This is a genomic window from Sporomusa sp. 246TCP1 (genome assembly GCF_057319775.1).
The window spans coordinates 3,784,215-4,014,900 of sequence record NZ_CM170492.1 but is presented as its reverse complement, the minus strand read 5'-3'; the positions used below and the strand labels follow the sequence as shown (position 1 = coordinate 4,014,900).

Here is a 230,686-nt window from a genome sequence, read left to right as displayed (position 1 = left end):
AGTTTTGAAAGGGTGCATTTTTGAAAAAGACAATATTTGTGCTGCACTTTCTCAAGTACCTGCCTGTGATAGGGCGGAGAAAAAAATACTGCAAGATATAGGTGAACTGATCGGCGAACAAGAGTTTTAAAATAACGCAATCAACTTTTAAGGGGAAAGGATAGGAATTTTATGCATTTGATCGAAAATGAGGATGAGATTTACGACAAATTACAGGCACAGTGTCTGGAGATGTTTGAAGCAGATGAAAAATTAACAGTTGTTGATATGGCAATAACGCTAATGGATAATGAGGAAGTTCCTATGCATTATCCATTTCATCATTTTATTGTGCCGGCGGTACTGCTAACTGCAACGAAGAAAGCTCAGCAAGCGGCCCGTGATGAATTATGTATTAGTTTAACAGAAGCGCTAAAACGTTCTAAATATGTTTTGGGCGGGTTTTGTGGCAGCCATGGAGCTTGCGGCGCGGCAATTGGCATGGGCATTTATATGAGTATTGCAACAGATAATACGCCAATGTCTACAAGAACGTGGTCGTGGGTAAATCAAGCGACTGGAGTATGCTTGCAGGAAATTTCTAAAATTCCGGGACCGCGATGCTGTAAAAGAACAGTATTTATTGTCCTGAAGACAGCAATAACCTTCGTCAAAGAAAAACTGAACATTGATCTTCCTATGCAGGAGCAAATCATTTGTAAATATTATGAACGCAATGCCGAATGTAAAAGGGTAGTATGTTCGTTTTATCAAGCAGAGAGTGAGGGGGAAAAGGAATGAGAGAAGCAATTCTTGTGCCGAGTTGTGCAATGCCGAAGAGAAGTTTGGAAAAAACGTGTTCTTGTCAGGACAAGCCAACGGGCTTGAGGTATAAGACGGGAAAGCTTCTGTGGCTAAAGGATATTGGTGAGTTTGTAAGCAAAGATGAAGCCGTCTGTGAGGGAGAAATTGAGAAAAAGGTATTTGATTTTTGCGCTCCTTGTGATGGTTATCTTGTAGAAAAGTGTATTGAAGATCAGGCGGAATTTTTATATGGGGATATTTTGGGTTATGTGAATAATGAGACCTGATATGTTATCCTCAATAAGGAGGAAGTGCCGCTTGATCTATGATGTAGTAGCTATTGGCGAAGAGGTTTCGCCAGTCAACAGAAATCAAATAGGGATTAGATAATAGTGAACTCGTTTCAGCATAGCTGAAACAATGGGGATTCAGGTGGAGAGCCTACTCTACCTGAACCGACGCCGCCTGTAGAGGCAGGAGTCTTGACTCGCGTACTAAAATAAAAAGCCATTGATTGCAAGCGAATTTTAACTTGCAATCAATGGCTTTTTTATATATAATGTTATACAAGATAGGATATGGAAATAACTTCGAAAAGAGGGATTTACATGGTAAATTTTAAAAGATATGTTGATAATTCTGGTAAATTAGGAAAGCATTTTAATGACGATGAGGGGTTAGTTTAATGAAGAAGTTGAAATTATTTTCGGTAATGTTTATTATATTATCGACTGTTTTGGCAGTAAGCGGTTGTACAAGTACTTCTGTAACTCAGTCCAAGAATGACACGTCTGGCTTAAAAGAGATTCGTGTCGGCGTTGTACCATTGCCTCATTACGCTCATATGTGGGTGGCGAAAAAGAAAGGATTTATTGACGAGGAACTGCAAAAAGTCGGCTTTAAGCTGAAATGGCAGCCGTTTAGTCTGGGACCAATGGTGAGTGAAGCCTTTGCGGCTGGACATTTAGACATGGGGGTTATGGGAGATTTTCCCGCTTTTATTGGCCGTTCTGGCGGTACGAACTACCGGATTGCATCAATTGCTTCTGCTGCACCGAAAGCTTTGGCGTTGGTTGCAAAAAAAGATTCGGCTATTACTAAAGTAACTGATTTAATGGGAAAAAAAGTCGCTACGACCAAAGGCGCTTATGGACAGAAGTTATTATCACTGCTTTTGGAGAAAAATGGCATGACCATGAATGACATTCAATTCATTCACATGTCAATGGATGATCTCGCCACAGCGCTGCTGCGTGGTGACGTCGCGGCAGGTGTTATATGGGACCCTTTAATAACCCGCCTGGAAGAAGCCGGTGAAATCAAGATTGTCGCTGATGGGACAGGCATTTATGAAGCCTATGCCGTGTTGATGGCAAATGGGGACACGCTTGCTAAGAATCCGGAGGCGGTGGATGCCGTATTGCGGGCATTCCAGCGGGGAGATGAGTACTTAAAGCAAAATCCGGATGAATGTATCAAATTATTGATGGAAGATATGAAAATACCGGAGTCGCAGTTGACCAGGATTATCAGTAAATTCAATTATGACGGGACAATCACTGATAAATTTGTGACAGATATGAAGGATACGGAAGAGTTTATGCGTAAGAACGGTCTGATCAAAACCCAGGTGGATGTTCAATCCTTTATTCCCAGGGAATAAGGATATATTGGTACAACCCATGGCAAAGTAGCATGTGTTGAGAATCGGTGAGGGAGATATGAGATAATGGAAATGGTGCTAAAAATAGCTAAAGTATACAAGATCGGTATGATTACCGGTTGTCAGCACTGGAAACGGGTTTTGTTACCTTGTATTTTGCTCGCCGTATGGCATGGCATTACTGCCAGCGGCATGGTAAAACCGATTTTGCTGCCATCTCCAGCTCAGGTATTTGATGCTTTGGTTGTTATGCTATCTAACGGGGAATTGGCCATTCATTTAGGAACAAGCATGATACGGGTGTTAGAAGGGTTTATCCTGGCTGCGCTTTTAGGAGTAGGGTTAGGACTGGTACTGGGTATTTTTCCACTTATGTTTGAATTGCTGGATGGCTTAATTCAATTGCTTAGACCTATCCCGCCTATAGCCTGGCTACCCTTATCGATTCTTTGGTTTGGTATTGAGGAAGGATCAAAAATATTTATCATCATCATCGGGGCATTTTTTCCCATCTTTATCAATGTTTTAGACGGTATTCGGCAAACAGACCACAAATTTGTTGAATTATCGCAAGTGCTGGAAGTACCTAGACGCAAGTTTATTGCGAAAGTCGTTATTCCTGGTGCCCTTCCCTTCATTATTTCCGGACTTCGGATTGGTCTTGGTTATGCCTGGATGTGCGTTGTAGCTGCAGAATTGTCTGCCGGGATGAAAGGCGTCGGATATATGTTGACAGATGCCCGGGCGCTAGCCCAAACGGATAGGGTTTTGGTAGGTATGCTGGCCATTGGTGTGATTGGCAAAATTATGGATAGTATGCTTCGCACTATGGAAAAGAGAATTATCCGCTGGAAGGAGTCATTTACCGGGGTATGAGAGATAACAATCATGTAGTTATAACCAATTTATCCAAGATCTATAAAAAACAAAATAGCGATGTACTAGCACTTAATGGAATAACTCTCAATGTGTCCCGCAATGAATTTCTATGTATTGTTGGTGCCAGCGGCTGTGGTAAAAGTACTTTACTTCGTATCCTTAGCGGGCTTGACAAGGAGTATAATGGGTCAGTTAGTGTTGGGGGAACAAAAATCAACGGTCCGGGTCTGGAGCGGGGAATTGTCTTTCAAGAACATAGGCTATTGCCTTGGTTGACAGTGCGGGACAATATAGAATTTGCCTTACAAACAGGAACACAGGCAGAAAAAGCCAACCTTATTGCCGGTCATCTTAAACTGGTCGGGCTTGCCGGATTTGAGAAAGCCTATCCGAATCAGTTATCGGGGGGGATGGCACAACGGGTTGCAATTGCCCGGGCCTTAGTTAACCGGCCTGACATTTTGCTTTTAGATGAGCCTTTTGGCGCACTGGATGCTCTAACCCGCCTAAAGTTGCAGCAACAAATCCTTGATATATGGGAAAAAGAAAAAACTACGATGATCATGGTCACCCACGATATTGAAGAAGCCGTATTTTTGGGAGATCGAGTTGTTGTAATGTCAGAGCGTCCTGGAACGATCCAGAAGGAGTTTTTGGTGGGACTCCCGCGACCTAGAAATCGTTCCGGTGTGGCTTTCCAGCAGGTAAGAAAAGAGATTTACCGGGAATTTTATGCAGATTTGATGTAGATATATATGAATGATCAGGGTGAGGAATAAATAAAGAGAATGGTAAAAGTTATAAACAAAAATTACGGCCAATTTAAGGGCGGGTAAAATTAAGTGTATAAGTTCGATGGAACATATACACTTAATTTATTCGCCCCATTTTCTAATTATTGGAATTTGGATGGGCGCGATTGTTTGTATTGGAGACCGATATATTTTTGATTCTTAAAATAGGACAACCGGCTATAAACTGTCCTATTTTGATTCTTGACGCTGTGTCCAATTAGTGTAATACTCAAAATAGTAAGAAGTAGAGGAGGGCTATATTATGGCATTCACATTGCAAGATGCGGCGGCCGTTTGGAATAAGCTTCATCAAAACAGTGGTTCAACATCTCCGTCGGTATTCATGGGGAACATGGCTATGGATCTGGGGGATTACCAATCCAATGAAGATTTGGAGAAAAGGCTACGGGAGCTTTTTAAGGCAGCGGAGGTAGAGTATCCGGAAAAAAGCCACGTAATGCATCTTAAAACAACACTTTTAGCTGCACTTAGCCGATTTGATACGAAATAGCTGCTGTATCGCTGCTGCTTCGATAATAAAAAACTAGTAATCACTACTGGATATTACATAGAGTGTCTGAGCGCTAGTCTCAAAATAGGACAGTGAACTCGTTTCAGCATAGCTGAACATTGGGGATTCAGGTGGAGAGTCTACTCCACCTGAATTATCGCCGCCTATAGAGGCGGGGTCTTGACTCGTATCCAAGTTGCTGCTATTCTGTGCTTCGCATTCTGTGTAGGATCTAGGATTGATAGGGGAACTAAGGAGGAAGCAATATGTGTTGGTCTTGCAATCCATATTGTGGGGGATGTAAGCCGCCAAAGGAAAAGTCAAGAGCCTGTCCTGTTTGTGGTACCTATAACTTCCCTGAACGTAAAAACTGCAAAAAGTGTGGAACAGAAATGCCACCACTTCCAAAACGTCCAACCGTTATGTGTCTATATGTTGATGACTTATGTGCGAATCCCTGTAATAAGCATAAAAAGCCTTCTCAAGATGGTATCGCGAAGACGTGTAAATATCGTACTCCACCTCCCGATACGTCAGATAACGCTGAATGATCGTACTTTTTTGATAAAAGTATTGCTTAAAAAAACTACTATAAGGAGAAATGAAATATGGAGATCGATTATCCTTCTTTTACAAATTCAGGATTTGGTACCGAATCAATTATCATTTCGCAGGGCGAATATATACTGCTTAATATGGTAGATAAAACTAGTCGTCCGCTTGGAAAAACATCGGAAGAAGCAAGAATGAAGCTTAGAGAAATCAAAATGGAACATTTAGAATATCTATTACCATAATAATACTAATAATTCCATATAGACAAAGTAGAATTTTACTAAAATTTAAAATTGAGAATTATCCGAAATTTTAAATTTTTGAAATGCTTGTTTGGCAGGATTTTATAGAAAATGCAAGAATCATTACTTATAGATGAGTTCCGTGTCATCTTTTCCCATATGAATACCCATGGGAAAGGGTTGACCGAAAGGTATGAAGAGTAGTTTTCATACCTACCCTATTGTGCGAAGGAAGTCTGTAAAGGCTGCCTCTTTTTTTTCAATATCTAAGAATAAAAAAACAGGCTCTAATTACACTTATAGTTTAGTAACTTTGTGGTTGTTACATAGCACGAGTGTTATGTAAAAAATCATCTGGTAAAAGTAAGGGGGGGACTGTAGGTGACTGTTGTAGAGTATACTCATAGTATCTCAAATGCACCAGCTAATTTTCTTACTATTAACAGCGAACTATTATCTCGTGAACGTTGGCAGGCTATACTTCAATATAAACAGGCGTTTCTACAAAATGAAGCTGAGGATCCACGCCAATATTCCTATATGGATCAGGAAGTGGCTGCTTCCTGGATTAGATCACGTAATAGAGGTGTTAATCCTTATTCGGTGGTGACAGGTTCCAATTTGAGTCCGGTTGAATTATCTGAAATTTTGGATAAAAACCGTGGACTCATAGACATTACCTATTCGTTGACAAAATCCTTGCAGGAGGTCATTCTAGCCTGTGGCTATATTTTATACTTATTTGATAAAGACGGAGTAGTATTGTTGAATAATGGAAGTTTGGAGAGCTTCGTAAGACTTCCGGAATTCGATACCCGGACAGGTTTGCTTATCAATGAAGAATCCGAGGGTACTACTGCTCATGAATTATGCCTGCGGCTTAAGCGTCCTGTTCAGTTAATTGGTCCGGAACACTATTGCATTGCTTTCCAAAATAGTATTGCTTCGGCAGCTCCAATAAAAGATGCAAATGGTAGTATCCAGGCTGTAGCGGTGCTGGTAAGTCAGCCCCTGTTAAATACACCTGAGGAAGACACCATTAAAAAGATGGGGCCACATAGTTTGTGTTTGGTAACTACTCTGGCAACTACTATAGAGAATGAATTTAACCTTAAAAATAGGTTTAATACTGTTAATAATGCATTGCACGCTACTTTGGCCTGTATCGATGAGGGCATTGTAACAATTGACCAACAAGGCCGAATTCTTCATATTAATCCGGCAGGTAGGCGTATTTTGAAGCTCAGACAGGAAGAAGCTGCTGCTAGAAATATTAATGAATTTCTAGGCGATAATTCTTGTTTAATGGATATAGCGAAAAAGGGCGAGAATGTAACTATTGAAGAACGTTTTGGTGTGGATTTTGACAAGGACTGTTTTCAGGTGAATATCCGGCCAATTCTAAACCAAAACACCCAAGAGCTAGATGTCGCTGTGTTAAAACTAAGTTCTTGTGAAAAGTTAGCTACTCAAAAAAGTGGCAAATCAGGCAATGTGGCTATTTACACGTTTGAGAATATCATAAGCCAGAACAAGGAATTTCAGAAGAGTATGGCTTTAGCGCGGCGCTTCGCCAGTTCACCGGAAAACATCCTCGTTATTGGGGAAAGCGGTACAGGGAAGGAACTTTATGCCCAGGCGATTCATAACGTGTATCGTCCTCAAGGACCGTTTATGGCAGTAAACTGTGCCGCTATGCCCAGGGAATTAATTGAAAGTGAACTATTTGGTTATGAAGGTGGCAGCTTTACTGGTGCGGAACGAAATGGCAGACCTGGAAAAATTGAATTAGCGCACGGGGGCACGCTGTTTCTAGACGAAATTGGTGACATGCCGCTGGAGCTTCAGGCTGTTTTGCTAAGAACGTTGGAAGATAAGCAAATTATGCGAGTTGGCGGTAGTCGTTATAAAAAAGTTGATTTTAGATTAATTGCGGCCACAAATAAAAATCTTAATAAAATGGTAAAAGAAAATCGATTCCGTGCAGATCTCTTTTTTCGATTATCTGTATTAACGATTAACATACCATCACTAAGGGATAGAGGGGTAGATATCAAAGTTCTTAGTGAGTTCTTTGTTGAAAAATATTGCAGAAAAAATGGCTGGGATATTCCGAAAATTAGTTTGGCAGCCCAGAAAAAACTTAATGAATATGAATGGCCGGGCAATGTACGGCAATTGCAAAACGCAATGATTTATGCCGTCAATACTGCCCTGGGCGGCATAATCAAGCCGGAAAATTTGCCGAGCTATATTATTTTGGAAACCTGCCCGATAAAAATTGAGGATATATCTAGCGGCAATGGAAACCTGGGCGAAATGCTTTGCCTGGAGAATCTTGAAAAAGCTGCTATCGAAACGGCGCTAATGCATGCTAATAACTACGTACCTGCTGCAGCCGAGATATTGGGTATAAGCCGATCTACCTTATATCGAAAATTGAAAGACTATAATATTGAATATGGCTAATGCGATAAATTACACGTTAAACCAGAAATACTCCTTGAATTCAAGGAGTATTTTCTTATTTCTGCCAGCCAGAGGCCCCGCGTAAGCAATTTTTTTTGTCCAATTAACCCCATCAGGGTTAAAAATCCTAAAATGACATTATGCTCTTAATTTTAGACTGCCTGATTTTCAGCGATTCTCCTGCACTACAGAGCAGCAGGCAATACTCTAACCATCCTAAAAAGAGATTATGTAATGGTCACTTTTGTTAAAGTAAATATGCTATAAACCCTGAAAGTACGCGGATCTGCAGGAATATAAATAAACTGGCATGATTATTGCTTAATAGTTTTGACATAAAGGAGGTGATTTTCTATGGCAGAAAATAAAGAAGAGAAGGCTCCAAAGGCAGAAGAGGCTGGCAAAGAGAAGGCCGTCGATAATTCTCAATTGCCACCATCAAAGCGCAAACCCGGACAGAACTACGGCTCAGCAAATTTCAAAAAATAAATAATTCTGTTTAATGCGCACGGGGTCACCGGAAGCGAAGTGGATAAATTGTGATCAGGTAAGCTGGAGTGTCTTTGAGAATAGCAAAGGCAGTTTTTGTATGTTTGGTTTGGATTAACCGAATAGCGGAAGATACAAATTAATACATCCTTGCTATCTTAAAGATTAAGAAAGATGGCTACTTCGCATGTGGGAGGACGTAGTCGTCTTTCTGATCGCAATTTATCCAACGGCTATACAATCCTTTTTTCAAAAAATATATGCTGTTATTTGCTGCTAACATCTAGCAATGCTTTTCGCTAAATGAGATCCTATTATGACATGCGGGTCGCAAAAAAGGATTATCTTATACTTGGTGTTTTCCGGGGTTTGTGGACGTAAAAGCTAGAGTTTATGATTCCTAAAAAAAGAATAGTTGCGTTTTTGTCAATGGGGGAAAAACGCCGAATAATTCAGGAAAAAAGCCGCTTTTTCGGTTGTAAAGAAAGTTGGCATGTTTATTGCACTAATACTTCTTCGGGCAGACAAGCAATTGAGCGGATATCCAGACTATAGGCTATACATCATTTTGCAAGAAAAATATCGAGCCTAAGAAAAAAGGTGCTCTGGTCTGTCAAACGCCTGAGGAGGTGTTTAGAAGGCAAACCAAATGCCTGGATTGTTTAAAGAAAAGAGAGTTTTTGAAAGGGTTGGTGAGATCGTGGAAAAAGAATGGAAAAAAATACACGAGGACGGTAGTTATACAGTTCGAACTTGTGGTTGGTCACCCCCGGGAGATCATCCCGTAGGTTGCGGTATGAAATTAACTGTTAAAGATGGCAAGCTGGTTAAAGTTGAAGGTGACCCTGAGCATCCTATTAGCCAAGGACGTTTATGCGTAAGATGCTTGTCCTTACCGGAGTATGTACATCATCCCGACCGCATTATTTATCCTATGAAACGTGCTCCTGAGGATCGCGGTAAAGATAAATGGGAAAAAATCACCTGGGATGAAGCCTGGGACATCATCGTAGAAAAGGTAAACGGATTTAAGAAAAATCATGGTGCTGAGTCGATCATCGTATTCGGCGGTACCGGTAGGGAAGCTTGCTTGTACTATTATCCGCTTGGTTTCTCCTCACTGCAAACTCCAAATGTTTGCTACCCACTGAGCGGTTGGTCTTGCTACGGACCTCGCTGCGCTATCACTGACTATATCTTAGGCGCAGGCTATCCGGAAATTGACTTTGCTGGTCATTATCCAGACCGTTATGACCATCCGGGATATAAGGTACCGGAATATTTAGTGCTTTGGGGCAAAATGCCGTTATGGTCAAACCCTGATGGCTTCTATGGTCACTCCATTATTGATATGATGAAACGCGGAACCAAGATCATTTCTATTGACCCACGGCTGAATTTCCTTTCTTCCCGGGCAGCATACTGGATGCAATTACGACCAGGCACAGATACCGCATTGGCTCTTGGTTTCCTGAATGTCATCATCAACGAAGATCTCTATGATCATAAGTTTGTTGAAGACTGGTGCTATGGTTTTGAAGAACTTAAAGAACGCGTTCAACAATATCCAGTGGAAAAAGTTGCAGAGATTACTGGTATCCCTGCTGAAAAAATCAGAGAATGTGCTAGAGCTATGGCTACAGCTAAACCTACTGCCATTCAATGGGGTCTGGCTGTCGACGAAAATCCGAATGGCGTTCAACTTGGTCATGCTATTCTTTCGATCTCTGCCATCACTGGCAACCTCGACGTGCCTGGTGGTATTACATTAGGGCCACCGGCTGCATTACTTGGCAAATGGCGTGTTGAAACCCGGTCTCAAATTTCAGAAGAACTTTGGGATAAACGAATTGGTGCCAAAGAATGGCCTGCATTGGCTACTGCACTGGCTACCACTCATCCGGATGAAACCCTTGATACCTTGGAATCTGGAAAACCATATAAGCTGAGGATGGGTTGGTTTAACAGCACCCAGCCAATTGCGCCGACTAATACAGCTGCTCCTCAAAGATGGTACAAAGCACTCAAAACCTTAGAGTTCAACGTTGTACAGGATTGCTTCATGACTCCGACCGCGATGGCCTTTGGTGATATCTTCCTGCCATTGCCGACATTTGCCGAGCATGATGGTGTAGTGCTGACTCACTTTGGCCGGAATGCAATTTTCGTAGGTGCAATGAACAAAGCCTTCTCTGTTGGTGAATGTAAATCCGATATTGAGGTTTGCATTGAACTGGGTAAACGTCTCAATCCTGAAAACTGGCCTTGGGAAAGCGTTGAAGACTTCTTCACCGACCAGCTCAAACCAGAACTTGGCATTGATTTTAACGGTTTGAGAGAAGCCGGTGTATACCAACCTGGTTACACCTATCGTAAACACGAAAAAGGCCTCTTGAGATATGACGGTGAACCTGGCTTTAATACCGTAACAGGCAAAGTTGAACTTTGCTCGACACTCTTTGAAGAATGGGGTGAAGATCCGCTTCCTTATTACAAAGAGCCACCATATAGCCCGGTAAGCACTCCGGAAATTGCGAAGGAATATCCGTTGGTATTGACTACCGGTGCTAGAAAAGCGACCTCCTTCCATTCAGAGCACAGACAGATCGAAACTTTACGTACTATTGATCCGGACCCGATTTTGGAAATTAATCCGGAGACTGCTGCAAAACTTGGTATCAAAGAGGGCGACTGGGTTTATATTGAAAACCAATTTGGAAAATGTAAGGAAAAAGCTCATCTAATGCCTGCCATTAAGCCAGATGTTGTTCATGCAACCCATGGCATGTGGTATCCAGAAGAAAATGGCGAAGAGCCAAACTTATATGGTGTTTGGAAATCCAACATCAATACCCTAATCCCGCATAAACATATTGGTAAACTTGGCTTCGGCGCTCCGTTCAAGAGCATACTCTGCAAAGTTTACAAGGCAGAAGACTAAGATTATAGAATAGGAATGGAGGGAAAAGGATGTCCAAGAACGGTATTTTGATCGATTATCAATATTGCACAGGTTGCCGTAGCTGTGAAGTTGCTTGCAGAAACGAGAAAAAAATCCCCAAAGACAAATGGGGGATTAAAATGACTGAAGTTGGTCCCTTTAACGTTGATGGTGATAATTGGGAATGGAACTTTGTTCCAGTTCCTACTCAACTTTGTGATTTGTGCGAAGACCGCTTAGCTAAAGGTGAAAAAGCAGCATGTGTGCTTCATTGCCTAGGTCAATGTATGGAAATAGGTCCTATTGAAGAATTGGCTAAAAAGGCAGCTGAAAAGGGTACAAGAGTAGCTGTATTTCTTCCTTAAGGGTAAGTTCTTTCAATAAAAATATTACTAGTATACGTAATGCCATGACTGGTCCCTTTGCGGGACCGTTATGGCATTACTCATATAAGAGTAATGCCATTCAGCATAGGCTAGTGCCATCAATATCATGACAATTGGGATTGGATATTTTTACTTGCAAAATTAGTAGTGATTTTAGACTATTTAGGTGCGCAGCGAGCTAACGGAAGGAGAATAAAATGGCGAGCAACTTTACCATTTCAGAAGTAATTGATTCTTTCGGGGTTAATAAATTTACTTGGTCAATCTTTTTCTTTCTCGGTATGTCGATGGTTTTCGATGGCTATGATTACATGGTTGTTTCTTACACTATGCCGCAAATATCTGCTGAATGGGCTTTAAACAAAGTACAAACCGGTAGTCTGTCTTCCTGGAGTCTCTTCGGTTTGATTATCGGGGGAGCGCTTGCCGGCATCATTTCTGATAAAATTGGTAGAAGGAAAACGTTGATCTACTCGATTGCCGCATATTCATTGTTATCCATTCCTATCTACTTTGTCCAGAGTTTTGAATGGTTTGCTTTTTTTCGCGTATTGACTGGAGTTGGGTTAGGCGCTTGCATTCCTGTTGTAACAACAATGTTTTCAGAGACTACGCCGACTAACCGGCGGGCTCTATTTATAACATTTGGTATGGCGTGGATGATTGTTGGTTGGGTGCTGGGCGGCCTGATACCCACATTCGTTGTGCCTCTATACGGGTGGAGACTTTGTTATTTAATAGGAGGAATTCCTTTTTTATATGCCATTTTCCTGCATTTCAAAATGCGCGAGTCTGCTCACTGGCTGGCTAATAAAGGACGGAAGGATGACGCTGTAAAGGTACTCCAAGATATTGAAAGAATTGCTACTGGAAAAGTAACTGATTGGGATTCTAATTCTTTGATTGTGCCGCTAAAGTCCAAGGTTGTCGGCCCTAAAGCTCTTTTTTCCAAAGACTATAGGTTAGCAACTGCCGGTATCTGGCTCACCTATTTCTGTGGTTGCTTCATTGTTTATGGAATTAATGCCTGGCTACCTTCTCTTATGTTGGAAAAGGGTTTAAAACTATCGTCTGCCTATGGACTGGCAATTGCCAATAATGCTGCCGCGGTATTTGCCAATGCTTCGACTGGCATTGTCGCTGAAATCATTGGGCGCAGAAAAAATCTCATTTGCAGTTATTTTATTGGTGGTGCTTCTATTTTTATTATGGCTTTCGTTCCCAGTAATTTTGCAGCCATTCTGGCAGCCAATATATTTATGGGTTTTGCTATTAACTATGCGATTACCGCTGTACAACCGTTGATGGCAGAGAGTTATCCAACAGAGTTTAGAAATACAGGGGTATCCTGGTGTCAGGCCTTTGGCCGGCTCGGGGGGGCCTTGGCACCTATTGTGGCTGGGTTAATTATGGCAATGAACCTAGGCCCTCAGATGTCATTTTTATTCTATATTATTCCGGCAGTTATCGGTGGATTAGCCGCCTATCTCTTTGTAAAAAAAGAGACTAAAGGAAAATCCCTTGATCAACTTGCCGAAGAAAATACCAAAGTTCGTTTAAGAAGCGTTTGTGGAGAGGCTGACTGAGTGATATGTTGATAAATTAATAGTATGTGTAAAGTGTCATGACTGGTCCCTTTAATGGGACCGTTATGACATTTATGCATTTAGCGTGCTGATGGACAATGAAGGAAGTGGATAGCGTGCCGTTTCTCTGTAAAAATGCGATGCTGCTTTTAACTGTGCTAAATCTTTTGGCTCCATTTAGTAGGATTAATTTGTCAAAACTGGAATTTGTGGTGGTTATTACTGTTTTGGTGTCCAGTATTATGCTTATGGGTAAAGTTTTTAAAAAAGTAACGCTGCTGTTTCTTTTTGGGGGGGTGACCCTTCTTCTTTATTCTGGACAGCCGTTTACTATCTGGGTTATGGCGACTAATTCGATGATGAATGTAATTTCAATACTCTTTGTTATGCAACTGTTTTCAATTCCGATTGAAATTGGTGGTTATAATTCGGCTATTCATTATTGGTTACTAAAGGTACACAAGGGAGAAGCAGGACTCTTTTTATTTGTTACCATTGTTACCCATATTATCTCAAGTTTTTTGTCATTTGGGACCATTCCGGTAATGATTTCGTTGTTGGAAAAAACGTTAAAACGTAACGTAAATAATTATGAGCGGTTTATTTCAACGGCTATTTCACGGAGTTATGCCTTAGTTGTCCTATGGGCGCCGGGCACAATTAACCTATTATTAGTGGTACAGGCAACAGGGGTTGGCTGGATTGAGTTATTTATTCCCGGTTTGATATTGAGTCTAATTGGTATAATTACTTCCTATGTTATTGAACGGAAACTGAACTTATCTGCGAAGCGAACTATAGTGGGTGATTATATAAACTGCAAGCTAAGTGATACACCCATTCGGGGAAAAGTATATCATATCATTCTAGTTGTGCTGAGTCTTATTGCTGGAACAATGATTTTTGCAAATATGAATGTGGGTTCAAGTACCAACCAGATTATGCTTACAGGATTCATTGTTGTTTTAACCTGGACTGCTTTTTTTGCAAGACGGCCAAATTGTAAGACGGCCTTAAGCGCATATTGGCGGGACAGATTGCTAAAGGCAATTGATCTGGCCCCCTTATTCGTTTCAATGGGAATATTTTCTACGGCTGTCCAACAAGCTGGATTATTTAATTTCATTCAGCCTACTTTGCAGGTTATTGCCAATGCAATGGGACTGTGGTCAATAGTTTTAGTACCGATACTAATGATTTTGTGTGCAATTGCAGGAATTCATCCCTTTGTTTCCATTGTGTTATTTGGTCAGATACTTACAACGATACAACTGCCGATAGCACCTGTATCCGTAGCTCTCTGCCTGGCATTAGGAGGAAGTATTTCCTATATTATTTCTCCTTTTGCGGGAATTGTGCTTACACTGGCCAAGTTTATTAACTGCCAAACATTTGATATTGCCTTACGGTGGAATTGGCTCTATAGCTTGCTGTTTTTTATTGAGGGGATTGTTTTCGCTTATGTTTGGGGCCACTTTAGGTAGTTGTAAAAATCCTAAAATGATACTGTGATTTTAAAAAAAGAGTAGCTTATATCACTTGATTTTTCTGATTTGCGAGCTTTTATGCAAAGGTTTATAAATCTCAAAACGAGATCCTGCAGGTACTGGTAAGCGGCAGGAAAAATAGGGATTAACCCTTGTAATACGCAGGTTTATCTATGATTGCAATAGGTTGGCATAGTTAATGCAATATACTTTTGAAGAATGATTGGCAATTCTAATTTTTATTCAGGCGATAGCTATTTTAGTATTAGCAAGCCGAAATTAGTACGTATGAGGGGTAATGAGAATTTAACCCAAAACAGCGCCTAAGGGAGGTGGGTAGAAAACAAAACGCAAAACGATGGGAGCATTACTAACAATAAAGGAGGTACAATATAATGTGTTTTAGACCAGCAGCATTATCCAAGCCGACAATATGCCCGAACTGTGGTAAGAAAATCGCAGCGATGGCAGGTATTAAGCAAAAAGTTTGTCCTTTTTGTAAGACAGAATTACCAAAAGACGAAGACAAAAAGTAAGATTTATCAGTTTTCAGCAGATGAGTTTTGACGGGAACTGTAGGTTAAATATGGGCAGGCCAGGTTTAAATGGGCCTGCCTTTATAAAACAAAAAGATACAGAATTTTTAATAAACACCTAGTCAATGCTCATTCACGGTATGTTGTTTTTGTCGGTGGGAAGTTTGGCCAAATAATCAAAGCGTAAACAATAATTATAATCAGGAAGGGGTAAAAGAATGTCAGAACAAAAGTATAATCGATGGTTAATTCTCGGTGCCGCGGTTGTAATTAACATTTGTATTGGAACTTTATACGCCTGGAGCGTATTTGCCTTACCTTTAGGAAAAACATTTGGCTGGGCTGCAACCTCCATTGCGTTGGCCTTTACAATTAACCATGCTCTCAGCCCGGTTGCTATGATTGGTGGGGGATACATTCAAGACCGTTTAGGACCAAAGGCAAATGTTATCATTGGTGGGATTATGTTTGGTGTAGGGTTATTTATAACTGGGTTTGTGTCCAGTGTAGAGATGCTCTATATTACCTATAGTGTGCTTGCCGGGATTGGTGGCGGGTGTGTTTATTCTGGAACACTCGGTAATACCGTGAAGTTCTTTCCCGATAAGCGTGGCTTAGCTGCAGGTCTGGTTGCAGCCGGCTATGGTTCGGGCGCTACAATTGTTGCTCCGGTTGCTAGTTCGATGATTGCCAGTTTTGGTGTACTAACTACCTTTAAGATTCTTGGTGCCGTATTTTTTGTCGTTATTATGTTATGTTCATTACTCATAAAGAATGCTCCGGCAGGTTTCAAGCCAGCGGGCTGGAATCCCCCGGTTGCAGTTAAAACTACTAAACCAGCAGCTCGTGATATGGCCTGGACTCAAATGCTGCGTGATAGTACTTGGTGGGTTGTTTTAGTTATGCTTACCTGTGGGGCTTTATCAGGACTTATGATTACGGCCTTTGCTTCGCCGATTGGGCAGCAAATGTTTAAATTGAGCCCTATGGATGCTGCGCTGTTCGTCAGTTTGGTTGCTGTATCTAATTCCTTGGGACGGATCATTTTTGGTGCCGTATCAGATAAAATTGGCCGCTCCAATACCATTATGATCATGTATGTCATCTCAGCCTTGGGGATGTTAAACTTAACTTTTACAAGTTCTGTAGCCGGTTTTGCTGTTTCTGCTATTGGAGTTGGGGCTGTTTTTGGCGGTTTCATGAGTACTATGCCATCCATTATCAGTGAGAGATATGGCTTAAAAAACTTTGGGGTAAACTATGGAATTACGTTTATTGGTTTTAGCTTAGCAGCAATTTTTGGACCGATGACGGCTGCTACAGTTAGACAGTCTACCGGAACTTATGAGCAGGCTTTCTGGATTGCCTTGGGTCTTAATATAGTGGGTCTGGTTTTTGCTTTCATTTTTAGAACATTAGATAACCGGAGTAAAGTGGCAAAGCAAATAACTATTTCAAGATAAGGTAATTTGATAAATTGGGGTAGAGCCAGCAATTTACAGAAATTTAATAATGCAAGGAGGGTTAATATATATCCCTTGTTAGGACACTGTTAATTGTGTATCTCGCTGGGTCTATCCATATTTTCCTCGCTGGAGTACTGTCGATTTCTAAGTTTTACTACTGCTTCTACTAGTGGTAATTTCAATCTTAACAGAAGTATAGCATTATATAAAAGGAATGATGATTCAGTTTTCGTATGACAAGGAGAAAACAATGAATAGTATAAAAGCAAAACTTGGGGTAATTGTTATTACCCTGTTTATATTTGCATTAAGCTTGTTGGCAGGGCTTAACTTTTGGCAAGCTGAAAAAATCATAATACAAGATGTAGAAACAGAACTTGCCGGTAAAGCACAAGGTAGTGCAGTCCAAATCGGAGGATGGTTGGATAGTAATAAAAGGGATATTGCAACACTTGCCCGTTCACCGATTATCACTAGCGGCACTCGCGAAACGATTGTTCCTTATTTAAACACAGAATTAAGTAATGCTAAGATTTACGAAAGCCTTATATGGGTCGATGAAAAAGGTAACTATGTTGATTACAACGGAGAAACAGGAACTTTAGCGGAGCGTGATTATTTCCAACGCTCGATTAAGGGAGAAGCGGTTGTTTCTGATCCTGTAGTTTCGAAAAAAACCAATAAATTTGTAGTTGCTATTTCAACTCCTGTTCGTGTTGAAAATCGAATCACCGGTGTACTTGTAGCGCTAATTAATATTGAGGAAATCGAAAAAATAGTTCTGGAAATAAAAGCCGGTGATACCGGGTATGCCTATGTAATCCGGGGAGATGGAATAATAATAGTGCACCCTAACAAAGAATTAGTCAACAAAGTCAGTAGCATGACTGACCCTAATGCACCTCCGGAATTAAAAACAGCTACTGAAAAAATGACTAAGGGAGAACTGGGAATTGTAAGCTACGGCTATCTTGGAACTACCAAATATCTAGCTTATGCGCCGATTCCGGGATATAACTGGTCAATTGGTGTAAATGTGCCGAGTAGAGAAGTAAAGGCAAAACTAAACGCCTTTACTTGGACATCACTAACCATAAGTTTGATTGTGTTACTTATCGCCGCCATTATTGTGCTGATAGTGGCGACTAAAATCGCTACACCATTGAAAAAACTCAAGGATGCAGCTGAAGGCATTGCTGCTGGTGATATCTCTCTGATTAGTATCAATATTTCCTCTAAGGATGAAATGGGACATTTGGCTCATGCCTTTGAAACAATGGTAGGTAATTTACGTGGTCTGGTACAACAGATCAACGGATCGTCCGAACAGGTTGCCGCATCTTCGCAAGAACTAACCGCTAATGCCGAACAGTTAGCGCAAGTAGCAGGTCAGGTAAGTACTTCAGTTACAAGTACCGCTCAGGGAGTCGGAGATCAGGTAACTGTTGTAGATAAGGCACTATTGCTTGTAGAAAAAATTGCGTCTGGAGCTCATGAAGAGGCCATTAAAACAGGTAATGTAATCGATATTACTGCTAAGGCTGTGAGTGCGGCAACGGAGGGAAATCATGCTGTTGTAAGTGCTATTAGTCAAATGAATAATATTCGGCAGACCGTAGAACATTCTGCCCAGGTCGTTGCCGAATTAGGAGAACAGTCCAAAGAAATTGGACAAATTGTTGATACAATTTCCGGTATTGCTGGTCAAACTAATTTACTTGCATTAAATGCTGCGATTGAAGCGGCACGAGCAGGTGAACAGGGCCGGGGATTTGCCGTCGTAGCTGAAGAGGTTAGAAAATTGGCTGAGCAATCCCAAGCAGCAGCTAAACAAATTGCAACACTCATTGGTGATATTCAGAGTAAAACAGATAAGGCTGTAATCACAATGGCTAACGGCACCCAGGAAGTAAAAACAGGATCAGACGTGGTTGATCAGGCTGGTAAAGCCTTTACTGACATTGACCTGCATATAAAGAAGGTTGCTTCTATTGCACAAGCGGCAGCAGACGGCATGCAACAGCTTGCTGTTTCCAGTGAACAAGTATTTGAATCAATGAAAGAAGTTGAAACCTTTAGCCGCGAGATTTCTAGTCAGACACAAAGTATTTCTGCTGCCACAGAGGAGCAATTGGCGTCTATGGAAGAAATATCATCTTCCAGCCGCCATTTAGCTCAATTGGCAGAACAGTTACAAGGAGCAGTTAATAAGTTTAGGATGTAAGGCGGCAGTAGTTACTTTTAGCGTAAATCAAATTAGGTTGCAAACAGAAGCATAGATAAATGGGTTGTGGGATATTTAGTTCTAAGTATTCTACAGCCCATTTTTACATTGTCCAAACCACATTCTTGCTTACTGTACTTTGGAATGAGACAGACCTTTAATATTGTCGGTGCCTTTAGACGATTTTAAAATGAGACAATAAAAATGAGGAATTTCTCAAAATGAAAAAAAGAAAAACGAATTACAAAAATAAAAATGAGCGCAAATGCTTTATTTATAAGAGGTTTGGGGGTTTGTTTATAAAGAAAACTAATTGGCATGAATTTTGCATTATAAAGTATTTAGATAATCATATGAATGCGATATAACAGAGAAATACTGAGCTCAGCGGATGCAAGGATACCGAAATTTACACGTGCTTGGTATATAGCTTAGTTTAATTTATAGGGGGAATAGTAATGCGCAATGCAATAGTTGTATTTACCAAAGTTCCTAAGGCCGGAGAAACTAAAACCCGGCTTACTACAGAACGGGGTGGCTTATTAACGCCGGAAGAGGCTATGGCTTTTTATGAAGGCTGCCTACTAGACGTAATTAACGTTTGTATCGAGGCCAAAAGTGGCGACATCCGGATTTGTTACAATCATGATGGAGATCGCGAATACCTGGAAAAACTGTTGTCTAGGATTTCCGACCATTCACAAATTAAAGAAGTTTATCCTGACCAAGGCGGCAACTTTGACCAATGTATGCAATATGCTGCTGATTATATTCTGAAAAACGGGGCTTCGGAACGGTTAGCTGATAGTGTGGTCATTGTCGGTGGAGACCTGCCTAGTTTGCAGCCTTCCATCCTAAAGGATGCTGTTTGCAAACTGGAACAGCTGGCGACAAGTGAATATGGCCTAAAAGTGGCCCGTAAAATTGATAATGTATCCCAGAAACTGGGAGCAGGGTTAGTGGAAGGAGCTTGTCAGGAAGGCGGCTTTTCTGTTGTCGGTTTTACCTGTACGACGCCCTTTGATTTCAACCGGGTATTTTACAATTCTGAAGGGATAACGGCGTTGGATATGCTGGTAACTAAAGCGGTACAGCAAGATATTCCGTTTGGCATAGTGGAAGCTGCTTCTGATGTTGACATTCCGGTGGATTTAGCAAGTATGATTCCAGTTGTCAGGGCATTAGAATTAGCGGCGCGTTATGATAAAAGTATTAAGGTACCAGTAAATACCATTGCAGTTTTAAATGAAATGGGCCTGGAAACGACAGCAGTTACACACCGTTGATCAAAAACTATTTGACAAATCAGGGCGGTTTTAAGGGGAGATTTTGCATGGATACGCTAGCGGAAAACTGCATTGAATGTGGAAAATGTACGGATATCTGTACGTTTCTGGGAAGTACTGGTAAAACACCGGCCACTATCGCAAAACAGGGAGTTGAGGTTGACGAGGCCTTTAGCTGTTCATTGTGCGGCGCATGTGAGGCTGTTTGTCCACTAGGACTAAGCCCCAAAGAAATGTTTGCCAGCCGAAGGAATGAAGCAGTAGCTAATGGCGAATTGGATATTGAGGAATACCGGTATCTATTTCCTGACAGAAAAAATAATGTTATGAATGTTTTCCGTAGCTATTATGGTATTGACTATCATGATATAGAAAATGTCGGCAGTGGTGGAACTTGGTTTTTTCCTGGCTGTACTTTGTTGACTTATTCGCCGGAACTAACACGTGAGGTTTATCGCAGGTTACAGACTGACTGCAACTGTCAGGGCATATGGACAGAGTGTTGCAGCAAATCTTTGCTTCAAATGGGTTTGCAGCAAAGAGCTGAATCCATGCAGGCGGGGTTAAGGGATTTTGTGCAAAAACATAACATTACCAGGCTTATTACCGCCTGTCCAGGTTGTTATTATCAATTGAAAGACGTCTTTGAGTTTTGTGATGTTGCTATTCAGACAGTGTATGAAGTGTTAAAAATTGAGCCGCTTAAGCGGACTGACAAAATCAAGTGCACCATCCATGATGCCTGTCCGGACCGGTTTGAACTTAAGTTTGCCAGTCAAGTGCGCCAAGCGTTGGAGCAAAGTGGCTTTTCTATAATAGAAATGAAACACAGTAAAGAGCAAGCCATTTGTTGTGGAAGCGGCGGGATGATTTCTCATTTTAATCCCGAATTAACGGAAGAACTTGTACAGCAAAGGCTGAATGAAGCCAAGCTGTCTGATGCCGATATTCTGGTAGGGTACTGTTTAAGTTGTGTGTTGAAATTTGATGTTTTTGGTTCGCCTATTCCTGTAACTCACGTGTTACACCTGTTACTGGAGCAAAATAAAGACTTTACTGGGGCAAAAGCGCGGGTAGCTAAAATGCTTACCGGTGCTGATGGGGAAAAAATTTGGGAACAAATTATGGCAGAGGACAGGGAAGAAAAGGAGACCAAGCAGCGTGAATAATAATGAACTTGCCACAGCACTTACAAAAATGTTGACACTTAGGTGGTCGCCAGTTGCTGTAAAACTAGTAAAGCCCGGTGAAGAAATTCCGGAAAAAGTAACTCAGCCTTCGGTTCCGCTAAGACACTGCCAGGCTATCACCCTTGCCCGGCGAGGTAATAGTTTATATATGCCACCCAGTCGGCACGCCTGCCCGGACGGAGCTGCAATTATGGGGTTGGTTCCTATGTCCCCTAAATTGCGTTCTGGTGAATTATATCTGTTGTTTAAAAAATTGCCGACAATTGAATGTGCACAGAAGATGATAGCCACACGGCAGGAGTTTGAGGCCGGTACTTATGCGGCGACTGTGCTTGCTCCGCTTGAGGATGCCACTTTTGAACCAGATGTAGTTATTTTTACTATGTATCCTGAACAAATGATGTGGTTAATGTGTGCAGCCAGCTATAGCACGGGGGAACGGCATAATTTTCATACTTCAGGTTACAACTCAACTTGTGCTGATTTGACGGTGCAGGTTATGAAAACGCAACAAATGAATATTTCTTTCGGTTGTTATGGTGCCAGAGCCATTAGTGATATTAGTGATTTTGAAGCCTATGTTTCTGTACCGTTTCAACAATTGCCCACACTGGTAGGGGCGCTGGAAAAATTATCGGTAAAAAGTATTCCGGAGGCTCGGCGGCGGATTTATATGCCGCCAGTTATAGATAAAGTAGCTTATGCTGAACCGGTAGGAGGTAATTCAGTTGATGTTCGTATTGACAGCAACCTGTGTACCGGCTGTGGCTTATGTGAAGCGTTTTGTCCGGAAGCCGTAATTAAGATGGTGACTGTCGATGGGAAGCAAACGGCAAGTACATCAGCTGCCGGAAAATGCTGTGCCTGCTATACCTGTGTCGGGCAGTGCCCGCAAAAGGCCATACAGCTAACAGTCAGGTAAACAAACTAAAATTGCGTAAAATTGGGGGATAAAGGATGAGCGAAGTAAAAAAGGCAGCTTGCCATTTTTGCCATATGAACTGTGGCATGTTGGCAACAGTTGAAAATGGAGTGGTAACAAAGGTGGTGGGAGATCCGGAGCATCCCTTTAATTTGGGGGCGCAATGTCCTCGGGGAGTAGCGGCTCTAGATCATCTCAACCACCCCAACCGGATCAACTATCCTCTTAAAAGGGTAGGCAAACGCGGGTCGGGTGAATTCAAACGTGTATCCTGGGAAGAGGCATTAGATGACATTGCGGCCCGTTTGACGGCGTTAAAAGAAAAGTATGGTGCTGAGACAATTGCTACTACCGGAGGAACTAATCGTACTGACGACTTTGCCCGGAGGCGTTTCTTCAATCTTTTGGGTAGTCCTAATGTTGTTCATACAGCTCCTGTGTGTTGGATACCAAACTTTTTAACTGAAGCCGCTTCCTATGGTTGGGCTGCTTTCGATCCTGAAGTTGCAGGGTCCAAATGTGCTGTTATTTGGGGTCATAATGGCGGGGCTTCCTATTTACCGGAGATGCGTGGTACGTTGCAAGCGAAAGAGAATGGAACCAAAATCATCGTTATTGATCCGAATTTTAGTGAAACAGCCGCAAAAGCTGACATCTGGATGCCGTTAAAACCAGGTTCGGACAATGCTCTGGCGCTTGCCTGGTTAAATGTTATTATTAATGAAGGTTTATGTGATTATGAGTTTATTGAAAATTGGACAGTAGGCTTTGAAGAACTAAGCGATAGGGTACAGGAATACACGCCTGAATGGGCAGCCGAAAAAACCGGTATTTCTCCGGAATTGATTGCTGAAACGGCCAGAATATATGCCATGAGCAAGCCGGCTTGTATTGTTTGGGGGGTTGCAACTGATCAATTAGGTAAAGGCAGTGCAGCTTCAGCGCAAGCTCGTGTGGCGCTGCGGGTTATTTGCGGCAATCTGGATGTTCCGGGCGGCGATGTTATGCCTGGTCCTCATCCGACGTTTATTACCGACTGGGAAATGGAATTAAATGATATGCTGCCAGAGGAGCAACGGGCCAAACAACTCGGATCAGACCGGTTTAAGCTGAATACCTGGCCGGGTTATAAACTGCTAACAGAAAATATGCTGCGGGTGTGGGGCAAAAGTATTCCGGCTGAATGGTTTTGTGAAGCCAATCCCTCGACAGTATTTAGAACCATGGCAACAGAAAAACCCTACCCGGTAAAAGCCTGTATCACATTGGCCAATAATCCGTTAGTATCGTACGCAAACTCCAAACTAGTTTATGAAGGGTTAAAAAATCTTGATTTGTATGTAGTGATGGAGTATTGGATGACGCCGTCAGCCATGCTGGCTGACTATGTTTTGCCTGCTGCCTCTTGGTTGGAAAGACCGGTTATGACTACCACCTATGGCGTTTCCGATTGGTTGATTGCTTCCGAAAAGGCCATTGCACCTATGTTTGAACGTAAGACAGATATTGAGCTATGGTCAGAACTTGGTCATCGTATGGGGCAGGCTGAGTATTGGCCTTGGAAAACTGATGAAGAAATATTCAAAGAACGACTTGATCCGATAGGTTTAGAACTTGAAAGTTACGAAGAATTTGTTGAGCTGTACCGGATGCATTTTGCTGATCGTGAATACAGAAAATACGAGACACGGGGAGTGGCAACACCATCAGGTAAAATCGAATTAAAAATATCAATTTTTGAACAGCTTGGCTATGACCCGTTGCCGCACTATGTTGCACCGCCGTTTAGTGCAGAAGCAAAACCAGAATTGGCTGCGCAATATCCAATATCACTTGTAGCCGGCGGCGGTTTTATGCCATTCTTCCATTCCGAACATAAGGAAATAACAAGACTCAGACTGTTAAGGCCCTATCCACGGGTTGCTATTAATCCGGTTCTTGCCCAAAAATTTAACATCAAAGAAGGCGAGTGGGTTTGGATTGAGACGCCAACCGGCAAGGTTAAGCAGACCGCGTTTATCACCACGGCCGTAGCACCTGATGTTATTCAGGCAGAACGGGGCTGGTGGTTCCCTGAAAAGGAAGTAAAAGATCCTAGCTTAATGGGCGTATTTGAATCCAATATTAATGTATGCGTAGATGATGATCTGGATACTTTAGATGAGCTTTGCGGCAGTTTTTGCGCTAGAGGCATTATGTGTCGGATTTCGAAAGTGGAGGGGAACAACTAATGCGCTGGGGAATGCTAATTGACTTAAGAAAGTGTGTGGGCTGTTACGCATGTACGGTTGCCTGCCAAAATGAAAATGAATTACCGTTCGATATGCAATATTGCAAGGTGTCCAAAGTTGGCCCATTCGGTGAGTATCCGAATTTAACTGCCTATAATATACCGATAGGGTGTATGCATTGTCAAGATGCCCCCTGTGTTGATGGTTGTCCTACTGGTGCCAGTTACCACCGGGAAGATGGTATCGTGGCAATCGATCCGGACAAATGCGTAGGCTGTCAATTCTGTATGGTAGTTTGTCCCTATGGTGTGCGCCAAATGAATAAAGAAACTGGAGTCGTAGAAAAGTGTAAAATGTGTTTTACCCGGTTAGAAGAAGGCATGGTTACACGGTGCGTAGAAACTTGCCAATTACAGGCTAGACATGTCGGTGATCTTGATGACCCTGACAGTGAGATTGTAAAATTGATCCGGAAAAATAATGCACAGCCGTTGTACCCACATTTAGGAACTAAACCATCGATTTACTATATTATGCCATAGGAGGAGGGGCTAGCATGGAAAAACAGCAGGAATATTGGGGAAGTCAACCGGCGTGGTACTTTTTTCTGGCCGCAATGGGAGCGATGATGTTTGTTATTGCTGCAGTAACAGACTTGGTAGGAAATCCAATAGCCGGACAAATTAACGGCTGGGTAAGTATCGTGGCCTTGGCAGCAGCCGGAATAGGTGCATTATTACTCTTAGAAGAGTTAACCCATAAGAGCAAGGGGCATTTGGTTAATGCACGTCCGTTTGCTTCTGTTATGAGCTTTGGCTCACTCATACAAAGTTTATATATGCCATTGGTAGTTGCATATGGAACATTTTTCTTTAGTTTTATTCCTTGGGCAGGATTTGGCTGGCTTAAGACAATTGTCGCGGTGCTGGCTATTATAGCGGCTCTGCTCTATGTAACCTACCCGGGAATAGAGTTGGGTGAAGCAAAAGGTAGAGGTTTTTGGAATGGTGGCGGCCTGATTGGTGTTTTCTTAATTAATGGGACTGCAACTGGGGCTGCCGCATTAACTCTGATATTGTGTATATTTGGTTATGGTGAGAATGCTTATACTGCTACAATTAAAAATATTTTGGCCGCAGTGTTAGTTGCTCAATTGTTTGCGATACCTGGCTATGTATTAGGAATGAAGTTGTCATCAGCCGAGGAAGCGCGGCGGGGAGCTAGCAAATTATGGAGTGGCGAGTTTAGCTCAGCTTTTTGGGCTGGAGTCGTTATCTTCGGAACTTTAGTACCAATGGTCATTAGCTTGCTATTTACTTCTATATACTGGTTAGTTATGGCAGCAGTACTGGTTCTTGTTGGCGGGGCTTGTTTCAGAATCGACTTCTTAAGAGCTGCAGTAAGAGTCGTTTTGCCTGGTGAGGAAAAGGATGAAATGAGCAGAAGAGAAATTGCCAAGCTGGCTATAGCGCTGGAAAATCGTTGGCAGGAAAAGGCTTGTTGGTTAAATTCACAAAAATAAGTAGGGATGTCACTTATGTGCAACGAGATAGTTTTTGCCACTAGCGAAGACGAGGCTAAATTACAGGAGCTATTCACAGGCTACGGCATGGGTCTTGCCGGCGATATTGAGGAACACGTACTGGTAAAAACAGATAATAAAGTGTTAGCTGGGGCGATGTTAGCTCAACTTGATACCAACTTCTTTCATTTATTAGTATTTGCTGTCAACGAAGCTGAACGTAACACTGGAATTGGCAGTCGGTTGTTACAAGAAATGATAAAAAACCCTGAAAAGTACTGCCAAACTCCATTTGATAGTAATGACAGCTTATACAAGGTTACGACAGTTGCCAAAGGTGATGCTGTACGTTTTTATGAAAAAAACGGGTTTGCCGCTTGTGATTTTTCCGAACTAGCTGAGCCTTATGATGAGCAATGTTTAGAATGTCCGGATAAAGAGGATTGTAAGCCTATTGCGATGATCATTGAATGCCATAAATATATCGTATAAGACTAGGTACAACAAGGAGCGAACTGACGTGGAAGCAACTTTTATATTACTGGGGACCGGGGCAGGGCCAGGTTTACCTTCCTTCTTCTGTGATTGTGTGGGATGCCGGGAAGCCAGAAGCAATCCTGAGTTAGCCAGAACACGCAGTGGCGCATTCATCGACACAGGCAGCAGCAAGATACTTATTGATGCTTCTCCTGATTTACGGCGTCAACTTATCAAAGAAAACATTACCCAGGTTGACTGTATATTTATGACGCATTGGCACTATGATCATTTTGGCGGACTCGGAGAACTTGAATATTATGTTAAATTAGCGAGAAACGAAGCGATTCCTTTATTCTTGCCACCCAGCGCAGTAAAGCAGTTTACGGATGCGTTTCCTAATTTGACAGATATTTTTGAGGTTAAGTCATGGGAGTTTAATAAGCAATACTGTTTGGATGCATTACACTTGACTCCTTTGCCTGCAAATCACGGGATAGAAACGGCGGGTTTTTTGCTGGAATCACCGGGTAAAAGGCTTGCCTATTACCCGGATACTGCCGGGCTTCCGAAAGCTAGCGCTGTAAAGGTGCGTGGGGTTGACTGGTTGATATGTGATGCAACGTTTCATGGCGAGAATTGGTTTCCCCATGCTCATATGTCAATTGAGCAGGCAGTTGATCTTGGCCACCAAATTAGAGCTAAAAAAACGGTGCTTACTCATTTGGCTATCCATTACAGCCAACCAGTTAACACAAAGCAGCTCGCTGAGGAAGTTGCAAACTATGAGAATGTATATGTCGCTTATGATGGAATGCGTATTGAATTTTAGAATGGTTTATTAATTAAGAGGTGGGAGTATGAAAAAGTCTCTGGGAACTAAATTATTTGCTATGCCCTCGCCGGTATGGGTTGTAGGCAGCTATGATGCTAATGATCAGCCTAATATTATGACTGTTGCGTGGGGTGGGATATGTTGCTCGGCTCCTCCATGTATAGCAATTTCGTTGCGAAAATCACGCTTGACATATGCTAACATTCTGCAGCAGAAAGCATTTACAATTAATATACCATCAGTACAACATATCGCTGAAACAGATTATATTGGTCTTGTTTCAGGTAAAAATACAGATAAATTTGAAGTGACCGGCCTTACGCCGATAAGAAGTGATAATGTTAACGCACCCTATGTTAATGAGTTTCCCTTAGCTTTTGAATGCAAACTTCTTCATGCTATTGAAATGGGGGCTCATACGCAATTTATTGGTCAAATCCTTGGCGTCAAAGCAGATGAAGAAATTCTTGATTCAAATGGCACTCCGATGGCTAGTATGATTAATCCGTTAATTAGTAGTGCTTCAGACCGCTCCTATTATGCCTTTGGAGAATATTTAGGTCAAGCCTATTCTCCTGGTCTGGCATTTTTGGATAACCACGAGGGTGAATTGAATTAATATCGCTTCGGCGGTCTAAAGAACCTGGCAACAAGCAAAGTAAAAAAGTAGTTGATTTCAAAATGACACAAAATGATACGATGTTTCTCAAAATAAAAAATAGATAAAATATTACAAAAGCTAAGACAGCGATAAAGGCTTACTACGCAAGAGTTTTCGGGATTGAATAATGGAAAAATGATTGGCACGATTTTTGCAATATAAAGTAATTAGAAATAAATAAAACGGGCACTCCGAGCTGCATGACCTAAAGTTATCCATGGTCTGGCAGTCTGAACAATTAGTTCACGGGGTAGCGAAAGAAATTTCACTACCTCCCAATCTGGGAAAGGAGGCGCTTCATGAGTTTTGAGATCAAAACTTCTGTGCGCTTCTCACAGAAGTTTTATTTATATTCTGATAAAAATTCTGTTCTATTAAATCTAGGAAGGGAGTGAATGAACTGTGTTTGACAGTTATGCTCGAAATATTGATTATTTGCGTGTTTCTGTTACAAATAGGTGTAATTTACGGTGTAAATATTGTATGCCTGAAGAGGGAATAGAAGATCTTGGCCATGACAATATACTAAGCCTGGAAGAAATTGCTCATCTCGTTAGAGTTGCTGCCCGGATCGGAATTCAAAAGGTTAGGTTGACAGGTGGAGAACCACTTGTTCGTAGAAATATTACGAAACTTATTGCCGATATCGCCCAGATTCCGAAGATTAATGATATAGCAATTACGACAAACGGAATGCTATTTGCTGACATGGCAGAAGAACTGAAGGCAGCTGGTTTAACCAGGGTTAATTTCAGTTTAGATAGTCTTGATGAAAATAAGTTCAAATATATAACTAGCCGTGGAAGTTTGAGTGAAGTAGTGCGTTCCATTTCCAAAGCGTTAGAATTAAGAATGGTCCCGATAAAAATTAATACTGTAGTGATGAAAGGCATCAATGATGATGAGATATTGGACTTTGTTGAATTAGCCAAAAAAAAGCCGCTACATGTTCGCTTTATTGAGTTTATGCCTGTGGGGGATATACCATTTTATAAAACCGACCGGGTTGTGACAGTAAGTGAAATTAGAGAGCGCATTGAGCAAAAATATGAATTATATAAAGGTGCTAATGTACAAGGTAATGGCCCGGCTAAGTCCTATCAAATACGCGGCGGAATGGGGTCGGTTGGCTTTATCAGTGCAATGAGCGATCATTTTTGCGGAGCGTGCAACCGGATTCGGATGACGGCTGATGGTAAACTTCGCAGTTGCTTGTTTGGTAAGCAAGAAATTAATGTGAAATTGGCACTGCAAAATCACGCCAGTGATGAAATAATTGCAGAACTCTTTAGCAAAGCAATCAGAGAAAAGCCTAACCGGCATCATATGAATGAAGGTTGGGGTGCAGACAATAAACGAAAGATGTACCAAATAGGGGGATAAGCATGGATTTTACTCATTTCAATAATGATGGATATGCCCGGATGGTAGATGTTAGTGAAAAAAATGATACTGTACGTTCAGCTACGGCACAGGCAATTGTTCATATGCAGCCGGCTACTTTGCAAGTCATCATAAGTGGCGGGATCAAAAAAGGGGACGTCCTGGGAGTTGCTCAGGTAGCTGGCATAATGGGTGCAAAACAAACGTCTAGTCTTATTCCCATGTGCCATCCCCTAATGTTGACTTCGGTAGATATTGAGTTTGAAATGGACGAATTAAATTCTAGTATAATCATACGCTGTCAGGTTAAAACGACAGGAAAAACCGGTGTGGAAATGGAAGCTATCAGTGGTGTCAGTGTTGCCGCGATGACGATCTATGATATGAGCAAGGCCGTTGACCGCTGGATGGAAATTACAGATATAAAACTTATGGAAAAAATGGGCGGCAAAAGCGGTCATGTTAAGCGAGAACAATAGTGAAGGTTATTGTATAAAGGTGATAGGACCATAGTACTTACCCCAGGCTGGATAAAAGCCGGCGACAAAATAGAAATGAGCGGTTGAAATTTTGGGAGTATAAACAGTGAGGAGAAAGAAACCATGCAGATAGTCAGAGTGGAAGAAGCAATAGGCAATGTGCTATGTCATGACATTACTAAAATAATACCTGGCGAATTCAAAGGCGAAGCCTTCAAAAAAGGACATATCATTACAGAAGAAGATATACCGAAACTCTTGAAGCTGGGAAAGGAACATCTTTATGTTTGGCAAATGAAAAAAGGATTTTTGCATGAAAATGACGCGGGACTACGTCTTGCCCAGGCAGTAAAGGGGCAGGGACTTAGCATGAATGAACCCAGTGAAGGCAAGGTTAATCTTATCGCCGAGCATGATGGAATGATTGCTATAAATGAAGAGCTCCTAACACGTATTAATATGATTGAAGAGATCGTTGTTGCGACCCGTAATAACAACAGACCTGTGAAAAAAGGAGATAAGATTGCCAGTGTCCGGGTTGTCCCTTTACTGATTGATGAAACAAAAATAGAAATGGTGGAGAAAATTGCTCGGCAAACCGGGGTTGCTGCCGTTAAACCATTTCGTTCTTATAAAGTGGGTGTTATTACGACAGGCAGTGAGGTTTATCATGGACGTATTCAGGATAAGTTCGGGCCGGTTGTAAAAGCAAAAGTTGAGGGATTTGGCTGCCAGGTAGTGCAGCACATTCTTGTTCCTGATGATGCGGAGGAAATAGCACAGGCAGTGAACTCATTAATAGCTAATGGTGCTGAACTGATATTGACAACTGGAGGTATGTCGGTTGACCCTGATGATGTTACTCCCAGTGGAATTAGAAAGGCAGGTGCGGAAATTGTAACCTATGGTGCGCCTGTATTGCCAGGATCAATGCTAATGGTGGCGTATTTGGGAAAAGTACCGGTTTTAGGACTGCCAGGCTGTGTAATGTACCATAAAACAACTGTGTTTGATCTTGTCCTGCCATTGGTTTTGACAGGTCAGCTTATTACCAGACCAATGGTCGTGAAATTGGGAATGGGCGGCTTATGTCTGGAGTGTGAGGTTTGCCAGTACCCCGCTTGCTCATTTGGTACTGGTGCGTGAAAAAAACAGGAGGTGGAAAAATGAAGACAGGTATTCCCTTGGAAGAAGCGCAGGCATTGTTATTAAATTTAACCCATCCGGTTACAGAATGTCAGGTGCCGTTGACTAGCGCTGCCGGCAGAATTTTAAGTCAAGATGTCCGAACAGGTATTAACCTGCCGCCATTTGACAAATCGCCTTTAGATGGCTATGCGTTACAGGCGAAAGATACTGAACTAGCTAACTCATCGAATCCGGTGATACTGGAAGTTATCGAAGAGGTACAAGCTGGCTATATGCCTAAAAAACAGGTAACTCAGGGAACGGTTATCAAAGTTATGACCGGGGCTCCGATACCAAATGGTGCAGATGTAATTGTCAAATTTGAGGACGTAAAAAGAACGGGAAATAAGGTCGAACTATATTATCCCCTAAAAGCAGGAAACGATATCATTCGAGCCGGTGAGGACGTACGGCAGGGAGAAGTTATTGCGAAGAGAGGTACGGTGTTGACGCCGCCGCTTGTGGGGCTGTTAGCTGCCATTGGAGTAGATGAAATACCGGTGTTTAGTAAAACCAGAATAGCTATTCTTAGTACCGGCGACGAAGTGATTGATCCGGCAGAAGAACTGAGGCCAGGTAAGATATATAATTCCAATCAACATTTTCTAAGTGCCTATTGTTCGCAACTGGGGGCAGCGCCTATTGCAATGGGAATTGTTCCTGATGAAAAAGAGGCTATCGTTGAGCGCCTTATCCAGGCATTAGACTTAGCAGATTTAGTCATTACTACCGGGGGCGTTTCAGTAGGTGATTACGATATTGTACCAGCCGCTTTTAAGCAAATTGGGGCAGATATCATTTTTCGAAAAATCGATATGAAGCCAGGTTCGCCGATGATAGCTGCAAGCTACAATAATAAATTAATTATTGGCCTTTCGGGAAACCCTGCTGCCGCCTGTATAACCTTTGATTTGATTGTTGTGCCTTTAATTAAAATAATGCTCGGGCTTGATCAAAAAATGCCGCCCAAAATTTCGGCAATTCTGAAAGACAGTTTTAGTAAATCGAGTACACAGCGCAGATTTTTACGGGCAAAACTACAGACAATTAACAATACTAATTATATAGAACTTACAGGCGGTCAAAGTAACGGCGTTCTGAAATCTATGGTTGCCTGCAATGCGCTAATTGACGTGCCTGCGGGAAGTGGCCCGTTAGTCGCCGGACAAGAAGTTTCAGCAGTTATGGTAGGCGGCCGTGAACTCTTTATATGAGGTGGCAGACACCTAAGGATAGTACTCTATATTATTGACTAAAATAGTTTCTTTAGTAAATCAGAAAGTTCTTACTTTCTGATTTACTAAGTTAACTCAGCTCTCGTCAATCGCCAAAGGTTTGGTGTGAGCCAAGTTAGCTTAAATTTTATAGGGGAGGTCTAAATTTGAAGGGTTTTCAAGGACAAGAGTTAACAAGGGTTATTGAAATCGACCGAAAGGCTTGTAAGGGCTGCGATTCCTGCAAGTCGTTTTGCCCGACAGGAGCTATCGACGGCAAATATGGAACCGTTCATGCGATCAACAGTGAAAGGTGTATCTCTTGTGGGCAATGTTTGATAAATTGCCCTTTTGGAGCACCTCAGGATAAGGTTGACGTTGTTGACAAAGTGCTTGCACAGCTAAAAAACAAACAGCTCACAGTTGTCGCAACAATTGCCCCGGCGGTTCGTGTTGCTATTGGTGAGGAGTTCGGAATGGAACCCGGCAGCCTGATAACAGAAAAAATGTATGGAGCAATGAAACAGGCTGGGTTTAAAGTTCTTGACACTGTCTTTACTGCCGATCAGACCATTATGGAAGAAGGCATGGAGCTTATTGCCAAGATTCGTCACTACGCGTTAGGGGAGCCGGCAGAACATCATTTAGGGCCTTTGCCACAGTTTACATCGTGTTGTCCGGCCTGGGTTCGGTATGCCGAGCTGTACTATCCTGAAGTTTTACCCAACATGTCTTCGGCCAAATCACCGATGATGATGGCTGGCGCACTGGGGAAAACCTATGGTGCCAAAGAAGTCTGGAAGGTTAACCCGGAAGATATATTCATGGTAGGCGTTATGCCTTGTACTGCCAAAAAATTTGAGGCTTCCCGTCCTGAATTCAAAAGTGCTTCTGAGTACTGGAAAACACAAGGCAGATCAGGAAGTTATCCTGATATTGATGTAGTGCTAACTACAAGGGATTTAGCCCGTCTGTTTAAGAAATTGAATATTGACATTAGGACTGTCGCTGAGTTTACTGATAAGGATAATCCTTTAGCCCAATATAGTGGCGCAGGTACTATATTTGCCAATACCGGCGGTGTAATGGAAGCCGCTTTACGGACAGCCTATTTTGTAATCACCGGCAAGGAACTGGATGTGCTTGAATTCAAACCTGTTCGCGGTCTAAAAGGCGTGAAGGAAGCCAGTGTTACGATGGTAGATGCTAAAACAGGTAAAGAAGTTACGTTGAAGGTAGCTGTAGCCCACGGTATCAAGGAAAACGTAAAACCGCTTCTGGAAGAAGTTAAAGCCGGTAAATCACCCTATCACTTCATCGAAATTATGAATTGTCCGGCCGGCTGTGTCAACGGTGGCGGTCAGCCAATCAACCCAATGGGTACTTCCTGGCTGGATAAAGCCAAGGCCGTACTACCTTGGTCATAAGGAGGGAACACAATGGCACAGTATGATTATATAGAAAAGGCCGTAAAGGTCTCGCGACGTGAATTCATAGGAATCGTAGGTGTAGCCGGAGCAATCTTGTGGACCGGGGCCTATGTTGCTACAGATTTGGTACAAGACCGCACAAAATACATCAAGCTGCGGGCACAAGGCATTTATAATGATGATGTAAAAGCGAAAGTCCGTCAAAGCCATAACAATCAGGCAGTTACTGATGTGTACAAAAAATTTGCTCAGAATCCGCTCAGTAATTTGGCCGAAGAACTGTTTCATACTAAGTATGTAGACAGAACGAAATTAGTGTAGGAGGGATAATTGATGAGCCAGCATGATGAACATGGACCGTGGGTACTCAAGCACCCTCTTATCTCGCGGCTATTTCACTGGGGATTAATAGTAGGTTTTTTACCAGCAGCCATTACCGGATTTTTTATTTGGCTAAAACCATTTGGTGAAGCTCTGCAAAATGTGATTATGCAAATCCATATTGTTGGTGCAGGCATTCTTACAATAGCGTGTATTTTTTACACGATCTTTGCGTTGGACAGAATTGTGGCCTTTACCCGCCGGATATTTACCTTTGATGAGCGGGATATGGCCTGGATGAAGATTTGTGGTGGCTATCCGCAGAAAATTCTATTAGGCAAAACCATTCCAGTGCCGCCAATGGGTAAAATGAACTCTGGTCAAAAACAAATGGGGATTATGATGCTGATTGGTGGTATACTGTTAATTGTTACCGGTTGGGCACTATACGCATTCCTGCCGGTAGCGCCTAAAGTAGCCATGTACTGGTTTGATATGGTGCATTTGGTGGTTGGTATTGTCCTGGGAGTGTGCGTATTCGCGCATATCTTCCTCGGAATTTACAATTGGGGCGAATTTTTGTGCATGTTTGGTGATGGAACTCAGCCGCGTCGTGAGGCTGAGCATCATAACCCGGTATGGGTTGAAAACGAAATTATGCGAGTAAAAGCCAATGAGTCTGTATCTGTTACAGGGCAGCAGCATGTGCGTTAACAATAAGGCGCAGAAATAGCTCCACTATTTTGAACAGCTATATACAAATGTTGGAAAATTGCAGGTGGGTGGTGTGCTATAAAACACCCATTTGCACCTGCAAAATTTTTAATAAAAAAGTATAATAGAAATAGAATTCAATAGGCTAGGGGGCTATTATGGCGGTGAGTGGAATAATATTGGCAGGTGGACGCAGTTCACGCATGGGGCGTGATAAAACACTGCTATTATTTAAAAATGAAACTCTTATCGAACGTACTGTGCGAAAACTGCAAAACTTTGTGGATGAAATAATTATTGCCAGTAACCATACAGCAAAATATAATTTACCGGGAATTGTGGAGGTTCCAGACAGCTACCCGGGCATGGGCCCGCTCGGAGGAATGCATGCCGGACTTATGACCGCTCAACATCAGTATTCATTTATAGTCTCCTGTGATATGCCATTTTTTACAGAAGAGTTAGCCAGGTTTTTACTGGGGCGAAGAGCGGGATGTGATGTAGTAGTTCCTGAGATAGGAAACCGGTTGGAACCACTTTGCGCTGTCTATTCACGCAATTGCATAAAACCGATAGAAAAGTGTTTGCAAGCAGGTGTTAGTCAGGTATTTAGATTTTATCCTGATGTAAGAGTATGCAAAATAGTTGAAAGCGATTTACGGCAGGTTGGTGACCCTAAAGAAATATTTTGTAATCTTAATACACCAGAAGATTTATCCTATCTTGGTGAGAGCGATAAACCAGTTAGTTAATCTATCGGTGTAATATAGCCTGGTCTGCTTGGCTTTTGTATAAGAAGCCATAGTTAGTCTATTTGGAACAGTTGAAGCGTGAAAGTATCTGGGGAGAGGTGATAATGTGAAAACATATGAAGTTAAGCATCATCTTTGCTCAACAACAGGTGAGGTTATCTTAATGATGAATACAGTAAAAACTAGTAGCGCGGAAGATGCTAAAAAAATGGTATATAGTATGCTGTATAAAAATAAACCGAGTGACGCAAAAGTGAAGTTCATGTATGTGCGCAAAGTAGCTAACAATTAATCTGTGCTCGATTGCCGGGAGAGAAAATCGCCTATGAGATATGAAGGAAATATTTACAGCCCCCATTTAGCAGGAGACGATTACATACTACAGTGTACGATTGGCTGCAGCCATAATCAATGTACATTTTGCTATATGTATAAAGATAAGCAATATCGTTTGCGTGAGCTAAATGAAATTCTAAAGGATATTGAGCTCGCAAAAGAATACTATGGTGATGTGAAAAAGGTTTTTCTTGCAGACGGTGATGCATTAAGTATGCCTGTAGAGCATTTAATCAAGATATTAGACTGCCTGTATGATACTTTTCCCAGTCTAACATATGTTGGTACTTACGCCAGCGCCGTTAGTATATTGAATAAAACGCTTGCTGAATTGATAGACCTTCAAAAACATGGATTAGTTGAGGCTCATCTGGGTGTAGAGAGCGGAGATGAAGAAGTTCTTCGTGCTATACGAAAAGGCGTTAGTCGTAGGGAAATGGTTCAAGCAGGGGGCAAGATAAGGCAAGCAGGTATAAATCTGTTTGTAACCGTGATTTTAGGGTTGGCAGGTAAAGCGCCTAAAGCCTGGGAGCATGCAAGGAATACGGCGCTGATTTGTAATGAAATTCAGCCGGATTATATAGGTATTCTAACAATTATAGTACAGCCAGGAACTGAGCTCTATGAGAAAACCCAAAGCGGGGAGTTTGAAATCCCGGAAGAAATGGAAATATTGGCAGAGCTGCGCTTAATGATTCGAGATATGGAGTTGAAACATTCCGGTATTACTTCGATTCATCCATCTAACTGTATCTATTTGGAAAATATTATGCCTGAAGGCAAAGATGAACTGCTGCGAACACTTACCGGGATTATAGACAGTAAAGACGTATCCAAGCTTCGTCCACGGGAGACAGACAGGGTATAATGAAAATTGCTGCCGTGCATTAGGATAAAATGAAGTTGTAACGAAAACAGGGCCATATGGCCCTGTTTTCGTTATTAAACAATCTACCCTTCGTATCCCTTTGCGCTCTTTGTGTCCTTTGTGGTTTAACAAACCTAACAGACGGATGGTGTATTGACTACGTTCCACCACTCAGCGTTTGCTTTTGCCAACACACGCCCCCGCCTGCAAAAATCTTTAACGTTGTATATAGTTAAAAATAAAAAAATTTTGTAACAAGGAAGAGAAAGTGGTAGTATTAAAGAAGTTTTTATTTAAGAAGGAGATGAGTATGTGAAAGTGCGCTTTGCCAAAATCGCCGTTTTGTTGACTGTTGCCGGAGTGTTTTTTGCTTATCCGGCCCCCAGTGGCTTAAGCGTAACAGCGTGGCATTTATTTGGTGTGTTTGTTGCTTTAATACTGGGTCTTATTTTGCAACCATGTTCTGAACCGACGTTATTATTAGTTATTACAACGTTGGCAGGGATATTTGTTCTGCCCATTCGTGAGATACTAGTTGGGTACACTGATACAATGATGTGGCTGACACTGGTAGCTTCGATGATTGGTGTCGGCCTGAAAAAGTCCGGACTTACCCGCAGGATTGGTCTTTGGTTAATTAGTCAGTTTGGCAAGACAACGCTGCGGATTGGTTATATTTTAAGCTTTATTGATATGATACTGGCTACTAGTACGCCGTCTTCACCAGCCCGAACAGGCGGGTTGGTGTATCCGTTGGCTGAGGGGGTTATTGAGGCTAGCAGTTCCGATAATCCGAAAGGCAAGCAGCGAACAGGTGCCTATTTTACCTTGTTGACATTTACTGCCAGTATGCTTTCCGGTGGTTTGTTCATGACTGGGATGGGGCCAAATCTGATCAATGTTAAACTGGCTCAGGATGTGCTGGGCATAAGTATTAGTTGGCCATTATGGACTGTGGCGGCGTTACCGGGATTTATCGGTTTTTTATTGACACCTTATATTGTATATAAGCTATGTCCGCCGGACACTACCTCTATGGTGGCGGTGCGGGCCGCTGCTAAGCGTGAATTGGCAGGTATGGGCCATATTAGCCGGACTGAGTTAACTGCAATTGGAATATTTTTAACAATATTGATTCTATGGTCCACAGGTACGGTAACAAAAGTAGATAGCACGCTAGTCGCCTTTATTGGTGTATCACTTATGCTGGTAACCGGAGTTCTTAACTGGAATGACTTGGCCGAAACCAAAGCAATGTGGTCGCTTCTTATTTGGTTTGGTGCGATTTTAGGTTTTTCAGTGGCACTGACCAAGCTTGAATTTTTTACTTGGTTTGCCGGGGTTATCAAACTATTGCTGCCGACCGCCGGCTTGGGTTCCTATAGTATTTTGCTGTTAGTGGCGGCGCTGGCCATTGTGCCGCACTATTTTTTCGTATCCTATACGGGCTATGTGGTAGCCTTTTCGCCACTTATTTTTTCCTTTGTCGCAGCTACTGATGTACCCAGGTATCCGGCCTTTTTTGTGTTAGCCTATTTAATGATTATTTCTTGCACATTGACGCATTATGGCAACGCGTTAGGGCCGCTTTTGATGGAAAAGGGATATAATGATAAAAAGACCTGGTGGTATGTTGGCACCGTAATTACTGTGCTGCATGTGGTGCTATACTTGACAGTAGGTGTTGTTTATTGGCGGTTGATTGGGTTATGGTATTAGCAGTATGTTATGATATGAGGAGCTGTAGCAATGTTCATAGAATTTGAAGGAATTAGACCAACTCTTGATGAAGAAACTTTTGTTGCCGATGGTGCTAAGGTTATTGGTAATGTTACTATGAAACAATTTAGTAGTCTGTGGGTCAATGTTGTTGTCAGAGGAGATGTTAATCGAATTGAAATTGGCCGCTACAGCAATGTACAAGATAACAGTGTTGTGTATGCAGACAATAACCAGCCGACAATAATTGGCGACTATGTTACAGTTGGGCATAACGCCATCCTTCATGGCTGTATTATTGAAGAGCATTGTTTAATTGGTATGGGAGCCAGTATTCTTACAGGTGCGGTGGTAGGTAAAGGCAGCATTATTGCCGCCGGGGCAGTAGTTAAGGAGAATCAGATTATTCGTCCTCATTCCCTAGTGGCTGGCGTTCCTGGCAAAGTGATGAGCTTTGTACCAGAGGAATGGGACAACATTCATGCTCAGGCAATAAAATACAAGGCACTCTGGAGGAAATGGCGTAAACTGATGCGCGGTGCTGACGGCGAAGGCTATCAGGGTGAAAAGATAATATAATGTCTAAGGGGGTTAGTTGCTATGGACTTGGAATTTATTTACAGGCGTCATAGTGTAAGGAAATTTACAGAGGAACAAGTCCCGGAGCAGACAATTAAAGAGTTAATTAAAGCGGCTACTTATGCACCTTCAGGGAAAAACCAGCAGAATTGGCATTTTGTTGTTATCACAAATAAAAAGAAAATTGCTGAGATTGCCCGGATTGTTGAGAGAAAGAACGCTGAGTTGTGCACATATTTATGTGATGAGAAAAAAATCAAGGGGTTAAAGGGAAGCCTGCCTTATCAAACAGTTTTCAAAGCTGCGCCTGTGTTGATTCTTGTGTATGCCGGTCCTTACGCTACTATTGCTGATATGCTGTTAGCTGATGGCATTATGCCGCGCGAGGAAGCCATAAAATATGCTAACCCCAATCCTGGTATTCAAAATATCGCAGCCGCTTTGGAAAATCTACTGTTAGCTGCCGCCAGCCTGGGTTATGGCACTTGCTGGATGACCGGACCGACGCATGCCGCTGAAGATATTTCTGCATATATTGGTTTTAATAAAGAAGGCTATCAGCTAGCTGCCATGACACCACTGGGTGTTCCTGCTGCTGATAAAGTATCAGTGCCGCCGCGAAAACCGGTGGAGGATGTGTTAACTTTTATTTCTTGATATGAGAAAAGACTGGTGTTGTACCTAAAAAAAATCCGGATATCCGGATTTTTTTTTATATCAGGGATACATTAGCAATGTATCTATTACGCAGTGGAGGTTGGGTAATTCGACAATGGAACAAGCAGTACTTAATCATATCGACACCTATGGTTACTTTGCTATTTTTGTAGCTATGTTGCTTACAGGTACAGGCCTGCCCCTACCAGGGGAAGTAACCTTGGGGATTACCGGTTATTTAGTATATAGCGGGCAACTAGAAATGCTTCCTGCGATAGCGGTCACCGCATTGGGAGATTTACTGGGGGCTGCTATTAGTTATGGACTGGGTTTGTTTAGTAGAACAAATATCGCTCAACATTTTTCCTTCCTCATACCAACTGAGTCGAAACTGCTGATGATTGAGAAATGGCTTAATCAATACGGCATTTTCACTATTGTCTTTGGAAGGTTGCTACCTGTAATTCGCGGCGCTATTCCAATTCCGGCAGGCTTTGTCCAGATGAATGGCAAGATCTATATTTCCGGAATTTTTGTTAGTTCAGTTATTTGGTGTGGTGCTCTTATCTATCTGGGAACTGGGCTAGGGCATAATTGGCAACAGTTAGCTGGTTTAGGTAATTCGATTGGTTTGACAGCAGCAGGTGTGTTGGCTATCACCATTCTAATTGGGTATTGGCTTTTTTGCGCAAAAAAATAACTCCAGCCGGTACCCCTCGTAACTTCCGTAACCCCCCGGCCTTTGCCGGAAAAAGCGTTCCGCAGGAGAAAAGCCGGGCGGTATTCCGTTAAAAAATCCGTACTGTTTGAGCGTAGCGAGTTTACGGATTTTAGGAATATCGTCCGGCTTTTCAGCTTTTGGAGGCTTAGGGCCTAGACTTTTTGTTACTTTTGGGGCAATGCCAAAAGTAAAACCCCGCTCCTTGTACTCCATTGACTCAACGTAAGACAAAGGATTGCGTTAGCGGTTTTCTTATTTGCTGCTAAACAGGACGGCGGGCAAGAGTACGAAGTTTCATTTCATGTTCGCCGGTGACTTCTGCCAGGGACTTTAAGTCTTCGTGGATGTTATCAACTTTTCTACTGGTTAATTGGAGCAAATGATAGATGTCTTTTTGCTGGACTTCGCCGTATTGGTCAATCTTGCTTTCTAAGCGGGTAATATTGGCTTTGGTAGCCATAGTGGATTGGATTGTGGATGACGGTATCCATATCAGATTTACCAACAGAAAAAGGCAAGAATCTACTATATACAAGTGTGAAAGGGGAGAGTAAACTACAGGTAATAAAAATTATGACTATGGTGACAGGTATTTACCCAAATTTTAAGGGAATATAATACCATAGCCATTTGAGAATGACGGTGGGCGGCAGGGGGACTAATGTGGAAACTTATGAGAAGATTCATCGATTGCATGAATTGATTGAAACCAAAACGGTAGCCGATTTGCCAGGCCCCTACAAGGTAGGTGTTGACCTGGGAACAGCCGATGTGGTGCTGGTTGTTATTGATGAGGCAGGTAATCCGGTGGCGGGTAGTATGCAGTGGGCTTCAGTTGTAAAAGACGGTTTGGTTGTTGATTTTCGGGGCGCCATGGTTATTGTTGAAGAGTTGAAGGCTGAGGTTGAAGCGCGAATGGGAGTTACCTTAGTTAAAGGAGCTACTGCTATTCCGCCTGGGACGATGGGAAGAAACGCGATGGCCTGTGGTCATATTATTGCCGGGGCTGGTTTGGAACCCGTCTGCCAGGTAGATGAACCGGTGGCGGCGGCTATGGCTTTGGGGATTTCGCATGGCATTGTGGTAGACATTGGCGGTGGTACTACTGGTATTGCTGTTTTACATAAGGGAGAGTTAGTTTTTACGGCTGATGAACCAACAGGGGGTACGCATGTGTCCCTAGTTTTGGCAGGGGCATATAAGATATCTTTTGAAGAAGCGGAGTTATTGAAACGCGACTTGACTCAGCACCGCAAAATTATGCCGGTGATTCTGCCGGTTGTGGAAAAAATGGCAACTGTGGTTAAAAATATGTTAATTGGCTATGAAGAGTTTGATGACTATCCTATCTATGTTGTGGGCGGTACGGCGTATTTGCAGGGGTTTGAAACCGAGTTTGGCAAAGCGTTTGGCCGGCAGGTCCATGTACCGCCCCATCCTTTGCTGGTGACACCACTGGGAATTGCAATGTTTGGTTAGGTTTTTATAATAGAACTTTTCTGACTAAAAGTTTCAACATCTTGCGAACCTACATAGGCTAACAGGAGAATGGTCATAACTGTAGAACGAGTATAGCAGATCAAAATTTAATAATTTGCCACCATACAGGTGCCTCTTAGTAAGCTAAGAGGAGAATAGGGAAGTTCGGAAGGATTGCAATCCTTAAACGACGCGGTCGCGCCACTGTAATCGGGGAAGAATGCTTTTATTATGCCACCGGCAAGCGGGAAGGCAAGGGTGTTCTTATGATCCGTAAGCCAGGAGACCTGCCTGTTTTGGCTGTTATTTACCTCCGCGCCAGAGGTAGTACCAGAAGGACAGGATTTTATGAAAATATAACCCTGGCCCTTTTGGGCTAGGTTTTTTTTTATTTATTGTATTGGCGCAAAACAAAAAAATAGGGGGATTCAGCATGAATTTTCAGGCAAGAGTAGATGATTTAGTTAATGGTGCAGCAAAACCAGTAAATAGCCTAGGCCTATTAGAGAAAATTTTTAAAAAAATGTTATTGGCCTGGGGTACGATGCATCCGGAAATTAAACCCTATCATTTAATATTTGCAGCCGATAATGGCGTTATTGAAGAAGGTGTGGTGAATTTTCCCGAGGAAATTACCTACCTTCAGGCGCAGAACATGGTAGACGGGCGAGCGACTATTAGTTGTTTTTGTCAGGTTAATAATGTTCCCTATTCGGTAATTGATATTGGAATCAATAACAAAAAAACAGTAGGCATCAACCGCAGAGTTGCTTCCGGCACCAAAAATTTTATGAAAGAGGAAGCCATGACACCGGCTGAATTTGAGCAGGCCTGGCATGTAGGGGAAGAGATGGTTAATTATGCCATAGATACCCAAGACGCTAATTTGGTGTCTTTTGGCGAGATGGGAATTGGTAATACTACTACTTCTTCCGCCGTGTTGCATGCCATGACCGGTATTTTACCTGAATTTGTCGTAGGGTATGGAGCCAGTACACCAACGAATGAGGTTATCAGAAGAAAGTGTGTTGTAGTGGCTAAAGGCGTTGAGCGCCATCGGGAAAGCTTTTATCGCATTGAGGATATTTTGCGCTGTGTTGGGGGCTTTGATATTGTCGCCATATGCGCGGGTATGATTGCGTGTGCAAAACGCAAAACTCCTTTTGTCATTGATGGTTTCATTACCGCTGTGGCTTTTGCCTGTGCCGCACGGATTAGCAGGGAGGTAGAGCATTGCGGGTTACCTTCCCATATGTCCAAAGAGCCGGGGATGTCTTATGCGATGCTGTTAGGTAATATATTGGCTGATGATATACCCATCAGGGCTAATATGGGATTAGGCGAGGGAACCGGAGCTATATTGATGGTTGCCATGCTTAAAACCATGACCTATACTATGTATAATATGGCGAAACTTTCTGATTTTGAGTTAAGCACACCAGAACCGCAGCGAGTGGCAGGTATGTAATAAGTAAGGCTATATCTTCCTGCTTGTTGCTGATGAAAAGATATAGGAGACACAGGTATGTATACACTGTTGATTGCCGATGACGAACAATTAGAGCGGCAGGCCTTGCGGTTTATTATTGAGCATAATTGCCCGGAGATTCACATTATTGCGGAAACCGGGGATGGCAAGAGTGCGGTAGTTATTACTGCTGCCGAAAAACCGGATATTGTGCTCATGGACATTCGTATGCCTGAGATTAATGGTCTGGAGGCGGCACGTGCCATTAAAGCAAGGGTGCCTGATACAACTATTGTCATGCTGACGGCCTTTGATGAATTCAATTATGCCAAAGAAGCGCTGTCGCTGGGCGCGGCAGAGTATCTGTTAAAGCCGCTGCGACCGAAAGATTTGCTGCAAACGCTACAGACTATTGCGGAGAAAATCACCCACCGGAAACGCAAGGCACAGGAAGAAGCCGAGCTCAAAAAAAATCTTGATCAAGCCTTGCCGTTTATCAAGAATTCATTTATCCATGACGTGATTACCGGCAAGGTTACTGATCTGGCCAACTTTCAAGATCGGGCTGGTTTCTTGGGATTTAAAGCGGATTCCGGCGTAATTTTGGTGGCTAATATTGATAATTTTAAACAGCTTACCCGTAAGACATCGGAACTGGAAAAACAGGTGGTTAAGCAGCGAGTATACACACATGTTTGCGAAATCGCCGGTAATGGAATATTGATTGTGCCTTTCGGCGGCGATGAAATCATTATTTTTGTCGGCTATGAGGGTGAAGTCGAGCAGGGACAAGTAGAGCGGCAAGTTAGGGATATGGCCAGAAAAATCAGGGACGGTATAATTCAGGTAGGCATTAGCTTAACAATTGGAATTGGTCGCTATTATACTGATCCGCTGCAGATTCATAAGTCTTATCTTGAAGCAGTAAGCGCACAGCAGCAAAAATTTTATTTGGGTGATAATCAAATAATTCACATAGACGATGTGCCTCACTTGAATGTCGCACCTTTCCACTACCCTTTTAATTATGAACGTAATCTCCTGGATAAAGTTCGCTGTGGTGAACGGCAGCAAGCTAAGGAAATTTTGGGGCATATTTTACACGAAATTTTTACAGCCAAAGCTAGTATGGAGACGGTAAAGGCGTGTGTACTCGAACTGCTCATAGTATTATCCCGAGCTGCTGTCGAGGGCGGTGCCAATCTCGAAAAATTAACGTTGCTCAATTTTAACTGTATAAATCATTTGGTAAGCTGCTCAGACCGGGAAGAGGTGCGTCACTGGATTTTGGATTCCCTGGATCAATTCCTGGATAATATGCTGGAAAACCGCAGCAGTATGAATGTAAGACTAATAAATAAGGCTTGTACTTATATAATAGAAAACTTCCATAAAAGTATCTCTTTAGATGAGGTTGCCCAAACTGTCCATTTAAGTCCTTACTACTTCAGCCGGATTTTTAAAGCCGAAAAGGGCTGCAACTTTGTTGAGTTTTTGACTAAAGTCAGAATTGACAAGGCTAAGCTTATGCTGCGTAACCCGGAACAGACAGTTGTTCGCGTGGCTGCTGAGGCCGGTTACCAGGATGCCAGTTATTTTTGCCGGGTATTTCGTCAGGAAGTGGGGGTTACACCCAATCAATACCGTACAGAGCTTAAAAATAGCAGACCAAGTTCTGAAGCAGTAAAAGGGTAGCAATAAGTTTTGGGAATATAACAAAAAAATACTATTGTGGCGGCAAATGCCACCGGGAGACTAGACGGATATAAAAAAGACTGTGAAAAACAGTCTTTTTTTTGTTGTGATTTGGGAAAACACCGATAATTCACAAAGAAGTACCATAGGGTGAAAACAGGTTTTTTTAAGGACATATTTGGGCGGCAATACTCGCAAATATGTCCTGTGGTTACGCAACTTCATCTCAAGGTAAATTTTTTTAAAAAACTAATTAGTAAGAGAAGTCAAAAAGACAACAGAATTGTGAGGTAGGGTTATGCTTCAAGAAAAACCGAGAGTGGTACAAGAATATGTGCCTGGTAAACAGGTGACGTTAGCTCATCTTATTGCCAACCCCAAAAAAGAACTGTGCGAGAAGCTGGGGATTGTCGATAAGGGAGCCATCGGCATCTTAACAATTACTCCTTGTGAAGCAGCGATTATTGCAGCCGACGCAGCAACTAAAACGGCAGCAGTACAAATTGGCTTTATGGATCGTTTTACTGGTTCTGTGGTTATAACCGGCAATGTTTCAGCTGTCGAAGCAGCCTTAAATCAAGTAATCAACCTATTATCAGAGGGTCTGGGTTTTTCAGCCCCCAAACTGACAAGGTCCTGAGCCTGTGATTATGCTGGTCGGACCTGTGGGAGCAGGAAAAACATCATTAATTAATGCCCTTAACAATGACTGTAACAAGGCTGAAAAAACATCAAGCATCTGTTTTACTAACGGAGCCATCGATACACCTGGTGAATATGCGCAAATGCCGCGTTTTTACTCGGCGTTAGCCGTGACAGCGACTGAGGCCACGTTAGTTCTCATGGTTCAGGATGCCACAGATTGTCGTATCACACTCCCCCCCGGATTTACTGCCATGTTTCCGCGACCGGTAGTAGGAGTAGTCACCAAAATAGATGCCCCCGGGGCTGACCAGGAAAAAGCCAAAAACCGTCTTTTACAGGCAGGAATCAAAGAACCTTTATTTTGTGTTTCTGCGTATACCGGAACAGGTTTGGCTGAATTAACAGAATATCTCACGCGAAAGGAGGTGTAACTATGAGCGATGCGTTAGGTATGATTGAAACAAAAGGTTTGGTAGGAGCTATTGAGGCCGCTGATGCCATGGTCAAATCAGCTAATGTTATTTTGGTAGGCTATGAAAAAATTGGTTCAGGGTTAGTCACTGTGATGGTGCGTGGTGATGTTGGAGCTGTCAAAGCTGCTGCTGATGCAGGAGCTGCTGCTGCCAGAAATGTAGGCGAGGTGGTATCTGTTCATGTAATTCCCCGTCCGCATGCAGATGTTGAGAAAATTCTTCCTACAGTTAAATAGCCATAATTTTGGAGGTGTAATTATATGCAAGACCAGTTGATCGAAAAGGTCATGGATGAAATTAAGAAACGCATCGAGACAGAAGCTCAAGCCGCTCCTGCCCAGGAAGTTGTAAAGACCGCCTGCAATCCTGGTATTACCGAATTTGTTGGTACCGCTATCGGTGATACTGTTGGGTTGGTTATTGCCAACGTCGACCCGATGCTGCATGAAAAAATGAAACTTGATCCCAAATATCGCTCTATCGGTATTCTTGGTGCCCGTACCGGGGCCGGCCCGCACATTATGGCCGCTGATGAAGCCGTAAAAGCCACTAATACCGAAATTGTAACAATTGAACTTGCCCGTGATACCAAAGGTGGTGCCGGTCATGGCTGCCTGATTATTTTCGGAGCCGAAGAAGTATCTGATGCTCGCCGGGCCATTGAAGTTGCCTTAAAAGAACTTGACCGTACTTTCGGTGATGTATATGGTAACGATGCCGGTCATCTTGAACTCCAATATACGGCCCGTGCCAGCTATGCGATTAATAAAGCCTTTGGCGCACCTATTGGCAAAGCCTTTGGTCTAATTGTCGGTGCACCTGCTGCTATTGGCGTCTTAATGGCCGATGTCGCCGTAAAAACTGCTAGCGTTGAAGTTGTCGGCTATGCCAGTCCGGCTGGCGGCACTTCTTTCTCCAACGAAGTTATTCTGCAAATCACTGGTGACTCCGGTGCCGTTCGTCAAGCAGTAATTGGTGCCAGAGAAGTGGGTAAAAAAGTATTAGAAGCTATGGCTGGTCCGGCTCCGTCCACGACAACGCCATATATCTAAAAATAACAGGGGGGAATTGTGATGAAGAGATCAAAACGTTTCGAAGTGTTGGAAGCCCGCCCTGTGAACCAGGATGGTTTCGTAGTCGAGTGGCCGGAAGTTGGCCTGATGGCTATGGGCAGCCCCAACGATCCTAAACCCAGTATTAAAATTGAAAATGGTAAAGTAACTGAGATGGATGGTATTCCCCGGGCTCAATTCGACTTTATCGATCAATTTATCGCCGATTATGCCATTGACACCGGCATTGCTAATAAAGCAATGGCTATGTCTGATGTTGAAATTGCCAAAATGCTTGTTGATGTCAACGTATCGCGTGACGAGCTTGTTAAACTGATTCGTGGTTTGACGGCAGCGAAGATTGTTGCTGTACTCAACACCATGAACGTAGTAGAAATGATGATGGCTCTGCAGAAAATGCGGGCCCGGAAGATTCCTTCCAACCAGTGCCATGTTACTAATCCACAAGATAATCCGGCACTTATTGCTGCCGATGCCGCTGAAGCAGCCTTGCGTGGTTTTGATGAAATGGAAACCACAGTAGCTGTTGTCCGGTATGCACCGTTCAATGCGTTGTCTATACTAGTAGGCTCCCAAGTAGGCCGGGGCGGCGTGCTTACCCAATGCGCTCTCGAAGAAGCAACCGAATTGCTCTTAGGCATGCGAGGCATCACTGCGTATGCCGAAACCATCTCGGTATATGGCACTGAAAATGTATTTGTGGACGGTGACGATACACCCTGGTCCAAAGCATTCCTGGCCTCGGCTTATGCTTCACGCGGTCTTAAAATGCGCTTTACCTCCGGTACTGGTTCGGAAGTTCAAATGGGCTATGCAGAAGGCAAATCCATGTTGTACCTGGAAGTTCGCTGCATTATGCTGACCCGCGGCGCTGGGGTACAAGGTCTCCAAAACGGTTCGGTAAGCTGTGTTGGTGTACCTGCCGCTGTTCCTTCCGGTATTCGCGCAATTCTTGGCGAAAACCTGACAGCAGCGATGCTTGATCTGGAAGTTGCGTCAAGTAATGACCAAACCTTTACCCATTCTGATATTCGCCGTACCGCCCGAACCCTGATGCAAATGCTGCCAGGCACTGATTTCATTTGTTCCGGTTACAGCGCAACTCCGAACTATGATAATATGTTTGCCGGTTCCAACTGGGACGTAGATGACTATGATGACTGGAATATTCTCCAACGCGACCTTATGGTTGATGGCGGCCTCAAACCGGTATCGGAAGAAGACGTTATTGCTATCCGTAACAAAGCGGCCAAAGCTATTCAGGCAGTATTCAAAGAATTTGGCTTCCCGGCTATTACTGATGAAGAAGTGGAGGCTGTTACCTATTGCCATGGTACCAAAGAAATCATTAAACGGAATGTTGTTGAAGACCTGAAGGCTACCGAAGATATGATGAAACGGGGCATTACCGGCGTGGATATCGTAAAAGCCCTTGCCAAAACTGGTTTTGTTGATGTCGCTGAAAATGTACTGGGTATTCTTAAACAACGTATTTCCGGCGATTATCTCCATACCGCAGCAATTCTCGATAAAAATCTTAACGTTATTAGCGCTGTAAATAACAAAAACGACTATGCCGGGCCGGGAACAGGCTATCGCATCAGCAAAGAACGTTGGGATGAAATTAAAGACATACGCCAGGCGATAAAACCGTCTGATTTTGACGTGTGATCTAGGGGAGAGGTGGATGGAAATGGAAATAAACGAACAATTAATTCGCGAAATAATCGGGCAGGTTCTAGCCGGTATGGCTCAGCCAGGAGCTCCTGCTAAAGCAGCCACAGCAACCGGACGGCCCATGATATTGGCGGAAAAAGGTGAAGCCCGCCCTGGTATCCGTTCGGACGAAGTTATCATTGCCTTAGCTCCGGCCTTTGGCAAATATCAGAATAAAACCATTGTAAATATACCACACAGTGATGTACTCCGCGAAATGATTGCCGGCATTGAAGAAGAAGGCGTGCACGCAAGAGTGATTCGGGTTCTGCGGACCTCTGATGTAGCGTTTGCTGCTCATGATGCTACGAAACTTAGCGGTTCAGGTATCTCCATTGGTATCCAGTCCAGAGGCACTACCGTAATTCATCAAAAAGGTTTGCCACCGCTCAGCAATCTGGAATTGTTCTCACAATCGCCGCTGCTTGACCTTGAGGCCTATCGGCAAATCGGCAAAAATGCTGCGCAATACGCCAAAGGTCAATCCCCGACCCCGGTTCCGACCAAAAACGACCAGATGGCTCGTCCAAAATACCAGGCTATTGCAGCCGTACTTCATATTAAAGAAACCGAACACGTAGTTCCCGGCGCTAAACCGGTTGAACTCGATGTACAGTTTTAACTAGGCGGAGGTGAAAACAAATGTCAGAAAATAAATTGTTAGAAGATATCGTTCGTGAAGTATTAAAATCCATGGCTGGTGCTCCCCAGGCAGTTACCTGTCAGGCTTCGGCAACTGCCGGTCTTTGCCCTGAGCGTGATTATCCGCTGGCAAGCAAGCGCCCTGAACTTTTAAAAACTCCTACAGGCAAAACACTGTCAGAGATTACGTTAGATAAGATTATGAGCGGCGAGGTAAAAGCCGATGACGTTCGTATTACCCCGGAAACGCTTAGAATGCAGGCCGAGATTGCTGATGGTGTAGGCAGATACCAGTTTGGCAACAACCTTCGCCGTGCGGCTGAACTTGTTGCTATTCCGGATGACCGTGTTCTGGAAATTTATAATGCCATGCGTCCCTATCGTTCCACTAAACTTGAATTACTGGCTATTGCTGAAGAACTGGAAGGTAAATATAACGCAAAAATTAATGCCGCTTTGGTGAGAGAGTCCGCAGATGTATATGAGCGCCGGAACCGTCTCAGAGCGGACTAAGGTGGGAAGTTTCATGCCTATTATTGCAGGCGTGGATATAGGAAACTCCACAACTGAAGTATGTTTGGCCCAAGTAGAACAAGGCGAAATCAAAAGATATTTTGCCAGCAGTATTAGTAAGACAACAGGCATCAAAGGAACACTGGCGAATGTCCCCGGCATTATTATCGCTCTTCAGGAAGCTGTAAGCACGGCCGGGCTGAGTTTGAAAGCGGTAGATCAAATACGGCTTAACGAAGCTACACCGGTTATTGGCGATTTGGCCATGGAGACCATCACGGAAACCATTATCACCGAATCCACCATGATCGGACATAACCCATCTACTCCGGGTGGTATTGGTTTAGGCGTCGGTATGACGGTTGCCTTTAGCCAGCTTCCTGGTGTTCACCCGGGAGAAAAAGTTATCTGTTTGATTCCTAAAGGCATTGATTTTGCAGATGCGGCGCAGGGCATTACTGCTGCCATGAGTAGGGGTGTTGCCGTACAAGGGGCGATAGCACGGCAGGATGATGCTGTACTTATTGTAAATCGCCTGGAACAGATAATACCTGTTGTTGATGAAGTTACATTAATTGAAAAAGTTCCGGTGGGAATGCTGGCTGCTGTTGAGGTGGCAGAGGCCGGACAGACCATAACAACCTTATCCAATCCCTATGGGATTGCTACTGTATTTGATCTGTCACCGGAAGAAACCAAAATGGTTGTACCCATTGCCAGAGCTTTGATTGGCAATCGCTCGGCAGTCGTTGTCCGCACTCCTGAGGGTGATGTAAAAGCCAGATCCATTCCGGCGGGTTTCATCACCATTGTAGGGCAAAAGGGCAAAGCCGATATTGATGTTGAGGCAGGTGCAGCCGCGATCATGGAAGCGGTGGAACGGGTGCAGCCGGTGGTGGATGTACAGGGCGAAGCGGGGACTAATGTTAACGGCATGTTGGAGCGGGTGCGGCAGGTAATGGCTGAGCTTACTAGCCAGCCGGTAACGGAGATGAAAATCCAGGATTTATTAGCTGTTGATACCTTTGTACCGCAAAAGGTACAAGGCGGCTTAGCCGGGGAATTTGCGCTGGAAGGAGCGGTAGCGCTGGCGGCTATGGTTAAAACCAGCCGTTTGCCGATGCAGCAGATCGCCAACAAACTCCAGGAAGAACTGGGTGTACGTGTTGTAATTGCCGGTGTCGAAGCCAATATGGCGATTCGCGGTGCCTTAACCACACCCGGTACTGATATACCACTGGCTATTTTGGATATGGGTGGTGGCTCAACCGATGCGGCCATCATTACCAGAGACTCTAAGACCCACTCCATTCATTTAGGTGGGGCTGGTGATATGGTAACAATGCTGATTAATTCCGAACTGGGACTCAACGATTTTGACCTGGCTGAAGATATTAAAAAGTATCCCCTGGCGAAGGTTGAAAGTCTGTATCATGTCCGGTTAGAAGACGGCACAGTAAAGTTTTATGATAAACACTTGCCGCCGCAAGTATTTGCCCGGGTGGTTATTTTGAAGAATGATGGTATGGTTCCTATACCCTTTGATCATGCACTTGATCGAATCCGGCATGTACGGCGGGAAGCCAAGAAACGTGTTTTTGTTACCAATGCACTTCGTTCCTTGAAGCGGGTTGCTCCTACCGGCAATATCCGGCATATTGAATTTGTCGTATTAGTCGGCGGTTCAGCAATGGACTTTGAAGTACCTGATATGGTAACAGACGCCTTAGCGGAGTATGGTATTGTTTGCGGTCGCGGAAATATACGCGGCAGCGAAGGCTCAAGAAATGCTGTTGCTACAGGTTTGGTACTGTCTTATCTAGATAGTGAGGCGTGAGCATTATGCAGTCAGCTACAACACTAAATAGACCCAGCATAATTATTTGTGCCTTTCCCCATGCCGGCTATGAAGCTAAATTGCGGGAACTTCAGGCTGGAATGGAAGAAGAAGGGGTGCCCTATTCATTCTTAGACGGTAGTTCGGCAGATGCCATAGCCCTTGCCTATAAGGGGGCGCAGGCTTCGTTGCTCGGAGTGGGCGTAGGTATTAGTCCGGCTGCTATGTGTATTCATTATCAAAAAATGCCTGAAGGCCAACCGCTGTTTATTCTTGAGGGGCCAGGCACTTTGCCGGAGTGGCGGTATTTTGGTTATAATGCCGCCCGGCTGGTGAAAGGATTACCTTTCAAAGGAAATCCGCTGCAAGAGGCCCCGGTTCCTGAAGATAATATGGCCCAGCTTTACGAAAGTGTTCGCAAGATTATCCTAAAAGTATTACAGGAAAGTGCTCAAGGCCATGGGGAGGTGAATACATGGTCAAAAATGCCTTAGGTCTGATTGAGGTAATAGGTCTTGCTGCTGGCGTAGAAGCAGCTGATGCAGCTGTCAAAGCGGCTAATGTAGAATTAATTGGCTATGAGCTTACCAAAGGTGGCGGCCTGGTTACTATCAAACTATGCGGCAGCGTAGGCGCTGTGAAAGCAGCTGTTGATGCAGGTGCGGCAGCGGCGGCGAAAGTAAACACAGTATATGGCAAACACGTCATACCACGCCCACACACTGAATTGGGCGGAATTCTCCTTAGCAAAGATACGGTAGGCCTAAACCCGGCTTTAAAGCCGGCAGACATTCAGCCGCCAGTTGCAGAGCCTGTCCCGGTTGAGACCGTAATTGAGCTTCAGGCTGAAGAAAGACCTGCAGCTGCGAATAAGGAAAGCATGATCATTCAAGCTGTAGAACTTGTGGAAGAACCACCGGCAGAAACAGTAAGTCAGGAACCAATCAATCAGGCAGAAGTTTGCAACTTGTGCGGCGATCCTGCATGTTCACGGAAAAAAGGCGATCCCAGAATCACCTGCATTCATTATGACAAAAACAAGGAGGATGAATAGTATGCGCGGAGAGGCATTAGGAATGGTTGAAACCAAAGGGTTGGTTGGCGCTATTGAAGCTGCTGATGCTATGGTAAAAGCGGCTAATGTGGTTTTGGTTGGCTATGAGAAAATTGGTTCAGGGTTAGTCACAGTTATGGTGCGCGGTGATGTTGGTGCTGTAAAAGCAGCTACTGACAGCGGTGCTGCTGCTGCCCAACGAGTGGGTGAACTGATATCAGTACACGTTATTCCCCGTCCTCATACAGATATTGAGAAGATTCTTCCCAAAGTTGAATAAGTAAGCACCGGGATTGCTTCGTCATACTTCAGTCGAGCATAGCGGGGCAATCTCGCTTTCCTGACAAGACCGGCAAGTGGCATTAATCGGGGTGAGATGATGGAACAAAAATTACTGGAACAGATTGTAAGCCAGGTATTGGCGGCCATGCCTGAATTAAATCAGGCGGCAAAAACAGAGCAAGGTATACCTGTTGGCGTATCTAATCGCCACATCCACCTCTCTGCTGAGCATATGGAAGCCTTGTTTGGCAGCGGATATATCCTTACCAAGGAAAAAGACCTAAAACAAGTTAATGAATTTGCTGCCAAAGAGACCGTTACATTGGTAGGTCCCAAAGGTGTTATGCGTGGTGTCAGGGTGTTAGGGCCTGTGCGCAAATCGACGCAAATTGAAATATCCCGAACTGACGGATTTACACTGGGAATTGCACCGCCGCTAAGAGATTCGGGTAATAGTAAAGGATCGCCCGGCATTGTTATTGTAGGTACAAAAGGAGCGGTTACCCTTACTGAAGGTGTCATTTGTGCTGCCCGGCATATTCACATGGAGGAATCGGACGCCCGGCGATTTAATGTCGCTGACGGTGACCGCGTCACTGTTACAATCAGTGGCCCCCGGGGCGGGACTTTTGGCGATGTGCTGGTGCGGGTAAACCCTAATTTCCGGCTGGAATTTCACATTGACACAGATGAAGCCAATGCCGTTTTTCTAAAAACCGGCGATATGATCACTCTGTGTAAATAGGGGAGAACTAGTATGGATAATGAAAAACTTGTGGAGTTAGTTACTGCTGAGGTACTGCGCCGACTCAGGCAGGCACAAAGCGAACCCCCAAAACAAATGCCTGATTGCCTGCATAAAGCGCTGGCTATTTTTACGGGTGGGAGCATTGGCCTTGAAACAAGTCTGGAAGAATTGAAAACTCTGCAGAACATGGGAACAGAACTCATTGTTGTGCTTTCACCGGCAGCAGAAACGGTTGTCGGTGAAAATTGGATAAGAGAAAAACTGGGTAAAAGCGTGCCGATTGTTACTGCAAAGTCTCCTTATCCAGGAAAATATCTGCGCAAGGCCGATATTGTGCTGGTACCGGTATTAACCCAGAATACAGCGGCAAAGTTAGCACATACCTTAGCTGATACCATGGTTTGCACCTTACTAATGCAGGCGCTGATGCTTGGTAAACCCGTAATAGCGGCAGCAAATGCCGCTGACCCGCAGGACGGGTGGCGGCTACAAAAGAATATGGGGCAAACACCGCCGGCGCTGCGCGAAGCACTGGAAAATAACCTGAAAAAAATTGCGACATATGGCATTGAGCTTACTCCGGTAACGAATTTGGCGGCTGCGGCCCAAAAGGTGCTAATCAAAGAATCACGCGTTGATTTGCCAGCTATGCCGGCAAGAACTGCTAAAAAGCAGGTACTGACTGCTGCTGCTGTTAGACATGCTGCACAGAGTGGAAACAGAGCTTTTCGTGTTGCCCAAGGTACCATTATCACTCCGCTGGCACGCGATGTTGCCAGAGAATGTAATGTGGATATCGTTTGGGACTAAGGCAGGTCAGTAGCAACATGGAAGTGATAGCAGCAACACCATTTTTTAGCAGGATGAAAGGAAGAGTGAATATGTGGGTAGGAAAAATAATTGGCACCCTTGTGGCGACGCCAAAGGATGACAGCTTAACAGGCAGCAAACTGCTCATTGTCCAGCCGACACGCTTTGGGACTACCGGCATGGCGTGTAAGCCTGTCGTAGCGGTAGACACAATTGGTGCCGGTACAGGTGAGACTGTACTTGTTGTTGATGGAAGTTCTGCCCGCCACGTAACAGGCAACCCGCATTCGGCAGTTGACGCAGCTATTGTCGGAATTGTTGACAGCATCGAGATAAATAAAAGTTTACTCGAGGAGTAATGCACCATGAAAGTGTATACCAAAACAGGTGATGAAGGGAAAACCAGCCTGCTGAGCAAAGAGCGGGTATTTAAAGACAGTGTCCGGGTACACGCTTACGGTACTATAGATGAAGCCAATGCCGCAATGGGCTTGGCAAAATCGCTGACTGACAAACAATGGGCAATCGGTATTATCCATGCTATTCAAAAGGATTTAATAGTATTAAATGCCGATTTGGCTACCGATAATGTAGCTAATAATTGCGACTATCGCATTACTGCTCAACATGTAGAAAAATTAGAAAAAATCATTGATAAGCTGGAACTGCAGCGTATTCCCCAAAAATATTTTGTTACCCCCGGAGAAACACAGACAAGTGCTGCACTTGATTTGGCGCGAACCATTGTACGGCGTGCCGAAAGGTATATTGTTAGACTGAGACGTACAGAAACTGTAAACCCATCGGTTGCCTTGTATGTAAACCGGCTGTCTGATTTGCTATTTGTTTTGGCCAGGTGCGTTGAACAGGAAGATCTGGTTACTAAGGTGACTCAAATCGTGATGCAGATTCTTCAAGGTTCAAAACAAATTGAGGGAGAGAAAAGAGCGATGTTAGAAAAAGCAAAAAAAATGATTGCGGCGGCTGAAAAGAAGGCCATTGAAATTAATGTACCGATGGTAATTGCCGTAGTGGATGTTGGTGGCAATCTTGTCGCCCAGGAACGAATGGACAATGCGCTGCTAGCCAGTGTTTCGATCGCCCTGAATAAAGCGTATACGGCTGTTGCTCTTAAGATGTCAACAGAACAAGCGGCAGCAGTATCCCAGCCCGGGCAAAGTCTATATGGAATCAACACTACTGATGGTTGCCGCATGGTCATATTCGGCGGTGGCATACCCATTTGGCAAGACGGTGTTTTGGTTGGTGGCATTGGTGTAAGCGGGGGTTCAGTTGATGAAGATATGTCTGTAGCCAAAGCCGGTCTGGCAGCCTTTTAAAGAAGGCAGTCTGGACGGAAGGAGGAAAATAAATGACTATTGATCAAAGTTTAGTTGCAAAAATTACTGCAGAAGTACTATCCAGGGTTCAGGAATATAAGCAAGGCACTGCTGATAACGGCGGTATTTATACCACTATGGATGAAGCTGTGGCGGCAGCTCGCAATGCTTATAAACAGCTGAAAAAGTTATCGATTGCGCAAAGGGAAGAACTGATCCAGGCAATGCGTCAGGTAACTCGTGAACATGCGCAGCTATGGGCCGAAATGGCGGTCAGGGAATCAGGCATGGGACGGGTTGCTGATAAAATCATCAAACATAACCTGGTTGCGGATAAGACTCCTGGTACTGCTGGTCTTCATACCGAAGCTTGGAGTGGTGATCGCGGGCTGACGTTAATTGAGATGGGGCCTTATGGCGTAATTGGTTCGATTACACCGACAACCAATCCGGCAGCAACTGTTATTTGTAATGCAATTGGCATGATTGCTGCCGGTAATACGGTTGTATTTAGTCCTCATCCTACTGCTAAAAATACATCCTTAACAGTCATCAAACAGCTAAATCAAGGAATTAGTAAAGCCGGTGGTCCGGATAATCTGCTAACAGCAGTTGCTGAACCCTCACTGGAAGCAACCACTGTCATGATGAACCATCCAGCCATCAACCTGCTTGTGGCCACTGGCGGACCTGGGGTAGTAAAATCTGTTTTGTCTTCCGGTAAAAAGGCTATTGGTGCCGGTGCCGGCAATCCACCTGCCGTTGTAGATGAAACAGCTGATATTGAAAAAGCGGCCAGAGACATTATTGCCGGCTGTTCATTTGATAATAATCTGCCGTGCATTGCCGAAAAAGAGGTTATTGTTGTTGGCTGTGTAGCTGATAAGCTGATGTCCTACATGCAACGGTATGGGGCGTATCTTATTTCAGGGCAGGATATTGACCGGTTAGCTAAGGTTATATTGACAGAAAAAGAGGAATTAGTTGCTGCCGGTTGTACGGAAAAACCCAGAAAGAGCTATGGCGTTAATAAGAAGTATGTTGGTAAAGATGCCAAGTACATTTTAAGTCAAATTGGTATTACTGTACCTGATAGCATTAAAGCTATCATTTGTGAGACTGCAGCCGACCATCCGTTTGTTATCGAAGAATTGATGATGCCGGTACTGCCGATTGTGCAGGTAAAAGATATTGACGAGGCTATTGAGCTTGCCGTCAAGGTCGAACATGGCAACAGACATACGGCCATTATGCATTCGAAAAATGTCGATAACTTAACCAGATTAGCCAAGGCGATTGAGACTACTATATTTGTGAAAAACGCGCCGTCATTTGCGGGAATCGGTGTTGGCGGTGAAGGATTTACAACCTTTACTATTGCAGGGCCGACCGGCGAGGGACTTACCTCTGCGCGCAGCTTTACCCGCCAGCGTCGCTGTGTTCTTGTTGATGCGTTTTCCATCGTCTGAGTAACATGATACGCCAAGGGAGTAGGTGAGGAGTATGCGGGAAGAAATTATCGCCGCTGTTAAAGCGGCAGGAGTAGTGGGAGCCGGTGGGGCCGGTTTCCCGACCTATGTAAAAATCAATGCCAGTGTAGATACCGTTATTGTTAATGGTGCCGAATGTGAGCCGCTGCTGCGGGCTCATCAACTTATTATGGCCAGTGAAAGCAGCAAACTTATTGCCGGTCTAAAGACCGTCATGGTGGCTACTGGTGCGCGACGGGGGGTTATTGGCCTAAAACGAAAATATGAGGCTGCTGTAACCAAACTACAATCTGAGCTTAAACAGACAAATGGTCAGGAAATTGAACTCTTTTTTCTGCCAGATATTTACCCGGCAGGGGATGAACAGGTGCTTGTGTATGAGGTAACCGGCAGAATTGTACCTGAGGGTGGCATTCCGCTGCATGTCGGCGTGGTTGTTGCTAATGTCGAAACGCTTATCAATGTAGCTGAGGCACTCGGTGGGCAGCCGGTTATTGATAAATACGTTACCGTTACCGGTGCAGTCAATAAGCCTGCTACCTTTAAAGTACCAATTGGTATGGCTATTCGCGAACTTATCCAATTGGCGGGCGGAGTTACTGCTAATAATTATGCCGTTATTGACGGCGGCCCCATGATGGGGAAGCTTACAACTGATGATCAGCCTGTTACCAAAACAACCGGTGGTATTATTGTGTTGCCTCCCGGGCATTCCTTAGTAACTCAAAAAGCCACCCCCTGGCCGGTCATTGCTAACAGGGCTAAAGCCGTTTGCTGCAATTGCCGGGCCTGTACTGAGGTATGCCCACGCAATCTCCTCGGCCATAGTCTGGAACCGCACCGGATTATGCAGGCTATCGGCAGGGGGGAGTACAATGAAGGGGATATTGTTACCAAGGCATTTCTCTGCTCAGAATGTGGTGCTTGTGAAACCTTCGGCTGCACTATGGGACTGTCACCGCGCCGGGTTAATGCTGAACTAAAGCAGCGATTTTCTCAGGCGGGAATGAAAAACTCTCACAATGTCAAGCCCCAAAAATCCCGCACCAATCGGGAATATCATCTCATTCCTACCAAACGACTGCTCTACCGTCTGGGTTTGGCTAACTATGATGTCAAAGCGCCGCTTGCGACAGCGCCGGTGATAACGAAGAATGTCAGAATATTGCTTTCACAGCATATCGGTGCGCCAGCCAAGCCTGTTGTTGCTGTAGGCACGATGGTCAACCGCGGGGACCTACTTGCTGTTATTCCTGAAGGCGTTGCTGTCGGAACCAACCTGCATGCCAGTATTTCAGGCCAAGTGGTTGCCGTGGACAGCTCAATCAGTATTCAGGCAATGTAATGAAGCAGGGGGGAATAAAATGAAACGTGCTATAGGATTGTTGGAACTAAAGAATATTACCAAAGGCATTCTGGTAGCCGATGCCATGTTAAAGGCGGCTAATGTTGAGTTAATACTAGCTCAGCCCCTGTGCCCGGGAAAATATGTTGTAATGGTCGGCGGTGATGTCGGTGCAGTGCAAAGTGCAGTTCGCAGCGGAAAAAGTGTTGGTGGGACAGAGAATGTAGTCGATGAATTTGTACTGCCTAACATTCATACCGATGTATTCCAGGCGTTATCTGGTTGTACTGAGGTTAAAGCAATCAAGTCATTAGGCATAATCGAAAGCTATTCAGTAGCTTCAGCGATTGTAGCTGCTGATACGGCAGCTAAAGCAGCTAATGTGCAATTGCTTGAAGTTCGCTTAGCGCGGGGAATGGGGGGAAAAGCCGTTGTTTCCATGACCGGCGAGGTTGGTGCAGTGACGGCTGCTGTTAAGGCTGGCAGTAATGTCATTAAAGACACTGGCTTCCTGGTGGATCAACTGGTCATTCCGGCCCCGCATCATAGTTTGCATCAGTCGTTATTTTAGAAAATTCAAAAGGAGGATTTATTTGATGACAACTCCGTATTTTGGTGAATTTCTTGGTACGGCCATTTTGATTGTCTTTGGTAATGGTGTAGTTGCGAACAGCTTGCTCAAATTTTCTAAGGCCGAAGGTGCTGGTTGGTTTAATATAATTACCGGCTGGATGGTGGGTGTTGGCATGGGCGTATATGTTGCTATTGCCTGTGGTGCACCGCAAGCAGATATCAATCCGGCAGTAACTTTTGCCAAACTACTTAATGGTGTGTATGCTACCCCTGAAGCTATTATGATTATGCTTGCGCAGATTGCCGGCGGCTTTGTTGGCGGCTGTATTACCTATTTGTTCTTCCGTGGTCACTGGGAGGTAACAGAAGATCAGGGTATTAAACTGGGCGTTTTCTGCACCGGCCCGGCCATTCGCAATTATTATCAAAATCTGTTATGCGAAATTATAGCAACATTTATGTTAGTTTTTTGTATTTTTGCGATGTTTTCCAAACCGGTTGGCGGTATGGCGCCAGGATTTGGCCCCTTCATGGTGGCAGTGTTAATCTGGGGCTTAGGTTCGAGCTTAGGTGGTACAACTGGATATGCCATGAACCCTGCCCGTGATTTGGGACCAAGACTTGCTCATGCTTTTTGCCCGATTCCCGGCAAAGGCAATTCTGACTGGGCCTATTCCTGGGTTCCCATCGTTGGACCATTTATTGGCGGTGGTTTAGCTTTTGCATTAGCCAAATCGATTGGTTTGATCTAATTGCTGTATCAAAAACTAGCCGGATCAAGAAATGAAAACCTCCTATGGCACTGAAATAGCTGCTGTAGGAGGTTTTACTGTTGCAAAGGTTGTATTTTGAAGAAAAATGATTTATTATATGATAAAGAACTAATATATTATAGTCGTAGCATAGGGCAGTCAATAGGTAGGGGGAACTTTAAGGTGATGTTTTGATATAGAAGATAAAACTAGGTTATTTTAAGGGGGAATACGCGTGGCAGAAGATATAGTAGTAAAGTTGACGGCTGATTTTTTTAAGACACTGGCTCATCCTGTACGACTTAGAATTCTTCAGAGCCTGGAACAGGGTGAACGCTGTGTGTGCGAGATTATTGAAGAACTGGACATTGAACAGTCTAATTTGTCACAGCATTTGAGCAACTTGAAGAAACAAGGGATAATCGACTCTCGCAAAGATGGTCAAAAGGTAATTTATCGAATCGTTTATCCCTCTGTACTTGAAATAGTTAGTGCAGCGGAAAAAACATTAAGTGAACAGATTGGTGCTAGTCAGAGTATATTGAAATTTTTAAAATAATCTCATGCTTTTTCTTACTTTAGCATAAAACAAACAGCACACTTTTACGTGCTGTTTGTTTTATTATGAGTAGGATGTTTCCCTGAAAAATGCTTGACGATCATGATTAAAATCGAATATAATCATATACGAAAGGATCTTTTTTATAACTCAAAAGATGGAACCCAATAGGTAGAGAGGTGGAACTAGTGGATATTGTAGAAATACTCAAGGCATTAGCTGATGAAACAAGAATTAGAATTTTGAACTTGCTATATGGGGAGACTCTATGTGTTTGTGATTTGGAAGAGATATTAAAACTTAGCCAGTCCAACGCCTCTCGCCATATAACTAAATTAAAACAAGCCAAGCTCATTGTCGGCGAAAAACAGGCCCAGTGGATATACTATCAGGTCAATGAAAAAATACTTGAACAGTACTCTTTTGTGAAGGAACTGCTGTCCAAGGAAATGGAGAACGATCCGCAACGCCAAAAGGACGTGGCAAGACTGAAAAAATACCGGGAACTAGGCGGTTGCTGTGAGCTGGCCGTAAAAATTATTGACGATTAAGACAAGTGTTGCTCGCTGCCGAATCGTTTTAGCATTCTAAATAGTTGCTCGGTTGCGTAATAAATTAACAAAGGAAGGAGAGTGGTGATTGTCTGGACTTTTGGTACTTTAAGGAATCATAAAGAAGTGAAGGGGGAGTAGTAAAATGGCACAGGCTCAAAAACGATTATCTTTCCTGGACCAGTATTTGACATTGTGGATTTTTCTGGCGATGGCTATTGGAGTTGGCGGCGGTTATCTCTTTCCAGGGATGGCTGCGTGGCTGGATTCCCTGTCAATTGGTACAACATCAATTCCGATTGCGGTTGGTCTAATTGTAATGATGTATCCGCCATTAGCGAAGGTTAAATATGAGGAAATCGGCAAGGTATTTAGTAACGGCAAGGTTGTAGTACTGTCACTGGTGCAAAACTGGATAATCGGTCCGGTGTTAATGTTTGTACTGGCTATATCCTTTTTAGCAGATAAACCAGACTACATGGTTGGCTTAATACTTATTGGCTTGGCTCGTTGTATCGCCATGGTAATTATCTGGAATTCACTGGCAGAAGGCGACAATGAATATGCGGCTGCACTGGTAGCACTTAATTCAATTTTTCAACTGGTATTATATTCGGTGTTTGCCTATTTCTTCATCACTGTACTGCCGGGCTGGATTGGCTTTACAGGTATGCAAATCCAGGTATCTATGAAGGATGTTGCGATGAGTGTGGCAATATATCTGGGTATTCCCTTTGTGGCCGGATATTTGACAAGACGTATCTTATTGCCAGCAAAGGGGCGTGAATGGTACGAACAGAGTTTTATACCTAAGATTAGTCCACTGGCATTACTAGCGTTACTCTTTACCATAGTAATTATGTTTTCTCTAAAAGGCAGCTATATTATTAAACTACCGCTGGATGTGGTGCGTATTGCCATTCCGCTCATTATCTATTTCGGCATTATGTTCTTAGTATCTTTTTTCATAAGCCATCGTGTGGGAGTCAACTATGAGCAGACAACTACATTATCGTTTACGGCAGCCAGTAATAATTTTGAACTAGCGATTGCAGTGGCTGTAGCCATTTTTGGTATAAATTCAGGTCAGGCCTTTGCCGCTGTTATTGGGCCGCTTATTGAGGTGCCGGTTATGATTGGCTTAGTTAATGTCGCGTTGCGCTTTCGAAAGTATTTTGTGGTTCCAGATAAACAATAATTTGCAGTTGGTGATGAAGTTGCGATGCTTGTGCAGCCAACTATAGGATAATAACAGTCCCTCCATGAAGTGTATCATTAATATGGCCTTTGGTAATAGCAAAAGGAGTAGTTGCAGAGTAAACGCAGCTACTCCTTTATAGTAGTGACAATTATTTTATCAGTTCATGATGGTGATCAATTGATTGTAAGTTTGCTTGATGGTACATCTTATTCTATAGTATCTTTTTTAAAAACCTGATACAGGGCAGAACTGAAAATTTGGATTCCTTCCAATGTTGTCTCACGCTTGTTTTCAGGGATAATTTCTAAAACGGCTTCAAAATAGCGGCGCGAGTTAAATTCTATCTCCTGATAAACTTTTTGCCCTTTTTTTGTGAGTTCAATATCTACGTAGCGGCGGTCATCTGGATTTGGGTTACGATCAAGGTAGCCTTTGTTTACCAAGTCGTCTACGGTTCTACTTACTGCACTTTTAGTTATATTTAGCCGAGTTGCAAGTTCATTCACAGAAATTTTGTTTTCTTGTGCTGTTTCCCAGATTACATGACACTGAGCATACGTACAATCATAGCAAAAAGTTTTTTTACCTTCCAAGACTCCTAAACTTCTCATAAAAATTTTTATAGCATTTCTCATAGTAGAAATGTTTTGGGGTTCCTTTGTCATTTTATCGACCATCTTTCTTTGTGTAATTTCAAAGCGGTTATTACGGTATACTGTTGACTGTGTGAACAGTTGATGATACAATTTGATTATACTTATATTTGGCAATCGTGTAAATATAAAATAGTAAAGATTTGTATAACAAAGGTAAAGAAGGAACTTTCCTGTCTATCTGGCACGCTATCAGGGCAGAAGGGTTAGAATAAGAGAAAGGTGGTCTTAGATATGTCAGCAAAATGTTGTTCTTGTGGAATTGCTGATCGATTAGGTGATGGAAAGTTGTGGTGTCTTAAATATAAGTTCGAAATATCAGATGTTATTGCCGAAGAAAAGTCTAATTGCTATTATTTTATTGAGCCCCAGGTTGAGGATGGAGAACCTTTGACAGCGGCTCAAACGTTAATGCTTAAAGAATGCGAACTGGCTTCCCGGCGAATGCGCGGACCGGTATAGAATTAGATAAAGGCAACTCAATTTTACCCGGTTAAGCCGGGTTTTCTGCTAGTTAAATAAGTTGGGAGAGGATGTATTTTGGATAAAAAAATACCAGTTATCATTCCGTGCTGTGGCATTGATTCTGTTTATGGCCTAATGACTCAAGAAATAGCATTGAAGGTGAAAGAAGCGATGAATAAGCAGGCGGAATTGTTTGGCTTAGCCTGTCTGGTAAATGGAGAAACAGAGGCGGTACAAACAATAGCAAATACACCGTGCATTGTCATCAATGGATGTAATAAAGAGTGTGCGACCAACATTGTCGATATAATGGGTGGCGATATTGATATTGAGTATAGTATTGATCGCCTAGTGGCCGGAGTTGATACTGCAAGTCTAGGCACCATTGTTAGACTAAGCGAAAGTGGAGAAAGGCAAGTCTGTGAAATAGCTAGTAAACTAATAGCTAACTTAAAACTTACCGAAAAGGTGGCGGAGAAATGATAGTGCACCCCAAAACAATCGGTATTATTGCTTGCTGTGGCAGCGAATGCACAGGTGGTTATATCTCCCGGGCTGTAGCCGCAAGAATCGTGAACGAATTGAGAGCAACAAAGGTAGTTACAATCAGTCTTCCACGTCTGCTTATCGGTACTGCCAATGAAAAGAGATTTTCCATAAATCATCCTACGATTACCCTTGATGGCTGTGCTAAAGCTTGTACCAGAAAGGCCGTTGAAAAGTACTGCTTTAAACCGATAGTCGGGATAAATATAGGCGATCTTATAGGCGAGCAAGAAGTTCTTGCCACTTTTAATGGAGATCATAGGTACATGTCTGAAATTGATAAAGTTTCAGGTATTGTTACGCATGTGCTGGACTCAGTGGCTGCCATGTACGAAAAAGCCAAGGCTGCTCAGAACAACAATTGTGACGGGGGAACCTGTGATTGCGGTTGCGGCGGTAGCAGTTGCGGCTGTGGGTGTGAGAGTGGTAGCAAGGATGCACCTGTCAGCGACCAAACGATTACTAGCGAACCAAATAGGGATGGTATTGTAATTTATACGAAAACAGGTTGCCCGTTCTGCGCTAAGGTACTGCAAGAATATTGGGAGAAAGGGATTGCATTTCAAGAAGTCAACACAAGTGTGTACGACTGGGCTAAGAAATTGTGTAAAGATCGATATGGTTCTGATAAAGTACCTGTCATTGTCAAAGATGGAGTCGCAATACAAATTGGCGATGTTGAGGGTAAGGGCTGACAAATGTGATAGGTTGACCGTGAGTCAACAATAACGCTTGAGGTATAGCCGTTGTTTTGGCATATTGAGGAGGGTCTGCATGTTCAAGCAAAAGAAAACTTTGGTATTGATACTTATATTAGTTATCATCGGGGCAGGAAGCTTAGTATGGAAACGGAGTCATGACCTTGCTGCTATAGCAAAACCAATGGCTAGAGCTATTCCGGTACAGGTGGCTATTGCTAAGCCAGGGACGATTGATATGCAGGCCCATTATTTGGGTAAGATAGAGTCTGCTATTTCTGTAGAACTATCATCACGCATAACGGCAAATGTCGTAGGAGTAACCAAACGTGAGGGCGATAAGGTAACAAAAGGAGAGGAACTAATCTACTTAGACGATTTGACATTGGCAAATAAAACCCGGGCGTCTGAGGCTAGCTTACGGTCCGCACAAAGTGCCCTAGTAGCCGCTGAAAGCTATTATCAAACAAAAAAGGCTAGTTTTGAACGGAGCCGGCGGCTATATTCCCAAGCTGCGATCGCTCAGGAAACCTATGAACAGTCACAGACTGAGGCTGATAATGCCTATAGCCAAATGGTTGCTGCCAGGGAAAACATTCAGGTGTATCAGGCAAACCTAGAGGCCAATGTAGCCGAGCAAGGCTATTCCAGAATCATATCGTCAATTGATGGCGTTGTCACTAAACGGCTGATAGAACCGGGTGATATGGCTGTTCCTGGTAAAGCCTTGATGTCATTGCAAGCTCTCAATCAGGGATACAAAATAACCGCCCAGGTTCCCCAGGAAGTCGTGCGTTCTTTAACATCTGGATCAAAGGCATTGCTATCGCATGATGATCAGCAAATGAGTGCCACTATTCAGAAAATATACCCATCTTTAGATCAAGCAAGTTTAGCCACAATTGAAATAAGGCAAGACGAATTACCCTTTGGGTTGCCTATGGGTGCGGTGATTGGAGTAGATATTGTATTAAATCAGGTAAACGGCATTGTTGTACCGGTGGACTCTTTAATTACTAATAGCAAAGGAACTTTTGTAGTGGTTGTAGATGCTAATGAAGCTGCCTGTCAGCTACCTGTTCAGGTCGTTGGTCGTAACGCCCAGACTGCAGCAATCAGCGGAATGCAACCCAATGATCGTGTAGTTGTTGGTCAGGAGAACCAATTAATGCAATTGACGACAGGTAAAAAAGTACTCATTATCCAGGACAGGAGTGAAAGTAATTGAGTGCTTTGACTCTAAAATACCTGGAGAAACCCTACTTAGTATTGTCATTTGTCTTATTAATGGCTATTGTGGGAATTATTGGCTATGTTAAGATGCCGCTTAATATGTATCCAGATAGTGACCATCCACAAATCACAATTATTACTGTTGAAACTGGAGCTTCGGCATCAGACGTTGAAACAAAAATCGGACGAACCATAGAAAAAGAAATGGCTACCCTAGGTGAAGTTTTGAAAGTAACCTCAGTGAGTAAGGATGAGGTATCGGTAGTAACCGTTGAGTTTGACTATACTAAAACCCTGGATTCGGCTGCCACAGACGTATCTAATGCACTCAGCAAAATTACCGGAAAATTGCCTGCCGACATTCGCCAGCCGCAAATCTTTAAAATTAGTCAGGCAACACAGCCAACGCTTATTCTGGCGCTTTCACCAAAAGAAAACTCAATCTTAGACATGAGTCAAATCCGTCAGCTTGCCGACAACGAAATCAAAGAAGAATTATTGCGTGTTCCTGGAATTGCGCAAGTTGAGGTATTTGGTGGTTTTCAACCAGAGTATAAAATTATTGTTAAACCGGATCTTCTGGCGTTCCATTCGCTGATAATTAGTGATGTAGCAACAGCACTCAGTGCAAATAACGTCAATGTACCCAACGGCCTGATCATAAAATCTTCTGGGCAATATTTGCTTAAAACACAAGGAGAATTCAAACATCCCGAAGAGGCGAATCATATTATCATTGCTCGTAAGCAGACCGGAGATGTCTATCTGCGGGACGTGGCCGAGATTACCCGCGGGATTGTTGAGCCGCAATCAGGTTATCACGGAAATGGTCAACAAGCCATCGGTTTGAGTATTTTGCGTGCTCCTTCAGGAGTTGCCATGGATAGTATCACTGCTGTAGAAAAATATCTGCCTATACTCAAAGATAAATATCCGGGGATTCAGTTTGCAATTAGTGATACCCAGGGAACCCTTATTCGCACAAGTGTCAGTAATATGGAGGAATCCTTGTTCGAGGCAATTTTGCTGACTGTAGGCGTAGTCTTTTTGTTTCTTGCCAATATGCGCATCACGTTATTAGCCGCTGTTTCAATTCCTTTTACCTATCTTATTACCTTCGGAATCATGTGGTTAATCGGTTATGAGCTAAATACGGTAACCTTTACCGGCATTATTCTCGCAGTCGGGATGCTGCTTGATGATGCGATTGTTGTGCTTGAAAATATTGCACGGCATTATGAGCGAATGCCTGATAGAATTAAAGAAGCCACCTTCGGTGGAACAGAAGAGGTTTTGCTGGCAATCTTCTCAGGAACGTATGCTACTGTAATGGTATTGTTGCCGATCATTTTCATTGGTGGCTATGTTCAGGCTACAATGCGTCCATTCATTATGTCAATGTGTATTGCTTTGGTAGTATCGTATGTGGTATCTGTTACTATAATACCCATACTGGCCCCCATGTTATTACGTCAATCCTTCCGGCCTAATCGAGCCGAGCAGATTGTGCTATGGTTTGATGAAAAAGTGGTAACCGTTATCCAAAATACATATGTTCGACTTGTTGATGTTGCCTTGCGCCATAGGTTGGCTTTTTTAGCAGGCGGTATGGCACTGTTTATGATAAGCGCCAGTCTGATGCCAATCCTGGGACGGGATCTAATGTCTTCCATGGACGCCGGTATTATTAAAATTAACTTTGAAACCGATACAGATATGTCCCTGGCGGCCACTGAGCAAGTAGCAACAAAGATAGAGCAAGTGATTGCCGAGGTGCCTGGTGTTGACTCTGTCTCGACAATCATGGGTTCTGAAGCAGGAATTGTCAGCTTTGGCAGTGGAAAGATACCTCAGCAGGGATATATAACAATTAATCTTGTTGACAGATTTAAAAGAAGTCAGACCATCTGGGAGATTGAAAACAAACTGCGTACACAGTTTGCGCAAATACCAGGGCTAAAATATGTAGATGTTTACGATTTTGGCGCAACAGCTATGGCGAGTATAAAGGCCCCGGTATCGCTGCTTATTACCGGACCAGACCGCATGGTACTAGATTCAATCGGGGAACAAGTATATGATCGAATGGTAAACGTTCCCGGCCTTACCAGTGTATCGCGTAGCTGGACCCATGATAAAGCCGAAATCAACTTCGTGTTGAATAAGGAAAAGTGCTCGCTGTATGAGATATCTCCTGCCAATGTATCAAACCAAATTGCCAATGTGGTTGGCGGGATGTCTGCCTCAACCTTCCGCATTGATCAGGAAGACGGCATAGGACTAAGAATTTCTTATCCGGCAGAACAACGTGATCATATAAGTAAGCTAAAAAATGTCATGATTGTTACCCCCAAAGGTTTGACTCCGTTAGAGTCATTAGGAACGTTTTCTCGTAAAAAAATTCCCACCCTTTATACACGGCAAGATATGCAAAACACATTAGAGGTTTATGGCTATCGCGAAAAAACGGCGATTACCTATCTGGATAAAGGTATCCAGAAGGAATTGGCCGACATTGAACTGCCAGAAGGATATGCCATCACCCAAGAAGGTGACCTGCAGCAAATGCAAGCGTCATTTGGGGCCATGAGCGGCGCGATGGGAATTGGCATGTTGCTCCTTTATTTCAGCTTGGTTCCGGCCTTTAGCTCGTTTATTCATCCGATGACCATTATGTCGGCCATTCCATTAGGCATGATTGGTTCTATCTGGGCGCTGATGCTGAGCGGCAAACATTCCTCTATGCCGGCATTTATGGGCATGATTTTGCTTGCCGGGATTGTTGTGAAAAATTCCATCCTTCTCATTGACTTCATTATCGTAGAACGTAGTCAAGGTAGTGATATGAAGCAGGCCATTATGGATAGTGTGAGGGTTAGGACTCGACCAATTTTGATGACTGCGTTTGGAACTGCGTTTGGTATGGCACCGATAGCTTTAGAATGGGCAGTGGGACTGGAGAGACTATCGCCTCTGGCTATTGTAGCTATCGGGGGATTACTTGTTTCTACCTTTTTAACTTTGGTGTTTGTGCCAATATTATATACACTTTTTGAGGATATGAAGGGCAAATTTGGTGGCTTTTTTCGCAGTAATCATGCGGGTATCGCTAAATCTGAGTCAAGTCCAAGATAAGATGTAATTTTCAGTTTTTATCATAGTGGAGAGTAAAAGAAAGTTGTTAGGGGGAAAGGCTATGGTGATAACAATTGAGGATTCTGCTAAAGAATATATTCTACGCAAGTCAGACGACCATACAATTAGTATCAGTATCGCAGAACGCCCGGGTGGAATTCATAATCACGGGGAGGTGAGAGTAGCGAACCAAATCCCGGCTGTGCAGTTAGGGAAAACGGACAAGGCCGTTCATTATTTGCAGACAGACATAGAAGGTATTACCGTTTACTATCATCCAAAGGTAGCACAAGTTTACGGAAAACTAACTGTAAGCATTGAAAAACTCTTCTTTATGAAAAAATTAATTGCCAGAGGTCAAAATTAGTGTACTGTTGCGGGCTTCCTGGCTAATAACAACTATTGCTGAATGGTGGTATTACCAAAACAGTGAACTATGCTCTTACAAAAGAATATCGTATTGGTGGGTTGACGGAATACAATATTGTTGAAGCCCATGATGGCAAAGTGCGGATTCGCCAGGATGACTCCCCCCGACAAATTGGTGTGCAGACAGGCTGGATTAGTCATGCACCGCAACAAATTGTGTGTTTACCATACCGGGTAGTTATTACCCTGGTATCATCAAAGCCAAGTGACATAGATGATATTGTTCGATGATGGATGTTCATTACATAGGGTAATAAAGGAATGAGAATGCTCTGATCTCAAGGAGTGTTCTCTTCTTTTTATGTTGTAGTTCTATTGACAGGATAAGGACTCGAAAAGTTTACATACTTTTAACGTAGCGTGCGTTGACTGTATGTGAGCTGTGACCTATGATAAAAACATATTTATATCGTTGAATATGAAGCATTTAGTTGACAGGAAATTAGATGCAACAGAATTGATAGTAATAATGGAATCTCGGGAGGACTATTCTATGAAGATCGTAATCATCGGCGGTGTAGCCGCAGGCACTTCTGCTGCCGCTAAAGCCAGACGGAATAATGAAGCTGCGCAAATAAAAATATTTGACGATGATAAGGATATATCGTATTCAGGCTGTGGTCTGCCTTACTATATTGGGCCTGAAATTGAAGGACGCAAGCAATTGGTTCCCCGGGATGCGAAGTTCTTTAAGCAGAAATATAATGTTGACGTGTATATAAGCCATCGGGTATTAGAAATTCAGCCACAAACCAAGGTTCTTACTGTCCGGAATTTAATTAGCGGTGAAGTTTTTGCCGAAACGTATGACCGGCTAGTTATTGCCACCGGCGCTCAAGCTGTAGTCCCGGCTATTGAGGGAAGCGACAAACATAACGTGTTCTACTTACGCAATGTCATTAGCGCTGATCGTATTCGCAAATTTGTGCATGAAACAAAGCCAAAGTCGGCGGTCATTGTTGGTTCAGGATTTATTGGACTGGAAATGGCGGAAAATTTAACAGCAAGGGGAATCTCTGTTACTGTTGTTGAACTGGCACAGCACGTTATGCCTGTACTGGACCAGGATATTGCCGTATACTTAGAAGAATATCTTAAAGAGAAGGGAATTACGATCATCGTAAATGACTTCGTTGTTCGTATGGAAGGAAGTTCGCAGGGCAATAAGATTGTGTTAAAAAGCAGTCGTGAATTAGTCGCCGAGCTTGTGGTAATGGCAGTGGGCGTCAGACCAAACGTAGAGTTAGCCCATGCGGCAGGTATTGAACTAGGCGTGACAGGAGCTATTAAAGTCAATACCAAGATGCAAACAAATATAGATGGCATCTATGCCTGTGGTGACTGCACTGAAAGCTATTCACTCATAACCGGCAAGCCGGTTTATCGTCCGCTCGGCTCGACTGCTAACAAGATGGGCCGCATTGTCGGCGATCAAATTACCGGCGGTGACTTACAATTCCGGGGCGGGCTGGGGACTGGCATTTTCAAAGTATTTGATACAGCAGTGGCTCAGACCGGTCTAACCGAAAAGGAAGCCAAGCGCGAGGGCTATGAGGTTGTCGTTTGTCATAACATCAAACCCGATAAACCCGAGTACTTTCATGGACAAGAGATGATCATCAAAGCTGTGGCTGACAAAAAGACCGGTAAGGTTTTGGGTGCACAAATTGTCGGCAAGACCGGAGTGGATAAACGGATTGATGTGCTGGTAACTGCCATTACGTTTGGTGCGAAAGTCGAGGACTTGTTCCATTTAGACCTGGCCTATGCACCGCCGTTTTCTACGACCAAAGACCCGATAATGTATACTGGCATGATTCTAGACAATGCACTCAGGCGTGGCCGAAAGCTGATTACTCCGGCAGAGTTACAGGAAAAAGTAGAGCATGGTGAAGAAGTCCAGATTATTGATGCTCGCATAGCGAAGCAATATCAGGAGGACCATGTGGAAGGGGCTAGAAACCTTTCTCAGGAACACATCCGGACAGAGATAGACTCTATCGACAAAGAAAAAGTAACTGTTACGTACTGTAATAAAGGCGTGACTGGGAATGCAGCTCAAAATATTTTGCTTAATCATGGCGTTAAACAGGTGTTTAACCTCTCGGGTGGATATAAGAATTACGATAAGCAAAGTAAAAAATAAATATCGATTATTTAGAGCAAGCTGGCACGCAAGAGTACGTGCCAGCTTATTTATGTTCATAGAGGAAAAATTTAGCGAATTTTTTCTCTTTTAGGGTTTTTCCTGACAGAGATGTATGGTATATCCGGATACCGACAAGGTGCTTTGAGATGAGATAATAAGACTGTACAAATATATAAGTAATCTCCGAGCTGCCGCGTGCAGCCGACAGGGTGTTTAAAAGAGGAAACCGGCAATAAACCGCAGGTTTTTTTTACGTGCGCCCAGCGTGAGTGCAATCCATACAAGAAGGGAATTATAGATTTTAGCCCTCAGACGAGTGGAAATATCCAAGCCAGACGGGGGAAGAAGAACATCTAAATCCAAAATGCATACAATATATTAGTTGACGATGGAAACCAATGTGCTATAATAATGGTTGACAATGGAAACTACATTAACGTGAATAGAGGCAAACAATGGACAAAAACATACCGGATGTGTATAACTTAATTCAAGAATTAGCTTGGTATTTTGGAAATCAGGGGTTTAACGGAGAGTGCTGTGAAGATTTATCCTTAGTTGAATTTATGGCACTTAAAAAGGTGTATGAGCATGATAACATTACAATTCAAGAAATAGGGAAGTTATTGAATTGTACCAAAAGCGGAGCAAGTAAAATTATTGATCGCATAGAAAACAAAGGTTATGTTTTGCGGGAACAGTCTTTAATAGATGGTCGGATATGCTGTGTTACAATTACTGTCCAAGGAATAGAGATTATTACAAAAATCGTGGAGAAATATACAGCTTATGTAGGTGAGATGCTAAAAGATCGGGATTCTCAAACGATCGAAAGTGTTAAAAAGGCCTTGGAGATATTGATAACTTCAGTTCGGCGACAAGGATTTATATAGACGTAATTATAAAAAATGGGGGTGGATTTTTGTGAACACTTTTATTGACACAATTCAATATTTTCTTTTTATAATGGCAGAACTTACTGTACTATTCATTGGAATCAGTACAATCATAGCATTAGTATTCATGTATATACCTCAGGATAAATTAAAAACATGGATGTCAGGAAAAGGTCTGTGGGGTAATATAATGGCGGTACTTTTTGGTGCTGTCACACCTTTTTGTGCCTGCTCTACAGTTCCAATGACTCTTGGATTACTGCAAGCCGGAGTTCCTTTTGGTACGGTCATGTCTTTCGTAATTTCATCACCGTTAATGGACCCGCTGGTGTTTACTTTACTTGGTGCATTTATGGGCTGGAAGGTTGCTGTTGGATTCCTGATTTTGACATCAGTATTTTCAGTTGTTTTTGGAGTAATCCTCGAAAAAATGGGCTGGTCTGATCAAGTAAAAAGAGTACGAATGAAAGGAGGTTGCTGCGAAGTTAGCGAGGAAGTCCCAAAAGGATTTAAACACAGACTATATATCTCTTTTTGGAAGGCTTGGGAAGATTACAAAGTGGTTTTTATCTACATGATAATTGGCGTTGGAATTGGGGCGGCTATTTACGGATATTTACCTGCTGATCTGCTTGCAAGAGTTGCCGGAACTGATAATCCATTTGCTGTTATCATTGTAGCCTTAATCGGCATACCTTTGTACATTCGTGTAGAATCGGCTATCCCAATCGGAATTGCTTTAATGGAAAAAGGCGCAAGTATTGGTGCAGTAATGGCATTGATTATCAGTGGAGCAGGTATTGCAATACCGGAGTTAACCATGTTTGCCAGCATATTTAAGAAGAAAATACTTATTGCATTTGTAGTGATTGTATTTGCAATGGCAGTACTATCTGGATTGATTTTTAATATGATTATGTGTTTAGGTTATTGGTAGATTACTATAAAAATAGAAAGGGGAATTTAGTTATGAGTAAGAAACCGAAAAAAAAGGATTTTTTAAACGCTTGTTTGGAGGTAATAAAGACAAAAAAGGCTCGTGCTGTGGTGGTTTCGAGATAGAAGAGATCCCAGATGAAAATGAGAATAATAAGGGTAAAGAAACTCCAAAAGTTAAGAAAGGCAATTGTTGTTGCAAATAATTTTTGATTGAAGGCTTGTAATGTAAAGAAACTGCAAGTACGCCACTTGGCATACTTGCAGTTTCTTAGTAAGGTTTATCCATGTATGTTATGGACTGTTCGCTTAATCCAGGCTGTTTTATTTTTCCCAGGTATCTACATACGTATAGGCAACAGGTACAACAACTAAAGTCAGTAAGGTGGAGGTTAGTAGACCACCAATAACGGCGATGGCCATAGGAGCGTTGGCTTCTGAGCTGGTGCCGATGCCGAGGGCGATAGGTATCATGCCAAGTACGGTAGCGATGGTGGTCATGAGGATTGGACGAAAACGTACCGGCTCAGCGGCAAGCAGCGCTTCGCGGCGGTTATCGACACGGGAGCGGACATCATTGGCGGCGACATTGACATCTGTTCCCCAATTGAATTCAATATCTACCATGGAGCGGCCTTGCATAGAAGAGGCGGAGATTTTGCTAACATTGTTTACGCGAGTCACCGCTTTCTCGATAGGGCGAGAAATGAGGTTCTCAATTTCTTCCGGGCCGGTATTTTCCATGGAGGTTTGCACTACAATGTGCGGCGTAACAATATTGGGCATTAGGTCTACTTTAAGTTTGGTATAAGATAAGAGACCAAGAATTACGGCGGCTAGCACAGCCATGGCAACAGTAACTGGATGCCGGGTGGAGAATTTGGCAATTATCATGATTTATCGCCACCCCGTTTACCAACAGACACTTTGTCATTGTCATTCAGGTTTTCATGTCCCCAGATACCAGACATGGCTACACTTTGGCGAGAGTTGTCAATGATCCAGATGCGAGCATCAAGGTATTAGTCCCTGGTGGCAATTGGGGATAAATAGGGAGTTACTAATTAAATTATTGGAGGAATCTCTAAAGTAAATATGATATTGACCAAATTGGAATATAGTGCTAATATAATTTTATAAAGATATTATAAAATTATAATATCATTATTTAATTATGAGGAGGCTTCTATTATGAGTGGATGTAATTGTGGTGGTGGAGTGCCAGAGGCGTCAAGAATCATGTATCCTTGTGACGGCTGTGCCGATGTTGGCGAGGTATCGGATCAGGTATGCCGTAAACTGAGGCGGGAAGGCTTTGCTCAAGCTAGTATGAGCTGTCTTAGCGGCATTGCAGCACACATGCAGCCGTTTATTGACGCAGCAAAAAAAGCCAATCAAGTAGTTGCAGTTGACGGTTGTCCGGTGGGGTGCGCCAAAAAGGTGCTCGAACATGTTGAAATATCACCAGTTTCTTATGTCCTCACGCAAATGGGTCTTGAAAAAGGCAAGACGGAAGTGACTCAGCAGGTAATTGATGAAATCAGTGAAAAGATAAAAGCAGACTTGAGTACTAAATAAATTTATTATCAATTACGGGGATAAAGGGAATATTAGCGATAATGCTTTTTGAAGCGAGGAGGTTTTTTTGTGAAGGTTGAAGTATTAGGAATGGGTTGTGCAAAATGCAATACGCTTACAGAACGAGTGATGGAGGCTTTGGCTGAACTAGGTATTACCGCAGAGCTTGTTAAAGTGGATAACATGAAAGATATCATGGCCTACGGAGTTATGACTACACCGGCACTTGTTGTGGATGGTGTTGTTAAAGTGAAAGGGAAAGTTCCAACAAAGGATGAAATAAAAGCATTTATTCAAGGCTAATCTTACTACACACTACAGACTTTATGTTGCAATTAAACAACCTGGCCAAGCCGGGTTGTTCTTGTCTTATTATAAAAATACGTAAGTGAGGTGTAATAATGTCAGAAGTTCAAAAGTTAATAGCGATCATACTGGTTTTTGGTGCAGCGTATTTCTTGCCCTCTGATAGTGTACGTTTCCAAAGTGCTGTTTTAGAATCTTTTAGTATGCTGCACGATTATGCCCGGGAACATGTGTTATTGTGCTTGGTACCGGCTTTATTTATCGCAGGTGCTGTTTCCACTTTTATAAGGCAGCAGGCCGTAATGAAATATTTGGGGCCAGACGCTAATAAAGTGCTCGCATATTGTGTAGCCTCAGTATCTGGCACTATTCTCGCAGTTTGTTCATGTACGGTTCTGCCGCTGTTTGCGGGTATTTATACTCGCGGTGCAGGCATCGGTCCGGCAACAGCTTTTTTATATTCGGGTCCAGCCATTAATGTTCTTGCTATTATACTTACGGCCCGGGTATTGGGTTTTGAGATGGGGGTTGCCAGAGCTGTTGGCGCAATATTTTTCTCGGTTATAATTGGTTTATGTATGGCTTTTATTTACCGGAAAGAGGAGGCTGACAAGCAAGCGGGATTTGCATTGGACGAAATTGAAGAACCAAACCGGATACTAGGGCAGGAAATCATTTACTTTGGCAGTATGGTAGCCTTGTTGGTATTTGCCAATTGGGGAAAACCCGTGGAGGCTGCAGGATTTTTTGCAACTATTTATTCTTACAAATGGATATTGGCTGGAATTAGTTTAGTCTCTGTTATCTATACCTCAATAGCATGGTTTGATAAGAAGGAACGCTTGGAATGGCGTGATAGCACATGGTTTTTTACAAAACAAATAATGCCACTGCTACTGATAGGGGTCATGATTGCAGGTTTCTTAATGGGGAGACCTGGATTGGACGCAGGAATCATTCCTGATAGTTTTATAAAGACACTGGTAGGAGGTAATAGCTTAGGGGCTAATTTGTTTGCCAGTATTGCCGGTGCATTTATGTATTTTGCAACACTGACTGAAGTGCCGATACTGCAGGGTTTACTAGGATCAGGAATGGGAAAAGGTCCTGCATTAGCCTTGTTATTAGCTGGACCTGCACTTAGTTTACCCAGTATGATAGTATTAAGACAAATTATGGGTACTAAAAAAACGGCAGTGTATGTAACTTTGGTTGTTATTATGGCTACGGTTACAGGAATGATTTACGGAACGTTGTTTTAATTAGGTAATTAATGGGATGCGAGGAATTTAGGCAGGTGAAAGATGTGAATATCTACATTTCCGAGGAGTTTGCGGGCCACTTGAAAAAATTTATTTCAAAACGAGTCCCTAGCCCTCAGGATACCGAAGATATTTTGCAGGAAGTCTACTATAAGATATACAGGAATATTGACAGGCTTAACGACGCCGGCAAGGTGAACGCCTGGATTTTTCAAATCGCCCGCAATGCGATTCACGACTATTATCGCGCCCGCAGGCAGGAAGAACCCTATGCTCAACCACCGGAGCCGGAAGAGGTTAGAGATGACAGCAACGGCAACAAGGACATCTCCAGTTGTCTAAGAGCCATGATTGACCACTTGCCTGACAAAGATAGGGAGGCAATAGTTCTTACAGAGTATAAGGGTCTGACACAAAAGCAATTGGCTGAATTGCTGGGCTTATCCTATTCGGGTGCCAAATCACGTGTACAGCGGGCGCAAAAAAGATTGAGAAAAATGCTCTGTGAGTGTTGCAGCCTGGAACTTGATCGCCGTGGAAACATCATCGAATATAAGCTCAAAAAAAAATCAAATCCGTTTTGCGATTTACAATAAAGGTTGCGTCCTTTTGACGATGTTTCCGTCTTAGTTAATGCGAACCCATTTTATATAATGACGGGAGGAAAGACGGTGAAACAAAATACAAAAGGCTGTGGATGTGGTACGAATTGTTGTACATCCGGGGAGTGCCAGGAAAAGCGATTAGTTATCGAGTTCCTGTATATCGACCTGGAGGTGTGTGACCGGTGTCTGGGGACTGACGCGAGTCTTGAGGATGCCATCACAGAGGTGGCGAACGTTTTGAAGGTAACAGGTTATGAAATTGAAGTTCAAAAGATACTGGTCGAGAGTGAACAACAGGCATTGGAACTAGGATTTGTTAGTTCGCCAACCATCCGCATCAATGGCCAGGATATTCAACTAGACTTCAAGGAAAGCCTTTGTGAATCCTGCGGCGATGTCTGCGGGGAAGATGTTGACTGCAGGGTGTGGACCTGGCAGGGACAAGAATACACCACTCCTCCTAAGGCGATGATTGTCGATGCAATACTAAGACATGTGTACGGGGGGCAGCAAGCGTCTCAACAAGTAAGCAAGGATGTACCTGATAATCTAAAAAAATTCTTTGCGGCAAAAGCGAAAAGATGAGTTATTTCCCAAAAAGGTTGCTGATGTTGGGCTAAAAATGCAGTAGAACTAAGTAAAAAATGAGACCGTTCTAAAAGTTGTTAAGCTTTTAGGATGGCCTCATTTTGGGTTATCTTATTTAGCATTTGCAAGGATATCTTCACTGTTTAATGCCCGAAGCTTACTGGCTGTTTTTTGACAAACAGCAGTTGGTATTCCTCGTCGAAGGATATGACCATTATTATCATTATGTATCTTAATCTAAACTACCTTGACAACTGCTGCCTGCCCCGGCAGTACAGCAATAGCAATGATCGTCAGCCAAGATTTCACTCATTAACTCTTTTGGGGTAAATTCGGCAATTGTTTTCGGTGCACCAATGCGTAGACCAAGCGCCTGATTGAAATCACAGTCGTAAACCGCTCCGTCCCAGCCTATATTGATTTGCGACACACACATGACTTTCTTGAGATTGTCCTTATTGTAATTATCAACAAGCAAATTCATATAAGCAGCAAATTCACCGTTCTTTCCCAAATCTTCTTTAAAACGCCCACATGGTGCGTTTGTGATAGTGAAAAGATGATTAAAATCAATTCCATAATTCTTTTTAAGCTGTTCTTTATAGGCTGCTTGCAATTCCGCCTGCGGTCCTGGCAAGAAGGCACCGCCTGGATTGTATACAAGGTCAAGGACAAGTTCGGTCTTTTCTTTTCCATAGCCAACACTGTTTAATAATTTTAACACACCAATATTACTGTTAAATACGCCATTGCCTCTTTGCGCATTGACATTTTCTTCGCCATAGCAAGGCAACGAGCCAACAAGTTCAAGTTTATTTGCCTTAAATAAATCAACAAAATGCCTATATTTATCTGTGCCCAAAAGCGTCATATTGGTTCTGACTAAAATGCGTTTAACCGTACTAATTTTACGCAGTTCTTCTATCAGCATCGGCAGATGAGGATTCATCTCCGGCGATCCTCCGGTAATATCAACAGTAGCTGCTTTCGCAGCGCTGATAAATTTGAGACACGCTTTCATTGTTTCGGCACTCATTTGTTCGGTGCGATTAGGCCCTGCTTGTACATGGCAATGCTTACACGCCAAATTGCAAACATATCCGACGTTCATCTGTACAATATCGATTTTGTTTCTGACCAATTTTTCCCCAGTTTCTTTGACGCTTTCACAAAATGTTTTCATGTATATCCCCCAGTTCTTTGTTTAGACATTTTCATCTTCTTCCATAAGTAATTCAGCGCACTCATCAGGATTTTGTTTTAGATACTCATTGCCGCGTTGGAATGCTTTCCGCATAGCACCTACCGCTGCGGGATTTTTTGCTAATATATTATCGCTAGCCACTACGACAGAATAAGCTGGGCAAATTTGTGAACCATCGGCAATTATCTTGATTTCACCGGCGTCCTCCAGGCGAGTTATTACCGGCTCCCACATAACAAACTGGCCAATAGCAAATGCTTCACTAACTATTGGTTCCATGTTGAACGGTTGCCATTGTAAATGAAAACCGACCTTTTGTAATTCTTCGTCAATAAAGCCTTTTTTCTTGGCTATCCACATGTGGGCATATTGTGGCAGAGGGACGATGCCCATGCGCATTTCTTTTGCATCCGGTGCTTCATTTTTTTGCTGTGTCCCTATTCTTTTTATAAATAGGATATTTTTAATAATATATCATTTTTTTATCAATTGCAAGATAATTTATAATTGCAATTGAAAGGAGTTTGGTTTTATAATGATGTTTTTTTAGATATTTCAGCATTATTTTTCCTTTCAAAAGTTTAAATATAAGTCTATACTAAAGTATATAGAGTATTTCAATAGAGATATGTTATGCCAACTATCACCAAAACCATATTCGTAAAAATTGATGATCTGACTAAAACCAAACTGGAAGCATTAATGAAAAAATTAATTGCCAGAGGTCAAATTTAGTGTACGGGTGCGGGCTTTCTGGCTAATAACAACTATTGCAGAATGGTGGTATTACCAAAATAGTGAACTATGCGCTTACAAAAGGTGATAAATTGTTACTTTCTGTACTATTAGCACTGTCCGGCATGGGCATTATCTTAAGTTTTATTATGTTTCCGGCAGATGGTGATACTAAAGCCGAAGTGCGGGTGAATGGCACGCTGGTGAAGGTGATGGTACTACGCCCTGGATATCATGAAGAATATCGTATTGGTGGGTTGACGGAATACAATATTGTTGAAGCCCATGATGGCAAAGTGCGGATTCGCCAGGATGACTCCCCCCGGCAAATTGGTGTGCAGACAGGCTGGATTAGTCATGCGCCGCAACAAATTGTGTGTTTACCATACCGGGTAGTTATTACGCTGGTATCATCAAAGCCAAGTGACATAGATGATATTGTTCGATGATGAGGAATTTAGGCAAGTGTAAGATGTGAATACGGGGGACAGCAAGCGTCTCAACAAGTAAGCAAGGATGTACCTGATAATCTGAAAAAATTCTTTGTGGCAAAAACGAAAATGAGTGATTCCCAAAGAAGGTTGCGGATGTTGGGCTAAACGATACAGTAGAACTAAGTAAAAAAAATGAGACCGTTCTAAAAGTTGTTACGCTTTTAGGAGGGTCTCATTGTCTTATATAATACATTTGCTTATTCGCTTTCTCTATATGTACAGTCGCAAAATTTGAAAAGTGCTTTATTGAACAGTCGAATATGTACTTTTTCATCAAGAATGATTCGTTTAAGAATTGCTTGTATATGATGATCATCAATTAAGTGAATATGTTTACGGTATTCTTCAATAGCTGTATATTCTGCTTCAATATCAGCTTTTAATTGTTCACATAAGTCATCGCCATAGTAAATAAATTTACCATTCCAGAATTGATTGTTTGTACTAAATGAACCGCGAATCTGAGGGTCTCCGCCTAACATTATGATTATGTCTGCCAGAATTTCCATATGTAACATTTCGTTGATAGATACATTCTCAAAAAGCTTTCCTAACTTTTCATCGATATTTTTGGAAAAGAAATAGTGGTAAAGGTATTGGCTGATGGCAGTAAATTCGCTAACAACTCCTGCGTAATCATCCATTAGTAACCGTGCATAGTGAAGGTTTGGTTCAACAACTCTGATTTCTGGATAGGGTGACGGGTCAGAATAGTAAGGTCTTTTATGCTTATCATAATTACTCTCACTCATCTACAGTCCTCCTAAGCCATTTTATTTTGATATTTTAACTATATTAATGAAAATTTCTCTTTATGATTTAGTTTTGAAATACCATTTGTTTTTTTACCTGCATGTACTTGCAATTTGTGTAAAAGAGTACTAATATTAGTAATAGGTGGAAATTAAAAAGTTAAGTCGCCGTGTCCCATAGGTGTTGGAGCACCTATGGGCACGAGCAGGTGCAGAGACACCTACACGTAACAGCGAACTGTCCACGACGACAATCTTATTATACCCGGTTGTTAGCTGAATTACAAGTTTTGACAATTGGAGTGTAATGCTTGGCGTGTTAAGGCAGGGGCTGTGCGACTGCATGCAATATTCGATGGGTTCATATCTTGATACAGGTTTGGCAGGACACGCTGACGGGTTCTGTTATTTGGGTTGCTTTCTGTATCTTGATACTGTTGCAATAATCGATTAGGATCGCATGTGTAGGGTAGAAATAATCCTGCATATGTGATCCTTTTTAATTTCCTCCTGTAAAATTCCCGTTCAGGGGTGATACAGGAGGGCATAGAAGCCTCCAAATAAAATAAGGAGGGGTGGGTTTAACTGACTTATGAATATCAGATACCGGGATTGTAAGAAACAAGAGACTGAGCTATATGATGAAATTTGGGGACTATCTGAAGAACTTGATCGGCTGAGTAAAGAGGGAAAAGATACAACTGACACTATCCAGCGCTTTGGGGAGGTATTGGAAGAATTTTTTTTATTCAGGCAGCAGGAGGGAAAGACTCGCTAGTTAAAGTCAAAGCCTAAAACAAATAAAGACGCGGGGCAACGGTGTCGTTTTAATGGAGAGAATACACCGGCCCCGTGTCATTATAAGTGAAAAATTATAAGCTGGACTCTTGACGAGAAGGAGTTCAGCTTGTAAAATTATAGTAATTATAATGAGCGATGGAGTTCGCTCGAATCCTGGTTAACCAGGTGATGACTCCTACCATAGTAACGGTAGGAGTCTTTGTTTTTTTATAAAACGATGCAGAAGGGGAATCGCGCGTATGCCTTCTTTGACTGAAGCCTGTTCCTGGCATGTTACGGCATGGGACGAGATACCAGAACCTGTTTGTTTTGTAGCGAGAACGTAAATAGTGGTAGATTTGAATATCAAAGTTGAAGGAGGAATTTTTGTGCCCAAAATTGCAAGTCAGGCCAAACGATTACGGATTTATATCGGGGAAAGTGACCATTGGAAACGGCGTTCGCTGTATCACGCTATCGTAGAAAAAGCCCAAGAGCTGGATCTGGCGGGAGCGACGGTATTTCGAGGTCTGTTGGGATATGGAGCCGATAAACGAATTCATACAGCGAGCATTGTAGATTTGTCAAGTGATTTGCCCATACTTGTTGAGATTGTTGACAGTGAGGAATATATAGCGAAATTGTTGCCTTATTTAGATGAAATGCTGGAAAAGGGGCTTGTGACAATTGATGATGTTGAAGTCATCAAATATGGCAATAAACCACTCAAGCGTTGAAAATAGTGGATAGGTAACAAGTGAGGTGAAACGATATGTTAGAAATCATTTTAGTGGCGGTAGGCGGTGGGATTGGCGCGACTATCCGGTATCTGACGTCTAACTGGGCGGCAGTGCGATTTGGTACGGACTTTCCGATGGGAACTTTGTTGGTTAATGTTGTGGGGTGTTTCATTATTGGATTGTTTATGGCCGTGACTACCGAGCGTCTGAGTGTCAGTCCCTACTGGCGGCTTTTGATTGCCGTGGGATTTTTGGGTGGTCTGACTACCTTTTCGTCGTTTAGTTATGAAACGCTGCGCCTCTTGGAGGAGGCGGACGTCCTGCAGGCTTTTTATAATGTCGGGCTTAATATCCTGGTCGGTTTTTTTGCTACCTGGCTGGGAATTGGTGTCGTCAAATTGTTCTAACAGTAATGGCAGCGGCAACGATTATCATTAAAAATCCTGAAGATGCTATTAAATTGCTCTTAAATCTGAAATGACTAATTGCAACCTTAAGACGTTAATAATGACTCAAAAATCCAATCCAATACATAGTAATCAAAATTAAATGGCAGACTTTTAAAAAATGCTAGGAAAATAATCCTAGCATTTTTTATATCTTGTGCTTATCAATGATTTATATTATAATATGATAAAATGATAATATAAATAAAACAAAGGGCTAGTAAAAAGGGAGGTTTCTTATGTTTAATCATGATTACGCTCATAATAATGCCATATGGCGCGAGGGTAATAATCAAAGGCTAACAATTGTAATCCACATTACCTTGGCATCATGATTGTCGCGGTGGGAATTGCATCTTTACGGTAGTATAGTAAACTGGTGCAAGCACATAAAAATTATTAGGGAGATGATTTTTTGATTATCTTTGAATGGTTAAATAACCAATTACTCAAAATGGAATGGCTTTATAATTTAGTTACTTTACTTGTACAAAATGTATTTGGATTAGATATACGTAGTCAAGTGGGTGGAAGTATTCACTTCTTTATTTATGATGTTATAAAAATATTCATCTTACTTACTGTTTTAATCTTTATGATTTCCTATATCCAAAGCTTCTTCCCGCCTGAGAGAACGAAAAAGATATTAGGGCAATTTAAAGGAATTTCAGCAAATATATTGGCTGCGTTACTGGGAACGGTTACGCCTTTTTGCTCTTGCTCATCAATTCCTTTATTTATTGGTTTTACAAATGCAGGACTACCAATTGGTGTTACATTTTCGTTTTTGATATCATCACCACTGGTAGATTTAGCATCTGTAATTCTGCTTGCAAGTATATTTAACTGGAAGATCGCAATAGCTTATGTGATTATGGGCCTTGTACTTGCGGTTATTGGTGGAACTATCATTAGCAAATTAAACCTGGAAGAGTATGTCGAGCCTTTTGTTCACAGCAACAAGATGCTGGAAATGGAACAAGAAGAATTAACTGCGAGCGACAGAATAGAGTTTGCAAAATATCAAGTGATGGAAATAGTAAAAAAGGTATGGCTATATATTTTGATTGGTGTGGGAATCGGTGCTGCTATTCATAATTTTATTCCAGAGGCAGTGATAAGTGCTGTATTAGGTCAAGACAAATGGTATTCTGTTTTGGTGGCAACTATGGTAGGAATTCCAATGTATGCTGATATTTTCGGAACATTACCAATTGCGGAGGCGTTAGTTTTGAAGGGAGCAGGACTTGGTACTGTTTTAGCCTTTATGATGAGTGTAACGGCACTTTCGCTCCCGTCTATGATACTGTTAAAGAAAGTTGTTAAGACTAAGCTATTGGCTATATTTGTGGGTATTGTTACCGTTGGCATTATTATTTGTGGTTTCGTATTTAATGCCTTTAGTTATCTTTTGATGTAAGCTGCAAATTTCAAAATAGTAATTGAGAAAGAGGCTAAGTATGAACGTGATATGTGCTAGCTGGCTTGAATTATACTCAATAATACTTTGTGTTAAAATGGGATTGACCTATATGTGATAAAATGTTAATATATAACTATTAACACATTATAAAATGCTAATATCATTATATAATTATAAGGGGGAATTAAAATGAAGATTGAAGTATTAGGAATGGGGTGTGCAAAGTGCCATACCCTAACCGAACGGGTGATGGAAGCAGTTGCTGAGCTAGGAATTACCGCCGAGATTGTAAAAGTGGATAATATGCAAGATATCATGGCTTACGGAGTTATGACGACACCAGCACTTGTCGTGGATGGTGTCGTTAAGGTGAAAGGGAAAGTTCCAACTAAGGATGAAATAAAATCAATTATTAGAATTTAGCGCGACTAATAAGACAGAATGAAACAATGGTTACAACAATCGAAAATTTCTGAATAATAGTGCTTGCAAAAGTGGTTTATCTATGTTATTATCTAAATAAGCACCATCCTTATAGCGTAGATTCAAACCCAGGCTGCAGTAGGTAGGAAACGTTCCGTTTTCCGTTTGTTGCAAAGTAGGTTAGTTAATCTGGCGGGGTAGTGTTTTTTGGTTTCCTCAAAAAGGTCAATTGAATCACAGCTTTCCATTGGGTGTAAGAATTAGGTTGTTCCCGTTCGCAAGCTAAGTTGTATAAGGTTAGTGTGTGTCAAGTACAGTGACTGCTATAGGGATGGGCGCTTTAGGTAAGAGGGAAGGATCAAACCTTCCCTCTATTACTGTTGTTAGAGGGAATAGAATAAGCAGATAGGGGGATGTTTGTTGAAAATACTTTTTTGGGATATTGATGGAACACTAATTAGAACAGCTAAAGCCGGCTTATATGCCTTTGAACAGGCAACAATAGAAATCTGGGGCAAAGCAGTGGAGTTTGACACCCTTACCACCGCCGGGATGACAGACAATTATATTGCAAGACAGATTATTGAGGTATCTTCCGGTCGTAAGGCAAGCCGGAGTGAGATAGACCGTTTATGCCGTCGTTATGAAGAACTTCTTCTCCGGGAACTGGCTGCCAGAAAAGGGCTGATTTTGCCTGAGGTAGCTAATATATTGGCTTGCTTGCATGAGCATGACGATTACAAGCTGCTGTTGTTAACAGGCAATAGCCAAATGGGCGCCCAAATAAAGTTAAAGTACTTTGCACTAGATCGATATTTTGATTTTGCCAGCAGTGCATTTGCAGAGCAGTTTGAGCGGAGAAGTGATATAGCCAATAGCGCGCTGGAAATAGTGCAAGCAAATTGGGGTGATCCCGGTCAGCATAAAATTTATGTAATTGGTGATACTCCTCACGATATTGAGTGTGGTAAAGGCATTGGAGCGTACACAATTGGCGTTGCTACAGGCAGTTATTCTTTAGCAGAACTACAAAGCTTGTGCCCCTGGTGGAGTATAGAAGTTTTGCCGGAAGCCGAAATTTTTGTAACTAAGCTAGCCACAATGTAATACCAGTTATAGTGAGTATGCTGAACTGCTACATATATTTTAGAGTTGCGGTAAAGGTAAGAATAAAGCGATTGTCGAACAAATAAAGTGAGCCCAGCATACTAGTCAAAGGAAATGAGGTTGTATTATGAAAAAAAACATTGTTTTAATTACAATTGCGCTCCTGCTGTTGGTCTTAGCAGGGTGCGCTAGTGAAAAAAAAGAAAATACTGCGCCAAAGCAAGGTCAGCTACAGAATATTACCATTGGTCTTATGCCTGACGTAGATTCGATTCCTTTTATTATTGCCCAGGAAAAGGGTTATTTTAAAGAAGAAGGGGTAACAGTTACGCTAAAACCGTTTAAAAGTGCCATGGAACGGGATAGTGCCCTGCAAAGCGGAAACCTGGACGGTGCCATATCGGATGTGTTAGCCGAGGCCTTTGCTAAGGCGGGTGGCTTTGATACTGTAATTACGGCCTTAACAAACGGCAGCTATAAATTAGTTGTGAATAAAAGCGAGACAGCCTCAGCTGTTCAGGATCTCAAGGGCAAAAATGTGGCTATTTCTAAAAATACCATTATTGAATATGTTACTGACCGGATAGCCACAGAAGGCGGATTAGCCACAACCGATATGAACAAAACCGTCATTCCGCAGATTCCGGCACGCTTAGAAATGCTGCAAAATGACAAGATTAGTGCTGCCACCTTGCCTGACCCGCTGGCAACAGTAGCTGTAAAAAATGGCGGCAGGGTAATAAATACGTCGGAGCAATTGGGCATTAATCCAGGAGTTATGCTATTTACTACTAAGGCCATCAATGAGAAAGAGCAAGAAATTCAGGCTATGTATCGAGCTTATAACAAGGCTGTAGAGTATTTGGCGAACGAACCGATGGACAGCTACATTGATATGGTCATCGAAAAAGCCGGTTTTCCGCAAGACGTTAAAGGAGCGCTTCTTCTGCCAAAATACAAAAAAGCGACTGCACCGCAGCAAAAGGATATTGATGATGTAATTACCTGGATGCAGTCAAGGCAGCTTATTCAGCAGAAATATCAATATACCGAGTTGGTTGATACCCGGTTTGTCAGGTAGTAGCTATGATCCAGATTAAAGCTTTGCATATTGCTTATGAATCGAGCGGAGTCCGCACTGAGGTGCTTACAGATATTAATCTGGAGCTGGCCGCCGGGGAGACTTGTGCCATCATTGGTCCTTCCGGTTGTGGAAAATCAACACTGTTAAAAATCCTGGCCGGAATTATTACCGACTTTGACGGTACTGTCCTAATTAACGGACAATCGATTATGCCAAAGCAGCAGACTATCGGGTTTATTCCGCAGAACTATGGGTTATTGCCCTGGAAAAACATAACAGATAACATTCGGCTTGGTGTGAAAATTAAGAACAAAAATACCGGTGACTGCGGTAAGAATCTTACAGAGATGGTGCAACTGCTGGGGCTGGGCGGCTTGGAAACCCGCTATCCCGGCGAACTTAGTGGTGGTCAGCAGCAGCGTGTTGCGTTAGCTCGTGCTTTTTTACTGCAGCCTGATTTGTTACTGATGGATGAGCCATTTTCCGCCCTGGACGCTATGACGCGGGAAGAAATACAGAATGTGTTTTTAGCTGTTTGGAGAAAATATTCTGTTTCCACCATCCTGGTTACCCATCATGTGGAAGAAGCTGTATATTTAGGCCGGAAAATCGTGATTTTATCGGCTGCTCCGGGGACTGTCAGCAAAGTATTTGATAATCCACTTTTTGGAGTAGAAGATATTCGCAACCGCCAGGATTTTTTTCAACTCTGCCTTGAGTTACGCAAGACAATAAAAGAGGATTGGTCAAAATGAAAGAAAAAGGCGCAGGGGTTTGGTATTTCTATGGTATGCTAATCTTCCTAATTCTGTGGCAGGCAGCTGCCGGTTGGCTGCAACTGCCCATTATTCCATCTCCGGGGATTGTACTTGTTAATTTACTCCATATTTTCCTGCCGCAAATTGCTGTTCATGGGCTTTATAGTTTGTGGCGGATTGTTGCTGGAGTTCTGGTTGCGGTCCTTATTGGTGTTCCGTTGGGTCTTTGCATGGGTTATTTCTCCAAATGGGACAGGCTGCTATCGCCCCTCGTTTATTTAACATACCCGATACCTAAAATTGCCCTTCTGCCTGTTGTAATGTTACTGTTGGGCTTAGGTGAGGTAGCAAAGATTCTAATGATCTTTTTAATTGTTGTCTTTCAGGTAATTGTTGCTGTAAGGGATGGCGTTAAAGGAATTCCCAAAGAAACCTACTACCCGTTATATTCGCTGGGGGCCGATTTCGGTGATATCTTTCGCGATATTCTCATTCCGGCTTCTATGCCAAAATTTTTGACAGCGTTACGGGTGGCTATGGCTACAGCTGTTTCGGTACTCTTTTTTACCGAAACCTTTGGAACCCAGTATGGGATGGGGTATTTCATTATGGATGCATGGCTGAGGGTCAATTACCTGGAAATGTATTCCGGTATAGTCGTATTAAGCACAATCGGACTGATTTTATTTGGAACCATTGATTACTTGGAACGAAAACTGTGTGGCTGGCAGTATAAGTAACTATGGAGGGGACGGTATGGTAAAAGTATTAGTACTGCTGGGTAGTCCCAGAGTTCATGGGACAAACAGACTGGTCGTTGGGGAAGTGCTGCGGGGAGCGGCTGCATGCAGCGAAGTTGAGGTTGAAAAAGTCTGGCTTAATCAATGCAAGCTTACCCCTTGTCAGGCTTGTGACAGTTGTTTTAAGACCGGACGCTGCCGCTTGCAAGATGACATGGAGCCTGTCTATGCGGCAATAGTTGCGGCAGACGCGGTTATTTTAGCTGCTCCGATATATTTTAGTGGTATGAGTGCCCAAACAAAGGTGATGATTGATCGTTGCCAGCCATTTTGGTCTGCTAAATATATAATGAAATCGGATGCATTTGCAGGGAAAAAACGTCCCGGCTTATTTATTGCAACAGGTGGTCAACCATCCTATGAGGGGCAGTTTACCGGCTCAGAGCATGTCGCAAGTTTATTTTTTAAAATGATTGGGGTAAAAAATATCGGTAGTCTCACGCTGCCTGATTTAGATGCCAGGCCGCTCTCAGAGCGGCCAATTGACCTGGAACGGGCGTTTGAACTTGGCAAGCTGCTAACACAGCCTATATAGAAGCAGTAAAAAGCAGGACGCTGAGCGTCCTGCTTTTCGGTTATTGTACCGTAACCCACAGGTCGGTTGCCCTGGCGGTCTCTGTACTGTTGGGAATGATTTGGAGTTTGCCTTTGCCGGCTTGCTTAGCGACAAAGACCAGCTGACCGGTGCTGCTTTGCTCGCCTTCCTGCTGCATCACGTCACCCCAAAAACTGTCATTACCTGACGTAAAACGGGTGTTCTTGGTCAGACCGGGGGCTGGCTGCAGAATAAGCTTTTGGCCTATCTTGAGTACCAGATTATTGGCTGAAAGCTGAACTGGGCCGGTATCACCATAATTATAAGTGACCTTGTATTCCTGAACGGTGGTTTGATTAGCTGGAGAAGGAGGCACAGTTGGGTTCTGCGGTTCAACAGGCGTCATGTCGGTGGCGCAGCCCCCAATTAGCAAGCTGCTTATCAGGAGTAATAAGGTGACTGCCTGGGCGATCTTAGAATAAATCATTTTTGCAAACCTCCTAGAATTAGTGTTATCGTTATTATTAGGAATTTGTTAGTTATTATCCGATGGCGGGTTACAGAAAAAAGTTGCGTTGTCTCGCCTGCTCATTGTGTACAAATGTCGGAATTCGGGCAGACTATCAGCTAAATACGGAGGTGATTGCATGTTATTAAGTTGGTTGATGATGAAACTGATGGATCCGATGGCTGATGAAGCTATGGCTAAAATGCTCACAGAAGATTATCCGGATAACCCGTTTCTCATGGTATGCGTGGCCGAGAAATTATCGCCCCGCGCCATTATGGAAGCGGCTATGCGGGCTGAACTAGGCACAGAATTGACCCGGCCATTAGGCAGTCCGGTTGTTTTGTCACCCTGGGATCAGCTATTACTTAACCCCAAACAACTATTTCAACTGCCGTATCCTGATTATACGCAGGTCGATACGACAACTGTGATTGGTCCGCTGGCAAAACGGCCCCTGCAATTAGCTATACCGATCATGATTACCGGCATGTCCTATGGCGGCTCCTTGAGTTTGCTTATGAAGATGGCATTGGCCAAAGGGGCGGCGCTGGCCGGCACCTCAACCAATACGGGTGAATCGGCTGTTACTAATGAGGAACGTGACGCGGCCAAATTTCTGATAGGACAGTATCACCGGGGTGGGCAGCTAAGCGGTCAGGAACAACTGAGCCGGTTGGATGCGATTGAGATTCAGTTAGGTCAGGGCGCCTGGGGCGGGGCCGTCGACGAGCCTATGCCTGCTGACCAAATCGGGCGACATTTGCGACAAGCCTGGCATTTGGAGGACGGGCAGGGTAACACAGTCTACGCGAGAATGCCAGGAAAACAAACATCCCAGGATTATATTACTATGGTTAACACTATGAAAGCCCAGTATGATGTACCAGTAGGCGTAAAAATTGCCGGCACTGATTACATAGAATATGAACTGGCAGTAATTGCTCAAACTCAGGCCGACTATATTGTTGTTGATGGTTCCGAAGGCGGGACGGCTGCGTCCAATCCTACGTTACAAGACAATGTTGGTTTACCTACCTTCCATACTCTTGTGCGAACGATAGACTGGTTAGAGGAAAATAATCTGCGCAGCCGTTTTAACGTAATTGCCACAGGCGGGCTGACAACCCCGGGACATTTTCTTAAGGCCTTGGCGCTTGGGGCTGACGCTGTCTATATTGGCAGCATTGCATTGATGGCAGCCATGCAGGCTCAAGTCGCAAAAACGCTGCCACAGGCAACACCTACCCAAATGGCGATGTATACAGGGAAAATGAATGACAAACTGGATGTTGACCGCGCAGCACAACATTTGGCTAACTTTTTAAACTCCTGCCGGGTTGAAATGCAGCTTGCTGCGCAAGCGGTTGGCAGGCAAGCATTACGGGATTTAGACCGCAGTGATCTTGTTTCAGTGGAAAAGGATTTGGCGGAATTTGCCGGAATTCGTTATGCGGCTAGTCGCAGGTCATATCATCAGGAGCCCTCCGGCGTTCAGAAGGTACAGTATCAGCAACGGGAACTTCAAATGCATTAATTGCAGCAGCATAGGCAGGAAAAGTTGTGCAGCATAGCGAAAAGAGCCATAATCTTCAAGGTACTCCTTGGAGATTATGACTCTTTATTTATAGAAGGTTGTGTGAAGGGAAGGGTAAGCCGATGGAAACGGTTGAAATAGTAGATTTAACCCCAGATAGATTAGAAGAAGCTTTGGTTGTCTTTAAAGTTAGTGATTGGGATGAGGATAATTTGTTTTATGTAAAAGCGGAAATGCAGGCCTTTTTAAGAGGCGATATCAATGGTTATATTCGCGCCCATTTTATTGTGGCCATTGTTGATAATCAGATAATCGGAGTAGCCGCCTGGGCGCCGTCCATGTGCTCCTTTTGGCTTTATGAGTTGTCCTGGGCCACCGTGTTACCCGATTGGAGACATCGTGGTATCAATTCGTTAATGCTCACTGAGCGGCTGCGCCAGATACGGGCTCATCATGGTTCAGAGGCATTTAGTGTAATGGTTTGCACCTGGGATAATCCCATGTATACCAAGAATGGTTTTGCACCCATGGAGCCGCGGGAGCGAAAATCTCCCGATAAAAAAGGTAAATGTCTGCTATTGGCTCAATTCGGTCCGGCTACATAAATTCCACCTGTCCATTGGTAAAGGCTTTTATTCGGGCAAGTGATTCTACACGATACCCGGCCGCTGTTAGTTTCTGTGCGCCCGGCTGGAAGGATTTTTCGATGACAATGCCGATACCGGCTAGCTTAGCGTTAGCTTGCTCGACAATATTGGCCAGACCGGCCGCTGCTTCACCATTTGCCAAAAAATCATCAATAATGAGCACATTGTCCTCAGACTGCAAAAATTGTTTGGAGATCATAATAGTGTTGCTTTCACCTTTAGTATACGAATATACTTTAGCCGTATATACCTCATCTCCAGTAACCTTGGGTTTGCGTTTACGGGCGAAAATGACCGGTACCTTAAGAATTAGTCCGGTCATAACGGAAACGGCAATGCCTGAAGATTCGATTGTCAAAATCTTAGTGATTTTTTCATCCTTAAACCGGCGGACAAACTCTTCGCCAATCTTCATCATAAGTTCAGGATCAATCTGCTGGTTCAAAAATGAGTCAACTTTAAGTAAAGAGTTATTTATGATCAGACCATCTGTCTGAATTCGTTGTTTTAATAAATCCATAACAGCCTCCCTGTGTTGTGTGGGCTATAAGCGAAAATTATATGATTCTCAAGTTGTTTAAGCCTTATTGTAACAGCACTTTCGCGGGGTTGTCAACAAATAGGAAATACCAATTCGACAGATAGTGAGATCCTTTTTATGAACTGAAGGGAGAAGCGTTTAATGATAATCATAAATGAACAAAACCCATTTCCTGCAATTGAGACTGATAGGCTGATTCTACGTCAACTGTTAACAGATGACGCTACAATATTGCTGCAATATTGGTCAGACCCGGAGGTCACCGAGTATCTAACACTTGAGCCTTTCAAAAAACTGGAAGAAGCTGTTGCTATGATTGAACTTCTAAACAGCTTACCTGAAAGCAACCAGGGTATTCGCTGGGCGATTACCAGCAGGCAGGAAGGCAAAGTTCTTGGTACTTGCGGTTTTCATAACTATAATCCAGAACACTCTCGGGCTGAAATGGGATATGAATTGGGACAAGCCTATTGGCGGCAAGGGTTTATGACAGAAGCGCTAACCGCTATCTTGCACTACGGGTTTGAAAAAATGGCGGTTAATCGAATTGAGGCTTTTGTAAATGTCGGCAATATCAAGTCCACAGGGACTTTAGAAAAAATGGGATTCAAGCTGGATGGTCTCCTGCGTGAATACGAATTTGCCCGGGGCAAATTTGTCGACCAATATTGTTATTCGCTACTAAAGTCTGACTACTAAGAGGAGCACTGTGATGAGTTATGAAGTGATTTTATTTGACTTGGATGGAACACTGACAGATCCTAAGGTCGGAATTACCAGGTCGGTGCAGTATGCACTTGCGAAATTTAACATTTATGAGTCTGAATTAGACAAGCTGGTGCCGTTTATTGGGCCGCCGCTGGTAGAGTCTTTTCAGGAATTCTATTCATTAAGTAAGGAGCAGGCTGCTGCGGGGGTTGGGTATTACCGGGAATATTTTACTAAGGCTGGAATCTTTGAAAATGCAGTGTATCCCGGAATTAAGGAGATGCTGGCACTGTTAGCGGCGGCAGGCAAGCAATTAATTATTGCTACCTCCAAGCCGACAATGTATTCTGAACAGATTATTGAATACTTTGGCCTGACACAGTTTTTTCAGTCGATTGTTGGCAGTAATCTGGACGGATCACGTATTGATAAAGCCGAAATTATTGAATATATTTTATCCGGGCTTGCTGGTGTTGACCGGAAGCATGTTGTTATGGTTGGGGATAGAAAGCACGATATTATTGGTGCGCAGAAAAATGCTATTGCTGTTATTGCTGTTAAGTATGGCTATGGAACGGCAGCAGAACTGCAAACAGCCAAGCCTACTTACAACGTATCTACGGTTAATGAGCTTGCAGAGATTTTGCGGGTGTAATGCAAATTCACAAGAGTTGCTTCCTGTCAAAAAATGTATTACATTGAAACAGCTATTTGGCAGAAACTATAATAATAGTTTGGGTAGGAGGCGAATGTAAATGACGCATAAATTGCATCGTAAACACAGTAAGTCCCTAAAGCGCAGACTTAAACGCATGGCGGCAGCAGCTGCTGTTGCTGGGGCTGCGTTTATATCGTCTGCCTTTATGCCTGGATTACCAACTACCGCCCATGCATCCGCTATGCCGGATGTTACTGCTGATGCTGCTGTGCAGCATATGGTGAAAACGCCAAAAGGCTACTACAATATGCAGTCAGAAAGCAGAATTCCGCTGAAGAAACAGGCTAGAATGCAGGCCAAGGCGGCAGCAGCAGAGCGCAGCCGACTAGCAAAGAGTTCAGTAGAGGCCAAGACTTTGGACAAGTCATCTAAGCAGGTAATGCAAGCCAAAAAGGTTCAGGCCGCGCCGGCAGCGGAAAAAACATCAGCCGGTGCACCGGAAAATTTCCAGAAGGTTATAGACGTTAAGGCTACTGCGTATGCTCCTGGTGCTCATGATAATGGACAATGGGGGGACAAAACATTTATCGGGACAACGGTTCGCCCAGGTATTGTTGCCGTAGATCCGAATGTTATTCCACTCGGTTCACGGGTATATGTCAAATATCCTGATGGAACCGGTCACTATGCAACAGCAGAAGACACGGGGGGAGCCATCAAAGGCAATCGTATTGATGTGGCTCTGGACTCGGTAGATGAAGCCTATGACTTTGGTATCAAAAATGCAAAAATATATATGTTGTAGGGTCTAAGCATAAATTTTGCAAGACTCCACCCCTGATGGCTAGGGTGGAGTTTTATATTTGCTAGTGTTTGTGTGTACGTGGTTTTTTGCGCCTTTTTCCAGGAGGTTTTCACGATAAAATTATCCGCAGATCCCATTTTCCTATTTCACTGATATTCCTTTTAATTCAAGCCAGGGGTCTTCCGCAGATATTACATACCCTTGGACATTGTCTCTTGTCGCCACAAGCTTCTCTTCATGCACAAGGTAAAAAGACGGCAAATCATCCATGGCCATCTTTTGGATATTTGCATAAATCTGCTGTTTTTTAGCCTCATTGCTTTCACTTTCACCCTGCATAACCAGTTGATCATAAGCCGTATTATTGTAATGACTGACATAATTCTTTGAGAAATGCATCTTGACGTGATGTGGATAAGGCCCCCAGACAAAGTATCCGGTCCTCATGATCATGTCAAAATCCTCTTTTTTTTCTAACGAATTCAGTGCAGCTGTTTCCAATTGTTTGATCTTAACGGTAAAACCAACTTCAGCAAGCTGGGCCTGGCAGGCCTCGGCAATTCGCCGTTCGCGTGGGCTCCAGGATTGACCAATCAGCATGCTAACTTGCAACTTGTTTCCTGATTTTTCCAAGACACCATCACCGTTTTCGTCTTTCCAGCCGGAAGCCGCCAGCAGAGATTTTGCATTTTCCTTATTCTGACTGGTTAGCTGCAAATCTTTGCAACTATACATCATAATAGGAGAATAAAGCCGACCCTGAGCCGCTACTCCGATGTTGTTCAAAATATTCCGGACGATTCCCTCCGTGTCAATTGCATTGGCTACTGCTTTTCGGACATTCAGGTCATCAAAAGGTGCTTTGGCACAATTGAATTGAAGAAAATCAGTAAACGTGCTTAGTTTTCTGTGCACAGTAATTTTCGGATCTTTTTCCAGCTTGGCAACATCGCTCTCCGGAATTTTGATACTCATATCCACATTCCCTGAACTCAGGGCCATAATCCGGGTGGAAGCATCAGGAATGATCTTAAAGACAACCTGATTAAGTTTTACTTCTTTATCCCAGTAATCGGCATTCTTAGCCAGTACGACCTCTTGCCCTTTACTGTAGCTTATATATTTAAAGGGTCCGGTTCCTATTGGCTGTTGAAATTTACCTGCGTCATTAAGACTGCTGGGAGAGACAACTGGCCAGGCAATATGCGTCAGATAAGTCGGCAGCGGCAGCGGCTTAGTACAGGTAAATTTAACTGTATAGTTATCAATTGCTTCTACCTTCTCCAATTGCAGCGTTTTGGTTGTTGTGACATAGGCCCTGTCACTGTAAGAGTAGATAACAGCATCTGCCGTAAACGGCGTGCCATCATGAAATTTTACATTTTTTCTGAGTTTGAAAGTCCAGGTTTTGCCGTTATCCTGGGACTCCCAGGACTCCGCCAAGCCAGGTACGAGATTAAGATCGGCATCAAGGCGCACCAAAGTCTCATAGATCTGCGACCAAACAAAACGGGCATCGCCATCAGGAAATTTATCAATATCCCAGGTATTAATATCTGTCCCGATAGCGACTTTCAAAACCTGCTCCTGCTTTCCATTCTGTCCCTGAGAACTACAGCCTCCAAGAACAAGAACAACACTTAACAGCAAACTCAAAAAAACAACTGATATGCTTTTTTTCACTGTTTACCCCTCTCTCAATATCTAAAGACTATGCCTGCCAACAGGCTATAAAGTGACCTTTACTTATTTCTCTTAGCTCAGGCCTTTGCCGACAAACAGGTCCTGCCAGACGGCATTTGGTAAAATAAACACAGCCATTTGCCGAAACGCTCGAATTGGGTTCTTCCAACCATTCTCTTGCCATCGAAGGCTCCATTAAAGAAGAAAAAGCCTTAACCAGCAACTGGCTGTAAGGATGCAGCGGATTTTGGCAAATTTTATCTGCTGGTGCGCTCTCTACAATCTGTCCGTTGTACATAACAGCAATTCGGTCACTCATCCAACTAACTATCTCAAGATCATGGGATATAAACAACAATCCAATATCGTTTTCAGTCTGAATGTCTTTAAGGATGCGCAATATTTGAGCCTGGACGGAAACATCAAGCATCGAAGTCGGTTCATCAGCTACCAGAAATTGAGGGCTCAAAGAAAGAATCCGCGCCAGGACAACCCGCTGAATCTGCCCGCCGCTTAACTCGTGGGGATAACGGCTTAAGTGTTCTTCACTTAGCCCTACCTTCTGTAAAAGCTCGCTGCATTTACTTATTTGTTCATGATCAAATAAGTCCTTTTTCTGAATCCGCATCGGTTCAAGCAGACTGTCCCTGATCTTCATCCGCGGGTTTAAAGCACTTTCCGGATGCTGAAAAATAATTTGCATCTTGCCGCAGAATTCCTTCTTCATCAGCCCGTCGCCTGACAAGACCTCCTGCCCCTGGAAAAAAACCTTGCCGGAAGAAGGCGGTATCAAACCCAGGATTGTCCTGGCCAAAGTCGATTTACCGGAACCGCTTTCTCCAATCAACCCAAGGGTTTCTCCAGGCCTTAGCGTAAAGCTTACCCCATCCAAAACCTTATAATGCCGCCGGCTGAAAACCCCTGTTGCATATTCTTTACTGAGTTTCTCAACTCTGAGCAATATTCAGACACCTCACATAAGTTCCATTGACTTCCCTATTGAGTACAGGTTGACGGTTGCATTTATCTTGTTTGTTCGAGCAACGTGAATAAAACTTGCAGCCAGGAGCATCCTCCAACATGCTGGGACTGCAGCCGGGAATAGGATATAAACCTTTCTCCGGCTGCGCAGCCAGTAAGCCTTGGGTATACGGGTGAAAAGGATAGTTAACCACTTGTTCGGCTGAGCCTTTTTCTACAATTTCACCTGAATACATCACAGCAATCTCGTCGCAAAGACTCGCAGCGACTTTAATATCATGTGTAATCAAAAGCAGCGCTGTATTAGTTTCCTTAGTTAATTGACGTAAAAGATCTACGACTTGAACCCTGGCCACGGCATCCAATCCTTTGGTCGGTTCATCGGCAATAAGCAGCGACGGCTGCCCAGTTATACTGAGAGCGGCTAACACCCGCTGTTTCATTCCTCCACTCAACTGATGCGGATATTCGGCATACCTTTTTGCGGGGTCTCTTAAGCCAAGGGATTTTAACATTTCCAAGGCAATATCTTTTAGTTTTTCCTTAGCCATCCTCCTATGCAGCCGAAGACCCTCCGCAAGTTGTTCCCCAATTTTCAGCACAGGATTTAACGAAGTTGACGGACTCTGCGGCAAAAGGCCAATTTCACAGCCTCTAATTTTACGCATTTCACTTGGAGATAAACTCAGCAAATCCTGATTTTTATAAATGATTTTACCGCTGCAGACTGCATTGGAAGGCAAGAGTCTTACTATGGACATTCCCAAGACAGATTTTCCGCAGCCTGTCTCGCCAATAAGCCCCAGCGTGCGGCCTTGTTCAATAGCAAGGCTAATTCCATTGCAGGCCCTAACTTGACCCTCCCGGCAATTAAACACCGTTGTCATGTGGCTAATGCTCAATAAAGCCATCCCGCTCCCTCCTATTCAATGCTTTGTTTTTTCAACCTGGGGTCAAGCATGTCCCTCAAGCTGTCGCCCAAAAAATTGAAGGCCAAAACCGTAACCATAATGGCCAATCCGGGGAAAATAGTCAGATGCGGTGCTGTTTGCAGATAGCTTTTACCATAGCTAAGCATCGAACCCCAGACAGGTGCCGGGGGCTGAGCCCCAAGGCCAAGAAAACTCAAACTAGCCGCTGCCAAAATGGCATGTCCGATTCCGACACTGGCCATAACTATAACCGGGGCCATAATATTTGGCAGCAAATGCCGAAACATTATGTAGAAGTCACTTGCTCCAAGGGATCGGGCAGTTTCTATAAATTCCTTCTTTTTTTCAGCTAGAACTGCTCCCCGAACTACCCGGGCATAGCTCATCCACCCTACCAGAGCCAGGGCAATTATTACATTAAGCGTACCCGGACCGAGCAGCCCAGCCACTACCAAAGCCAAAATCAAACCGGGAAAAGCCAGAAAAATATCCACGATCAGCATAATAACTTCATCAATCTTTCCACCATAGAAACCGGCAACCATACCAAGCGCAACTCCGGCAGCAACTGACACGGCGGTTACCACCAAGCCTATTTCCAAAGATATGCGGGCTCCAAAAATAATCCTGCTTAAAATACAGCGTCCAAATTCATCTGTTCCAAAAGGATAATCCGTGCATGGACCCATGAGCGCCTGGTTTAAGGATTGTGCATTTGGATCATGAGGAACCAGAACAGAAGCAAATATGGCCGCAAAAACCAATAAAATAATAATGACCGTTCCGGCTAGGGTTAGCTTGTTTTCAAGTATGCTCATGACTTCTAGCCTCCTTTTCCATATCGAATCCTGGGATCAAGATAAACATACAGAATATCTACTAACAGGTTAATCAAGACAAAGAAAACGGCAAACAATAGCACACAGGCTTGAATCAAGGCATAATCACGTGCGTATATGGAATCAACCAAAAGCTTCCCTAATCCGGGCCAGGCAAAAATAGATTCTACAATTACCGTACCTTCCAAAAGATGTCCCAACTGAAGTCCGATGACGGTTACTACAGGAATAAATGCATTTTTTAAAGCATGGCGAAAAATAACTCTTCTTTCGTGAATCCCTAGCGATCTGGCTGTCGTAATGTAATTCTGTTGCAAAACCTCCAGCATGCTGGAACGCGTCAATCTGGTGGTAACAGCAACCAGACCTGTACCTAATGTCACAGCTGGTAAAATAATATGGCGAAACTCTCCGTACCCAAATACCGGAAACCAGCCCAAGGTTACAGAAAACAAGAGAATCAAAAGCAAAGCAAGCCAAAAATTCGGCATGCTCGCGCCAAATATTACTCCGGTTCTAACAAGGTAGTCAACCGCCAAGTTTTGTTTGGCCGCTGAAATAATTCCAGCTGGCAAGGCAATAAGCAGGGAAACTGCTAAAGAAGCAAAAGATAGCAACAAGGTAGCCGGCACCCTCACCAGTATTTCTTGCAACACCGGATTCCCGGTAACCAAAGAACGTCCGAAATCGCCTTTCAGGGTGTAGGCCAGCCAATGCAAATATTGAATCCAGACTGGCGCATCAAGCCCTTCATTTATCCTGATATTTTCAATCTCTACTGCAGTTATGTTTTCTAAACCATAGCGGGCTATGGCAACCATCTCTGCCGGATCTCCGGGAGCAACATTCATTAAAAAAAATGTCGCCATCGTAACCCCCAGTACTACGATTACCAAGAGCACCAACCTATTTAAGATGTAAGTGAGCATAATTTTAGTCCTTTATTCACTAAGTGCAGTATCCGCCTTATTTCTTTTTCGCAATAATAAGAATCGAGTCTAGCGCGTCACCAATTTTATCTAGTTGCTGCCCTGAAAAATCAGGCGCATGAACAATATCCTGAATTACAAACTTTTTTTTCAGTAATTCCAGATAGTTCTCAAGGCTGCAATCACCGCAAAAGCTATAAATCTTGTTGTCTTTGGAGACGCCCTCAAAAGAAAGTAAGTTCCATTCGATATCTAATAAACGACTTTTTGAAACTTCGTCGCGGCGGTAAAAACAATGTTTGCTTATCAAAATTCCCGCCGGATTTAACCAGTCACAAATCTTTGGTACCATCTCAGGATTTTTACCGCCGGGACTATAACTAAAAAGGATGATATCGTAGCTTTTATGCATGGTATCTTTAAAATAATTTCCAGCTAGTGTATCTACCCTGTCTGCACAAAACCTATCAATATATTTTTTTGTATCCTCGATTACATTCGGGAAATCGTAAACATCTGCTCTGATGGCGGAATTAGCAGCAGTCAATGCAATTGAATATAAGCCATGGCCACCACCTAAATCAAGAAGACTTCGCGCCGTCGCAAATTGTGGTAGTTTTTTTATGATGCCAACCACTTTTTGCAGTTCACCACATAGTGCTTCCTCAGCCAGAGAATGTATCAGATTATTAGCAAAAAAAGTGCTCTCGTTGGCTGAAATAGGACCATTTTTTACGATTTCACTAAGTTTTTCCCATACTTTAAACCCGTTATGAATATTTTTTACAACATTATGTTGAGAAAAAGATGCCTTACTATGCAAATAGCATTGACTTAGCTCTGAATTTTGATATATCCGATTGTTTTCTTCCACCAAATTCAATTCTTTTAGATATGCTAAAATACTATAGCTAAAATCCGGATTCAATTTTAATGTTTCAGCCAGCGATTCTGGTGTTTGCGGCGTATCTAAATAATCGAAGATTTTCAGTTCAATTGCCGCATTCAGAATACAAAATGTTTTATAGCCATAGGAACAGTTGCATAATATATGGTATAAGGGATTAACACTCACTGCCGGTTGCTCTAGTAACATTGTTTTAACCGATTGATCCAATATTTCTTCCTCCTCTTGTATCTCGAAATAAATATTAAAAATCATAAAAAAGCCATGAAGATTTAGGTTCCCCCTAAATTAGGAACCTACGCCTTCATGGCTTTCAATACTAGCTTTCAAGCTAGCAATCCTTGCTTTATGTAATTTAATTATTATTTTAACAGTAACACCCAGAATTGTCAACCAGGGTTACAATTAAGTAAAAAAATAAATGTTATAGTTGCGTCGTGACTATTATGCCGATAAAATTAAAGTATGAAAAGTTTATGCTTCCTGGTGCAGGGATTTTCTGAAAATGGTCGAAAGATTTCTGTAGAGGCATAGTGAGTGCTAAAGCGCGATTTTGCTTATTTTACATACGAAGAGGGGATCTAAATGGATATTAAGTCAGCAGGCGATGTGAAAATACCGGTAATTATACCCCGTGTGGACGCACAAACTGCAAAGGAAGTGGAGGCCAAACTAAACGATTTAGTGAGTGGGGGAAATAAAAGAATTGTATGCGATTTCTCGCAAAATGATTATATTTCCAGTGCCGGTCTCCGGGTATTTTTGCAGATGCTGAAGATTATGCAAAAATCGGGCGGTAAAATTGTTCTATGCTCGTTAAAACCACAGGTTAAAGAAGTTTTTGATATGGCTGGGTTTAGCCAGTTGTTCCGTATTTTTGATACGGAAGAAGAAGCGGTAAAAGAATTGTAGAACAAAAAAATAAGACCTGCTAAGCCTTCAACCCAGGGTTTAGCAGGTCTTATTTTTATTAGATAGATGGAGCCGCAAGCGGGAGAGAAAATGTAAAGGTAGTTCCTTGGTGAAGCTGACTTTCAACCCAGATCTGGCCATTGTGAGCAGTTACAATCTCTTTGGCTATAGCCAGGCCTAATCCGGAACCGGTGTGTTTGCTGCTATCGCGATGAGGACTTTGGTAATAGCGGTTAAAAACAAATGGCAGATCTTCTTCGGCAATGCCGTTGCCGGTATCCTGGACAAAAAACAAAGCAGCAGTTTTTTCAGGGGCGTCTGGTAAGCGGCGAAAGCGAACTCCAATATAAATTGTTCCACCAGGCATGGTGTGGCGGATAGAATTGGTTAGCAGATTTGAAAATACCCGTTCAATTCTGTCAGGATCAGCATAAATGGTATCGTCTTTAGGGTATAACTGAGGTTCTGAGTCGGGTGAAATAAATTTGACTGACAGATTGGCATTTTGGGTATCTGTCTCATATTTTTCATAGATACTCTTGGCAAGACTGGTTGCTGAAATCGGCTGAATCCGGAGTGAAAGTTGACCTGACTCAAGCTGGTTGAGGTCAAAAAGTTCTTGTATTAGCCGGTTAAGTCTGAGCACGCGGGCATGTATCAGATTTAGGTATTTAAGCTGATCTTCGGGCGTAGAAGCTATTCCATCAAGCAGCATTTCCGTATAACCCTGAATGAGTGTAATAGGAGTCCGTAAATCATGGGAGATATTGGCAATTAAGTTGCGACGGGCGGCATGGCTGCGTTCCAGGGCTGCTGTGCGTTCAGTGACTAATATTTCTAATTGCGAATTAATATCCTGCAGATGCTCGTTGAGTAGATCATGTTCCTTGAGCATGGTTTCTAACGCCTGGATTTTTTTAGCATCTTGCTGGGGTGAGGAGGAATTGTGAGCAGCTGTTACCTGATGAAGCCTGGCAGATTCTTGCCGAGCATGTGATTTATAGGGAAAGGAAAACTCAAGCGTGCCTTTGCTGGATTCAATGACTCCGGTATACAGGTGTCTGGCCAGATTGTACAGTATCCGGGTAAAGAATAGTCCGGTGATAAGTATGCCGGCCATAAAGGCTGTAAGCCAATAATAGCCTGTCCAAATGCTCCAAATGCCTAGTATCACCAGCGTAGTAATAGCAATAGCAGCAAACACAAATTGTGAAGATGTGATTGTTTCGATCATGATTAATCACCACCACACTCGAATTTACCTACAGGGATGGAAAGAGAAGTTGTTGTTTACTCATCAGGGACAGTAAAACTTTCGAGAGCACCTAAAATTTCGTTTTTACGGGAACGAACGGCTTCCCGGCCGGTCGCAATGATGTCTGCCAGTCCTTCATCGGAAAAGAACTCTGCAGTGCAGCCAAAATGAACATTAATTAGAATCATTTCATGATGATGCAGAGAAATTGCTAGAGCTGTTTGATTTCGTTCACCAGTGGTCAGAATTTTGTTAATAAATTGCCAATAGTGATCAAAAAAGTGAGCTGGTTCTTGTTTGGGATGGTTGTCAAATGACATGGCAATGATAATATCCATATTTTGCCGTACTGCTTCCATAACTGGAAGCGAAGAAATATAGGAACCGTCCACAAGCAGCCGGTTATCGACTGCAAGGGGCGGTAAGAAAGGAAATTGAGCCGTTGTAGCATACACAGCATTGGCTGCCTGTCCCTGATTTAATGCGATTCCCAGTCCTGAACGAATATCTGTTGTTTGTAATATTGTACGCGGGTGAAACTCTTCCAGGCGCCGTTCTTTAAAGATCTTTTGGCAAACAGATAACAATCTGTGAGGCCGTAAAATGGCGGCTGTAGGACTAAATTGGCCGAAAGGCAACCCGAGAATATCTAAGAGTGTACGATAGTCCAGGCGGGAGAATAGCTTGGGGTTCCAAAACTCCCGTCCACAGGATTTCATCTCATCTGGAGTGAAACCGGCACCATGTAGTGCCGCCATAATTCCGCCGCCACTACATCCGACTAATAGATCAATGGGCAGGTTGGCTTCGTCCAAGAATTCAAATAAACCGATTGCGGCCAATGCACGCCAGCCGCCGCCCCCTAAAACAACGCCGATTTTAGGGCTCCGGCTTGAATGTTGGTTTGGATCTGTCATAGTCAATACCACCACCTGCATTAATACTTATTATAAGCTCTTATTGTTGTCCTGTGGTTAAAGGTTTTATAAAGAAAAAAATTTAGTTTTCTGATAAAGCATGGTTAAAGCGGTACCCGGCACCGCGTACGGTAAGAATATACTCTTTGCTATCAGGAAATATCTCTAATTTTCTACGCAGGTTGCTGATATGAACCATTACTGTCCGGACATCATCTAACCCTTGTGTGTGCCAGACCAGTTCATAAAGCTGCTCAGAGCTGAAAACCCGGTGCCGGTTTTGCACAAGCAGGCATAATAGCTTAAACTCGGTAGTGGAAAGGGGTACTTCTGTATTTCGAATCCGGACGCTATGAGCCTGCAGGTCAATCACTAGATCGGCAAAACACAGCTGCTGCTTACTTTCAGCAGCAACAGAAGGGTTGGCAGTTGCCTGTTTACGACGTAAGCGGGCTTCTACCCGCGCTGTAAGTTCACTCGGACTGAAAGGTTTGGTTACATAATCATCACCAAGGTGTAAGCCTTGTACAATGGTTTCCTCCTCGTTCCGGCAGCTAAGAAATATCACCGGGATATCACTCAAGCCAAGGTCGGCAAGTTTGGCAGTGACTTGGAACCCGCTTATATCTGGTAGAACGATATCAAGGACGATCAGATCTGGGTGTTTGTCGACTGCTAAACTAATGGCCATCTCACCAGTGGTTGCCCGGAAAACCTGATAGCCTGCTTTATTTAGGTATAATTCAATAATATCAATGATTTCTGTTTCATCATCTACGACTAGAATGTTGGCTAAGGTCAAGCCTTACACCTCCTTGATTAGTAGTGATTTCTGCGTAAAGAAAAATAATCCTCCCAATTTATTACATAAGATGAGCAATTTGGAGTAATTTTTTAAGAAATCTTAAGGTTTTGATTTTGACAGGGTGATATAATGGAAATACGTGTTAAAGTTTATGGTTGAATGGGAGAACGTTTATGTGCAAAATGAAATATGCTGGCCATTATTGTATATAAGCAGGAGACTTGTAAATATATGCTGAATATTGTAAGTTAATACAAAGAATTATATGAGGTGGTTATGTAATATGGATATCAAAACTCATAGTGATGTCAAAATGATTACATTTCGCAGTAAGGAGGTAGTGTGGTGCAGTCAGGCATAGAGAGCAGTATTCAACTACTTGAGACGACTTGTGTCATGGTGGTGCTGGCGTATCTGCTGACCAGAACCAGCCTGAGCCGGTTGTTAGTAGACAGGCGCACTATAAATGGCTCCCTGATCCTCATCGCCATATTCAGTATTTTTTCACTCTATGGGGCGTACAAGAATATTCCGATTAACGGTGGTTTTATCAGTACCCGCAGCTTAGGCTCGTTGGCGGCCGGATTGCTGGCAGGGCCCTGGGTCGGATTGGGGTCCAGCATAGTGGGTGCAGTTCACCGTTTTTCGTTGGGGGGCTTTACGGTTGTGTCGGGTACCTTGTATGCTTTGTTGGCAGGGTTAGCCGGCGGCCTGTTTTACCAGTGGAAAAAGGGCCGCCGTGTGACTGCCGCTGAAGCCGCGGCAGTCACTGCGGCGTACGAGATCTTTGCTGCCGCGATGACGCTGGCACTGGCACCGGAGTATGAAAAAGCCCTCCAATTAGTCTCACGCGGTTTTTTTGTTATGACAGCTATCAAATGCATTGGAGTATCACTGTTCATCTTTATCATTAATAATTTCCGGGATGAGCAAGCTACCCGCGAGTTGAAAGAAAAGATGGACAGTGAACTACAAGTGGCCCGCGATATTCAGATGAGCATTGTACCGAAATTATTTCCGCCCTTTCCCAACTCCAACGAGTTTGACCTGTACGCTTTTCTGGAGCCGGCAAAGGCTGTAGGCGGTGACTTTTACGACTTTTTTTTCATTGATGATGAACATTTGTGTGTGGTCGTGGGAGATGTGTCGGGGAAAGGGGTACCCGCCTCCTTGTTCATGGCTGTAGCATTGACGTTAATCCGGGCCAGAGGCGCTGAAGAAACATCTCCGTCGGCCCTGCTCAGTGGTGTAAACAATGAATTGTGCCGCGGCAATGAAGCTTCCATGTTCGCCACCGTTTTCTGCGGCATTCTTCATCTCCCCACAGGCCGCATGGTGTATGCTAACGGTGGTCACAACATCCCATATCTGTATCGGCAGGAGGAACACATGGTAGAACCATTGACTCCTGTCAAAGGTATCGCTCTGGGCGTGATGGAGGATATGGTCTATGACTGTCAAGAGACCACGCTGGCAGCCGGTGATGTTCTTATCATGTATACTGACGGCATCAATGAGGCGATGAATACCAGGTATGAACAGTTCGGCAATGACCGCCTGCAGCAGGCAATCCTGGATGCACCCGAATACTCAGTACAGGCTGTGGCGGCAACCATTCTGGACAGTGTCCGGAACCATACAGCCGGTGCCGAGCAGTCTGACGATATCACGTTGATGACTGTGTATTATAAAGGCTCACAGGTTACTGGAGGAGACAAAACAAGATGACTAAAGTCCGGCTCTGCTTAAAACTGGCAGTGGGCTGTCTGCTGCTGCTATGGCTGGCAGTGGCTGCCGGTTCAGCCGGTCAAGGGCAAAGGGACTACCACCCCAGCCCTAAAGCGCAAGGCGGTAAATACCGTATAGCTTATTGCGAGACAGAAGCCTTTGCCAACTATGCATCGACCCTGTATAACCTGGTGCAGGGGCTGGCCAAACTGGGATGGGTTACAGGAGTCGAGGATTTGCCTTATACGCCCGGTCAAAAGGATACACAGGCCATGTGGGAATGGCTGGCTACCCATGATACAGGACCGTATATTGAATTTGCGGCTAATGGCTATTATACCTATCAAGCTGACCCCGGCATCCGTATTGCGGTGCGGCAAGCAATTTTATCCCGTCTTAATCACACTTCGGATATTGATGTTATGTTAGCGATGGGAACATGGCCGGGACAGGATTTGGCTACTGATGCTCACCATGTGCCGACATTAATTTTTTCCACCAGTAATGCTGTCAGATCCGGAATTGTTGCCTCAGATATCGATTCCGGACGCGACCATATCTGGGCGCATATGGATTCCAACCGTTACCGGCGGCAGTTGGAGGTATTTCATGATATTTTTGGTTTCAAACGGCTTGGTATCGTCTATGAAGATACGGTGATGGGGCGCAGTGTGGCTGCCCTTGAGGATGTAAATGCAGTAGCGCAGGAACGGGGCTTTGAAGTTGTCTGGCGCCATGTGGATGATAAAACCCGTCAGGGTGATTCCAAGTTGTATGTCCGGCAGGCACTGGCAGCTCACCGCGAATTGGCGGATGAAGTGGATGCCATGTACTTGACACAATATTCCCATCGTTCTTCCGCTATGCTGCCTGAACTGCTCCAGCCTTTCTATGACCAAAAAATTCCTGTGTTTGCCCAACAGTGGGGAAATGAGAATGTCAACGGAGCTTTGCTGAGTGTATCGACAATGGACTTCAGCGGTATCGGACGCTTCGGGGCAGAAGTTATCATCCGTACGCTGCAGGGAGAAAAGCCTCGCAGCATACCGCAGGTTTTTGAGAGAACGCCGCTTATCGTGTTAAATCTGAAGGTGGCGGCTCAGATTGGCTGGACAGTACCGGTAGACATCATCCTGTCTGCCGATGATGTTTACCGCTAAGGTATCCGTATGGGGGATATACAGGAAAAGGAGGCTGATATGATGAGCAAAGGACGGGGCTGGCCGTTGTATCTCACGGCCGGAGTGCTGCTGCTGGTCATGGTGGCGATGAATCTGTGGCTCAATGCAGCCTCTTTTAAGAAACACTATGCTAACTCGCTGGCGGCCAGTTATGCCGCAGCCGCTGCACGCAGTCAGCTCAACATTGAATATGCAGTGAAATACGGCAAACAGTTAGCAAACTTTTATGGCATGCCGGAAGTTCTGGCCAGTGTACAGCAGGCGGCACCGGGAGTAGATAATGTTCGGATTCTATTGTCGGACGGAACGGTTGCCTGGCAGTTGAAACAGGAAGAGAATGATCTGGCAGCATCCACGCCGCCAGCCGGGAGGCAGGCCGACAGTGCCGGGTATAAGCTGATGCGGCAAGACAATGCTTATCACTGTTTCCTGCCTCTAAGAAACAAAGACGGACAGTTGATCGGATCAATGGACATTCTGTTTCCGGAAAGGATGGTCGAGGACCAAGTCACCGCCTTTCTGCAGCAAAGTTTACCTGGTGCGGCTGCGGCAACTGCCGCAGGTTTGCTGGCTTTGCTCGTATTCTTTTTGACGGTGCCGACCTATGATGCTGCCGGTCAACTGCGGCGCAAAGTTTTCCTAAGCCTTGCTTTGGCAGCACTGTCAGTTCCACAGTTGGTGCTTGGTTTTCATAACCTATCCGTTCAGCAAGACGTTTACCGTCAAACGGCCGTCAACAATACCCACATCGCTGCCCAGGCGGTCATAGCTGATCTGCATTTCATCCTGGATAAAACCGGCGGCTATTCTCAGGTCAGCGGCCTGGATGCGTGGCTGGGGAAAACGGTTCGACTTGTACCGGAACTATCCAATCTGGCCATCATTAATGATGGGAGAGTGGTGGCGACCGCCAAACAGGAAGCAATCCTGGTAAGCGGTGGATCGTCAGCTGACTGGGATTACCGTATGCCTGTGAATGCCGGTCCGGGATATAGCGAGATCGTCGTGTCTCTGGCCGCTAATTATATTGAAGACAAGGTCCTGGGCATCGCTTTCGACGGACTGACGATGACGCTGGTTTCCTGCTTTTTTGCCGTTGAAGTTTTGTTGCTGCTCTTGATGGTTCAGGCCCGGCGGGCCGACTCGGTGGGCGCTGGTCATAGTGCCACTAATATCCGGGTTATCCGTCCTTTAGCCTTCCTGTTTTATCTATCCTACTTTATTACGATCATCTTGATACCCCTGCGTATGAATCAGCTCGCCTATCCTGTAGCCGGGTTGCCACTGGAACTGATCCTGGGTCTTCCTATCTCGGCCGAATTCATTACATCGGCCCTGGCGGCTTTCGCCGGGGGATTCATCATTGATCGCAAGGGCTGGAAACGTCTGATGTACGTCGGTTTGGCCGGTTTTTCCGCCGGCTCGCTCCTTTCCTGGCTGGCAGACGGCATGTTGCTCTTCGTTGCAGCCAGGGCGGTGACAGGGGTGGGTTACGGCTGTGTGTGGCTGTCATTGCGGCGAGCCATGGCTGCCGAGGAGACACAGGAGCAGCAGGCTATGGGCTTTTCGGCTCTGAATGCGGGACTCTACGCCGCCAATCTGTGCGGCTGTGCTTTTGGCGCCATATTGGCTGACCGTTTAGGCTATGCCGCGGTATTTATGCTGGCCGGCGTATTCAGTCTGTTTGCGGCGGCTGGAGCCTGGTTGCTGCTGGACCCCGCGGCGGGGCAGAAGCTGCCTGCAGGTTCGAAAACTGCAGGCGCGGGGATGAAAGTAGCGGCATTCTTTGCGGACCGGCAGGTAGCTGTATTTTTTCTGGGCATCATCATCCCCTCATCAGCCTGTATGGTGGGTTTCCTGCAATATTTCCTGCCTCTGTATTTCAGTGCGTCGGGCCTGGCTATATCCAATGCCGGCCGGGCTTTTATGGTTTATGCCGTTTGTATCGTGTATTTCGGGCCCTACATCACCAGATACACGGGCAAGATGAAACAGCTGGGCCGTATTCTGGTGACCTCAACGTCAGTTGGCGCCCTGGGGATGTTCTTGTTCGCCGGCGGCTCGTCATTGTATGCCGCCTATGCCACGGTGCTGTTGCTGGGGTTATCGGACAGTGTGGGCCAGGCGGTGCGGAACGCATATTTTTTACAGTTGCCGGCCACCAGAAAAATGGGGCAGGGTACAGCACTTGGTTTATTCAGTATGGTGTGGAAAGTGGGCCAAATGCTGGGTCCACTGTTCTTCGGCCTGCTGCTGCCGTGGGGACCTTCGACGGCGTTGCTGGCCGCCGGATTGGTTTATAGTGCGGCTATCATCATTTTTTGGCTGCATCAGCGGCAGAATCGGGAGTCACTGGTTATAGGGAGATGAGGTTGATGAACACAAATGAGAAATTTACGGGTTATCTGTTCGGCCACGAACAGCTGCGATATGATGGCCGCCATGGCGATGTGATTGATCTTGGCCTGGGCGTAAGCCCTCTGGGACCGGCGGCGGAATTGAAGGCACGCCTGGCGAACCGTAACGATGCGCCGTGGTTGTCAGAACTGACACATTATGCACAGGATCCGGCCCATGAGGAGACGTGCCGGCTGTTGTTGGACGGAATGGATATGACAGATGTGCCGGCGGAGGCGGTGGCTTTTTCTTCTCACGGCAGTATTGGGGCCGCAGATGAGGTTGTCCGCTTTTTAGCACGCCAGGGATATCATACCCTGTTTGTTCCCGTCTACTCATTTCCGGATATCTACCGGCTGGCGATGCGGAGCGGTCTTCGCTATCGCCCTGTGAGCGGCATGAGTTTAAATCCTCTTGATGCCGCCGCTGCCATGCTAAAGCTGAACGGGAGGGAACTCAAGGGTGCCATCGTCTACCTGGATTATCCGAATAATCCCTTTGGCGCCGCTGATGCCGAACTAATGCGCCGGCTTACGGTGCATGCCGTGCGTCATGGAGCGTTACCGCTGGTTGACCTGGCTTTTGCTGAAATACTGGGCGATGAATTCCAGCAGGCGGCGAAATTTGTCGTCGATAACGGCGGGATCATACTGGGGTCGTTATCCAAGACTCAGGGATTACCCCATCTGCGACTGGGCTATGCTGTTGTCAGTCCCGCACTATTAGCTAGGGGGTTCAGCGGTGCTCAGCGGCTGCTTTTTTTGCTCAGCCCGCTGGCTAAACTGATTCTCCGGACATTATTTGAACGATCGCCAGGCCAGCAGCATCTGGCTTGTCATCACGCCCGCCGGGTGCGTGACCACAACTGCCATACCAACAGGCTGCTGTATGAGGGCCTGAGGGACCTGGGGCTGGCTGTGGGCTGTACGGATGAGCGCAGCCATCTGCAGGTGGTCATGGCCAAAGTGCCTGATCTTTGGCAACGGCTTATGCTTCATGGGGTGATCACGGAAAGTTTGCAGGATTATGATATCACTCTCAAGGGCTGCAGCGCACGCTGTGCTCCCTTTGGCCATCAGGCGGTGCGGCTGCTTACTCCGGCACCGGGACAGTTGACAGAAGTATTATTCAGGATCAAGCAGGCACAAGCTGATTTATACAAGGAGGCGTTATAATGAGCATAAAAGTGATTAATGAAATACATATTACCCAGCCCAATGGCAGCTGTCTGTGCTATACGATTCAGCGGCTGGCACCTCAGCATTTGCCGGCTGTAGTGGAGCTGCAGCAACAGGCCAGGCACTTTGCGGCAGAAAATGATGCGATTTTTATGGAAAGGCCCACAGATATTTTGGCTGCCTGTCTGGCTGACGAAGGCGTAGGCGTAGGAGCGTTTGCAGCTGACCAGCTAGTTGCTTTCCGGCTGCTGTATTATCCGGGTAAATTCAATCAGGGTGAATATGCCGGACTGCCTCCAGCGGAATGGAACAAAGTTGCCCATCTGGAAATCGGAGTTGTTCATCCCCTGCACCGTGGTCATGCTTTGCAGCGGCAGCTAACTGCCCAGGTCTTGGCCGAAGCGGGTGACCTGCGCTGTAAACGGTATTTGTGTTCTGTTGTGTCACCGCAGAATTACCCGAGTATCAAGGACAAACTGGTCGTTGGTATGCCGGTAGTACGGTTACTGGAATTGCCTGGTGGGCATTGGCGCTATATCTTCTGCCGGGACAGGCTGAAGCCGGCGCAGTTCGACGAAGCTGCGGCTATCTCCGTCAGTGTAAATGACCGGGAACAGCAGCTGCAGCTGCTGAGTCAGGGTTACCAGGGATTCCGGATTGAGAAGCTCAGCCACGACACAGTTCTGTGGTACGGGGTGCCTCATCGGCAATAAGGTACCGTGTGTGCCACCCATAACCATTTTCCATCAATGATAACTATTCGGGTGCTTGAATCTAGTAAAAGGCTGGTGGTGTGAATGGTAAAGAAGCAGATGATCTTGAAAAATAACCTAGACGAACTGGAAAAACTCAGCGCAAATCTTGAAGAATTTTTTGAGGAAAGTGATATTGCCCCCAAGATATTGTTTCAAGTAAATTTGGTGCTGGATGAGCTTGTTACCAATATTATTTCCTATGCATACCCTGACGGTTTAGTCCATGAAATGCTCATTGAAATTTGTTTTGCAGATAGCACGATTAATCTGACAGTTTCTGACGATGGAGTGGCCTTCGACCCAACGACTGTTCCCGAGCCTGACCTTAACCAGTCTGCCGAGAACCGGGAACTTGGCGGACTTGGTATCCATTTTGTGCGGCAGAATATGGATTGCATGGAGTATCAGCGGCTGGACGGACGAAATATACTTTTCTTAAAAAAAGTGGTTGGTTCATAAAATATATGAACCAACCTTTACATTTTTATACAAAAAATAAAGGAGTTTATTGGAAAATGTAGAATACAGTAAAAAACATAATTATAAAAAATATCAAAAATTGCAAAATAATGTATCAAATGATTACTAGAATAGCGAAAGCTTGGGGATATAATGAAAATATCTAATCTGACTACCAGACTAAACATTAAGGCTGTCGGCATTGTGTTAGTATTTATGCTATTTTTTTCTTTATATCATCAGTGGACGGCTTATGAAGAAAAACTAGCAACGTATGCGCATGTTATGGAAGAATATACCGCCTATCTAGCAAGAACACTGCCTATTCAGTTTTTGAGTGAGGCTGCAGAGTATCAGGGCAGTGTGGAACAATCACCGGAAGAACAGGTTTTGCTGCTTAATAGCAAACTGCAACCGGCAATGAATACTGTATTCATTCCTTCCCTGCCTGTAAAGTATGGTATATATTCCACCCGGTTGCAGCAAATTGTCGCTGTTGGCCCAAAACCTGACAAAGCATTGCTGGCCATTGATGATACCCAGAAGTTTGGCGACATGTTTCACAAAGATACAGCAACACTTGGCAGGCAGAATGATTCGGTATTATGGTATGGTGTAGAGATATTATATTTTGTAAGACCAATCCAATACCGGGATGAAATTATTGGTTACATTTTTATCTTCAGTAATTTGGACAAGGTTAAAGCCGATATGCTGGGCGCTTATAAAAAGATACTCCTGGGTGGCAGTGTGGCGTTAGTTGTGGTTATTATGCTGTTTCAGGAAATATTTATCCGCTTGAAGAGGGAGCTTACATTATTTGCTGATGCCATTGTAGAAGGGCGTGGGAAAGACTTTCAGAGTGATATAGCTGAATTGAATCCCCTTTTGCAGTATATCAGTGAGCAAACAGACCGGATGGCCCGGCTGGACAGGTTAAATATAATTGGCGAGATGGCAGCCAGTATCGGCCATGAGGTGCGCAATCCCCTGACGACAGTAAGAGGTTTCCTGCAATACATCGGTAATAAGCCAAACTTTGAAAGTTATAAATCTCATTTTCTGCTGATGATTGAGGAGCTTGACCGTGCAAACGCTATCATTACCGATTTTTTGTCATTGGCTAAAAATAGGGCTATGGATTTTAAGGAGGGCCAGTTAAATACTATTATCCGGGATGTGGCTCCCCTGCTGGAAGCAGACGCACTGCGTTATAATTGCCAACTAGAGCTGGATTTGCAGGATATTCCACTCCTTCGTCTTGATGAAAACAGCCTGCGTCAGCTTATTTTAAACATTGTCCGCAATGGGATAGAAGCTATGCCGCAGGGGGGGAAGCTAACCATCAGCACCTCTGGCTTTGCTTCTATGGTGCTTCTGACCTTTCGTGATGAGGGAGGCGGTATTCCGGCTGAAGTTATTGACAAACTGGGGACGCCGTTCTTCACTACCAAAGATAATGGTGTAGGTCTTGGTCTGGCTGTATGTTACCGGATTGTAGAGCGGCATAACGCCACTATGATGATAGAAAATATGCCCGAAGGGGGAGCCAAGTTTACTATCACTTTTAAACGGTGAGTAAGCCAGGGTGTGAGGTGAGAAAAAATGACCGAAATGCTGATTGCTATTTTCTTTTTAGTTCTGAGTGTTATCTATACCGAAGATGCCTTTTCTTTGGCTTTCGGTAGTATTATGGCGCCGAAAGCGGGATTCATGCCGAGAATAGCAGGCGGTATTGCTATTCTGTTAGCGCTTGTTCTCACTATAAGCGCGTTGTTCCGGAAAAGATGTAAGGAAGCCGGAAATGTTAAGGCTGACAGCAAGGGGAGAAAGCTGATTTTTCTAATTATCGGCATCCTTGTTTATTTAATTCTTTTACGTTTTCTTGGTTATATGGCAGCTACCTTTATTAGTCTGTTCTATTTGCTAAAAGTGACCGAAACGGCAGGCTGGGTTTATCCGTGTTTCTTTTCGGCAGGAATTGCGGGAAGCTTCTATTTTCTTTTTTCAAAGTTGTTAGGAACTAATTTGCCGTAGGCAGGAGTGGATACGATGGACGTTTTAGCTATGCTTGTAAATGGTTTTTCTGTGAGTATGTCGGCGGCAAACCTGCTGGCTTGTATAAGCGGTGTGCTTATCGGAACACTGGTGGGGGTTTTGCCTGGCATTGGGCCGGTAGGGACAATGGCCTTATTGCTCCCTTTTAGTTTTACTATGGATGTCACCACTGCGCTTATTATGTTTGCGGGGATTTACTATGGCTCTATGTATGGTTGTTCTACGACGTCGATTCTGTTGAATGTTCCTGGTGAAGCCTCTTCCGTAGTCACGTGTATTGACGGCTATGCGATGGCTAAAAAAGGACGGGCCGGAGCGGCACTGGCGATTGCGGCCATTGGTTCTTTGATTGCCGGCACAATGGGTCTTGTTGGATTAACCTTCTTTGCACCGATTTTGTCCGGGTTTGCCATAACCTTTGGACCGCCGGAGTATTTTGCCATTGCCGTGCTCGGGTTGTTAATTCTTATGAGATTAACAGGTACTTCGATGCTCAAATCCGGTTTGATGGTGACAATCGGGATTATGCTGGGGACAATAGGCTTAGACAGCCTGACTGGTATTAACCGGTTTATCTTTGGCATTGATGAATTACAGCGCGGCATGGAATTTTCCATTGTGGTGATGGGATTATTCGGAGTTGCTGAGATCCTGCATACCCTGGTTCAGTCTGAGGCTAACAATAAGATACAATCTGTCCGGTTTCGTGAGTTGTATCCCAGCAGGGAAGAATGGCGGCGTTCGCTGGGACCTATTTTTCGCGGCGGGGTGATTGGCTTTTTAGTGGGTTTAATTCCCGGGCCGGCAGCCACTGTCTCAACTTTTGCCTCCTATGCGGTAGAAAAGAGACAAAGTAACCGGCCGGAAGAATTTGGCCAGGGGGCCATTGAAGGGGTTGCAGGACCGGAATCGGCCAATAACGCAGCAGCTTCGGCAACCATGATTCCGTTATTATCCATGGGCTTGCCGTTTTCCTCCTCTGCCGCCCTTTTGCTGAGTGGTTTTATGATTCACGGGGTTATGCCAGGCCCGACCTTAATGACGCAAAATCCGGATTTGTTTTGGGGACTTGTTGCCAGTATGTATATTGGTAATGTGATATTGCTGATCGTGAATCTGCCGCTGGTGGGACTGTTTGCCTATTTTCTAAAAACCCCGTTAAGAATTCTTATGCCGATTGTTTTGATCATTACGCTGACAGGTGCTTATTCGATAAATAATAGTCTTTTCGACCTCGGTCTGTTAACTGCCTTTGGTATTCTTGGTTTTTTTATGAAACAAACAGGCTACGAACCGGCGCCACTGGTTCTGGGACTTATGTTGGGTCCTATCCTGGAAAACGGGTTAGTCCAGAGTCTGATTATTGGCGATGGCAGTATTTGGTATTTCCTTTCACGTCCGATCTCTGGTACTATTCTGTCGCTTAGTATGGCTTTGCTGTTTTTTAACGTATTTCTCTGGTTTGCAAAAAGAAGGCAGAGCAAAAAATATAAAGCTGAAATGGGGGGTATAGTGACTAAAGATAAGGGTTTTCTAGTCCTGGGGGTACTCTTTTTAAGTATGGCAATGATTCTGGGGGGATGTACTATGGGAGCAAGAGAGAGTGTGGCTGCTGAGCAATATCCTAGTAAACCAATTACAATAATTGTGCCCTCTGCCGCCGGTGGAGGTTCAGACTTGATGGCAAGGGCGCTGGAAAAGTCAGCCTATAAGCATCTGGGCCAGCCGCTGGTGGTAGTTGATATGCCTGGCGGCGGAGCCACCCTCGGCATGAATGAACTTGCCGGCGCCAAACCTGATGGCTACACAATTGGCGTTGTTGCTACAAGCGCAATATTGCAACCACTTATTGGGCAGACAAGATACCATTATCCTAGTGCCTTGGAACCGTTAGTTAATGTTGTATCTTCACCCGTGGTAGTGGCCTGTCTTACTGACAAACCATGGAAAAACTTGAGTGAATTGGTTAGCTATGCTAGACAGCATCCTGGTGAAATCAAGTTTGGACATTCAGGGTTGGGTACGTCAGTACATGTTACGGAAGAAACGTTTGCCAGAAAAGCCGGTATTACGATCAAGCAAGTTCCTTTCCGGGGTGGTGAATCAGAAGCTTTGGCGGCTCTCTTGGGTGGGCATGTGCAGCTTATTGGAGTATATAATCCAGCAGTTATAAAAGAACACGTAAAAAGTGGTACTATCAGAATACTGGGGGTTGCAGAGGAGAATAGACTAACCCTCCCTGGCTTTGAGGATGTGCCAACCTTCAAGGAACAGGGAATAGATGTAGCTTTTAACTTTTGGACGGGAATCGCTGCCCCTAAAGAAATGCCGCTAGCGGAAAAGGCCAGACTGGCAGCCGGTCTCAGGGAAATGGTCAATGACCCTGAGTTCAAAGAGAATATGGAGAAACTGGGAATGTCAGTCCATTATCTGGGGCCAGAGGATTTTGGTGACAGATGGATAGCTGATAATAAGAAATTAACAAAAATAGTAAAAGAGACCGGAATTGCAGAACTTATTGCAGCTCAGAAAAACTAATATTGCTTGCTTATCCGGTAGCTGTCCATCTCTTCTTCTTAACATCGGTAGCTGGTTTCCTAAAAAAAGGGAAAGCCCAAAATAAAAATGTAGAATGGAGGGGATCGTGATTAGAAACAAGAGGTTCTTTGTCCTGTTGGCGGTCTTCGTAAGTATGACAATTATTATGGGGGGATGTACTATGGGAGCAAAAGAGAGTACGGCTGCTGAGCAATATCCTAGTAAACCAATTACAATAATTGTGCCGTTTGCTGCCGGTGGAGGCTCAGATATACTGGCAAGGGCGCTGGAAAAGTCAGCCTATAAGCATCTGGGGCAGCCGCTGGTGGTAGTCAATATGCCTGGCGGCGGAGCCACCCTCGGCATGAATGAACTTGCCGGCGCCAAACCGGATGGCTATACAATTGGCGTTGTTGCCACAAGCGTAATATTGCAACCACTTTATGGGCAGACAAGATACCATTATCCTAGTGCCTTGGAACCGTTAGTTAATGTTGTATCTTCACCCGTGGTAGTTGCCTGTCTTGCTGACAAACCATGGAAAAACCTGAGTGAATTGGTTAGCTATGCCAAACAGCATCCTGGAGAAATCAAGGTTGGTCATTCGGGACTGGGTACATCAGTACATGTTACGGAAGAAATATTTGCCAAAGAAGCCGGGATTACGATCAAACAAGTGCCTTTCCGGGGCGAATCGGAAGTTCTTGCGGCTCTCTTGGGTGGGCATGTGCAGCTTATGGGAGCGTATAATGTAGCGCCCTTAAAAGAACACGTAAAAAGCGGTACTATCAGAATACTGGGAGTTGCAGAGGAAAATAGATTAACCCTCCCAGGCTTTGAGGATGTGCCAACCTTCAAGGAACAGGGAATCAATGTAGCTTTTAATTTTTGGAACGGAATTGCAGCCCCTAAAGAAATGCCGCTAGCTGAAAAGGCCAGATTGATATCAGGGCTAAGGGAAATGATCAATGACCCTGAGTTCAAAGAGAATATGGAGAAACTGGGAATGCCAGTCCATTATCTGGGGCCAGAGGATTTTGGTGACAGATGGATAGCTGATAATAAGAAATTAACGAAAATAGTAAAAGAGACCGGAATTGCAGAACTTATCGCAGCTCAGAAAAACTAATATTGCTTACTTATCGCCCATCCCGAAGACGAGGGATGGGCACAGTTATTTTTTGTCTGGCTGGAAAGTGCTGGAGTTGTAATGAGATAAAACATCAGCGATATAGCACGTTGAGAAGACGAATGATAATATTGTATTTATATAGTAGACAAACAGTGAAGAAATTCAAGATAATTAGTGATAGCTATCACTAATTATCTTGAAAAAGCTCGGCGGATGTAATATAATGTAGAACTATAGTAAACAAGGTTAAAAAAATACTATAAAAGTATTTAGACAGGATACTTTTTATAGTATTTGGAAGGCCAACATTTCCTGAGCCTGAAACCATTCGTTGGAGAGTGCCGTTATCAGGCTCACTTTATGCGGGGATTGGAGATGCAAGGCAAGGTATTGTGGCCAAAAAAGAGGGGAGAAATTTACAAAATGAGTAGGTCAAGTGTAAAAATGGTAGCTGTGCTAACAGCAGTACTGCTAATTACCGGTGTTTTAGCCGGCTGTGGCGGTACATCATCTAATGAAATCAAAATTGGTGTATTAAATGAAATGACTGGTGGTAATGCCACCATGGGTACCTCGTCAGCCAATGGTGCCAAAATGGCGATTAAAGAAGCCAATGCCAAAGGTGGTGTACTTGGCAAACAGATTAAAGCGATTGTTGCTGATAACAAAAGTGAGCCCTCAGAGGCTGCCAATGCGATGACTAAACTGGCAACCCAAGATAAAGTTGTTGCTATTACCGGGATGTTTGCCAGCTCAAATGCCATTGCTGCTTCCAGTGTAGCTGAAGCAACCAAAATTCCTTTTCTGGCAGTAGGTGCCACCAACCCCAAGGTAACTGTTGATGAAAAAACCAATAAAGTAAAAGACTATACCTTCCGGGTATGTTTCATTGATCCCTTCCAGGGTACTGTTGGTGCTAACTTTGTACTTAATACCTTACAACTCAAAAAAGCTGTAATCTTAGTTGATAACAGCAGTGATTATAGCAAAGGCTTAGCTGCTTTCTTCAAGGATGCCTTTACAAAAGGCGGCGGTACAGTACTTGCCGAAGAAGCCTATCTGCAAAAAGACCAGGACTTCAAAACCATTTTGACCAAGGTCAAAGCACTCAATGCTGACATTCTGTATGTACCGGGATATTATGAAGAAGTAGGTAAAATTGTTAAACAAGCCCGTGAAATGGGGATTACTGTTCCTATGGTTGGCGGCGACGGCTGGGATTCACCGAAATTAGTAGAAATCGGTACTCCGGCGGCCTTAGATAATACCTATTTCACTAATCATTACTCTGTGGATGACACCAGCGCCGAATCCAAAGCCTTTGTTGAGGCCTACAAAAAAGAGTATGGCCAGGCACCTGACGCCTTGGCAGTACTTGGTTATGATGCTGCTAATGTGTTAATTGATGCCATTAAACGTGCCAACAGCACTGAGCCGGCTAAAATTCGCGAAGCATTAGCTGCGACTAAGGATTTTATGACCGTAACTGGCTCGACCACCTTAAATGCCACCCATGATGCTGTAAAAAATGCCGTCATCATTGAGATGAAAGATGGCAAGCAAATGTTTAAAGCCACTGTAAAACCGTAAACGGTTAATCACATAATAAGCAGTCACTTAGTTAAGTGGCTGCTTATTTTTTATAAGTTTATTGACGGTAGTAAGGCCGTCTGTTATAATGACCATAAAAATACACATATTTTTCGGCTAAGGTGCCCCTTAAGGGGAGAATAGGGAAGTCTGAGTATGGGAAGACTATACATAGGCGCGGGCCCACCACTGTACCAGGGAGATCTTACACGGCCACTCGTCAAGGGGAAGGCGTAAGAGTTAATGAACTGGGAGCCAGGAGACCTGCCTTATACCGCAACCATCCTTCATGGACAAGAAGGCTTTTTTGGGCTTAACCAAAAAAGCCTTTTGTTTTTGAATCAGAGAAATAATGGAGGTTATTATGAGTTTACTGCAAGCAACAGTAGCGAAAATTATGAGGCCGGATACAGTAATTAAAGATCAGGTAAAGACTAGACTGGCAGGTGTGTTACAGTCAGCAGGCAGCCTGGGACGATTGGAAGATATGGTTGAGCAGTATGCGGGGATAACAGGCGAGCTGAATCCGGCACTGCCTAAGCCTTGTATGGTGGTAGCTTCAGCTGACCATGGGGTAGCCAGACGAGTGGTGAGTGCCTATCCGATAGAAACAACAATTCATATGACAGCCAATTATCTTATCTCCCAAGGTGCAAGTGCCAATGCCTTTGCGAACTTCTGCGGTGCTGATATGGTTGTGGTTGATATGGGCGTTGCTGGCGATCTGTCATATGTTCCGGGACTGTGGCATCGCAAGATTGCCTATGGCACACAGGATTTTACCGCAGGCCCGGCGATGACGCGTGAGCAGGCCATCCAAGCAGTGGAAACAGGCATTGATATTGTTAATGACCGGGTGAAACATGGCTATAGTTGTTTTTGCCTGGGGGAAATGGGCATTGGTAATACCACGTCCAGCGCTACCATTGTTGGAGCATTCACCGGTCTCGCTCCGGAGAAAGTTACCGGGCGGGGCACCGGGATATCAGACAGCCGCCTTAAAACCAAGATGGACATTGTCGGTCAGGCTTTAGCTGTGAATAAACCGAATCCTCAGGATGGATTAGATGTTCTAGCCAAAGTGGGTGGATTTGAACTAGGTGCATTAGCCGGCGTAATTCTTGGCTCAGCCGCCAACCGCTGCGCTGTCGTCATTGACGGGCTCAACACGACGGCGGCGGCTTTAATCGCCAATGCCATTCATCCTCTGAGCAAAGAGTATATGTTTGCGTCGCACCTGTCCGGTGAACCGGCTCATATTATTGCGTTGCGTCAGCTTCAGTTAGAAGCTTGCCTGGAGCTGGGAGTCCGGCTAGGGGAGGGTATTGGGGCTTCAATGGTTGTCGATATGCTCTATGTGGCCATTAAGCTGCTAAATAATAGGGGAGGCAAAGCCAATGCTTGAAGAACTAATTGCAGCCATAAAACCACTTGATAGTATAGCGATGGAACGGTGTCAGCGGCGGGTCGATAATCTGACCAAGCCGTTAAATAGTCTGCATTCCTTTGAACACATTGCCTGTAAGCTGGCAGGAATTAGCGGCAATCCACGGCCACGGGCGCTGGAAAAAAGCATCATTATTATGGCCGCTGATAATGGCATAGCAATTGCAACTGACCAACAGCAACTGACAACAGCAGCTCGACTGACCGGCTTTTGTCAGGGGCAGGCGCCCATCCAGGTGTTTGCCGCCCATGTTCAGGCCAGACTAATTATGGTAGATATTGGTGTTGCAGCCGACCTGCCGCACTCGCCGGTAGTATGCCGGAAAAAGCTGGCTTATGGCAGCCGCAATAGTACCGAAGGTCCGGCTATGACTCGCGAACAAGCGATACAAGCCATTGAAGTGGGAGTAAGAATAGCACAAGCAGAGATTGCGCGCGGCTGCCAGGTGATCGGCTTGGGCGAAATGGGGTTGGGCGGTTTGGCTGCCGCTATGGCAATTGTCGCCTGCTGCCAGGATCGTCCACTACCTGGCTTGACTGGACAGGAGGCAGAACTTGTCAATAGAGCCATCGCAGTCAACCGCCCAAATACTGCTGATCCCTTGGATATTTTGACTAAGGTAGGTGGTTTTGCTATCGCCGGGTTAGTAGGCGTTATTCTGGGGGCTGCGGCCGGGCGGGCGGTCGTGGTGTTAGACGGTTTAGCCACAAGTGCGGCCGCCCTGATTGCCATTAATCTGGTTCCAGATGTTAAGCCCTATTTGATAGGCTCCCACTTTGCTGCTGAGCCAGCCCATGAGACAGCCTTGGCATTGCTTGGTGTACCGGCCTATATCCAACTTAAAATGAATCTGGGAGAGGGGACAGGTGCAGCACTTGGGATGTCGGTAATTAACGCCACGCTGCATATGCTAAATGACATGAAAACCTTTGGTGAGGCCGAAGTCGCTGTGGCACAGGATGGACCAGGTGCTCTGCGGCAAAGCAAGGATGTTAGAGATTAGCAAGCTATGACCAAAGCATATGAATTCTGGCTGTTATGGTTTTGTACCTTATGGGCCTTATTGTTTAAATCAGTCTTCGTAATCGGTGTTGTAAATTGCACGGAATTTTTTAAGGCCGCTTTCGCCGATGTCTGGTCGGTTGTACCTACCTACAATGTTTATCTGGCCTTTATTATTATCCCGCTAGCTTTGGTTTTCACCCTAAAGGGACAGCACCGCCTGTGGCTGTTGCTGCTCTGCAATGCCTTGTTTTCCTTGCTCTTGCTCTTTGATCTCTGGTATTTTAGGGCTTTTGGCATGTTTCTCTCCGTGCATGTTGTCAGCCAGGCGGCGAACCTAACTAATCTCGGCAGTAGTATTTGGTCTATGAGCCAGTACGAGGATATCCTGCTGTTTTTAGATTTCCCGGTATTGCTGATTATTGCTGGCTTAGCTTACAAGCGCGGTAAGTTACCGGCAAGCAACAAGCGGCTGGCTGGGCTGTTGCTCAGTGTTGCTGTCGGCTATTTGCTTTATGCCCATTATGTGTTTGATGTATCGCCAGCACGCGGCGAGAAACAGTTCCTTTTCGCCATGTGCTGGGCTCCCAGTCAAACGGTGACCGGTTTATCACCTATAGGGTATCACCTTTTTGATGCCTATACCTATGTTGCCGATTCCCGGCCACTGGTACTTAGTGAGCCCGAAAAAACGGCAATTGCTGTTTGGTACAATGAAAAAAAGGAAGTCCGGCCTGATAATGAGTACAAAGGCCTTTTTGCTGGTAAAAACCTTATTTTTATTCAGGTAGAATCCTTAGAAAACTTTTACTTGAAAAATTCTGTTGACGGTCAGGAGATTACGCCCAACCTGAACCAACTATTAAATAACAGCCTGTATTTCTCTAATTTCTATGAGCAGGTTAGCAATGGCACTACCGCGGATGCGGAGTTCATGGCCAATACGTCTGTCTATCCGCTGCGCCGGGGCACTGAATATTTCCGCTATCCTAACAATACTTATAACTCATTGCCCAAACTTATGGATAAGCAGGGCTATATGACACTGGCGATTCACCCTGATAATAAATCCTATTGGAATTGGCAGTATAACATGGAGTCTATTGGTTACAAGTTATGTTTGGATTCTTCAAACTTTATTATGGAGGAACAAATTGGGTTAGGCTTAAGTGATGGCTCGTTTTTTCGTCAGGTGGTTCCCATCCTTCAGGAGCAGCGTAGTCCCTTTCTAGCATTTATGATTACGTTGACAAATCACAGTACCTATGAGCTGCCTGACAACTATAAGGAACTTGTGCTTGATGATAAAATTGCCGGTACCATGCTGGGAAAGAGTTTCCAAACCGTGCGTTATACCGATAGGCAAATAGGGAATCTGCTGACATTATTGGAGCAAGGAAAGCTGCTGGATGACACAGTTGTGGTAATTTATGGCGATCATACTGGCGTACACAAATTTTATTCCCAGGAAATAAGCGCTATCACACCTGCCGAAGCTTGGTGGCAGGATAATCAACACAAGGTGCCGCTAATTATCTATCAGAAAGACCTGAAAGGTCAGGAAATTAGAACAAGTGGGGGGCAGATTGATATCTTGCCAACTGTCGCCTATCTGATGGGGATTGAGGAAAATGAATATGTGAATACAGCTATGGGGAGAAACCTGCTCAATACTGGCAAAGATTTCGCTGTATTGGCTGATGGCCAGTTTGTCGGCACAGCGGCAAGCGAACAGGAGCACTCGCTTGCCGTAATAGGCTGGGAATTGGCTGATAAAATTATCTGCAGCAGCTATTTTGGTAAGCGGCAGTAGTCGCGATCCATCCCGGACATATTTTTACCAAATTCGGGCGTGTCCAGAACTAATATCTACTTTTACAAGTGGTCCGTCTCCCTGACCACTATGTCCTTGAAAGGAGTTGGTACCATGCACCTGATAACCGGCTTTCGGCAAATCAATATCTATGTTGCCTGACAATGCCATAGCTTCTACTTTAAATGGCGTAGAGACAGCCCCGACATGGATTGCTAAATATCCTGATTCACTTTGAAATACCGCATCATTAACAAGCTCATTGAGACTGACCTCAACATGTCCGGAACTGCTTTCGACATTAAGCTTACCAGTGGTATTTTTAATTTCAACATGACCAGATGAAGCTATTACGGATATTTCGTCGGCTTTACAGTTTCCCATTTTAAGCCTTCCTGAGCTCATAGTTACTTTTAATATTCCTGTCTCCAGGGAATCTATCACCAAACTGCCTGAACTTAGGTGTAAAGTTAGTGCATCATACTCTTGGGGCGGCAAAAGCAATTCAAAACTAATTTTTGGCCCTTTGCCCCAAAAGGGAAATAGCAAAGAATCGAGCCATTTCTTTTGGTTACCGATTTTAAGATACAAAATGTCTCCCCACATTTCTTCTTGCACCAGGTCTTCGGTGTGCAAATTACCAGCAGGCGACCAGCCAGAAATTCGAATAGTAGGATAAACTACATCAGAACGCAGCACGCGAACATCGCCGGAACTAATAGCTATTTCCAAGTTTTTGGCGGCTGATGATTTAACCATATACGTATCTGATATTCTGGTTTGACCGGCAGCCATATAAGTATCATTACACTGACCAAACATAAATAAGGCGGCATTGCCGCTAAGGCCAATCATCAAAACAACAGCCGCAATGATTGAAATTTTTTTTAGCACTCTGTCCATCCTTATTTCCCCCTAATAATCTGCACATTATACTGTAAGTATTTTATAAATACCTTGCCAGCCCAGCGAGTTACCAGTATCATACCTAATCCGAGCAGTGTACCAGTCCCCACTGTCATCATGGATGTAAAAAGCCACGATAAAATAGCGCCTAAACCGCTCGGAAAACCAGCCCTTAGCGGCAGCAGCACAGGAATCAAAATCAAGACAATAGCGACAACATAACAAGCAACGAGTACGCCAACAACGCCAATAAGCGGTCCTAATACAAACACCAGATTCAAAAAACCTAAACTAACCGTAGCAAGTACAGCCCGGACAATAGTAGTAATGGAGATATTCTCTACCGCTTGCGTGACATGATAATCAGCAAGGATTTCTTTAGCAATTGCCTCTGGATTTCCGAGAGCAGTGGCAATTTCAGACTCACTTTTACCGTTGGCAACGCCGCTGATAAAATGTTCCTCATAATCGTAAAGAATATCTTGCCGTTCTTGTGCCGGGATGTTTTTTAGAGCCATTTCTAACTTTCCAAAAAAATCCTGTTTGGTCATTCTCCCACTCCCTCTGCAATAATACGGTCAACCCCACTGCAAAATTCACGCCATTCTTTAATTATGTCTTGCATGTACATACGGCCTGTAGCTGTCAGTCGATAATACTTTCGCGGTGGTCCCTCTGATGATTCGATGAGATAGGTCTCAAAATATGCTTCCTGCGTCATTCTGCGCAATAGTGGATAAATGGTTCCCTCAGCAATCTGAAAATTTTCCGAGATTTTATGCGCTAACTCATAACCATAAGTATCCTGCTTGGCAGCCAACACAAGCACACACATTTCCAGCGCACCTTTCTTAAACTGAGCATTAATAAATATCACTTCCTTTTATACCCATTTACTATATGGTAACACTCACTATGTAACAATGCAAGGTACTGAGCATAAATTATTATAAAAATACAAAGCAGTATGGGTAGAGAGCAAGAAAACATAATTTTTGGCGGCTGTTCATCATTTAAATGAGCAGTCGCTTGTTTAATTGTTATTGCTAGTTAAGCTGCATTATGTCCTCTCTTTGATTTTTCCAATAGATTCTCTTTGTGGAAAAGTATACAAAATACATCGTAAAAGTGTACTAGACAGAGATTAAAAGTATGTGTATATTATACAATAGTTACAAATTTTAGTTAAGGAGAGGATGGAAGTGAGAAAGGATAACGATGTATTAGGAACGATAAACAGGGGTAATCCTGCTGAATCAGGCTTGTGCACATTATGCAGGGCAGATTGTCATGGCAAATGTGAAACTTGGCTGTCAAGTATTAGGGGCAGAAAGTTGTTATATCCTCGTGACTTTGGTGCTATAACTGCAGGCAGCGGCAATACCACTCATGTAGGCGTGTCTTACAACTCTTTACGTGTTCAAGGCTATAATTATGGTGCTCAAGGTTTGCCAAATGGCCTGTCAAACTCACAAGACGATTGTATATTTCCGAATGTTAGTACCGAGTGCGAATTTGGTAATGAAATTAAAACTAAGTCCAGAATGCCTCTGATGACCGGTGCTCTGGGTTCAACGTTTATCGCTGCAAAGTATTGGGAATCATTTGCTGTTGGCGCTGCACTTGTAGGTATTCCCATTGTTATTGGTGAGAATGTAGTTGGTGTTGATAAGGCTTCGGTTATCGGCAATGGCAAAATAACCGCAGCGCCTGAGCTTGACCGGCGGATTGACTGCTACTTACGCTACTATGACGGCTATGGCGCGATCATTGTTCAGATGAATGTTGAAGACACTAGAAATGGTGTTGCTGAATATATCATCAATAAATATGGCGATAAAGTTGTACTTGAACTCAAATGGGGTCAAGGCGCCAAAGATATCGGCGGGGAGATCCAGGTTACAGACCTTGATTATGCTATCTTCTTGAAGAACAGAGGTTATATTGTTGATCCTGATCCGACCGTACCTGAGGTTCAGGAAGCTTATAAACATGGTGCTATTAAGTCGTTTGCCCGCCATAGCAGACTTGGCTATACTAACCTGTCTTCAGCCGGCCAAGTTAGAGAAGCTTTCTTGAGCAATGTTCAATATTTGAGAAACCTCGGCTATAAGAGAATTTCGTTAAAAACAGGTTCTTATGGTATGGAAGCATTGGCGATGGCGATCAAGTTTGCGACAGATGCCAAATTGGATTTGCTGACAGTTGACGGTTCTGGTGGCGGCACAGGCATGAGCCCCTGGAACATGATGGAAGCATGGGGTGTGCCTTCCATACTATTACATAGTAAAGCTTACGAATATGCTACAGTACTTGCCAACAAGGGAAACAAGGTGGTTGACCTTGCCTTTGGCGGCGGACTTGCCAGAGAAGACCATATGTTTAAAGCACTTGCGCTTGGTGCTCCTTTCGTTAAGCTAATCTGTATGGGTAGAGCTATTATGATACCGGGTTTCTTAGGCTCTAATATTGAAGGGGCTTTACACCCTGAAAGAAAAGTTGCTGTTAGCGGCAACTGGGATTCCCTGCCGGTCAGCTTCAAAGAATACGGCTCGTCGCCGCAAGAAATCTTTGCCGGTTATCATGACGTACAGAAAAAAGTTGGTAAAGACGAAATGAAGAACATTCCTTATGGCGCAATTGCTATGTGGACTTGTGCTGATAAACTTAATGCCGGACTGCAGCAATTGATGACCGGTGCCCGTAAATTCTCCATGACTGAAATCGCCAGGACGGACATCTATGCCGGCAACCGGGAAACTGAAAGAGAAACTAAAATTCCGTTTATCACCGATGTCCAGAACGAAAATGCTTATAGCATTCTTAATTTATAATAATCATATGCAGTCACCAAGGGGTGCCTCAAAATGAATTGAGGCACCCCCATTTTGAGCACAAAGAGCGATAGCGCTTTTTTTATAATCAGGATGATCGGCAGAATTAACCACTAATTAACATCAGGTTAACACAAGCCTGTGCATACTATGACATAATAAAGACAAGTAAGTTATATATCCCTACTCCCCTAAAAAATAGATAACATATCATTTGTGCCGCTCTTTATAAGAGCGGCACAAATGATATACAGGACAGGTCTAGACATCCGGATGAGAGGGTGCAAGAATGGTTGATCGAGAAAATGGTATCCCCTATTACCGGCAGTTAATGAGTAGTATTCAACAACAGATAGAAGCCGGCTTTTATAAAGAAGGGCAGCAAATCCCCACAGAGATGGAAATGAGCAGAGCCAATCAGGTTAACCGCCATACCATCCGTCAGGCAATTGATGAACTATGCCGGATTGGGGTTTTATATAGGCTCAAAGGCAAAGGAACCTTTGTAGCTAAGGCCCCCTTAGATTCCATAGAGTATCAGTTGTCGACAAAAAATCGCTTTACCGAAAATATAGTGAAAGCTGGGAAAGTACCCAGTAATAAAATTTTCCGGGCTGTTGAGATGATTGCGCCAACGGTTGTTAAAGAAGCGCTGGCACTTGGGGCTGATGAGTCGGTTTACTGTCTCCATGTGCTGCGGTTTGTGAATGACAAACCATTTTTACTATCTCAGGTATTCCTGCCGGCAAAATATTTTCCCGGCCTGTTTGACCGCATTGCCAATTTCCAAACGTTATCCTTGCTTATTGAGCAATATGGTATCAATCCACGGCGGGTCAAATCTACGCTGCGGGCTAGCTTTCCCAGCCAGGAAGAAGCACTGGCATTAGAGATTCCGGGTAATATGCCGGTTATCAAGGTGGAGAATGTTCTAAAATCCCAGGATGATATCCTGATTGAATATAATCTTGCTTGCTATCGTGGAGACCTTGCAAAACTAAGTATAGCTTGGTGAAATTTGAGGAGGGTTATGATGAAAAAGCAACAGGTTGGATTATTTCTTGGTCTATGTCTGTTAGTTTTGACGGTGGTTATGGCAGGTTGTGGGTCGGGCGCAAAAAACACTGCTCAGCCGGTACCAGAAATGAAAGTATTGCGCGTTGGCGCAATTCCTGCCGAAGATGCTCAGAAAACACGGGAAGCCTATAAGCCGCTTACAAACTATTTAGAGAAAAAGACCGGGTTACCGGTAGAACTTTTTGTCGCCACAGACTATTCGGGAGTAATTGAAGCTATGCGGGGCGGCAAACTGGACATTGCCTATTTTGGACCGTTTTCTTATGTGTTGGCTGCAGACAAGGCCAATGCCGAAGCGTATGCTGTAGAGAAACGCAAAGGTTCAGGTACTTCTTATAAGAGCCTTGTCATTACTTCTCCTGACAGTGGTATTGAAAAATTAGCTGATATCAAGGGACGCACCTATGCTTTTGTCGACCCTGCCTCAACATCAGGTAATTTGATTCCACGCTCCGTCTACAAAAAGAATGACATTGATCCAGATAAAGATTTCAAAAGTGTAGTCTATGCAGGGGGGCATGATGCCGCGGCGTTAGCGGTAAAAAACCACAAAGTGGATGCAGCCTCAATGGACGATATTACTTACGGCAATATGAAAGAAAAAAACCTAATTAGTGACCAGGACATTAAGATAATTTACCAATCTGATCCTATTCCGGGCTCGGTTTGGGCATGGCGTAAGGATTTGCCTGAAACGCTAAAAGGAACGATTAAACAGGCTTTTCTGGAAGTCGCTAAAGAAGATCCAGCTGCTTTACGTGCTTATGGCGGTAAGGTAGAAGACTATGCTCCGGCTAAAGACGCTGATTACAATGTAATTCGTGAAACCGCCAAGATTCTCAACCTGGATTTGTCAAAGAAATAAAGTAAAACCAGGTAATTAATGAGGAGGTACGCCATGATTGAGATTAGCAATTTGTACAAAGAGTACACCGGGACTAAAGCGTTAAAAAATATTAACTTTGCAGTAAAACCAGGCGAATTTGTGGTCTTATTAGGACCTAGCGGTGCCGGTAAATCCACATTATTGCGTTGTATTAACGGTCTTGTAAAGCCAACCTCAGGCAGCGTCGTTGTCCATGGTGTTCCAGTACATGAAACCCTGCAGCTTGAAAATGTTCGCCGCAAAGTAGGCATGATTTTTCAGCAGTTTAACCTGGTTAAACGGTTAACCGTTCTGGAAAATGTACTATGCGGCCGCTTGGCCCACACCAACGTATTTACCAGCTGTCTTAAATTCTTTTCCCAACAGGACATTGATTATGCGCTGCACTGTCTGCAGCGGGTGGGATTAGAACATAAAGCGTATCAGCGTGCCGATCAATTAAGCGGTGGGCAGCAGCAGCGTGTCGGCATTGCCAGAGCGTTAGCCCAATGTCCGGCTATTGTCCTGGCCGATGAACCGGTAGCCAGCTTAGATCCCAAATCGGCAGACCGGGTTTTGGACATACTGCAGACAATTAATAAACAGGATGCGATAACGGTGGTGGTAAGTCTGCATAATATTGAACTTGCAACCAAATATGCAGAAAGAATTGTTGGCATCAGAGAGGGAGACATTGTTTTCGATCAGCAGGCAACCTTGCTCACCGAGGGCGATGTCGAGCAGATTTACGGCATGGAGGCAGGGCCTGAGAACGAGGAGATGTGCTATAAGCAGGTGAGTTATGCCCACGCCTAAGTCAAATTATTGTTTGCTTAAGCCGCCGATACCCTGGTTTAAGAGTACCGGGGCGATGCTGAAGCAACTGACTCTTATTGCCGCGTGTCTTGGAATCTATATATGGAGTGCTAATGGCACGAATCTTAGTGTGGCGGAACTGGCCAAAGGTCTGCCCAATATTATTGATATTCTCGGACGGATGTTGCCGCCCAATATAAGTATATTGCCGCGGCTGATCCAACCGACTATCGAAACTATCCAAATTTCTATTTGGGGAACAACGCTGGCTATATTTGCTACTCTTCCCTTTGGTCTGTTGGCTGCTCGCAATACCTCTCCCAATGTTTTTTTGTATAATAGCAGTCGCTTTATTCTAAATGCCACCCGTTCCATTTCGGAGATTATATTTGCGCTGATTTTTGTTGCTGCTGTAGGCTTAGGACCTTTTCCAGGGGTTTTAGCCCTGGCCTTTCATTCTGTCGGGATGCTGGGCAAGTTTTTGGCAGACTCCATTGAAAACATTGACCATGGACCGGTAGAGGCATTGCAGGCTACCGGAGCGAGTAAATGGCAGGTTATCACCTATGCCATTTTACCACAGGTATTGCCTGATTTCGTGACTTTGTGTCTGTATCGTTGGGAGCTCAACTTTCGTTCAGCCACTATTTTGGGAATTGTGGGAGCAGGCGGCATTGGTTTTGAATTAATTACAAGTATGCGTCTGTTTATGTATGAGGACATGACAACCATTCTTATCGTTGTGCTAGTCATGGTAACTTTTGTGGACTATGTCTCTTCCTACATCAGGGCTAGAATACTGTAAACGGGGTGAAATGATGGATATTGGAGAAATACTGGCCGAGGGAGAACTTACGGTGTGGCAATCGCTGGCTGAAATGATTGCTGACAGGCATGAAATCAAGGTTTTACAACAACCGGAAACCTGTATGACCATGATGCAGGTATTGGATAGTGTCGGACAGACGCCCTTTTATGTAGGGGAAGTGCTTATGACTGAGGCAACTGTAAGTATTGATGGCATAGTTGGTTTTGGTTTGGCGATGGAAGATGACTATATCCGGGCATTATGTGCGGCGATTATTGACGCGGCACTACTGGCTGATGTGGCCGAGGCAGGCGAGATTCGCAAGGTGATCGCCGAGGAAGAGCAACGGGTCCTGGCACATTATGAGCAAGAGGAGTCACTCATTGCGGCAACCCGTGTGCGATTCGCAATCATGGAGGGATAAATGGTGATTGAGCATAGCTTTGATAAAGTATTTGATACCCAGCGCATATACCGCCAGACCTTAGATGCCATGGCCCGCCCCGGTAAAATCAATGCGCTTTGTCAACTGAATAGTAAGCCGCCCCAAGGCCTGAATCAAGCAGCAGCGGCCATTGCCCTGACCATGCTTGATAGCGAAACTAATTTTCATTTGGCGTCCTATAGTCAGGATATTTCTGAATACCTTACCCTTAATACCGGCGCCAGGAATTGTCCGGTATGCGGCGCAGAATTTATCATCGCTTGTGCTGACAGGGTATTACCGGAATTGCAGGATGTGAACTGTGGAACCCTTCTGTCTCCGGAAAAAGGTGCAACTGTTCTTTTCATGGTTCACCGCCTTTGTGTCCAGGGTAAAGGTATACCGTTAACCCTGACCGGACCGGGAATAGCGGGGACATCCCAACTGGTAATAGAGGGAATGCATTACCGCAATCTGGAAATAATGGTCAGCCTGAATCAAGAATATCCGGTGGGTGTTGATATGATTTATGCTGATGATAGTGGTAACATAGCCTGTATTCCCCGGTCTAGCACAGTGCGATGGGAGGGAGAGGCCTAATGGGATATGTAGCAGTTTCCGGAGGCTCGGAAGCCATTTTAAATACGGAAAAGTTGTTAGCGTATTTTCGCTTAAAAGGTAAATCCGAGCCGTTGGGAGTAGATCAAATCCGAGATCAACTGCGGTTAGCTGTTGATAAAGTTATGGGAGAAGGCTCGCTCTATGCCCCTACTATCGCGGCGTTGGCAATCAAGCAAGCCGAGGGCGATAGTATTGAAGCTTCCTTTATCTTGCGGGCCTATCGTGCAACGCAACCGCGCCGTTATATTTCGCTGGCTGTTGATACGACAAAAATGCGAGTGATACGACGAATATCCGGTGCTTTTCAAGAAATTCCCGGAGGGCAAATTTTAGGTCCCACGCGCGATTATACGCAGCGTTTAGTTGATTTTTCCCTGCTTGCGGAAGACCGGACCCAGATGGAACAAGTATTACGCAAGGCCGGTGTGGGAACAATGCCGGAAAGGCTGCCTGACACATTTCCGAAGGTGGTGGATTTATTGCGCCAGGAGGGCGTGCTGACTTGCCTGGAATCCAGTGAAAAAGTCTATGATATTACCCGCCAGGCACTTACCTTTCCCAGTGCGCGTTCGGCCAAACTACAGTCGCTGACCAGGGGGGAAACCGGGGCAATGATGTCTTTGGCCTATAGTTGTATTAGGGGCTATGGCGATATTCATCCTTATCTCGGAGAACTGCGGGTAGGCTATGTACCGTTATATATTCAGCGTCCGGGGCGGCTGGAACCACTCTATGTTGGCCGGATACTGATTACCGAAGCTGAGATTATTGCCCAATATGGAGAAGGTGATAAGACCAAAAAACCACAGCTTACGCTTGGGTATGGTCTGTGTTTTGGGCATAACGAACTAAAGGCCCTGTCTATGGGCATTTTGGATCGTTCTACGCGCAGTACATCGCCGCATAAGGCCCCTGCCGAAGATGAGGAATTTGTTCTGTACCATATTGATGGCATTGAAGCCTCAGGTTTTGTTTATCATTGGAAGCTACCGCACTATGTAACCTTTCAATCCACGCTTGATCGCTTGCGGCGATCACAGCAATTGAAGGAGGAGGCAGACAATGCTCAACATCAGGCAAAGTAAGCGAAATACAGGCTATAATTTTGCCTTTTTAGATGAGAACACTAAGCGGGAAATACGACGTAAGACATTAAAGGCAGTAGCCATACCGGGGTACCAGGTGCCTTTTGCCTCACCTGAACTGCCGATTGCCCGGGGATGGGGGACTGGTGGTCTGCAGGTGACAATGGCGATTATTGGCCCCCAAGACATACTTAAGGTGATTGACCAAGGCTGCGACGGCGGTGTCAATGCCGTGAATATCCGTAATCTCATAACCAAAACCACCGGCGTCAAGACTACTTTCAATACCCGGGAAGCCACCATCCTGCAAACACGCCATCGTATTCCGGAAGAGCGAATGGATGAGAATCAGATTGTTGTGCTGCAGGTTCCGATACCTGAACCGCTGCGGTTTGTGGAAGCTAGTATGGCAAAGGCGCAGGAAATGCATGCAGAAATGGACTATAGCCGTATGTGGGTTTTTCTTTACGAAGATATTGTAAAATGGGGAGAAATCACGATTGGAGCCAGGTATCCGTCACTGGTTAATCACCGCTATCTGATTGATCCTTCACCCATTCCTCGCTGGGATGTGCCTAAGCTAAACATGGCTGATACCCTGTTTCTTTTTGGCGCCGGGCGGGAGAAACGTATTTATGCGGTACCCCCGCATACCCGGGTTGAGCCTATGGAATTTGAAGATCATCAGTTTCGGGTTGAGGATTTTTCGGGTCGTGCATGTATACGCTGTGGTGCTACTGATACCTATATGAATGAGATATATGATGAACGCAGCGGCAAAAAAATACACCTTTGTTCAGACAGCAGCCACTGTGACAAAGTTCGGGAACAAAAGGAGGGACGCTTGGATGTTGGCGAATAATCCGATTGTTCTCACTGTCCGCGGGTTGGCTAAGATATATGGCCCGGGATGCCCGCAATGTTTTGTCCGGACAGGGCCGGCCTATGAAAGTAATATTTGTCCGATCTGTGGTACGATTGTGGCTTGTCATGACATTTCCTTCGACCTGGCGCAGGGAGAAATCCTGGGAATTGTCGGTGAGAGCGGTTCAGGTAAGAGCACTCTGGTACGTTGTCTCTATTTTGATGAAGAAGCTTCCAATGGTGAGAGCTATTTGGCTGTTTACCAGACTGGACGGGTTAATCTGCTGCAGGAAACTTCCCAGCGTAAACGTCATGTTCGTAATCACTTAATGGGCATGGTCTACCAGAATCCACTGCTGGGAATTAAGCCCCATTTTACAGCAGGCGGTAATGTTGCGGAAAAACTGTTAACGGCAGATATCTATAATTTTCAGGCTATTCGCGAACGGGCGGCAAATTTGTTAGCACGCACTGAAGTTCCGTTAGCGCGGATGGATGATTTTCCTGCTCATTTTAGCGGTGGTATGCAGCAACGGGTGCAGATTGCCAAGGCGCTTGCCAATAATCCGCCACTGCTTTTTCTGGATGAGATAACGACAGGTCTTGATGTGTCTGTTCAAGCCAAAGTCCTGGACTTAGTAAAAGAAATTCAACGGGAACTCGGTATTGCCATGGTAGTAGTATCTCATGATCTGGGTGTAATCCGGATGCTGGCCGACCGGACTGCGGTAATGAAAAATGGCCGCATGGTGGAAATTGGGTTGACAGATCAAATTTTGGAAGATCCGCAGCATCAGTACACCCAGCTGTTAGTTCATTCGATGTTATAAGGAGGCGTTGTAATGAGTAATACAATCCTGACGGTGATGGGTCTGTCAAAAAAATTCACACTGCATATTCTGGATAAAAAAACATTGCCAGGTTGCGACAAGGTGAGTTTTACCATGAAGGCTGGAGAATTTATGGGCATTGCCGGGCCAAGCGGATCAGGTAAATCGACAATTATAAAATGTATTTATCGAACCTATTTACCTTCGGGTGGAAATGTATGGTACCGTACTAAGGACGGTAGGGAAATCGATCTTGTCACAGCCAACGAGCGAGAGATTCTTGCGCTCCGGAGCAGTGAGATTAGTTATGTAAGCCAGTTTCTCAAGGTACTTCCCAGGGTTTCAGCCACCGATATTCTCACTGAGGAACTGCGGGAGCGCGGCTGGCAGTCAGATGCGGCACGGGAGCGGGCTTATGAACTGTTGAGAATGATGAATATTGACACCAAACTATGGGATGCTTTTCCTTCAACCTTCAGCGGTGGGGAACAACAGCGGATTAATTTGGCGCGGGCGCTAATTACGGAGCCACGCCTGCTGCTCTTAGATGAACCGACAGCTTCCTTAGATAATGAGACCAAAAAGGTTGTCATTCGCTCCTTGCTGGCCCTTAAACAGCAGGGAACTACCATCATCGGTATCTTTCATGATCTGGAGAGTATGCGCAGTTTGGTGGATAAGGTATTTACCATGCAAGCAGGGCAGTGTAAGTCAATCAAACGTATGCGGGAGGTAGTATGAGTACAATACTGCTGAACAACGGCAAATTAGTTTTGCCTGACAGGGTGATTCCAAATGGCGAAGTAATAATTGAAAATGGGATGATTACCATGGCCGGACGCCAGAGTCATCACTATGGCCACTCCGCCGACATCATTATTGATGCTCAGGGTGGTTTTATATTACCGGGTTTTATTGATACCCACAGTGATGCCATTGAAAAGGAGCTGGAACCCCGTCCTGGTGCGTATTTTACTACCGAGGTAGCTTTTGGTGAGTTGGAAAAAAAGCTAGCCGGGCAGGGAATTACCACTATGTATCATTCTTTTTCTTTGGCCGGAGCACAGTATGGAGTGCGGGCAGACCAAGTTGCTGCCGATTGTATCCGGACTATTGTGGGAATGGCTCGCGACTATGCTAGTATCAGGAACAAAATTCATTTGCGGTTTGAGATCACAAATTTTGAAGCTGTGGATGTTATCCGGTATTTGATTACCGAGGGAGCTGTGGACCTGTTATCCTTCATGGATCATACACCCGGACAAGGGCAATATCCCACGGTTGAAGATTATCGGCGCTACCTGGAAAAAACGTATCACCTACCAATAGATGAGATTGGAGAGATTTTAGCTCTCAAAGAACAAGGGCGAATGAACGCCGGAGAATGTGTAGTGCGGCTGAGTCAAGAGGCCCGCGCAGCAGGTGTGCCATTAGCTTCTCATGATGACGATTCGGCCGACAGTATTAGCTATTATCAACAGCACGGAGTGACTCTGAGTGAATTTCCCATTAACCTTCCGACAGCCGCTGCCGCCCGGAGAGCCGGGGTGGATGTCAGTGTGGGGGCGCCAAATATAGTACGTGGAGGCTCGACAGGCAAAGGCATGAAAGCCATTGATGCAATTACTGCCGGCAGTGCGAATATATTATGTTCCGACTATTATCCGCCGTCGATGCTCCATGCTGTATTTCTATTGGCAGATCAGACGATAAGTATTAGCGAAGCGGTTGCTATGGCTACCACGGCACCGGCCAAAGCGCTGCACCTAAAAGATGTCGGTAGTTTAGAGGAAGGAAAATGCGGCGATGTTATTATTGTCCGCAAACGTAACAATACACCGGTGGTAACTAACACGGTGGTAGGTGGCATACCTGTTTATGGTATGAATTACCGGGTAACTTTGCCTGAAGATCGTGCAGAACAATCGGCTTGTTAGAGGAGGGGTTCGGTGTGAATATCAAGGGCATTGCGATAAATGCTGACGCATCAGTAATTGATGGCAGCCTGGCAGTCTTAAAACGAGAACTCGATTATTATCAAGAACAGGGTTTTAGTTATGTCGAACTTTCCCCCCATGGGGTAGGTGCTATTTATGGTGGCAGGCTTGACCGGACAAGAGTGATTGAGGTCAAAGAACTGCTAGATCGTTACCCATTTCGTTATACTGTGCATGGGCTTAATCCGCTGAACCTAATGGCCGCAGATCCGGTAAACCGGCTCGGATTTATTGCCAGTCTGGAGTTTACCGCAGCTGTCAATGCGGAAATCATGGTTTACCATGCAGGCCGTTATATTCCGGAGGAGGATTTTTTGCTTGCAACCAGGCAGAACCCTACTTCGCAAGAGCGAGCCATCATGTGGCAGCAGGAGTGTGCTTGGCTGCGGGAAATGGGACAACTGGCAGAGCAATTTGGAATCACCATTGCGGTGGAGAACGCCCGTCCTTACACTAATATTTCAGACTATTGCTATGCTGAGTCACTGGAAGCATTAGCAAAGATGGTGCGGGAGGTAAACCACAGTCAGATTGGAGTGACGCTAGATACCGGGCATGCTTATCTGGCTGCGTGCTATTATGGATACGACCTGCTGCCAAGTGTTACTCAGGTAGCTCCCTATGTGCGTCATATCCATTTACATGATAACTTTGGTCTGGCCTCTACATCCTGGGAGCGTAAACAGTATGAGCTGGCTGGCATGGGACGCGGCGATATGCATATGCCGATCGGCTGGGGGGACGTTCCGGCCCAGGAGATCATCAGCAGGCTGCCTGACTACCAGGGCGTGATAACGGTAGAACTACGGCCGCGATATCGCGAACAGTACCGCCGGGCGATGCTTACTACGCAAGCATTGGTCAAATCCAGCGATCGGTGTGTATCCTAAATGAGTCTGGATAGTATTACTATCAGAAAAGCCAAGCGTTGGGATTTGACCAAGGTGTTGTCGCTATATCAAGAATTTGAGTCAGCCTATCATCACAACCCGGGCAGTGAAAAAGCTGAAGACGTAATTTGGGAGAGGTTGTTGCAAGATCCGCGGCAGTATCTTCTTGTGGCCGAGGTTGCCGGCTCTGTAATTGGTACTCTTACCGTGATTGTTATTCCCAATATCGGGCATGGGGGCTGTCCTTGGGCAGCCATAGAGAACGTGGTAGTGGAGGCACCATACCGCAATGCGGGGATTGGCACGAAACTAATGGAGAGTGCAACCAAGCTGTGTCATGATAACGGCTGTTATAAAATTGTATTGTCAAGCAACCTTGCTCGTCAGCAGTCGCATGCTTTTTACCAGCGACTTGGCTGGCAGCAAACCCATATTGGTTTCTCCATTGCTTTGCCGGAATAGGATATTGAATAATTGTTGCGGTTGTTTATCATCTGGATAAGCAGCTGCTTTTTTATCCAGATGGAAAGTATAAGCGGTTAGAGAGCCGTATCCTCAAGGGCGCAATAGCGATTTTTAATGCACTCAACACAAGTGGTAGTAATTGACAAAGTAAATAACTGCCATTACAATAAATACCGACGGTAGGTTTCTAAAGGAACGGAGATGTAGCAATTGACGAAAAAGGCTCCTAAAGAACAACGTATGGAAGACATTATTGAAGCTGCAGTTAGTGAATTTTTAGCCAAAGGGTATGAAGGGGCTTCCATGCAGTCGATCGCTGAACAGGCAGGTCTGACGAAAGGTGGGTTATATTATCATTTTGGCAGTAAAGATGAGATTCTTATTGCCGCTAACGGGAGCTATTTTGAACCTATATGGGAACTGATCAAAACAACGGGAGCAATAACTTGTCCGGTGGAAGGCTTACGCTATTTTATTCATGAGTATCTGCAGTATTGGTCAACTCATTCCCGGCAGATGACATTTATCTTGTTATCATTATCTAAAATTATAGCTTGTCCGGCAATGTGGCCGCTGATTAATAGCTATAGTGAGAGAATGATTGTTTTTTATGAGCGATTATTTACCGGGGGGCTGGCAACGGGAAAGTTTCGCAAGCACCAGCCCAAAAGTCAGGCAACAGCGTTATTTGCTGCGTTGGATGGAGCTACGCCGTATTTGATTATCAGCCAGAATTTATCGCCTGAGAGTGTGGCCAGGCAATTTGAGATGACATTTGTTGACTCGCTGCTTATCCGTGGCTGAATTAGTAGGTTTAAGCATAGAAAACAGAATAAGGAGAAAATCATGCTAATAAAATGGTTATCTGGACTTGTAAGTACCGATTTGCCCCAGACTCGTCTGGCAGCAGCAGCAGTTGAGCTGGCAGCTGTACGTAAGACCTATGTTACGGCAGCCGGTGACTTTGAGGCGTTAAAAGGTATAAACCTGCAGGTGGCAGCAGGTGAGTTTGTTGCTGTCGTGGGCAAATCCGGCAGTGGCAAATCGACGCTGATTAATATGATTACAGGTATTGACAGGCCAACTGGCGGCGAGGTATGGGTGGCCGGGATGCCTGTACATACGTTGACCGAAAATCAGATTGCCATCTGGCGTGGCCGGACGGTAGGGGTTGTTTTCCAATTTTTTCAGTTGATTCCAACGCTGACGGTTTTGGAAAACGTTATGCTGCCGATGGATTTTTGTGACATGTATGATCGGGCGGCAAGACCGGAACGGGCGCGTGAGTTGCTGGATTTGGTAGGTGTTGGCGAACAGGCGCATAAGTTACCGGCGAATTTGTCCGGGGGACAGCAGCAACGGGTGGCGATTGCCCGGTCTTTGGCGAATGACCCGCCGCTCTTAGTCGCAGATGAGCCGACAGGTAATCTTGATAGTCGTACTGCCACCACCGTTATTGACCTTTTTAAACAACTGGCTGCTAGCGGGAAAACCATAGTAATGGTAACCCATGACAATGATTTAGCCTGCCGGAGTGGCAGGATTTTGACTGTATATGACGGGCAGATTATGACAAGCCAGTCGGCAGAGTGTGGCAATTATGTTTAAATATAGGCTGCTTTCACCGCGGTGGCGTAAAGTTTTAGCCGATTTATGGGGAAATAAGCTGAGGACATTGTTGGTAGTGTTGTCTATTTCGGTTGGGGTTTTTGCCGTAGGAATGGTCTATAGTTCCTATCTCATGTTTGATCGGGACCTAACTCTAAGTTGGAAGTCGGCAGCACCGGCCAGTGCTAGTTTGTATGCCGATCCATTTGATCAGGAACTGGTAGACAGCATTCGCAGTTTGCGCGGCGTTAAAGAGGCTGAAGGCCGTCGCAATGTTGATTTGCGGGTTCGTACTGCCGCCGGTGAATGGCGGCAAATGTATTTGACGGCCATTCCAGACTATAGTGAGCAAAAAGTTAACATCATAAAAAGCCAAACCGGTGCCTGGCCGCCCGGGGATGGGGATGTATTGCTGGAGCGGTCTTCGCTTGCTGAACTTGGGGTGGCACAGGGGGGCAGTATTCAGGTAGAAACCGCTGATGGACACAAACGAAATCTGAAAATTACTGGAGTAGTATATGATCCCAGTCAGCTGCCAAGTCTTTTTAGCGGTCGTTCCTATGGCTACATCAACATGGATACGCTTGAGAAGCTAGATGTGGAGCGGCAGCTTGATCAGGTAAATTTTGTTGTGGAGCCCTGGGTGCTTAGTGGCAAGGAAACTGCACCCATTGAGGCGGTGGGGCGCCGGGCCTGGAGCAAGCTGGAACAAGGCAACACAACCGTGTTTTGGCTGCAGGTGAATAAACCCGGGGAACATCCCCTGCAGAGTGTGATTAATGCCCTTATCATGCTGCTTACGGTTCTCGGTGTGCTGTCATTGTTGTTAGGTACTTTTTTGTTAGTTAATACGGTATCTGCCATCCTGACACAGCAGGTTCGTCAGATAGGAATCATGAAGGCAATTGGCGCCAGGCGTGACCAGATATTACGGATGTATTTATTTCTGGTGGGGGCATATGGTGCATTAGCTCTAATTGTTGCCGCTCCTTTGGGGGCCTTGGCGGCAAATGCTGTTACTGGTTTCATGGCCCAGGTATTTAACTTCAATTCCGGCGGCTTGGAACTGCCACCCAAGGTACTGCTATTAGAGGCGACAGCGGCGATTGTGGTGCCTGTTCTTGCTGCTATATGGCCGATCTGGCATAATACCGGGGTAACTGTCAGAGAGGCTGTCAGTGATCATGGTATTGGGAGTGTAATCGGTAAAAGTCGCCTGGACAAGTGGATAGACAAGCTGTTGGCAAGAGTAAACCTCCTATCCCGTCCTGTCCTGCTTTCCTTACGAAACACCTTTCGCAGAAAATGGCGTCTGGCTCTGACTTTGCTGACTCTGACAGTGGCGGGAACGGTATTTATGGCCGTCTTTTCCATTCGGGCATCGCTTTATTCTACATTAGATGATGCACTTGATTATTTCCGATATGATATTTCTGTTGGTTTCACACAAAACTACCGGGCCACCAGGATTGAACACGAAATTCTCCAAATTCCCGGTGTCAGGGCGGCGGAGTCATGGGGCTTTACTTCCGGGCGGATACTTAGGAATGAACGCAAGGAGTCAGAGGATGAGGCCAGCAAGAATGTATTTATTCTTGCACCACCGGTAAACACCAAGATGATTCAGCCGAAGATTATTGAAGGTCGCTGGCTGTTGGCTGAAGATGAGAGTGCACTGGTTGTAAATTCAGAGACGCTGAAGGATAGTCCACAGCTTACAGTAGGTAGTAATGCAGTCATTAAAATAGGTAACCGCAGGCTCAAGTTTACAGTAGTTGGGATTGCCAAAAGCACACTGACCGGGCCGATTGTGTATGCGCCTTATCCCTGGTTTACCGGAGCTATTCAGGAGGCGGGAGGAGCCAGATCAGTCCAGATTGTTGCTCAGTCCACTAATCCCCAGGAACAAATTGATTTGGGAAGAAAAATTGAGGAGCATTTAAAGAAAAATAATCTTCGGATTCAAAATGTCGATATTACCTGGGAGCAGAAACAGCGTATCCGGTCCCAGTTTGATATTTTGATTGTATTTTTGTTGATTATGGCGGTACTGTTGGCTTTTGTCGGTGCTTTGGGACTTATGGGTACAATGGGAATCAATGTATTAGAACGAACGCGGGAGATTGGAATTATGCGGGCCATTGGGGCTTCCAGTATGGCTATTGCGAAGGTTTTTGTTGTGGAGGCGTTATGTATTGGGGTGTTAAGCTGGCTGTTAGGAGTCATGTTGGCATTGCCGATAGCCGCACTGCTTAGTTATCAGGTAGGGATAATGTTTTTGCAAAGTCCGCTGGAATTTTCATTTAGTTTTCTGGGAGTGGGGATTTGGCTGGTACTTTCAGCCTTGCTGGCGGTAGCTGCCAGTTTGCTTCCTGCCAGGAAGGCCGCTAAGCTGAGTGTGCGTGAGGTGCTTGGCTATGAATAAAGAAGAACGGAGAGGTGCAATGAAACCGGAAATGTTAGGGAAAATGGGGGCGTGGCTAAAACGTCACTGGCTATTAACAGTGCTTATTGTTGGTATATTGTGTGCCGGTGGGTGGTGGCTTAATAATGGACGTCAGGGCGAGAAAAAAGACCTTGCACCTGTTAAAGCCGATAACCGGGTTTTGGCAGAGGGGATTGTTTTCCCAGTGCATTATGCACAGATGGTTATGCCGGTAGAAGGGACGATTGGCGAGGTGCTGGTACAGGAAGGCGATATGGTAAAGGCTGGTCAACCGATTATCCGGCTGGTACGACAAGATTATCAGGCAAGGGTTGGCAGTACCAGAGCTGACATTAGCCGCGCGGCCGCCGCTATGGAGCAGGCAAGAATTAATCTGGCTGATGCCGAACGCGAATTAGAGCGGCAAAAGCGCTTGGAAGCGGCCGGGGCTGTCTCCAGGCAACAATATGATCAGGCAAAAACAACGGCTGATAGAACCAGGGCTGCTTTGGCTCAGGCGCAGGCCGAATTAGAGACCCAGGAAGCGCGGTTAGTTGAGTCGGAAGGATTGCTTGACAAGACCGAACTCACAGCAGTAATCAATGGCACGGTTGCCTTTCTGGATGTCAAGGTAGGAGAACATGCTGCCGCCGGTACTGTTTTGGTAAGAATAGCAGATGAAAGTGCGTGGGAAATCCGTAGCGATGACTTAACAGAACTCACGATTGCTAAGGTGAAAAAGGGTGATCAGGTATCCTTAACCTTTGACGGTATACCTGACTTAGAGATAGCTGGCAAGGTAAAAGCCATCAGAGCATATGGAGAAAAGAAACGCGGTGACATTACGTATACCGTCACTGTCGCGCCTGAACGCTGGGATGACAGATTGCGCTGGAATATGACAGCACAGCTTGCGATAACGCCGTCAGAGCTATAGGGCAATAGTTGCTTAAGAAAGGTGTTCTCGGAGTAAAGAGGGTGATAAAAATTTATATTATGTTTTGGAAAAGATTAATTTGCGTGAGTAGCTAGACCTTAGGAAAGATGTTCGGGACTCAAATGACCGGGAAGACGTAATCTTTTTAAAATAAGCACAAATACCACCAATGTCTCATATTGGCAGTCTAAAGAAATGCCACCAAGAGAATATTGGTGGCGTTTCTTTAGTAACGGAAATTATTAAAGGACATTTCCGATATTTTGTCGAAAGAAAAAATAATTTAAATCAATTCGCCAAGAGGGGGAAGTATGCTTGCTGGTAAACAAGCGGGTGAATCAATTTTTTTCAAATTGGGTTTACCCTGATGCTGCAGTCTTCGCATTCTGTATTTTTTTACTGATTGGTGTTTGGGGTGGAACATACTGGCAGATTGAATTTGACCAGCGAGTCACTATGGCCCACGAAATACAAGATCGGGAACTTTTTAAGCGCACGTCAGAAGGACACTATTTTCCGGTTGGGGTTACAGGGGAGGTGTTACAGTCACTAGTTCAACGGCAATGGATGGCTATCGGTATGGCGTTTTGCGTGAGTATCTTTATTATCATCTATACAGGCAGACTGATAATTCGTGCTCACCGGCTACGGCAGAGTGAAGCTGCGCTGCAGGAAAGCTACCAAACCCTGACGGCAACCCATGAGGAATTAATCGCTACGGAAGAAGAACTCCGGATGCAATATGAGGAAGCGTTGCGGGTAAACAGGCAGGTGTTGGAGCAGAATGAATTGTTGTCTGCTTTGCAGGAAACAGTCTTCAACATGATGGCTGAATTGGACACAAACCGGTTATTGAAGATAATTACGGCCCATGCGATGGCCATTATTGATGCGGATGAAGCCTATATTGCGTTACCAACAGGAGATGGATATTTAGAGGTGTATAGCGGAGTGGGCGGTCCGCCACGAACGTCCATTACCGCGGGGTTAATGGGTAAGGTGTACGCCAGTGGTCAGGCGATAGTAGTCAATGACTACCAACAGTGGGAAGGGCGTATTCGTGAAGCTTATGCGAAAAAGCTAAACTCTTTTTTTGCCGCTCCAATCAAGGGAAACCAGAAAGTTGTTGGGGTGTTCGGTGCAGCTTTGTATCAACAAGGGAGAAAGTTTAATGACAATCAAGTGGTCTTGTTAGAACGTTTTACCGATCTGGTATCGCTGGCATTGCAAAACGCTTTACTGCATGCTTCGTTGCAGGAGGAACTTGCGGCGCGAATCATCAGTGAGACCACTCTCAACGAAATTTTCAATGGGGCTAATGATGCCATTATTGTCAATGATCCGCTTTCCGGCTCTATTTTATGGGCTAATAAGCATGCTGAAGAGATGGTTGGTTACTCGGAGGAGGAGTTGAAGCAACTTGGAGTGGCAGCTATTATCCCAGCTGATAAGCTGGAGTCAGCAATTTTGACCTTAAACAGGGTGCTAAGCGAGGGACCACAGCTCTTTGAGGAGAAAATCGTCGACAGACATGGCCGGCAGATTATTATAGAAGTCAATGCTAAGCAGGCTGTTGTTAGGGGGCAGACCTGCTGCCTTACGCTAGTGCGGGATATTACTGTGCGTAAACAATTAGAAACAGAACTGGCTCAGACGCAGGCTGAGAAACTGGCTGTACTGGATTCCATTCCAGATGCCATTTTTGTGCTTGATTATGACGGGAGTATTTTGGAGTATATAAGGTCCCCGGAATTTGAAACTTATTCTGTATTAGATCAAACTATTCGCGGACGCCATATAACCGAGTTATTGCCGCAGGATATTGCAGGCAACTACGTGTTTCATGTTCGGGAGACGCTTGCAACTGGTATAACTCAATACTACGAATATAACATACATATTAATGGTGCCACTTGTTTTCGGGAAACCCGGTTTATTAAAATTGGTTCGGCAGAGATACTGACTATGATACGCGATATTACCGAGGTGCGGCGGTCGAAAGACCAGGTGCAATACCTTAGTCTGTATGATGCATTAACTAATGTATATAATCGTGCTTATTTTGAAGCTGAAATGCGCCGGATTTCTTTGCGGAGTAGCGGTGGTATTGCCATAATGGTTTGTGATGTTGATGGACTAAAGCTAATCAATGATACTTTGGGACATTGGTCAGGGGATGAAGTTCTTCGGGTAGTTGCAGGCGTATTGTGCTCAGTTAGCGTGTGTGTCCAAGAAATGATTGCCCGTGTTGGCGGTGACGAATTTGTTATTATTGTGTATGAACCGCAAAAAGAGAAAATGGAGGATATGGCAGAAAAAATTCAGCTTCGGATTGCTGAATACAATGAGAAAAGTCCGCAGTTGCCAGTTAGTCTGTCAATTGGATGGGCCGCAAATTATCATAACAGCCACAATGTTGAAGAAATTTACAAACAAGCTGATCATGATATGTACCGGCAGAAGATACATCAGGGGCAAAGCAGCCACAGTGCTATTGTTCAAACCATGATGAAAGCGCTGGAGGTTAGAGATTATATTACTGAGGGGCATGCTGACCGGATGCAGGGTTTAGCGGAGGAGCTAGGCCGGAAACTAAACCTCTCTCGTGCCCAACTTGCTGATCTGCGATTATTTGCTAAGTTCCATGATATTGGCAAGGTAGGCATACCGGACAGTGTTCTCAATAAGCCAGGTATACTAACTGAAGAGGAATTTACTATTATGAAGCGGCATTGTGAAATCGGTTTCCGCATTGCCCAGGCTTCTCCTGAGTTGGCTCCGATCGCCGATTGGATATTGAAGCATCAGGAATGGTGGAATGGTCTGGGTTACCCGCTCGGAATAAGTGGGGAAGAGATTCCTTTGGCATGTCGTATACTGGCGCTTGCTGACACGTATGATGCGATGACGAATGACCGACCGTACCGCAAAGCCTTCTCACATTCTGATGCGCTGGCTGAGATTGAACGTTGTGCTGGAAGTCAGTTTGATCCGGTGCTTGCGCAATTATTTATTGAGCTGTTGCGTGAGCAGTGAGTTTGATGGTGGCAGTTAGTAAGATAACACGAAAGAAACTTAGAAAGCAGATGCTTAACCTGTCTTTTAAGTTTCTTTTCTTATTGAGTTGCTGTATTTTTATTGTATCTATGATAAAATTAGCAGAGAAAAAATAGTAGATTAGCGCAGGAGAGGACGAAAAATGACAGCGTGGAGTGTATTTGAGGTTATGGGGATAGTAGCCTTTGCGGTTTCAGGTGCATTAACAGGAATTCAAAAGAAATTGGATGTTTTTGGTGTGTTGGTCTTGGCGATAACGACAGCAATTGGCGGGGGGGTACTGCGGGATGTTATTATTGGTAATACACCGCCGCTAACTTTTCGTGACCCTACTTTTCTTATAATCAGCGCTATGGCTACCATTGGTGTTTTTTTCACATATCGATGGCTGGATCGGTTTAAATATACCATTCAGATATTTGATGCCATCGGTTTGGGCGCTTTCACGGCTACTAGCGCCAATCTTGCCATTGAGCATAACCTGGATTCCTTATTTATTGTTACGACAGTGGCGGTAATTACCGGGATAGGCGGAAGTGTTATGCGTGATGTGTTTGTCAAAGAAATTCCTTATGTGTTTCGTCAGGAGGTCTATGCGATCACTACCATCGTGGGAGCTATGGTTTTCTATTATGCCCAAACGTATTATGTTGGCAATCTACCGTTGTATCTTTGTTTTTGTATTACGACAGGCCTTAGACTTTGCTGTATTAAATATGGCTGGAACTTTCCCGTTCTTGGCCTGGATTCTAAGGATATAGTATCAGAGAACCGAAACCATGGTAATTAATGCCCTAAGATAAAAGGGGCAGTCCGCACTTGTGGACTGCAGCTGTTAAGTAGATAGCTAAAGTAAAGTAAATTAACCAGCCTTGGATCGAACTTACATCGGTTTGAGGCTGTTTAATTTGCCTGTAATTTTTTGTAGAAGCAAAAAACATGAAGGATATTGCGAGAAAATGTCGAATTTTATTAGCTTAATATATAAGATACTGACCAGAGGAGTATTCTTCGTGAGGTGGCTTATATTGGCAAGTAAACAGATGGGTCCTAATAATGAGTTTTCAACGAATAATAACTGAATATTACGATATATGTAAAAGTGAGGGGGGAGTCCGGTGTTAGTTGCAACCCTAGTGGATAAGGTTGTAAACCTGTGGCTTGAGCTGAGCTTGCGAGCAAAGCTCAGCATTTGCCTAGTTGGTATGACGGTGATTCCCTTGTTAGTAACAACTGCAATAATTGGTTATAATGGCGAAAAAGCGTTGACCAGTGTTCTCATCGACCATAATGGGGATGCAGCTCAGCATGCTGAGAGTATTGTAAATCACGTTAAGCGGACGGGAATTGTCATGAGCATGTTAGCTGCTTTATTTGCTTCGCTGATAAGTATTATGATTGCTGGTAGAATGACAAAACGTATTATCGATATAGCAACAGTCACTGAACGCCTGGCCACCGGTGATCTGGATGCAATGATCAAGATTACAACCGGAGATGAGCTTGGTCAGCTAGCCATGACATTTAATAATATAGTCGCCCAACTAAAAGCTAGCGGAGCAGAACTGCGCGACAGCGAGGAAAAATATCGCTCGCTGGTGGAAAATATTAATGTTGGTGTATATCGTAAGACTGGAAGTGACAACTCTTTCATGGAATATGTGAATCCAGCCCTTGCGAGAATGCTTGGATTTCCTTCTGCAGAGGAATTGTTAAAAACGTCTGCAGCAACCTATTTTTCCGACCAGGAAAGTTTTAATCTGCTGCTTAAAGAAATTAACCAGCAGGGAGCAGTGAAAAACCGAGAAATCATGTTAAATAAAAAAGATGGAACTGTTATATGGTGTTCAGTGACCGCAATTAAACATTTTGATGCCAAAAGAGAACTGTTTTGGATTGATAGTGTCGTGGAAGACATTACTGAGCGTAAAATGGCTGAGAAATTATTGCGTCAGGCGCATGATGACCTGGAACTGAAAGTAAAGGAAAGAACACAGGAGTTACGATTGCTAAATGAAAAATTGTACAGGATTTCAATACAAGACGGGTTGACAGGTATTGCCAACCGCCGCTGTTTTGATGAATGTTTGGAACAGGAATGGCTGCGAGCCAGCCGGGAACAGTTGCCGCTGGCAATAATTATGTTGGATGTTGACCTGTTTAAACATTATAACGATACGTACGGCCATGTTGCCGGCGATCAATGCCTCAAACGGATTGCAGGAATTCTACAGGGACTTTGCAAGCAGGCGACAGATCTGGCGGCACGTTATGGCGGGGAAGAGTTTGCGATAATTTTGCCCAATACGGATCAGCAAGATGCTAAGAAACTGGGGAAACAGATTTTGGTTAGAGTCAGAGAACTAGGCATTCGCAACGCAACATCTGTAAGCAACCAAATTGTTACGGTAAGTCTTGGTATTGCGGTTTGTATACCGTCAGATAGTTTTACACATGATAAATTGATAATTGCGGCAGACCAAGCCCTTTATCAAGCCAAGAAAGCAGGGCGTAACCAGTTACGGGTGGCTTCTCTTACCGAGAGTTCACTTGCGTGAGAAGATAAAGGTTCTAAAGGACTTGGCATAAGCCAAGTCTTTTCTTATACATAAGGAAAGTATAAGTTTTTTTGATACATAAGGAAAGTATAAGTTTTTTTGAACTGCAGAGACGCAGAGTACGCAGAGGGAATGTCTCGATATACATCTCCCCTCTGCGCTCTCTGTGTACTCTGCGGTTAGAGAGCCATATCCTCAAGGGCGAAATAGCGCTTTTTTAATTCCTAATTTGCAAATCACTTGACAGTTGTATATAATTAAAGCACTAGTTAGGGACGGCGTTACGTTTAAGGATAGTTGGACGGATGAGTGAATAATTAGTGAATATTATATAACTGGAGGTTCTAGTGAGTAAGAATGATAAACTTTTAATTATACCACTTGGGGGACTTGGTGAGATTGGTAAGAATATGACGGTGTTTCGCTATGGCGATGACATAATTATTCTTGACTCTGGTCTTGCTTTTCCCGAGGAGGATATGCTGGGCATTGATTTAGTCATACCAGATATCTCCTATATTATTGAAAACAAAGACAAAATCAGAGCTGTTGTTTTAACCCATGGTCATGAGGATCATATTGGCTCATTGTTTTATCTGCTGCGTCACATTGATGTACCCGTGTACGGTTCACGGCTTACATTAGGTTTGGTGGAGGGGCGGTTAAAAGAATATGATGTATCAACCACTAAACTAATTCCTGTGGCTCCTGGAGATTGTATTTCCCTGGGGGCATTTGAGGTTGGCTTTATCCGGGTTAACCATTCGATTGCTGATGCGCTGGGGATTTACTTAAAAACGCCGGTAGGTACAATTGTTCATACCGGAGACTTCAAAATTGATCAGACCCCGGTTGATGGTAAGATGATTGATATCCATAAATTTGCCGAATTGGGCAATCAAGGAGTACTGGTGCTGCTTTCGGACAGCACCAACGCCGAACGGCCAGGCTATACCAAGTCGGAACGTACTGTAACCGTGAGTCTTGATGAGCATTTTCGCACAGCCAGGGGGCGTATTATTTTAACCACCTTTGCGTCTAATGTATCCAGACTGCAGCAGGCCATTAATGCGGCTTGTAACTATGGGCGTAAGGTGGCGCTGCTGGGACGGAGCATGGTAACGGTGGTCAATAAGGCAAACGAGCTTGGTTATATGGATATACCGGAAGGAGTCTTGATTGGCGTTGATGAAATCAGCCGATATCCGGACAACCAAATGCTAATCTTAACAACCGGTAGTCAGGGTGAACCTATGGCTGCGCTTAGTCGGTTGGCTTCCAAAAGTCATCGCAGTTTGCAACTAACTCCCGGGGATACTGTGCTAATAGCAGCCAACCCAATACCAGGCAATGAACGTTCTGTTGGCCGTACTATTGATGCCTTAATGCGCTCTGGTGTTCATGTTGTGTATGAACGAGCCTCTGGTATCCATGTTTCTGGACATGCCAGTCAGGAAGAACTTAAGCTCATTTTGAATTTGGTTAGCCCAAAATACCTCATTCCCGTTCACGGGGAACACCGGATGCTTAGACAACATGGTAAACTGGCTCAAGAAACAGGCATACCCAAGGAAAACGTTTTTATTGGCGAGAATGGGCATGTTTTTGAGTTTACTGCTGACTCCGGACGGTTTGCTGGTAAAGTGACTGCCGGCAAAATCTTTGTTGATGGTTTGGGTGTCGGAGATGTCGGCAATATTGTTATCCGGGACAGACGGCAGTTATCTCAGGACGGTGTATTGATTGTTGTGGTTACGCTTGACAAAAGCCGTGGCTGCGTTCTGGATGGTCCTGATATTGTTTCGCGAGGATTTGTCTATGTCAGAGACTCAGAAGGACTCATTGATGAGTCGCGTAATATAGTAAAAAATGTGTTGGAACGTTTTGAAAATCAACCAGTAACTGAATGGGCTCCGCTTAAGAATGGCATTCGGGAAGCCTTGTCTAAGTATTTATTTGCTAAAACCGGCCGTAGGCCGATGATTTTACCAATTATCATGGATTTGTAAAGCACTTTTGTCGCTGAGTTAAATAAGTTATATAGAGAAACCCTGCAGGATTACATCCTGCAGGGTTTCTCTATAATTTATCATCGGAACTAATTTTCTCTTACAAATTTTGGGGAAATAGCAGGAATTTTGCTAAAAGGCAAGAAGTAAGTAAGAGAGTAAATAGGAAGGAGAAAGTTTATGAACCAGGAAATCTTCGCCGACGGTATTAGCGCCGTTCATGTTACCGGCAACTTAGTGCGTATCGATCTGATGACCCTGCAACCCCATCTCAAGAGTGATAATGGTCAGCCGGTAGTTGATGTAAGTAAGCGGATTATCATGCCGCTGGAGGGTTTTGTGCAGGCTTTGGCTACCCAGGAAAACATCGTTAACCAGCTCATCAAAGCTGGGGTGCTGAAACAAAGCCAGGAGAAAGTTTCTCAGCCCGAACAAGAGCGGTAGCTCCATGACACCAGACAAAATGACAAGAAAGAAGGTAATACCTATGTTTGTACAAAAGAAAAAGTTTTGCATTGCTCTGCTGATTACATGTCTGTTTACAATCGCATTTGGCGTAAATTTGGTGCAAGCTGCACCTGCGCCCGCTGCTTCTGTGGGGGTCGTTGACTACTCATATCTGATTGACAACCATCCGGATACACCTAAGGCCAATGAAGAGCTTAAAGCAATGCAGGAGCAGGCGAACAAAGACTTCGAGGCCAAGTCAGCCGGTTTGAGTGACAAGGAAAAACGGGAACTTAGTATGCAGCTAGGGCAGCAGCTAGAGCAGCAGCTAGAGCAGAAACGTCAGGAACTGCTCAAGCCTATTTCTGAACAAATTGCCGGTGCAATCAAGGGAGTGAGAGCCGCTAAGGGCTTGTCGGTGGTGGTGGCAAGAAACATCGTTATTGATGGCGGGGTAGACATCACGGCAGATGTTCTAAAGAAGCTTACAAAGTAAGTTGCACAACCTCTTGACAGCAGATAAGATTTTTGATATAGTAGTATTCAATATATGAATCAAATACGATGATCAGAAGAGTAGGCATAGCAAGGATACTTTCAGCGAGCTGGGTTTGGTGTGAGCCAGTAATTATCTGATATGACTGAAAATCATCTGTGAGTTGCAGGCTGAACATTAGTAAGCCTTGCCGGGACCCGTGAGGGTAACAGTGCCCGTTATTGCGCTGGGGTATCGAGCATTGCTCCGTACTTTAATGAGAGATTGCAGTCTTCCTATAAGGACTGTAATAATTAGGGTGGTATCGCGGATTAACCTCCGTCCCTTTATGTAAGGGGACGGAGGTTTTTTAATTTTTTGAGGAGGTAATTTGATATGGATGTTAATAAGTTAAACTTAGTTAAAATTAAAGAGGCCTGGCAGCGAATTACCCCTTTTGTTCATCAGACTCCGCTGCAGCATTCCCGTACTTTAAGTGAAATAGCCAATTGCCAGGTTCACTTAAAATTGGAAAATATGCAAAAAACGGGTTCTTTTAAAATCCGGGGAGCTGTCAATAAGATATTCAGTTTGTGTCCGGAAGAGATGGCTTGTGGGGTAATAACGGCTTCAGCAGGCAACCATGCTCAGGGCGTAGCCTGGGCAGCCAAGGCTTGCAATGTCCCAGCAATTGTTGTTATGCCGGAAAAAGCACCGATAGCCAAGGTTCGGGCTACCAAGGCTTATGGGGCCAATGTAGTATTGCATGGTCAAAACTATGATGAGGCCTACCAGCATGCTCGAATTTTGCAGGCCGAGCAAAACAGGACATTTATCCATGCCTTTGATGATCCAGCTATTATTGCCGGTCAGGGAACCATTGCGCTTGAAATCATGTCCCAGATGTTTGATGTGGATGCTATCATTGCACCTGTTGGCGGCGGTGGTTTGATTGCCGGTCTGGCTGTAGCAGCTAAAGAGCATAATCCTAAAATCAAGGTAATTGGCGTGCAAGCGGCAGGTGCACCCTCTATGGCCCAATCGTTAGCCTGCGGAGCGCGCTTCTGTCTGAAGTCGGTCAGTACTATTGCTGACGGCATTGCTGTAAAACAGCCAGGCGATATTACTTTTGACTATACACAAAAGTATGTTGATGAAATTATCTTAGTTACTGAAGAAGAGATTATTGCTGGAATTTTGTTCATGCTGGAGCGTGGCAAAATAATGACTGAAGGGGCCGGGGTAGTCGGAATTGCGGCCCTGTTAGCTGATAAAATCCAGCTGCCGATGCAAAAAGTAGCGGTAGTCGTCAGTGGGGGTAATATTGACCCGATGCTTTTATCTATGCTTATCGAGGATAAATATCATCAGGTAGCCTGTTGGTAACAGGACAATGACTTTAGTTATCTAATTTACTTGATCAGGTTTCATTAGCCAAAACAGTTAGTTGTTCAGTTATGCTAGTAATTTCTTCTACGCTGGCAGTTACTTCCTGAATAGCTGCTGCTTGTTGTTCAACAGTTAATGTGGTGTCGCTGCCCATAGCAACGGTGCGGTCAACAGAGTTTCTTATTAGGGTTGTAAATTCTTTGATTTTACCAACTGTTGCTTTGGAGTCGGCTGATAGTTTTCTAATTTCTTGCGCCACAACGCTAAAGCCCAGCCCGGCCTCGCCTGCTCTGGCGGCCTCAATAGCTGCATTTAAACCTAACAGGCGGGTTTCGTCGGCGATTTCTTTGATGAGATCCATAACACTATTAATTTCACCGGTAACAGAGTGTACATTGCCAATTTCGGAATTTAAATTAGCCTGATTATCGCTTACCGTACCGGCAGAAGCAGCTAATTCTTCCATAGTAGCCGAAATTTGATGCAGGCTGTCATCTAGTACCATGGCTACCGCTTTTAGTTTTCGATGCTGAAAAGCATTCTTGGACATATTGTTAGCAACCGTGAAAAGTACATTGGCAGCTGATTCGATGCTTTCTCTTGACAGGATGCGTACTTCCTTGGCAGCTGCGATATAACCGTTGGCGTCAACTCCAATTTCGCCGGCGATTCTTCTGTATTTTTGTTCATCAGGACTTGACGTTAGAACTTGACCCCCTAAGATTGTACCCAGCAATTTTCCATTGATCATTATCGGCGCAGCAAAGTCAATCAGCCCTGCATGGCATTCGAAAACATAAGGCTTGCCAGTGCGAACCGCTTCCTCCCCGCCCTTTCGGTGAGACTCTGCACAGCGTTTATCACCACATTCTGTTGAATGGGTATAGTCCTGACAGAATCTTGTATACATGCTGGGATTAGTCACCGGATTGCCGTCCTGGTCAATTGTGACGCTGGCTACACCAACGCCTTTGGCAAAATCATCTTGAAATTTTTGTAGAAACTCAATATCGATTACATCGGTTAGCTTAAGAGTGTCTAAATTCACTTCATAACTAGTTGTTTTGTTTTGAGATCCTTGTTGACTCATAATTGATTCCTCCTGCTGTGTTTGTACTAATCAAATGTTTTTGCAGTTTGGCTGAAAGCGTTAAGCAAGTGACGGAGTCAAGTTTGCCGTACATTTGATTAAGCATTATATTGATAGCAATAATCGGCGGTATTTTTTTTCGATACGTCCGGTTTGAGGTCATTGCGTCGTAGATATCGGCAATGGCTACAAACTTAGCGCAAATGTTCAAATCCTTTTCTTTTAATCCAAATGGATAGCCGCTGCCATCTTCTCTTTCGTGGTGCTGCAGTACTCCTAATTTCACTTCTTGAGAAACATCGTAACAAGTGCTTAACAATTGATAGCCTTGTTCTGAATGCAACTGGATAATGTCGCTTTCTTCCGTAGTGAGTGGTCCTGGCTTATCAAGTATTTCCCGGGGAACAAGCACTTTCCCGATATCATGCAATAACCCGGATAAGATAAAGTTTTTTAGCATTGGGCCTGTAAAGCCTGTCCATTTTCCCAGGAGTCCGGTAAGTGTGGCTACATGAAGAGAGTGTGTAAAGGTATACTCATGGTGTGTCTGAATCCGGTAAAGGATATCAAGAACACCCTCAATATCAATCATAAGTTCGATGTAATTATCAGCTAATTCTTTGCATTCGGCGATCGGAACTTCATCAAATATCCGGACTTTTTTAAAGGTTGATGATATTATGTCCAATGTTTTGTCATATTTTGGAAACATTTGCAGTCTCCGCGATTTGATGCCATACAATCGTGTATCATCACTCTCCCAAAATCCCTAAGATAATTAAATGTGTCAAGGTGCTACTGATTCATAATTGTAAGGCAAACAACATCAATATACTATTGGGTCAGATACTAGAAAATGGGAGCAGCTATTGTATCATTATAACAATAGCTGCTCCTATTTTTATACTATCCGTAAGTATAGTCATTGTGCAATAAGCATGGACGACTACGATTTCTTTTCTAAAGCTGTTTTATGCTGTAGTTCCCAAATTTTTAAATGCAACATAAGTGTTACCTTGGTTTCCATTTTGTCTAATGACATTTGCAGCAATTCTTCGATGCGATGTTTTCGCCATAGTGCGGTATTGGGATGAATATAGAGCTTTTTAGCGACTACTTTCAAGCTATCGCCTTCCAAAATATATTTTAATGTTAACAATAAATTACCTTCGCGAAGCTGGTCATATTTCACAAGCCGTCCGATCGTACTGGCGGCTAAGGTGACAATATTTGTATCTTTTATAAGTTGAAAAGCAATTTCGTAAAGCCCAATATCGTCAAAGTGAACTATCTGTGGGCGGCTATCTGCGCTGGCAACAATAGCCGCATGGTTAGCTTTTTCATATACATCCTTAATATTGAAGGGAATGTTGGATGAGCCTGATATGCCAATTGTTGTACGGAGAGCAGGAAAACGTTTTTTTATTTCTTGAGTCAGTTGATGAGCAAAGTCCAGTTGATATTGCTTGGTACTAATCGTTTCGTTTGCTAACGATACTAGGAGAATTATCTTATTGTCTATGTACCATATTTTATCATGCCCCTCGTCGGCAAGCCAGATGAGGACCTGTTGTTTTATCTCTGCTGTATCATCTTCACAAGGGCCTGTCTTACCTGCGTTTCCCATACTGTCAACCAATTGAATCACAAAGCAACAATACACCATGTGGCTTTCGAGGCCAAACTCACTGAGTGCTTTGCTTGTATATTCCAATGGGTAATCATTTACCAGTAAGCGATTTAGATAATTACTGCATGTGTTAACGTAATTAATGAAAATCAAGTCCTTTTCTGTCTTGGTGATGCGGTTTTCTGCCTGTTTTTTTTTCGTAATATCCTGGGTTACTCCCAATACTTTGGTTAAGCACCCCTGTTGGTTTGTAATTGCATTAAGCCGGGCATAGACCCAGCCAACAGAATCATCACTCTTTAGAACTCTGAATTCCGATTCTGAATATTCTGTGCTTTGGATTTGGGCTATCATTGTTTTAACGATCGCACTATCATCAGGATGAATTCGCCGGGCAAAAAGGTCCACAGTTGGTGCAGTTTCTTGCGGTATATAACCAAAGTTTTTATATTGTTGATCTGAGCAGTACCGGATACCATTGTTACTATCCCATTCAAAATAACCCAGTTTTGCAATTTTCTGTACCATTTCTAAGCTATGCTGACTCGCACTTAATTTGTCTTTATGAAATACTAATTGATCGAGTATTTTTTGTTCTTTAGTCATATCATACACTATAGCAAGTACGAATTCTATTTCCTGGTTGCTGCTTTTTATCTCAGGAAGCAAGGAAATGTGGTATTGGCGTATTCCTACATTTAGCTGAAACACTTCTTTTTGGGCATTGGCAAAAGCTCGTTTTAAATGGTATTTACATTTATTATAATTTTGCAATTCAAGGCGAAAGTAAGTAAGGTTCTTACCAAGGATATTTTGTGTTGCCATGCCAGTACTAGGGTCATTATAGCTTACCTGTACCAGTTTGCCCTCACGATCCAACCGGCTTACTAAGATGGGGCCGGGGTTTATCTCGTACAGGGTTTTTCTGTTGTTAAGACTAACTTTATTATCATTTAATTCCAAAAAACAATCTTTCATAATTGCCTCGTAATAATGGATTTGTTTACTTATGTATATATCTATTGTCAATGTACACGTTTTTACATAAATCTTCTCTGAGATTTGTCTTGTTTCCTTGTTTCCTTGTAAAAATCGATTAATATGTCAGGATTTGTTTATCTATTTTACTATGCGGCATAAAAAAATAGGCCATGCGGCCTAATAAGGGAGAGGATTGAGAATTTATGTGCGTGATTTGCCTGGACTATGAGTGAATGTTGGGGTCACGGCGATTGCGTAATTTATCTTGAATTTTTCCGCTTGTAGCAGGGTTATTGTATTTGACCATCGCTTGCTCGGACACATTTTTGTTAAATATATCTTGCTGGGTTGCGCCGGTATCTCCTTTAGTCATTTTACACCTCTCTACAAATTTTATTTTAGTGTTTCCATAGGTAGCAGCTTAGGCTGCTTTCAGGTTGCCGGATGATTGGGCCCATTGAGATGTTTATCGCCGCTGCCAGACGTAGTTTGGCGGTTCTGGTTTTGTTCTTTTGCCTGTTTCTGAGCTAAAGAGTCATTGGCATTATTCTTAGCCACAGCATCACCTCCTGTTGATTATTGTTTGCAAGATTAATGCTTAAAATACGGCAATAAGGGGTAAGTTATTGCTTTTTAAATCTAAAAGGCGGCCTAATCTCCGGAGTGAGATAAAGGCCGCCTTTAGATTATTCATTGATATACTTAAAGATGCTATCAATTGCTTTGGAGTAGTGTTTTCCAGACAACCCTACTATGAATTGGCAATCAGCGCTTTTGCAGGTGCTTTCGCCACTACAGTACTTTGTTAGCAGTCCACTCCCAGGCGTAGGCTCTTGCTTGGTAAGAACGTAAGCTGAAAACTGCTGCGCAACTTCCTTGCCGGTAAATGAGCATTGGGTAATCCGATTAATTGTGATTGTTTCACGCATTATTAATTCCCTCCCGCAAACATATTATTCTTTAATATAACAAATTCTTGGGAGCCGTGATAGACAATTTGTGTTAAGAAATTGTTAATTTTTGTTTGCCGGCTTTGGCAACAAAGTATTTATGAAAATCGAGATTGCCAGTTAGTTCTGGGTGAAAAGCAGTAGCCAGCATGTTGCCTTGTTCTACAGCGACAATTTTATCAGCTACTGTTGCCAGCACTTTGACATTAGGGCCGGCCTTTGCCACATAAGGAGCCCGAATGAAAACCAGGGGGAGTGGCGCAGACGAAACTGCCGGTATAAGCGCATTGGTTGTGAAGCTGTTTAGCTGACTGCCGTAAGCATTTCGCTGGACGGTAATATCCATCACTCCCAGGTGGCAGCTGGATTGGTCCACAATGGTTTTGGCTAAAAGTATCATGCCCGCGCAGGTCCCCCATACAGGCAGGCCAGCGCATATTTTGGCAATTAGCAGGGGGGCTAGCTGAAACTCCTGCAGCAGTTTGCCGATAGCAGTGGATTCGCCGCCAGGCAGGATAAGTCCGTCAATACCATTGAGGTCAGCGGCTTTTTTTACGGCAATACCTGTTACCCCAGGAAGTGAATGTAAACAATCCAGATGCTCCTGTACAGCTCCCTGGAGGGCGAGAACACCGATGGTGAGCAAGACTACCACCCTCTGCCAGCCAAACGTTCGGCTGGTTCAAGCTTATCCATTTCAATGCCGACCATGGGTTCGCCTAGATTTTCAGAGATTTTGGCTAATAACTCAGGGTCATTGTAGTGAGTAGTAGCTTCGACAATGGCTTTGGCGCGTTTGGCAGGATCACCTGATTTGAAAATACCTGAACCGACAAATACACCATCGCAGCCCAGCTGCATCATGAGGGCGGCGTCAGCTGGCGTGGCAATACCGCCGGCAGCGAAGTTAACAACAGGCAATTTACCATGTTTCCAGATATACTCAATAAGGTCAAAGGGGGCGCCCATTTCCTTAGCAATGCTCATTAGTTCTTCTGGCGGTGCTGTTTTTACCCGGCGCATATCGGCCAGCATTGTACGCATATGCCGGACAGCCTCGACGACATTACCTGTGCCGGCTTCTCCCTTGGTGCGGATCATAGCGGCACCTTCACCAATACGGCGTAAGGCTTCGCCAAGGTTGCGGGCACCGCAGACAAAGGGGATTTTGAAATCGCGTTTATTAATGTGATAGGACTCATCAGCCGGGGTTAAGACTTCACTTTCGTCAACATAGTCAATACCCAGAGCTTCAAGAATTTGGGCTTCAACAAAATGGCCAATTCTAGCTTTAGCCATAACTGGTATTGTAACAGTGGCTTTAATTTCACGAATCATTTTCGGATCAGACATCCGGGCAACGCCGCCATCTTTTCGAATGTCGGCCGGTACTCTTTCCAGTGCCATAACAGCGACGGCTCCGGCTGTTTCAGCAATTTTTGCCTGCTCCGCATTGGTAACATCCATAATGACGCCGCCTTTTAGCATCTGGGCTAAATTTTTGTTAAGTTGATATTGGTTTTGCATAATGTATTGTCCTCCTCTTTGCATAAAAACAATAGTTCTGTTAAAATAATTGTACCGATACGATTTCAGTGTATTAATACAAAATTTTTGTAATTATAGCAAGGTAGGGGAAAAAAAACAAGATGAATCAGGAATTTTTAGAATTTGTATCGATACAATTAATGAAAGGTAGTAAAACATCCCTATATGTTCAATTGTATGATAGCTTGCGCGAACTGATTATCAGCGGCAAATTGAGTTATGGCTATTTACTGCCGCCGGTGCGTAAGCTAGCGGTTTTTTTGGCGGTTAATCCGGGGACCGTTGTTAATGCCTATAAATTACTGGAGCAAAACGGCTATATCTTTTCCCGTGCCGGCAGCGGCAGTTATGTAGCTGAAATACCAGCCAATGGCGATACCGAATATCAGCCTGCTGCTGAAATCGAGCTAGAGCCCCTGCCACCTGTTACAGTACACTCAGGGAAAAACTGTCTTGATTTTGCCACTGTAATGCCGCCACCTGATTTATTGCCAATTGACGATTTTAAAAATTTGTTAATCGAAGTCCTTGACCGGGATCAGGGCAAGGCGTTTAGCTATCAGGACAGCCAGGGATTTGAGCCCTTACGGCAGGCGATTTCCACCTATCTGAAGGAACAGGGGATCAAAGCGCAGGCTAATAATGTTCAGATTATTTCAGGAGCCCAGCAAGGCATAGATATTGTTGCGAAGGCTGTATTAAATTATGGTGACTATGTGTTTACCGAAAACCCCACTTATCCTGGTGCCATCGCGGCTTTTCGTTCCCGCGGGGCTAAAATTGTTGAAATAAATATGGAGAGTGACGGAATTAATATTCAGGAATTGGAAGCCAAAATCAGATCATTTCGTCCTAAACTGATTTATGTAATGGCGAATATCCAGAACCCGACAGGCTATTCCTATTCACTTGGCAAAAGGAACAGGTTAATTGGTCTTGCCCGGCGATATAATGCGCTAATTTTGGAAGATGACTATATCAGTGAACTGGATGTTTCTGACGCGCCCCTGGCACCGTTAAAGGCGCTGGACCGTGACCAGCGGGTTATATACTTAAAAAGTTTTTCTAAAATCTTTATGCCCGGTCTCAGGTTAGCTTTTTTGTTAATGCCGCCGTCGATGGTGACAAAAGTGCTGGCCAGTAAGCACAATTCGGATATTTCTACTTCCGGTTTGACGCAGCGTGCTTTTGATCTCTATTTACGCAAAGGCATCTGGCAGCGGCACATTGCAGCCATTCGCCGTATTTACTTAGAACGATATCAAACAACGCTGGCTGCTATTGACGAGTATCTGCCACCTGCGGTTACTTGTCACCGGCCTAGGGGCGGGCTTACCTGTTGGTTAGCTTTGCCGGAAGGGGTATCTGCTCAGCAGGTTGTTCAAGCGGCTCAGCAGCAGGGTGTGCTGCTAACTCCTGGTACGGCATTTTTTCCTCGTCATGCGCCTGACCGCTTTATCCGGCTTAGCTTTGCGGTAGTTTGTTCGGAAGAAATACTGCAGGGAGTGAAAATATTGGGTGAAATTATATCACAGTATTGTTTGCTAAATACAGGGAAATAAGATATTGTCAAGATAGCATAATAGAAAACTATAGAAAAGGAGAGGTCAGGTGGAGTCGATGCGCAAACCAAAACTGTTTTTACATATTTTTTTTCTTGTTGTTGTCTTGGTGTTAGGTTCGTCGTCAGCCTTTTTTTCGTCAATTTCTATTGGGGCCACAGCTGCTCCGGAGAATATTACATTAACCTGGTCAGCTGATCCTAAAACTACACAGACAATAACCTGGCGAACGGCGGCTGCTACGGTTGGCGGGCAGGTGCAGTATGCCGAGGCCGTGAGCGGACACTTATTTCCAGATCATGCCATAACGGTAACCGCTGGAGTAGAAGCACTCCATACGAATATCGGAGAAATGGCCATTCATTCAAGTATCTTGACTGGTCTTAAGCCTAATACCCGTTATGTTTACCGGGTGGGTGGGAATGAAGGTTGGAGCCAGCCACGGTATTTCACTACAGCGCCGGCAATAGCGCAGAATTTCACTTTTTTGGTATTTGGCGACTCGCAGAGCATTAATTATAATGTATGGGGGATTACTTTGCGGCAGGCCTATCAAGCTAACCATCAGGCCGCTTTTTTTACCAATGTGGGCGATCTTGTTGATGTAGGTCAGGATTATTCCCAGTGGAACAGCTGGTTTAGTGCAGCGCGAGACGTTGTTGATACAATCCCTGTTATGCCTGTGACAGGCAATCATGAGTTCTATACAGTACAGCGCCGCCAGTTCACCCTGCCGGTATTATTTACGTCGCAAATTAAATTGCCCCTAAATGGTCCTGAGAATCTGATGGGACAGGTGTATTCCTTCGATTACGGGGATGTACATTTCGTTATGTTAAACAGTCAGGAAGTGGAAGAGCGTGCATTTGTGCCAGACATGTTGGAACGTCAAAAAGCCTGGCTAGAAAACGACCTGCAAAGCACCAGGAAAAAGTGGAAGCTTGGCTTTATCCATCGTCCGCTCTACAATAACAAGCCGGGGACTGGGGAAATTAATATCAGCAAGGCTTTTGGACCTATTTTTGATAAATATCATGTAGATGTTGTTTTTACCGGCCATGATCACGCCTATGCCCGGACTTATCCACTTTGTGGCGGCATGGCAGCAGCTAGCACGGAGCAGGGGACAATATATGTTGCCACAGGCCGGAGCGGCACTAAAACCTACCAAAATTTACTTGCTAAAGATTGGCATGAGTTTTTCTATGATCCACAGGACGAACCCAATTATCTGGTTGTAACAGTCAGTCAGACTGCGCTGCAGGTGAAGGCAGTTAAGCAAAGCGGTGGGCTCATTGATAGTTGGACTATCTATAAATAGTTCAATATATAAACAGAAAAAAACCCCAGGCCAATTGGCCGGGGTTTTACTGGTAATATTATTGAAGATCGCATATTTCGTCTAACAAATGAGTAGCTTGATCGTGGGGAATGTCTTTTACTAGTACGACTTCGCTGATGAGAATTTGCCGGGCATTATCAAGCATGTTCTTGTCAGCCATTCCCAACTTGCGCTTATTTTTAATTCTGAGTAGATCCCGGATAACGGCAACTTCTTCGCAGATATCACCAGTCTTGATCTTGCTCATGTTCAGTCGCTGTCTTTGCGTATCATTCATTGATGTCGTTTCTGTTTCACCGCTGTGAAAAGTACTTAGAACATCATCCAGCGTATCTGGATCTACTATCGGGCGCATCCCCAATTTCTCGGTCTTATCCAAGGGGAGCATTACCTGCATGTTTCGATGAGGTATATTCACAACATAATAAAGTTGTGTTTGCCCAAATATTTCCTTCTCTTCGATCTTCTCGATAATACCTCCACCATGCATTGGGTAAAAGATCTTATCACCTATTTGAAACATGAAGTCACCCCCTAGTAACGATGTTTTTAAGTATATCACAAAAATAGAAAAATATCAAGTTGAAAACCATAATTATATCACTGTAGTCTTAAGTCGTCAATATGTTAATTTGTTATCCATGAATTCTTGTGGAAGTATATTCACTTTAGTGCCGATAACTAGTAAGTAGATTGAGATTAGTTTCTTTGTTTTAAGAAAAAATTCATTGACAAACCATACAAATATTATAGAATTGTTATAGGGTTTGTCAATGAATAAGTCAATTAGGGAGGAAACAATGAAGAAACTGCTAACGTATTTTCTATTATTTACTTTTATTGCTGTTATTGCAGGCTGTGGTAGTTCCACGACCAGTAAGCCACAGCAGGCTAAGGACTTTTCGATTAAAATTGGTGGTTCCAGTACGCTGGCACCGGTAGTTGCCAAGGTTGCTGATGATTTTACTGAGAAATATAAGACCTGGAAAAAGGTGAAAGATAGTTTGGCTGATGAACCGATTGCAATATTCGTGGCTACTGGTGGTTCGGGCTTTGGGGTAAAATCGGCTACTAACGGGACTGTCGACATTGGTTTGGTGTCGCGGGTAGTGACCGAGGCTGAAAAACAAAAACTTCCCAACCATAAGCTGTATACGGTAGGGTTTGATGCATTGACTATTGCTGTGCATCCACAAAATCCTGTTGCAAAAGTCAAGCCAAATCTAACTAAGGATGAGGTTAAACGTATTTTTTCTGGTGAGATAAAAACTTGGAAGCAACTTGATGCCAGCTTGCCGGATCGACCAATTGTTGTGGCCATTCGGGACCTGGGTGGTGGTGCCAGCCAGGCATTTGATGAAGCGGTAATGAAAGGCACGCCAATCTCTAAAGAGGCTATTCAATGCCCCTCAATGGGTGCCTTGGCTGGTAAGGTTCAAGACAACGTGGATGCTGTTGGCTATGTTTCTACAGGTTTGGTTGAGCAAAATAAGGGGAAAATTGCTGTGCTGTCTGTTGATGGTGTAGAGCCTACCAATGAGAATATCGTCAGCGGCAAGTATACCATAGCACGTCCGCTAATTCTTATCGCCCAGACTCAACCTGATGAACGTGAACAACAGCTTATCAACTATCTGATATCAGATAGCGGTCTTAAAACCTTAGAAGAAATGGGATTTGTACCTGTCAAAAATAAATAGCAGTAATAGAGTGAGATTGCCACGCTGCGCTCGCAATGACCGTTTGGGAGGCACCCATGTCGTCATTGCGAACATAGTGAAGCAATCTCGTTTTAATTTTAGTGCTGAAGTACCGGGAAAATAGAAAAAGATTTTGTTTGGTGGAGAGTTCTATGGCATGTGATAGAAAAGATATAGTACTAAAATGGTGCGGCAAAGTATGCGCGATAGGCTCAGTGCTAGTACTGCTGTCGTTATATGTGTTCATTGCTGGCGAAAGCTTGCCAATTTGGTGGGATGCAGGAATTTTACCACTGCTGTTAGGCAAGGAATGGCAGCCTCTGGGTGAATCGCCACAATTCGGCTTTTTCACTATGCTGGTCAGTACATTGTGGTCGTCACTGGGAGCGATGCTTATTGCTGCGCCGCTGGGAATTTGCTGTGGCATATTTCTTGCTGAATATGCACCAGGCTGGTTGTCGGCTGTAATTCGTACCGTACTGCATATTCTTACAGGAATTCCCTCGGTAGTGTACGGTTTTCTGGGAGCGAGTGTAATAGTCCCCTGGTATGAACGGGTACTAGGCGTACCGAGCGGAGAATCATTGTTTTGTGCATCATTAGTATTGTCGATTATGGTTGTTCCATACATTGTGTCAGGCACTTATGCTGCCTTTAAAGCAATTCCCCTGACATACCGGGAGGCTGGGTATGTGTTAGGTGTTTCTAAGTTGTATATAACAACCAGAATATTAATCCCATTGGCAGGACACAGTATCGTCAGCGCGGTTACACTTGCTTTTGGCCGGGCAGCCGGAGAAACTATGGCTGTGCTCATGCTTGCAGGAAATACACTTACATTGCCGCTTACCTGGTTTAGCAAAGGGGAGCCGCTGTCAGCGCTTATCGCATTAGAAATTGGGACAGCTGGCATTGGCAGCCGCCAATATCAAGCCTTGTTCGCGGCAGGTTTAGTCTTGCTTTTGTTTGTTTCTTCCATTAACTTCGCGATTTATTATTGTAACAGCAGGGGGAGAGGCTAATGGGAAGAATCTGTTTATGGGGTTCAGGGCTAGCGGTTATTGTTATTTTATTATTTATTATGGGTTTGCTGGTTGTTCGCGGTGGTGGAGTGATCTCCTGGGAATTTTTAACCTCAACACCAAAGGGTCTGTATTTGGGAATGGAAGGCGGAATCTTCCCGGCAATAATTGGAACAATTAGTTTGGTTGCTATTGCAACTTTGACTGCTGCCATACCTGCCCTGTTGACAGCTATTTATCTTGTTGAATATGGGAAAGCATCACCACTTGCACACGTAATCAACATTGTTATCCAGGCTATGATTGGCATTCCGTCAATATTAATCGGTCTATTCGGCTATGCGTTCTTTGTTGTTACTCTGGGTTTAGGTATATCTTTGTTGGCTGGCGGACTTACTTTAGCAATTATGATTCTACCGGTTTTGGTCGTCTTGATGCGGGATGCATTACAGGCAGTCAATGATGACTACCGGCTTTTAGGGGAATCCCTAGGTGTTTCGCGTCGTTATTTGCTGCAAAGAATTATTCTGCCGGTAGCTAGTCCCCATTTACTAAGTTCAATATTATTGGCTATGGGGTATGCCGCTGGGGCGACGGCACCGATTATGGTCACAGCTGCTGTTGTTATGTCACGGGGTTCTGTTAGTCTGTTTAATCCGGTTATGGCCTTGCCATTTCATCTATACATTTTGTTTAGTCAGCATATTTCACTTGAACGGGCTTATGGAACAGCCTTAGTTCTAGTACTGATTTTACTGGCGCTAAATCTGCTCAGCCTTTATTTGCGTAACCGGTACGGAAAGAGAGTGGCATTCGATGATTAAAATAAAAGAATTTACTGCTTTTTACGCTAAAAAGCAGGTTCTTCATAATATAACGGCTAATTTTAATAGAAAAGATATTACTGCTCTTATTGGCCCTTCTGGCTGTGGCAAAACAACGTTGTTAAAGTCTATCAACCGGACAGCCGAACTGCAGCAAGAGTTTCGGGCTGCTGGGAGTATCTGGCTGGACGGCCAGGAAGTTAATCAATTGAATGATCCGGCAGTAGTGCGGCGGCAAGCTGGTATGGTTTTGCAAAAGCCAATAGCGCTGCCGCTAAGTGTTAAGGAAAACATTCTGTTTGGACCAAGGTACTATGGTGTAAGAGATAAGGTGGAGCTAGATACTGTAGTTACAACAACTCTTATAAAAGTTGGCTTATGGAATGAGGTAAAAGATAAACTGAATTCACCAGCAAGTGAGTTGTCAGGTGGTCAATTGCAACGGCTGTCTATTGGTCGGATATTAGCAGTAGATCCCAGGGTGTTGCTGCTTGATGAGCCATGTTCTAGTCTTGACATCCAATCCACGCAGTTGATAGAAAAATTGTTGGTAGAGTTAAGGGAACATGTAACGATTGTTATTGTTACTCATAATCTTATGCAAGCCAAACGAATTGCCGATCAAACGATTTTCATGTCCGCAGGGCGAATCATTGAATATAATGCAACAGCATTACTGCTGGAACAGCCGCAAAATCAGATTACCCAGGAATTTTTGGCATTTTGAGATGTGAGGAGAAAAGCTTGATGATAAATTTTACTTTGCCAGATGGTCGTGAGTACAAAATAACCAACGCAGTATTTGACTATAATGGCACACTGGCCGAAGATGGCGTAATTGCCGGGGAAATAAAGGAACTCCTGGAAAAGGTGGGTGAAGTTGCCAGAGTAACCGTACTTACTGCCGATACCTTTGGGCTGGCCCGGACGCAGTTAGAAAACGTGGCAGGTGTACAGCTCCATATTATTAATAAAGGGGAGGAAGCTGCCCAAAAACGAGATTTTGTCAGAGCGTGCGGCGCGGATACTACCATTTGTTTTGGCAATGGTGCCAATGATCGCGCAATGTTTGATGAGGCCCTTTTAGCTGTTGGTGTTATTGGGCCTGAGGGTGCTTATCAGCCAACCTTGGCGCAAGCGGATATTGTTGTAACTAACCCTAAAGATGCGCTCTTGCTGCTGCTTAAGCCGGGGAGACTTGTGGCCACTTTGCGAATATAACTATATTGGAGGTATTATGGAACATAGAATAAGGGTTGAGCGGGCCATCAAACGCTTACCTGTCGATCAGATACCCTGCGGTGAGCTTGTCATTACCGATGAACTGGTACAAACAATGTTTACGCAAAACGTGATCCAGTTCGGTCATCATTTGGAGTTTGTGAATGCTATGGGGCTTGATGCCGTATGTCTGCATCCAAACTGTGGCTATAGCATACAAAGTATCCCATGTGCTAAGGATGTTATATTTAGCGATTTGCCGAACTGGGTGAAAACAGATTTATTTACATTTGCCGTGATAGACGGCCCAATTGGCTGGGCTGGTAAACTACTGGGTTTTGAGCAGTTAATGATGCAATTGGGTCGCCGTACTCCGGATTTTTGTGAGTTTATTGTCACTATTGAAACCCTGAATAAAGAGCTTATTGAGCGTTTGGCCGATAGCGGCATAAATGGTATTCTCCTGGCTGATGATATTGCCTATAATCAGGGTGTTATTGCTCGCCCTGCGCTGTTGCGGGAAATGATATTTCCTTCGCTGGCTGTGCAAGCTGATTATGCCCATCAGTTGGACTTACCCGTGTTTTTTCATTCTGACGGCAATTTGACCATGGTACTTGATGATATCGCTGCCGCGGGGTTTGACGGACTACAGTGCATAGAATCGTCAGCTGGGATGGACATTGGTGAGGTAAAGAGACAGTATGGTCACAAATTATGTCTGTGGGGAAATTTAGACCCTGCTGAATTGATAGAATCGCGTAGCCTGCAGCAGCTTGAGCAAACAGTAAAGCAGATTATTACTGCCGGCGGTAACAATAGTGGGCTGATCTTTGGTACCAGCAGCGGGCTTTTTGAGGATATGCGGTTGGATAGCGTACGGGCTGTTTATGAAATGGCCAAAAGGAACGCAATATAGACCTATAGCTAGCGCCTTCCTCCACCCTTGTGCATATATATATTATAAGGGGTGTGAAAGGAGGGTTATTATGACACATATCGAGCCATGGGAGATGGCAGGCAAATGTACGTTAGGATATGGCCCAAAATCAATCATAGTCCAGCAGGTGCTTGGTGAAAGAAGGGTTCAGAAGTCTATTGATGTGCATGTGCGTGTGCCACAGCACAAACCAGCTATTGAACAAATTGTCGATGTGTTTGTTAAAAAGCTGCGAATTACCGACGTTGATGTCATTCATAATAAAGTGGTTGTCAGAGGCGAGTTTGAGGTAAAGGCTTTGTACGTTGCCTGCAGGCCGCGCCAGCCGGTGCATGCTGTGGAGGTGTGGCCTATCCGTTTTACCGCATATGCAGATATCAGAGGGGCGCGGCGGGGGATGGATGCCGATGCCAGTGTGGTGGTGGAATTTGTTGATTATGATGTTGAAGAACATACCCGCGCCTACTGGCATAAGAAAAAAGATCATGATTATGACGATTGCCAGGATGAGGATTACTGTGATGATGATTATGATGAGTGTGATTGTGATTGCGACTATGATGAGGGCTGTTATCACAAACATAAAACGCTTAAAAAACACAAATTCAAGCTTCATTGTAAGCCGCATAAGCCATGCCACTGCACTCGCCGGTTCGATGTCTCAGTAGTGTTGGGAATTACTGTTAAGGTCATGACTGACCGTGAAGTTATGTTGCACTCGCCGCAGGGGCTGCCTTATAAACCAAAGGGATAATTATTATGATACTCAAAAGCAAAATCTCCGGTTCGGCAATTCGCGGACCGGAGATTAATTTTGGCCATTTGGGAGCATTATTTTGTCAGGATAACGTTGGTTTGAGCAGTACCATAATGCAGATAAAGTTTAAGGGCTGGAAAATTATTAATTAAGGCGTTTTTACAAGTGACGAGGGGACAGGCACTATGTTCCGATGGTACTAGGCCTGCTGGTGGCGATAGTTAAGACAATCAAGGGGTGTGTTTCGAGGTAAGAGGATACAAAAAATTAACCAGATAATAACATACAATTAACACAAAACTAAATGACAAGTGATATGCTCAAACAGAGGGTGAGCATATGTCAAACAAAGTGGTGTACGGCTTGTTCCTGTTAGTGGTAATTCTTTATTTGGTCATGTACTTTTTTCAATTGAACATTTTTTCCGAAAGCACGGGAATGTTCGAGCTTCCTTCTTCGTAAAGTATGAATCCTATTGTTGAGTCAATAGAATACAAGGAGCGGGGTTTTACTTTTGGCATTGCCCCAAAAGTAACAAAAGGTCTAGGCCCCACGCTTCCAAAAGCTGAAAAGCCGGGCGATATTCCTAAAATCCGTAAACTCGCTACGCTCAAACAGTACGGATTTTTTAACGGAATACCGCCCGGCTTTTCTCCTGCGGAACGCTTTTTCCGGCAAAGGCCGGGGGGTTACGGGAGTTACGAGGAGTGCTGACCGCCTGTGCCGGGTTTTATACCTGATACTCCTTGTTTTATAAGGCCTCCATAACTCTCAAAAACATATACTTATCTTATAAAAAAGCACTATCACGCCCTTGAGGATACGGCTCTAACCGCAGAGTACACAGAGAGCGCAGAGGGGAGATGTATATCGAGAATATTCCCTCTGCGTACTCTGCGTCTCTGCGGTTCAAAAAACATAGTCTTTCTTATCTTATAAGAAAACCAAGGCAAAGAGAAGGTCCCTTTGTCTTGGTTTTTTTGTCCCGTAGAATAGCGATAGTAAGTATTATTTTTGATTACTGGTTTTCAAAGATAACGCTATTTTGGCATTTAATTCAAGTAGTTGAAGAACAACACTTGGCTCAAAACCATAGGCCTGAGCGGTAGTTATTACTTTGTACCAATTTTTGTCAATATACGACTGATATTCGCTGGCAGCCTCGTGAATTTGTGGTACTCTTAAGGGCAAGGTTTCTTTTTCAATTTTATGATTGACAAGCCAGTCAACACTTACTTGAAAAAAAGTTGCTATGCGGCATAGTGTTGCTATATCCGGCTCGCGGCGGTTAACCTCCCAAGACGCCAGCGTTGAGCGGTCTACTCTGAGTAAGGCAGCCAATTCTTCTTGTGTTAACTTATTTCGTAGTAGTTTGATTTTTTCACCAAGGGTTTCCATAAGTCACACTCCTTGCTACTAACAATAACGTGCTTATGCCCCTGATATCAATTATTGTGTCCATAAGACATTTAAAGAAAGGGAAATGGCAATGAATGACGAATTAGTGTCATGAAGACACAAAAGCGAAAAGGTATATATCTAAGGGGGCGTATTTGGTGGCAGGTGTTGAGCAAAGGGGTAATCATGAGGGATTAGTAAAGGGTTTACACTGGGCTTTGGTTGGACGAATGGCTATTGAGATGGCACACGAAATAAGAAATCCTTTAACTGTTATCAAAGGATATTTGCAACTGCAGGAAAAAAAGTCTACATGCTGTATGGGGGAATCACTAGGTATTATATTTCAGGAATTACATCAAATTGAAGTATTGGTGACTAGTATTATATCATTAGCAAACAACAACGCGGTTAACAAAAAACCGGAAGACCTTAATCAGATAATTGAAGGAATTTATCCGGCTGTTCAGCGTGTTGCAGTCAAGCGTGGCATTATGACTGAACTGCGGTTAGCAGATAATTTACCTATGCTGGATTTAAACGCGGAAGAAATAGAACAAATGGTATTAAATTTGGCTCAAAACGGTATAGAAGCCATGCAGGCTAGCGGGACCTTATGTATTGGTACTGTCCGTAAATCAAGTAAAGTTATTTTGTATGTTCGAGATGAAGGTCATGGTATTCCACCAGAACAAAGAACAGAAATTTTTGCCCCATTTTTTTCTACTAAAGCAAGTAATGCTGGTTTAGGACTCGCCATCAGCCTTATTATTGCTGAAAGGCATCAGGGAAAAATTGAGGTAGCTTCAACGGTGGGAGTGGGCAGTGTGTTTAAGGTTTTGTTCCCAATAGGTAAGCAGTGACAGCGGAATGATTATAGCAATAGCTGATTTGTTGCTCGCCTTTCTAGAATGTGCTAAGATAAAATAAATATGCAACGTTGCGGATGGTGAGAAATGAATTATTTGATGTCACAATTGACTGCTGCTGCTTATGTAATTGCTGTTAAAGATACCCATACATGGGATGTTACATCATACACCAACATGTATGTGTTGCAGCGTCCAGGACAAACCATCTTAATTGATGCTGGGCTAAAAGACTACCAGAATGCTATTATCCCGGCGCTAGCTAAAATTGGGATAGCACCTGATAGGGTTACCCATGTGCTCTTGACTCATGGTCACCATGACCATCTTGAGGGGGCTGTTCTGTTTAGCAAGGCGAAGAAGTTTGTACATAGTGCTGATTTACCCATGATAGCACCGCAATTGGTGGCACAGTTTGCTGTGTTTACGCCGCAGGCGAGGGATTTTATGTATGCCGTCGAAGAGGTGAATGGGCTGGACATAGTGCTTGTTAACACGCACTCGCCAGGTTCGGTAGCCATTTTTGACCAGAAATCTAAGGCTTTGTTTGTTGGTGATTTTTTCTGCTATTTTGGTGAAGATCTGCCACAGGGTGAGCTTGTAACAGCTAGTCAGCGTATTAAGCGAGGGTCGTGTGACTATGTCGCCGGGCAGGCGGCCGCTCACGGACAGGAATTTGACAAGTTTATGCTGGGTTTGGGCCGACTACTCGAATATCAGCCTGAATTCTTTTGTACAGGTCACGGTGTGGTGCTGCGCCAGGATATTCAGACTTTCTTAAAGAGCATGTGGCAAAGCGGGTCGCAAAAGTAAACGGACAGAAAGAGTTTTGCATAATGGAGCGATGATATATGGTTTTAGCAGCATAAAATAGTGAAAGCCGGAACCCTTGTTTCATTCAGGGTTCCGGCTTTCACTATTTTGGCAGATAAAGTGAAATTTAGTTGCCGTTAACGGCTACTTGGCCATCAGACTAATAGGTTTCGACAAATACTTCAAAGTAGCCTTGTGGATGAGCACAGGCTGGACAGAGGTCTGGGGCTTGGTCGCCAGTGTGGATGTAGCCGCAATTATTGCATTTCCATTGAACGGTGTTAGGCTTTTTAACAACTGTATTGTTGATAATATTGTTATACAACTTTCTATATCTGGCTTCATGATGTTTTTCCACTTCAGCGATCTTACGGAAAACAGTGGCAATAGCCGGGAAGCCTTCTTGGTCAGCAACATCAGCAAAATGAGGATAAAGTTCAGACCATTCCTCATTCTCCCCTTGGGCAGCAGATAATAGATTGGCTTTGGTGTCGCCTAGCGCTACAGGAAAGTCAGCTTGAATGGAAACTGTTTGGCCATTGAGGCATTCTACAAGAAACTTATAGAAACGTTTGGCATGTTCTTTTTCATTGTCGGCTGTTTCAGTAAACAAGTTTGATATTTGCACATAGCCCTCTTTTTTGGCAGCGGAAGCGTAGTAGGTGTAGCGCATTCTGGCTTGGGATTCTCCGGCAAATGCTTGCATCAAATTTGCTGCAGTTTTAGTGTCTTTTAGTGATTTCATACTAATCCCCCCTATTTTCATTAGATTTCTTGTGTCCTCATGGAGAACTACCGGAATTTTTATTTTCAGCAGTTCTTTCTATTTAATAATTACTACAAAATAAATGAAAAGTCCTGCTGTTAATAATAAATTTTATCCTATAGAGGAGATAGTTGGTAGTGGATAAGCTGGCCGTGGCTATGAATAGACACGGCTTGCAAGCATTACATTATGAGACCGTTAATGGAAATAATCTTAACCAAAAAGTAGATCTGGCCTAAGCAATTAGGCAGATCTACTTTTGCTGCGCTGCTTCGCGATTGTTACGGAATCATCCAGGACAAGGCATAAGCTTGCAGATAGGTCATGATTCCTACCAGGATAGCCAGGGTAATAGAATGCATAACAGTAAAGCTGAATAAATCCCCTTCTTTACCGACAAGACCGGTAGCGGCCGTAGCTACGGCAATACTCTGCGGTGAAATCATTTTACCGGTAACGCCGCCGGAAGAGTTGGCTGCCACGGTCAAAATAGGGTCAACACCGACCTGCTGGGCAGTGACGGATTGAAGATTGCCAAACAGGGCATTGGCTGATGTATCTGATCCGGTCAGAAATACTCCCAGCCAACCAAGCCAGGCCGAGAAAAAGGGAAAAAATGTTCCCGAGCCTGCCAGGAAGAGTCCCAGACTTGAGCTCATGCCAGAGTAGTTCATGATATAGGCCAGACCGAGTACTGCAGGAATGGTAATTAGTGGTTTGGTTAGTTGGCTAAAGGTTTTGCCAAGAATGCGGAAGAACTGTCCCGGTCTTACACCCAGTAGCATAGCTGATAGTATGCTGGCGATAAATAGTGCTGTGCCGGCAGCACTTAGCCAATTTATTTTATATACTGCAGTCATGGCAGTAGGCGCTTTGGCGATAGGCGCAACCTGCGTAACTAGATTGTGTAAGCCGGGTACATAAATTGACAAGGTAGGCATATCCAATAGCGCCTTAATAGGTTTTAGTCCCCACAGAATAACCATAACAGTCAAAATGATAAAAGGGCCCCAGGCAGTAACAAGCTCTGTAGTGGAATAGGCTGGTAAGACTGTTGTTTTCGATTTTTCAGCCTGTTCACCTGGAAATCGCCAGATGGAGGCTGGTTTCCATATCTGCAGAAAGAAGGTTAGTGAAAAAATAGATGCCAGTGAGGAAAGAATATCTGGAAGTTCAGGGCCAAGGTAATTAGCAGAGAAGAACTGTACGACCGCAAAGGAGACGCCGGCTACCAAGCAGGCAGGCAGTACTTCTCTAGTTGCTTTCCAACCAGACATAAGTACAACCAGCCAAATGGGGATGAAAACCGAAAGAAAAGGCAGTTGCCGTCCAACCATCTGGCTTATCTTCATCGTATCTATGCCTGTAACCTGTCCGGCCACGATGATTGGAATACCAATGCCCCCAAAGGCAACTGGTGCGGTATTGGCGATAAGGCAAAGGCCAGCGGCATACAACGGGTTAAAGCCCAGTCCAACGAGCATGCCGGCAGAAATGGCTACTGGAGTACCAAAACCGGCTGCTCCCTCTAAAAATGCGCCGAAGGCAAAGGCAATCAGTAGTGCTTGCAGGCGGCGATCATCGGTAATTGTGGCAATAGAATTTTTGATGATATCGAACTTACCTGTCTCAACAGTCATGTTGTAAATGAAGATGGCGGTCAACACTATCCAGAATATAGGAAAAACACCATAAGCTATACCCATCAGAGCCGCTAGAAAAGCAGTGTTCAAGGGCATTTTGTAGACAAGCACTGCTACCAAAAAAGCGGCTATCAGTGCAGTAATTCCCGCAACTTGTCCTGGTGAGCGGCGAATAGCTAATAAATAAAAAATAATGATGATCGGGATGGCTGCGGCTAATGCGGATAATGCGATACTGCCTAACGGCACATATTCTTGTGTCCATGTCATAATAGTAGTTTCCCTCCTGAGCCCTTCAAATTGTTCTCTTCTATTGTTTGCCGCCAGGAGGAAAAAAACTCAGGATAATCCTGGATAAAATGCACAAGCTAGAATGTCTCACTTTATCTTTGTGGAGGTCACACGTGATGAAAGCATCCATATTTATTACTTGCATTTGTGATAGTATGTTTCCCCAGGTTGGTGAAGCTATGGTACGCGTTCTGGAAAAACTGGGCGTAACATTAGATTTTCCGCCTGAGCAGACTTGTTGTGGTCAGCCGGCTCTTAGCAGCGGCTATTGGGAGGATGCCCGGCCAGTTGCTGAGACCATGCTTACCGCCTTCAAGGACAGCCAATATGTGGTTGCACCGGCTGGCTCATGTATTACCGCGGTTAAGGAGTATTATCCGCTCCTGTTTGAGAAGGAGCCTGAGAAGTATCGTCAGGCCAAAGAGTTGAGTGCTAAACTCTTTGAATTTAGTGAATTTGTGGTCAAGGTTTTAAAGAAAGAGGATGTGGGAGCCCGTTTTCCACACCGGGTAACCTATCATTCCAGCTGCCATGCGCGTAGATTTTTAAACACAGACCAATATGTTCGTACCTTGCTCGCCAACGTAAAAGAAATTGATTATGTACCCTTGCCGCATGAAGAAGCTTGCTGCGGTTTTGGGGGAACATTCTCAGTGAAGTTGCCTGAAATATCAGAAGCCATGGTGGATGCAAAGGCGAGAAATATTCTGGAAACCAAGGCCGATATTCTTGTTGGTGTAGATTTAAGTTGTCTGATGAACATTGATGGCAGATTAAAAAAACAAAAAAGTAACGTGCGGGTCATGCATATAGCCGAATTGTTAGATGAGGGGATGAGAATGTGAGTGAAAGACCAACTTTTCACCTGCGCGACAGAGCGGTTAAAGCCTTAAAAGATGAACAGATGCGGCGAGCGGTCCGCAAAGCTGTAGACCGTTTGAGCACAAACAAAGATAAAGCGGCCCGTGAACTTCCCAATTGGGAGGAATGGCGGGAGCAGACCAAGCTTATCAGGCAGCATACGGTTAATCATCTTGACTATTATCTGAAGTTGTTAACAGATAATGTGAAGAACGCAGGTGGAAAGGTTCACTTTGCTCCTAACGCTGAAACGGCGTGTAAGATTATTGCCGGCTTGTGTAAGCAGTACAATGCTAAAAAAATTGTCAAATCAAAGTCCATGGTGACTGAGGAAATACATCTTAATACAGCCCTTGAGGCAGTTGGTATGGAAGTAATGGAAAGCGATCTGGCAGAATATATTCTGCAGCTGGCAGGAGAAACACCCTCCCATATTATAGTTCCTGCCATTCATAAAAACCGCAACCAGATTGCTGAACTATTTTCTAAGGTAGCTGGTAACAAGGTTGAATCCGATACGCCCGCCCTTACCGCTTTTGCCCGTAAAATTTTGCGCAACAAGTTTATCAGCGCCGATATTGGCATTACAGGCTGTAATTTTGCCGTTGCCGAAACTGGTTCGATTACGCTTGTTACTAATGAAGGCAATGCTAGGTTAACAACAACCTTGCCGAGGGTTGTCATTAGTGTTATGGGTATGGAACGGGTTGTCCCGACTTTTGAGGATCTGGAAACTGTCTTATCTATGCTGCCCCGAAATGCTACCGGGCAGAAGCTTACCAGCTATGTTTCGGTTATCAATGGCTCGCGGCAGGCAGGCGATATTGATGGCTGTGAAAAATTCCATCTGGTAATTGTTGATAATGGCCGTTCACGTATGTTGGCAGATGAAGAATTCCGTCAGGCGTTAAATTGTATTCGCTGTGGTGCCTGTTTTAATGTGTGCCCTGTATACCGTCAAATCGGAGGGCATGCGTATGGGTCAGTCTATGGCGGTCCAATAGGTTCGGTTATTACCCCGATATTAGAAGATGATATCGATTTTTGGGGCGAACTGCCATATGCTTCGACCTTGTGCGCTGCCTGTACAAGTGTCTGTCCGGCCAAGATTCCACTACAGGATTTGTTGCTCAAGCTACGGCAGCGGCGGGTGAGTGACGGTTATAGCCAAGTTGTTGAAAAGTTTGCTTTTGGCATGTGGAAGCAGTTTTTCAAATTGCCCAGTACCTATAAATTTGCCATGAAAGTCGCATCGCTAGGGCAAAAGCCGTTAGTCAATAAGGGCTATATTACTGCTAAATTACCGCTGCTTGCCAATTGGACTAATTCACGGTATATGCGGGCGGCTGCAGATACAACCTTCCGCGAGCGCTGGGAAAAACGTAAGAAATAGGTGAGCATATGACAAATATTCAGGAAGATATTGCTGAGGAAACTATGTTTTTGCAAACGGTAGCCAAGGCCTTAGGGCGGGATAACGTACTTACAGTACCCCCTAACCGGCAAGAAGTTGGCCCGCCGGTCTTTTGGCGGGAGCAGAAGTTTGAAGCAGAGCAGCCGCTTACACAATTTAAGGCCAACCTGGAAGCGCTAACCGGCAAAGTGGCCATCGTTAACAATGGGGCAGAGGCTACTAATCAGATAAAGCTGTGGCTCAAGGTGTTAAATGCTAAAGCAGCTATTGTGTGGGATCACCCTGAGTTACGCAAGTATATAGAATTTTCCCGCTTGGGTGTAAAAACTGAGCTCTGGAATAGTGACAAGTCCCGGCAGGAACTCATCGAAATTGCAGAACAGGCTGATGCCGGTATCACCTGGGTTAACTATGCTATTGGCTACACCGGGACAGTGGCTTTGTTTAATGGAACCAATACCGGACGTTCTGTGAGTTTACTGCCGCCTACCCATATTGCAGTTATGCAAAAGTCAGATATTGTGCCTACTATGTCTACTGTAATGAGGCACCTCATTGAGCGGCGCGAACAGGGCCAGCTGCCGTCAGCCATTGATTTTATCACCGGGCCCAGCCGTACCTCGGACATTGAGATGGATCTATCGATAGGGGTGCATGGCCCATATCGTATGTGGGCTGTAGTCATCGATAATTGAGGCTGCCTGCTCAAAAAATAAAAGCAGCCAGAACCCATAGTTCTGGCTGCTTCTCTTAATAGGCTATTCCTGCAGCAGTGGTACAGTGTTAGCGCCGTGCGGCATAAGGGTAATGGTATAGCCTGTGCGACCAAGTTTTTGTTCGGCAATCGCCATAGCTTCTTCCAGGGTGGTGACGGCAATTAGGCCGGCTTTTTCGATAAATTCTTTGTTTTGGGGGAGTGTAACAATAATGTGAGGTACTTTTTTGGCAAACAGACCGGTTTTGAGGGCAATGAATCCAGGAACAGTAAAGGCTTTACGCAAGGCAATTTCACGGTCATAGAGTGATTCATAGTTGAACCAGCCACTGAAATCAGGTGGTTCCATAATATCGCGGCACTCTAACAGCGCAATGATAACACCATCGTCTTTAACGGCCATAAAGGCATTTTCTGTGGTTTTGGTGGCTTGATAAAGATTAATGTCTTTCGGAAAGCCACCAGCAGAGGCGATCACCAAGTCAGCTTTGGCGGTAATGGGTACGCCGAAGATTTCTTCTACCGTTTTACAGCCCTCAAGCCAGGCCGTATGCCAATGGCCGGCAACAAAACGGGCAAATTTACCCTCTGGTGTAAAGATGGCATTAAAGAGAAAGGTCTGTTTAAGCATGGAGGCCATTTCCATCATATCAGCATGCATGTTGTTGCCATCCAGCTTACCGGCCATGCAGTTGGGGTTAATACCCTGACCGGCAACATCATGCATGCAAAAGCTGTGATTGCCTTGGATGGTGGAGTATCCGGCAACGCCGGGCATAATAGCTTTACGACCGCCGGCGAAGCCGGCCATGGAGTGGTAGATAATGCCGCCGGTCATGATGACCTTGTCGGCAGCAACAATATGTTTGTTAAGATACGTTTCCACACCGCGCGAGGTTTTGCCTACATAGACAAAATCTTCGGTATCGGGAGCATAGCTTTGGACAAGGTGAACACGGCTTACTGCTTCCTGGCCATAGACCGCAATATTCTCCTGGGTGGTATGTTTGCGGTGGGAACCAAGGCTGACGACGATCGTAATGTCGCTGTCCGGGATGCCGGCACCGTTCAATTCATTTAAGAGCGTTGGCAGAAATTCAGGATATGAGATCCTACGGGTAATATCACTGGCAATGATAGTAACTTTATCACCGGCCTTGACTACTTCTTGTAATGGTGGTGAGTCAATCGGGTTACGTAATGCCGCTTTTATGGCTGCAGGTACATCGATAATGGCTTCGACGGCTTTACCTTCAACAATATGCAGAATTTGATCTTCTGGTAGAGTGATTGCTGCTTCTTTCTCTCCAAAACCAAATACGAATTTTTTTTGCATGTTCATCCCTCCAACTACTTATATACTAGCTTATATGATATATTTCCTGCTGGTAGGGATTACATTTTGAATCTTGCGGTGATTTCATTGAGTTCGCCAGCCATTTTAGCCATTGATTCAGAGCTGGAGCTCACTTCATGGAGACTGGCGCTTTGTTCTTCTGCTGATGCTGCTACTGTCTGGGTGCTGGCACTGGTTTCTTCTGCTACCGCACTGATATTCTGGACATTGTTGACCACAGACTGCATACCATGAGCCGTTTCTTCCACCGCCTGGCTAATCTGTTCTATACCGGTTTTTACTTGATCCAACTTGCTGATGATAGCCTGGAAACCCTGCTGTGTTTCATCAGTCGCCATCTTGCCTGCTACTACTTCATTATTGGCCTTGGCAACCACAGCTACTGTAAATTGAATATCGGTGGTCATTTGGGCAATGATTTCTTCAATATTGCTGGTAGCGGCATCACTTTGCTCGGCCAGCTTGCGAACTTCTTCGGCTACTACCGCAAAGCCCCGTCCGGCTTCACCGGCTCTGGCTGCCTCAATAGCGGCGTTCAGGGCCAGAAGGTTGGTCTGTCCGGCGATAGTGTGAATGGTAGTGACAATCTGCTGGATATCATCGGAGCGTTTTACTAGTGATTCTGATACTTGTGTAATGTCTGCCATCGATTTTTCGATAGTGGTGTTTTGAGCAACAAGTCTGTTGATAAGCTGCATCCCCTGATCGGCGTCGCCGACAGCATCCTGCGTGATGCTGTTAACCTGGGAGGCGCTGGCGCTCATTTGCTCGGCTCCGGCGCTAACCTCCTGAATAACGGCGGAAATCTCCGTGATATGATTGGTATTTCGGTCAGCTCCTTCGGCGATATCGGTAATGGCTTTGGCGATACTTTCTGATACTTGCAGCTGCTCATGTACTGATGAAGACAGCTCTTCACTGGAAGCCGCCAGCATGTCGGCATTGTTTCTGACCAAGTGGACAATGTCCTGCAGTGCCTGCTTCATTGTAATGAGTGCCGCTGCCATATCGCCAATTTCATCGTTATGGGTGGCATGAATCTCTTTGTCGGCTAAGTCTAGTTGGCTGAGTGTCAGGAGGTCACTGCGCAGATTGCCCATTCGGTTGGACAGTTGACGGCTATACCAGATAAGCAGGACAATAATAGCGAGGATGCCCAGGATGCTGGAGCCAATGACCATTTTAAATAAGGTAGCTTGCCGTTCATTGAGTTGGCTGATTCGCTGCTTAAGAGCCCTATCCTGAGTCGCTATGGTATCATTGAACAGCTTGTTGACTGTTTCAGTTTTCTGCCGGGTTCCCGACAACACGGTGGCATAACTGGCATCATGATTCTGTTTTAGGGCAATGGAATGCTTAATGTCCTCAATATAGGAGAGCATAGCCGTCTGCAGTTGTTCTCCTGCCTGCTTACTCTCTGCTGCTGTCACGGCGGCGTTAAATGTCTTTACTGCTTCACAGCTTTGATTTAGCAGCGTAATGGTGTCGGCGGCATATTTTTCATCATTATAAGCAACATAACCGCGCATGTTGCTCAAGCCTTCATGGAAGTCATCCTGAGCATTTTGTAGAGCCATAGTTCGCAAAATAGCACCAGAAAGCATATTCTGATAACTGTTGCTGGTTTCCTGAAACTCATAGAGAATTATTCCCAGTAGGATGACCATAAGTGCTAAGGCCGTTCCTATTAGTACGCCCAGTTGGGCGCCGATCGGCATACGTTGTTTCATTAGTTATTCCTCCAAGTATAATAGTATTAAAAATATAATTTACCCTTATAATTAGAAACGCCTTAGTTTTTTTACATGATTTGCGCTGTTGCCAGTAAACTTGATGCGAGAAATTTTTTTTCTGTTTGTTGATGCAGTGCAGTTTCGTCCGGCTTGTTTGGCGTGATATAACTGGTTGTCAACTTTATCAATCAGTTGATGCAAATCAGTTTCCTGCCCGGAAAAAGTATGTACGCCGAAACTGGCGGTAATATGAAGCTGGCCTGCCGAGGTAGAGATGGGAGTCTGCTCGATGATTTTGCGGAGCTGTTCTGCAACTTGATATGCTGGACCCTCCGGGCAGTTGATTAAGACAATCAGAAATTCTTCACCACCATACCGGGCAACCCAATCACTGTTTTTTTGGCGAATGTTGTTTTGCAACTGCACTGCAAAAAACTTTAGTATTTCATCACCAACCGAATGTCCATATTGATCATTAATTTGCTTAAAATAGTCAATATCGGCCATGACAACAGAAAAAGGCCGGTTTTGTTGTTGAGACAGGGAAATTTCTAATGGAAGCTGTTCATCAATATACCTTCGGTTATAAATATTAGTTAAGGCATCTTTGATTGTCAGGTCATTGAGTTCGGCGATAGCACGGTAAAGGTTGGTGCTTTTTCCTGGCAGGGGTAGAAAGCTTTCTGCTGTTTTTTCACTGATGCATTTTATAAGCTCAAGCGCTGCAGTGTGTCCATCTATTTCTAACGGCATGGCGGTAATCATAAAGAATTTTTCTTGTCGCACTTCAATTTTGATAAAGGTTTCTTTTTGCTGGATTGCCTGCAAGGAGACACAATTTTTGCAAGTGTGGGCACTGTTTCCCAAGTGATAGCAATCCCACAGACTGCAGACAGCTGGCGGCAGGGAGGCTGGTGCTACTGGGTCAATGACTCTTGCAATGTCATAGTATTTTTTTAATATCGTCAGATCGGTGAGCGGAGTAGTCAAAATGATTCATCTCCTGTTATTACGCTAAGATTTACTTGGATTATTATATGTTCCAGATAGACATTATCTAATTGGACTACAATTATCTTAAATTATTGTTGCAAAAAACATGCCAAACTGCGCATGCTTTTGTTTAATAGGTTTTCAATTTGTGATATCAGCGTAAATCTTGCTGGTTAAGCCCTAATAAATAAATAGATGATTGTTGTTATATTAGCAGTCCAGTGTAGCAGGGTTGCTCACAAAAACTTCCCGGGTGAGAAGTTTTTGTGAGAAGTTTTTGTCAGTATTTCATTCAGCTTGCAGATGTACTCATAAGCTTTATCTGGTGACATTGGCGGACTGTATAGATACCCCTGGCAATGGACACAGCCTAGCTGCCGCAATACAGTTCGTTGTTCATCTGTTTCGACATATTCTACGATTGTTTTAATATTAAGAGAAGTGCAAAGGCTTATAATGGACGAGACAATTTCTCTGCAATTTTTTTCTTTTGCAATATCCATACTTAATGATTTATCAATTTTCAATGTATTTACCGGAAAATTTTTAATATAACTTAGTGAACTATGGCCCATGCCAAAATCATCGATGGCAATCCGCACACCCATTTGGTATAGGTTATTTAGCATTTTTTTTGTTTTGGTATTAGTATTCATCGCGATATTTTCCGTAATTTCAATTTCAAAATTCTTTGGCTGGATACCGTTTTTGTCAATGGCCCGGGAAATATCTTCCAGAATATTTCCATGATCAAACTGGGTAGCTGATACATTGACAGACATAGTTATATCTATTTCTTTGTCATTCCAGCTTTTAAGCTGACAACTGGCAGTATCAATAACCCATTTTCCTAAAGAATGAATCATTCCGGACTCCTCAGCAATCATAATAATCAGCGGTGGCGGTATATGCCCAAAGACTTTGTGGTGCCAGCGTAATAAAGCCTCAACACCTGTTACCTGCTCATTTTGATCAATCTGAGGCTGATATTCCAGTGTTAGTTCTTGTTTGGCAAGAGCCTCTCTTAAATCATGTGCCAGAACCCGTGACAGGTTTCCTACAGTATCACGCCGGGTCAGGACATATTGCGTAACACTGTTAGAAATTGCTAGTTTAAAAAGCGTGTCTAGCGCATGGTTCATTTTTAAAGCTTTTTCTTTATTGGCGAGCCATACAAAAGGGAGATAAATTGCGACTCCTACCATTATATTAATAAGTTGTAAGACCACCCCTGTCCAGGAATTGGTAGCCATATAACCGCTGAGTAAAATAGGAGTAGTCCAACTAAACACACTATTTGTCATGGGCACAAAACCAACTGCTATGGCAGTATATGACAGTGATGTCATAATGATAGGCGCTAATAAAAAGGGAATAAAATAAATGGGATTAAGTACAATTGGCAAACCAAAGACGAGTAATTCATTAATATTAAAGATACCTGGTAAAATTGATAATTTAGCCAGCCAAGCTGTATTGCCTTTTCGTACTAGAAGCAGTATCGCAATAATTAGGCATATTGTTGAACCAGTCCCACCTATTGTAGAATAAGCATTTATAAAGCTGGTAGTTAAAAATTCGGTTGGTTGTCCCTCTTTAAGATAAATGGTCATGTTTGTATCTGTGGCAGATGCATAAATGCTTTGTTGAATTACTCCAAGAACAGTTTGACCATGAATACCAAAAAACCACAACAACTGAATCATTACATGAAATATAATCGCTGTACCTAGCGTATTCGGCAGTTCCATAAAAGGAAATTTGATAAGGTCGTAAACCAGTTGATGTATGTCCATGACAGCTCCGATAATTGTCACAAACTTAACTAGTGAAAAAATAAGTAAAGTGATTGCAGCTGGAAATATTCCTGCTACTGCTTGTGAAATAACCGGATCAGCTTCATCAAAAAAAAGGCAGAGACGAATTTTTTTGATGGAACTTAAATACAGAAAAATTTCTGTTGCGACTAATGCCGTTAATATTGCCGGCATTAGTCCGAATACACCTAACCAATTAAAGGGGAGTCCCAGTGTCCCTTGGCTGCTAAACGGTTGTATTATTGCAATCAGGCAAGTCAGTGATACAATAGACGTCATTTTCGGATAAATAGCACCATTTTGTGCTAGTACACTGGATTCAGCCAAAAAATAACTAATTGACAATACTAATAAGACTGACAGCATGCCAAATGTTGAGTTATATATGGCGCTGCCAATTATTTTCCACTGAGATCCCAGCATATTGATCATAAATTGCTGATAAATTGGTAGCGGCAAATTTATAAACATATTTGCGAATGAACCAATTACTACTAAAGGTATATTGATCAATAGCCCTTGTCTGATTGCAGTAACATGTCTTTGTTCAGCTATTTTTATTGACAATTCCGCAAGTCTTTTAAAATGCAGGTGTGTAAGATTACTTCTGGTCTTAAAGGGAGCATTGCCACCCATCTTAACCTCCTAGTATAAATAAAAAGCAGCAAGATATTGGTTTGCTTAGAAAAGAACTCTTAGTGATGAGAGACTCTAAAATTAATTTTCCTGGTTTTTCATCAACAGAGCTTTTTAGTACAATAAGAGATAGCCATTTTGCAGTTCTTCTCACTGATTTTTTGAAGAGTTCCACGGTGTGTATTTGGTTATAACTGGAATTTTGCTATGGCAGCTTGTAAGTCGGTAGCTAACGCAGCCAGGCTTTGACTGGCGGAGGCAATTTCCTGCATAGATGCAGATTGCTCCTCGGTAGCTGCCGAAACGTTTTGTGATTCGGAGGCGGCCTGTTTGCTGGCTATATCAATTTCCTGAATCGATTCAACAAGTATCTGATTGTCAGTAGCAATCTCGTGGATGGATGCAGAAATATCCTTGATTTGATCAGATAGATGGAGAATGGCCGCTACAATCTTTTTGAAAGTTTCTCCGGTATTATGGACAAGAGAAATGCCTGCTTGAATACCGGCAGCTCCAGCTTGGGTAGTTGCAACAACTTGTCCCAGGTTAGTTTGATTTTTTTCAACAAGTAGGCCGATTCGGTGGGCAGCCTGATTGGATTCTTCGGCCAATTTTCGAACTTCTTCGGCAACGACGGCAAAGCCGCGTCCCTGTTCACCCGCCCGCGCTGCTTCAATAGCAGCGTTTAAGGCCAAAAGATTGGTTTGTCCGGCAACGGAAGAGATGAGGGTAATGATTTCGTCAATTTCCTGGGAGCTGTTGTTTAATTCTGCGATAGAGGCTTGCGTAGCGGCAGCGCCTTTGCCAATTTCATTCATTTGCTCGACGGTTTGCTCTACTGTCTGTTGGCCTTGTTCCGCCGCCTGGGCTGTAGCGGTTGCAATGCTGGATATATCTCTGGCTGTTTGAGAAATCTGGTTTACCTGAACTGACATGGTTTGTGCCACGGTCATAATTTGATTAGCAGATGTCGCCTGCTTTTCCGCTCCATGGGCAACAGCGGTGATGGAACCGGCAACCTGATTGGCCGCATCTGCTGATTGATGGGCGCTGGCTGTTAATTCTTCACTCGAGGCGGCTAACTGGTTTGACTCAGATTGAACTTGCTGTACCAGTTTACGCAAATTTTGATTCATATATATGATGTTGTCTGACAATTGCCCAAACTCGCTTTTGTCCTGAATGGTCTTTTGAATGGATGTTAACTGACCGGCGGCAATATCCTGAGTGACCTGATTGATACGGAGGATGGGGCGGACAAAGGAGTTACTTTGCCAAAAGGTAATTCCCAGAACAATCAGCAGGCAAAGTATGGACAGGGCAATCTGGGTTCGGGATAAGGCGGTAATTTCACTGGCGGCGTCTGCTTTCGTTGTAGACATGAACAGAACCCAATGTTGACCACCGGGTAATTCAATCGGAGTGAAGGAACCAACTTGTTCCAAACCTGTTGTTGCTTTATACTCCAAGCGGACACGATTGTTTTTTTCCGTGGATTCGGCAAAAGCTGTCATGAATTTCGGGTCAAGAGCGGCTTCGTTACCCGGTTTGTTTTTTAGTTCAGCAGAAATTTCTCCGGTTTTTACGTTCATGCTGCCTACTAACTCAGGGCGGGTAGGATGCGCTAAATATACGCCGCTGTCATCAAGCAACGCTCCATAACCCTGTTGTTTAAATTTGATGTCTTTGATAATCGGCAATAGTTTATCCAGCGAGTAGGTGCCAAATAAGACCCCGGTCACTTGACCGGCGTGGATTACCGGAACGCATAGGGTAATTGATTGCTTCTGGTTGGCACGTGAGAGAAATACTTCCGAAACATATGGGTTTTTCGTACTGACAACTTTTTTAAAATACTCCCGGTCGGCAACATTGAGCACAGCACCAGCTCCGTTAATGGTTGAGCCATCCAAAGAGGAAAAGACAATATCGTCATATTTGCCAATGCGCTGCATGGCTTCCTGTAAGGCAGGTTGAATCTGTACTTTGTCGCCACTTTGCAACCGGGCAATGCTGGCGAGGTCTTCCAATTGGGTAATTGCCATACTGAGTTCCGAGTCTACGTGCGCGGCGGCATTGTCAGCTATTGCCTGTTCTGTTTGATTCAGACTCTCTTCCAGATATTTTTCGGAAAAGTAATAACCGATGCCAGATACGATCAGCAGTGTGCTGACAACAAGAGCGGCAATGAGACACATAAGCCGAAAGCGAATGCTGTGTGTCAGTTTCATGTCATTTGCATCTCCTTTTTGGGGGTTCTGTCTTCTTGCTTTGCAAGGGTAATCTTGGGGTCATTATAAGGATATAACACGCAGATAGCGGCTCTTAATGAAACTCACAAGTCCCATTGTTACTTTTTTTCGATATTTTCTGACATGCATTCTGGGCTGTCGACACTGATCAATTCCAAAAGAGTGACACCCAGAGCGGTGGAAAGTTGTTGGAAATAGATGATTCCTGGATTTTTACGTTTACCAGATTCGATTTCACTGATGGCTGATTGAGGGACTTTTGATATATTTGCTAATTGGTTTTGAGATAAGCCTTTGCTTTCTCGCAATAACAGCAACTGCTTTCCAATATTACTCATTTCACCACCTCCAATATGGATTATAACATAATTCTATCCTTTTAAGTATCAAAGTCAATACTTAAAAGGATAGTGAATGCTAAAAATATTTATGATACATTAGCCATACGAATCCGTATAACAAAGGAGCACTATTATGAATGTAGGGCAAAGAATTAAAGCAATTAGGGAATCTCAAAACATCAGCATGAATAGTCTGTCAAAAATATGCGAAGTGTCACAGGCGAATTTAAGCCGTATTGAAAGTGGACAACAGCAACCAGCTTTTGATACCTTGGAACGTATTATTACTGCTTTAGGTTTTACTTTTGTTGACTTTTTTTCAACAGACGACTCCGAATTAGAATCGGATTTAAAGCGGTTGCTTGCTATTATTCGAACATTAAAGCCTCAACAGAAACAGGCTTTGCAGGTATTTTTAGAAGAGATGAAAAAATGATTTTTTAATGCGTGATAGTAATCAATCTTTAATAATGCAACAAGCATGCCATGTTAGGCATGCTTGTTCTTAATCGTGATCTAGAGTCTGATAATGAGCCAATACAGTATAAAAAAATCAGTATTCTTCGATTATTGTTGTAATAGTTAGACCAAAAAAGGAAGGCTGCAAAAACTTCTCAGTGAGAAGTTTTTGTAAGAAATTTTTGTAACTATGCTAGGTGGTGTTCTTTTTTATTGCGCATTTCTTCCAGGCGATAGGATAATGCTCTGCGAGAAATTCCTAAATAATTGGCTGTAGCCGATTGATTGTTATTATGTGCCGCCAAAATTTTCAGGATGATATCCTCAGTGTAGTTTTTCAGCGGATAACCCTGTAGCGGAAAAGGAAGCTCAAGAATACCGCCGCGTTCCGGTAAGGAAGCTGGTTGTTCGTGTTGGGGTTGTAATAGTCCGATAATGTGTTCCGGCTTTAGTTCTTTATCATTATAAGCAAAGGTGGAATATTCGATAATGTTTCGCAATTCCCGAATATTCCCGGGCCAGTTATATTTTTCCATAATCCTGGCTGTTTGCGGAGCAATTGTGGTAAACTGTTTCTTTTTGTGCCGCGAAAACTCCTGTAAGAACATGGTGGCCATCGGCAGAATTTCTTCTTTACGTTTTCTCAGTGGTGGAATGACAATATGCGCAACTTTCAGGCGGAAATATAAATCTTTCCGGAAAGTGCCATGTTCGACGCCTTGCTCCAAGGGTATATTGGTTGCGCAGATAAGGCGGATATTTGTTTTAATTTTTTTTAAACCACCTACCCGGTAAAATTCTTTTTCTTGCAGTACACGGAGTAATTTTCCCTGTAAATCAGAAGGAATTTCACCGATTTCGTCAAGCAGCAAGGTTCCATTATGTGCTAAATCGAATTTGCCTTTTGCCCCTTTGGCCATACTGCCGGTAAAGGAACCTGCCTCATAGCCGAAAAATTCGCTCTCAAAAAGAGTCGGCGCCAGTGCAGCGCAATTAATATCTACAAATGGGGTGGTACTTAAAGGATCAAAACTGCTTCCATAGTGAATCAGCTTGGAAATTACTTCTTTGCCGGTACCAGTTTCACCTTCAATTAAGACCGGAATGGAGCGGTCGGCGTGCAGTTGCTCGGCTTGGTGAAAAATCGCCTGCATGCTTTCTGAAAAAATACCAACTGATCCAATGATGGATTTTGCTACAATTTGTTTTATCTGGACAAGTTCACGCCGGGTTTCTTCGGTTGCAGCATGTACTTCGTCGTGAAAGCGTTCTGTCAGGTTTTTATTTTCCCGCAAAAGTGCCTGGTGCTCGGCAACCCGCTCAATGACAGAACTAAGTTCTTCCGGATTTACGGGTTTTGTCAGATAATCATAGACTCCTGCACGTAATGCGGTAACCGCCGAGTTTAAGTCAGCATAGCCTGTGAAGAGAACAATATCGGTTTGCCAGCTATTGGGCAACTTTTTTATAGCTTTAGCCAGTTCAATGCCAGACAATCCTGGCATCTGAATATCTGATAATACCATAGGGTAATCATCGACGGAAAATTTTTCCAAAGCTTCCGCGCCATTGGCGCATTCTGTTACATCATGGTTCTGGTGCTTTAAAAACCACAGCATAGCCTGGCGGCTATGCTGTTCATCATCTATGAGCAATATCTTCATTCGATATCCCCCTTTGTTGCTAAAACTTGGTTAAGCCTTTACATTCGCATTTTTTTAAGCATACTGGCAAGAAGGTCAGTTTGAACCGAAATTTTTTCCATGCAGTCGGAAAGTTCTTCATCAGGCAGCTTTTCTCCCTGCTTTAGTAAAAAGAGGATACCGCCGGCAATCATTTTTATTGAATTAAGCGGCTGATTAAGGTCATGAAACAATTTTGCAGGCATTTGGGTTAGCGATGCAGGGGCGGTTTCTATTTGCGGCAGGTTAGCTAATGCAGCCAGAACTGTTTCGGCAAAGTTCTCATCTTTCAGAATATAGGTGATTCCCAGACTGGTTGCTTTCCGGGCAATGATTTCATCGGTTTCACTGGTTAAAATTAGATATGGCAGGTCAGGATACTTTGTATGGATTTGTTCAAAGAGTGTAAGTCCATCGGTATCCGGCAAATACATATCAGAGATAATACCACCATATTTATTGCAATTATGTAGCTTTTGCAAGGCTTCTATACCGTTCCCGACACCGGTAACTTCATAGTTCTCTGTTTCCAGGGTTAAGGCAATCATTTCCCGCATAAAGCTGTCATCTTCAATAAGCAGCAATTTTATCGGGGGATTGTTTGTGTTTGTAGGTTTATCCATGGTTCATCCCTTTCAAACGTACTAACCAATTACATTTTTCAGTGTTTCAATGAGGTTAGTTTGATCAAAGGCACCTTTAACAATATAGGCGTTGGCACCAACCTGAATACCTCGCCTTTTATCTTCCGCCTTTTCGCGGGAGGTAACAATTATCACCGGAATTTGTCGATACCGCTCATCCTGACGCAAATGCGAAGTAAGGCTGAAGCCATCAAGCTGAGGCATTTCGACATCAGTTATAACAGCATCATATACTTTTTTTTCAGTTTTTTCAATAGCATCCAGCCCGTCTTCGGCCAAATCCACTTGGTAGCCATAGGACTCCAGAATGCTTTTTACAATATCCCTGGTGTTGGCAGAATCATCAACAACCAGAATAGTTTTGGATTGTTTTTGTGAGTCGGCTTTTGCAGAAATACCTGCAGACAGCTTGTTTTTGCGTGCCTGCTTTAGTAGTGCTGTGGCTCCAAGCACACTAATTATTTCATCATTGCTGCCGACAGTAAAACCGGAAAGCAGCGCAAGTGATGCTAGCGCTGAAGGTAAAGGTTTAATAACCATGTCGGCTTCGCTTATAATAGTATCAACAATTAGACCTAGTCTTTCCGCGCCGGCTGCCAGTAAGATAACCAATAACTCAGTTCGCTCATGCACTGCGGTTTGCGGGCAGCTCAGAATGGTCTCAAGTTCCTCCAGGGGGACAATTTGCTCACGTATGCGCAGGGCGCGTTTGCTGACGACACAGATAACCTGGCTGGCAGGTACCATTACTATTTCCTGAACCGAGTAGGTGGGGATGGCGAAGGTGTGATTGGCTGCTGCCACAAGTAACATTCGTGACAGTGCCAGAGTGATGGGAACTTTCAGCCAAAAGGTAGTTCCTTTTCCGGAGTGTGTCTGGATTCTGATTGAGCCTTTAAGCTTCTCTGTAATTGTTTGTTTGACAACATTCATTCCTACACCGCGCCCGGATATGTCGGTAATAATAGGACTGGTGCTAAAACCAGATAAAAAGAGCAAATCCAGCAATTCTGTTTCTGTAAGGGTACTTACAGCATCTTCGGTTAGCAGCCGTTTCTTTATCGCGGTCGTTTTTATCTGCTCTAACGAGATGCCTGCTCCGTCATCATCGAGAACGATAGTGACTCCTCCTGAATCGTAAAAAGCAGATAACCGGATGATTCCACATGGTTTTTTACCTGCTATAACCCGGTCTTGCGGCAATTCGATACCGTGGTCAACGGCATTGCGAACCATATGGAGTAAACAATCGCCCAAATGCTCAATAATTTTACGATCAAGTTCGGTACTACCGCCTTCAACCTGAAATTCAATTTCTTTGCCTGTTGTGCGTGTAAGATCTCTAACTATCCGATTGATTTTATCAAAAACAGTTGCTAGCGGCAGCATTCGTATTTTCAAAGACCGTTCCTGCAGATCAGCGGTCAGAAGGTTTTCGATTACCGCGTCATTGCGCAGGGAATCCTGGAATTTCGACAATTGACTGTGCAGGGCGGTTAATGTATCTGCCAATTCATTACGAACCGGTTCTGTCTGTACAGTGGTATGAGCTTGGCAGGATGCTAACGCAAGACTTGTTGTTGATAAGCGCATGATATCGCGTACTATACTGACTTGCTGTTTTTTTCGGTATTGAAAAGAAACGACTTCTCCCATCAACTGAATTAATTCATCTAACCGCTCTGCGCGTATTTGGACAAAATCATGGGTGATGTTTGCAGCGTCCTTCTGGACACGATTTTCTGTATGTATTGCAGAAGTCTGATTTGGGCATTTTTCCTCGCTCTCAGCGGTATCTTTAGGCAGAAATTGTTCTAGTTCAAAGCAGACCGGGGGCAATGATTCCGGCAAGGTGGTCCCGGCAGCAACGGCAGCAAGTAGTTGCCGAATCGTATCAACGCCTTTTAATAAAAGATCCATTACTTCTTGAGAAAGGCTGCTTTGTCCACTTCTCAGCAACTCTAAAATATCTTCCATCCGGTGTGCTACTGTTGAAATACCTGTTAATTTTAGCATTCGGGCGGCACCTTTTATCGTGTGTGCAGTCCGAAAAACTGAATCAAGAATTTCTGAGGAAAAGCCTCGTGCCTCTAATGTGAGTAATTCTTTTTCAATTTGATCACAATGTTTCGCGGCTTCTGCGGTAAATTTAGCCGAAAGTAGTTTGATATTTAATGCCATAATGCCATACCCTCTCCTTTAGTAGGGATTTAGTGGTCATAAGCCTGCAATTTTGTTATATTGTGCTGGCATAATTGGATAAAGTCATCAAGTTGAAACGGCATGAGAAAAAAGCTTAACCCGTGTTTTTCAAAGTTGCCTTGCTTGAGTAGTTTCATAGCTAATTCATATTCCCGTTTGGCATACGGGGCTTCTTCCGGCAATTGATACATTTCAGCCAAATAGAAATGAGCCAGCCAACATTCGGGATACACATACACCGCTTCCTTAAAATGTTGTATAGCCAGAACTTGCTGTCCGGCAAGTTTTGCTGCCATACCAAGCAGCAGATAGGCTTCCAGGCAAAAGGTATCCAGCATTAGTGCCGTCTGACACATTTCTATAGCTGTGTCAACACATTGAAGATTAAGGAGAATATTGGCTTTTAAGGTATAAGCCTTAATGTAAAATGAATCAACGGCAAGGATTTCGTCCAGGCGGCTAATGGCCTCAGGATATTTTTTTAATTTCACTAATTCCAGTGCAGCTGTGAACCGCTCTGGGCAGCGAGTGTCTTTGTCGGCTAACGGCAGCGGTGATTGCCGCTTACTGGTTGTTAAACTGGAACGAACTGTTTGTAGTGCAGGTTTAGGTGATTGTTTCTTTAGTTGTAATGCGGGAAATTGCCTTGGCGGGTCAGCAGTCAGGCATTGTTTATTTATTGCAGTTATCTCTCTGGTAGCAGCAGCGCGGTCAACAAATGTTTCAGCAGCTTGTTTTTGGTAATAAAATACATCATCATTTTTAACCAGTGACAGTAGCTTATTATTGTGATATAAAGTTTCCGTACAGCTTAGATACAAGCTGCCGTCGGCTGTTAGCAACTCAGATAAACGCCGGAAGACTTCTTTTTGCTGCTCTTCAGAAAAATAAATGGAGACATTCCGGTAAAATATGATGTCCATGTTTTGCGTCCAGTCCGGATACACTTGCGCAAATAAGTTTAGCGACTCAAACCGTACTTTTTTTTTGATATGGCTTTTAATCATGAAACTTTCTTTGGCTACGCGATCAAAGCAGTTTTCACGGATATCTCTGGGACAGGAACGAAAAGAGTATAAGCCATATATACCGGCTTGCGCCTTTTTGATGGCTTTTTTATCCACATCAACACCGATTACTTCGAAGTCCCAGTCGATTCCTGCGCCAGGTATTGTAAGAGCAGCTATTGCCATAGAGTAGGCTTCTTCGCCTGTTGAGCAACCGGCACTCAACAGGCGAAGAAAAGGAGTTGGCCTTTTCTTTTCTATTAACTGCGGAATGGCTTGTTTACTCATAATAGTAAGGTGTGTTGGTTCGCGGAAAAAATAAGTCTCATGAACGGTCAACAGGTTTATAAGCCGCAATAGTTCTTCTTCCTGCTGCTGCACTAACTGCAGATACTCATTGATAGTAGAAATTTTACATACTTCCATACGTTCTTGTATAGCTGCTTGCAGCAGTTTCAGTCGCTGACGGCGAAACTCCAGTCCATACCGCTGGTTGATGAGCAAGCTGAGTTTTTCTAAATCAGGAGTTGGCAGTATAGTTGTCTTCGTTATCATAAGGTAAGTACCTTAGTTAATGTGGACGCTATATCTTTTTCCGCCACAATAAAATCGGCTAAACCAGCTTCAATTACTAGTCTGGGCATGTTATAGATAAGTGAGGTTTGTTTATTTTGGGCTATGGTAATGCCGCCGGCAGCTTTGATGGCTTGCATTCCCTTAACCCCGTCTTGCCCCATGCCTGTCAGAATAATGCCTACTGCTCCCTGGCGATAGACCTGCGCTACAGAAGCAAGCAACCTATCGCAGGAGGGATGATAGATATTCCCGGGTGAATAGGGCAGTAGTTCCAGGTTGCCATCTACATACACCTGCACGTTATATTCCGGCGGGGCAATTAATACTCTCCCTGGAAGCAAAGGTTCGGATTGCGACGCCACCTTTACGGTAAGCGGTGTTTTATAATTAAGCCATTCTGCCAGCGCTTCGGCAAAACCTTCAGAAATATGCTGGGCGATAACAATTGGAGCCGGGAAATCAGCAGATAGTTGTGATAGTATGGATTCTAATACCTTTGCGCCACCTAATGAGGAGGCTATAGCTACTGCTTTAGAGCGGTGGTTTGCCCCAGTCTGTGCAATACTATGTTTTGGTGCTGCTTGCCTGTTGCCGGTGATATGCCTGATTACTTTTACCCCGGCCAGTAGTTTTATCTTATGAATAAATTGCCGGTAATTTGTGGAATCAATACTGGGTTTTTCGACTACCTCCAAGGCTCCTCTACTTACTGCTTCGTACGCTAAATGAGCATCGTCATAGGCGGTGACAACCAGAATCGGAGTAGGGTTATTCTGCATAATAACTTCAATGGCTTCTAAGCCATCCATGACAGGCATGGCGATATCCATAATAATAAGATTAGGACGCAGCAGGAAAGCCTGCTTGCATGCTTCTTCGCCATTAGCGGCTTCGCCGACTACCTTAATTTCGGCTTCCTCTGCGAATAGTCCAATTATAAATTCCCGTACAATCGGGCAATCGTCAACGATAAGTACCCTGATAGCGTTCCTGTGAGCATCCATAAAATTCCCGCCTAACTGCTGACTTAATCAGCTGTTGCTACCTTTTTACCATGTTCAACGACAAGTTCCAGTTCCTCGGCCAAATTAGCCAATTCTTTACTAATTGTTTTTGTCTGTTGTATCATCGTTGTATTGTCTGTTGTTCCTTGCTTAATCTGCCTTAATGCCGTTAGTACCTGCTCGCCGGCGGTTTGCTGCTGCTGGATAGAAAGAACAATTTGCTGGACTGCATCGGTTGTCTGATCGGCTGCATTCTCGATGTCATAGATAATAGAAACAGTGCGCTCTGAATAGGCCAGCCCTTCTTCAATTCCTTTAGTATTTTTTTCAGAAGCAACTACCTGCCGGCTTACTGCTGCCACAATTTCATTACTTTTCGTTTCGATCTCTTTTGTTGATTCCATGACACTATCGGCCAGGCGTCTGATTTCTAAAGCAACTACCCCAAAACGTTTGCCGGCTTCCCCGGCGCTGGCTGCTTCCAGCGCGGCATTAAAGGCAATCAGGCGAGTCTGGCTAGCAATATTATTAATAAACTCCATGATTTTGGTAACTTCTTTGGACTTATGACCTAAGGCAACAATCTCCTGGATATTAACTTGATTATCATTATAGATTTCCTTCATTTTTTCCATTAAGGCTTCGACTTCAGCAACGCCTTGCCGGGTTCTTTGCAAAGTCTGCGCGGCACTATCGGCCACTCCCTGGCTATGATTACTAATTAAAATAGCTGATGAGGAAAATTCCTCCATAGTTGCGGAAATTTCACTTACCGAAGAGGAAAGCTCAATCGAAAAGCTGGCCTGGGTTGTTACGGTTTCATCCATTTTTGTCGCATAGGCATTTACTTTTGTAATGGCTCCGGTCAATGGCCGGGTTATATACCGATTAAGAAAGAAACCGGCTATAGCAATAATAAGTATAAGTGCAAAAGCTGCTATCAATAAATATCTTTGCACCGTAGACCATGCCTCTTGTTGAATATCGCCTTCTTCTTTATGGACAGCCGCCGTTACATCATCAAGATATACGCCTGTTACTACCAGCCAGTTCCACTTGCCGATGATCTTGCCATACGATAATTTGGGTTCGGTTTTTGAGGAACCTGGTTTTAGCCAGGTATACTGGATTGTACCTTCACCTTTTTCTTTGCATTGTTCAAGCAGCTTCAGCAAGAAAGCTTGATTATCGGCATCTTTTATCGTTGTTAAAGACTGCCCTTCCAGGGGTTGATCAATATGGACAGCCAGACTGCCATTGGTATTGATAACCAAAAAGTACCCATCAACACCATAGCGGGCATTGCGCACAAATTGTTTTGCCTCGTCCTCTGTCATTAAGGATGCAGCACTGGAAATTGCTTCAACAAGATTTTTCATGTTATCTGTTTTTTGCTTATAAAGCATATCCTGGTATTCCCGCAACCGGACTTCACCGCGCTGAAGTGTGCCAGTAACAGAAACATAGGACAATAAGGCCACTAAACAACACATGAAAAGCGCCATAAGTCCAATTATTTTTACCTTAAGACTACTGTTCATTTATATTCGCTCCTTGTGACTGCACTGTATATCTGTTTATCGATATGACGTGTGAGTTGTTTAAATAGATGATTTTTGTAAAAGTCAATCAGTATGATTAGGTTATTTTCCTGCGGTAAAAGTCCCCAGACACCTTTATTTCCCGTGGCTACAGTCAGAATATCAGGCAGTTTACGAATATCGCTGACTTTGCATGTTGTCACCTCGTCAGGCTCATTAATGAGGATTGGTGTTTGGAGTTTCTGCTTGATGAGCAGCATTTTTGAATAATGGCAATTCGCAACAGGACTTGCTGTGAGCAGTTGTTCAAAACCTACAGCGGATTCGGTTGGATCAAAATTCGTTAAATAAGCAATTTGGTCAATATCAATTCCATAGCGCCTGTCACCTAGCGAAACGATCAATAGTTGGAGTTCATTTTGGTACATATCTATTGCCACGTTAGGAATTTACCTTTTCTATAAGTAAAGCAGCGTCCAGGACGGTTACCAGGTTATGTCGATATTCAAACTGACTTATTGCAAAACGCTTAAAACGTTCGTCCAGGGTTGACAGTACCTGTTTAGTTTCAGAATTAGGTATCTCCACAACATCTACGATAGTATCCACCAGAATTCCATTTCGCCCGTCACCAGACCGTACCATTACTATGAAAGCACCTGTTGTCTCATAACTAGCCTCATTCATACCGAGTATTTGTTTTAAATCAAGCACTGCAGCCACATCGCCGCGTAGGTTGATTACTCCCGGAATGAGCGCAGTTGCACCAGGAATCCAGGTTAGCCCCGTATATGGCAGTATTTCACGGGCTTGGCTGCCACAGAAGGCAAACAAATAGTCCCCTAGTTGAAAAATGAAGAAGCTAACGTTTGGTTCATCTATTTTAACAATTTTTTCGGTAAGGTTATGGGCATCAATTTGGCTTAGAATTGTGTCGCTTTTTAATGGTTTATCTGCCATCTTTCGATTGTTCTCCCTCAAATATATATATTTCTCTATAATATAGCATGAAGTTGTTTTATTTTACCAGCATTTTTCGCGGGCAGAGGCATCAGAAAATATTCAAAATTGACAGAGCAGAGCGATTCGAAAGGCCTTCTTAACTAGACGAAAGGCTAATTTGGTGGTAGTATGGTAATAATGCCCCTTTTCTATTTGCTCTAGGAAGGGGGCTTGGTCTATTAGAAAAAGGAGTTTGGATAATTATGAGTGCGATGAAATCAAATCTACTGTTATTATTGGCGGCTGCTATCTGGGGCTTTGCCTTTGTGGCGCAACGGGTAGGCATGGAGCATGTAGGACCTTTTACTTTTAATGGAGTACGCTTTGTACTGGGCAGTCTTTCGCTGTTGCCGCTGATTTTCTATTTTCAAAATAAGCCGCAATCATCACCCAAAGTGAGTGCCAAGGGAGCTTTGCTGCCAGGCTTTTTAGCCGGCTTGATTCTCTTTACGGCAGCCTCATTGCAGCAAATTGGCCTTATCTATACGACGGCAGGCAAGGCCGCATTTGTTACTTGTCTATATATTGTACTTGTACCTATTTTAGGAATATTTCTGCAGCAGCATGTTAGCAAGACCACCTGGTTTAGCGCGGTGCTGGCGGTGGTAGGATTGTATTTGTTATGTGTTAAAGAAAGTTTTTTTATTTCCTATGGTGATTTGCTGCAATTGATAGGTGCTTTATTCTGGTCGGTACATATTCTGCTGATTGATCACTTTGCCGACAGGGTGGATGTGTTGAAGTTGTCCTTTTTTCAGTTTGTTACCTGCGGTTTGCTGAGTATAGGTACGGCTCTTGGGTTGGAGACTATAACTCTGGCGGGGCTTAGCGGGGCACTCATCCCCATTTTGTATGGCGGCTTTTGTTCAGTGGGTATTGCTTACACTTTGCAGGTAGTTGGCCAAAAACATTCTCCACCGGCACAGGCGGCCATTATTCTCAGTATGGAAACGGTTTTTGCCACGATTGGCGGTTTTTTGCTGTTGAACGAATGGCTGGGTTTTCAGGAATTAGTGGGCTGTGCCTTAATGTTAGCCGGCATGTTGTTAACCCAACTGCAGGATGTCCAGACTGTAGCCGGAGTAGAGATGGCGGAAGAAGCCAATGGTAAAAACTAGTTAAGAACAGGAGGATGTTGTTATGCGGAAAAATAGGGAAGAAGTACAGGCTGGCGAAGGTCTGAGGAATAAGAAATGCGTATTGGCTAACATATTGATGTTGATGACAATTCTCTTTTGGGGAATATCTTATGTAAGCATCAAAATTACAGTTACCGAGGTACCGCCAGTTACGACAGCGGCGATTCGCTTTGTAATTGCCTCAGTGCTACTGTGGTTGTTGCTCAAAAGAGTTGAGCCTGGTGCCAAGCTGGCCAGGGCTGATATTTTATCGATGGTATTAGCTGGCTGCTTAGGCATTACGCTATATTTCTATTTTGAGAATATTGGTATAAAATTGACGACAGCTGCCAATGCCTCACTGATAGTGACAATTATCCCCATTCTGGCAATTGGTTTGGATATACTATTTTTTGGAGCAAGAGTATCGGTGATAAAGATAATCGCAATCGCCATTGCGATTATCGGAGCCTATCTTTCGGTAACAGCTAATGGTCAGCTTGATTTAAATTCTGCCAATTTTGTAGGGAATCTATTTGTGGTGGGAGCTATGTTGTCCTGGACGTTCTATACACTTGTTAATAAATCGCTACAGAATAGGTATTCAGGAATGTGCATGACAACCTATCAAACAATGATTGGTACAATATTTCTTATACCATTATCCTTTACCGAGCGCAGCGACTGGCAGATGCTATCACTGACTGCATGGGGGCATATTTTATTTTTGTCGATATGCTGTTCGGTGCTTGGTTATCTATTTTATATGTATGTGCTAAAGCAGTTAGATGTTGCTATTACCACGCTGTATCTTAATCTGGTTCCTGTTGTGGGTGTAATTAGCGGCTATTTTATCTTAGGGGAACGTGTGTTGCCTATTCAGATTGCTGGTGGTGCAGTAACCTTATTGGCCATTATCGTTATGAATTGGGAAAGAGCAAGGCAAGAAAAAATTGGTGAAAATGTAGTCGAGGGGGTATAAACTTGGTTTGTAGCAGGCGTTTAGAAGAAAATTTCCGTAAGCTGGCAGTCATTGGTGCGCAGGCGGACGGCGGCATTACGCGTTTGGCCTTCAGTGATACCGATTGGGAGGCAAGGGAATTTATTATTGAGCTTATGAAACAGGCAGGACTTGTTGTTCGCGTTGACGCGTTTGGTAATCTTATTGGCCGGCGGGAAGGAACCGATAATGCAGCGTCTGTTGTCATGCTGGGCTCACATATTGACAGTGTACCAAATGGCGGCAACTTTGACGGCGTGCTGGGTGTATTGGCGGCCATCGAAGTAGTCCAATGTTTGCAAGCGGCGGGAACACAAACCTATCATCCTATTGAGGTTGTGGTATTCATGGCCGAAGAGTCCAGCCGTTTTGGCATGGCGACAATGGGGAGTAAGGCGTTTTGTGGTGAACTGTTGCCGGCTCAACTGGAGCAACTTATGGATAAACAGGGTATGACACTGGCCGAAGCTATGAGGCAGCGGGGGCTTGATCCTGAGCTGGTTGCTGCCGCGAGGTATACTGGTGCGATTAAGGCTTTTTTTGAATTACATATTGAGCAGGGTACAGTGCTGGAGAACGCAGGCGAGCAAATTGGTATTATCACCGGGATTGCGGCACCGACACGCTTTAAAGTAGTGATCACTGGACAAGCAGATCATTCTGGGGCTACACCTATGAATATGCGGCAAGACGCCTTAACAGCGGCGGCCGAAATAGTACTGCTGGTGGAAAAGCTGGCTGGCCAGGAAGCTCATAACGGCACTGTAGGTACGGTCGGTATGATTACGGCTGAGCCGGGAGTTATGAACGTTATCCCCGGACGTGTTGAATTGGGAATTGATATTCGTGGCATTATTGCAACTAGTAAACAACAGGTAATACAAGAATTGACAGCAGGCCTGGGAGAAATAAAAAAACGCCGTGGCGTGGCAATAACCAGTAGTATACTTACTGATGAAAAACCTGTTGAAATTTCCCGGGAAATAGTCGAATTCTTACAGGGCATAGCAAAGGCCGGGCAGTATGCCAGCAGGCTGATGCCCAGCAGTGCCGGCCATGATGCCATGCATTTGGCTTGCATTGCTCCTGCAGGGATGTTGTTTATACCCTGTAAAGACGGAATTAGTCACAATCCGGCAGAATGGGCCAATATCAGGGATATTACCGCCGGTACTCAGGTATTGTTCATGGCAGTGAGCAAACTGGCTGGCAGAGAAGGCTAAAAACCATAAATATGAAATATGGAAGGGAGTATAGTCCATGAGTTTTCGAGCTTTGCGAGTAGCGGCTGTTCATGATATTTCTTGTTTTGGCCGGTGTTCCTTAACTGTAATTTTGCCGATATTATCCTGTATGGGCATTCAAGTGTGTCCGTTGCCGACGGCGGTGTTAAGCACCCACTTGGGTGGTTTCACACAGATAGCTTTTTGTGATTTTACAGAGCGTATGGCTGATTTTTATTATCACTGGCAAAGAGAAGGCATTGATTTTGACTGTATCTATAGCGGCTTTTTAGCTTCAGAAGAGCAAATTGATACAGTAATCCACTTTATTGAGGAGTTTTCAGCCAACAAGCCTTTGATAGTGGTTGACCCGGTGATGGGGGATGAAGGCAAGCTCTATTCAGTATATACACTCCAAATGCAAGAACATATGAAACGGCTTGTTAGTAAAGCCGATATTATTACCCCCAATTTTACCGAGGCTTGTTTTCTATTAGGCGAGGATTATACGGAGCAAGCAGTAGCAGTTGATTTGCTCAAAGAATGGCTTGTACGGTTGGCTGGCTTTGGTCCGTCAGTTGTTATCATGACAGGAATTCCCTTTGGTGGTAAACAAATCATGAATATTGGTTATGAGCAGCGTACTGGTTCTTTCTGGCAAGTACTTAGCGAGCAGATTCCAGCGAAATATCCGGGAACAGGTGATGTTTTTGCCAGTATCCTGGTTGGGGGCTTGCTGTCTCAGTATAGTGTACCAGCGGCGATGCAACTGGCAGCCGATTTTGCTGCTATGACGATCAAGACTACCTATAAGGCTGGTACCCCCACCCGGGAAGGTGTAATGCTGGAAAAGGCTCTGCCTTGGCTGGTCCGGATGCGGGCAAAGCATTAATAAGTATTCTATTACATTAACCATAAGGAGAAAACATATGAATGAAAAACGCAAGCTGACTACAAAAGACATTGTCTATAGTGGCGTGTTAGCTGCCATGTGCGCGATAGCTACTTCGCTCAAAATTCCGTTTGGTGTGGGGGCAATGGTTCATCTTGGTACCGCTTTTTTATTTACTGTTGGCATTTGTTTCGGCGGTGTCTATGCGGGTTTGGCCGGTGCTATTGGGTCAGCCTTCTATGACTTGCTCATGGGATTCTCACCTTATACTGCCTGGTCTTTTATTATCAAGGGTACTGCTGGTCTTATTGTTGGTTTTGTTGCCAAAGGGGTGTGGCCAGCACCGGTAACAAGTGAAGGCAGTTGGGCTTGGCGTGCCTTGACCGGTTGTATATTGGCAGCGGCTTGGACACTAGGCGGTTATATTGTGGCTTGGTGGCAAATAACGGGTAGTTTAGCAACGGCTTTTGCCAACATACCAAGTTCACTTATGACTTCTGGTGTTGGGGTGGTAGTGGCTATGATATTGTCGCCCAAACTACGTAAGATTGTAAATAGATAGTTTTTTTATTTCCTCTTGAATGTTTTTAACAAATTGGATATAATATAAATGAGCATATGCTCAAAAGGAAGGTTGATAGTTTGTGCCAAGGCAGCGTTGTTGCGGATTAATTGATGAAGAACCATTCTGTAGAAAATTTTCCCCTGAGGTTGAGTGCGGGAAAAAGCCGGTTGTTGTGCAACTGGAAGAATTGGAAGCAATCCGCCTGAAAGATATCAAGGATTTTGAGCAGGCTATTTGTGCGTCGATGATGGGTTTATCCAGACCAACATTTCAAAGAATCCTATATTCTGCTAGGCAAAAAGTTGCAACGGCGTTAGTGGAAGGCAGAGCTATTATTATTGAGGGAGGGAATTATGTTATGAAAAATCGAGTTTTTGAATGTGTGGATTGTCATCATGTATGGGAGGTAGCTCCATGTACTGAAGGCGGAAAACATGGTTACGAGATTGCTTGTCCCCAATGTGGCAGCATGAAAAAAATGAAGTTGGACAATGGAGTTAAACATGCCTGTGGTGGTGCACAGCATCAACATGGTCAAGGCGGTTGCTGCGGCGGTCACTAAGCGATGTGCAGTCTGACCGCATGAGTGAAATTGCGGATAAATAAAAGCTGCGGCAAGAAGAACCACCTAAATTTTTTCGAATTTAGGTGGTTCTTCTTTACTAGGTGGTGTCATGCGGTTTAGAAAGAAAAATTACAGGTAGTATTGTTAGTTGCGATACTTAATTCGCATTTATCTTTTTTTGCTTTTGTCGAGGCCAAGCTGGCAAGATTAATAAGATTAGAAATTGTACGAAGTATATTCTGTGAGCTCTCTTGATTCTTTTTTCTTTCTACAATGCCTGCTGATACTGTAACGGATATATTTTTATGAAACGTATAACGGGAAATTGTTCTTAATAGATTTTGGGCAAAAATGCAGCACTTATCAACATAATACGGGGTAAGTACTAAAAATTCATCGCCGCCAAATCTAGATACATATGTTTGTTCTGTCATATTGGTTTTGAGGATTGTACCTAGTTCCTTTAATATGATGTCTCCAGCGATATGACCGTGCTCTTTATCAATAAGGCCAAAATTATTAACATCAAAAAATGCAAGAGATATTTCTTGATTATTTTCGATTAAGCGCGTAGCGTTATAATAAATAAAATCGCTTTTAGGAAGCTCTGTTAAAAGGTCAGTGTGCTTTCCCAATTCAACCTCTAAGAGTGATTTCGTAATGATGCCAACAAGGTGATCGTTGTCCAGAACCAATAGCAGATCAGTATTGTTAGTATCAAAGATTTCTTTGGCTTTCCATATAGATGAATGAGCATCAATATAGACAATATGATCTGACATGGCATCTGCGGCAATCCTGTTGGGATGTGCTTGCAGTAAATTTTTATATGTTAATACCCCGACAATTTGGTCGTCTTCCATTACCGGGAAGCCATCGCATGGATTTTCGGCAACAAGACTTTGAATATAACGCAGACCGTCAAGCACGTCAACAATAAAATATTTTTTTATCATTATGTCAAATACATATCGGATCATATTTCTATTGATTTGCTAACAATAATAGTGATATTAAGCTGTACCTTTAGTATCATTGTTTCGTTAGCAATTTTTTCTCCTTCTTCTAAAACTAGCGATACTAATTTATCTTGAGGCAACATATTGAGTAAGGACTTTCTTACGACAATCGCTTCAATAGCCGGGTGCTCTGTTTTTCTTATTTCATACTGATCGGGCGATAAAATGTTTACCATTCTTTTTGCTGCCTCCGGACCGATGGGCGCCTTCCTTCCGATGATTAATACATCCTGCATGGGAGGAATTTCAAATTCGGATAATCGCATGTTTATTTCTACTTTTTTACTGCTCTCTGTAGGATTGCTCATGACGTTTGCCCCCTTTTTACTGAAAACATAGTTAACCTTCGTGTTGACTAAATCAGAAAATATAATGTCATTACCTGTAGTAGTAGTATATATAACCCTGCTCAAGCAGGGGGGGATAACTCTGTAAAACTCAACCTCATGTATAAAAAAAGCAGGCCAACGCCTGAGTGCATGATCTATAAATTATTATAACAGCAGCCTAAAAAGCAGTATTGTAATATTCAAAAGTATATATCTATGCATATCTATGCAGGCTTATTTTGAGACAGCTTTAGCGACTGGAAGCATTTTGTCATTATGTAAAAATATATTATATATTTTTACATATATTTTAATGAAATGTCAAGAAATAATTGGGTATTTAGACCTAGAGTTTTAGGACTTTTTAACTAAGAAATTAAAAAGTGACGTAGTTAACGATTTTGTATTATAATAGTATTGACATTTTGTTTTACTCTCCAATGAACAAGTGACTAGTAGTATTGCTGATGTTGCCAAAGGCAGTTCAGAACAAGCTGAAGGTTCTCAGTCTCTTACGGCTCAGGTGGAAGTATTGGCAAATGCGGTTAATGCTTTAAATTCGTTGAGTGAAGCCATATCTGCTCAGGAGTTAATAACAAAAAATAAGATTGAAGTTTCTAACTCACTGCTCAAGCAAGTTGAGGCCGCTATGGATGAGATCAGTTCCCAAAGCGGCAGCGTCCAGCTACATATAGCCAAATTGGAAAATATGTCGGGAGAAATTACGCAGATTGTTGAAGTAATCACTGCTATTGCCCAGCAGACGGCGTTGCTGGCCCTGAATGCTGCAATTGAAGCGGCCCGTGCAGGTGAACAAGGGCGGGGCTTTGCCGTTGTTGCTGACGAAGTAAGAAAGCTGGCAGAATAAAGTGAACAATCGGCAAGCGAAATTGCTCAGGTAGTAAATAACATTCAGCAGGAAATCGGTACTGCGGTTACTTTTACTGTTGAAAATGCAACGGCGGCGAAAAAGGGAATGGAAATGTCGAATGCTATCTGTAAGGCGATTACCGATATCCAGGATGCTGTGAATAAGATTGGTGAGCAATTGATTACTGTCAGAGAAAAGATAGTCATCCTTGATTCAGTCGCTGATGTAACCGTAGCAGCTACTCAAAATATTTCGGCTGTTTGCCAGCAGAATGCCGCTATGGCCCAGGAAGTGTCAGCCTTGGCAGAACAGCAGTCCAATTCGCTTAAAGATGTAATGGCTGAAAATCAAACAATTACTGCGGAAACAGGTGTATTAAATAATATGATTCATAAGTTTACCTATTAGGTTATATTAATCATTATCATGATAAAGTGAATAGTATGTGTTAAGAATAAAGAAAGTAATACGGAACAGTACACTGAAAGTGATGGAAAGGAGTAAACATGAAACTTGCTATGTTGGAAAAATATGCTCAACTAGTAGTAAAAACAGGGATAAATATTCAGCAAAATCAGACGCTCGTCATCTCTTCGCCACTGGAATGCGCTCCCTTTGCCAGAAGCATTGCCACGTTTGCCTACAAGGCTGGTGCCAGGGAGGTGGTTATGAATTGGAAAGATGAGTTATCTTCCAAGATTAAGTTTTTGCAGGCACCTGAAGAGATATTTGATGAATTCCCTGAATGGCAGAAGGAATTTTATCTCTTTTATGCCCGTCAGGGTGCGGCCTTTATTAGTATTGCTGCTTCTGATCCGGAATTATTAAAGGATGTAAATCCCGAGCGGGTAGTTAGGGTGCAAAAGGCCGGTAATACAGCACTTAAAGAGTATCGTGAACGTATGATGAGTAACAAAAATGCCTGGAGTGTTGTATCAATACCCACTCAGGCCTGGGCGCAGAAGGTATTCCCCGAAGTATCTGCTGAGGAAGCTATGGAAAAGTTATGGACGGCCATTTTCAAGGCCGTGCGGGTGGACACTGCTGATCCGGTTGCCGCGTGGCAGGAACACAGCCGTCAGCTAAAGCAAAGTATGGATTATCTAAATTCCCATAAATTCAAGCTGCTTCACTATAAAAACTCGTTGGGTACTGATTTAAAGGTAGAATTGCCAGCTGGGCACCTATGGCTTGGCGGGCCGGAATATACAGCCGATGGTATCGAATTTGTTGCCAATATGCCGACAGAAGAGGTGTTCACTCTCCCGGAAAGGTCAGGTGTCAATGGTGTGGTAGTGAGTTCAAAGCCACTGAATTATAATGGCACATTGATTGATAAGTTTTCGTTAACATTTAAAGACGGGCGGATTGTTGACTGTAAGGCGGAGCAGGGGCAAGCGGTACTTGAAAAGCTTGTAGAAACTGATGAGGGTTCTCATTATCTGGGCGAGGTAGCCCTTGTTCCTTATAATTCTCCCATCTCTAACGCCAATATTTTGTTCTATAATACATTATTTGACGAAAATGCCTCCTGCCATTTGGCTATCGGTAAGGCATATCCTATCTGCCTGGAAAACGGGGCTGCAATGAACCAGGCAGAATTAGAACAAGCCGGGGTTAATGACTCTATGGTACATGTTGATTTTATGATTGGTACAGCTGACCTTGAGATAACCGGAACAACAGTAACCGGGGAGATAATTCCGGTATTTAAAAACGGTAATTTTGTTAATGGCTAAAAAAAGAGGAAGTCACTGAGTGGTTCTGTGACTTCCTCTTTTGGGTTTATACGTATTGCATTATGCTTATTTTCTAAAGCCGTTTGATTTATAACGCGGTTTGCCACCTGCAGCGGCGGGTTTTCTATTTTCTTGCGGTCTGCGTTTGCCGCCGCCGTAGGAACGGCTGCGTAACGGTGCTTCCTCAGTAATTTTAATGGGTGTACCGTCTGGCTCTTTGGTTAATAGTTTAAGTGCGGCCGACAGCAAGGCAACAGAATCTGTTTCAGTGAGCAGCTCTTCAGCCCGACCGCGGTATTGCTCAAGTCCGCCGTCTTCAATCTGATTGAGTAATTTTTCAACAGCTAAGCGTTGCTGGCCTTCAATAGCCTCAGTTACGGTAGGTACAGGCATCCGCACAATCTTGCGCTTGGTTAGCCGTTCGATTGAACGCAAATGGTCTAGTTCCCGGGGGATAACAAAGGTCATGGCCAGACCGGTTTGACCGGCGCGGCCTGTACGGCCAACCCGGTGCACATAGCTTTCCGGGTCCTGGGGAATATCAAAGTTGTAAACATGGGTGACACCGCTGACGTCTAAGCCGCGGGCAGCCACATCGGTAGCGACGAGAATATCGATAATGCCTTCGCGGAATTGGCGCAGGACGGAATCGCGTTTGGCTTGGGTAAGGTCGCCGTGAATGCCTTCAGCGGAATAGCCACGCTTTTTTAATCCTTCGGTCAGTTCATCTACCCGGCGTTTAGTTCTGCCGAAAACAATCGACAGTTCTGGTGACTGGATATCCAGGAGGCGGCAGAACACGTCAAATTTTTGTCTGTCAAGCACTTCCATATAATATTGCTCAATAAGTGGAACAGTTACTTCTTTGGACTTGATGCTGATAAGTGCCGGGTCCTTTAAAAACCGTTGGGCCAAGTTTTGAATCTGACGAGGCATGGTAGCCGAAAAGAGCAAAGTTTGGCGGGAATCAGGCGTAGCGCTCAATATCTTCTCAATATCCTCAATGAAGCCCATGTTGAGCATTTCATCGCCTTCGTCCATAACTACCATTTTGATATCGTTAAGTTTAATTGTACGGCGATCCATATGGTCCATCAGTCGGCCAGGGGTAGCAACAATGATTTGCGGTTTCCTTTGTAAGGATTTAATTTGACGCTGAATATCCTGCCCGCCATAGATAGGGAGGGTCCGTACATTTGAGAACTGCCCAAGTTTGTTGAGTTCTTCGGCCACCTGAATGCACAGTTCACGGGTTGGGGTTAACACAATGCCAAAAGTTGCCCCAACACTTTTACCAATGTTTTCTAATAAGGGAATGCCAAATGCGGCTGTTTTACCTGTACCGGTTTGGGCCTGTCCAACCAAATCTTTACCGGCAAGTAATATCGGGATAGCCTGTTCCTGAATCGGTGTCGGCTCTTCAAAGCCCATATCGCTAAGGGCGCGTATTGTTAAATCGCTAATTCCTAGCTCTTTAAATTTTTCCAATTAATGTAGCCTCCTTGTGTTGCTTAAATCTTTTTTTAAATAGTATCGCCAGTCTGCAAGTGATTATATACTGCTTTGCCGTATTCCATAAAGAAAGTTAACTTTTCTTTATCCTGTTTTTAAGAAAGGTCATTTTTCTGTTGGGATAAAATAATGGAATCTATAATGATCTTTTCGAAGATGGTCAGCTCATCTCAGTAATATCAAAATTTGCTCAAGAGCAAAAAAATTCAGTTTTGTAAATTTGCTATAGCCAGGAAGTGGCAAAACCCAGGCTATGGAACTAAACTGCTTCATTATGTTATCGCCGCGGCTAAAGCCAGTCGGCAACCGCCCTGTATTAAAGGTTCGGTTTAAAGCCAACATTGGATAAACTTTGACCGGAGAGATACTAAGTATATCATAGTAAAGAAATAATTACCAACAAAATATAAAAAAAATCACGGTAAGCGCTATTTTATTGCAGGATAATTGATAAGTTTCAAGAATAGAACAAAGTTATGCTAATTGTTAGAATGTTAGCGATTCTCATATTAATGAAAGAAGGATAGTGTGTGACTACTGAACGGTTGAAGCGACAGATCGAGTTCATTGTTGAAATAGATAAAATTAAACAGATATATCGGAAAAATTTTGTTATTTGCAGTGAGCGCCATGAAACAGACGCGGAACACTCCTGGCATTTAGCTATTATGGCTATGCTACTTGCTGAGCATGTTACCAGTCAGCAAGTAGATGTGCTTAAGGTACTTAAAATGGTTCTTATTCACGATATTGTGGAAATTGATGCTGGTGATACTTATTGTTTTGATAAACAGGCTGGACAGGATAAAGAAGAGCGGGAAACTAAGGCCGCCGACAGGCTATTTGGCTTGCTGCCCGGAGACCAGGCTCAGGAATTTCGCTCTTTATGGGAGGAGTTTGAACAAAGAGCCAGCTCGGAAGCTCGTTTTGCTGATGCCTTGGACAGACTACAGCCATTGTTATTACATTATCATACGCAGGGAAAATCATGGCAGTTAAACGGGATAACTAGCGATAAAGTAAAAGAACGCAACAGGCGAACAGCCGCAATCGCCGTTGAGTTGGGGCGTCTTGTTGACGAGATTATCCAGGATTCTATCAAAAAGGGCTATCTTCAGAATAGCTAAGAAAGCATTATTGACAAAATACTAGCAAGCTGTGATAATGTATAACATAGTTACATGTTTTTGATGCTACATACTACAATATAGCTGGTAGTTCTAAACAAATATATGTTGCTAATGGACAGTTTTCTCAAGATAGCAAAATTCATAGCTAAGGTAATGATTGGGTTAAAGCAGCGGCTAAGCTGCAGCAGAGAGCCGGTGGCAGGTGTGAACCGGCGCGGCAGCCGTTAGTAAATCTCCCCCATGAACTCTTTTGTCGAACTCTAATAGGTGTGCAAGTAGACAAAAGCGACTTCCGGGCGTTAACCGGAGTGTAAGTATAATGTAGGGTGGTACCGCGAGTAATTCGCCCCTATTGGCGTAGTGATGATATGCCAATAGGGGCTTTTTATGTTTAAAAGGAGGGAATGAAAAATTTGACTGACAAAGCGACAAAATTACGTAAGTTATTGATGGGACCAGACATTTTGGTATTACCGGGAATTTATGATGCGCTGACAGCCAAAATTGCCGAAAAAGTTGGATTTAACGTCGTGGTTATGGGGGGGTACAGCATTGCAGCCGCAAAGTTGGCGCAGCCTGATGTGGGCTATTTGTCAATGACTGAGATGGCAGAAGCAGTCAAGGTTATAAATAATGCGATTGACCTGCCGGTAATGGCTGATGGCGATACCGGCTATGGTAATGCGCTAAGCGTGCGGCGTACGGTGCGCGAATATGAGCAAGCCGGTGCAGCAGCCATTATTTTTGAGGATCAGGTCTGGCCAAAGCGCTGCGGGCACATGGGTGGCAAGGAAGTTATTGCTCCTGAGGAACATGAACAAAAAATACGGGCTGCTGTAGAGGCTAAGGTTAATCCGGCAACCTTGATTGTTGCCCGCACAGACGCGCGCAGCGTACTGGGTTTAGAGAATGCTATCGAGCGTGGTAAACGCTACCTGGCGGCTGGAGCCGAAGTGCTGTTTATTGAAGCTCCTCAAGACGAACGGGAATTAGAACGAATCGGTAAAACCTTTCCTGATTCCATTCTAATTGCCAACATGATTGAGGGCGGCAAGACGCCGGGGTTAACCGCAGGGCAGCTTCAGGCATTAGGCTTCAAAATCGTCTTTTGGCCCTGTACGGCACTCTATACGGTAGTACATTCGTTAACAGCTATCTTTACTGAACTGAAAGAAACAGGTACTACCAAGTGTTATGAAGATTCGATGCTTAATTTTAGTGAATTTAATCAGTTTATTGGCTTAGAAAAATTTCAGGAGTTAGAGCAAAAATACAAATGTGGTGGAGGGAAAAACACATGAAAAAAGCAGGAATGATTAGGACTGTAATAACATTGTTGGTGGTAGCAGCGTTAGTTGTATTGGCAGGCTGTAGCAAGTCCTCAGACCAAAAGCAGGCAGTCAGCACCGGGGCCAATGGTAAGGTTGTGGCTAAACTGGCTCATAATTTGCCTGTTGCCCATCACTTAGCCCGGGGTATGGAGGATTTCGCCAAGAAGGTAAATGAAAAGTCACAAGGCAATATTCAGATAAATATTTATCCGTCAGGTCAGCTTTATAATGATAAAAGCATGAATGACGCTGTCATGAACGGCGGGGTAGAGATGGGGCTTAACTCTACAGCCATGTGGTCTTCGGTTATTCCTGCGATGGAGATCTTTGATGTGCCATTTTTGTTTCCTAGCTATGATCGTATCGAAAAGGCCATTGCTGGTGGAGTGGGTGACAAATTATCCGGAGAAATGGAGAAAAAGGGCGCTAAGGTATTAATTTGGGCCGATTATGGATTTGTTCAATTTGGCAATAACAAACGCCCGCTTACCAAACCGGAAGATTTTAAAGGCTTGAAACTGCGGGGCTATGGTGAACTTCCTTCAGAAACTATTAAAGCATTAGGAGCATCGCCTGTAACCATGGGATCTGGCGAAGTCTACATGGCTATGCAGCGTGGCACTATCGATGGACAAACCTCTGGTACGACGGCTATGTATGAACGGAAAATGTATGAGGTTTCTAAATACCTTACCATGACCAATCATGCTTTCCCTGAGTTTGTAGTATCAATCAATCTCAAATTTTGGAATAGCCTGACGCCAGAACAGCAAAAAATTATGCAGGAGGCTGCTAAAGAGGTAGGCGATTCGATCAGAGCTGAAGCTAAAAATGAAGATCAAAAGACGCTTCAGGCATTAATAGATAAAGGTGTAGAAGTCTATGTTGTTCCTGAAAGCGAAATTCCTGTTTGGCAAAAAGCCACTGAACCGGTACAGGAGCTGTTTATTAAACGTACCGGCCAGATCGGACAGGAATTGATTACTATCTGTAAAGGTCTTAAATGATTGTTTACTATTCCGCGGGAGGTATTGTTTTGCGTAAAGTGGTAGAGCTGATTGATCAGATTATTCAGAAAGTAACAAGCTTGGCAACTGTGCTTGCCGGGTTGTTTATTCTGGCTACAGCAGTTATAGTATGTTATGAAGTTATTGCCCGCGGGCTCTTTGATGCTCCTACCGAATGGTCGCTGGAATTGTCAGTGTACCTGGTATTGGCAAGTGGTTTCCTCGGGTTAGCGGCTACTTATGCCGATGATAAGCATATTCGAGTAGATATTTTGACAGCAAGGCTATCTGAACGCAGTAATACCTGTCTTACTATTTTTGTTGGTATTGTTGTAACAGGGATGTGTTTGGTTTTTCTAGTGGAGAGTTGGGATATGGTACTGACGTCATATCAAATGAACAATACTTCTCCAAGTACGCTTAGGGTACCCTTATTTATTCCGCAGCTATCGTTGCCGGTAGGTTTTTTGTTGCTGCTTTTGCAGCTTGTCCGCAAAATTATTTTGGATATCCTGGATCTGAGCACTAAGCGGCGTCCTACTCCCGAGAAAGCATCGAAAAGGAGGGACGGCTAAGTGGAAGCTTTGATCGCAGTATTATTGTTGCTCCTGCTCACCGGTGTGCCGGTGGCTTTTAGTCTTAGTCTTGCAGGCCTAGCTGGTATGTACTTTTTGGCTGGTGGTGTTACTACTTTTGCCCAGGTTCCGAATATTGCCTATAAGTCACTTGACGACTTTGTGCTCACGGCGATACCGTTATATGTACTGATGAGTCAGATTCTTCTTAGCGGCAAAGTTGGCAGTGATTTATTTGAGGTGGCCAGTAAATGGCTGCGCCACTTGCCTGGTGGTTTAGGAATAGCAACTATTTTAGCTTGTGCAATATTTGCTGCTATTTCCGGATCAAGTGTAGCTACTGCTGTAACCATTGGGGCGGTGGCAATTCCCGAGATGTTGTCACGCGGTTATGACAAGCAGATGGTTCTTGGCTCAGTGGCGGCTGGTGGCACGTTAGGTATTCTCATACCGCCGAGTATTCCGATGATCCTCTATGGTTCTATTACCGGTGAATCTGTTGGGCAACTATTTATATCCGGAGTGGTACCAGGCGTGTTGCTGATGCTGCTATTTATTTCTTTGGTGGTGTTCCAGGCTAGAAACGTAGTACCAGAACCGGCTGCTACCTGGGCAGAAAGACTGGAGGCTCTACGGCGTTCCTTCTGGGGACTCATGCTGCCTGTTCTTGTTGTGGGCGGGATCTACGCCGGTTGGTTTACTCCCACTGAGGCGGCTGCAGTCGGTACAATTTATAGTCTCATTATTACCTTCTTTGTGTATAAAACACTTACCTGGCGTGATCTGTCAAGTATTCTTGCAGATAGTGTGAAAACGACAACCATGATTTTTGCGATAATTATCGGTGCTATGTTGTTTGGGTTTGTCTTAACAGTGCTGCAGTTACCTCAGCAAATGACTGAATTCGTAATTGCGCTGGATGCTGGTCGTTGGATAATTTTTCTACTCATTAACTTGGTGCTGTTATTCTTGGGCTGTTTTCTGGAGACGGTATCAATCATTCTTATTACCTTGCCGATTTTGTATCCTATTATAATGAAGCTCGGTTTTGATCCAATATGGTTTTGTGTAATTATGGTCATTAATATGGAGTTGGCACTGATTACTCCGCCTGTGGGGATGAACTTGTTTGTCATTCAGGGAATTAGTGAAAATACACGGATGGAGGAAATTGCCAAGGGTGTGCTACCGTTTGCGCTGGTAATAATACTGCTGATGGTTGCCTTAGTTTTCTTTCCGGGTATTGCAACTTGGTTGCCGGCGTTTCTTAAATAGTGATGGTTGGTAAAAGGCTCCTGCACAGGAGCCTTTTACTTAAATTTAAGCATAAAATGGAGAAAACCTTGGGAAATTTAAAGTTTAGGTATTTACTTGATGAACGGTTGCCATTGCTTACTACCGTGATCTTTGGCCTGCAGTGGTATGTAGTAGTTGTTCCTTATATTATCATTCTTGGCAGCATTGCAGCCGGTATTCACTATGCGGATTCACCGGCCTTGCAGTTAAATTATTTGCAAAAATTATTTCTGGTAACAGGTTTGACGCTGTTTGTGCAAGTGTTAGGGGGACATCGGCTGCCACTAATTATTGGTCCGGCGGCGGTTCTTCTGAGCGGTATTGTGGCCAACCAGTCAGATGCTGCTGTTGGGACAGTCTATTCTTCGGTGGCATTATGTGGTGGATTGCTGGCTGTTTTAAGTTGGTGCAAGCTATTAAATCGTATCAATTTGCTTTTTACCACCAGGGTTATTGGGATAGTTTTGTTATTGATTGCTTTTACCATTTTGCCGACTATTCTCCAGCTGATTGTGACAGGCGCAGATAGGCCTTTTAGTCAGCTTGTATTTGCGATTACGTTGATTATGGCCATGTTAATAGGCCAACGGGTTTTACCTGACGCGCTAAAATCAACCATTGTGATTTGGGCTTTGCTGGTTGGCAGTTTGGCATATTATAGCCTACTTGCAGGTGTCTGGCCGAACGCAGCAGCGCCTATTCAGACGTCTGCGAACTGGGAATTTACGGTGATAGACTTTGGTTTTGATCCAGTTACGGCGATTTCTTTTTTATTTTGTTTTCTAGCGTTGACAGCCAATGATTTAGGCTCAATTCAGAGTATTGCCAGTTTATTACATGTCGATGATTCCGAGAAACGCAGCAATGCAGGATTGATTGTGACCGGACTGGGTAATCTTCTGGCCGGTTGTTTGGGAGTCCTGGGACCGGTTAATTATTCCTTTAGCAGTGGAATTATTATTGCTTCCGGTTGTGCGTCACGATTTCCGCTGGCAGCGGCGGCGCTGGGCATGATGCTGTTGGCGCTGACGCCAAGTATTATCGGCTTATTTTCCTATATACCGACAGTAGTTACCGGCAGTCTGTTATTTTACACCATGTGTTCGCAGATGGCCGGCGGGCTGATGATGTTAGGGAAATCCCTGGAGACATCCGGGTTTGATACCGGATTAATTATTGGGGTTTCCTTAATGCTGGGCACGCTGGTAGCCTTTATGCCTGCTTCGCTGGCAGCAACTATTCCCGCTGTTATCAGGCCGCTGGTGAGCAATGGTTTCGTGGTGGGGGTAACAGCAGCGCTTATTTTGGAACATGTAGTCTATGCTAAATCCGGCTATACCCAAAAAATTGTAAGGTAAGGTGGTATGAACATGCCAAAATTAACAGATATTCCTGGAATACGTATTGGCCATGCTGACAATCCGGTGGCAGCCACTGGTTGTACGGTCATCCTTTGCCCTGAGGGCGCAACTGTCGGTGTGGATGTGCGTGGTGGTGCGCCAGGCACGCGGGAAACGGATTTGCTTAATCCGGTAAACTATGTGGACAAGGTACATGGCATTTTGTTGGCAGGTGGCAGTGCTTTTGGTCTGGATGCGGCAGCAGGGGTCATGCAATACTTGGAGGAGCAGGGCAGCGGTTTTGATGTTGGTGTCACCAAGGTGCCGATTGTGGTCGGGGCGGTGCTGTTTGACTTAATTTGCGGCGATTATCGGATACGCCCGGATAAGTGTATGGGCTATGAGGCCTGTCAGGCGGCTGGCAGGCAGGAATTGGCCGAAGGCTCGGTAGGTGCCGGCACAGGGGCGACAGTTGGAAAAATTTTTGGCGCCGAGCATGCTATGAAGGGCGGTATTGGGGCAGTGTGCCTGGGTACAGGCAGTCTAATGGTAGGTGCTATTGTCGCCGTCAATTGTCTGGGAGATGTAGTTAATCCTATTAATGGCAGTATTGTGGCTGGTGCCTTTCAAACGAATCCTTTTGCATTTTTAAACTGTGAGGAGGGTTTGCTTGCCCAGCAGGAAAAACCAGGCAATCGGTTTGCCGGTAATACCACCATCGGTGCGATCATTACTAATGCGGTTATGACCAAAGGGCAGGCCACCAAGGTAGCGTCGATGGCTCATAATGGCTATGCCAGAACTATTCGTCCGGCACATACGCTGTTTGATGGCGATACTATTTTTGCATTAGGAACCGGTCAGGTTGCGGTCGATATCAATATTGTCGGCGTATTGGCCGCCAGGGCGGTTGAGCAGGCTGTACTCCGGGCAGTGACTCAGGCCAGGTCGTTGGCCGGAGTTACGTGTTGTGGAGATATCTAAGCCAGTATAACTTAACATTATTAACTAAATCGAAAAGGCGGGATTGCCAAACTGCGCTCGCAGTGATGCAATCCCGCCTTTGTATTTTCTCTTGCTAATTTCCTAGTGATACTGCTTAATAAAACGACCAATTCTCTCCAGTGCTTGCGAGAGGTTACTAACCGAGGAAGCATAAGAGCAACGGATGAAGCCTTCGCCGCTTTCGCCAAAGGCATCACCAGGAACTACAGCCACTTTTTCAGTTTTTAACAGTTCTTCGGCAAACTTTAGCGAGGTCAGGCCGGTTTCTTTAATGGAAGGAAAGATATAGAAAGCTCCTTTAGGCTCAAAGCATTTGAGACCAAGCTGGTGTAAGCCTTTCAGCATAAGCTGGCGGCGACAGTTATATTCAGCCACCATGCTTTCCATTTTATCCTTACCGTGCCGGAGGGCTTCGATGGCCGCCAACTGGGCGGTGATGGGTGCACAGAGCATGGTGTATTGATGGATCTTGTTCATAGCCGCAATAAAATCAGGGTTAGCCAAGGCATAGCCAATCCGCCAGCCGGTCATGGCATAGGCCTTAGAAAAGCCGTTTAACAAAATGGTCCGGTCACGCATCTTAGGTAGGCTGGCAAAACAGGTGTGGGTGCCATCATAGGTTAATGCGGCATAGATTTCATCAGCAATAACAATTAAATCATGTTTTAAGGCAAACAGTGCAATAGCAGTTAATTCTTCTTTAGGCATGATAGCGCCGGTTGGATTGTTCGGATAGCCGATTAAGAGGACTTTGGTGCGGGGGGTTACCAGGTTTTCTAATTGTTCCACGGTAACGCGAAATTCATCCTCCATTTTGGTCGGAACCGGCACAGGGTGGCCGCCGGCCAATGTGACACAAGCTTTGTAAGAAACATAACAGGGTTCGGGAATGAGTACTTCATCACCAGGACTTAACAGGGCGCGAACAGCCAGATCCAAGGCTTCGCTGACTCCGACAGTGACCAAGGCTTCTGTACGCGGATCGTAGATGACCTGATAGTCATTGTAGATACTGCGGGCAATTTCCTCTCTGAGTTCAAGCAGACCGTAATTGGAGGTATAAGAAGTATAGCCCTGATGCAGGCCATGGACACAACTCTCACGAATATGCCAGGGGGTAATAAAGTCAGGTTCGCCGACACCTAGCGAAATAACGCCCTTCATTTCAGCCGCAATGTCGAAGAAACGGCGAATACCTGAAGGAGGTACTGCTTTAACAGTTGGTGACAGACGGTCAGCCCAACTCATGGCGACACCACCAACCGGTGATCAGTTTCCCGATCATTTATAATTACACCTGCATATTTGTAGGGTTTGAGCATAAAGTGGGTGGTCGTGCTGATAATGCCGTCAATGGTAGATAGCTTGGTAGATACGAATTTAGATACCTCTTTAAGGGTATGGCCTTCTACCATAATGCTTAAATCATAGTCGCCGGACATTAGGTAGAGGTTAATCACCTCAGGGAAACGGTAGATGCGTTCGGCAATGGAGTCAAAGCCGACTTCGCGCTGGGGGGTGATTCTAACATCAATGATGGCAGTCACCTTTTCTTCACCGGCTTTTTCCCAATTGATAATAGGCTGATATTTAACAATAATTTTTTCATCTTCAAGCTGTTTGATTTGTGCAGCTACTTCTTCTTTTGATTTTTTGAGCATGACAGCCAGTTGTTCAATAGGTTGCGTACAGTCTTTTTCCAATTGGACTAATAATTCTTTTAATGACTCTTTCACAAGTAATTGCCTCCCTTAATTTTACAAATAAAAAAATCCCGTCCGTAAAAGGACGAGATTATTAGTTCCCGCGGTACCACCTAAATTAGCCACAAGGCTCGCTTGATCCTGTTAACGCCAGGTACGGTAAGGCCTACTCACTTTCAGCTTACAGCTCAAGGGTGGCTTTCTCATACTCGTCTTCCATCGGTTTTCACCCTAGCCGACTCTCTGCGGGTAAGACGGATATGATACTTTCCCTATCATCACAATGTGGTTGTTAAGTTTTTTATAGAATACCATAAAAAGCGAGCTAGAGCAAGGTAAATTATCAGTTTTATTAAATTAGTTATTCACTGTCATAAGGGACAGGTCCGCTGACATGTTTTTTCATTCTGCCAAAATGGTTTGCTTAGGTGTGGTATAATAATCAGCGAAGGGGGAGCAGTAATGACTGAACTAAACTATTTATATCAATGGTTGGAGAAATATATCCATACCTATTATACTGATGACAAATTCATTATGGAGCGTGTGCTGCTGAAAGAGGAGCATAGCAAACGGGTGGCAGACAATACTGTAAAACTTGCTCAGTATGCCAATCTGACGGCCCGTCAACAAACTCTGGCTGAAGTCATTGGCTTATTCCATGATCTTGCTCGCTTTCAGCAGGTCACTGAATATCGTACCTTTGTGGATGCCGAGTCCTTCGATCACGGCAATGTAGGTGCCGTGATGCTGGCGGAAACAGGACTATTGCAGGAGTTTTCACCAGTTGAGCAGACGGCGATTACATTTGCCATTATAGCTCATAACAAAATGTCCATTGCGCCGGCAACGCCGGAGAATGAGCTGTTTGCCAAAATAATCCGCGATGCCGATAAACTGGATATTTTTCGGGTTTTACCACCGATCCAGGCTAACCATGATTATTCTCCCATAATGATTGAGCAGTTGAAGACTGGCGGCGTTTTATCCTATACCGATGTTAAGACTCTGGCCGATAAGCGGCTCATTCGGTTAAGCTGGTTTTATGATATCAATTTCGACTGGACATTAACACAACTGGTAGAAGAAGGCCATTTAAAGCGGCAGCTGGCAGCCCTGCCTGACAACGAAGACTGCAGCGTTATCAAAGCAACTCTAAACGAATATATTGATAACAGATTGAAGTGAACTCGTTTCAGCATAGCTGAAACATTGGGGATTCAGATGGAGAGTCTACTCCACCTGAATTAACGCCGCCTGTAGAGGCGGGAGTCTTGACTCACGTACTAAGATAAAGATATGCCACCTTTCCCGTATAATTACGGGAGGTCTTCGGTTATGCAAAAAGAGAGGCTTGTGTAAAAATCAGCCTCTCTTTTTTGATTTCAGAAAATACAGGGAATTTAATATTTAAATTTTTCCGAAAATAGAGAATACTCAATAAAAACTAGCAGGATATTTGGTTTTTATAGGGAATAATATCCATTAAATGTGATCGTAGGAATAAGATCTATTGCGAGTGATCTTTCCTATGGGAAAGGAGGTGCAACCTCGGTTAGCCATTAGTAGTCCCGCATCAGTGATAGACATGAGTTTAAGGAGAATATAGTCTGAGGAAATAAGAAACTCTCGGCATTCTTCAAACTCAGAGACTACCAAAGGTAAGAAAAAACTAGGAGGGAATCACATGAAAAAGAGGATGATTATTACCCTGGTACTAGTGTTTGTTTTAGGAATTGCCAGCACTGCTTTCGCCAATCCGTTTGCCGATGTTCCTGCTAAGCATTGGTCATATGACGCAGTAAACAAATTAACTAACGCTGGTATTATTAGTGGTTATCCTGACGGAAGTTTTCAGGGTGACAGAACCATTACCCGTTACGAAATGGCGGCAATCGTCGGTAAGGCAATGGCAAATTCAGACAAAGCGGATGCCGAATACAAAGCTCTCATAAATAAGTTAGCTGATGAATATGCCCAAGAATTGAATAACCTAGGCGTTCGTGTAACTAATCTGGAAAACAAAGTCGGAAATATTAAAATTACCGGCCAGGTCCGTGAATGGTATGAATATGTTGATGAACCGACAAACGGAGATAAAACCGCATTAAAAAATCGATTGCTGTTGTATATGGATGCACCATTAACGAAAGATTTAACTTTTAAGGGTCGTTATTTCGCAGAAAGTGAATGGGGGTCTAGCGCAAATAATAGCTTGGACCAGGCTTATTTAGCTGGTAAGAATTTTACGTTTGGCCGCCAGGGCATTAATCTTGGTAAAGGTCTTGTTTATAGTTGGGGCGCTAACCAGGATGGCGTTACTGTAACTGTTGGCAATAAAGTTAAAGTGACTGGCGTCGCGTTTAAACATGATCTTGGTTCGGCAGATATAAATCTTGCCGGCGCCAATGTAGCTTATGACATTAATAAGAATCTTGATATGACTTTAGTTTATGCAAAAACTAAGTCACAAAATCTTGCACCATTTGGTTTAGGTTTAGCTGGCCATGGAACATTCAATGATACCTGGGCCGCTGGTTTTGGGTATAAAGGGATAAAAAATATCGGGATTACTGCTGAATATGGGCAAAATGACTCCGATGCAGCTAAATTATTGAATGGCGACACCGCAAAAGCCTGGGTTGCCCAAGTAAAATATCTGGGCGCTGATTGGGCGAAACCCAATACTTATGGATTATGGGTAGGCTACAGAAAGGCTGACAACGGATTTTTGGCTCGCACCGGTGACCTGATTTGGGAAACTGCAACAAATATCCCTACAGGCTATATGATGAACAATGTAAAAGGTATGGATTTTGGCATTGAATATACTGTGTTCAATAACGCTGTTATGACTCTCCAATACCAAGACTTTGAAGCTGAAAATGACGGTAGAAATGCCAAGAACTTCACTGCTCAGTTAAGGTATATGTTCTAAGCTTCACGGAAGTGAACTCGTTCAGAAAAGTTGAACAGCGACTCTTCAGGTGAGGACTCTACCCCACTTGAAGTAACGCCCCGCCGATAGAGGGAGTCTTAACCCATAGCATGTCGATCTTAATATGGCAAACGCCCTATAGTTCAGACAGGAATGAACGGTAGGGCGTTTACATTTTTGAAGCAGCTGACGATAGGCAGTCATGTATTTAATCTCGCGGTAGCTTAACATTGTCTTTCAGGTCTGTTACACAATAGTAATAGGACAATGTTATTATGTTAGCAAGTTGGTTTGGCAGTGCTTGCCTAGTATTACTTAGGGAGGGAATCGGGTGATAAAAATTGACGCAATCATTCGTCCGGATAAGCTGAATGCGGTTAAAGAGGATTTAGCTCAGCTCGGTGTCAGGGGGATGACCGTGTCCGAAGTATTTGGCTGTGGCTTACAGCAAGGGCATATTGGTGTGTACCGCGGTCAAGAATACACTATTAATTTATTGCCAAAGGTTAAGATTGAGGTAGTGATACCTGACGACTTGGAGCAGGCGGTAGTCATGGCTATCACTAAACAGGGACGATCTGGTAAGATTGGTGATGGCAAAATTTTTATTTTTCCTATTGAAAATGTGTACCGGATACGTACAGATGACGAAGAAATTACAGATCTGTAGTATAACAGAAAAAATATTGTTAAAAATGTATTGTGTAATTAGGATATCGTGCTATAACCCGACTTTTACAGTTAGCAGAACATAGAGAGCAGACAGAGTGAAATAATCTACTTGTAAAATGCGGACTTCCGCATTTTTTTATGCGTTTTTATTTATGTTATGCTACAGATATGCTATAATGTAAATGAGGTGATATTCAATGATTAAAAAAGATCGTGTAAAGCGTGGCGGCGTTATTAAGACTCACATCCGTGTTGTCGAAGGGTATCGCCCTGGACCAGGGCTACCCACAAAGCAGCGTACGATTAAAAGTTTTGGTTATCTCGAAGATCAGCCAGATCCCGAAGCTTTCATGGCTATGGTAGTGAAATTCGATGATAACTTTAAAGATACTGTTCCCTTACGAATCGAAGTTGCAGCTAATGCGATGATGTATGGTGAAGAAAATCGGCGACAGAACTACGGATACAAGTTCCTGGAAGCCGTTTATAATCTGCTCGAAATCAATTCATTCATCGAGAACTTTGAGAAATCACGCAAGTTTCGGGTGGAGTATTCACCCTGCGACATTTTTAAATTCTTAGTGTTGGCAAGAGTTCTTCATCCAGATTCAAAACGCGCCTCATGCCAATTGAAGGACGGCTTCTACGGGATGTGCACCGATTTTACATTGCCAGATGTCTACAGGTCGCTTGACCACTTCGCAGATTTTGAGGTGGAGTTGCAACGGCATTTAAACGAACGTGTTAAAGAAACGATCGGTCGAGACCTTTCCTATGCATTCTATGATGTGACTAATTATTTCTTCGAGATCGATTTCCCAAATGGCGAAGAGGATCTGCGAAAAAGAGGCGTATCGAAAGAACACCGCACTGACCCTATTGTCGCAATGGGGTTGTTTATGGATTCCAACGGATTACCAGTCAATATGTCGATGTTCCCAGGAAATACAAGTGATTCCCTTACGCTTCAGCCGACAATGAAGGATGTCAAGGATTCGTACGGGTTAGGACGACTGATTGTAGTTGCCGATAAAGGCCTCAACTCTTCGAAGAATATCAACGCAATTGTGAACAACGGTGACGGTTTTGTCTTTTCGCAGATAATAAAAGGGAAAAAAGGACAACGCTACAATGAAAAACTGTTTGATCAAAGTGGATGGACATCAAACGAACAGGGTACCTACAGATACAAGCTGTTCGAAGAAGAATACGAGGGTAAGGACAAGGACGGAAAAAAGAAATCCGAGTAAGAAAAGTACTTTTATATTGGAAGAAGACTGAAGCCGACATGGCAAAGCGTAAACGGGAAGAAAAACTGGAAAAAGCTGCGCGTTCGGTCAAAAACAATGCCTATAGTATCAAAAAAGGTGTCGACGAATATACAAAAGAAGCTATCGTTGACAAGGAAACTGGGGAGATACTGGGAAACACGAAAAAGCTCCGCAGTGTGAATTTAGAAAAGGCGGAGCATGACGCGATGTATGATGGCTATTTTTGCATTATCAGCAGCGAACTTGACTACGATGAGCGCAAAATGCGGCAGGTATACGGCGGTCTTTGGCAGATAGAACAGTCGTTTAGGATTATGAAAACAGATCTTTATGCCAGACCCGTGTTCGTTAGAAAAATTGAACATATCCGTGCACATTTCTTGATCTGTTTCGTCGCCCTTCTCATCATCCGAATCATTCAGCACCGCATGGGAGAAAAAGCGTTGTCAGCCGAACGAATCGCAAGAACTCTGGGGGCTGCGACATGCCAGGTTTTGAAAGGCGGTATCATTCACCTTGACGATGTCGGCGGTGCGATCGCGTTTCAAAAAGCGCTAAACAAAAAAGGGGAAATAGTAGACACTTTGGCATATTCCGATAGAGATGAAATCGCAATGGACTACAAGATAATCCAGGACACGTTCGGCACAAGTTTTTACAATATTTATCCGAGGCAGGAGCTATTTAATAAATTCCTGAAAAATATTACTGTAGCATAACAAATTTTACATATGAATCAACTTGAATAAAGCCAGTAAATTCAACAATTATGAACTTCTTTTATCTTTCTAACTGTAAAAGTCGGGTTTTTATTTTTCCTATTGAAAATGTGTACCGGATACGTACAGACGACGAAGAAATTACAGATCTGTAGTATAACAGAAAAAATATTGTTAAAAATGTATTGTGTAATTAGGATATCGTGCTATAATATAACTAAAATTCATACAAAATTGTGGCGATGAAGCCAGTAATACTGATGTATTAATGCATTAGTATTACTGGTTTTTTATTTTACTGAGGAAGGTGAGTAAAGTGGAATTATCAATTAATTCATTAGCGGCTGGTATTGACACGGTTTGGGTGCTCTTGTGTGCTGCGCTGGTATTTCTGATGGAGGGCGGGTTTGCGGCGTTGGAGGCCGGCTTTGTCCGCAGTAAGAATTCGTTAAATATTATTATGAAAGTTATTATGGATTGTACTGTTGGCATGCTAGGGTATTTTGCTGTAGGTTTTGCCATAATGTACGGTCTGGATAAAGCCGGTGTCATTGGTTGGTCAGGCTTCTTTTTAAAAGGAGATATGGAGTATTTAGGCTTAAAAATACCGGTCTATGCGTTTTGGCTGTTTCAGGCGGCTTTTGCCATTGCCATGGCGACTATTGTGTCAGGTGCGGTGGCTGAACGTATGAAATTCATGCCCTATTTGGTTTTTTCGCTTATTGCCACGGCTGTTATTTATCCTATTGCCGGGCATTGGGTATGGGGGAACGGCGGCTGGCTTAATAAGCTTGGCATGCTTGATTTTGCCGGTTCAGCAGTGGTCCATTCATTGGGCGGCTGGGCCTCTTTGGCGGCAGTACTGGTATTGGGGCCGCGCACAGGTAAGTTTGGTAAAGATGGTTCAGTACATGTTTTGCCTGGACATAATCTGCCTTTAGCTGCGCTGGGAGCTTTTCTGTTATGGTTTGGCTGGTTTGGCTTTAATCCGGGCAGCACTTTGTCCGGCTTAGACTTAAATATTGCCCGTATTGCTGTCAACACCAATTTGTCAGCTGCCGCCGGTGGTACGATTGCTGCTCTGTATACGGCGGTAAAGTGGGGTAAGGCTGACCCCAGTATGGCCATTAACGGTGCCTTAGGCGGTCTTGTTGCCATAACGGCCGGCTGTGCTTTTATGGAGCCAATTAGTGCTATGGTTATTGGCGGTATTGCCGGTATGTTGGTAGTGTTTGCCGTACCGCTGTTTGACCGGCTGCGGGCTGATGACCCGGTAGGTGCCATTGCTGTGCATGGGGTATGTGGTACTTTTGGTACGTTGGCTGTAGGTATCTTTGCTGAAAAAGGCGGCTTACTGTATGGCGGCGGCTTAGGGCTGCTGGGTGTGCAATTTTTGGGTGTAGCCGTTGTATCGTTGTGGGGGTTTGCCGCTACCTATATGCTATTTTCTGCCCTTAAGGCGACAGTTGGCATACGGGTGTCAGTGGAAGAGGAGACCGAGGGCTTGGATATGAGCGAACATGGCATTACCGCTTATAGTGATTTGGAGTGCAATCCGCTTACCGCTCTTGGACCTGTATCTACTATTGGACCGTTACCGGTAGGTCAGCACCAACTTGCAGAGGATAGGATAAATTAAAAGTCTTTAACACGTTGTATAGTTGTATAATTGAAAAAAGACCAAATCAGCATATCCTGCTTGACGGGGTATGCTGATTTTTTTACAGCAACGTAGCTGAAAGCCCACTGCTTTAGCCGTGGGATGAAAGCGGCCTTGTCGCAACTTATTGTTGCAGCACAACAATGAAACTTATACAATATAAGTATGGGAGAAGAATATAGAAGAATCCCACGGCTTTAGCCGTCGGGAGTGTCAAAATGGAGTAAGTTGGCAAAGGAAATAGCTTAGCTCTAGTGGAATTTATCAAAAGAATAGCAGGCAAACTAAATAGACAATTGTTTCACTGCCCGCCAAAATTGTTAACGCGTTGTATATAGTGGGAAAGGAGTTTCTGGGTGCAAGAAAAATTGCAGCAACTTCCATATTATAAGTGGTTGATTTTTGGTGTTATTAGTATCGGCATTTTTATATCGACAATGACGTCTTCGATTGTTAATGTTGCTTTGCCGCCGATTACGATGGCATTACATACTGATATTCCCACAGCCCAGTGGGTGGTGACGGCATATTTGCTGGCAATCACCAGCTTGCTGCCACTTGTGGGGCGGCTTGGCGATGTATTGGGATGTCGCAGGATATATGGCTATGGCTTTATCGGCTTTGCCGCAGGTTCATTACTATGTGGTATGGCTAATTCTATTGGTATGCTGATTGGTTTTCGCATAATTCAGGCAATTGGCGCCGCCACATTGATGGCTAATGGTATGGCTATACTTACGGCGGGTTTTCCGCAAAATGAGCGTGGCAAGGTATTAGGGATGATTGGCACCATTGTAGCGTTAGGCAGTCTGAGTGGACCGGGGGTAGGGGGACTGCTTGTGGATAATTTTGGCTGGCATGCTATTTTTTATGTCAATATTCCTATTGCCATGCTTGGCTATGCTGGAGTGCGACTGATTTTGCCGGTCGATCAGGATTTACAGCAGGAAAAAATAGACTATCTAGGGGCGGCCTTGTTTACAATCGGCATGGTTAGTTTTTTATTGGCGTTAAGCTATGGCACTAGGTGGGGGTGGCTTTCGGTAAGTACGCTTGCCTGCCTGGGATTTGCTCTGGTAATGTTCGTTCTCTTTATATGGCAGGAAAAAAAAATAACCTATCCTATGCTGGAATTATCAATATTTAAGAATTGGGAGTTCTTAACAGGCAATTTGGCTGGTATGCTCTCTTTCATGGCTATGTTTAGCAACACGTTACTGCTACCGTACTTTCTCCATGATATACTAACCTTTACCCCGGCAAAGACCGGGCTGATTATGTCAGCTTTTCCCCTGGTTATGGCGGTAGTTGCTCCACTGAGCGGCAGTTTGTCAGATAAGGTTGGCATAGGTCCGCTAGCTACTACTGGAATGGGAATACTGGCACTGGGCTTATTTTTAACCGCCAGGCTGCAGGTAAATACTGAGTTATGGCTGATTATGGCCTCACAAGCCATCATGGGCTTGGGCAATGGCCTATTCCAGTCTCCGAATAATAACAGTATAATGAGCGCTGTACACTTCCGGCAACTGGGAGTGGCGGGCGGTATTAATGCCTTAGCACGTAATTTTGGTATGGTATGCGGCACAGCGGTAGCGGTATCTATTCTGGAATACCGGCGATCCGCCAGCCTTAGTGGCTTTAATCAACCAACGCAGGTGCAGCAGATAGCCGCTTTCATGGATGGGTATCAGGCCGCATTGCTGGTAGGTGCTGCCTTTGCTATTATCGGAGCATTGGTATCCTTCCAACGGTCAGGGAAATAAGTTGTGACACCCTCTAGTCGTTTGGACATAGATAAAAATGTAGGCAGGTGAGACTATGATAAAGACAGGCCGCTTATTTCAGTTTTGGGCCTTGGTAAAAATGGTGCGGGAAAATGCCGTGATTTTATTTTATGCCTGGCGGCATCCGCAAACTCCTTATTATTTAAAAGGAATACTGACGGCCTTGATTGTTTATTTGTTTAGTCCGATTGATTTATTGCCTGATTATTTGCCGTTGGTAGGTATTGCTGATGACGTTACCCTGTTTACTGGCGCCATGCTGTATTTAACCAATTTACTGCCCGCGCCGGTACTTACGGAAAGCCGGCGGCAAAGTGAAAAATGGGTCCGGCGAATGCCCTATATTTTTGCTGTGATTGTGGTAGCGGCTGTGGCCTGGATTGTTATCGTTGTGATGGTTGTTCGTAATTTAATGCAGTAAGATAATAAACATACAAAAAAGCTATTTGTCTATTACTGGACAAATAGCTTTTTGTTAGGATACTAAAGTTGAAACTTATTAATAGTTTCCCGTAGTTCCACAGCCAGTTTGGCCAATTCCTGACTGGCTGAGTCGATCTCCTGCATGGACGCTGACTGCTCTTCTGTTGCCGCTGATACCGTCTGCGTTTCCCCAGATGCTTTTTTGCTTAGTTCGTCAATTTGTTTTACCGAGCCGACAATATGCTGGCTGCCAATGGCCATTTGCTCAATGGCGGTGGATATTTCCTTGACCTGAGCTGATACCTGGGTTACCAAAGATGCAATTTCCCGAAAGGCTTGTCCTGAAGCGTTGACGACTTCGGCACCCAGCTTGACTTCACGCGTACCATCGTTCATGGCTACTACGGCTCTATCGGTATCGCACTGAATTTCATTAATCAAGGTGGCGATTTGCTTGGCGGCTTCCTGGGATTGCTCGGCCAACTTACGAACTTCTTCAGCTACTACGGCAAAGCCACGACCCTGTTCTCCCGCACGTGCCGCCTCAATAGCAGCATTCAAGGCTAAGAGATTGGTCTGTCCGGCAATACTGGATATAGCATCTACAATCTGTCCGATTTCCTTGGATCGATCACCTAGTTGCGTGACTATCTCAGCGGAGGTAGTAACAGTCTGTTCGACCTGGGCCATTTGGGTTACCGCTTTTTCCACCGACTTATTACCTTCTTGGGCTTTATTGGCTGCCTGAGCCGATTGTTCAGCTACTTCATTGGTGTTGGCAGCAATTTGTTGGATACCAGCCGACATCTGCTCTACTACCGCAGAGGCATTGCTGGCGGCAACCAACTGTTCTTCGGCGCCTTTTGCCACATCGGTAATCGAACTTGCAACCTGGCTAGCGGCTTGAGCCGACTGATCAGCGCTGGCGGTTAGTTCTTCAGAAGATGCTGCCACCTGCTCGGCCGACTCATTAACATGTTTCATCATTGTGCGAAGGCTGCTGCGCATGTTTACCAGGGCATCAGCCAATTGACCGAATTCATCTTTGCTAACAAAGGTCCGCGGTTTATCTCGAAAATCGCCATTGGCTAATTCTTGACTAAAAGATAACATTACTTTTAGGGATCTTGTGATAATTCTGGTTGCAAAAATCCCAACCAATATACCTAGGATAGCCGCAATTATACTGGAACTAACGGCAGCAGTCCTAGCCGCGTTTGAAGCTTGAATACTTTCCGTTAATACACTTTTGGTTGTTTGTACCCCCAAATTTTGATATTCTCTCGATTTTGCTATCAGTGCCAATCCTATTGGTGTTAGTTCATCGGCTGCCACCTGTAAGGCTTCCTGATCCTTGCCTGCCTGTTTTAAAGTCAGTACCCGTTTTGCAAACACCTCGTTATATTTATCATCAAGGGCCTTTACTTCCTGGAGAAATTCGCGTGCCTTCTCTGATTTAACGTCGCTAATTAACGCAGTTTCTAATTGCTCATTTTCTCTGGCTTGTTTATGATATTCATCAATATAGTTTTGTTTATTGAAAAACAAATAGCCCCTAACATTGCCAACTTTTCCAATTGCATTGGCGGTCACTTGCGAGGCCCCGTCTAATCGTGGCAATGCATACTGGTCAACAAATTCAATGCTGGTGGAACTTTGGCCAATCTTATAGAATACATAAGTGGAACCAATGGCACTCACCAAAACTACTACTAAAAAAGCAACGATCATCTTTGTCGATAACTTCATCACTATTCCTCCTTAAGTGAATATCTGTTTTTTCTGCATTTCATATACCTTGGAAAAACATATGTTTTATATTAGCAAGTATCTTTCATCACGACACCCCCTTTTCCCCAAAAAAAAAGTCGACTAGCCATCCCTGGCTGTCGACCTCTACGTTGTAAGACAAGGGGATTCAGAAAAAATTCAATTTCCCAATAGGGTATTACAATAGCGTGAAAAATCCTGATATTTGCTTGCATCAAAATAGATCGTACCTTTATTGGGGGGAAGTGATATTTTTTACAAAACTCGTCTACTCGCCTCTGCGAGATTTTAATCTCATCTTCTTCTCGCAAATAAGTATTCACAAAGGTTTCCACCGTTTCGTTCGCTAATTACGTTTACTAGTAGTTTTCATTTTTTTAGATCATTCGGCAAAACCTTGCAAAATCCTTTATTTACTTATATATTTTTGTAACTCTGTAGTCAAAAATGCCATATGGAAATTTATATTATTGCAAAAGAAATTCTATATGGTTAATAGAGGCGACACAGCCTTTGCATAGTAATAAAACTTAGGGGGAGACAGTTCCGGTGAGTTAACGGCATTGCGAAAATATTCTATCCTGGACTATTACAGAAGGAGTTTTCTCAAAAAGCACGAATGTATAAAAGCATATTTTTGTACCACAGCTTAATGGTTACAGTCAATTTTTACCTTCATAGCTTTTTTCAGAAAAAAAATAGCCAGCGTAATTACCGGAATGCCAAACATAAAAATTAAGTTGATATAAGGTACATAGTATTCAATAATATTGAATACTACAACCGAACTAAGAATCTCTGTTTTTAAAGCAGTTATGAATATCACTATACCCATGGGAATAATGAGAACCTTGCGATTTGTAAGTCCAAAAATTTGAACCGAACATAGTATTGCCAAATATATCATTAGTGAAATTTTCACGAACATGCTAATATTCCAGGCGGCAACAATGAGAAATTCAATGCGGGTGATGAAATCATAGATGTTGATTTGTTTTATAAAGAGATAATAAGGGTCAAAGGTTTTTTGGGAGAGATCTAGTCCTAAGCCTGCAAGCGTTGGAACGATGATTATAAGGGAAAACACAATAATAATGATCATTGCCCAGAAAAGAATCATAGTTGTATTTTCTTTTTTAGTAATGGCTGGAGCTAGTATAGCAAGAACTACAAGTTCGTTCATTCTGGCAGCCGTAATAAAGGCCTGAAAGTTAATCTCCAAGAAAGTGGAATCAGCCAATATTGGCAGAAATACTTTGAAATCCATATCAGGGATTTGCAGCACTGCATAAAAGAAAATGATGGCAAAAATTTGCGGGGTAAAAAACTCCGCCGCCCGGCAAATGGATTCCAGGCCCAGATATACACCATAAGCACAAGAGATTAACGCCAGTAATACGATGACAGAATCCGGAGTTTCGGGATAATTTATTGGCTTAAGAATGTTATCAAACAACGCTAAATCAAGGATAGCCAAAAACAGAAAAAAAACAATATATAGCGATCCCAGTAGTTTACCGACCAGTTTACCGGTTATTATCGGTAAATACTCTATTAGCGTTAGATTAGCAAACTGCTTACTTAAAAATAATAAAGGAGCAGATAGTATTGCAAGGTAAAACAGGGCAAGAATTTCTGTAATCCATACATCCTGGTTGGCGAAATTAAACCATAATAGTACAATAGCTATGCGGCAAAAACTCAGTAAAAGAATGACTTGTAGTGGAGATATTTTTTCTAAATTTGCTATCAATTTATTGTTGGCCCCTTTTTATTCCTTTACAGGATTTGCTGATTTGCCTGTTTTGGTTATCTTTGTTTGGGTTTCCACTTCAATGGTTGCTTGTGAGAACAAGTCATCCCAATTATCCTGCATGTTCTTCCACTCCTGAGGGTATTTGCGGTGGACAAG

At 43.9% G+C, this 230,686-nt stretch carries 228 protein-coding genes, 2 pseudogenes, 4 riboswitches and 3 other annotated features (2 of these 237 only partly in view); of the genes and pseudogenes, 176 read left to right on the top strand and 54 right to left on the bottom strand.

Annotated features, from left to right (window positions below):
* From lplA to AC1ECB_RS18820, 40 genes are all read left to right on the top strand, one after another.
* On the top strand, window positions 1–130 hold the end of the coding sequence (gene lplA, locus AC1ECB_RS19015; RefSeq protein ID WP_485665255.1) for a lipoate--protein ligase. Its footprint begins 872 nt before the window's first position; 130 of the gene's 1,002 nt are visible here — the last part of the coding sequence; its start codon lies beyond the left edge, outside the window; the stop codon is at window positions 128–130.
* 41 nt (window positions 131–171) lie between these two features.
* Window positions 172–780 carry a DUF5714 domain-containing protein gene (locus tag AC1ECB_RS19010; protein ID WP_485665254.1) on the top strand — a complete coding sequence of 203 codons (609 nt, stop codon included), beginning with the start codon at window positions 172–174 and terminating at the stop codon, window positions 778–780.
* Window positions 777–1,070, top strand: a complete 294-nt coding sequence (locus AC1ECB_RS19005) for a lipoyl domain-containing protein (RefSeq protein ID WP_485665253.1) — start codon at window positions 777–779, stop codon at window positions 1,068–1,070. The genes AC1ECB_RS19010 and AC1ECB_RS19005 overlap by 4 nt, the downstream gene beginning before the upstream one ends.
* Window positions 1,071–1,468: 398 nt before the next feature.
* Window positions 1,469–2,446 (top strand): aliphatic sulfonate ABC transporter substrate-binding protein, encoded by a 978-nt coding sequence (locus tag AC1ECB_RS19000; RefSeq protein ID WP_485665252.1) that lies wholly within the window; start codon window positions 1,469–1,471, stop codon window positions 2,444–2,446.
* Window positions 2,447–2,512: 66 nt separating this feature from the next.
* Window positions 2,513–3,322 (top strand): ABC transporter permease, encoded by an 810-nt coding sequence (locus AC1ECB_RS18995; protein WP_485665251.1) that lies wholly within the window; start codon window positions 2,513–2,515, stop codon window positions 3,320–3,322.
* A complete protein-coding gene (locus AC1ECB_RS18990) occupies window positions 3,319–4,074 on the top strand; it encodes an ABC transporter ATP-binding protein (RefSeq protein ID WP_485665250.1) in 756 nt (251 codons plus the stop codon). The genes AC1ECB_RS18995 and AC1ECB_RS18990 overlap by 4 nt, the downstream gene beginning before the upstream one ends.
* Before the next feature lie 307 nt (window positions 4,075–4,381).
* Complete coding sequence (locus AC1ECB_RS18985) at window positions 4,382–4,630, top strand: hypothetical protein (protein ID WP_485665249.1); 249 nt, start codon at window positions 4,382–4,384, stop codon at window positions 4,628–4,630.
* Between the two features lie 608 nt (window positions 4,631–5,238).
* A complete protein-coding gene (locus AC1ECB_RS18980) occupies window positions 5,239–5,427 on the top strand; it encodes a hypothetical protein (protein ID WP_021169628.1) in 189 nt (62 codons plus the stop codon).
* 381 nt (window positions 5,428–5,808) lie between these two features.
* Complete coding sequence (locus AC1ECB_RS18975; RefSeq protein WP_485665248.1) at window positions 5,809–7,896, top strand: sigma-54 interaction domain-containing protein; 2,088 nt, start codon at window positions 5,809–5,811, stop codon at window positions 7,894–7,896.
* A 354-nt stretch (window positions 7,897–8,250) separates the two neighbouring features.
* Complete coding sequence (locus AC1ECB_RS18970; protein ID WP_021169626.1) at window positions 8,251–8,385, top strand: hypothetical protein; 135 nt, start codon at window positions 8,251–8,253, stop codon at window positions 8,383–8,385.
* 649 nt (window positions 8,386–9,034) lie between these two features.
* Entirely contained in the window at window positions 9,035–11,326 is a 2,292-nt protein-coding gene (locus tag AC1ECB_RS18965; RefSeq protein ID WP_485665247.1) for a molybdopterin-dependent oxidoreductase, read from the top strand.
* A gap of 29 nt (window positions 11,327–11,355) precedes the next feature.
* Window positions 11,356–11,691 carry a 4Fe-4S dicluster domain-containing protein gene (locus tag AC1ECB_RS18960; protein WP_021169624.1) on the top strand — a complete coding sequence of 112 codons (336 nt, stop codon included), beginning with the start codon at window positions 11,356–11,358 and terminating at the stop codon, window positions 11,689–11,691.
* A gap of 218 nt (window positions 11,692–11,909) precedes the next feature.
* Window positions 11,910–13,298, top strand: coding sequence for an MFS transporter (locus AC1ECB_RS18955; RefSeq protein WP_485665246.1), 1,389 nt, complete (start codon window positions 11,910–11,912; stop codon window positions 13,296–13,298).
* A 116-nt stretch (window positions 13,299–13,414) separates the two neighbouring features.
* Entirely contained in the window at window positions 13,415–14,782 is a 1,368-nt protein-coding gene (locus AC1ECB_RS18950) for a hypothetical protein (protein WP_485665245.1), read from the top strand.
* A 398-nt stretch (window positions 14,783–15,180) separates the two neighbouring features.
* On the top strand, window positions 15,181–15,321 hold the full coding sequence (locus tag AC1ECB_RS18945) for a hypothetical protein (RefSeq protein WP_144034135.1): 141 nt from the start codon (window positions 15,181–15,183) through the stop codon (window positions 15,319–15,321).
* Window positions 15,322–15,539: 218 nt separating this feature from the next.
* Window positions 15,540–16,784: an L-lactate MFS transporter gene (locus tag AC1ECB_RS18940; protein ID WP_485665244.1), complete on the top strand. Its 1,245-nt coding sequence runs from the start codon at window positions 15,540–15,542 to the stop codon at window positions 16,782–16,784.
* Between the two features lie 253 nt (window positions 16,785–17,037).
* Window positions 17,038–19,011: a methyl-accepting chemotaxis protein gene (locus AC1ECB_RS18935; protein WP_485665243.1), complete on the top strand. Its 1,974-nt coding sequence runs from the start codon at window positions 17,038–17,040 to the stop codon at window positions 19,009–19,011.
* A 458-nt stretch (window positions 19,012–19,469) separates the two neighbouring features.
* The gene (locus AC1ECB_RS18930) at window positions 19,470–20,297 is read left to right on the top strand and encodes a TIGR04282 family arsenosugar biosynthesis glycosyltransferase (RefSeq protein ID WP_485665242.1); all 828 of its coding nucleotides are present in this window, start codon (window positions 19,470–19,472) and stop codon (window positions 20,295–20,297) included.
* Window positions 20,298–20,344: 47 nt separating this feature from the next.
* On the top strand, window positions 20,345–21,466 hold the full coding sequence (locus AC1ECB_RS18925; RefSeq protein WP_485665241.1) for a (Fe-S)-binding protein: 1,122 nt from the start codon (window positions 20,345–20,347) through the stop codon (window positions 21,464–21,466).
* The gene (locus AC1ECB_RS18920) at window positions 21,459–22,409 is read left to right on the top strand and encodes a DUF169 domain-containing protein (protein WP_485665240.1); all 951 of its coding nucleotides are present in this window, start codon (window positions 21,459–21,461) and stop codon (window positions 22,407–22,409) included. Before AC1ECB_RS18925 ends, AC1ECB_RS18920 begins: the two co-directional genes overlap by 8 nt.
* Before the next feature lie 35 nt (window positions 22,410–22,444).
* Entirely contained in the window at window positions 22,445–24,640 is a 2,196-nt protein-coding gene (locus tag AC1ECB_RS18915; RefSeq protein WP_485665239.1) for a molybdopterin-containing oxidoreductase family protein, read from the top strand.
* Entirely contained in the window at window positions 24,640–25,182 is a 543-nt protein-coding gene (locus tag AC1ECB_RS18910; RefSeq protein WP_485665238.1) for a 4Fe-4S dicluster domain-containing protein, read from the top strand. The genes AC1ECB_RS18915 and AC1ECB_RS18910 overlap by 1 nt, the downstream gene beginning before the upstream one ends.
* Window positions 25,183–25,196: 14 nt before the next feature.
* Window positions 25,197–26,162 carry an NrfD/PsrC family molybdoenzyme membrane anchor subunit gene (nrfD, locus tag AC1ECB_RS18905; RefSeq protein WP_485665237.1) on the top strand — a complete coding sequence of 322 codons (966 nt, stop codon included), beginning with the start codon at window positions 25,197–25,199 and terminating at the stop codon, window positions 26,160–26,162.
* Between the two features lie 15 nt (window positions 26,163–26,177).
* Window positions 26,178–26,654, top strand: coding sequence for a GNAT family N-acetyltransferase (locus AC1ECB_RS18900; protein ID WP_485665236.1), 477 nt, complete (start codon window positions 26,178–26,180; stop codon window positions 26,652–26,654).
* 28 nt (window positions 26,655–26,682) lie between these two features.
* Window positions 26,683–27,471 carry an MBL fold metallo-hydrolase gene (locus AC1ECB_RS18895; protein ID WP_485665235.1) on the top strand — a complete coding sequence of 263 codons (789 nt, stop codon included), beginning with the start codon at window positions 26,683–26,685 and terminating at the stop codon, window positions 27,469–27,471.
* 28 nt (window positions 27,472–27,499) lie between these two features.
* Window positions 27,500–28,093: a flavin reductase family protein gene (locus tag AC1ECB_RS18890; RefSeq protein ID WP_485665234.1), complete on the top strand. Its 594-nt coding sequence runs from the start codon at window positions 27,500–27,502 to the stop codon at window positions 28,091–28,093.
* 218 nt (window positions 28,094–28,311) lie between these two features.
* Window positions 28,312–28,443: riboswitch (molybdenum cofactor riboswitch) on the top strand.
* Window positions 28,444–28,537: 94 nt separating this feature from the next.
* Entirely contained in the window at window positions 28,538–29,518 is a 981-nt protein-coding gene (gene moaA, locus AC1ECB_RS18885) for a GTP 3',8-cyclase MoaA (RefSeq protein ID WP_485665233.1), read from the top strand.
* A gap of 2 nt (window positions 29,519–29,520) precedes the next feature.
* Window positions 29,521–29,997: a cyclic pyranopterin monophosphate synthase MoaC gene (gene moaC, locus AC1ECB_RS18880; RefSeq protein WP_485665232.1), complete on the top strand. Its 477-nt coding sequence runs from the start codon at window positions 29,521–29,523 to the stop codon at window positions 29,995–29,997.
* 123 nt (window positions 29,998–30,120) lie between these two features.
* Window positions 30,121–31,143 (top strand): molybdopterin-binding protein, encoded by a 1,023-nt coding sequence (locus AC1ECB_RS18875; RefSeq protein ID WP_485665231.1) that lies wholly within the window; start codon window positions 30,121–30,123, stop codon window positions 31,141–31,143.
* A gap of 20 nt (window positions 31,144–31,163) precedes the next feature.
* On the top strand, window positions 31,164–32,399 hold the full coding sequence (locus tag AC1ECB_RS18870) for a molybdopterin molybdotransferase MoeA (protein WP_485665230.1): 1,236 nt from the start codon (window positions 31,164–31,166) through the stop codon (window positions 32,397–32,399).
* A gap of 167 nt (window positions 32,400–32,566) precedes the next feature.
* Entirely contained in the window at window positions 32,567–33,826 is a 1,260-nt protein-coding gene (locus AC1ECB_RS18865) for a [FeFe] hydrogenase, group A (protein WP_485665229.1), read from the top strand.
* A 12-nt stretch (window positions 33,827–33,838) separates the two neighbouring features.
* Window positions 33,839–34,150 carry an iron hydrogenase small subunit gene (locus tag AC1ECB_RS18860; protein ID WP_485665228.1) on the top strand — a complete coding sequence of 104 codons (312 nt, stop codon included), beginning with the start codon at window positions 33,839–33,841 and terminating at the stop codon, window positions 34,148–34,150.
* A gap of 12 nt (window positions 34,151–34,162) precedes the next feature.
* Window positions 34,163–34,864: a cytochrome b/b6 domain-containing protein gene (locus tag AC1ECB_RS18855; protein WP_485665227.1), complete on the top strand. Its 702-nt coding sequence runs from the start codon at window positions 34,163–34,165 to the stop codon at window positions 34,862–34,864.
* A gap of 158 nt (window positions 34,865–35,022) precedes the next feature.
* Complete coding sequence (gene mobA, locus AC1ECB_RS18850; RefSeq protein ID WP_485665226.1) at window positions 35,023–35,616, top strand: molybdenum cofactor guanylyltransferase; 594 nt, start codon at window positions 35,023–35,025, stop codon at window positions 35,614–35,616.
* Between the two features lie 106 nt (window positions 35,617–35,722).
* Window positions 35,723–35,908, top strand: a complete 186-nt coding sequence (locus tag AC1ECB_RS18845; protein ID WP_485665225.1) for a hypothetical protein — start codon at window positions 35,723–35,725, stop codon at window positions 35,906–35,908.
* Window positions 35,909–35,941: 33 nt separating this feature from the next.
* The gene (locus tag AC1ECB_RS18840) at window positions 35,942–36,820 is read left to right on the top strand and encodes a radical SAM protein (RefSeq protein ID WP_485665224.1); all 879 of its coding nucleotides are present in this window, start codon (window positions 35,942–35,944) and stop codon (window positions 36,818–36,820) included.
* A 312-nt stretch (window positions 36,821–37,132) separates the two neighbouring features.
* Complete coding sequence (locus tag AC1ECB_RS18835) at window positions 37,133–38,539, top strand: DASS family sodium-coupled anion symporter (RefSeq protein WP_485665223.1); 1,407 nt, start codon at window positions 37,133–37,135, stop codon at window positions 38,537–38,539.
* Between the two features lie 30 nt (window positions 38,540–38,569).
* A complete protein-coding gene (locus tag AC1ECB_RS18830; RefSeq protein ID WP_485665222.1) occupies window positions 38,570–39,118 on the top strand; it encodes a gamma carbonic anhydrase family protein in 549 nt (182 codons plus the stop codon).
* A 21-nt stretch (window positions 39,119–39,139) separates the two neighbouring features.
* On the top strand, window positions 39,140–39,775 hold the full coding sequence (locus AC1ECB_RS18825; protein ID WP_485665221.1) for a nitroreductase family protein: 636 nt from the start codon (window positions 39,140–39,142) through the stop codon (window positions 39,773–39,775).
* A 115-nt stretch (window positions 39,776–39,890) separates the two neighbouring features.
* On the top strand, window positions 39,891–40,475 hold the full coding sequence (locus AC1ECB_RS18820; RefSeq protein ID WP_485665220.1) for a DedA family protein: 585 nt from the start codon (window positions 39,891–39,893) through the stop codon (window positions 40,473–40,475).
* A gap of 283 nt (window positions 40,476–40,758) precedes the next feature.
* Here the strand turns inward: AC1ECB_RS18820 and AC1ECB_RS18815 are convergent, their stop codons facing one another.
* Complete coding sequence (locus AC1ECB_RS18815; protein WP_485665219.1) at window positions 40,759–40,956, bottom strand: hypothetical protein; 198 nt, start codon at window positions 40,954–40,956, stop codon at window positions 40,759–40,761.
* Between the two features lie 203 nt (window positions 40,957–41,159).
* On the opposite strand from AC1ECB_RS18815, the gene eutJ reads away from it, so the two are divergent.
* The 25 genes from eutJ to arsB all read left to right on the top strand — a co-directional run bounded on the left by eutJ (window position 41,160) and on the right by arsB (window position 62,739).
* Window positions 41,160–41,975, top strand: a complete 816-nt coding sequence (eutJ, locus tag AC1ECB_RS18810) for an ethanolamine utilization protein EutJ (RefSeq protein ID WP_485665218.1) — start codon at window positions 41,160–41,162, stop codon at window positions 41,973–41,975.
* A gap of 110 nt (window positions 41,976–42,085) precedes the next feature.
* A riboswitch (cobalamin riboswitch) is annotated at window positions 42,086–42,284 on the top strand.
* A gap of 124 nt (window positions 42,285–42,408) precedes the next feature.
* A complete protein-coding gene (locus tag AC1ECB_RS18805; RefSeq protein WP_485665217.1) occupies window positions 42,409–43,443 on the top strand; it encodes a nicotinate-nucleotide--dimethylbenzimidazole phosphoribosyltransferase in 1,035 nt (344 codons plus the stop codon).
* Window positions 43,444–43,500: 57 nt separating this feature from the next.
* A complete protein-coding gene (locus tag AC1ECB_RS18800) occupies window positions 43,501–45,138 on the top strand; it encodes a response regulator (protein WP_485665216.1) in 1,638 nt (545 codons plus the stop codon).
* A 298-nt stretch (window positions 45,139–45,436) separates the two neighbouring features.
* Window positions 45,437–45,778 carry an ethanolamine utilization microcompartment protein EutS gene (eutS, locus tag AC1ECB_RS18795; RefSeq protein WP_485665215.1) on the top strand — a complete coding sequence of 114 codons (342 nt, stop codon included), beginning with the start codon at window positions 45,437–45,439 and terminating at the stop codon, window positions 45,776–45,778.
* A gap of 10 nt (window positions 45,779–45,788) precedes the next feature.
* A complete protein-coding gene (locus AC1ECB_RS18790; RefSeq protein WP_485665214.1) occupies window positions 45,789–46,214 on the top strand; it encodes a EutP/PduV family microcompartment system protein in 426 nt (141 codons plus the stop codon).
* Between the two features lie 2 nt (window positions 46,215–46,216).
* The gene (gene pduA, locus AC1ECB_RS18785; protein WP_211289805.1) at window positions 46,217–46,492 is read left to right on the top strand and encodes a propanediol utilization microcompartment protein PduA; all 276 of its coding nucleotides are present in this window, start codon (window positions 46,217–46,219) and stop codon (window positions 46,490–46,492) included.
* Window positions 46,493–46,516: 24 nt separating this feature from the next.
* Window positions 46,517–47,308, top strand: a complete 792-nt coding sequence (gene pduB, locus AC1ECB_RS18780; RefSeq protein WP_485665213.1) for a propanediol utilization microcompartment protein PduB — start codon at window positions 46,517–46,519, stop codon at window positions 47,306–47,308.
* Window positions 47,309–47,329: 21 nt separating this feature from the next.
* Window positions 47,330–49,000 carry a propanediol/glycerol family dehydratase large subunit gene (locus tag AC1ECB_RS18775; protein WP_485665212.1) on the top strand — a complete coding sequence of 557 codons (1,671 nt, stop codon included), beginning with the start codon at window positions 47,330–47,332 and terminating at the stop codon, window positions 48,998–49,000.
* A gap of 16 nt (window positions 49,001–49,016) precedes the next feature.
* Window positions 49,017–49,667: a propanediol/glycerol family dehydratase medium subunit gene (locus AC1ECB_RS18770; RefSeq protein WP_485665211.1), complete on the top strand. Its 651-nt coding sequence runs from the start codon at window positions 49,017–49,019 to the stop codon at window positions 49,665–49,667.
* A gap of 20 nt (window positions 49,668–49,687) precedes the next feature.
* Complete coding sequence (locus AC1ECB_RS18765; protein ID WP_485665210.1) at window positions 49,688–50,200, top strand: diol dehydratase small subunit; 513 nt, start codon at window positions 49,688–49,690, stop codon at window positions 50,198–50,200.
* 13 nt (window positions 50,201–50,213) lie between these two features.
* Window positions 50,214–52,037: a diol dehydratase reactivase subunit alpha gene (locus AC1ECB_RS18760; protein WP_485665209.1), complete on the top strand. Its 1,824-nt coding sequence runs from the start codon at window positions 50,214–50,216 to the stop codon at window positions 52,035–52,037.
* A gap of 5 nt (window positions 52,038–52,042) precedes the next feature.
* Entirely contained in the window at window positions 52,043–52,531 is a 489-nt protein-coding gene (locus AC1ECB_RS18755) for a glycerol dehydratase reactivase beta/small subunit family protein (RefSeq protein WP_485665208.1), read from the top strand.
* Window positions 52,513–53,091, top strand: coding sequence for a BMC domain-containing protein (locus tag AC1ECB_RS18750; RefSeq protein WP_485665207.1), 579 nt, complete (start codon window positions 52,513–52,515; stop codon window positions 53,089–53,091). Before AC1ECB_RS18755 ends, AC1ECB_RS18750 begins: the two co-directional genes overlap by 19 nt.
* A 1-nt stretch (window position 53,092) precedes the next feature.
* Window positions 53,093–53,371: an ethanolamine utilization microcompartment protein EutM gene (gene eutM, locus AC1ECB_RS18745; protein WP_485665206.1), complete on the top strand. Its 279-nt coding sequence runs from the start codon at window positions 53,093–53,095 to the stop codon at window positions 53,369–53,371.
* 96 nt (window positions 53,372–53,467) lie between these two features.
* Window positions 53,468–54,118, top strand: coding sequence for a phosphate propanoyltransferase (pduL, locus tag AC1ECB_RS18740; RefSeq protein ID WP_485665205.1), 651 nt, complete (start codon window positions 53,468–53,470; stop codon window positions 54,116–54,118).
* Between the two features lie 12 nt (window positions 54,119–54,130).
* Window positions 54,131–54,931 (top strand): flavoprotein, encoded by an 801-nt coding sequence (locus tag AC1ECB_RS18735; RefSeq protein ID WP_485665204.1) that lies wholly within the window; start codon window positions 54,131–54,133, stop codon window positions 54,929–54,931.
* A 71-nt stretch (window positions 54,932–55,002) separates the two neighbouring features.
* The gene (locus AC1ECB_RS18730; RefSeq protein WP_485669370.1) at window positions 55,003–55,290 is read left to right on the top strand and encodes a EutN/CcmL family microcompartment protein; all 288 of its coding nucleotides are present in this window, start codon (window positions 55,003–55,005) and stop codon (window positions 55,288–55,290) included.
* 6 nt (window positions 55,291–55,296) lie between these two features.
* On the top strand, window positions 55,297–56,271 hold the full coding sequence (locus tag AC1ECB_RS18725; RefSeq protein ID WP_485665203.1) for a cob(I)yrinic acid a,c-diamide adenosyltransferase: 975 nt from the start codon (window positions 55,297–55,299) through the stop codon (window positions 56,269–56,271).
* 32 nt (window positions 56,272–56,303) lie between these two features.
* The gene (locus tag AC1ECB_RS18720) at window positions 56,304–57,740 is read left to right on the top strand and encodes an aldehyde dehydrogenase family protein (RefSeq protein ID WP_485665202.1); all 1,437 of its coding nucleotides are present in this window, start codon (window positions 56,304–56,306) and stop codon (window positions 57,738–57,740) included.
* 34 nt (window positions 57,741–57,774) lie between these two features.
* Complete coding sequence (locus AC1ECB_RS18715; RefSeq protein WP_485665201.1) at window positions 57,775–59,106, top strand: SLBB domain-containing protein; 1,332 nt, start codon at window positions 57,775–57,777, stop codon at window positions 59,104–59,106.
* Window positions 59,107–59,125: 19 nt separating this feature from the next.
* Window positions 59,126–59,677, top strand: a complete 552-nt coding sequence (locus AC1ECB_RS18710) for a BMC domain-containing protein (RefSeq protein WP_485665200.1) — start codon at window positions 59,126–59,128, stop codon at window positions 59,675–59,677.
* A 25-nt stretch (window positions 59,678–59,702) separates the two neighbouring features.
* Window positions 59,703–60,431, top strand: coding sequence for an MIP/aquaporin family protein (locus AC1ECB_RS18705; protein WP_485665199.1), 729 nt, complete (start codon window positions 59,703–59,705; stop codon window positions 60,429–60,431).
* Between the two features lie 235 nt (window positions 60,432–60,666).
* Entirely contained in the window at window positions 60,667–60,990 is a 324-nt protein-coding gene (locus AC1ECB_RS18700; RefSeq protein ID WP_485665198.1) for an ArsR/SmtB family transcription factor, read from the top strand.
* Between the two features lie 188 nt (window positions 60,991–61,178).
* Window positions 61,179–61,541, top strand: coding sequence for an ArsR/SmtB family transcription factor (locus AC1ECB_RS18695; RefSeq protein WP_485665197.1), 363 nt, complete (start codon window positions 61,179–61,181; stop codon window positions 61,539–61,541).
* Window positions 61,542–61,686: 145 nt separating this feature from the next.
* Entirely contained in the window at window positions 61,687–62,739 is a 1,053-nt protein-coding gene (gene arsB / locus AC1ECB_RS18690) for an ACR3 family arsenite efflux transporter (protein ID WP_485665196.1), read from the top strand.
* 209 nt (window positions 62,740–62,948) lie between these two features.
* Here the strand turns inward: arsB and AC1ECB_RS18685 are convergent, their stop codons facing one another.
* The gene (locus AC1ECB_RS18685; protein WP_485665195.1) at window positions 62,949–63,407 is read right to left on the bottom strand and encodes a MarR family winged helix-turn-helix transcriptional regulator; all 459 of its coding nucleotides are present in this window, start codon (window positions 63,405–63,407) and stop codon (window positions 62,949–62,951) included.
* Window positions 63,408–63,629: 222 nt separating this feature from the next.
* Between AC1ECB_RS18685 and AC1ECB_RS18680 the strand changes: the two genes are divergently transcribed.
* The 10 genes from AC1ECB_RS18680 to AC1ECB_RS18635 all read left to right on the top strand — a co-directional run bounded on the left by AC1ECB_RS18680 (window position 63,630) and on the right by AC1ECB_RS18635 (window position 73,883).
* On the top strand, window positions 63,630–63,857 hold the full coding sequence (locus tag AC1ECB_RS18680; RefSeq protein ID WP_485665194.1) for a hypothetical protein: 228 nt from the start codon (window positions 63,630–63,632) through the stop codon (window positions 63,855–63,857).
* A 78-nt stretch (window positions 63,858–63,935) separates the two neighbouring features.
* Complete coding sequence (locus AC1ECB_RS18675; RefSeq protein ID WP_485665193.1) at window positions 63,936–64,343, top strand: putative zinc-binding protein; 408 nt, start codon at window positions 63,936–63,938, stop codon at window positions 64,341–64,343.
* On the top strand, window positions 64,340–65,101 hold the full coding sequence (locus tag AC1ECB_RS18670; RefSeq protein WP_485665192.1) for a glutaredoxin domain-containing protein: 762 nt from the start codon (window positions 64,340–64,342) through the stop codon (window positions 65,099–65,101). Before AC1ECB_RS18675 ends, AC1ECB_RS18670 begins: the two co-directional genes overlap by 4 nt.
* 79 nt (window positions 65,102–65,180) lie before the next feature.
* Window positions 65,181–66,332, top strand: a complete 1,152-nt coding sequence (locus tag AC1ECB_RS18665; protein ID WP_485665191.1) for an efflux RND transporter periplasmic adaptor subunit — start codon at window positions 65,181–65,183, stop codon at window positions 66,330–66,332.
* Window positions 66,329–69,472, top strand: coding sequence for an efflux RND transporter permease subunit (locus AC1ECB_RS18660; protein WP_485665190.1), 3,144 nt, complete (start codon window positions 66,329–66,331; stop codon window positions 69,470–69,472). Before AC1ECB_RS18665 ends, AC1ECB_RS18660 begins: the two co-directional genes overlap by 4 nt.
* A 61-nt stretch (window positions 69,473–69,533) precedes the next feature.
* Complete coding sequence (locus tag AC1ECB_RS18655) at window positions 69,534–69,839, top strand: CC/Se motif family (seleno)protein (protein ID WP_485665189.1); 306 nt, start codon at window positions 69,534–69,536, stop codon at window positions 69,837–69,839.
* 62 nt (window positions 69,840–69,901) lie between these two features.
* On the top strand, window positions 69,902–70,132 hold the full coding sequence (locus AC1ECB_RS18650) for a NusG domain II-containing protein (protein ID WP_485665188.1): 231 nt from the start codon (window positions 69,902–69,904) through the stop codon (window positions 70,130–70,132).
* Window positions 70,133–70,394: 262 nt separating this feature from the next.
* Window positions 70,395–72,047 (top strand): FAD-dependent oxidoreductase, encoded by a 1,653-nt coding sequence (locus tag AC1ECB_RS18645; protein WP_485665187.1) that lies wholly within the window; start codon window positions 70,395–70,397, stop codon window positions 72,045–72,047.
* 458 nt (window positions 72,048–72,505) lie between these two features.
* A complete protein-coding gene (locus AC1ECB_RS18640; RefSeq protein WP_485665186.1) occupies window positions 72,506–72,943 on the top strand; it encodes a MarR family winged helix-turn-helix transcriptional regulator in 438 nt (145 codons plus the stop codon).
* Window positions 72,944–72,974: 31 nt separating this feature from the next.
* Window positions 72,975–73,883, top strand: a complete 909-nt coding sequence (locus tag AC1ECB_RS18635; RefSeq protein WP_485665185.1) for a permease — start codon at window positions 72,975–72,977, stop codon at window positions 73,881–73,883.
* A 323-nt stretch (window positions 73,884–74,206) separates the two neighbouring features.
* Here AC1ECB_RS18635 and AC1ECB_RS18630 read toward each other — a convergent pair whose 3' ends face one another.
* Window positions 74,207–74,776, bottom strand: coding sequence for an efflux RND transporter permease subunit (locus AC1ECB_RS18630; RefSeq protein WP_485665184.1), 570 nt, complete (start codon window positions 74,774–74,776; stop codon window positions 74,207–74,209).
* A 297-nt stretch (window positions 74,777–75,073) separates the two neighbouring features.
* Here AC1ECB_RS18630 and AC1ECB_RS18625 point away from each other — a divergent pair, with 297 nt between their 5' ends.
* The 5 genes from AC1ECB_RS18625 to AC1ECB_RS18605 all read left to right on the top strand — a co-directional run bounded on the left by AC1ECB_RS18625 (window position 75,074) and on the right by AC1ECB_RS18605 (window position 78,218).
* Complete coding sequence (locus tag AC1ECB_RS18625) at window positions 75,074–75,460, top strand: putative zinc-binding protein (protein ID WP_485665183.1); 387 nt, start codon at window positions 75,074–75,076, stop codon at window positions 75,458–75,460.
* Between the two features lie 69 nt (window positions 75,461–75,529).
* Window positions 75,530–75,763 (top strand): thioredoxin family protein, encoded by a 234-nt coding sequence (locus AC1ECB_RS18620; protein ID WP_485665182.1) that lies wholly within the window; start codon window positions 75,530–75,532, stop codon window positions 75,761–75,763.
* A 98-nt stretch (window positions 75,764–75,861) separates the two neighbouring features.
* Window positions 75,862–77,028, top strand: a complete 1,167-nt coding sequence (locus AC1ECB_RS18615; RefSeq protein WP_485665181.1) for a permease — start codon at window positions 75,862–75,864, stop codon at window positions 77,026–77,028.
* Window positions 77,029–77,039: 11 nt separating this feature from the next.
* Complete coding sequence (gene sigZ / locus AC1ECB_RS18610) at window positions 77,040–77,624, top strand: RNA polymerase sigma factor SigZ (RefSeq protein WP_485665180.1); 585 nt, start codon at window positions 77,040–77,042, stop codon at window positions 77,622–77,624.
* A 75-nt stretch (window positions 77,625–77,699) separates the two neighbouring features.
* Window positions 77,700–78,218 (top strand): DUF2703 domain-containing protein, encoded by a 519-nt coding sequence (locus tag AC1ECB_RS18605; RefSeq protein WP_485665179.1) that lies wholly within the window; start codon window positions 77,700–77,702, stop codon window positions 78,216–78,218.
* A 235-nt stretch (window positions 78,219–78,453) separates the two neighbouring features.
* Here the strand turns inward: AC1ECB_RS18605 and arsS are convergent, their stop codons facing one another.
* Together arsS and AC1ECB_RS18595 are read right to left on the bottom strand one after the other, a co-directional pair.
* Window positions 78,454–79,404 carry an arsenosugar biosynthesis radical SAM (seleno)protein ArsS gene (arsS, locus tag AC1ECB_RS18600; protein WP_485665178.1) on the bottom strand — a complete coding sequence of 317 codons (951 nt, stop codon included), beginning with the start codon at window positions 79,402–79,404 and terminating at the stop codon, window positions 78,454–78,456.
* A 21-nt stretch (window positions 79,405–79,425) separates the two neighbouring features.
* Window positions 79,426–79,824, bottom strand: coding sequence for an ABC transporter substrate-binding protein (locus AC1ECB_RS18595; protein WP_485665177.1), 399 nt, complete (start codon window positions 79,822–79,824; stop codon window positions 79,426–79,428).
* Window positions 79,825–80,222: 398 nt separating this feature from the next.
* On the opposite strand from AC1ECB_RS18595, the gene AC1ECB_RS18590 reads away from it, so the two are divergent.
* Complete coding sequence (locus AC1ECB_RS18590; RefSeq protein WP_485665176.1) at window positions 80,223–80,609, top strand: NusG domain II-containing protein; 387 nt, start codon at window positions 80,223–80,225, stop codon at window positions 80,607–80,609.
* A gap of 242 nt (window positions 80,610–80,851) precedes the next feature.
* On the opposite strand, the gene AC1ECB_RS18585 is transcribed toward AC1ECB_RS18590, so the two are convergent.
* Entirely contained in the window at window positions 80,852–81,406 is a 555-nt protein-coding gene (locus tag AC1ECB_RS18585; protein ID WP_485665175.1) for a ferritin-like domain-containing protein, read from the bottom strand.
* Between the two features lie 592 nt (window positions 81,407–81,998).
* On the opposite strand from AC1ECB_RS18585, the gene AC1ECB_RS18580 reads away from it, so the two are divergent.
* From AC1ECB_RS18580 to AC1ECB_RS18535, 10 genes are all read left to right on the top strand, one after another.
* Window positions 81,999–82,184 (top strand): hypothetical protein, encoded by a 186-nt coding sequence (locus AC1ECB_RS18580; protein WP_021169567.1) that lies wholly within the window; start codon window positions 81,999–82,001, stop codon window positions 82,182–82,184.
* Window positions 82,185–82,329: 145 nt separating this feature from the next.
* Window positions 82,330–82,392: riboswitch (Fluoride riboswitch) on the top strand.
* A 183-nt stretch (window positions 82,393–82,575) separates the two neighbouring features.
* Window positions 82,576–82,923: a DUF190 domain-containing protein gene (locus AC1ECB_RS18575; RefSeq protein ID WP_485665174.1), complete on the top strand. Its 348-nt coding sequence runs from the start codon at window positions 82,576–82,578 to the stop codon at window positions 82,921–82,923.
* Window positions 82,924–82,958: 35 nt separating this feature from the next.
* The gene (gene crcB, locus AC1ECB_RS18570) at window positions 82,959–83,333 is read left to right on the top strand and encodes a fluoride efflux transporter CrcB (RefSeq protein ID WP_485665173.1); all 375 of its coding nucleotides are present in this window, start codon (window positions 82,959–82,961) and stop codon (window positions 83,331–83,333) included.
* Window positions 83,334–83,787: 454 nt separating this feature from the next.
* Window positions 83,788–84,792 (top strand): permease, encoded by a 1,005-nt coding sequence (locus AC1ECB_RS18565; RefSeq protein ID WP_485665172.1) that lies wholly within the window; start codon window positions 83,788–83,790, stop codon window positions 84,790–84,792.
* A 192-nt stretch (window positions 84,793–84,984) separates the two neighbouring features.
* A complete protein-coding gene (locus AC1ECB_RS18560) occupies window positions 84,985–85,218 on the top strand; it encodes a thioredoxin family protein (RefSeq protein ID WP_485665171.1) in 234 nt (77 codons plus the stop codon).
* A gap of 420 nt (window positions 85,219–85,638) precedes the next feature.
* Window positions 85,639–86,325, top strand: coding sequence for an HAD family hydrolase (locus AC1ECB_RS18555; RefSeq protein ID WP_485665170.1), 687 nt, complete (start codon window positions 85,639–85,641; stop codon window positions 86,323–86,325).
* A gap of 127 nt (window positions 86,326–86,452) precedes the next feature.
* Window positions 86,453–87,406 (top strand): ABC transporter substrate-binding protein, encoded by a 954-nt coding sequence (locus AC1ECB_RS18550; RefSeq protein WP_485665169.1) that lies wholly within the window; start codon window positions 86,453–86,455, stop codon window positions 87,404–87,406.
* Between the two features lie 5 nt (window positions 87,407–87,411).
* The gene (locus AC1ECB_RS18545; protein ID WP_485665168.1) at window positions 87,412–88,164 is read left to right on the top strand and encodes an ABC transporter ATP-binding protein; all 753 of its coding nucleotides are present in this window, start codon (window positions 87,412–87,414) and stop codon (window positions 88,162–88,164) included.
* Window positions 88,161–88,907 carry an ABC transporter permease gene (locus AC1ECB_RS18540; protein ID WP_485665167.1) on the top strand — a complete coding sequence of 249 codons (747 nt, stop codon included), beginning with the start codon at window positions 88,161–88,163 and terminating at the stop codon, window positions 88,905–88,907. Before AC1ECB_RS18545 ends, AC1ECB_RS18540 begins: the two co-directional genes overlap by 4 nt.
* A gap of 16 nt (window positions 88,908–88,923) precedes the next feature.
* Window positions 88,924–89,502, top strand: a complete 579-nt coding sequence (locus AC1ECB_RS18535) for a flavodoxin family protein (RefSeq protein ID WP_485665166.1) — start codon at window positions 88,924–88,926, stop codon at window positions 89,500–89,502.
* Between the two features lie 40 nt (window positions 89,503–89,542).
* On the opposite strand, the gene AC1ECB_RS18530 is transcribed toward AC1ECB_RS18535, so the two are convergent.
* Entirely contained in the window at window positions 89,543–89,989 is a 447-nt protein-coding gene (locus AC1ECB_RS18530) for a hypothetical protein (RefSeq protein WP_485665165.1), read from the bottom strand.
* Between the two features lie 160 nt (window positions 89,990–90,149).
* Here AC1ECB_RS18530 and AC1ECB_RS18525 point away from each other — a divergent pair, with 160 nt between their 5' ends.
* Entirely contained in the window at window positions 90,150–91,547 is a 1,398-nt protein-coding gene (locus AC1ECB_RS18525; RefSeq protein ID WP_485665164.1) for an FMN-binding glutamate synthase family protein, read from the top strand.
* 122 nt (window positions 91,548–91,669) lie between these two features.
* Entirely contained in the window at window positions 91,670–92,152 is a 483-nt protein-coding gene (locus AC1ECB_RS18520) for a GNAT family N-acetyltransferase (RefSeq protein WP_485665163.1), read from the top strand.
* Here the strand turns inward: AC1ECB_RS18520 and AC1ECB_RS18515 are convergent.
* A complete protein-coding gene (locus tag AC1ECB_RS18515) occupies window positions 92,145–92,714 on the bottom strand; it encodes a xanthine phosphoribosyltransferase (protein WP_485665162.1) in 570 nt (189 codons plus the stop codon). The two genes, AC1ECB_RS18520 and AC1ECB_RS18515, sit on opposite strands and share 8 nt — an antisense overlap.
* Window positions 92,715–92,876: 162 nt before the next feature.
* Here AC1ECB_RS18515 and AC1ECB_RS18510 point away from each other — a divergent pair, with 162 nt between their 5' ends.
* The 3 genes from AC1ECB_RS18510 to AC1ECB_RS18500 all read left to right on the top strand — a co-directional run bounded on the left by AC1ECB_RS18510 (window position 92,877) and on the right by AC1ECB_RS18500 (window position 94,906).
* A complete protein-coding gene (locus AC1ECB_RS18510; protein ID WP_485665161.1) occupies window positions 92,877–93,434 on the top strand; it encodes a GNAT family N-acetyltransferase in 558 nt (185 codons plus the stop codon).
* 13 nt (window positions 93,435–93,447) lie between these two features.
* Window positions 93,448–94,098: an HAD hydrolase-like protein gene (locus tag AC1ECB_RS18505; protein ID WP_485665160.1), complete on the top strand. Its 651-nt coding sequence runs from the start codon at window positions 93,448–93,450 to the stop codon at window positions 94,096–94,098.
* A gap of 100 nt (window positions 94,099–94,198) precedes the next feature.
* On the top strand, window positions 94,199–94,906 hold the full coding sequence (locus AC1ECB_RS18500; protein ID WP_485665159.1) for a 3D domain-containing protein: 708 nt from the start codon (window positions 94,199–94,201) through the stop codon (window positions 94,904–94,906).
* Between the two features lie 141 nt (window positions 94,907–95,047).
* On the opposite strand, the gene AC1ECB_RS18495 is transcribed toward AC1ECB_RS18500, so the two are convergent.
* From AC1ECB_RS18495 to AC1ECB_RS18470, 6 genes are read right to left on the bottom strand one after another with little or no spacing between them, the layout of a single operon-like run.
* A complete protein-coding gene (locus tag AC1ECB_RS18495) occupies window positions 95,048–96,589 on the bottom strand; it encodes an ABC transporter substrate-binding protein (protein WP_485665158.1) in 1,542 nt (513 codons plus the stop codon).
* A gap of 28 nt (window positions 96,590–96,617) precedes the next feature.
* Window positions 96,618–97,550, bottom strand: coding sequence for an oligopeptide/dipeptide ABC transporter ATP-binding protein (locus tag AC1ECB_RS18490; protein WP_485665157.1), 933 nt, complete (start codon window positions 97,548–97,550; stop codon window positions 96,618–96,620).
* Window positions 97,537–98,481: an ABC transporter ATP-binding protein gene (locus AC1ECB_RS18485; RefSeq protein ID WP_485665156.1), complete on the bottom strand. Its 945-nt coding sequence runs from the start codon at window positions 98,479–98,481 to the stop codon at window positions 97,537–97,539. Before AC1ECB_RS18485 ends, AC1ECB_RS18490 begins: the two co-directional genes overlap by 14 nt.
* An 11-nt stretch (window positions 98,482–98,492) precedes the next feature.
* On the bottom strand, window positions 98,493–99,320 hold the full coding sequence (nikC, locus tag AC1ECB_RS18480) for a nickel transporter permease (RefSeq protein WP_485665155.1): 828 nt from the start codon (window positions 99,318–99,320) through the stop codon (window positions 98,493–98,495).
* A gap of 5 nt (window positions 99,321–99,325) precedes the next feature.
* Window positions 99,326–100,270, bottom strand: a complete 945-nt coding sequence (gene nikB / locus AC1ECB_RS18475; RefSeq protein WP_485665154.1) for a nickel ABC transporter permease — start codon at window positions 100,268–100,270, stop codon at window positions 99,326–99,328.
* 37 nt (window positions 100,271–100,307) lie between these two features.
* A complete protein-coding gene (locus tag AC1ECB_RS18470; RefSeq protein WP_485665153.1) occupies window positions 100,308–101,387 on the bottom strand; it encodes a methyltransferase family protein in 1,080 nt (359 codons plus the stop codon).
* A gap of 375 nt (window positions 101,388–101,762) precedes the next feature.
* On the opposite strand from AC1ECB_RS18470, the gene AC1ECB_RS18465 reads away from it, so the two are divergent.
* Window positions 101,763–102,089 carry an STAS domain-containing protein gene (locus AC1ECB_RS18465; RefSeq protein ID WP_485665152.1) on the top strand — a complete coding sequence of 109 codons (327 nt, stop codon included), beginning with the start codon at window positions 101,763–101,765 and terminating at the stop codon, window positions 102,087–102,089.
* Window positions 102,090–102,147: 58 nt separating this feature from the next.
* Here AC1ECB_RS18465 and AC1ECB_RS18460 read toward each other — a convergent pair whose 3' ends face one another.
* From AC1ECB_RS18460 to AC1ECB_RS18450, 3 genes are all read right to left on the bottom strand, one after another.
* Window positions 102,148–103,323 (bottom strand): sensor histidine kinase, encoded by a 1,176-nt coding sequence (locus tag AC1ECB_RS18460; RefSeq protein WP_485665151.1) that lies wholly within the window; start codon window positions 103,321–103,323, stop codon window positions 102,148–102,150.
* A gap of 56 nt (window positions 103,324–103,379) precedes the next feature.
* Window positions 103,380–104,261 carry a patatin-like phospholipase family protein gene (locus AC1ECB_RS18455; protein ID WP_485665150.1) on the bottom strand — a complete coding sequence of 294 codons (882 nt, stop codon included), beginning with the start codon at window positions 104,259–104,261 and terminating at the stop codon, window positions 103,380–103,382.
* 82 nt (window positions 104,262–104,343) lie between these two features.
* Window positions 104,344–105,063, bottom strand: coding sequence for a response regulator transcription factor (locus AC1ECB_RS18450; protein ID WP_485665149.1), 720 nt, complete (start codon window positions 105,061–105,063; stop codon window positions 104,344–104,346).
* Window positions 105,064–105,411: 348 nt separating this feature from the next.
* Here AC1ECB_RS18450 and AC1ECB_RS18445 point away from each other — a divergent pair, with 348 nt between their 5' ends.
* The 15 genes and pseudogenes from AC1ECB_RS18445 to AC1ECB_RS18375 all read left to right on the top strand — a co-directional run bounded on the left by AC1ECB_RS18445 (window position 105,412) and on the right by AC1ECB_RS18375 (window position 124,344).
* Window positions 105,412–106,794 carry a PP2C family protein-serine/threonine phosphatase gene (locus tag AC1ECB_RS18445; protein WP_485665148.1) on the top strand — a complete coding sequence of 461 codons (1,383 nt, stop codon included), beginning with the start codon at window positions 105,412–105,414 and terminating at the stop codon, window positions 106,792–106,794.
* Window positions 106,791–107,954, top strand: coding sequence for an ABC transporter substrate-binding protein (locus tag AC1ECB_RS18440; protein WP_485665147.1), 1,164 nt, complete (start codon window positions 106,791–106,793; stop codon window positions 107,952–107,954). Before AC1ECB_RS18445 ends, AC1ECB_RS18440 begins: the two co-directional genes overlap by 4 nt.
* Before the next feature lie 39 nt (window positions 107,955–107,993).
* Window positions 107,994–110,345: an MFS transporter gene (locus AC1ECB_RS18435; protein WP_485665146.1), complete on the top strand. Its 2,352-nt coding sequence runs from the start codon at window positions 107,994–107,996 to the stop codon at window positions 110,343–110,345.
* Window positions 110,342–111,547, top strand: coding sequence for a pyridoxal phosphate-dependent aminotransferase (locus tag AC1ECB_RS18430; RefSeq protein ID WP_485665145.1), 1,206 nt, complete (start codon window positions 110,342–110,344; stop codon window positions 111,545–111,547). Before AC1ECB_RS18435 ends, AC1ECB_RS18430 begins: the two co-directional genes overlap by 4 nt.
* Window positions 111,547–112,263, top strand: coding sequence for a GNAT family N-acetyltransferase (locus AC1ECB_RS18425; protein ID WP_485665144.1), 717 nt, complete (start codon window positions 111,547–111,549; stop codon window positions 112,261–112,263). The genes AC1ECB_RS18430 and AC1ECB_RS18425 overlap by 1 nt, the downstream gene beginning before the upstream one ends.
* An 84-nt stretch (window positions 112,264–112,347) precedes the next feature.
* Window positions 112,348–112,764: an ATP-binding protein gene (locus AC1ECB_RS18420; protein ID WP_485665143.1), complete on the top strand. Its 417-nt coding sequence runs from the start codon at window positions 112,348–112,350 to the stop codon at window positions 112,762–112,764.
* Between the two features lie 153 nt (window positions 112,765–112,917).
* On the top strand, window positions 112,918–114,342 hold the full coding sequence (locus AC1ECB_RS18415) for an ATP-binding protein (protein WP_485665142.1): 1,425 nt from the start codon (window positions 112,918–112,920) through the stop codon (window positions 114,340–114,342).
* A gap of 27 nt (window positions 114,343–114,369) precedes the next feature.
* Window positions 114,370–114,801 (top strand): tripartite tricarboxylate transporter TctB family protein, encoded by a 432-nt coding sequence (locus AC1ECB_RS18410; protein WP_485665141.1) that lies wholly within the window; start codon window positions 114,370–114,372, stop codon window positions 114,799–114,801.
* Window positions 114,802–114,816: 15 nt separating this feature from the next.
* Window positions 114,817–116,121, top strand: a pseudogene (locus AC1ECB_RS18405) (tripartite tricarboxylate transporter permease); the annotation flags it as partial.
* Between the two features lie 288 nt (window positions 116,122–116,409).
* Window positions 116,410–117,360, top strand: a complete 951-nt coding sequence (locus AC1ECB_RS18400) for a Bug family tripartite tricarboxylate transporter substrate binding protein (RefSeq protein ID WP_485669369.1) — start codon at window positions 116,410–116,412, stop codon at window positions 117,358–117,360.
* A gap of 181 nt (window positions 117,361–117,541) precedes the next feature.
* Window positions 117,542–118,489, top strand: a complete 948-nt coding sequence (locus AC1ECB_RS18395; RefSeq protein WP_485665140.1) for a Bug family tripartite tricarboxylate transporter substrate binding protein — start codon at window positions 117,542–117,544, stop codon at window positions 118,487–118,489.
* 426 nt (window positions 118,490–118,915) lie between these two features.
* Window positions 118,916–120,082 carry an ABC transporter substrate-binding protein gene (locus AC1ECB_RS18390; RefSeq protein ID WP_485665139.1) on the top strand — a complete coding sequence of 389 codons (1,167 nt, stop codon included), beginning with the start codon at window positions 118,916–118,918 and terminating at the stop codon, window positions 120,080–120,082.
* A gap of 103 nt (window positions 120,083–120,185) precedes the next feature.
* Window positions 120,186–120,368: riboswitch (cobalamin riboswitch) on the top strand.
* 78 nt (window positions 120,369–120,446) lie between these two features.
* Window positions 120,447–121,487 (top strand): nicotinate-nucleotide--dimethylbenzimidazole phosphoribosyltransferase, encoded by a 1,041-nt coding sequence (gene cobT, locus AC1ECB_RS18385; RefSeq protein WP_485665138.1) that lies wholly within the window; start codon window positions 120,447–120,449, stop codon window positions 121,485–121,487.
* Window positions 121,480–122,532 (top strand): nicotinate-nucleotide--dimethylbenzimidazole phosphoribosyltransferase, encoded by a 1,053-nt coding sequence (locus tag AC1ECB_RS18380; RefSeq protein WP_485665137.1) that lies wholly within the window; start codon window positions 121,480–121,482, stop codon window positions 122,530–122,532. Before cobT ends, AC1ECB_RS18380 begins: the two co-directional genes overlap by 8 nt.
* A gap of 6 nt (window positions 122,533–122,538) precedes the next feature.
* Window positions 122,539–124,344: an LTA synthase family protein gene (locus tag AC1ECB_RS18375; RefSeq protein WP_485665136.1), complete on the top strand. Its 1,806-nt coding sequence runs from the start codon at window positions 122,539–122,541 to the stop codon at window positions 124,342–124,344.
* 24 nt (window positions 124,345–124,368) lie between these two features.
* On the opposite strand, the gene AC1ECB_RS18370 is transcribed toward AC1ECB_RS18375, so the two are convergent.
* Genes AC1ECB_RS18370 through AC1ECB_RS18360 form a run of 3 tightly spaced genes read right to left on the bottom strand, consistent with a single transcriptional unit; the run spans window position 124,369 to window position 126,127 of the window.
* Window positions 124,369–125,247 (bottom strand): DUF4097 family beta strand repeat-containing protein, encoded by an 879-nt coding sequence (locus AC1ECB_RS18370; RefSeq protein WP_485665135.1) that lies wholly within the window; start codon window positions 125,245–125,247, stop codon window positions 124,369–124,371.
* A 2-nt stretch (window positions 125,248–125,249) separates the two neighbouring features.
* The gene (locus tag AC1ECB_RS18365) at window positions 125,250–125,801 is read right to left on the bottom strand and encodes an HAAS signaling domain-containing protein (RefSeq protein WP_485665134.1); all 552 of its coding nucleotides are present in this window, start codon (window positions 125,799–125,801) and stop codon (window positions 125,250–125,252) included.
* Window positions 125,798–126,127, bottom strand: a complete 330-nt coding sequence (locus AC1ECB_RS18360; RefSeq protein ID WP_485665133.1) for a PadR family transcriptional regulator — start codon at window positions 126,125–126,127, stop codon at window positions 125,798–125,800. The genes AC1ECB_RS18365 and AC1ECB_RS18360 overlap by 4 nt, the downstream gene beginning before the upstream one ends.
* A 325-nt stretch (window positions 126,128–126,452) precedes the next feature.
* Here AC1ECB_RS18360 and AC1ECB_RS18355 point away from each other — a divergent pair, with 325 nt between their 5' ends.
* The 25 genes from AC1ECB_RS18355 (at window position 126,453) to ilvA (ending at window position 153,728) form a co-directional block, all read left to right on the top strand.
* Window positions 126,453–128,084, top strand: a complete 1,632-nt coding sequence (locus AC1ECB_RS18355; protein ID WP_485665132.1) for a glutamate synthase-related protein — start codon at window positions 126,453–126,455, stop codon at window positions 128,082–128,084.
* Window positions 128,085–128,373: 289 nt separating this feature from the next.
* Window positions 128,374–129,099 carry a GntR family transcriptional regulator gene (locus AC1ECB_RS18350; protein ID WP_485665131.1) on the top strand — a complete coding sequence of 242 codons (726 nt, stop codon included), beginning with the start codon at window positions 128,374–128,376 and terminating at the stop codon, window positions 129,097–129,099.
* Between the two features lie 15 nt (window positions 129,100–129,114).
* Complete coding sequence (gene phnD / locus AC1ECB_RS18345; RefSeq protein WP_485665130.1) at window positions 129,115–130,026, top strand: phosphonate ABC transporter substrate-binding protein; 912 nt, start codon at window positions 129,115–129,117, stop codon at window positions 130,024–130,026.
* A 33-nt stretch (window positions 130,027–130,059) separates the two neighbouring features.
* A complete protein-coding gene (gene phnC, locus AC1ECB_RS18340) occupies window positions 130,060–130,842 on the top strand; it encodes a phosphonate ABC transporter ATP-binding protein (RefSeq protein ID WP_485665129.1) in 783 nt (260 codons plus the stop codon).
* Complete coding sequence (gene phnE, locus AC1ECB_RS18335; RefSeq protein WP_485665128.1) at window positions 130,829–131,647, top strand: phosphonate ABC transporter, permease protein PhnE; 819 nt, start codon at window positions 130,829–130,831, stop codon at window positions 131,645–131,647. Before phnC ends, phnE begins: the two co-directional genes overlap by 14 nt.
* Window positions 131,648–131,657: 10 nt before the next feature.
* The gene (phnG, locus tag AC1ECB_RS18330; RefSeq protein ID WP_485665127.1) at window positions 131,658–132,074 is read left to right on the top strand and encodes a phosphonate C-P lyase system protein PhnG; all 417 of its coding nucleotides are present in this window, start codon (window positions 131,658–131,660) and stop codon (window positions 132,072–132,074) included.
* Window positions 132,075–132,674, top strand: coding sequence for a phosphonate C-P lyase system protein PhnH (gene phnH / locus AC1ECB_RS18325; protein WP_485665126.1), 600 nt, complete (start codon window positions 132,075–132,077; stop codon window positions 132,672–132,674).
* Window positions 132,674–133,780 (top strand): carbon-phosphorus lyase complex subunit PhnI, encoded by a 1,107-nt coding sequence (locus AC1ECB_RS18320; protein ID WP_485665125.1) that lies wholly within the window; start codon window positions 132,674–132,676, stop codon window positions 133,778–133,780. Before phnH ends, AC1ECB_RS18320 begins: the two co-directional genes overlap by 1 nt.
* Window positions 133,758–134,642: an alpha-D-ribose 1-methylphosphonate 5-phosphate C-P-lyase PhnJ gene (locus AC1ECB_RS18315; RefSeq protein ID WP_485665124.1), complete on the top strand. Its 885-nt coding sequence runs from the start codon at window positions 133,758–133,760 to the stop codon at window positions 134,640–134,642. Before AC1ECB_RS18320 ends, AC1ECB_RS18315 begins: the two co-directional genes overlap by 23 nt.
* Window positions 134,629–135,474: an ATP-binding cassette domain-containing protein gene (locus AC1ECB_RS18310; RefSeq protein ID WP_485665123.1), complete on the top strand. Its 846-nt coding sequence runs from the start codon at window positions 134,629–134,631 to the stop codon at window positions 135,472–135,474. Before AC1ECB_RS18315 ends, AC1ECB_RS18310 begins: the two co-directional genes overlap by 14 nt.
* 12 nt (window positions 135,475–135,486) lie before the next feature.
* Complete coding sequence (gene phnL / locus AC1ECB_RS18305; protein ID WP_485665122.1) at window positions 135,487–136,215, top strand: phosphonate C-P lyase system protein PhnL; 729 nt, start codon at window positions 135,487–135,489, stop codon at window positions 136,213–136,215.
* Entirely contained in the window at window positions 136,212–137,411 is a 1,200-nt protein-coding gene (locus AC1ECB_RS18300) for an alpha-D-ribose 1-methylphosphonate 5-triphosphate diphosphatase (RefSeq protein ID WP_485665121.1), read from the top strand. Before phnL ends, AC1ECB_RS18300 begins: the two co-directional genes overlap by 4 nt.
* A 14-nt stretch (window positions 137,412–137,425) precedes the next feature.
* Window positions 137,426–138,361, top strand: a complete 936-nt coding sequence (locus AC1ECB_RS18295; protein ID WP_485665120.1) for a sugar phosphate isomerase/epimerase family protein — start codon at window positions 137,426–137,428, stop codon at window positions 138,359–138,361.
* Entirely contained in the window at window positions 138,362–138,823 is a 462-nt protein-coding gene (locus AC1ECB_RS18290) for a GNAT family N-acetyltransferase (RefSeq protein ID WP_485665119.1), read from the top strand.
* Window positions 138,824–139,036: 213 nt separating this feature from the next.
* The gene (locus tag AC1ECB_RS18285; RefSeq protein WP_485665118.1) at window positions 139,037–139,630 is read left to right on the top strand and encodes a TetR/AcrR family transcriptional regulator; all 594 of its coding nucleotides are present in this window, start codon (window positions 139,037–139,039) and stop codon (window positions 139,628–139,630) included.
* A 42-nt stretch (window positions 139,631–139,672) separates the two neighbouring features.
* The gene (locus tag AC1ECB_RS18280) at window positions 139,673–140,434 is read left to right on the top strand and encodes an ABC transporter ATP-binding protein (RefSeq protein WP_485665117.1); all 762 of its coding nucleotides are present in this window, start codon (window positions 139,673–139,675) and stop codon (window positions 140,432–140,434) included.
* Window positions 140,427–142,859 carry an ABC transporter permease gene (locus tag AC1ECB_RS18275; RefSeq protein WP_485665116.1) on the top strand — a complete coding sequence of 811 codons (2,433 nt, stop codon included), beginning with the start codon at window positions 140,427–140,429 and terminating at the stop codon, window positions 142,857–142,859. Before AC1ECB_RS18280 ends, AC1ECB_RS18275 begins: the two co-directional genes overlap by 8 nt.
* The gene (locus AC1ECB_RS18270; RefSeq protein WP_485665115.1) at window positions 142,852–143,796 is read left to right on the top strand and encodes an efflux RND transporter periplasmic adaptor subunit; all 945 of its coding nucleotides are present in this window, start codon (window positions 142,852–142,854) and stop codon (window positions 143,794–143,796) included. Before AC1ECB_RS18275 ends, AC1ECB_RS18270 begins: the two co-directional genes overlap by 8 nt.
* 315 nt (window positions 143,797–144,111) lie before the next feature.
* The gene (locus AC1ECB_RS18265) at window positions 144,112–146,832 is read left to right on the top strand and encodes an HD domain-containing phosphohydrolase (protein WP_485665114.1); all 2,721 of its coding nucleotides are present in this window, start codon (window positions 144,112–144,114) and stop codon (window positions 146,830–146,832) included.
* Window positions 146,833–146,995: 163 nt separating this feature from the next.
* Complete coding sequence (locus AC1ECB_RS18260; RefSeq protein ID WP_021169516.1) at window positions 146,996–147,643, top strand: trimeric intracellular cation channel family protein; 648 nt, start codon at window positions 146,996–146,998, stop codon at window positions 147,641–147,643.
* 328 nt (window positions 147,644–147,971) lie between these two features.
* The gene (locus AC1ECB_RS18255; protein WP_485665113.1) at window positions 147,972–149,411 is read left to right on the top strand and encodes a sensor domain-containing diguanylate cyclase; all 1,440 of its coding nucleotides are present in this window, start codon (window positions 147,972–147,974) and stop codon (window positions 149,409–149,411) included.
* A gap of 347 nt (window positions 149,412–149,758) precedes the next feature.
* Entirely contained in the window at window positions 149,759–151,420 is a 1,662-nt protein-coding gene (locus tag AC1ECB_RS18250) for a ribonuclease J (RefSeq protein WP_485665112.1), read from the top strand.
* Between the two features lie 180 nt (window positions 151,421–151,600).
* On the top strand, window positions 151,601–151,864 hold the full coding sequence (locus tag AC1ECB_RS18245; protein ID WP_485665111.1) for a hypothetical protein: 264 nt from the start codon (window positions 151,601–151,603) through the stop codon (window positions 151,862–151,864).
* 43 nt (window positions 151,865–151,907) lie between these two features.
* The gene (locus tag AC1ECB_RS18240; RefSeq protein ID WP_485665110.1) at window positions 151,908–152,363 is read left to right on the top strand and encodes an OmpH/Skp family outer membrane protein; all 456 of its coding nucleotides are present in this window, start codon (window positions 151,908–151,910) and stop codon (window positions 152,361–152,363) included.
* Window positions 152,364–152,422: 59 nt separating this feature from the next.
* Window positions 152,423–152,692, top strand: a binding site (T-box leader).
* A gap of 46 nt (window positions 152,693–152,738) precedes the next feature.
* On the top strand, window positions 152,739–153,728 hold the full coding sequence (gene ilvA, locus AC1ECB_RS18235) for a threonine ammonia-lyase (RefSeq protein WP_485665109.1): 990 nt from the start codon (window positions 152,739–152,741) through the stop codon (window positions 153,726–153,728).
* 34 nt (window positions 153,729–153,762) lie between these two features.
* On the opposite strand, the gene AC1ECB_RS18230 is transcribed toward ilvA, so the two are convergent.
* The 8 genes from AC1ECB_RS18230 to pdxS form a co-directional block, all read right to left on the bottom strand.
* Window positions 153,763–154,821, bottom strand: coding sequence for a PocR ligand-binding domain-containing protein (locus AC1ECB_RS18230; protein WP_485665108.1), 1,059 nt, complete (start codon window positions 154,819–154,821; stop codon window positions 153,763–153,765).
* The gene (locus AC1ECB_RS18225; RefSeq protein ID WP_485665107.1) at window positions 154,787–155,533 is read right to left on the bottom strand and encodes an HD-GYP domain-containing protein; all 747 of its coding nucleotides are present in this window, start codon (window positions 155,531–155,533) and stop codon (window positions 154,787–154,789) included. Before AC1ECB_RS18225 ends, AC1ECB_RS18230 begins: the two co-directional genes overlap by 35 nt.
* 234 nt (window positions 155,534–155,767) lie before the next feature.
* Complete coding sequence (locus AC1ECB_RS18220) at window positions 155,768–157,429, bottom strand: PAS domain-containing protein (RefSeq protein ID WP_485665106.1); 1,662 nt, start codon at window positions 157,427–157,429, stop codon at window positions 155,768–155,770.
* Between the two features lie 226 nt (window positions 157,430–157,655).
* A complete protein-coding gene (locus AC1ECB_RS18215) occupies window positions 157,656–157,805 on the bottom strand; it encodes a hypothetical protein (protein WP_485665105.1) in 150 nt (49 codons plus the stop codon).
* A 59-nt stretch (window positions 157,806–157,864) separates the two neighbouring features.
* On the bottom strand, window positions 157,865–157,990 hold the full coding sequence (locus AC1ECB_RS18210; RefSeq protein ID WP_485665104.1) for a hypothetical protein: 126 nt from the start codon (window positions 157,988–157,990) through the stop codon (window positions 157,865–157,867).
* 128 nt (window positions 157,991–158,118) lie between these two features.
* A complete protein-coding gene (locus AC1ECB_RS18205; RefSeq protein ID WP_485665103.1) occupies window positions 158,119–158,361 on the bottom strand; it encodes a hypothetical protein in 243 nt (80 codons plus the stop codon).
* Between the two features lie 73 nt (window positions 158,362–158,434).
* On the bottom strand, window positions 158,435–159,028 hold the full coding sequence (pdxT, locus tag AC1ECB_RS18200) for a pyridoxal 5'-phosphate synthase glutaminase subunit PdxT (RefSeq protein ID WP_485665102.1): 594 nt from the start codon (window positions 159,026–159,028) through the stop codon (window positions 158,435–158,437).
* A 2-nt stretch (window positions 159,029–159,030) separates the two neighbouring features.
* Window positions 159,031–159,909: a pyridoxal 5'-phosphate synthase lyase subunit PdxS gene (gene pdxS, locus AC1ECB_RS18195; protein ID WP_485665101.1), complete on the bottom strand. Its 879-nt coding sequence runs from the start codon at window positions 159,907–159,909 to the stop codon at window positions 159,031–159,033.
* A 122-nt stretch (window positions 159,910–160,031) separates the two neighbouring features.
* Between pdxS and pdxR the strand changes: the two genes are divergently transcribed.
* Both pdxR and AC1ECB_RS18185 read left to right on the top strand, forming a co-directional pair.
* On the top strand, window positions 160,032–161,492 hold the full coding sequence (gene pdxR / locus AC1ECB_RS18190; RefSeq protein ID WP_485665100.1) for a MocR-like pyridoxine biosynthesis transcription factor PdxR: 1,461 nt from the start codon (window positions 160,032–160,034) through the stop codon (window positions 161,490–161,492).
* A gap of 58 nt (window positions 161,493–161,550) precedes the next feature.
* On the top strand, window positions 161,551–162,813 hold the full coding sequence (locus AC1ECB_RS18185) for a purple acid phosphatase family protein (protein WP_485665099.1): 1,263 nt from the start codon (window positions 161,551–161,553) through the stop codon (window positions 162,811–162,813).
* Window positions 162,814–162,871: 58 nt separating this feature from the next.
* Here the strand turns inward: AC1ECB_RS18185 and AC1ECB_RS18180 are convergent, their stop codons facing one another.
* A complete protein-coding gene (locus AC1ECB_RS18180; protein WP_485665098.1) occupies window positions 162,872–163,357 on the bottom strand; it encodes a CarD family transcriptional regulator in 486 nt (161 codons plus the stop codon).
* Window positions 163,358–163,634: 277 nt separating this feature from the next.
* Between AC1ECB_RS18180 and AC1ECB_RS18175 the strand changes: the two genes are divergently transcribed.
* The 7 genes from AC1ECB_RS18175 to AC1ECB_RS18145 all read left to right on the top strand — a co-directional run bounded on the left by AC1ECB_RS18175 (window position 163,635) and on the right by AC1ECB_RS18145 (window position 169,295).
* Window positions 163,635–164,534 carry a phosphate ABC transporter substrate-binding protein gene (locus AC1ECB_RS18175; RefSeq protein WP_485665097.1) on the top strand — a complete coding sequence of 300 codons (900 nt, stop codon included), beginning with the start codon at window positions 163,635–163,637 and terminating at the stop codon, window positions 164,532–164,534.
* Window positions 164,535–164,686: 152 nt separating this feature from the next.
* A complete protein-coding gene (pstC, locus tag AC1ECB_RS18170) occupies window positions 164,687–165,556 on the top strand; it encodes a phosphate ABC transporter permease subunit PstC (RefSeq protein WP_485665096.1) in 870 nt (289 codons plus the stop codon).
* Window positions 165,556–166,380, top strand: a complete 825-nt coding sequence (gene pstA / locus AC1ECB_RS18165; RefSeq protein ID WP_485665095.1) for a phosphate ABC transporter permease PstA — start codon at window positions 165,556–165,558, stop codon at window positions 166,378–166,380. The genes pstC and pstA overlap by 1 nt, the downstream gene beginning before the upstream one ends.
* Window positions 166,373–167,107, top strand: coding sequence for a phosphate ABC transporter ATP-binding protein (locus tag AC1ECB_RS18160; protein WP_485665094.1), 735 nt, complete (start codon window positions 166,373–166,375; stop codon window positions 167,105–167,107). Before pstA ends, AC1ECB_RS18160 begins: the two co-directional genes overlap by 8 nt.
* Window positions 167,108–167,127: 20 nt before the next feature.
* On the top strand, window positions 167,128–167,601 hold the full coding sequence (locus tag AC1ECB_RS18155; protein WP_485665093.1) for a hypothetical protein: 474 nt from the start codon (window positions 167,128–167,130) through the stop codon (window positions 167,599–167,601).
* Between the two features lie 16 nt (window positions 167,602–167,617).
* Complete coding sequence (locus tag AC1ECB_RS18150; RefSeq protein WP_485665092.1) at window positions 167,618–168,520, top strand: uroporphyrinogen decarboxylase family protein; 903 nt, start codon at window positions 167,618–167,620, stop codon at window positions 168,518–168,520.
* A 70-nt stretch (window positions 168,521–168,590) separates the two neighbouring features.
* On the top strand, window positions 168,591–169,295 hold the full coding sequence (locus tag AC1ECB_RS18145; RefSeq protein WP_021169492.1) for a DUF3794 domain-containing protein: 705 nt from the start codon (window positions 168,591–168,593) through the stop codon (window positions 169,293–169,295).
* A gap of 1,011 nt (window positions 169,296–170,306) precedes the next feature.
* Here AC1ECB_RS18145 and AC1ECB_RS18140 read toward each other — a convergent pair.
* Window positions 170,307–170,696 carry a helix-turn-helix domain-containing protein gene (locus tag AC1ECB_RS18140; RefSeq protein WP_485665091.1) on the bottom strand — a complete coding sequence of 130 codons (390 nt, stop codon included), beginning with the start codon at window positions 170,694–170,696 and terminating at the stop codon, window positions 170,307–170,309.
* Window positions 170,697–170,854: 158 nt separating this feature from the next.
* Between AC1ECB_RS18140 and AC1ECB_RS18135 the strand changes: the two genes are divergently transcribed.
* Window positions 170,855–171,559, top strand: a complete 705-nt coding sequence (locus AC1ECB_RS18135) for a two-component system sensor histidine kinase NtrB (RefSeq protein ID WP_485665090.1) — start codon at window positions 170,855–170,857, stop codon at window positions 171,557–171,559.
* Window positions 171,560–171,652: 93 nt separating this feature from the next.
* Window positions 171,653–172,378: an MBL fold metallo-hydrolase gene (locus tag AC1ECB_RS18130; protein ID WP_485665089.1), complete on the top strand. Its 726-nt coding sequence runs from the start codon at window positions 171,653–171,655 to the stop codon at window positions 172,376–172,378.
* Window positions 172,379–172,538: 160 nt separating this feature from the next.
* Here the strand turns inward: AC1ECB_RS18130 and rbr are convergent, their stop codons facing one another.
* Window positions 172,539–173,123 (bottom strand): rubrerythrin, encoded by a 585-nt coding sequence (gene rbr / locus AC1ECB_RS18125; RefSeq protein ID WP_485665088.1) that lies wholly within the window; start codon window positions 173,121–173,123, stop codon window positions 172,539–172,541.
* A 302-nt stretch (window positions 173,124–173,425) separates the two neighbouring features.
* Window positions 173,426–175,057 carry an L-lactate permease gene (locus tag AC1ECB_RS18120; RefSeq protein ID WP_485665087.1) on the bottom strand — a complete coding sequence of 544 codons (1,632 nt, stop codon included), beginning with the start codon at window positions 175,055–175,057 and terminating at the stop codon, window positions 173,426–173,428.
* Window positions 175,058–175,194: 137 nt separating this feature from the next.
* On the opposite strand from AC1ECB_RS18120, the gene AC1ECB_RS18115 reads away from it, so the two are divergent.
* Genes AC1ECB_RS18115 through AC1ECB_RS18105 form a run of 3 tightly spaced genes read left to right on the top strand, consistent with a single transcriptional unit; the run spans window position 175,195 to window position 178,048 of the window.
* Window positions 175,195–175,923, top strand: a complete 729-nt coding sequence (locus tag AC1ECB_RS18115; protein ID WP_485665086.1) for a (Fe-S)-binding protein — start codon at window positions 175,195–175,197, stop codon at window positions 175,921–175,923.
* On the top strand, window positions 175,920–177,332 hold the full coding sequence (locus AC1ECB_RS18110) for a LutB/LldF family L-lactate oxidation iron-sulfur protein (RefSeq protein WP_485665085.1): 1,413 nt from the start codon (window positions 175,920–175,922) through the stop codon (window positions 177,330–177,332). Before AC1ECB_RS18115 ends, AC1ECB_RS18110 begins: the two co-directional genes overlap by 4 nt.
* Before the next feature lie 8 nt (window positions 177,333–177,340).
* Entirely contained in the window at window positions 177,341–178,048 is a 708-nt protein-coding gene (locus AC1ECB_RS18105) for a LutC/YkgG family protein (protein WP_485665084.1), read from the top strand.
* Window positions 178,049–178,111: 63 nt separating this feature from the next.
* On the opposite strand, the gene larAH10 is transcribed toward AC1ECB_RS18105, so the two are convergent.
* The 6 genes from larAH10 to AC1ECB_RS18075 all read right to left on the bottom strand — a co-directional run bounded on the left by larAH10 (window position 178,112) and on the right by AC1ECB_RS18075 (window position 187,194).
* Entirely contained in the window at window positions 178,112–179,404 is a 1,293-nt protein-coding gene (gene larAH10, locus AC1ECB_RS18100; protein ID WP_485665083.1) for an NPN-dependent 2-hydroxyacid racemase, LarAH10 family, read from the bottom strand.
* A gap of 59 nt (window positions 179,405–179,463) precedes the next feature.
* A complete protein-coding gene (locus AC1ECB_RS18095; RefSeq protein WP_485665082.1) occupies window positions 179,464–181,155 on the bottom strand; it encodes a methyl-accepting chemotaxis protein in 1,692 nt (563 codons plus the stop codon).
* A 51-nt stretch (window positions 181,156–181,206) separates the two neighbouring features.
* Window positions 181,207–182,148, bottom strand: a complete 942-nt coding sequence (locus AC1ECB_RS18090) for a GGDEF domain-containing protein (RefSeq protein WP_485665081.1) — start codon at window positions 182,146–182,148, stop codon at window positions 181,207–181,209.
* Window positions 182,149–182,387: 239 nt separating this feature from the next.
* On the bottom strand, window positions 182,388–184,604 hold the full coding sequence (locus AC1ECB_RS18085; protein WP_485665080.1) for an EAL domain-containing protein: 2,217 nt from the start codon (window positions 184,602–184,604) through the stop codon (window positions 182,388–182,390).
* A 188-nt stretch (window positions 184,605–184,792) separates the two neighbouring features.
* Complete coding sequence (locus tag AC1ECB_RS18080) at window positions 184,793–186,835, bottom strand: methyl-accepting chemotaxis protein (protein ID WP_485665079.1); 2,043 nt, start codon at window positions 186,833–186,835, stop codon at window positions 184,793–184,795.
* Between the two features lie 119 nt (window positions 186,836–186,954).
* On the bottom strand, window positions 186,955–187,194 hold the full coding sequence (locus AC1ECB_RS18075; RefSeq protein WP_485665078.1) for a helix-turn-helix domain-containing protein: 240 nt from the start codon (window positions 187,192–187,194) through the stop codon (window positions 186,955–186,957).
* 136 nt (window positions 187,195–187,330) lie between these two features.
* Here AC1ECB_RS18075 and AC1ECB_RS18070 point away from each other — a divergent pair, with 136 nt between their 5' ends.
* Window positions 187,331–187,633, top strand: a complete 303-nt coding sequence (locus AC1ECB_RS18070; RefSeq protein ID WP_485665077.1) for a helix-turn-helix domain-containing protein — start codon at window positions 187,331–187,333, stop codon at window positions 187,631–187,633.
* Window positions 187,634–187,844: 211 nt separating this feature from the next.
* Here the strand turns inward: AC1ECB_RS18070 and AC1ECB_RS18065 are convergent, their stop codons facing one another.
* Genes AC1ECB_RS18065 through AC1ECB_RS18030 form a run of 8 tightly spaced genes read right to left on the bottom strand, consistent with a single transcriptional unit; the run spans window position 187,845 to window position 197,272 of the window.
* Window positions 187,845–189,320 (bottom strand): sigma-54-dependent transcriptional regulator, encoded by a 1,476-nt coding sequence (locus AC1ECB_RS18065; protein WP_485665076.1) that lies wholly within the window; start codon window positions 189,318–189,320, stop codon window positions 187,845–187,847.
* Between the two features lie 38 nt (window positions 189,321–189,358).
* Window positions 189,359–189,961: a response regulator gene (locus AC1ECB_RS18060; RefSeq protein ID WP_485665075.1), complete on the bottom strand. Its 603-nt coding sequence runs from the start codon at window positions 189,959–189,961 to the stop codon at window positions 189,359–189,361.
* A gap of 21 nt (window positions 189,962–189,982) precedes the next feature.
* Window positions 189,983–192,163 carry a hybrid sensor histidine kinase/response regulator gene (locus tag AC1ECB_RS18055; RefSeq protein ID WP_485665074.1) on the bottom strand — a complete coding sequence of 727 codons (2,181 nt, stop codon included), beginning with the start codon at window positions 192,161–192,163 and terminating at the stop codon, window positions 189,983–189,985.
* A gap of 29 nt (window positions 192,164–192,192) precedes the next feature.
* A complete protein-coding gene (locus AC1ECB_RS18050) occupies window positions 192,193–193,746 on the bottom strand; it encodes a CheR family methyltransferase (RefSeq protein ID WP_485665073.1) in 1,554 nt (517 codons plus the stop codon).
* A complete protein-coding gene (gene cheB / locus AC1ECB_RS18045; protein ID WP_485665072.1) occupies window positions 193,743–194,771 on the bottom strand; it encodes a chemotaxis-specific protein-glutamate methyltransferase CheB in 1,029 nt (342 codons plus the stop codon). The genes AC1ECB_RS18050 and cheB overlap by 4 nt, the downstream gene beginning before the upstream one ends.
* A gap of 23 nt (window positions 194,772–194,794) precedes the next feature.
* Window positions 194,795–196,312, bottom strand: coding sequence for a methyl-accepting chemotaxis protein (locus AC1ECB_RS18040; protein ID WP_485665071.1), 1,518 nt, complete (start codon window positions 196,310–196,312; stop codon window positions 194,795–194,797).
* Window positions 196,309–196,740: a hypothetical protein gene (locus AC1ECB_RS18035; RefSeq protein ID WP_485665070.1), complete on the bottom strand. Its 432-nt coding sequence runs from the start codon at window positions 196,738–196,740 to the stop codon at window positions 196,309–196,311. The genes AC1ECB_RS18040 and AC1ECB_RS18035 overlap by 4 nt, the downstream gene beginning before the upstream one ends.
* 13 nt (window positions 196,741–196,753) lie before the next feature.
* Window positions 196,754–197,272, bottom strand: coding sequence for a chemotaxis protein CheW (locus AC1ECB_RS18030; protein WP_485665069.1), 519 nt, complete (start codon window positions 197,270–197,272; stop codon window positions 196,754–196,756).
* 245 nt (window positions 197,273–197,517) lie between these two features.
* On the opposite strand from AC1ECB_RS18030, the gene AC1ECB_RS18025 reads away from it, so the two are divergent.
* From AC1ECB_RS18025 to AC1ECB_RS18000, 6 genes are all read left to right on the top strand, one after another.
* Window positions 197,518–198,432, top strand: a complete 915-nt coding sequence (locus AC1ECB_RS18025; protein WP_485665068.1) for a DMT family transporter — start codon at window positions 197,518–197,520, stop codon at window positions 198,430–198,432.
* 22 nt (window positions 198,433–198,454) lie between these two features.
* The gene (locus AC1ECB_RS18020) at window positions 198,455–199,414 is read left to right on the top strand and encodes a DMT family transporter (RefSeq protein ID WP_485665067.1); all 960 of its coding nucleotides are present in this window, start codon (window positions 198,455–198,457) and stop codon (window positions 199,412–199,414) included.
* 2 nt (window positions 199,415–199,416) lie between these two features.
* Window positions 199,417–200,655, top strand: coding sequence for a M20 family metallo-hydrolase (locus tag AC1ECB_RS18015; protein ID WP_485665066.1), 1,239 nt, complete (start codon window positions 199,417–199,419; stop codon window positions 200,653–200,655).
* A gap of 37 nt (window positions 200,656–200,692) precedes the next feature.
* The gene (locus AC1ECB_RS18010) at window positions 200,693–201,547 is read left to right on the top strand and encodes a pyridoxamine kinase (RefSeq protein ID WP_485665065.1); all 855 of its coding nucleotides are present in this window, start codon (window positions 200,693–200,695) and stop codon (window positions 201,545–201,547) included.
* Window positions 201,548–201,584: 37 nt separating this feature from the next.
* Window positions 201,585–202,109: an ECF transporter S component gene (locus AC1ECB_RS18005; protein WP_485665064.1), complete on the top strand. Its 525-nt coding sequence runs from the start codon at window positions 201,585–201,587 to the stop codon at window positions 202,107–202,109.
* A gap of 82 nt (window positions 202,110–202,191) precedes the next feature.
* Window positions 202,192–202,674, top strand: coding sequence for a DUF134 domain-containing protein (locus AC1ECB_RS18000; protein WP_485665063.1), 483 nt, complete (start codon window positions 202,192–202,194; stop codon window positions 202,672–202,674).
* Window positions 202,675–202,793: 119 nt separating this feature from the next.
* On the opposite strand, the gene AC1ECB_RS17995 is transcribed toward AC1ECB_RS18000, so the two are convergent.
* Window positions 202,794–203,633 (bottom strand): GGDEF domain-containing protein, encoded by an 840-nt coding sequence (locus AC1ECB_RS17995; RefSeq protein ID WP_485665062.1) that lies wholly within the window; start codon window positions 203,631–203,633, stop codon window positions 202,794–202,796.
* A gap of 20 nt (window positions 203,634–203,653) precedes the next feature.
* Window positions 203,654–204,004 (bottom strand): hypothetical protein, encoded by a 351-nt coding sequence (locus AC1ECB_RS17990; protein WP_021169441.1) that lies wholly within the window; start codon window positions 204,002–204,004, stop codon window positions 203,654–203,656.
* Between the two features lie 469 nt (window positions 204,005–204,473).
* Between AC1ECB_RS17990 and AC1ECB_RS17985 the strand changes: the two are divergent.
* From AC1ECB_RS17985 to AC1ECB_RS17975, 3 genes and pseudogenes are all read left to right on the top strand, one after another.
* Window positions 204,474–204,890, top strand: a pseudogene (locus AC1ECB_RS17985) (methyl-accepting chemotaxis protein); the annotation flags it as partial.
* A gap of 111 nt (window positions 204,891–205,001) precedes the next feature.
* Window positions 205,002–205,304 (top strand): hypothetical protein, encoded by a 303-nt coding sequence (locus AC1ECB_RS17980; RefSeq protein WP_485665061.1) that lies wholly within the window; start codon window positions 205,002–205,004, stop codon window positions 205,302–205,304.
* 98 nt (window positions 205,305–205,402) lie between these two features.
* On the top strand, window positions 205,403–206,635 hold the full coding sequence (locus tag AC1ECB_RS17975; RefSeq protein WP_485665060.1) for an aminopeptidase: 1,233 nt from the start codon (window positions 205,403–205,405) through the stop codon (window positions 206,633–206,635).
* A 66-nt stretch (window positions 206,636–206,701) separates the two neighbouring features.
* Here AC1ECB_RS17975 and cshA read toward each other — a convergent pair whose 3' ends face one another.
* On the bottom strand, window positions 206,702–208,123 hold the full coding sequence (gene cshA, locus AC1ECB_RS17970; protein WP_485665059.1) for a degradosome RNA helicase CshA: 1,422 nt from the start codon (window positions 208,121–208,123) through the stop codon (window positions 206,702–206,704).
* Between the two features lie 554 nt (window positions 208,124–208,677).
* On the opposite strand from cshA, the gene AC1ECB_RS17965 reads away from it, so the two are divergent.
* The 7 genes from AC1ECB_RS17965 to AC1ECB_RS17935 all read left to right on the top strand — a co-directional run bounded on the left by AC1ECB_RS17965 (window position 208,678) and on the right by AC1ECB_RS17935 (window position 215,810).
* Complete coding sequence (locus tag AC1ECB_RS17965) at window positions 208,678–209,274, top strand: HD domain-containing protein (protein ID WP_485665058.1); 597 nt, start codon at window positions 208,678–208,680, stop codon at window positions 209,272–209,274.
* Window positions 209,275–209,421: 147 nt separating this feature from the next.
* Window positions 209,422–209,631: a binding site (T-box leader), on the top strand.
* 50 nt (window positions 209,632–209,681) lie between these two features.
* Complete coding sequence (locus tag AC1ECB_RS17960) at window positions 209,682–210,578, top strand: isocitrate lyase/PEP mutase family protein (protein ID WP_485665057.1); 897 nt, start codon at window positions 209,682–209,684, stop codon at window positions 210,576–210,578.
* A complete protein-coding gene (locus AC1ECB_RS17955) occupies window positions 210,575–211,615 on the top strand; it encodes a TRAP transporter substrate-binding protein (protein WP_485665056.1) in 1,041 nt (346 codons plus the stop codon). The genes AC1ECB_RS17960 and AC1ECB_RS17955 overlap by 4 nt, the downstream gene beginning before the upstream one ends.
* Before the next feature lie 38 nt (window positions 211,616–211,653).
* Window positions 211,654–212,190, top strand: a complete 537-nt coding sequence (locus AC1ECB_RS17950; protein ID WP_485669368.1) for a TRAP transporter small permease — start codon at window positions 211,654–211,656, stop codon at window positions 212,188–212,190.
* Entirely contained in the window at window positions 212,191–213,465 is a 1,275-nt protein-coding gene (locus AC1ECB_RS17945) for a TRAP transporter large permease (RefSeq protein ID WP_485665055.1), read from the top strand. It abuts the gene before it with no gap.
* Between the two features lie 68 nt (window positions 213,466–213,533).
* Window positions 213,534–214,844: a uracil-xanthine permease family protein gene (locus AC1ECB_RS17940; RefSeq protein ID WP_485665054.1), complete on the top strand. Its 1,311-nt coding sequence runs from the start codon at window positions 213,534–213,536 to the stop codon at window positions 214,842–214,844.
* Window positions 214,845–214,856: 12 nt separating this feature from the next.
* Window positions 214,857–215,810, top strand: coding sequence for a P1 family peptidase (locus tag AC1ECB_RS17935; protein WP_485665053.1), 954 nt, complete (start codon window positions 214,857–214,859; stop codon window positions 215,808–215,810).
* A gap of 102 nt (window positions 215,811–215,912) precedes the next feature.
* On the opposite strand, the gene AC1ECB_RS17930 is transcribed toward AC1ECB_RS17935, so the two are convergent.
* Window positions 215,913–217,079, bottom strand: a complete 1,167-nt coding sequence (locus tag AC1ECB_RS17930) for an aminotransferase class I/II-fold pyridoxal phosphate-dependent enzyme (protein WP_485665052.1) — start codon at window positions 217,077–217,079, stop codon at window positions 215,913–215,915.
* A complete protein-coding gene (locus tag AC1ECB_RS17925; RefSeq protein WP_021169430.1) occupies window positions 217,076–217,567 on the bottom strand; it encodes an Lrp/AsnC family transcriptional regulator in 492 nt (163 codons plus the stop codon). Before AC1ECB_RS17925 ends, AC1ECB_RS17930 begins: the two co-directional genes overlap by 4 nt.
* Window positions 217,568–217,612: 45 nt before the next feature.
* Window positions 217,613–217,822, bottom strand: a binding site (T-box leader).
* A gap of 174 nt (window positions 217,823–217,996) precedes the next feature.
* Here AC1ECB_RS17925 and AC1ECB_RS17920 point away from each other — a divergent pair.
* From AC1ECB_RS17920 to AC1ECB_RS17885, 8 genes are all read left to right on the top strand, one after another.
* Complete coding sequence (locus tag AC1ECB_RS17920; protein WP_485665051.1) at window positions 217,997–218,722, top strand: HD domain-containing protein; 726 nt, start codon at window positions 217,997–217,999, stop codon at window positions 218,720–218,722.
* Window positions 218,723–219,221: 499 nt separating this feature from the next.
* Window positions 219,222–220,472 (top strand): S-layer homology domain-containing protein, encoded by a 1,251-nt coding sequence (locus AC1ECB_RS17915; RefSeq protein ID WP_485665050.1) that lies wholly within the window; start codon window positions 219,222–219,224, stop codon window positions 220,470–220,472.
* Between the two features lie 331 nt (window positions 220,473–220,803).
* Window positions 220,804–221,142 (top strand): P-II family nitrogen regulator, encoded by a 339-nt coding sequence (locus AC1ECB_RS17910; protein ID WP_485665049.1) that lies wholly within the window; start codon window positions 220,804–220,806, stop codon window positions 221,140–221,142.
* Window positions 221,143–221,341: 199 nt separating this feature from the next.
* Window positions 221,342–222,394, top strand: a complete 1,053-nt coding sequence (locus AC1ECB_RS17905) for an IS1634 family transposase (RefSeq protein ID WP_485665048.1) — start codon at window positions 221,342–221,344, stop codon at window positions 222,392–222,394.
* Window positions 222,385–223,134, top strand: a complete 750-nt coding sequence (locus AC1ECB_RS17900) for an IS1634 family transposase (protein ID WP_485669367.1) — start codon at window positions 222,385–222,387, stop codon at window positions 223,132–223,134. Before AC1ECB_RS17905 ends, AC1ECB_RS17900 begins: the two co-directional genes overlap by 10 nt.
* 316 nt (window positions 223,135–223,450) lie before the next feature.
* The gene (locus tag AC1ECB_RS17895) at window positions 223,451–224,773 is read left to right on the top strand and encodes an ammonium transporter (protein WP_485665047.1); all 1,323 of its coding nucleotides are present in this window, start codon (window positions 223,451–223,453) and stop codon (window positions 224,771–224,773) included.
* 377 nt (window positions 224,774–225,150) lie between these two features.
* Window positions 225,151–226,560 carry an MFS transporter gene (locus tag AC1ECB_RS17890; RefSeq protein WP_485665046.1) on the top strand — a complete coding sequence of 470 codons (1,410 nt, stop codon included), beginning with the start codon at window positions 225,151–225,153 and terminating at the stop codon, window positions 226,558–226,560.
* A gap of 55 nt (window positions 226,561–226,615) precedes the next feature.
* Window positions 226,616–227,002, top strand: coding sequence for a YkvA family protein (locus AC1ECB_RS17885; protein ID WP_485665045.1), 387 nt, complete (start codon window positions 226,616–226,618; stop codon window positions 227,000–227,002).
* A gap of 62 nt (window positions 227,003–227,064) precedes the next feature.
* Here the strand turns inward: AC1ECB_RS17885 and AC1ECB_RS17880 are convergent, their stop codons facing one another.
* From AC1ECB_RS17880 to AC1ECB_RS17870, 3 genes are all read right to left on the bottom strand, one after another.
* Entirely contained in the window at window positions 227,065–228,753 is a 1,689-nt protein-coding gene (locus AC1ECB_RS17880) for a methyl-accepting chemotaxis protein (protein WP_485665044.1), read from the bottom strand.
* A 670-nt stretch (window positions 228,754–229,423) separates the two neighbouring features.
* Window positions 229,424–230,527, bottom strand: a complete 1,104-nt coding sequence (locus AC1ECB_RS17875; protein ID WP_485665043.1) for a GerAB/ArcD/ProY family transporter — start codon at window positions 230,525–230,527, stop codon at window positions 229,424–229,426.
* 18 nt (window positions 230,528–230,545) lie between these two features.
* Window positions 230,546–230,686, bottom strand: partial view of a Ger(x)C family spore germination protein gene (locus tag AC1ECB_RS17870; RefSeq protein WP_485665042.1) — the 3' end only. The gene runs 1,032 nt beyond the window's last position; the window shows 141 of its 1,173 coding nt (coding positions 1,033–1,173); the start codon falls outside the window, past its right edge; its stop codon occupies window positions 230,546–230,548.

Coding starts and splice junctions, on each gene's coding strand:
- AC1ECB_RS18900 (WP_485665236.1), top strand. CDS start 26,178: ATGTGCAACGAGATAGTTTTTGCCACTAGCGAAGACGAGGCTAAATTA.
- AC1ECB_RS18960 (WP_021169624.1), top strand. CDS start 11,356: ATGTCCAAGAACGGTATTTTGATCGATTATCAATATTGCACAGGTTGC.
- AC1ECB_RS18815 (WP_485665219.1), bottom strand. CDS start 40,956: ATGGCTACCAAAGCCAATATTACCCGCTTAGAAAGCAAGATTGACCAA.
- AC1ECB_RS18770 (WP_485665211.1), top strand. CDS start 49,017: ATGGAAATGGAAATAAACGAACAATTAATTCGCGAAATAATCGGGCAG.
- AC1ECB_RS18830 (WP_485665222.1), top strand. CDS start 38,570: ATGTTCATAGAATTTGAAGGAATTAGACCAACTCTTGATGAAGAAACT.
- crcB (WP_485665173.1), top strand. CDS start 82,959: ATGTTAGAAATCATTTTAGTGGCGGTAGGCGGTGGGATTGGCGCGACT.
- AC1ECB_RS18685 (WP_485665195.1), bottom strand. CDS start 63,407: ATGACAAAGGAACCCCAAAACATTTCTACTATGAGAAATGCTATAAAA.
- AC1ECB_RS17920 (WP_485665051.1), top strand. CDS start 217,997: ATGACTGAACTAAACTATTTATATCAATGGTTGGAGAAATATATCCAT.
- larAH10 (WP_485665083.1), bottom strand. CDS start 179,404: ATGCAAAAAAAATTCGTATTTGGTTTTGGAGAGAAAGAAGCAGCAATC.
- AC1ECB_RS18665 (WP_485665191.1), top strand. CDS start 65,181: ATGTTCAAGCAAAAGAAAACTTTGGTATTGATACTTATATTAGTTATC.
- AC1ECB_RS18970 (WP_021169626.1), top strand. CDS start 8,251: ATGGCAGAAAATAAAGAAGAGAAGGCTCCAAAGGCAGAAGAGGCTGGC.
- AC1ECB_RS18225 (WP_485665107.1), bottom strand. CDS start 155,533: ATGTTTCCAAAATATGACAAAACATTGGACATAATATCATCAACCTTT.
- pdxS (WP_485665101.1), bottom strand. CDS start 159,909: ATGCAAAACCAATATCAACTTAACAAAAATTTAGCCCAGATGCTAAAA.
- AC1ECB_RS18365 (WP_485665134.1), bottom strand. CDS start 125,801: ATGACCAAACAGGATTTTTTTGGAAAGTTAGAAATGGCTCTAAAAAAC.
- AC1ECB_RS19010 (WP_485665254.1), top strand. CDS start 172: ATGCATTTGATCGAAAATGAGGATGAGATTTACGACAAATTACAGGCA.
- AC1ECB_RS18805 (WP_485665217.1), top strand. CDS start 42,409: ATGAATTTTCAGGCAAGAGTAGATGATTTAGTTAATGGTGCAGCAAAA.
- AC1ECB_RS18935 (WP_485665243.1), top strand. CDS start 17,038: ATGAATAGTATAAAAGCAAAACTTGGGGTAATTGTTATTACCCTGTTT.
- AC1ECB_RS18005 (WP_485665064.1), top strand. CDS start 201,585: ATGAATGAAAAACGCAAGCTGACTACAAAAGACATTGTCTATAGTGGC.
- AC1ECB_RS18260 (WP_021169516.1), top strand. CDS start 146,996: ATGACAGCGTGGAGTGTATTTGAGGTTATGGGGATAGTAGCCTTTGCG.
- pduL (WP_485665205.1), top strand. CDS start 53,468: ATGATGGAACAAAAATTACTGGAACAGATTGTAAGCCAGGTATTGGCG.
- AC1ECB_RS18105 (WP_485665084.1), top strand. CDS start 177,341: ATGACAAATATTCAGGAAGATATTGCTGAGGAAACTATGTTTTTGCAA.
- AC1ECB_RS18505 (WP_485665160.1), top strand. CDS start 93,448: ATGAGTTATGAAGTGATTTTATTTGACTTGGATGGAACACTGACAGAT.
- AC1ECB_RS18670 (WP_485665192.1), top strand. CDS start 64,340: ATGATAGTGCACCCCAAAACAATCGGTATTATTGCTTGCTGTGGCAGC.
- AC1ECB_RS18085 (WP_485665080.1), bottom strand. CDS start 184,604: ATGGGTGGCAATGCTCCCTTTAAGACCAGAAGTAATCTTACACACCTG.
- AC1ECB_RS17930 (WP_485665052.1), bottom strand. CDS start 217,079: ATGAGTTGGGCTGACCGTCTGTCACCAACTGTTAAAGCAGTACCTCCT.
- AC1ECB_RS18425 (WP_485665144.1), top strand. CDS start 111,547: ATGAGCATAAAAGTGATTAATGAAATACATATTACCCAGCCCAATGGC.
- moaC (WP_485665232.1), top strand. CDS start 29,521: ATGGATTTTACTCATTTCAATAATGATGGATATGCCCGGATGGTAGAT.
- AC1ECB_RS19000 (WP_485665252.1), top strand. CDS start 1,469: ATGAAGAAGTTGAAATTATTTTCGGTAATGTTTATTATATTATCGACT.
- AC1ECB_RS18755 (WP_485665208.1), top strand. CDS start 52,043: ATGCAGTCAGCTACAACACTAAATAGACCCAGCATAATTATTTGTGCC.
- AC1ECB_RS17975 (WP_485665060.1), top strand. CDS start 205,403: ATGAAACTTGCTATGTTGGAAAAATATGCTCAACTAGTAGTAAAAACA.
- AC1ECB_RS18400 (WP_485669369.1), top strand. CDS start 116,410: ATGGGAGCAAGAGAGAGTGTGGCTGCTGAGCAATATCCTAGTAAACCA.
- nrfD (WP_485665237.1), top strand. CDS start 25,197: ATGGAAAAACAGCAGGAATATTGGGGAAGTCAACCGGCGTGGTACTTT.
- AC1ECB_RS18035 (WP_485665070.1), bottom strand. CDS start 196,740: ATGTACCAAAATGAACTCCAACTATTGATCGTTTCGCTAGGTGACAGG.
- AC1ECB_RS18240 (WP_485665110.1), top strand. CDS start 151,908: ATGTTTGTACAAAAGAAAAAGTTTTGCATTGCTCTGCTGATTACATGT.
- AC1ECB_RS18150 (WP_485665092.1), top strand. CDS start 167,618: ATGGAACATAGAATAAGGGTTGAGCGGGCCATCAAACGCTTACCTGTC.
- pstC (WP_485665096.1), top strand. CDS start 164,687: ATGGCATGTGATAGAAAAGATATAGTACTAAAATGGTGCGGCAAAGTA.
- eutS (WP_485665215.1), top strand. CDS start 45,437: ATGCTTCAAGAAAAACCGAGAGTGGTACAAGAATATGTGCCTGGTAAA.
- AC1ECB_RS18115 (WP_485665086.1), top strand. CDS start 175,195: ATGAAAGCATCCATATTTATTACTTGCATTTGTGATAGTATGTTTCCC.
- AC1ECB_RS18440 (WP_485665147.1), top strand. CDS start 106,791: ATGACTAAAGTCCGGCTCTGCTTAAAACTGGCAGTGGGCTGTCTGCTG.
- AC1ECB_RS18855 (WP_485665227.1), top strand. CDS start 34,163: ATGAGCCAGCATGATGAACATGGACCGTGGGTACTCAAGCACCCTCTT.
- AC1ECB_RS18760 (WP_485665209.1), top strand. CDS start 50,214: ATGCCTATTATTGCAGGCGTGGATATAGGAAACTCCACAACTGAAGTA.
- AC1ECB_RS18925 (WP_485665241.1), top strand. CDS start 20,345: ATGGATACGCTAGCGGAAAACTGCATTGAATGTGGAAAATGTACGGAT.
- AC1ECB_RS18720 (WP_485665202.1), top strand. CDS start 56,304: ATGACTATTGATCAAAGTTTAGTTGCAAAAATTACTGCAGAAGTACTA.
- AC1ECB_RS18775 (WP_485665212.1), top strand. CDS start 47,330: ATGAAGAGATCAAAACGTTTCGAAGTGTTGGAAGCCCGCCCTGTGAAC.
- AC1ECB_RS18860 (WP_485665228.1), top strand. CDS start 33,839: ATGGCACAGTATGATTATATAGAAAAGGCCGTAAAGGTCTCGCGACGT.
- AC1ECB_RS18095 (WP_485665082.1), bottom strand. CDS start 181,155: ATGAAACAACGTATGCCGATCGGCGCCCAACTGGGCGTACTAATAGGA.
- AC1ECB_RS18995 (WP_485665251.1), top strand. CDS start 2,513: ATGGAAATGGTGCTAAAAATAGCTAAAGTATACAAGATCGGTATGATT.
- AC1ECB_RS18730 (WP_485669370.1), top strand. CDS start 55,003: ATGTGGGTAGGAAAAATAATTGGCACCCTTGTGGCGACGCCAAAGGAT.
- pdxR (WP_485665100.1), top strand. CDS start 160,032: ATGAATCAGGAATTTTTAGAATTTGTATCGATACAATTAATGAAAGGT.
- arsB (WP_485665196.1), top strand. CDS start 61,687: ATGGCACAGGCTCAAAAACGATTATCTTTCCTGGACCAGTATTTGACA.
- AC1ECB_RS19005 (WP_485665253.1), top strand. CDS start 777: ATGAGAGAAGCAATTCTTGTGCCGAGTTGTGCAATGCCGAAGAGAAGT.
- AC1ECB_RS18375 (WP_485665136.1), top strand. CDS start 122,539: ATGACCAAAGCATATGAATTCTGGCTGTTATGGTTTTGTACCTTATGG.
- AC1ECB_RS18310 (WP_485665123.1), top strand. CDS start 134,629: ATGTTGGCGAATAATCCGATTGTTCTCACTGTCCGCGGGTTGGCTAAG.
- AC1ECB_RS18725 (WP_485665203.1), top strand. CDS start 55,297: ATGAAAGTGTATACCAAAACAGGTGATGAAGGGAAAACCAGCCTGCTG.
- AC1ECB_RS18580 (WP_021169567.1), top strand. CDS start 81,999: ATGAATATCAGATACCGGGATTGTAAGAAACAAGAGACTGAGCTATAT.
- pduA (WP_211289805.1), top strand. CDS start 46,217: ATGAGCGATGCGTTAGGTATGATTGAAACAAAAGGTTTGGTAGGAGCT.
- AC1ECB_RS18680 (WP_485665194.1), top strand. CDS start 63,630: ATGTCAGCAAAATGTTGTTCTTGTGGAATTGCTGATCGATTAGGTGAT.
- AC1ECB_RS18485 (WP_485665156.1), bottom strand. CDS start 98,481: ATGGCTTTATTGAGCATTAGCCACATGACAACGGTGTTTAATTGCCGG.
- cheB (WP_485665072.1), bottom strand. CDS start 194,771: ATGGATGCTCACAGGAACGCTATCAGGGTACTTATCGTTGACGATTGC.
- AC1ECB_RS18030 (WP_485665069.1), bottom strand. CDS start 197,272: ATGGCAGATAAACCATTAAAAAGCGACACAATTCTAAGCCAAATTGAT.
- AC1ECB_RS18315 (WP_485665124.1), top strand. CDS start 133,758: ATGCTCAACATCAGGCAAAGTAAGCGAAATACAGGCTATAATTTTGCC.
- AC1ECB_RS18990 (WP_485665250.1), top strand. CDS start 3,319: ATGAGAGATAACAATCATGTAGTTATAACCAATTTATCCAAGATCTAT.
- AC1ECB_RS18615 (WP_485665181.1), top strand. CDS start 75,862: ATGTCAGAAGTTCAAAAGTTAATAGCGATCATACTGGTTTTTGGTGCA.
- AC1ECB_RS18185 (WP_485665099.1), top strand. CDS start 161,551: ATGCGCAAACCAAAACTGTTTTTACATATTTTTTTTCTTGTTGTTGTC.
- AC1ECB_RS17905 (WP_485665048.1), top strand. CDS start 221,342: ATGATTAAAAAAGATCGTGTAAAGCGTGGCGGCGTTATTAAGACTCAC.
- AC1ECB_RS18530 (WP_485665165.1), bottom strand. CDS start 89,989: ATGATTTATTCTAAGATCGCCCAGGCAGTCACCTTATTACTCCTGATA.
- AC1ECB_RS18120 (WP_485665087.1), bottom strand. CDS start 175,057: ATGACATGGACACAAGAATATGTGCCGTTAGGCAGTATCGCATTATCC.
- sigZ (WP_485665180.1), top strand. CDS start 77,040: ATGGGATGCGAGGAATTTAGGCAGGTGAAAGATGTGAATATCTACATT.
- AC1ECB_RS18820 (WP_485665220.1), top strand. CDS start 39,891: ATGGAACAAGCAGTACTTAATCATATCGACACCTATGGTTACTTTGCT.
- AC1ECB_RS18595 (WP_485665177.1), bottom strand. CDS start 79,824: ATGCGCATGGGCATCGTCCCTCTGCCACAATATGCCCACATGTGGATA.
- AC1ECB_RS17880 (WP_485665044.1), bottom strand. CDS start 228,753: ATGAAGTTATCGACAAAGATGATCGTTGCTTTTTTAGTAGTAGTTTTG.
- nikC (WP_485665155.1), bottom strand. CDS start 99,320: ATGAGCATACTTGAAAACAAGCTAACCCTAGCCGGAACGGTCATTATT.
- eutM (WP_485665206.1), top strand. CDS start 53,093: ATGCGCGGAGAGGCATTAGGAATGGTTGAAACCAAAGGGTTGGTTGGC.
- AC1ECB_RS18080 (WP_485665079.1), bottom strand. CDS start 186,835: ATGAAACTGACACACAGCATTCGCTTTCGGCTTATGTGTCTCATTGCC.
- AC1ECB_RS18415 (WP_485665142.1), top strand. CDS start 112,918: ATGAAAATATCTAATCTGACTACCAGACTAAACATTAAGGCTGTCGGC.
- AC1ECB_RS18645 (WP_485665187.1), top strand. CDS start 70,395: ATGAAGATCGTAATCATCGGCGGTGTAGCCGCAGGCACTTCTGCTGCC.
- AC1ECB_RS18540 (WP_485665167.1), top strand. CDS start 88,161: ATGAAAGAAAAAGGCGCAGGGGTTTGGTATTTCTATGGTATGCTAATC.
- phnE (WP_485665128.1), top strand. CDS start 130,829: ATGCCCACGCCTAAGTCAAATTATTGTTTGCTTAAGCCGCCGATACCC.
- AC1ECB_RS18840 (WP_485665224.1), top strand. CDS start 35,942: ATGAGATATGAAGGAAATATTTACAGCCCCCATTTAGCAGGAGACGAT.
- AC1ECB_RS18130 (WP_485665089.1), top strand. CDS start 171,653: ATGAATTATTTGATGTCACAATTGACTGCTGCTGCTTATGTAATTGCT.
- nikB (WP_485665154.1), bottom strand. CDS start 100,270: ATGCTCACTTACATCTTAAATAGGTTGGTGCTCTTGGTAATCGTAGTA.
- AC1ECB_RS18160 (WP_485665094.1), top strand. CDS start 166,373: ATGATTAAAATAAAAGAATTTACTGCTTTTTACGCTAAAAAGCAGGTT.
- AC1ECB_RS18465 (WP_485665152.1), top strand. CDS start 101,763: ATGGATATTAAGTCAGCAGGCGATGTGAAAATACCGGTAATTATACCC.
- AC1ECB_RS18215 (WP_485665105.1), bottom strand. CDS start 157,805: ATGACTAAAGGAGATACCGGCGCAACCCAGCAAGATATATTTAACAAA.
- AC1ECB_RS18945 (WP_144034135.1), top strand. CDS start 15,181: ATGTGTTTTAGACCAGCAGCATTATCCAAGCCGACAATATGCCCGAAC.
- AC1ECB_RS18410 (WP_485665141.1), top strand. CDS start 114,370: ATGACCGAAATGCTGATTGCTATTTTCTTTTTAGTTCTGAGTGTTATC.
- AC1ECB_RS18430 (WP_485665145.1), top strand. CDS start 110,342: ATGAGGTTGATGAACACAAATGAGAAATTTACGGGTTATCTGTTCGGC.
- AC1ECB_RS18040 (WP_485665071.1), bottom strand. CDS start 196,312: ATGAACAGTAGTCTTAAGGTAAAAATAATTGGACTTATGGCGCTTTTC.
- AC1ECB_RS18955 (WP_485665246.1), top strand. CDS start 11,910: ATGGCGAGCAACTTTACCATTTCAGAAGTAATTGATTCTTTCGGGGTT.
- AC1ECB_RS18750 (WP_485665207.1), top strand. CDS start 52,513: ATGGTCAAAAATGCCTTAGGTCTGATTGAGGTAATAGGTCTTGCTGCT.
- AC1ECB_RS18420 (WP_485665143.1), top strand. CDS start 112,348: ATGGTAAAGAAGCAGATGATCTTGAAAAATAACCTAGACGAACTGGAA.
- AC1ECB_RS18500 (WP_485665159.1), top strand. CDS start 94,199: ATGACGCATAAATTGCATCGTAAACACAGTAAGTCCCTAAAGCGCAGA.
- AC1ECB_RS18655 (WP_485665189.1), top strand. CDS start 69,534: ATGGTGATAACAATTGAGGATTCTGCTAAAGAATATATTCTACGCAAG.
- AC1ECB_RS18870 (WP_485665230.1), top strand. CDS start 31,164: ATGAAGACAGGTATTCCCTTGGAAGAAGCGCAGGCATTGTTATTAAAT.
- AC1ECB_RS18930 (WP_485665242.1), top strand. CDS start 19,470: ATGCGCAATGCAATAGTTGTATTTACCAAAGTTCCTAAGGCCGGAGAA.
- AC1ECB_RS18705 (WP_485665199.1), top strand. CDS start 59,703: ATGACAACTCCGTATTTTGGTGAATTTCTTGGTACGGCCATTTTGATT.
- AC1ECB_RS18640 (WP_485665186.1), top strand. CDS start 72,506: ATGGACAAAAACATACCGGATGTGTATAACTTAATTCAAGAATTAGCT.
- AC1ECB_RS17885 (WP_485665045.1), top strand. CDS start 226,616: ATGATAAAGACAGGCCGCTTATTTCAGTTTTGGGCCTTGGTAAAAATG.
- AC1ECB_RS18300 (WP_485665121.1), top strand. CDS start 136,212: ATGAGTACAATACTGCTGAACAACGGCAAATTAGTTTTGCCTGACAGG.
- AC1ECB_RS18890 (WP_485665234.1), top strand. CDS start 27,500: ATGAAAAAGTCTCTGGGAACTAAATTATTTGCTATGCCCTCGCCGGTA.
- AC1ECB_RS18455 (WP_485665150.1), bottom strand. CDS start 104,261: ATGACAGATCCAAACCAACATTCAAGCCGGAGCCCTAAAATCGGCGTT.
- AC1ECB_RS18175 (WP_485665097.1), top strand. CDS start 163,635: ATGAAGAAACTGCTAACGTATTTTCTATTATTTACTTTTATTGCTGTT.
- AC1ECB_RS18435 (WP_485665146.1), top strand. CDS start 107,994: ATGATGAGCAAAGGACGGGGCTGGCCGTTGTATCTCACGGCCGGAGTG.
- phnH (WP_485665126.1), top strand. CDS start 132,075: ATGGTGATTGAGCATAGCTTTGATAAAGTATTTGATACCCAGCGCATA.
- phnG (WP_485665127.1), top strand. CDS start 131,658: ATGATGGATATTGGAGAAATACTGGCCGAGGGAGAACTTACGGTGTGG.
- AC1ECB_RS18510 (WP_485665161.1), top strand. CDS start 92,877: ATGATAATCATAAATGAACAAAACCCATTTCCTGCAATTGAGACTGAT.
- AC1ECB_RS18910 (WP_485665238.1), top strand. CDS start 24,640: ATGCGCTGGGGAATGCTAATTGACTTAAGAAAGTGTGTGGGCTGTTAC.
- AC1ECB_RS18075 (WP_485665078.1), bottom strand. CDS start 187,194: ATGAGTAATATTGGAAAGCAGTTGCTGTTATTGCGAGAAAGCAAAGGC.
- AC1ECB_RS18070 (WP_485665077.1), top strand. CDS start 187,331: ATGAATGTAGGGCAAAGAATTAAAGCAATTAGGGAATCTCAAAACATC.
- AC1ECB_RS18800 (WP_485665216.1), top strand. CDS start 43,501: ATGTATACACTGTTGATTGCCGATGACGAACAATTAGAGCGGCAGGCC.
- AC1ECB_RS18915 (WP_485665239.1), top strand. CDS start 22,445: ATGAGCGAAGTAAAAAAGGCAGCTTGCCATTTTTGCCATATGAACTGT.
- AC1ECB_RS18230 (WP_485665108.1), bottom strand. CDS start 154,821: ATGAGTCAACAAGGATCTCAAAACAAAACAACTAGTTATGAAGTGAAT.
- AC1ECB_RS18965 (WP_485665247.1), top strand. CDS start 9,035: ATGCCTGGATTGTTTAAAGAAAAGAGAGTTTTTGAAAGGGTTGGTGAG.
- AC1ECB_RS18560 (WP_485665171.1), top strand. CDS start 84,985: ATGAAGATTGAAGTATTAGGAATGGGGTGTGCAAAGTGCCATACCCTA.
- AC1ECB_RS17980 (WP_485665061.1), top strand. CDS start 205,002: ATGGAAATGTCGAATGCTATCTGTAAGGCGATTACCGATATCCAGGAT.
- AC1ECB_RS18010 (WP_485665065.1), top strand. CDS start 200,693: ATGAGTTTTCGAGCTTTGCGAGTAGCGGCTGTTCATGATATTTCTTGT.
- AC1ECB_RS18390 (WP_485665139.1), top strand. CDS start 118,916: ATGAGTAGGTCAAGTGTAAAAATGGTAGCTGTGCTAACAGCAGTACTG.
- AC1ECB_RS18050 (WP_485665073.1), bottom strand. CDS start 193,746: ATGATAACGAAGACAACTATACTGCCAACTCCTGATTTAGAAAAACTC.
- AC1ECB_RS18280 (WP_485665117.1), top strand. CDS start 139,673: ATGCTAATAAAATGGTTATCTGGACTTGTAAGTACCGATTTGCCCCAG.
- AC1ECB_RS18370 (WP_485665135.1), bottom strand. CDS start 125,247: ATGGACAGAGTGCTAAAAAAAATTTCAATCATTGCGGCTGTTGTTTTG.
- AC1ECB_RS18025 (WP_485665068.1), top strand. CDS start 197,518: ATGAGTGCGATGAAATCAAATCTACTGTTATTATTGGCGGCTGCTATC.
- phnD (WP_485665130.1), top strand. CDS start 129,115: ATGATGAAAAAGCAACAGGTTGGATTATTTCTTGGTCTATGTCTGTTA.
- pduB (WP_485665213.1), top strand. CDS start 46,517: ATGCAAGACCAGTTGATCGAAAAGGTCATGGATGAAATTAAGAAACGC.
- AC1ECB_RS18735 (WP_485665204.1), top strand. CDS start 54,131: ATGGATAATGAAAAACTTGTGGAGTTAGTTACTGCTGAGGTACTGCGC.
- AC1ECB_RS18630 (WP_485665184.1), bottom strand. CDS start 74,776: ATGATAATTGCCAAATTCTCCACCCGGCATCCAGTTACTGTTGCCATG.
- AC1ECB_RS18940 (WP_485665244.1), top strand. CDS start 15,540: ATGTCAGAACAAAAGTATAATCGATGGTTAATTCTCGGTGCCGCGGTT.
- AC1ECB_RS18065 (WP_485665076.1), bottom strand. CDS start 189,320: ATGAAGATATTGCTCATAGATGATGAACAGCATAGCCGCCAGGCTATG.
- AC1ECB_RS18060 (WP_485665075.1), bottom strand. CDS start 189,961: ATGGATAAACCTACAAACACAAACAATCCCCCGATAAAATTGCTGCTT.
- mobA (WP_485665226.1), top strand. CDS start 35,023: ATGGCGGTGAGTGGAATAATATTGGCAGGTGGACGCAGTTCACGCATG.
- AC1ECB_RS18055 (WP_485665074.1), bottom strand. CDS start 192,163: ATGGCATTAAATATCAAACTACTTTCGGCTAAATTTACCGCAGAAGCC.
- AC1ECB_RS18545 (WP_485665168.1), top strand. CDS start 87,412: ATGATCCAGATTAAAGCTTTGCATATTGCTTATGAATCGAGCGGAGTC.
- AC1ECB_RS18550 (WP_485665169.1), top strand. CDS start 86,453: ATGAAAAAAAACATTGTTTTAATTACAATTGCGCTCCTGCTGTTGGTC.
- AC1ECB_RS18155 (WP_485665093.1), top strand. CDS start 167,128: ATGATAAATTTTACTTTGCCAGATGGTCGTGAGTACAAAATAACCAAC.
- AC1ECB_RS18140 (WP_485665091.1), bottom strand. CDS start 170,696: ATGGAAACCCTTGGTGAAAAAATCAAACTACTACGAAATAAGTTAACA.
- AC1ECB_RS18350 (WP_485665131.1), top strand. CDS start 128,374: ATGGTTGATCGAGAAAATGGTATCCCCTATTACCGGCAGTTAATGAGT.
- AC1ECB_RS18525 (WP_485665164.1), top strand. CDS start 90,150: ATGTTATTAAGTTGGTTGATGATGAAACTGATGGATCCGATGGCTGAT.
- arsS (WP_485665178.1), bottom strand. CDS start 79,404: ATGAAAACATTTTGTGAAAGCGTCAAAGAAACTGGGGAAAAATTGGTC.
- AC1ECB_RS18535 (WP_485665166.1), top strand. CDS start 88,924: ATGGTAAAAGTATTAGTACTGCTGGGTAGTCCCAGAGTTCATGGGACA.
- AC1ECB_RS18980 (WP_021169628.1), top strand. CDS start 5,239: ATGGAGATCGATTATCCTTCTTTTACAAATTCAGGATTTGGTACCGAA.
- AC1ECB_RS18825 (WP_485665221.1), top strand. CDS start 39,140: ATGGACTTGGAATTTATTTACAGGCGTCATAGTGTAAGGAAATTTACA.
- AC1ECB_RS18180 (WP_485665098.1), bottom strand. CDS start 163,357: ATGTTTCAAATAGGTGATAAGATCTTTTACCCAATGCATGGTGGAGGT.
- AC1ECB_RS18380 (WP_485665137.1), top strand. CDS start 121,480: ATGCTTGAAGAACTAATTGCAGCCATAAAACCACTTGATAGTATAGCG.
- AC1ECB_RS18790 (WP_485665214.1), top strand. CDS start 45,789: ATGCTGGTCGGACCTGTGGGAGCAGGAAAAACATCATTAATTAATGCC.
- AC1ECB_RS18585 (WP_485665175.1), bottom strand. CDS start 81,406: ATGAGTGAGAGTAATTATGATAAGCATAAAAGACCTTACTATTCTGAC.
- AC1ECB_RS18715 (WP_485665201.1), top strand. CDS start 57,775: ATGCGGGAAGAAATTATCGCCGCTGTTAAAGCGGCAGGAGTAGTGGGA.
- AC1ECB_RS17995 (WP_485665062.1), bottom strand. CDS start 203,633: ATGATAAAAAAATATTTTATTGTTGACGTGCTTGACGGTCTGCGTTAT.
- AC1ECB_RS18985 (WP_485665249.1), top strand. CDS start 4,382: ATGGCATTCACATTGCAAGATGCGGCGGCCGTTTGGAATAAGCTTCAT.
- AC1ECB_RS17915 (WP_485665050.1), top strand. CDS start 219,222: ATGAAAAAGAGGATGATTATTACCCTGGTACTAGTGTTTGTTTTAGGA.
- cobT (WP_485665138.1), top strand. CDS start 120,447: ATGAGTTTACTGCAAGCAACAGTAGCGAAAATTATGAGGCCGGATACA.
- AC1ECB_RS18520 (WP_485665163.1), top strand. CDS start 91,670: ATGGAAACGGTTGAAATAGTAGATTTAACCCCAGATAGATTAGAAGAA.
- AC1ECB_RS17955 (WP_485665056.1), top strand. CDS start 210,575: ATGAAAAAAGCAGGAATGATTAGGACTGTAATAACATTGTTGGTGGTA.
- phnL (WP_485665122.1), top strand. CDS start 135,487: ATGAGTAATACAATCCTGACGGTGATGGGTCTGTCAAAAAAATTCACA.
- ilvA (WP_485665109.1), top strand. CDS start 152,739: ATGGATGTTAATAAGTTAAACTTAGTTAAAATTAAAGAGGCCTGGCAG.
- AC1ECB_RS18625 (WP_485665183.1), top strand. CDS start 75,074: ATGAGTGGATGTAATTGTGGTGGTGGAGTGCCAGAGGCGTCAAGAATC.
- AC1ECB_RS18515 (WP_485665162.1), bottom strand. CDS start 92,714: ATGGATTTATTAAAACAACGAATTCAGACAGATGGTCTGATCATAAAT.
- AC1ECB_RS18875 (WP_485665231.1), top strand. CDS start 30,121: ATGCAGATAGTCAGAGTGGAAGAAGCAATAGGCAATGTGCTATGTCAT.
- AC1ECB_RS18765 (WP_485665210.1), top strand. CDS start 49,688: ATGTCAGAAAATAAATTGTTAGAAGATATCGTTCGTGAAGTATTAAAA.
- AC1ECB_RS18220 (WP_485665106.1), bottom strand. CDS start 157,429: ATGAAAGATTGTTTTTTGGAATTAAATGATAATAAAGTTAGTCTTAAC.
- AC1ECB_RS17960 (WP_485665057.1), top strand. CDS start 209,682: ATGAAAAATTTGACTGACAAAGCGACAAAATTACGTAAGTTATTGATG.
- AC1ECB_RS17990 (WP_021169441.1), bottom strand. CDS start 204,004: ATGAGCAATCCTACAGAGAGCAGTAAAAAAGTAGAAATAAACATGCGA.
- AC1ECB_RS18290 (WP_485665119.1), top strand. CDS start 138,362: ATGAGTCTGGATAGTATTACTATCAGAAAAGCCAAGCGTTGGGATTTG.
- AC1ECB_RS18245 (WP_485665111.1), top strand. CDS start 151,601: ATGAACCAGGAAATCTTCGCCGACGGTATTAGCGCCGTTCATGTTACC.
- AC1ECB_RS18710 (WP_485665200.1), top strand. CDS start 59,126: ATGAAACGTGCTATAGGATTGTTGGAACTAAAGAATATTACCAAAGGC.
- phnC (WP_485665129.1), top strand. CDS start 130,060: ATGATTGAGATTAGCAATTTGTACAAAGAGTACACCGGGACTAAAGCG.
- AC1ECB_RS18205 (WP_485665103.1), bottom strand. CDS start 158,361: ATGCGTGAAACAATCACAATTAATCGGATTACCCAATGCTCATTTACC.
- AC1ECB_RS18320 (WP_485665125.1), top strand. CDS start 132,674: ATGGGATATGTAGCAGTTTCCGGAGGCTCGGAAGCCATTTTAAATACG.
- AC1ECB_RS18275 (WP_485665116.1), top strand. CDS start 140,427: ATGTTTAAATATAGGCTGCTTTCACCGCGGTGGCGTAAAGTTTTAGCC.
- AC1ECB_RS18395 (WP_485665140.1), top strand. CDS start 117,542: ATGGGAGCAAAAGAGAGTACGGCTGCTGAGCAATATCCTAGTAAACCA.
- AC1ECB_RS18020 (WP_485665067.1), top strand. CDS start 198,455: ATGCGGAAAAATAGGGAAGAAGTACAGGCTGGCGAAGGTCTGAGGAAT.
- AC1ECB_RS18270 (WP_485665115.1), top strand. CDS start 142,852: ATGAATAAAGAAGAACGGAGAGGTGCAATGAAACCGGAAATGTTAGGG.
- pstA (WP_485665095.1), top strand. CDS start 165,556: ATGGGAAGAATCTGTTTATGGGGTTCAGGGCTAGCGGTTATTGTTATT.
- AC1ECB_RS18145 (WP_021169492.1), top strand. CDS start 168,591: ATGACACATATCGAGCCATGGGAGATGGCAGGCAAATGTACGTTAGGA.
- AC1ECB_RS18460 (WP_485665151.1), bottom strand. CDS start 103,323: ATGATCGAAACAATCACATCTTCACAATTTGTGTTTGCTGCTATTGCT.
- rbr (WP_485665088.1), bottom strand. CDS start 173,123: ATGAAATCACTAAAAGACACTAAAACTGCAGCAAATTTGATGCAAGCA.
- AC1ECB_RS17935 (WP_485665053.1), top strand. CDS start 214,857: ATGCCAAAATTAACAGATATTCCTGGAATACGTATTGGCCATGCTGAC.